General features: G+C 46.4%; 214 protein-coding genes, 4 tRNA genes, 1 other RNA gene and 1 other annotated feature (2 of these 220 running past the window's edge). Of the genes, 189 read left to right on the plus strand and 30 right to left on the minus strand.

The window, feature by feature from the left end; all coding sequences use genetic code 11:
- On the plus strand, nucleotides 1-1061 hold the final stretch of the coding sequence (gene leuS / locus ACDJ59_RS04230; RefSeq protein ID WP_413407782.1) for a leucine--tRNA ligase. It extends 1384 nt beyond the left edge of the window; only the last 1061 of its 2445 coding nucleotides appear in the window; the start codon falls outside the window, past its left edge; it ends in the stop codon at nucleotides 1059-1061.
- Here the strand turns inward: leuS and comER are convergent.
- Complete coding sequence (gene comER, locus ACDJ59_RS04235) at nucleotides 1042-1887, minus strand: late competence protein ComER (protein WP_036615122.1); 846 nt, start codon at nucleotides 1885-1887, stop codon at nucleotides 1042-1044. The two genes, leuS and comER, sit on opposite strands and share 20 nt — an antisense overlap.
- Nucleotides 1888-2072: 185 nt before the next feature.
- Here comER and ACDJ59_RS04240 point away from each other — a divergent pair, with 185 nt between their 5' ends.
- The 3 genes from ACDJ59_RS04240 (at nucleotide 2073) to ACDJ59_RS04250 (ending at nucleotide 6249) form a co-directional block, all read left to right on the plus strand.
- A complete protein-coding gene (locus ACDJ59_RS04240; protein WP_413407783.1) occupies nucleotides 2073-2711 on the plus strand; it encodes a ComEA family DNA-binding protein in 639 nt (212 codons plus the stop codon).
- A 40-nt stretch (nucleotides 2712-2751) separates the two neighbouring features.
- Nucleotides 2752-3270 (plus strand): deoxycytidylate deaminase, encoded by a 519-nt coding sequence (locus ACDJ59_RS04245; RefSeq protein WP_145323337.1) that lies wholly within the window; start codon nucleotides 2752-2754, stop codon nucleotides 3268-3270.
- Nucleotides 3271-3372: 102 nt separating this feature from the next.
- A complete protein-coding gene (locus tag ACDJ59_RS04250) occupies nucleotides 3373-6249 on the plus strand; it encodes a ComEC/Rec2 family competence protein (protein WP_413407784.1) in 2877 nt (958 codons plus the stop codon).
- A gap of 15 nt (nucleotides 6250-6264) precedes the next feature.
- Here ACDJ59_RS04250 and ACDJ59_RS04255 read toward each other — a convergent pair whose 3' ends face one another.
- The gene (locus ACDJ59_RS04255) at nucleotides 6265-6714 is read right to left on the minus strand and encodes a hypothetical protein (protein WP_413407785.1); all 450 of its coding nucleotides are present in this window, start codon (nucleotides 6712-6714) and stop codon (nucleotides 6265-6267) included.
- 272 nt (nucleotides 6715-6986) lie between these two features.
- Here ACDJ59_RS04255 and ACDJ59_RS04260 point away from each other — a divergent pair, with 272 nt between their 5' ends.
- From ACDJ59_RS04260 to ACDJ59_RS04280, 5 genes are all read left to right on the plus strand, one after another.
- A complete protein-coding gene (locus ACDJ59_RS04260; RefSeq protein WP_413407786.1) occupies nucleotides 6987-7211 on the plus strand; it encodes a hypothetical protein in 225 nt (74 codons plus the stop codon).
- A 259-nt stretch (nucleotides 7212-7470) separates the two neighbouring features.
- Entirely contained in the window at nucleotides 7471-7983 is a 513-nt protein-coding gene (locus ACDJ59_RS04265; protein WP_413407787.1) for an RNA polymerase sigma factor, read from the plus strand.
- Nucleotides 7980-8870, plus strand: coding sequence for a DUF3298 domain-containing protein (locus ACDJ59_RS04270; RefSeq protein ID WP_413407788.1), 891 nt, complete (start codon nucleotides 7980-7982; stop codon nucleotides 8868-8870). The genes ACDJ59_RS04265 and ACDJ59_RS04270 overlap by 4 nt, the downstream gene beginning before the upstream one ends.
- Nucleotides 8871-9040: 170 nt before the next feature.
- Nucleotides 9041-9817: a DUF3298 domain-containing protein gene (locus ACDJ59_RS04275; RefSeq protein WP_413407789.1), complete on the plus strand. Its 777-nt coding sequence runs from the start codon at nucleotides 9041-9043 to the stop codon at nucleotides 9815-9817.
- Between the two features lie 715 nt (nucleotides 9818-10532).
- Nucleotides 10533-11972 (plus strand): polysaccharide deacetylase family protein, encoded by a 1440-nt coding sequence (locus ACDJ59_RS04280; protein ID WP_413407790.1) that lies wholly within the window; start codon nucleotides 10533-10535, stop codon nucleotides 11970-11972.
- A 246-nt stretch (nucleotides 11973-12218) separates the two neighbouring features.
- On the opposite strand, the gene ACDJ59_RS04285 is transcribed toward ACDJ59_RS04280, so the two are convergent.
- Complete coding sequence (locus ACDJ59_RS04285; protein WP_076211684.1) at nucleotides 12219-12521, minus strand: hypothetical protein; 303 nt, start codon at nucleotides 12519-12521, stop codon at nucleotides 12219-12221.
- Between the two features lie 351 nt (nucleotides 12522-12872).
- On the opposite strand from ACDJ59_RS04285, the gene ACDJ59_RS04290 reads away from it, so the two are divergent.
- From ACDJ59_RS04290 to holA, 3 genes are all read left to right on the plus strand, one after another.
- Complete coding sequence (locus ACDJ59_RS04290) at nucleotides 12873-13421, plus strand: RNA polymerase sigma factor (protein WP_017687205.1); 549 nt, start codon at nucleotides 12873-12875, stop codon at nucleotides 13419-13421.
- Complete coding sequence (locus ACDJ59_RS04295) at nucleotides 13418-14701, plus strand: zf-HC2 domain-containing protein (RefSeq protein ID WP_413407791.1); 1284 nt, start codon at nucleotides 13418-13420, stop codon at nucleotides 14699-14701. The genes ACDJ59_RS04290 and ACDJ59_RS04295 overlap by 4 nt, the downstream gene beginning before the upstream one ends.
- Before the next feature lie 256 nt (nucleotides 14702-14957).
- Nucleotides 14958-15974, plus strand: coding sequence for a DNA polymerase III subunit delta (gene holA / locus ACDJ59_RS04300; protein ID WP_036668560.1), 1017 nt, complete (start codon nucleotides 14958-14960; stop codon nucleotides 15972-15974).
- 189 nt (nucleotides 15975-16163) lie between these two features.
- Here holA and rpsT read toward each other — a convergent pair whose 3' ends face one another.
- The gene (gene rpsT / locus ACDJ59_RS04305; RefSeq protein ID WP_024628504.1) at nucleotides 16164-16436 is read right to left on the minus strand and encodes a 30S ribosomal protein S20; all 273 of its coding nucleotides are present in this window, start codon (nucleotides 16434-16436) and stop codon (nucleotides 16164-16166) included.
- A 175-nt stretch (nucleotides 16437-16611) separates the two neighbouring features.
- On the opposite strand from rpsT, the gene gpr reads away from it, so the two are divergent.
- From gpr to ACDJ59_RS04395, 18 genes are all read left to right on the plus strand, one after another.
- Entirely contained in the window at nucleotides 16612-17613 is a 1002-nt protein-coding gene (gene gpr, locus ACDJ59_RS04310; protein ID WP_413407792.1) for a GPR endopeptidase, read from the plus strand.
- A gap of 146 nt (nucleotides 17614-17759) precedes the next feature.
- On the plus strand, nucleotides 17760-19055 hold the full coding sequence (locus ACDJ59_RS04315; RefSeq protein WP_413407793.1) for a stage II sporulation protein P: 1296 nt from the start codon (nucleotides 17760-17762) through the stop codon (nucleotides 19053-19055).
- A 54-nt stretch (nucleotides 19056-19109) separates the two neighbouring features.
- The gene (locus ACDJ59_RS04320; protein WP_413407794.1) at nucleotides 19110-19469 is read left to right on the plus strand and encodes a hypothetical protein; all 360 of its coding nucleotides are present in this window, start codon (nucleotides 19110-19112) and stop codon (nucleotides 19467-19469) included.
- Nucleotides 19470-19614: 145 nt separating this feature from the next.
- The gene (gene lepA / locus ACDJ59_RS04325) at nucleotides 19615-21429 is read left to right on the plus strand and encodes a translation elongation factor 4 (protein WP_413407795.1); all 1815 of its coding nucleotides are present in this window, start codon (nucleotides 19615-19617) and stop codon (nucleotides 21427-21429) included.
- Between the two features lie 148 nt (nucleotides 21430-21577).
- Entirely contained in the window at nucleotides 21578-22762 is a 1185-nt protein-coding gene (gene hemW / locus ACDJ59_RS04330; RefSeq protein WP_036668565.1) for a radical SAM family heme chaperone HemW, read from the plus strand.
- Nucleotides 22763-22880: 118 nt separating this feature from the next.
- Nucleotides 22881-23351 carry an N-acetyltransferase gene (locus ACDJ59_RS04335; protein ID WP_017687214.1) on the plus strand — a complete coding sequence of 157 codons (471 nt, stop codon included), beginning with the start codon at nucleotides 22881-22883 and terminating at the stop codon, nucleotides 23349-23351.
- A 254-nt stretch (nucleotides 23352-23605) separates the two neighbouring features.
- Complete coding sequence (hrcA, locus tag ACDJ59_RS04340) at nucleotides 23606-24637, plus strand: heat-inducible transcriptional repressor HrcA (protein ID WP_036615092.1); 1032 nt, start codon at nucleotides 23606-23608, stop codon at nucleotides 24635-24637.
- A 44-nt stretch (nucleotides 24638-24681) separates the two neighbouring features.
- A complete protein-coding gene (gene grpE / locus ACDJ59_RS04345) occupies nucleotides 24682-25245 on the plus strand; it encodes a nucleotide exchange factor GrpE (protein ID WP_036668567.1) in 564 nt (187 codons plus the stop codon).
- A gap of 160 nt (nucleotides 25246-25405) precedes the next feature.
- Nucleotides 25406-27250: a molecular chaperone DnaK gene (dnaK, locus tag ACDJ59_RS04350; protein ID WP_076328115.1), complete on the plus strand. Its 1845-nt coding sequence runs from the start codon at nucleotides 25406-25408 to the stop codon at nucleotides 27248-27250.
- 129 nt (nucleotides 27251-27379) lie between these two features.
- A complete protein-coding gene (gene dnaJ, locus ACDJ59_RS04355; RefSeq protein ID WP_036615086.1) occupies nucleotides 27380-28504 on the plus strand; it encodes a molecular chaperone DnaJ in 1125 nt (374 codons plus the stop codon).
- 240 nt (nucleotides 28505-28744) lie between these two features.
- Nucleotides 28745-29113, plus strand: a complete 369-nt coding sequence (locus ACDJ59_RS04360; protein ID WP_017687219.1) for a hypothetical protein — start codon at nucleotides 28745-28747, stop codon at nucleotides 29111-29113.
- A gap of 259 nt (nucleotides 29114-29372) precedes the next feature.
- Nucleotides 29373-29552 (plus strand): YfhD family protein, encoded by a 180-nt coding sequence (locus tag ACDJ59_RS04365; protein WP_017687220.1) that lies wholly within the window; start codon nucleotides 29373-29375, stop codon nucleotides 29550-29552.
- Nucleotides 29545-29937 (plus strand): hypothetical protein, encoded by a 393-nt coding sequence (locus tag ACDJ59_RS04370; protein ID WP_211080824.1) that lies wholly within the window; start codon nucleotides 29545-29547, stop codon nucleotides 29935-29937. Before ACDJ59_RS04365 ends, ACDJ59_RS04370 begins: the two co-directional genes overlap by 8 nt.
- A 190-nt stretch (nucleotides 29938-30127) precedes the next feature.
- Nucleotides 30128-31093, plus strand: coding sequence for a 50S ribosomal protein L11 methyltransferase (gene prmA, locus ACDJ59_RS04375; protein WP_413407796.1), 966 nt, complete (start codon nucleotides 30128-30130; stop codon nucleotides 31091-31093).
- A gap of 3 nt (nucleotides 31094-31096) precedes the next feature.
- A complete protein-coding gene (locus ACDJ59_RS04380; RefSeq protein ID WP_253502023.1) occupies nucleotides 31097-31777 on the plus strand; it encodes a site-2 protease family protein in 681 nt (226 codons plus the stop codon).
- A gap of 137 nt (nucleotides 31778-31914) precedes the next feature.
- On the plus strand, nucleotides 31915-32679 hold the full coding sequence (locus ACDJ59_RS04385) for an RsmE family RNA methyltransferase (RefSeq protein ID WP_413407797.1): 765 nt from the start codon (nucleotides 31915-31917) through the stop codon (nucleotides 32677-32679).
- A gap of 2 nt (nucleotides 32680-32681) precedes the next feature.
- Nucleotides 32682-34028: a tRNA (N(6)-L-threonylcarbamoyladenosine(37)-C(2))-methylthiotransferase MtaB gene (gene mtaB, locus ACDJ59_RS04390; RefSeq protein WP_413407798.1), complete on the plus strand. Its 1347-nt coding sequence runs from the start codon at nucleotides 32682-32684 to the stop codon at nucleotides 34026-34028.
- Nucleotides 34029-34141: 113 nt separating this feature from the next.
- Nucleotides 34142-34576, plus strand: a complete 435-nt coding sequence (locus ACDJ59_RS04395) for an NUDIX hydrolase (RefSeq protein WP_091028391.1) — start codon at nucleotides 34142-34144, stop codon at nucleotides 34574-34576.
- A 57-nt stretch (nucleotides 34577-34633) separates the two neighbouring features.
- Here the strand turns inward: ACDJ59_RS04395 and ACDJ59_RS04400 are convergent, their stop codons facing one another.
- Nucleotides 34634-35635 (minus strand): Na/Pi cotransporter family protein, encoded by a 1002-nt coding sequence (locus tag ACDJ59_RS04400; protein WP_017687227.1) that lies wholly within the window; start codon nucleotides 35633-35635, stop codon nucleotides 34634-34636.
- A 559-nt stretch (nucleotides 35636-36194) separates the two neighbouring features.
- Between ACDJ59_RS04400 and ACDJ59_RS04405 the strand changes: the two genes are divergently transcribed.
- The 6 genes from ACDJ59_RS04405 (at nucleotide 36195) to ACDJ59_RS04430 (ending at nucleotide 51291) form a co-directional block, all read left to right on the plus strand.
- On the plus strand, nucleotides 36195-37571 hold the full coding sequence (locus tag ACDJ59_RS04405; protein ID WP_413407799.1) for a class I SAM-dependent rRNA methyltransferase: 1377 nt from the start codon (nucleotides 36195-36197) through the stop codon (nucleotides 37569-37571).
- A gap of 199 nt (nucleotides 37572-37770) precedes the next feature.
- On the plus strand, nucleotides 37771-41274 hold the full coding sequence (addB, locus tag ACDJ59_RS04410) for a helicase-exonuclease AddAB subunit AddB (RefSeq protein WP_413407800.1): 3504 nt from the start codon (nucleotides 37771-37773) through the stop codon (nucleotides 41272-41274).
- Nucleotides 41271-45698, plus strand: a complete 4428-nt coding sequence (gene addA, locus ACDJ59_RS04415; RefSeq protein WP_413407801.1) for a helicase-exonuclease AddAB subunit AddA — start codon at nucleotides 41271-41273, stop codon at nucleotides 45696-45698. Before addB ends, addA begins: the two co-directional genes overlap by 4 nt.
- A gap of 59 nt (nucleotides 45699-45757) precedes the next feature.
- On the plus strand, nucleotides 45758-46942 hold the full coding sequence (locus ACDJ59_RS04420) for an exonuclease SbcCD subunit D (RefSeq protein WP_413407802.1): 1185 nt from the start codon (nucleotides 45758-45760) through the stop codon (nucleotides 46940-46942).
- Nucleotides 46939-50358: an AAA family ATPase gene (locus ACDJ59_RS04425; RefSeq protein ID WP_413407803.1), complete on the plus strand. Its 3420-nt coding sequence runs from the start codon at nucleotides 46939-46941 to the stop codon at nucleotides 50356-50358. Before ACDJ59_RS04420 ends, ACDJ59_RS04425 begins: the two co-directional genes overlap by 4 nt.
- A gap of 588 nt (nucleotides 50359-50946) precedes the next feature.
- Nucleotides 50947-51291 carry a hypothetical protein gene (locus ACDJ59_RS04430; RefSeq protein WP_036674796.1) on the plus strand — a complete coding sequence of 115 codons (345 nt, stop codon included), beginning with the start codon at nucleotides 50947-50949 and terminating at the stop codon, nucleotides 51289-51291.
- A 703-nt stretch (nucleotides 51292-51994) separates the two neighbouring features.
- Here the strand turns inward: ACDJ59_RS04430 and ACDJ59_RS04435 are convergent.
- Entirely contained in the window at nucleotides 51995-53128 is a 1134-nt protein-coding gene (locus ACDJ59_RS04435; protein WP_413407804.1) for a bifunctional cystathionine gamma-lyase/homocysteine desulfhydrase, read from the minus strand.
- Nucleotide 53129: 1 nt separating this feature from the next.
- Nucleotides 53130-54053: a PLP-dependent cysteine synthase family protein gene (locus tag ACDJ59_RS04440; protein ID WP_413407805.1), complete on the minus strand. Its 924-nt coding sequence runs from the start codon at nucleotides 54051-54053 to the stop codon at nucleotides 53130-53132.
- Between the two features lie 247 nt (nucleotides 54054-54300).
- Between ACDJ59_RS04440 and ACDJ59_RS04445 the strand changes: the two genes are divergently transcribed.
- The 25 genes from ACDJ59_RS04445 (at nucleotide 54301) to rnpB (ending at nucleotide 77049) form a co-directional block, all read left to right on the plus strand.
- The gene (locus ACDJ59_RS04445) at nucleotides 54301-54660 is read left to right on the plus strand and encodes a histidine triad nucleotide-binding protein (RefSeq protein WP_024628477.1); all 360 of its coding nucleotides are present in this window, start codon (nucleotides 54301-54303) and stop codon (nucleotides 54658-54660) included.
- A 233-nt stretch (nucleotides 54661-54893) separates the two neighbouring features.
- Complete coding sequence (gene rpsU, locus ACDJ59_RS04450; protein ID WP_005547957.1) at nucleotides 54894-55067, plus strand: 30S ribosomal protein S21; 174 nt, start codon at nucleotides 54894-54896, stop codon at nucleotides 55065-55067.
- A 15-nt stretch (nucleotides 55068-55082) separates the two neighbouring features.
- Nucleotides 55083-55526, plus strand: coding sequence for a GatB/YqeY domain-containing protein (locus tag ACDJ59_RS04455; RefSeq protein ID WP_017687237.1), 444 nt, complete (start codon nucleotides 55083-55085; stop codon nucleotides 55524-55526).
- Nucleotides 55527-55808: 282 nt separating this feature from the next.
- A complete protein-coding gene (locus ACDJ59_RS04460; protein ID WP_413409722.1) occupies nucleotides 55809-57131 on the plus strand; it encodes an NfeD family protein in 1323 nt (440 codons plus the stop codon).
- A gap of 161 nt (nucleotides 57132-57292) precedes the next feature.
- Nucleotides 57293-58303 carry a flotillin-like protein FloA gene (floA, locus tag ACDJ59_RS04465; RefSeq protein ID WP_017687239.1) on the plus strand — a complete coding sequence of 337 codons (1011 nt, stop codon included), beginning with the start codon at nucleotides 57293-57295 and terminating at the stop codon, nucleotides 58301-58303.
- Nucleotides 58304-58316: 13 nt separating this feature from the next.
- Complete coding sequence (locus tag ACDJ59_RS04470; protein ID WP_413407806.1) at nucleotides 58317-58916, plus strand: hypothetical protein; 600 nt, start codon at nucleotides 58317-58319, stop codon at nucleotides 58914-58916.
- 179 nt (nucleotides 58917-59095) lie between these two features.
- Nucleotides 59096-59389 (plus strand): sporulation protein YqfC, encoded by a 294-nt coding sequence (gene yqfC, locus ACDJ59_RS04475; RefSeq protein ID WP_017687241.1) that lies wholly within the window; start codon nucleotides 59096-59098, stop codon nucleotides 59387-59389.
- Nucleotides 59386-60579 (plus strand): sporulation protein YqfD, encoded by a 1194-nt coding sequence (gene yqfD / locus ACDJ59_RS04480; RefSeq protein ID WP_413407807.1) that lies wholly within the window; start codon nucleotides 59386-59388, stop codon nucleotides 60577-60579. Before yqfC ends, yqfD begins: the two co-directional genes overlap by 4 nt.
- 6 nt (nucleotides 60580-60585) lie before the next feature.
- On the plus strand, nucleotides 60586-61557 hold the full coding sequence (locus tag ACDJ59_RS04485) for a PhoH family protein (RefSeq protein WP_017687243.1): 972 nt from the start codon (nucleotides 60586-60588) through the stop codon (nucleotides 61555-61557).
- 16 nt (nucleotides 61558-61573) lie between these two features.
- The gene (locus ACDJ59_RS04490) at nucleotides 61574-63823 is read left to right on the plus strand and encodes an HD family phosphohydrolase (protein WP_036674803.1); all 2250 of its coding nucleotides are present in this window, start codon (nucleotides 61574-61576) and stop codon (nucleotides 63821-63823) included.
- A 34-nt stretch (nucleotides 63824-63857) separates the two neighbouring features.
- Nucleotides 63858-64355 (plus strand): rRNA maturation RNase YbeY, encoded by a 498-nt coding sequence (gene ybeY, locus ACDJ59_RS04495; protein WP_036674804.1) that lies wholly within the window; start codon nucleotides 63858-63860, stop codon nucleotides 64353-64355.
- The gene (locus ACDJ59_RS04500) at nucleotides 64355-64726 is read left to right on the plus strand and encodes a diacylglycerol kinase family protein (RefSeq protein ID WP_253439393.1); all 372 of its coding nucleotides are present in this window, start codon (nucleotides 64355-64357) and stop codon (nucleotides 64724-64726) included. Before ybeY ends, ACDJ59_RS04500 begins: the two co-directional genes overlap by 1 nt.
- A gap of 301 nt (nucleotides 64727-65027) precedes the next feature.
- Nucleotides 65028-65441 carry a cytidine deaminase gene (locus ACDJ59_RS04505; RefSeq protein ID WP_017687247.1) on the plus strand — a complete coding sequence of 138 codons (414 nt, stop codon included), beginning with the start codon at nucleotides 65028-65030 and terminating at the stop codon, nucleotides 65439-65441.
- A gap of 37 nt (nucleotides 65442-65478) precedes the next feature.
- Complete coding sequence (gene era, locus ACDJ59_RS04510) at nucleotides 65479-66378, plus strand: GTPase Era (protein ID WP_017687248.1); 900 nt, start codon at nucleotides 65479-65481, stop codon at nucleotides 66376-66378.
- A 104-nt stretch (nucleotides 66379-66482) separates the two neighbouring features.
- Nucleotides 66483-66623 carry a YqzL family protein gene (locus ACDJ59_RS04515; RefSeq protein WP_413407808.1) on the plus strand — a complete coding sequence of 47 codons (141 nt, stop codon included), beginning with the start codon at nucleotides 66483-66485 and terminating at the stop codon, nucleotides 66621-66623.
- 33 nt (nucleotides 66624-66656) lie between these two features.
- Nucleotides 66657-67409 carry a DNA repair protein RecO gene (gene recO, locus ACDJ59_RS04520; RefSeq protein WP_047843778.1) on the plus strand — a complete coding sequence of 251 codons (753 nt, stop codon included), beginning with the start codon at nucleotides 66657-66659 and terminating at the stop codon, nucleotides 67407-67409.
- 149 nt (nucleotides 67410-67558) lie between these two features.
- Entirely contained in the window at nucleotides 67559-67684 is a 126-nt protein-coding gene (locus tag ACDJ59_RS04525) for a hypothetical protein (protein WP_413407809.1), read from the plus strand.
- Between the two features lie 135 nt (nucleotides 67685-67819).
- A complete protein-coding gene (gene glyQ, locus ACDJ59_RS04530; RefSeq protein ID WP_413407810.1) occupies nucleotides 67820-68707 on the plus strand; it encodes a glycine--tRNA ligase subunit alpha in 888 nt (295 codons plus the stop codon).
- Nucleotides 68700-70775, plus strand: a complete 2076-nt coding sequence (gene glyS / locus ACDJ59_RS04535; protein WP_413407811.1) for a glycine--tRNA ligase subunit beta — start codon at nucleotides 68700-68702, stop codon at nucleotides 70773-70775. The genes glyQ and glyS overlap by 8 nt, the downstream gene beginning before the upstream one ends.
- A gap of 208 nt (nucleotides 70776-70983) precedes the next feature.
- On the plus strand, nucleotides 70984-71472 hold the full coding sequence (locus ACDJ59_RS04540; RefSeq protein ID WP_047843776.1) for a YaiI/YqxD family protein: 489 nt from the start codon (nucleotides 70984-70986) through the stop codon (nucleotides 71470-71472).
- 47 nt (nucleotides 71473-71519) lie between these two features.
- The gene (gene dnaG / locus ACDJ59_RS04545; RefSeq protein ID WP_036615029.1) at nucleotides 71520-73340 is read left to right on the plus strand and encodes a DNA primase; all 1821 of its coding nucleotides are present in this window, start codon (nucleotides 71520-71522) and stop codon (nucleotides 73338-73340) included.
- A 43-nt stretch (nucleotides 73341-73383) separates the two neighbouring features.
- Entirely contained in the window at nucleotides 73384-74523 is a 1140-nt protein-coding gene (gene rpoD, locus ACDJ59_RS04550) for an RNA polymerase sigma factor RpoD (RefSeq protein ID WP_017687256.1), read from the plus strand.
- A 184-nt stretch (nucleotides 74524-74707) separates the two neighbouring features.
- Nucleotides 74708-75466 carry a tRNA (adenine(22)-N(1))-methyltransferase gene (locus ACDJ59_RS04555; RefSeq protein ID WP_413407812.1) on the plus strand — a complete coding sequence of 253 codons (759 nt, stop codon included), beginning with the start codon at nucleotides 74708-74710 and terminating at the stop codon, nucleotides 75464-75466.
- Nucleotides 75442-76557 (plus strand): Nif3-like dinuclear metal center hexameric protein, encoded by a 1116-nt coding sequence (locus tag ACDJ59_RS04560; RefSeq protein WP_413407813.1) that lies wholly within the window; start codon nucleotides 75442-75444, stop codon nucleotides 76555-76557. Before ACDJ59_RS04555 ends, ACDJ59_RS04560 begins: the two co-directional genes overlap by 25 nt.
- Nucleotides 76558-76639: 82 nt before the next feature.
- Nucleotides 76640-77049: RNase P RNA component class A (rnpB, locus tag ACDJ59_RS04565), an RNA gene on the plus strand.
- 255 nt (nucleotides 77050-77304) lie between these two features.
- Here the strand turns inward: rnpB and ACDJ59_RS04570 are convergent.
- Nucleotides 77305-78534, minus strand: a complete 1230-nt coding sequence (locus ACDJ59_RS04570; RefSeq protein ID WP_413407814.1) for a PLP-dependent aminotransferase family protein — start codon at nucleotides 78532-78534, stop codon at nucleotides 77305-77307.
- Nucleotides 78535-78641: 107 nt separating this feature from the next.
- Between ACDJ59_RS04570 and ACDJ59_RS04575 the strand changes: the two genes are divergently transcribed.
- Nucleotides 78642-80162 carry a PLP-dependent aminotransferase family protein gene (locus ACDJ59_RS04575; RefSeq protein WP_413407815.1) on the plus strand — a complete coding sequence of 507 codons (1521 nt, stop codon included), beginning with the start codon at nucleotides 78642-78644 and terminating at the stop codon, nucleotides 80160-80162.
- 86 nt (nucleotides 80163-80248) lie between these two features.
- Nucleotides 80249-80506, plus strand: a complete 258-nt coding sequence (locus ACDJ59_RS04580; protein WP_036615016.1) for a hypothetical protein — start codon at nucleotides 80249-80251, stop codon at nucleotides 80504-80506.
- A gap of 102 nt (nucleotides 80507-80608) precedes the next feature.
- Here the strand turns inward: ACDJ59_RS04580 and ACDJ59_RS04585 are convergent, their stop codons facing one another.
- Entirely contained in the window at nucleotides 80609-82483 is a 1875-nt protein-coding gene (locus ACDJ59_RS04585) for a S8 family peptidase (protein WP_413407816.1), read from the minus strand.
- Between the two features lie 283 nt (nucleotides 82484-82766).
- On the opposite strand from ACDJ59_RS04585, the gene ACDJ59_RS04590 reads away from it, so the two are divergent.
- From ACDJ59_RS04590 to thiI, 6 genes are all read left to right on the plus strand, one after another.
- Nucleotides 82767-83273 (plus strand): YpuI family protein, encoded by a 507-nt coding sequence (locus ACDJ59_RS04590; RefSeq protein ID WP_062835484.1) that lies wholly within the window; start codon nucleotides 82767-82769, stop codon nucleotides 83271-83273.
- Between the two features lie 165 nt (nucleotides 83274-83438).
- The gene (locus ACDJ59_RS04595) at nucleotides 83439-83657 is read left to right on the plus strand and encodes a DUF1540 domain-containing protein (RefSeq protein ID WP_074095869.1); all 219 of its coding nucleotides are present in this window, start codon (nucleotides 83439-83441) and stop codon (nucleotides 83655-83657) included.
- 35 nt (nucleotides 83658-83692) lie between these two features.
- Nucleotides 83693-84106, plus strand: coding sequence for a hypothetical protein (locus ACDJ59_RS04600; RefSeq protein WP_413407817.1), 414 nt, complete (start codon nucleotides 83693-83695; stop codon nucleotides 84104-84106).
- A 189-nt stretch (nucleotides 84107-84295) separates the two neighbouring features.
- Complete coding sequence (locus ACDJ59_RS04605; protein ID WP_413407818.1) at nucleotides 84296-85048, plus strand: lytic transglycosylase domain-containing protein; 753 nt, start codon at nucleotides 84296-84298, stop codon at nucleotides 85046-85048.
- A 173-nt stretch (nucleotides 85049-85221) separates the two neighbouring features.
- Nucleotides 85222-86370 carry a cysteine desulfurase family protein gene (locus ACDJ59_RS04610; RefSeq protein WP_413407820.1) on the plus strand — a complete coding sequence of 383 codons (1149 nt, stop codon included), beginning with the start codon at nucleotides 85222-85224 and terminating at the stop codon, nucleotides 86368-86370.
- Nucleotides 86371-86375: 5 nt separating this feature from the next.
- Complete coding sequence (gene thiI / locus ACDJ59_RS04615) at nucleotides 86376-87617, plus strand: tRNA uracil 4-sulfurtransferase ThiI (protein ID WP_413407821.1); 1242 nt, start codon at nucleotides 86376-86378, stop codon at nucleotides 87615-87617.
- Nucleotides 87618-87739: 122 nt separating this feature from the next.
- Here thiI and ACDJ59_RS04620 read toward each other — a convergent pair whose 3' ends face one another.
- On the minus strand, nucleotides 87740-88450 hold the full coding sequence (locus tag ACDJ59_RS04620) for a TerC family protein (RefSeq protein ID WP_413407822.1): 711 nt from the start codon (nucleotides 88448-88450) through the stop codon (nucleotides 87740-87742).
- Nucleotides 88451-88537: 87 nt separating this feature from the next.
- Between ACDJ59_RS04620 and ACDJ59_RS04625 the strand changes: the two genes are divergently transcribed.
- From ACDJ59_RS04625 to ACDJ59_RS04650, 6 genes are all read left to right on the plus strand, one after another.
- On the plus strand, nucleotides 88538-89197 hold the full coding sequence (locus ACDJ59_RS04625; RefSeq protein ID WP_413407823.1) for a TerC family protein: 660 nt from the start codon (nucleotides 88538-88540) through the stop codon (nucleotides 89195-89197).
- Between the two features lie 291 nt (nucleotides 89198-89488).
- On the plus strand, nucleotides 89489-89983 hold the full coding sequence (locus ACDJ59_RS04630; protein WP_143781059.1) for a hypothetical protein: 495 nt from the start codon (nucleotides 89489-89491) through the stop codon (nucleotides 89981-89983).
- A 177-nt stretch (nucleotides 89984-90160) separates the two neighbouring features.
- Nucleotides 90161-92005 carry a translational GTPase TypA gene (gene typA / locus ACDJ59_RS04635; protein ID WP_413407824.1) on the plus strand — a complete coding sequence of 615 codons (1845 nt, stop codon included), beginning with the start codon at nucleotides 90161-90163 and terminating at the stop codon, nucleotides 92003-92005.
- A gap of 304 nt (nucleotides 92006-92309) precedes the next feature.
- Nucleotides 92310-92606, plus strand: a complete 297-nt coding sequence (locus ACDJ59_RS04640) for a YlaH-like family protein (protein WP_036614990.1) — start codon at nucleotides 92310-92312, stop codon at nucleotides 92604-92606.
- A 90-nt stretch (nucleotides 92607-92696) separates the two neighbouring features.
- Complete coding sequence (locus tag ACDJ59_RS04645) at nucleotides 92697-93758, plus strand: LCP family protein (protein WP_036614987.1); 1062 nt, start codon at nucleotides 92697-92699, stop codon at nucleotides 93756-93758.
- A 98-nt stretch (nucleotides 93759-93856) separates the two neighbouring features.
- Nucleotides 93857-94309: a pyridoxamine 5'-phosphate oxidase family protein gene (locus ACDJ59_RS04650; RefSeq protein ID WP_340028833.1), complete on the plus strand. Its 453-nt coding sequence runs from the start codon at nucleotides 93857-93859 to the stop codon at nucleotides 94307-94309.
- Nucleotides 94310-94316: 7 nt separating this feature from the next.
- Here the strand turns inward: ACDJ59_RS04650 and ACDJ59_RS04655 are convergent, their stop codons facing one another.
- Entirely contained in the window at nucleotides 94317-95012 is a 696-nt protein-coding gene (locus ACDJ59_RS04655; protein ID WP_253501970.1) for a YhcN/YlaJ family sporulation lipoprotein, read from the minus strand.
- Nucleotides 95013-95164: 152 nt separating this feature from the next.
- Here ACDJ59_RS04655 and ACDJ59_RS04660 point away from each other — a divergent pair, with 152 nt between their 5' ends.
- Nucleotides 95165-96499 carry a PhoH family protein gene (locus ACDJ59_RS04660; protein ID WP_024628438.1) on the plus strand — a complete coding sequence of 445 codons (1335 nt, stop codon included), beginning with the start codon at nucleotides 95165-95167 and terminating at the stop codon, nucleotides 96497-96499.
- Between the two features lie 221 nt (nucleotides 96500-96720).
- Entirely contained in the window at nucleotides 96721-97992 is a 1272-nt protein-coding gene (locus ACDJ59_RS04665) for an extracellular solute-binding protein (protein ID WP_413407825.1), read from the plus strand.
- Between the two features lie 23 nt (nucleotides 97993-98015).
- On the opposite strand, the gene ACDJ59_RS04670 is transcribed toward ACDJ59_RS04665, so the two are convergent.
- Together ACDJ59_RS04670 and ACDJ59_RS04675 are read right to left on the minus strand one after the other, a co-directional pair.
- On the minus strand, nucleotides 98016-99095 hold the full coding sequence (locus ACDJ59_RS04670; protein WP_413407826.1) for a hypothetical protein: 1080 nt from the start codon (nucleotides 99093-99095) through the stop codon (nucleotides 98016-98018).
- Nucleotides 99096-99279: 184 nt separating this feature from the next.
- Complete coding sequence (locus ACDJ59_RS04675) at nucleotides 99280-99516, minus strand: DUF2626 domain-containing protein (protein ID WP_017687281.1); 237 nt, start codon at nucleotides 99514-99516, stop codon at nucleotides 99280-99282.
- Between the two features lie 315 nt (nucleotides 99517-99831).
- On the opposite strand from ACDJ59_RS04675, the gene ACDJ59_RS04680 reads away from it, so the two are divergent.
- From ACDJ59_RS04680 to ACDJ59_RS04860, 37 genes are all read left to right on the plus strand, one after another.
- Nucleotides 99832-100482: an RsfA family transcriptional regulator gene (locus tag ACDJ59_RS04680; protein ID WP_076211575.1), complete on the plus strand. Its 651-nt coding sequence runs from the start codon at nucleotides 99832-99834 to the stop codon at nucleotides 100480-100482.
- A gap of 150 nt (nucleotides 100483-100632) precedes the next feature.
- Nucleotides 100633-101592 carry a ketopantoate reductase family protein gene (locus tag ACDJ59_RS04685; RefSeq protein WP_413407827.1) on the plus strand — a complete coding sequence of 320 codons (960 nt, stop codon included), beginning with the start codon at nucleotides 100633-100635 and terminating at the stop codon, nucleotides 101590-101592.
- The gene (locus tag ACDJ59_RS04690; protein ID WP_036614898.1) at nucleotides 101592-101966 is read left to right on the plus strand and encodes a DUF3397 domain-containing protein; all 375 of its coding nucleotides are present in this window, start codon (nucleotides 101592-101594) and stop codon (nucleotides 101964-101966) included. The genes ACDJ59_RS04685 and ACDJ59_RS04690 overlap by 1 nt, the downstream gene beginning before the upstream one ends.
- A 153-nt stretch (nucleotides 101967-102119) precedes the next feature.
- Nucleotides 102120-103817: a peptide ABC transporter substrate-binding protein gene (locus ACDJ59_RS04695; protein WP_047843758.1), complete on the plus strand. Its 1698-nt coding sequence runs from the start codon at nucleotides 102120-102122 to the stop codon at nucleotides 103815-103817.
- Nucleotides 103818-104006: 189 nt separating this feature from the next.
- The gene (locus ACDJ59_RS04700; protein WP_036614893.1) at nucleotides 104007-104939 is read left to right on the plus strand and encodes an ABC transporter permease; all 933 of its coding nucleotides are present in this window, start codon (nucleotides 104007-104009) and stop codon (nucleotides 104937-104939) included.
- A gap of 47 nt (nucleotides 104940-104986) precedes the next feature.
- Nucleotides 104987-105868, plus strand: coding sequence for an ABC transporter permease (locus tag ACDJ59_RS04705; protein ID WP_370511422.1), 882 nt, complete (start codon nucleotides 104987-104989; stop codon nucleotides 105866-105868).
- A 17-nt stretch (nucleotides 105869-105885) separates the two neighbouring features.
- Complete coding sequence (locus ACDJ59_RS04710) at nucleotides 105886-107655, plus strand: ABC transporter ATP-binding protein (RefSeq protein WP_036614890.1); 1770 nt, start codon at nucleotides 105886-105888, stop codon at nucleotides 107653-107655.
- Between the two features lie 157 nt (nucleotides 107656-107812).
- The gene (bshC, locus tag ACDJ59_RS04715) at nucleotides 107813-109444 is read left to right on the plus strand and encodes a bacillithiol biosynthesis cysteine-adding enzyme BshC (RefSeq protein WP_413407828.1); all 1632 of its coding nucleotides are present in this window, start codon (nucleotides 107813-107815) and stop codon (nucleotides 109442-109444) included.
- 44 nt (nucleotides 109445-109488) lie between these two features.
- A complete protein-coding gene (locus ACDJ59_RS04720; protein WP_211080785.1) occupies nucleotides 109489-110754 on the plus strand; it encodes an adenosylhomocysteinase in 1266 nt (421 codons plus the stop codon).
- Nucleotides 110755-111027: 273 nt separating this feature from the next.
- A complete protein-coding gene (gene mraZ, locus ACDJ59_RS04725) occupies nucleotides 111028-111465 on the plus strand; it encodes a division/cell wall cluster transcriptional repressor MraZ (protein WP_017687291.1) in 438 nt (145 codons plus the stop codon).
- Between the two features lie 18 nt (nucleotides 111466-111483).
- Entirely contained in the window at nucleotides 111484-112434 is a 951-nt protein-coding gene (gene rsmH / locus ACDJ59_RS04730) for a 16S rRNA (cytosine(1402)-N(4))-methyltransferase RsmH (RefSeq protein WP_413407829.1), read from the plus strand.
- A gap of 27 nt (nucleotides 112435-112461) precedes the next feature.
- Entirely contained in the window at nucleotides 112462-112890 is a 429-nt protein-coding gene (locus tag ACDJ59_RS04735; RefSeq protein ID WP_036614881.1) for a hypothetical protein, read from the plus strand.
- 12 nt (nucleotides 112891-112902) lie between these two features.
- Nucleotides 112903-115245, plus strand: a complete 2343-nt coding sequence (locus tag ACDJ59_RS04740) for a penicillin-binding transpeptidase domain-containing protein (protein ID WP_413407830.1) — start codon at nucleotides 112903-112905, stop codon at nucleotides 115243-115245.
- A 94-nt stretch (nucleotides 115246-115339) separates the two neighbouring features.
- Nucleotides 115340-117292, plus strand: coding sequence for a stage V sporulation protein D (locus ACDJ59_RS04745; RefSeq protein ID WP_413407831.1), 1953 nt, complete (start codon nucleotides 115340-115342; stop codon nucleotides 117290-117292).
- Between the two features lie 140 nt (nucleotides 117293-117432).
- Nucleotides 117433-118920 carry a UDP-N-acetylmuramoyl-L-alanyl-D-glutamate--2,6-diaminopimelate ligase gene (locus ACDJ59_RS04750; RefSeq protein ID WP_076250748.1) on the plus strand — a complete coding sequence of 496 codons (1488 nt, stop codon included), beginning with the start codon at nucleotides 117433-117435 and terminating at the stop codon, nucleotides 118918-118920.
- Entirely contained in the window at nucleotides 118920-120332 is a 1413-nt protein-coding gene (locus ACDJ59_RS04755; RefSeq protein WP_413409724.1) for a UDP-N-acetylmuramoyl-tripeptide--D-alanyl-D-alanine ligase, read from the plus strand. The genes ACDJ59_RS04750 and ACDJ59_RS04755 overlap by 1 nt, the downstream gene beginning before the upstream one ends.
- A 12-nt stretch (nucleotides 120333-120344) precedes the next feature.
- Nucleotides 120345-121313 carry a phospho-N-acetylmuramoyl-pentapeptide-transferase gene (gene mraY, locus ACDJ59_RS04760; protein WP_047843751.1) on the plus strand — a complete coding sequence of 323 codons (969 nt, stop codon included), beginning with the start codon at nucleotides 120345-120347 and terminating at the stop codon, nucleotides 121311-121313.
- 3 nt (nucleotides 121314-121316) lie between these two features.
- On the plus strand, nucleotides 121317-122738 hold the full coding sequence (gene murD / locus ACDJ59_RS04765) for a UDP-N-acetylmuramoyl-L-alanine--D-glutamate ligase (RefSeq protein ID WP_413407832.1): 1422 nt from the start codon (nucleotides 121317-121319) through the stop codon (nucleotides 122736-122738).
- 48 nt (nucleotides 122739-122786) lie between these two features.
- Entirely contained in the window at nucleotides 122787-123884 is a 1098-nt protein-coding gene (gene spoVE, locus ACDJ59_RS04770) for a stage V sporulation protein E (protein ID WP_413407833.1), read from the plus strand.
- A 7-nt stretch (nucleotides 123885-123891) separates the two neighbouring features.
- A complete protein-coding gene (gene murG, locus ACDJ59_RS04775; RefSeq protein ID WP_413407834.1) occupies nucleotides 123892-125001 on the plus strand; it encodes an undecaprenyldiphospho-muramoylpentapeptide beta-N-acetylglucosaminyltransferase in 1110 nt (369 codons plus the stop codon).
- A gap of 149 nt (nucleotides 125002-125150) precedes the next feature.
- Complete coding sequence (gene murB / locus ACDJ59_RS04780; protein ID WP_413407835.1) at nucleotides 125151-126056, plus strand: UDP-N-acetylmuramate dehydrogenase; 906 nt, start codon at nucleotides 125151-125153, stop codon at nucleotides 126054-126056.
- 17 nt (nucleotides 126057-126073) lie between these two features.
- Entirely contained in the window at nucleotides 126074-127357 is a 1284-nt protein-coding gene (gene murA, locus ACDJ59_RS04785; protein ID WP_413407836.1) for a UDP-N-acetylglucosamine 1-carboxyvinyltransferase, read from the plus strand.
- Nucleotides 127358-127414: 57 nt separating this feature from the next.
- On the plus strand, nucleotides 127415-128182 hold the full coding sequence (locus tag ACDJ59_RS04790; RefSeq protein ID WP_413407837.1) for a cell division protein FtsQ/DivIB: 768 nt from the start codon (nucleotides 127415-127417) through the stop codon (nucleotides 128180-128182).
- A gap of 293 nt (nucleotides 128183-128475) precedes the next feature.
- Nucleotides 128476-129759 carry a cell division protein FtsA gene (gene ftsA, locus ACDJ59_RS04795; RefSeq protein WP_036614863.1) on the plus strand — a complete coding sequence of 428 codons (1284 nt, stop codon included), beginning with the start codon at nucleotides 128476-128478 and terminating at the stop codon, nucleotides 129757-129759.
- A gap of 150 nt (nucleotides 129760-129909) precedes the next feature.
- Nucleotides 129910-131025, plus strand: coding sequence for a cell division protein FtsZ (gene ftsZ / locus ACDJ59_RS04800; RefSeq protein ID WP_017687306.1), 1116 nt, complete (start codon nucleotides 129910-129912; stop codon nucleotides 131023-131025).
- 261 nt (nucleotides 131026-131286) lie between these two features.
- A complete protein-coding gene (spoIIGA, locus tag ACDJ59_RS04805) occupies nucleotides 131287-132267 on the plus strand; it encodes a sigma-E processing peptidase SpoIIGA (protein ID WP_091014080.1) in 981 nt (326 codons plus the stop codon).
- A gap of 11 nt (nucleotides 132268-132278) precedes the next feature.
- Nucleotides 132279-133001: an RNA polymerase sporulation sigma factor SigE gene (gene sigE, locus ACDJ59_RS04810; protein ID WP_017687308.1), complete on the plus strand. Its 723-nt coding sequence runs from the start codon at nucleotides 132279-132281 to the stop codon at nucleotides 132999-133001.
- A 111-nt stretch (nucleotides 133002-133112) separates the two neighbouring features.
- Nucleotides 133113-133895, plus strand: a complete 783-nt coding sequence (sigG, locus tag ACDJ59_RS04815) for an RNA polymerase sporulation sigma factor SigG (RefSeq protein WP_017687309.1) — start codon at nucleotides 133113-133115, stop codon at nucleotides 133893-133895.
- 174 nt (nucleotides 133896-134069) lie between these two features.
- The gene (locus ACDJ59_RS04820; RefSeq protein WP_017687310.1) at nucleotides 134070-134462 is read left to right on the plus strand and encodes a YlmC/YmxH family sporulation protein; all 393 of its coding nucleotides are present in this window, start codon (nucleotides 134070-134072) and stop codon (nucleotides 134460-134462) included.
- 51 nt (nucleotides 134463-134513) lie between these two features.
- Nucleotides 134514-135413 carry a peptidoglycan editing factor PgeF gene (gene pgeF / locus ACDJ59_RS04825; RefSeq protein ID WP_413407838.1) on the plus strand — a complete coding sequence of 300 codons (900 nt, stop codon included), beginning with the start codon at nucleotides 134514-134516 and terminating at the stop codon, nucleotides 135411-135413.
- A 6-nt stretch (nucleotides 135414-135419) separates the two neighbouring features.
- Nucleotides 135420-136121, plus strand: coding sequence for a YggS family pyridoxal phosphate-dependent enzyme (locus tag ACDJ59_RS04830; protein ID WP_413407839.1), 702 nt, complete (start codon nucleotides 135420-135422; stop codon nucleotides 136119-136121).
- Nucleotides 136112-136579 (plus strand): cell division protein SepF, encoded by a 468-nt coding sequence (locus ACDJ59_RS04835; protein ID WP_017687313.1) that lies wholly within the window; start codon nucleotides 136112-136114, stop codon nucleotides 136577-136579. The genes ACDJ59_RS04830 and ACDJ59_RS04835 overlap by 10 nt, the downstream gene beginning before the upstream one ends.
- A gap of 7 nt (nucleotides 136580-136586) precedes the next feature.
- Nucleotides 136587-136856, plus strand: coding sequence for a YggT family protein (locus ACDJ59_RS04840; RefSeq protein WP_036674839.1), 270 nt, complete (start codon nucleotides 136587-136589; stop codon nucleotides 136854-136856).
- 238 nt (nucleotides 136857-137094) lie between these two features.
- Complete coding sequence (locus ACDJ59_RS04845; protein ID WP_036614847.1) at nucleotides 137095-137877, plus strand: RNA-binding protein; 783 nt, start codon at nucleotides 137095-137097, stop codon at nucleotides 137875-137877.
- Nucleotides 137878-138117: 240 nt separating this feature from the next.
- Nucleotides 138118-138627, plus strand: coding sequence for a DivIVA domain-containing protein (locus ACDJ59_RS04850; RefSeq protein ID WP_017687316.1), 510 nt, complete (start codon nucleotides 138118-138120; stop codon nucleotides 138625-138627).
- A 57-nt stretch (nucleotides 138628-138684) separates the two neighbouring features.
- Nucleotides 138685-138977, plus strand: a binding site (T-box leader).
- A gap of 339 nt (nucleotides 138978-139316) precedes the next feature.
- Nucleotides 139317-142415 carry an isoleucine--tRNA ligase gene (gene ileS, locus ACDJ59_RS04855; protein ID WP_413407840.1) on the plus strand — a complete coding sequence of 1033 codons (3099 nt, stop codon included), beginning with the start codon at nucleotides 139317-139319 and terminating at the stop codon, nucleotides 142413-142415.
- A gap of 165 nt (nucleotides 142416-142580) precedes the next feature.
- On the plus strand, nucleotides 142581-142940 hold the full coding sequence (locus ACDJ59_RS04860; protein ID WP_017687319.1) for a DUF5665 domain-containing protein: 360 nt from the start codon (nucleotides 142581-142583) through the stop codon (nucleotides 142938-142940).
- A 41-nt stretch (nucleotides 142941-142981) separates the two neighbouring features.
- Here the strand turns inward: ACDJ59_RS04860 and ACDJ59_RS04865 are convergent, their stop codons facing one another.
- A complete protein-coding gene (locus ACDJ59_RS04865) occupies nucleotides 142982-143719 on the minus strand; it encodes a TraR/DksA C4-type zinc finger protein (RefSeq protein WP_413407841.1) in 738 nt (245 codons plus the stop codon).
- Nucleotides 143720-143940: 221 nt separating this feature from the next.
- On the opposite strand from ACDJ59_RS04865, the gene lspA reads away from it, so the two are divergent.
- The 8 genes from lspA (at nucleotide 143941) to ACDJ59_RS04905 (ending at nucleotide 150459) form a co-directional block, all read left to right on the plus strand.
- Nucleotides 143941-144435, plus strand: coding sequence for a signal peptidase II (gene lspA, locus ACDJ59_RS04870; RefSeq protein WP_017687321.1), 495 nt, complete (start codon nucleotides 143941-143943; stop codon nucleotides 144433-144435).
- The gene (locus tag ACDJ59_RS04875) at nucleotides 144428-145390 is read left to right on the plus strand and encodes an RluA family pseudouridine synthase (RefSeq protein ID WP_413407842.1); all 963 of its coding nucleotides are present in this window, start codon (nucleotides 144428-144430) and stop codon (nucleotides 145388-145390) included. Before lspA ends, ACDJ59_RS04875 begins: the two co-directional genes overlap by 8 nt.
- A 110-nt stretch (nucleotides 145391-145500) precedes the next feature.
- Nucleotides 145501-146754: an LL-diaminopimelate aminotransferase gene (locus ACDJ59_RS04880; RefSeq protein ID WP_413407843.1), complete on the plus strand. Its 1254-nt coding sequence runs from the start codon at nucleotides 145501-145503 to the stop codon at nucleotides 146752-146754.
- 203 nt (nucleotides 146755-146957) lie between these two features.
- Nucleotides 146958-147848: a decaprenyl-phosphate phosphoribosyltransferase gene (locus tag ACDJ59_RS04885; protein WP_413409725.1), complete on the plus strand. Its 891-nt coding sequence runs from the start codon at nucleotides 146958-146960 to the stop codon at nucleotides 147846-147848.
- Between the two features lie 18 nt (nucleotides 147849-147866).
- Complete coding sequence (locus ACDJ59_RS04890; protein ID WP_413407844.1) at nucleotides 147867-148499, plus strand: HAD-IB family hydrolase; 633 nt, start codon at nucleotides 147867-147869, stop codon at nucleotides 148497-148499.
- A 26-nt stretch (nucleotides 148500-148525) separates the two neighbouring features.
- A complete protein-coding gene (locus ACDJ59_RS04895; protein WP_413409726.1) occupies nucleotides 148526-148816 on the plus strand; it encodes an EamA family transporter in 291 nt (96 codons plus the stop codon).
- On the plus strand, nucleotides 148803-149123 hold the full coding sequence (locus ACDJ59_RS04900; protein WP_336886750.1) for an EamA family transporter: 321 nt from the start codon (nucleotides 148803-148805) through the stop codon (nucleotides 149121-149123). The genes ACDJ59_RS04895 and ACDJ59_RS04900 overlap by 14 nt, the downstream gene beginning before the upstream one ends.
- A 31-nt stretch (nucleotides 149124-149154) precedes the next feature.
- Nucleotides 149155-150459: a DUF6080 domain-containing protein gene (locus tag ACDJ59_RS04905; protein WP_413407845.1), complete on the plus strand. Its 1305-nt coding sequence runs from the start codon at nucleotides 149155-149157 to the stop codon at nucleotides 150457-150459.
- A gap of 91 nt (nucleotides 150460-150550) precedes the next feature.
- On the opposite strand, the gene ACDJ59_RS04910 is transcribed toward ACDJ59_RS04905, so the two are convergent.
- Nucleotides 150551-153226, minus strand: coding sequence for a YhgE/Pip family protein (locus ACDJ59_RS04910; protein WP_413407846.1), 2676 nt, complete (start codon nucleotides 153224-153226; stop codon nucleotides 150551-150553).
- Nucleotides 153227-153934: 708 nt separating this feature from the next.
- Between ACDJ59_RS04910 and pyrR the strand changes: the two genes are divergently transcribed.
- From pyrR to ACDJ59_RS05015, 21 genes are all read left to right on the plus strand, one after another.
- Nucleotides 153935-154498 (plus strand): bifunctional pyr operon transcriptional regulator/uracil phosphoribosyltransferase PyrR, encoded by a 564-nt coding sequence (pyrR, locus tag ACDJ59_RS04915; RefSeq protein WP_017687330.1) that lies wholly within the window; start codon nucleotides 153935-153937, stop codon nucleotides 154496-154498.
- Entirely contained in the window at nucleotides 154498-155409 is a 912-nt protein-coding gene (locus tag ACDJ59_RS04920) for an aspartate carbamoyltransferase catalytic subunit (RefSeq protein WP_413407847.1), read from the plus strand. Before pyrR ends, ACDJ59_RS04920 begins: the two co-directional genes overlap by 1 nt.
- Before the next feature lie 126 nt (nucleotides 155410-155535).
- Nucleotides 155536-156840: a dihydroorotase gene (locus ACDJ59_RS04925; protein ID WP_413407848.1), complete on the plus strand. Its 1305-nt coding sequence runs from the start codon at nucleotides 155536-155538 to the stop codon at nucleotides 156838-156840.
- A gap of 428 nt (nucleotides 156841-157268) precedes the next feature.
- Entirely contained in the window at nucleotides 157269-158411 is a 1143-nt protein-coding gene (gene carA, locus ACDJ59_RS04930) for a glutamine-hydrolyzing carbamoyl-phosphate synthase small subunit (protein WP_047843735.1), read from the plus strand.
- A 1-nt stretch (nucleotide 158412) separates the two neighbouring features.
- Complete coding sequence (carB, locus tag ACDJ59_RS04935) at nucleotides 158413-161631, plus strand: carbamoyl-phosphate synthase large subunit (protein ID WP_100527071.1); 3219 nt, start codon at nucleotides 158413-158415, stop codon at nucleotides 161629-161631.
- A 75-nt stretch (nucleotides 161632-161706) separates the two neighbouring features.
- Entirely contained in the window at nucleotides 161707-162474 is a 768-nt protein-coding gene (gene pyrF, locus ACDJ59_RS04940) for an orotidine-5'-phosphate decarboxylase (protein WP_413407850.1), read from the plus strand.
- A complete protein-coding gene (gene pyrE / locus ACDJ59_RS04945; RefSeq protein WP_036674850.1) occupies nucleotides 162471-163112 on the plus strand; it encodes an orotate phosphoribosyltransferase in 642 nt (213 codons plus the stop codon). The genes pyrF and pyrE overlap by 4 nt, the downstream gene beginning before the upstream one ends.
- A 290-nt stretch (nucleotides 163113-163402) precedes the next feature.
- Nucleotides 163403-164332 (plus strand): ABC transporter ATP-binding protein, encoded by a 930-nt coding sequence (locus ACDJ59_RS04950; protein WP_413407851.1) that lies wholly within the window; start codon nucleotides 163403-163405, stop codon nucleotides 164330-164332.
- A complete protein-coding gene (locus ACDJ59_RS04955) occupies nucleotides 164295-165404 on the plus strand; it encodes an efflux RND transporter periplasmic adaptor subunit (protein ID WP_413407852.1) in 1110 nt (369 codons plus the stop codon). Before ACDJ59_RS04950 ends, ACDJ59_RS04955 begins: the two co-directional genes overlap by 38 nt.
- Nucleotides 165404-168325, plus strand: coding sequence for an ABC transporter permease (locus ACDJ59_RS04960; RefSeq protein ID WP_413407853.1), 2922 nt, complete (start codon nucleotides 165404-165406; stop codon nucleotides 168323-168325). Before ACDJ59_RS04955 ends, ACDJ59_RS04960 begins: the two co-directional genes overlap by 1 nt.
- Nucleotides 168326-168327: 2 nt before the next feature.
- Nucleotides 168328-169191, plus strand: coding sequence for an ABC transporter ATP-binding protein (locus tag ACDJ59_RS04965; protein WP_036614799.1), 864 nt, complete (start codon nucleotides 168328-168330; stop codon nucleotides 169189-169191).
- Nucleotides 169192-169211: 20 nt separating this feature from the next.
- Nucleotides 169212-170663 (plus strand): ABC transporter substrate-binding protein, encoded by a 1452-nt coding sequence (locus ACDJ59_RS04970; RefSeq protein WP_047843731.1) that lies wholly within the window; start codon nucleotides 169212-169214, stop codon nucleotides 170661-170663.
- A 106-nt stretch (nucleotides 170664-170769) separates the two neighbouring features.
- Nucleotides 170770-170961 carry a hypothetical protein gene (locus ACDJ59_RS04975; RefSeq protein WP_047843730.1) on the plus strand — a complete coding sequence of 64 codons (192 nt, stop codon included), beginning with the start codon at nucleotides 170770-170772 and terminating at the stop codon, nucleotides 170959-170961.
- A gap of 71 nt (nucleotides 170962-171032) precedes the next feature.
- Nucleotides 171033-171106: transfer RNA gene (locus ACDJ59_RS04980), tRNA-Met, on the plus strand.
- A gap of 56 nt (nucleotides 171107-171162) precedes the next feature.
- Nucleotides 171163-171236 (plus strand) — tRNA-Ile (locus ACDJ59_RS04985).
- Between the two features lie 179 nt (nucleotides 171237-171415).
- Complete coding sequence (locus ACDJ59_RS04990) at nucleotides 171416-171841, plus strand: hypothetical protein (protein ID WP_413407854.1); 426 nt, start codon at nucleotides 171416-171418, stop codon at nucleotides 171839-171841.
- A 237-nt stretch (nucleotides 171842-172078) separates the two neighbouring features.
- Complete coding sequence (locus tag ACDJ59_RS04995; protein ID WP_413407855.1) at nucleotides 172079-173635, plus strand: tetratricopeptide repeat protein; 1557 nt, start codon at nucleotides 172079-172081, stop codon at nucleotides 173633-173635.
- A gap of 138 nt (nucleotides 173636-173773) precedes the next feature.
- Complete coding sequence (locus tag ACDJ59_RS05000) at nucleotides 173774-173941, plus strand: hypothetical protein (protein ID WP_413407856.1); 168 nt, start codon at nucleotides 173774-173776, stop codon at nucleotides 173939-173941.
- Between the two features lie 176 nt (nucleotides 173942-174117).
- The gene (locus tag ACDJ59_RS05005; RefSeq protein WP_413407857.1) at nucleotides 174118-174816 is read left to right on the plus strand and encodes a hypothetical protein; all 699 of its coding nucleotides are present in this window, start codon (nucleotides 174118-174120) and stop codon (nucleotides 174814-174816) included.
- 91 nt (nucleotides 174817-174907) lie between these two features.
- On the plus strand, nucleotides 174908-175030 hold the full coding sequence (locus tag ACDJ59_RS05010) for a sporulation protein YjcZ (protein ID WP_083679583.1): 123 nt from the start codon (nucleotides 174908-174910) through the stop codon (nucleotides 175028-175030).
- Between the two features lie 160 nt (nucleotides 175031-175190).
- Nucleotides 175191-175520: a DUF1904 family protein gene (locus tag ACDJ59_RS05015; RefSeq protein ID WP_017687348.1), complete on the plus strand. Its 330-nt coding sequence runs from the start codon at nucleotides 175191-175193 to the stop codon at nucleotides 175518-175520.
- 41 nt (nucleotides 175521-175561) lie between these two features.
- Here ACDJ59_RS05015 and ACDJ59_RS05020 read toward each other — a convergent pair whose 3' ends face one another.
- Together ACDJ59_RS05020 and ACDJ59_RS05025 are read right to left on the minus strand one after the other, a co-directional pair.
- The gene (locus ACDJ59_RS05020; protein WP_413407858.1) at nucleotides 175562-176785 is read right to left on the minus strand and encodes an MFS transporter; all 1224 of its coding nucleotides are present in this window, start codon (nucleotides 176783-176785) and stop codon (nucleotides 175562-175564) included.
- A gap of 140 nt (nucleotides 176786-176925) precedes the next feature.
- Nucleotides 176926-177120 (minus strand): DUF6199 family natural product biosynthesis protein, encoded by a 195-nt coding sequence (locus ACDJ59_RS05025; protein WP_036614780.1) that lies wholly within the window; start codon nucleotides 177118-177120, stop codon nucleotides 176926-176928.
- Between the two features lie 307 nt (nucleotides 177121-177427).
- Between ACDJ59_RS05025 and ACDJ59_RS05030 the strand changes: the two genes are divergently transcribed.
- Both ACDJ59_RS05030 and ACDJ59_RS05035 read left to right on the plus strand, forming a co-directional pair.
- Nucleotides 177428-178576: a sensor histidine kinase gene (locus ACDJ59_RS05030; protein ID WP_076328073.1), complete on the plus strand. Its 1149-nt coding sequence runs from the start codon at nucleotides 177428-177430 to the stop codon at nucleotides 178574-178576.
- A 109-nt stretch (nucleotides 178577-178685) separates the two neighbouring features.
- Nucleotides 178686-179168 carry a DNA-entry nuclease gene (locus tag ACDJ59_RS05035; RefSeq protein WP_413407859.1) on the plus strand — a complete coding sequence of 161 codons (483 nt, stop codon included), beginning with the start codon at nucleotides 178686-178688 and terminating at the stop codon, nucleotides 179166-179168.
- 194 nt (nucleotides 179169-179362) lie between these two features.
- Here ACDJ59_RS05035 and ACDJ59_RS05040 read toward each other — a convergent pair whose 3' ends face one another.
- The gene (locus ACDJ59_RS05040) at nucleotides 179363-179587 is read right to left on the minus strand and encodes a hypothetical protein (RefSeq protein ID WP_017687353.1); all 225 of its coding nucleotides are present in this window, start codon (nucleotides 179585-179587) and stop codon (nucleotides 179363-179365) included.
- Between the two features lie 207 nt (nucleotides 179588-179794).
- Here ACDJ59_RS05040 and ACDJ59_RS05045 point away from each other — a divergent pair, with 207 nt between their 5' ends.
- The 3 genes from ACDJ59_RS05045 (at nucleotide 179795) to ACDJ59_RS05055 (ending at nucleotide 183860) form a co-directional block, all read left to right on the plus strand.
- Nucleotides 179795-180244 carry a general stress protein gene (locus ACDJ59_RS05045; protein WP_124116048.1) on the plus strand — a complete coding sequence of 150 codons (450 nt, stop codon included), beginning with the start codon at nucleotides 179795-179797 and terminating at the stop codon, nucleotides 180242-180244.
- 236 nt (nucleotides 180245-180480) lie between these two features.
- Nucleotides 180481-180566: transfer RNA gene (locus ACDJ59_RS05050), tRNA-Leu, on the plus strand.
- A gap of 372 nt (nucleotides 180567-180938) precedes the next feature.
- Nucleotides 180939-183860, plus strand: a complete 2922-nt coding sequence (locus ACDJ59_RS05055) for an insulinase family protein (RefSeq protein ID WP_413407860.1) — start codon at nucleotides 180939-180941, stop codon at nucleotides 183858-183860.
- A gap of 145 nt (nucleotides 183861-184005) precedes the next feature.
- Here ACDJ59_RS05055 and ACDJ59_RS05060 read toward each other — a convergent pair whose 3' ends face one another.
- Nucleotides 184006-184713, minus strand: coding sequence for a helix-turn-helix domain-containing protein (locus tag ACDJ59_RS05060; protein WP_017687366.1), 708 nt, complete (start codon nucleotides 184711-184713; stop codon nucleotides 184006-184008).
- Nucleotides 184714-184964: 251 nt separating this feature from the next.
- On the opposite strand from ACDJ59_RS05060, the gene ACDJ59_RS05065 reads away from it, so the two are divergent.
- The 5 genes from ACDJ59_RS05065 (at nucleotide 184965) to ACDJ59_RS05085 (ending at nucleotide 188790) form a co-directional block, all read left to right on the plus strand.
- Nucleotides 184965-186185: a MalY/PatB family protein gene (locus ACDJ59_RS05065; RefSeq protein ID WP_413407861.1), complete on the plus strand. Its 1221-nt coding sequence runs from the start codon at nucleotides 184965-184967 to the stop codon at nucleotides 186183-186185.
- Nucleotides 186186-186427: 242 nt separating this feature from the next.
- Nucleotides 186428-187096: a uracil-DNA glycosylase gene (gene ung, locus ACDJ59_RS05070; protein ID WP_413407862.1), complete on the plus strand. Its 669-nt coding sequence runs from the start codon at nucleotides 186428-186430 to the stop codon at nucleotides 187094-187096.
- A gap of 19 nt (nucleotides 187097-187115) precedes the next feature.
- Nucleotides 187116-187535, plus strand: coding sequence for a hypothetical protein (locus ACDJ59_RS05075; protein WP_017687369.1), 420 nt, complete (start codon nucleotides 187116-187118; stop codon nucleotides 187533-187535).
- Nucleotides 187536-187956: 421 nt separating this feature from the next.
- Nucleotides 187957-188541 carry a TIGR00730 family Rossman fold protein gene (locus ACDJ59_RS05080; protein ID WP_413407863.1) on the plus strand — a complete coding sequence of 195 codons (585 nt, stop codon included), beginning with the start codon at nucleotides 187957-187959 and terminating at the stop codon, nucleotides 188539-188541.
- A 120-nt stretch (nucleotides 188542-188661) separates the two neighbouring features.
- Nucleotides 188662-188790: a hypothetical protein gene (locus ACDJ59_RS05085; protein ID WP_017687371.1), complete on the plus strand. Its 129-nt coding sequence runs from the start codon at nucleotides 188662-188664 to the stop codon at nucleotides 188788-188790.
- A 218-nt stretch (nucleotides 188791-189008) separates the two neighbouring features.
- On the opposite strand, the gene ACDJ59_RS05090 is transcribed toward ACDJ59_RS05085, so the two are convergent.
- Nucleotides 189009-189275 carry a hypothetical protein gene (locus ACDJ59_RS05090; protein WP_413407864.1) on the minus strand — a complete coding sequence of 89 codons (267 nt, stop codon included), beginning with the start codon at nucleotides 189273-189275 and terminating at the stop codon, nucleotides 189009-189011.
- A gap of 231 nt (nucleotides 189276-189506) precedes the next feature.
- Here ACDJ59_RS05090 and ACDJ59_RS05095 point away from each other — a divergent pair, with 231 nt between their 5' ends.
- From ACDJ59_RS05095 to ACDJ59_RS05145, 11 genes are all read left to right on the plus strand, one after another.
- The gene (locus tag ACDJ59_RS05095; protein ID WP_413407865.1) at nucleotides 189507-190244 is read left to right on the plus strand and encodes a glycerophosphodiester phosphodiesterase; all 738 of its coding nucleotides are present in this window, start codon (nucleotides 189507-189509) and stop codon (nucleotides 190242-190244) included.
- Between the two features lie 272 nt (nucleotides 190245-190516).
- A complete protein-coding gene (locus tag ACDJ59_RS05100; RefSeq protein ID WP_036614761.1) occupies nucleotides 190517-191572 on the plus strand; it encodes a FecCD family ABC transporter permease in 1056 nt (351 codons plus the stop codon).
- A gap of 2 nt (nucleotides 191573-191574) precedes the next feature.
- The gene (locus ACDJ59_RS05105) at nucleotides 191575-192606 is read left to right on the plus strand and encodes a FecCD family ABC transporter permease (protein ID WP_237174416.1); all 1032 of its coding nucleotides are present in this window, start codon (nucleotides 191575-191577) and stop codon (nucleotides 192604-192606) included.
- Nucleotides 192607-192650: 44 nt separating this feature from the next.
- Complete coding sequence (locus tag ACDJ59_RS05110; protein ID WP_076250814.1) at nucleotides 192651-194366, plus strand: ABC transporter ATP-binding protein; 1716 nt, start codon at nucleotides 192651-192653, stop codon at nucleotides 194364-194366.
- Between the two features lie 232 nt (nucleotides 194367-194598).
- Nucleotides 194599-194928: a hypothetical protein gene (locus tag ACDJ59_RS05115; protein WP_413407866.1), complete on the plus strand. Its 330-nt coding sequence runs from the start codon at nucleotides 194599-194601 to the stop codon at nucleotides 194926-194928.
- A 125-nt stretch (nucleotides 194929-195053) separates the two neighbouring features.
- Nucleotides 195054-195623 (plus strand): DUF3221 domain-containing protein, encoded by a 570-nt coding sequence (locus ACDJ59_RS05120; RefSeq protein WP_413407867.1) that lies wholly within the window; start codon nucleotides 195054-195056, stop codon nucleotides 195621-195623.
- Nucleotides 195624-195667: 44 nt separating this feature from the next.
- Nucleotides 195668-195922, plus strand: coding sequence for a DUF5071 domain-containing protein (locus ACDJ59_RS05125; RefSeq protein ID WP_413407868.1), 255 nt, complete (start codon nucleotides 195668-195670; stop codon nucleotides 195920-195922).
- A gap of 232 nt (nucleotides 195923-196154) precedes the next feature.
- Nucleotides 196155-196424, plus strand: a complete 270-nt coding sequence (locus tag ACDJ59_RS05130) for a hypothetical protein (protein WP_074095813.1) — start codon at nucleotides 196155-196157, stop codon at nucleotides 196422-196424.
- 92 nt (nucleotides 196425-196516) lie between these two features.
- Entirely contained in the window at nucleotides 196517-197602 is a 1086-nt protein-coding gene (locus ACDJ59_RS05135; protein WP_413407869.1) for a DUF3626 domain-containing protein, read from the plus strand.
- 307 nt (nucleotides 197603-197909) lie between these two features.
- Nucleotides 197910-198089 carry a ribbon-helix-helix domain-containing protein gene (locus tag ACDJ59_RS05140; protein ID WP_413407870.1) on the plus strand — a complete coding sequence of 60 codons (180 nt, stop codon included), beginning with the start codon at nucleotides 197910-197912 and terminating at the stop codon, nucleotides 198087-198089.
- A 142-nt stretch (nucleotides 198090-198231) separates the two neighbouring features.
- Entirely contained in the window at nucleotides 198232-198525 is a 294-nt protein-coding gene (locus ACDJ59_RS05145; protein ID WP_413407871.1) for a DUF6809 family protein, read from the plus strand.
- Nucleotides 198526-198745: 220 nt separating this feature from the next.
- Here the strand turns inward: ACDJ59_RS05145 and ACDJ59_RS05150 are convergent, their stop codons facing one another.
- Nucleotides 198746-199648, minus strand: a complete 903-nt coding sequence (locus ACDJ59_RS05150; RefSeq protein WP_340963349.1) for a manganese catalase family protein — start codon at nucleotides 199646-199648, stop codon at nucleotides 198746-198748.
- A gap of 262 nt (nucleotides 199649-199910) precedes the next feature.
- Between ACDJ59_RS05150 and ACDJ59_RS05155 the strand changes: the two genes are divergently transcribed.
- From ACDJ59_RS05155 to ACDJ59_RS05170, 4 genes are all read left to right on the plus strand, one after another.
- The gene (locus ACDJ59_RS05155) at nucleotides 199911-200219 is read left to right on the plus strand and encodes a hypothetical protein (RefSeq protein WP_413407872.1); all 309 of its coding nucleotides are present in this window, start codon (nucleotides 199911-199913) and stop codon (nucleotides 200217-200219) included.
- Between the two features lie 56 nt (nucleotides 200220-200275).
- Nucleotides 200276-200596: a DUF3889 domain-containing protein gene (locus ACDJ59_RS05160; protein WP_413407873.1), complete on the plus strand. Its 321-nt coding sequence runs from the start codon at nucleotides 200276-200278 to the stop codon at nucleotides 200594-200596.
- Nucleotides 200597-200742: 146 nt separating this feature from the next.
- Nucleotides 200743-200964, plus strand: coding sequence for a hypothetical protein (locus ACDJ59_RS05165; RefSeq protein WP_017687387.1), 222 nt, complete (start codon nucleotides 200743-200745; stop codon nucleotides 200962-200964).
- On the plus strand, nucleotides 200948-201229 hold the full coding sequence (locus tag ACDJ59_RS05170; RefSeq protein WP_339235785.1) for a hypothetical protein: 282 nt from the start codon (nucleotides 200948-200950) through the stop codon (nucleotides 201227-201229). The genes ACDJ59_RS05165 and ACDJ59_RS05170 overlap by 17 nt, the downstream gene beginning before the upstream one ends.
- Before the next feature lie 75 nt (nucleotides 201230-201304).
- Here ACDJ59_RS05170 and ACDJ59_RS05175 read toward each other — a convergent pair whose 3' ends face one another.
- The 3 genes from ACDJ59_RS05175 to ACDJ59_RS05185 form a co-directional block, all read right to left on the minus strand.
- Nucleotides 201305-201541 (minus strand): DUF3892 domain-containing protein, encoded by a 237-nt coding sequence (locus tag ACDJ59_RS05175; protein ID WP_017687389.1) that lies wholly within the window; start codon nucleotides 201539-201541, stop codon nucleotides 201305-201307.
- A gap of 112 nt (nucleotides 201542-201653) precedes the next feature.
- Nucleotides 201654-202097, minus strand: coding sequence for a GNAT family N-acetyltransferase (locus ACDJ59_RS05180; protein WP_036614958.1), 444 nt, complete (start codon nucleotides 202095-202097; stop codon nucleotides 201654-201656).
- 238 nt (nucleotides 202098-202335) lie between these two features.
- Nucleotides 202336-202593: a hypothetical protein gene (locus ACDJ59_RS05185; protein ID WP_413407874.1), complete on the minus strand. Its 258-nt coding sequence runs from the start codon at nucleotides 202591-202593 to the stop codon at nucleotides 202336-202338.
- Between the two features lie 202 nt (nucleotides 202594-202795).
- On the opposite strand from ACDJ59_RS05185, the gene ACDJ59_RS05190 reads away from it, so the two are divergent.
- The 5 genes from ACDJ59_RS05190 (at nucleotide 202796) to ACDJ59_RS05210 (ending at nucleotide 207445) form a co-directional block, all read left to right on the plus strand.
- Nucleotides 202796-202867 (plus strand) — tRNA-Val (locus tag ACDJ59_RS05190).
- Between the two features lie 235 nt (nucleotides 202868-203102).
- Nucleotides 203103-205316 carry a M1 family metallopeptidase gene (locus ACDJ59_RS05195; protein ID WP_413407875.1) on the plus strand — a complete coding sequence of 738 codons (2214 nt, stop codon included), beginning with the start codon at nucleotides 203103-203105 and terminating at the stop codon, nucleotides 205314-205316.
- Nucleotides 205317-205498: 182 nt separating this feature from the next.
- A complete protein-coding gene (locus ACDJ59_RS05200) occupies nucleotides 205499-205771 on the plus strand; it encodes a hypothetical protein (RefSeq protein WP_413407876.1) in 273 nt (90 codons plus the stop codon).
- Nucleotides 205758-206756 carry a hypothetical protein gene (locus ACDJ59_RS05205; RefSeq protein ID WP_413407877.1) on the plus strand — a complete coding sequence of 333 codons (999 nt, stop codon included), beginning with the start codon at nucleotides 205758-205760 and terminating at the stop codon, nucleotides 206754-206756. The genes ACDJ59_RS05200 and ACDJ59_RS05205 overlap by 14 nt, the downstream gene beginning before the upstream one ends.
- A 2-nt stretch (nucleotides 206757-206758) precedes the next feature.
- Complete coding sequence (locus tag ACDJ59_RS05210) at nucleotides 206759-207445, plus strand: hypothetical protein (RefSeq protein ID WP_413407878.1); 687 nt, start codon at nucleotides 206759-206761, stop codon at nucleotides 207443-207445.
- Nucleotides 207446-207569: 124 nt separating this feature from the next.
- Here the strand turns inward: ACDJ59_RS05210 and ACDJ59_RS05215 are convergent, their stop codons facing one another.
- Nucleotides 207570-208781 (minus strand): chromate transporter, encoded by a 1212-nt coding sequence (locus ACDJ59_RS05215; protein WP_413407879.1) that lies wholly within the window; start codon nucleotides 208779-208781, stop codon nucleotides 207570-207572.
- Nucleotides 208782-208998: 217 nt separating this feature from the next.
- Between ACDJ59_RS05215 and ACDJ59_RS05220 the strand changes: the two genes are divergently transcribed.
- The 3 genes from ACDJ59_RS05220 (at nucleotide 208999) to ACDJ59_RS05230 (ending at nucleotide 211187) form a co-directional block, all read left to right on the plus strand.
- Entirely contained in the window at nucleotides 208999-209418 is a 420-nt protein-coding gene (locus ACDJ59_RS05220; RefSeq protein WP_017687397.1) for an organic hydroperoxide resistance protein, read from the plus strand.
- 799 nt (nucleotides 209419-210217) lie between these two features.
- Nucleotides 210218-210772, plus strand: a complete 555-nt coding sequence (locus tag ACDJ59_RS05225; RefSeq protein WP_036614723.1) for a copper amine oxidase — start codon at nucleotides 210218-210220, stop codon at nucleotides 210770-210772.
- Between the two features lie 97 nt (nucleotides 210773-210869).
- The gene (locus tag ACDJ59_RS05230) at nucleotides 210870-211187 is read left to right on the plus strand and encodes a DUF1292 domain-containing protein (protein ID WP_036614722.1); all 318 of its coding nucleotides are present in this window, start codon (nucleotides 210870-210872) and stop codon (nucleotides 211185-211187) included.
- A 206-nt stretch (nucleotides 211188-211393) separates the two neighbouring features.
- On the opposite strand, the gene ACDJ59_RS05235 is transcribed toward ACDJ59_RS05230, so the two are convergent.
- On the minus strand, nucleotides 211394-212869 hold the full coding sequence (locus tag ACDJ59_RS05235) for an aminotransferase class I/II-fold pyridoxal phosphate-dependent enzyme (RefSeq protein WP_026080977.1): 1476 nt from the start codon (nucleotides 212867-212869) through the stop codon (nucleotides 211394-211396).
- 177 nt (nucleotides 212870-213046) lie between these two features.
- On the opposite strand from ACDJ59_RS05235, the gene ACDJ59_RS05240 reads away from it, so the two are divergent.
- The 4 genes from ACDJ59_RS05240 (at nucleotide 213047) to ACDJ59_RS05255 (ending at nucleotide 217657) form a co-directional block, all read left to right on the plus strand.
- Entirely contained in the window at nucleotides 213047-214339 is a 1293-nt protein-coding gene (locus ACDJ59_RS05240) for an MFS transporter (RefSeq protein ID WP_282320796.1), read from the plus strand.
- A 253-nt stretch (nucleotides 214340-214592) separates the two neighbouring features.
- Complete coding sequence (locus tag ACDJ59_RS05245) at nucleotides 214593-215192, plus strand: hypothetical protein (RefSeq protein WP_413407880.1); 600 nt, start codon at nucleotides 214593-214595, stop codon at nucleotides 215190-215192.
- Nucleotides 215193-215364: 172 nt separating this feature from the next.
- Nucleotides 215365-216774 carry an NADP-dependent phosphogluconate dehydrogenase gene (gene gndA / locus ACDJ59_RS05250; protein WP_413407881.1) on the plus strand — a complete coding sequence of 470 codons (1410 nt, stop codon included), beginning with the start codon at nucleotides 215365-215367 and terminating at the stop codon, nucleotides 216772-216774.
- A gap of 373 nt (nucleotides 216775-217147) precedes the next feature.
- Entirely contained in the window at nucleotides 217148-217657 is a 510-nt protein-coding gene (locus ACDJ59_RS05255) for a shikimate kinase (RefSeq protein ID WP_255319713.1), read from the plus strand.
- 136 nt (nucleotides 217658-217793) lie between these two features.
- Here ACDJ59_RS05255 and ACDJ59_RS05260 read toward each other — a convergent pair whose 3' ends face one another.
- Nucleotides 217794-218099 carry a rhodanese-like domain-containing protein gene (locus ACDJ59_RS05260; protein ID WP_017687407.1) on the minus strand — a complete coding sequence of 102 codons (306 nt, stop codon included), beginning with the start codon at nucleotides 218097-218099 and terminating at the stop codon, nucleotides 217794-217796.
- A 105-nt stretch (nucleotides 218100-218204) separates the two neighbouring features.
- On the opposite strand from ACDJ59_RS05260, the gene aroA reads away from it, so the two are divergent.
- From aroA to ptsP, 4 genes are all read left to right on the plus strand, one after another.
- On the plus strand, nucleotides 218205-219500 hold the full coding sequence (gene aroA, locus ACDJ59_RS05265; protein ID WP_047843705.1) for a 3-phosphoshikimate 1-carboxyvinyltransferase: 1296 nt from the start codon (nucleotides 218205-218207) through the stop codon (nucleotides 219498-219500).
- Between the two features lie 59 nt (nucleotides 219501-219559).
- Nucleotides 219560-219994 (plus strand): CoA-binding protein, encoded by a 435-nt coding sequence (locus ACDJ59_RS05270; RefSeq protein ID WP_017687409.1) that lies wholly within the window; start codon nucleotides 219560-219562, stop codon nucleotides 219992-219994.
- A 196-nt stretch (nucleotides 219995-220190) separates the two neighbouring features.
- Nucleotides 220191-222071, plus strand: a complete 1881-nt coding sequence (locus tag ACDJ59_RS05275; protein WP_036674872.1) for a glucose PTS transporter subunit IIA — start codon at nucleotides 220191-220193, stop codon at nucleotides 222069-222071.
- Nucleotides 222068-223828 carry a phosphoenolpyruvate--protein phosphotransferase gene (gene ptsP, locus ACDJ59_RS05280; protein WP_413407882.1) on the plus strand — a complete coding sequence of 587 codons (1761 nt, stop codon included), beginning with the start codon at nucleotides 222068-222070 and terminating at the stop codon, nucleotides 223826-223828. The genes ACDJ59_RS05275 and ptsP overlap by 4 nt, the downstream gene beginning before the upstream one ends.
- A 120-nt stretch (nucleotides 223829-223948) precedes the next feature.
- Here the strand turns inward: ptsP and ACDJ59_RS05285 are convergent, their stop codons facing one another.
- Nucleotides 223949-224473 (minus strand): type 1 glutamine amidotransferase domain-containing protein, encoded by a 525-nt coding sequence (locus tag ACDJ59_RS05285; RefSeq protein ID WP_036674874.1) that lies wholly within the window; start codon nucleotides 224471-224473, stop codon nucleotides 223949-223951.
- 276 nt (nucleotides 224474-224749) lie between these two features.
- Between ACDJ59_RS05285 and ACDJ59_RS05290 the strand changes: the two genes are divergently transcribed.
- The 4 genes from ACDJ59_RS05290 to ACDJ59_RS05305 all read left to right on the plus strand — a co-directional run bounded on the left by ACDJ59_RS05290 (nucleotide 224750) and on the right by ACDJ59_RS05305 (nucleotide 227554).
- A complete protein-coding gene (locus ACDJ59_RS05290; protein WP_413407883.1) occupies nucleotides 224750-225163 on the plus strand; it encodes a hypothetical protein in 414 nt (137 codons plus the stop codon).
- A 122-nt stretch (nucleotides 225164-225285) separates the two neighbouring features.
- Nucleotides 225286-225633, plus strand: a complete 348-nt coding sequence (gene ytxJ / locus ACDJ59_RS05295; protein ID WP_036674876.1) for a bacillithiol system redox-active protein YtxJ — start codon at nucleotides 225286-225288, stop codon at nucleotides 225631-225633.
- Between the two features lie 92 nt (nucleotides 225634-225725).
- A complete protein-coding gene (ccpA, locus tag ACDJ59_RS05300; RefSeq protein WP_036614690.1) occupies nucleotides 225726-226739 on the plus strand; it encodes a catabolite control protein A in 1014 nt (337 codons plus the stop codon).
- Nucleotides 226740-226858: 119 nt separating this feature from the next.
- Nucleotides 226859-227554: a 5'-methylthioadenosine/adenosylhomocysteine nucleosidase gene (locus tag ACDJ59_RS05305; protein WP_340017938.1), complete on the plus strand. Its 696-nt coding sequence runs from the start codon at nucleotides 226859-226861 to the stop codon at nucleotides 227552-227554.
- 109 nt (nucleotides 227555-227663) lie between these two features.
- On the opposite strand, the gene ACDJ59_RS05310 is transcribed toward ACDJ59_RS05305, so the two are convergent.
- On the minus strand, nucleotides 227664-228296 hold the full coding sequence (locus ACDJ59_RS05310) for a GNAT family N-acetyltransferase (protein WP_413407884.1): 633 nt from the start codon (nucleotides 228294-228296) through the stop codon (nucleotides 227664-227666).
- Nucleotides 228297-228565: 269 nt separating this feature from the next.
- On the opposite strand from ACDJ59_RS05310, the gene acsA reads away from it, so the two are divergent.
- Nucleotides 228566-230290: an acetate--CoA ligase gene (gene acsA / locus ACDJ59_RS05315; protein ID WP_413407885.1), complete on the plus strand. Its 1725-nt coding sequence runs from the start codon at nucleotides 228566-228568 to the stop codon at nucleotides 230288-230290.
- Nucleotides 230291-230528: 238 nt separating this feature from the next.
- Here acsA and ACDJ59_RS05320 read toward each other — a convergent pair whose 3' ends face one another.
- A protein-coding gene (locus tag ACDJ59_RS05320; protein ID WP_413407886.1) for a transglycosylase domain-containing protein crosses the window boundary here: on the minus strand, nucleotides 230529-230686 show its 3' portion. Its footprint extends 2938 nt past the window's final position; the window shows 158 of its 3096 coding nt (coding positions 2939-3096); the start codon falls outside the window, past its right edge — the gene reads right to left on this strand; the stop codon is at nucleotides 230529-230531.

Below are 230686 nucleotides of genomic sequence, written 5' to 3' on the forward strand. Positions count from 1 at the left end.
AGATCAAACCTTCGGGTACTGGAGAATCACCACTGGCGAATGTTACGGAGTGGGTGAATACGGTAGATCCGGAAACGGGAATGAAGGCACGTCGTGAGACCAACACCATGCCACAATGGGCGGGTAGCTGCTGGTATTACCTGCGCTTTATCGATCCACGCAATGACAAGGAACTGATCTCCAAGGAGAAACAGCAGCAGTGGCTGCCAGTTGATCTGTACATTGGCGGAGCAGAGCACGCGGTACTTCACTTGCTGTACGCTCGTTTCTGGCACAAAGTGCTGTATGATCTGGGTGTTGTGGAGACCAAAGAGCCTTTCCACAAACTGGTGAACCAAGGTATGATCCTGGGTACCAATAATGAGAAAATGAGTAAATCTCGTGGTAATGTCATTAACCCGGATGAAATCGTCAATGAATTCGGTGCAGATACATTGCGTCTGTACGAGATGTTCATGGGACCATTGGAAGCGACAAAACCGTGGAATGCAAACGGGGTTGAAGGCATGCACCGCTTCCTGTCACGTGTATGGCGTCTCTTCATTAACGAAGACACAGGAGCCATCAATGACAAGATTACAGTGGACGGTGGAACGGATGAGTTCAAACGGACTGCTCACAAAACGATCAAAAAAGTTACGGAAGATCTGGAACATCTGCGCTTCAACACATCCATCAGCCAACTGATGATTTTCATCAACGATGCATACAAAGCCGATACACTGCCTCGTGAAGCGATGGAGAAATTTGTGCAGCTGTTGTCACCACTGGCACCGCATATGGCAGAGGAACTGTGGAGCCGTTTGGGTCATGAAGGTGGAATCTCTTACGTGGCTTGGCCTGAATATGATGAATCCATGACAGTGGATGCGGAAGTAGAAATCGTTGTTCAGGTAAATGGTAAAATTGTAACCCGTGCTACGATCGCCAAAGATCTGGATTCACAAGGTATGCAGGACTATACGATGGAACTGGCACCTGTTAAGCAGGCGCTGGAAGGCAAGACCATTCGCAAGGTCATTGCCGTTCCAGGCAAACTCGTTAATATTGTTGCCGGTTAATCTCACCGGCTCGGAATAGTTCATCCAGCTTTAACAAATCTTCATCATATTTGTCATGTGTCGTGTGGATCAGGCTGTCGAAAACGCCGTCAAGACTAACCTTCAGCAGTGCAAGTGCCTGAGCGGTAATACCGCCAGGTACAGCGACACGAGCCTGAAGCTCTTGCGGGGTGTATCCTCCTTCGGTGAGCAGCTTGCCTGTTCCTAGGAGCATTTCGCCAGCCAGAGCGCAGGCATCTGCCCTTTTGATGCCAGTCAGTTTCACGGCACTTTCGATCCACTGTTCCAAAAAGAACGATATGAATGCAGGTCCGCAGCTGGAGAAGTCGGATGTAATTCGTGTACAGGCTTCATCCACTTGGTACGGCCTGCCTATATGACTGAGCAGACTTTCCAACACAGCGCGGTCTTCACTGGTCATTCGTTCGCCATGTATGCAGAGGGATGCTCCACTGCCGACTTGGTGTGTGACGCTGGGAATTACCTTGGAGACTTTGCAAGGAAGTGAAGATTCCAGATGTCGCAGCTGCACGGGACTGGTGATCGAGACAATTATATGATTGGGATTCACGACAGGCAGGATGTCGTCAATAACATGTTTGAATTCAAGCGGCTTCACGCACAGGAAGATGATGTTGCTTCGAATCACCGTTTCCCGATTGCTCTGGGATTCATGCAGACCGGGGTAACGGAGGGATAACTGACGTACTTTGGACGGGGTTCTATTGCTGGCGGCGATCTGCCGGGGCTCGAGTGCACCCGATTGGATCAGGGCATAAATCAACAGGCTGCCCATGCTGCCGGTTCCGATAAATCCAACCTTCATTGTTTCAGGCCTCCTTTCATGCTTTACGGTACTGGCGCAGTTCATTCCCTCTATTCTATGCGTGAGGACCTGTTTCACATGACATGAAAAATGAACAACTTGTTTCATCAGGAAAGTACAACGGTTCGGAAGCACCGCCCGTGTTCGAAATGAATGATTTTGAATTCAGGGAGAGGTGTGGAAGAATGAGATGGAACAAAGGGATGACCATTGCTGCTGCGGTGGTTGGAAGTATACTTATATTATGGTCGGGCAAAAGTGAACAACCACCTAGTGGCTGGGAACCCTTGCAGCTCGGCACCGAGAAGCCGACGATAGAGCAGGAACTCCCTGCTGTACAGTCGGCTAATTCGGTTCAGGGCAATACAGGAGCATCTTCTTCGGGAACCGAGGCAAGTGGGCTGCAGACTGGAAATGATGCAAAGGCAGATGAGTCTAAAGAGCTTGCGAGCGTTGGGGTTGAAGGTGATTCAGTTGTTCAAACTACAAGTCAGACGAATGATAATCCTTCAGATGCTGCTACTTCGATTGAACCAGTGGCGCAAAGTACGAATTCGAATCCTTCGGTTACCTCCGAGACGGGCTCGAACAGTAATCCACCTGTAGTTCGTGAGGAAGCTAGCGACAATGGCAAGATTGATGTGAATACCGCACCTGTCTCCAAGCTTATAGAGCTTCCCGGAATTGGGGAGAAGAAAGCTCAAGCTATTGTGGACTATCGGAATGCACATGGTCCTTTTGCAAAAGTCAGTGATCTGACGAAGGTCAAAGGAATCGGCATGAAGATGCTGGAGAAGATGGCACCGCATGTGCAGATCCGGTAATATTAAAATAAAAATTTGTGTTGAGCGGGAGGAAAGCAGCATGAGTACAGAGGTACGCAAGGACTGGGACACGTATTTTATGGACATTGCATATATGGTCTCGACCCGTTCCCGCTGTTCGCGTCGTCACGTGGGTGCCGTGCTTGTTCAGGGAAAGAAACTTCTTGGAACAGCCTATAATGGTGCACCCACGGGCGTCCCGGATTGTTCCGAAGCAGGTTGCATGATATCGGAAGAATATGAGTTGGTCGTGACCGATGGACAAGAAGAAATGGTCAAAAAGCAACGCTGCATTCGCACAATACATGCGGAGCAAAACTTGCTTTTATTCACAGATCGAATTGACCGTGAAGGTTCGTCTGTCTATGTGACCGACGAACCTTGCTGGACATGTGCCAATATGCTGGCGAATAGCGGGATTACAGAAATCGTGTTTCATCGTTCTTATCCTAAAGATACCGGCAAGGTTACCAATATGATGCAACAGAAGGGCATAACGTTCCGCAGACTGGAGAATTACCAGCCTCCGCGGGAAACGATGATGACCGTGAGCAACTAATATGAATATGTTTTAATATGTGAGGGAGAACCTCCGGCAAGCCTGAATCGGCTTTCCGGGGGTTTTTCTGCGTTCAATGGGTGAAATGAAGGAGGGGAAGGAATGAAAGGCAGACCGTTACTAAGTTTTACGATTTGCTGGTTGTGCGGGAGCGGGATGGCATGCGCGTTAACAGGCTGGACGTTAATCTGGGGGTTCATTGGAGCGCTGGCATGTCTGCCACTTCTACTTCATTTTATGGATGTACGTGGATGGTCTGTTTTATTTTTACTCGCTTCCTTTATTGGAGGTGCTGCACATTGGGAGTGGAATGACGCACGCAATCATAGCAGTCTGCCGGAGACCATGCATATCTCTGCTGATGCGCTGGACGGTTGGTCAGCCGAAATTCAGGGTGAGCTGGTGTCAGATGTACGCATTGATGGAGATCGGGCTGACTTTAAGATTCAGATGTCTTCAATATTATCAATATCGAATTCATCAACAGATACAGATCTGGCAACATCATCTGCATTCAAAATAGATGAACAATTGATGGTACAAGTCAGACTGTTGGAGGAAGAAGAACAACAGGTAGCAGCGGGCTGGAAGAGGGGCGATTTGATTACGCTTAATGGTTCTTTTGTCCTTCCTGGTGAAGCCAGGAACTTTGGCGGGTTTGATTATCGCAGTTACTTGCGAACCCTGCATATCCACTGGTTGTTCAAAGTGAAGGGAGCCAGTTCGGTCACAGCAGTTGCTCCTGAGGGACTTGGACAATATAACGTACTACGGTGGACGGATTGGACTAGGCATAAGTTGGGCTCGGCGGTTGAGCAGTTATTTCCTGAGCCTCATGCAGGATATATGAAGGGTCTTATTATCGGGATGGCTAATGATATCAATCCCGGTACCTATGGTCAGTTTTCACAACTGGGTTTAACGCATATCCTGGCAATCTCCGGAACCCATGTCGCTGTATATGTTGCGTCGTTGCTTCTCATTCTATCTTGGCTAAGGCTTACCAGAGAAACGGCACTCACGATTGTTCTGATCCTGGTGCCAGCTTATGTACTGTTATCCGGTGGATCACCTTCAGTGATTCGGGCAGGAATTATGTCCATGATTGGTCTGTATATGGCACGTCGTGGCCTCGCCAGAGACGGCCTTCAGATGATTAGTGCAGCAGCATTACTGATGATGTGGTGGGAGCCGTACTTTTTGCTGAGCGTGAGCTTCCAGTTATCCTTTCTCGTGACCGCAGGTTTGATGATCTATATGCCACTGATAAACCGACTGTTTAGCAGTTGGCCTAAATCTCTGGCAGCGACAGCATCCGTGACCGTGACCGCTCAGTTGATTTCGTTCCCAGTAACCATTCTTTATTTCAATCAGTTCTCATTACTCTCATTTGTGGCCAACTTTCTGCTGGTTTCTTTGATCAGTGCCATTGTATTACCTCTGGGGACGGTCGCCATGTTATTGTCATTCATATGGATTCCTTTGGCGAAACCCCTCGCATGGATAGCGATGAAACTGAATCAACTGACTTTTGTAAGCGTGGAGTGGATGAACAGCCTGCCAGGTTTTGTATTGATCTGGGCAACACCGCCCTTGTTATGGATCGCCGCATATTATGCTGTGTTGTATGCCTTACTCTACCTGTTGCATCGTGGCAATGGTGAGCAGCAAGAAACAGCGTTTGTTGAGGAAGAGACGGCTCCTCTTGTGAGGAGACAACCTTCAGTTTCCATGGGGAATGTGGGCATTCGCTCTTCGATGTCTACCGTGGCACAGGATCAAGGTAGGAATCGTGTAGATGGAAAAGAAACTTCATTAACGACATTAGGAGCCAGTATTGCCTGGCCGGAGTATACAAGTGCATTTACCGCACGAGGTGCAGGATATTATTCAAATGAACGAATGAGTAAAGCTCAGCAATGGTTGTGCGGGTTGCTCGCAATCAGCTTTATTGCTGGATTATGGTGGGCATATCAGACTCCGAAGCCTGCTGGAACCGGCATTGTGCAGTTTTTGGATATTGGACAAGGGGACAGCACATTGATTACAACCCCGGAAGGCAAACACATTCTGGTGGATGGCGGGGGAACGGTTAGTTTTGGGAACACCGAACAATCGTGGAAAACAAGACGTGATCCGTATGAGGTAGGTGCCAAGGTGGTTGTTCCTCTATTGAAAAAGAGAGGCATCCATCAACTGGATGCTGTCATTGTAACGCATGCCGATCAGGATCATGCCGGAGGACTACATGCTGTGCTGGAACAGATTCCGGTTAAACGTTTCATGTTTAATGGCACAACCAGTGGTAAAGAAAACTTTGATAAATTACTGGACACAGCCATGGAACGTAAAATTCCTCTGTACGCCATTCAGCAAGGCATGTCCTATAAGGTTGATAAAGAGACAAGTTTACATTTTATAGCTCCGGATCTGGCACATATGGATGTAAATGTATCGGGCAATTTGCCTGTATCTGAACATCAGAATCATGATTCAGTTGTCTTTTTGCTGGAAATGGCCGGGGCTTCCATGTTGTTCACCGGAGATATGGATGCTGCGGCAGAGCAGGACCTGCTCTATATGATTCAAGATGGCTCATTGGCTGCCCAGTTTGAACAGAAAGGTGCAGATATTGGAGTTACAGAGGGAGTTGTACAACGGGTACTTACACGGCCGTTGCAGGTTGATTCAAAAGATGCTTCAGCGGCGTCGGCGTCTGTATCCATTGACGTTCTAAAGGTCGCTCATCATGGTAGTAAAACGTCTTCAACCGAAGCTTGGCTCCAATACTGGAACGCCAGAACTGCCGTCATATCTGCCGGTGTTAACAATACATATGGGCATCCCAATCCGGGAGTGATGGAACGTCTGGAGGCTACCGGGTCAGAGATTTATCGAACAGATCAGATGGGTGAGGTTCAGATGAGAGTGAAAGATGGAAAGATTGATATTCGGTACAAGTTGGTTGGGGTTGAGTGACGGCACGCGATCTATTTATCGGTTTGCAGAAGTAGAGGGTAGCTTATTCAATATCAACTGGAATGCTAAAAAGACAAGAGATCCTGCAATAATGTGGATAGTTTGAGCAGAAAAAGTATTGAAGTTAAGTGTAAATATCGAGTAGATGATCCCACCTATGAAGCCTAATAGAACATATGCGGCAATAGCAACGAGCAATCGTAAATACGTATTATCTTTTTTTCTGTATAAAAGTAATCCATCCACCAATATAGAAAGTGGCGTAATTAAGAAAAGTAAAATAGCGAGGTTAATCAATAAACCAACCGCAAATTTATACCCGAATGAATAATAGTAAGTATTCTCTAATCTTTCATCTATAGGGACATAGTGATATATCCCCATTGCAAGTGAAATGAGAACTGCAGTTAATACAGCTGCAAGTATTTTTCCGCGCGGCCTATTGATTCTATGGGTTTTTGTCATTCGAATATTAACCTCCATCTTAAATAACTATATTCAACAAGAGGATAGGCTAAGGGAGTTACTATATTTTAACATACACATGTTGAGGAAAAGTGGGAAACAGAGAAAAAAAGCACTGAGTTGACCTATAAAAGAAAAAGTCGTTTCGCTGCGAAACGACTTTTTTCTTAATTGCATGGTGGTGACATAATTTTTGGTAGTAGCAGGGTAGGAAATGAGGGAGGGGAGGCGTGGTCCCACCGGCGCAGATCAGAAGGGGACGGATTAAAAATATGAAATATCGTTGCTATAGAAAGTCTACAACGACAAAGGCGCTACAGACTACCAAACGACTTATAGATCCGATAGGCTTCAGCCTAGTGAGATTGTCAGCATTCACGGCACATTCACACAAAGAAGATGGTACCGGCTTCTACTGTTTCTATAGCGGAGAAGGCCTAACCACTGAAGAGGAATTGAAATATTTCATGCTGGAAATGGCAGGATACCGTCAATGAGAACATTACAAAAGTTTCAAATGAATTCAGTCATCGGTAGTAGACTGGTATTCGGCAAGTGAATGAAGGGAAGATTATTTTTAAAAGGACGAGGTACATTTAATAGAGACGCCGAGGTTTACGCTGAGCTGCTTGTGAGGGCCTTGAACGATTTGCAGAAGTAAAAAAAATTTTTGGATGCGAAAACTTTTTGGGAACCCGTATACGTCTTACTTCTTGTTACGACAAAAGATTTATATAGAAAAGGGATAATTCGACCATGTTCAATAGGAAAACTGAAAAAATTCTTACACACTGTATTACCGAGCATAAGGAGAACGTATACCGACTTGCTTATAGCTATGTCAAAAATAAGGATGATGCCCTGGATATCGTACAAGACTCCATATACAAAGCGATGACGAATCTCGAACGTTTGAAGAACCCAGACGCGGTCAAAAGCTGGTTTTACCGGATTGTGGTGAATACCGCCCTGGATTTTCTGCGCAGAAACAAAAAGGTTCAGGCGATGGATCATGAAATGATCGAAACCTACAGCCTCGGGGCAGAAGATACGTATACGGACATTGATTTGAAGTTAACGCTCGAATCCTTGCCGGATAAATACAAGAGCGTCATTATACTGAGATATTTTGAAGACATGAAGATCGAAGAAGTTGCTGCTGTACTGGATGAGAATGTGAATACGATTAAAACAAGGCTGTATCAGGCGCATCAGCTATTGCGAATCAAAATGAATGATGAAACAACCAAAGGAGATCGAGTAAGATGAACAATAATATGGAACAGCTGCGAAAAGAATATCACGAAATACCCATTCCTGATGAATTGGATAACATTGTAAACCAATCGATTCATAAATTCTCTAAGGAGGGAAGGAGGGGCCGCGGCTCAAAGTACAGATGGTTAGCCGTTTCCAGTGCGGCTGCGTTCATGTTCCTTGTTGCGATCAATGTCAGTCCTCCTGTAGCGAAAGCCTTGTCATCCATACCAGGTGTGGACCGGATTATCCAGGTGTTCACGTTCAAGGAATACTTGGTTGACGAGTCTAATTACAATGCGAATATTAAAGTGCCTTCCATTACCGATATGGAGAATGAGCAGTTGCAAAGCGGGTTGAACGAGAAATATATGAAGGAGAACAAAGCGCTTTACGAAAAGTTCCAGGCGGAAATCAGCGAATTGAAGAAGCAAGGCGGAGGCCATCTGGGACTTGATGTCGGATATGAAGTGAAGACGGACAACGACGAGATTTTATCTATACAAAGATACGTGGTCAAGACCGCCGCTTCATCCTCGGAGGAGCTTCAGTTTGATACGATCGATAAGAAAAACCAAATCCTCATAACTCTGCCGATGCTGTTCAAGGACGATCGTTATGTACGGCTCATCAGCGACAACGTTAAAGAGCAGATGCAGGGGCAAATGAAAGCGGACCCTAATAAGATTTACTGGGCTCCGGGAGCTACCGACGTGCCGGTCACCAGTGAGTTCCAGAGCATCGCGAAGGATCAAGGCTTCTATATCAACAACGACGGCAAGCTGGTGATTGCTTTCAACGAATATGACGTTGCGCCAGGCTATATGGGTTCTGTGGAATTCGTCATTCCCACGGATGTGTTGAAAGACGTTCTGATTAATAACAAATACATTAAGTAATGGAAGAGACCGGTGATGGGGTACCCCGCGCCGGTTTTTTTTGTTAGTACTTTGGTCGAAGAGACATTGTTCTGTTTTTGATTTTCCAAAACTTTCTGAACCATCTCATGCGTCTAGCCAATGAGTGTGCGTGATTAGACACTCATACAAAGAGATGGAGGATGAAAGCTATGAAAAAGAAAACGATAAAATACATGAAGATGGGGGCCATGGGCTGTGTAGCCATGCTCGGCGTCGGCGCAGCGAGCTTATCTGCATATGCGCTGGCCTCGGCACCTGTTTCAGCGAACGTAACTGTCAGCTCTAAGGTACAAGCAACCGTCCCTTCGGCTACAGGTGTAAAAATCGTGGAGAAGGTACTGAGCACAACAAGCAAGAACCTTATTGTGAACATCAAGGTACCGCAGCTGGACGGCATGCTGGACACCAGATACCAGAATGAACTGAATGGCATCCTTTTATTCCGTGCGCAAAAGGATCTTGCTCAGTGGGAGAAGGATGCCGCAAAAACGGCCAAAAAGGCAAAAGTAAATCACCAGAAGTTCCACCCCTATGAATTTTACGTCAGCTATAAGCTAAAGTCGGACGGAACTGGAAACCCGGCAGGAGTAGTTTCGCTTGAAGTAATCACGGAAGGTTACAGGGGCGGAACAAGCATGCCCCGGATCGATACCTACAACTTGAAAAATGCCTCTGCGGCTCAGCGCGTGACACTGGAGGATCTCCTCGGTTCTAACTATAAAGAAAAGCTTGATGCAAATATTCTTGCGCAAATGAGAAAGGATCCCGATCAATACTTCCTGGAAGAATTCAAAGGGACGTTCACGGAACAGTCGTTTTATATTGAAAAAGGCGAACTGGTTATCGTCTTCCCAAAATACAGTATCGCGCCGGGATATGTGGGTTCACCGGAGTTCCGTTTCAATTTGAAGAATGCCAGCCTCTGAGGCAAAGCCGAATGATATGAAGCCAGAAATCGCAGTAAAGTTGGATCTGAAAAAGGTGGCAGCTTGCTTCTTCTCGAAAATGGCTCCCAAAGCGCTCGGCGCAGCCACTTCGATTCATAAAAATCAGTTTTCCGCGCAATCCAATTTGTGTCCGACATTTTAAATGTACAAGTACAACATTAATTCAAGTCTTATGCTGGAAACATGACGATTATTCTGAATGTGGCATCCCGAAGACTCTCTTCTTACGGGATGCTTTTTTTAGTTCTAAAGGTAGAAGTTCCATGAAAATGTTTTGTTCTCTTCATTGATTACATTAATTGGAGAAAACTTTTTTCACAAGCTCGGCGTCCTGCCTATGAGCGACAAATCAAAAAGGATAGGGACGAAAGCAAAATGCACGACAACATGAATCATTTCGGAAGTTTAATCCGGAACTTTGCACCGGTACGAGGCGATGGTAAACGTTATATACCAGGATTTGATGGCTTAAGGGCATTATCTGTCATGGCTGTCATGGCCTACCATCTTAATATCAAATGGGCTCAGGGGGATTTGCGTGGCTCCTCATTATCGATCTGTCGAGAGTGATGGCACTCAGTGGTGCTTTTCTGTCATCGATGTTTTATGTGAATAACTGGTGGTTGATTTTTCATCAGGTATCGTACAATGACTTGCAGTTTTATGACTAGAATAAAGATAAGGATGATTTGAAATGAACAAAAGGAAGAAAACACGGTGGCCCGTTTGGCTGGTTGGATTTATTGTATTAGCTGGCGGGATTCTAGGAATCAATCTAATGGTGCAAAATGTTCTAGCTGGGAACCACAGCGTTACAGAGAACGTTGAAGTGTCGCCCAGTGCATACCCAGGCCTAAATATCGAAACAAGGACGAAGAATACGAAGCATTATATACTGTCGATTAGCAACGTTCTCTCAAACAGCAAGGAGATTAATACTCCTATTCAGACGTGGGTCAATGATCAGGAAAAGAAATTCTTAGCCCAGGTTGGGACCGGTGCAAAAACGCTTCAAGGCGATCATCGTGCTGAATTGAATATTACAGTAGATACGAATAAAATTAATGACCATTTATATAGTTTAGTGTTCACTTCCTATCAAATCACCACAGGCGGTGCTAATGGACAATCGATAATAAAATCTTTTAATATCGACACAGCTGAAAATAAAATATTGAATTTATCTGATATCATGACTTATGACAAAGCAGCTGTTAACCATATTATGTCCATCGTGAAGGAAGAATTGAAGAAACAGAAAAACGTTCACTCTTATGTATTCGAAGCAGAACTTCAAAAATCTATAAAAAATCCATCTGGATGGAAATGGTCCATAGGTAACGGAGTCTTTACTTTATACTTTAATAAATACGAGATCGCTGCTGGTGCAGCCGGAACGGTCCAAGTGAACATTCCACTGAAATCCTTGCATTCCTACTTGAAGAAGGACCTTACTAAAAAATGGAATATTACTTATGAAAATAACGATGAACCAAAAGGGAAGAGGCCAACTCAGCCTCCGCTTGATCCTAAAGGGAAATATGTGGCTCTTACCTTTGATGATGGGCCTCACCCAAAGGTGACACCTAGAGTTCTAAAGACTTTGAAGGAGTACAACGCGAAGGCTACTTTCTTCATGCTGGGCGTACAAGTAGAGTATTATCCTGATATGGCTAAAAAGGTTGCTGAGGCTGGCCACGAGATCGGCAATCACTCTAAGAGTCATCCGAATCTGGCGAATATGAGCCTGAGTGAGGTACGCAAACAAATCAAAGAATCATCGGACCGAATCGAAGATGCGACTGGAGAAAAACCTACCCTATTCCGTCCGCCTTATGGTGCTATGAATGGATCAGTCAAAAAAGTCACCAAAGAACAGAAAACACCCATTATTTTATGGTCTGTGGATTCGCTGGATTGGAAAAGCCGGAACGCCCAAGCTGTAAATAAAGAGGTTGCTAAAAACATCAGATCAGGTTCGATTGTACTTATGCATGATATTCACGCTTCTACAGCTGATGCGCTGCCCCAAATGCTTAAATCACTAAAAAAGCAAGGCTACCAATTCGTAACGGTTTCTCAGTTGTTGTCCTTGAATGAATCCAAAGGAAATGGCCCTTATTATAATCGATAAGTTCATCACACAAAAAGAGGTACAAACCTTCGTTTTTCTAAGGTTTGTACCTCTTCTATAAGAATGGATTTGCACTATCCTATATAAACCGACCTTCACTTATTTGGATTTAAAAATCATTCCTTGCTGTTTCATTTGAATGCAGGTTACAGCACAGCACAAAAAAAGCCCGCTTTCCGTTACACTCCAGGAGGGAGAATATCGGAAAACGGGCCATTTTTCCAAAGTGTAGAAGAAATATAAGAACTACTCAACGCCATCCTTAAAGTGTTTGTTCCAGTGTTTGTCGCCCTTGTGCAACAGATCTTCTACCGTTTTCTCAAGAGTCATCAACAGCTGTGCTCTGACATCAAGTACGGTTTCTCTGTACAAGCGTTCTTCCGATCCAACGATTTTATCGCCGTATAATGCCTGTGCAGCTACGTACTTCCGATGTTCCTCGACCAGAGTATCAATGGAGTCCAATGCATGTTCCACAAAGTGGGAAATACTTTGGTATTCTTTGGGCATTTGTTCTTTTAAAGCTTGAATTTTCGCAAGAGCTGGCATGCTCATCACCTCGTGTTTATGAATGTAAATTTACAATACACTATTTTCATGAAAATTGCATTAAAAACAGCTTAAATTTGGACAAATTTCGACTTTTTTTATTTTAGGACCCAAAAAAGTGCTTATCTATAATGTATGCCATTGCATTTGAATTGAGTCGTGTAAGTAATGGAATCCCTTTTGGATACGTTTGGTGACTCGTTATGCAATTTCTGTTATTCTAAGAGAAGATTTCAGCCGCCCTAATACATACGCCGTTATTTTGTTATGGCAAATTAAAAAAATACTTAACTTTGCAACAATTTTATTGATGATCACGTCTGTAAGGTTGCAGGGAGAGGGGGATCCTTTGTGGTAGAGCCGGAACTCATCAGAGCCGCTCAATCGGGCGATCGCGACGCTCTAATTACCCTATTGCGGGAGATTGAACAACATGTCTATCGGACCGCATATTACATTCTAAATAATGAACAGGACGCTTTGGATGCTGCGCAGGAAGCGTTGATCCGAATTTACACCAAAATCAACTCATACGAAGAAAAGGCCCAATTCAAAACATGGGTACAACGCATCGTCACGAACATCTGTATTGATAAATTCAGAAGAACCAAGCCGTCTGTCTCCATTGACGAACATGACATGGTTTTTCAGGACAATCAGGATGTGGAGTACGAGGTCATGTCTACATATGTGGCCCAGGACATTCAGGATGCGATCAACAAGCTTCCCGAGCACCATCGTACCGTTATTGTTCTAAGATATTTGCAGGACTTATCCTACAATGAAATTGCGGATTGTCTCGATCTTCCGTTGAATACGGTGAAATCTTATTTATTTAGAGCCAGGCAGCAATTACAGAATCTACTACAGGAATATCAGAAAGGTGGTGTGACAGGATGAAATGCGAAGAGGTGGTGGAATGGATGCACCGCTATCTGGATCATGATCTGGGCGAGGCGGAAACCGCGCAGATGCTACAGCATGTGGCGAAGTGTCCGGAGTGCGCCGAGAATTTTAGTTTACTCAGAGCTCTTTCCAGAGAACTGGAAGAATTACCGCAAGTAAGCCCGAAATTTAGTCTGGTTGATGCGATTATGCCACAGCTTGATGCCATTGACGAAGCGCGGAAGGAACAAAGTAGCACCATACAGGAAATGAATCCTGTCCCCGCTACATTTGAGAATTTACATCGTTCAAGTGAGCGGAAAACGAAGCAAAAATGGCTTAACTCGATGGCAGGACGTATGTCCATGGGTGCAGCGGCTGCGGCAGTTATATTGGGATTCGCCATCTGGGGAAATCCACCTGAACAGATTGAGAATGCCGATTCCATGCTGATGAGCTCTGGAGCTTCTCAAGAGAGCGGCAATGTGGACGAGAATCCATTAAGCAAGAATATTGAAAATTATGATCCTGCCACTTCGTCCCAACCAAGCAGCAACGATGTGTTTGTGGATCAATCGAATGTTTCACCAACTAAACCAGATAACCAAGACGTAGAAACAATGCCTGAAGAGAACGGTGGAGATGAGGTACAGGAGCCTGAAGTTCAGGTAGATCTGACACCTAAACAACCGGCTACAGAATCAACGCCTGCTCCGAATAAAGGACCGCAGGATAATTCGTCCAAAACTCCTCCGACCGATAATCAGAAGAATCCGGTTCAGAACCAAGATTCTGAGCAGAGAATTCAGGGATCAGAAGATTCTCCTAAATCTTCTGCAGATGGGGAAGAGAGTGGAGTAACAGAAACAGAAAATGGAGATGCGCAATCCTTCACTTCTCAGGATACAACACCTAATATAACTGAAGACGTTCCGGTTGAAGGTAACACTGTACCTGATTCCAGTGCAGGTGCAGACGCTTCTGGAGGTAACAAAGGATTCGCAGCAGGACCGGATCAGGGAATGACCACAACAGCAGCACCAAAAGAATGGAAGTCACCTGACGGTTCCTATGTAGTTATGCTTATTGGTGATCAAATCAGCATATACTCCAAACCTGTGAGCGAACCGGATGTTCTAAGTTTGGTTGAACAACGCAGTATAGAGGGGACACTGAAGTCAGCGAGTTGGTCGAAGGATGGTACCCTGTTTAATTACGAAACGGACAAGGACGGAACAACGGCGAAGAACTCGTTTAATGTACCTGCTGTTTCAGGTGGAGCTCCTGCGAAATGATTAAAAATGGGGAGTGCGCTCCTCTAAACGAAAGAACATTTTCAGTATGACAAGCATATAGTGGAAGTAACAAAACGTCCTATCTCAGTTCAAGCAACTGACGTCGTATGACCGCGCACCGGCTTTTTCTAGAACTGCTGGTGTCAGCGTTTATATAGATGTAGGACAGGGGACCTTCATCCATAACTGGATGTAAGGTCCCTTTGTTGTCTTGCGTTTTTTCTGGTAGGATAAGAGGGATAAGGAGGCGCCGTGAATGGATGTAAAAAGTGCAACAAAGGCAATACGTAATGGAGAAACGGCACCGATATATGTGCTGTACGGAACGGAGAAGTACCAGATACAGCAATTTACGGATATGTTAAAAGAACAGGTTATTGAAGAAGAACATCGTGATTTTGCGATTATTCCATATGATTTGTCTGAAACGGCTGTGGAGGTCGTTATTGAAGAAGCAGAGACCGTACCTTTTCTAGTTCCCCGCAAATTAATTATTGTAAGGGATGCGAGCCTGTTCACCGCAGGTAAAGAATCCAAGATTGAACATCAGGTTGATCGTCTGCTTACATATATGGAAAATCCGGCAGATTACAGTACGATTGTTTTCCTGGCCCAAGGGGATAAGCTGGATGAGCGTAAGAAACTGGTGAAAGCTGTCAAGAAACAGGCAGTAGTTCTTGCTTTTGCTCCACTCAGTGGAGAAGAGTTATTGAATTGGATAGTGAAACTTGCGAAGCAGCGGGATGTTTCCTTGGAGACGGGAGCGGCGGAAACGTTGATCAGCTATGCAGGAACAGGTCTTCAGACCCTGTCTGCTGAAGTAGATAAGTTATGTTTGTTTGCGGGTAATGGGGGGACAATCAAGCGTGCTGATATCGAGTCACTGGTTGCCCGTAGTACAGAGCAGAATGTATTTTCACTGGTGGAGGAACTCGCTAATTTGCGATTAGAGAAGGCATTGGCTCTGTTCTATGAGTTGCTGAAGCAGCGGGAAGAACCGATTAAAATTGCGGCTTTAATTGCACGCCAGTTTCGGATCATGATCCAGGTGAAAGAGTTGGGCCAACAAAGTTACTCCCAGCAGCAGATTGCCAGTCAGCTAGGTCTGCATCCGTATGCTGTTAAGATTGCAGGTGAGCAAGCCCGTAAATTTCAGCCGGAACGTCTGAGAATGATTTTGAGTCACCTCAGCGAACTGGATTACCAGATGAAAACAGGAGCGGTGGATAAAGTGCTTGGTCTGGAGCTGTTCTTATTGAGACTTGGTGCATGAATGGATAAGTAAACGTAATAGATTACTAGTGTGAATAACAAACAAAGCGACCTTTGCTCCATGATAGTTAAATCATCGGAATAAAGGTCGCTTTTGTTTGTGTCTTATACTTATCGAATCAGATACTAAAAAATCCTGAAAGCCTATGCTGTTCAGGATTTTTCCATTGGATCGTATAAGTAACGCTTCTTACGCTTGTGCGGAAAGAGCGTTCAGTTTTTTCGCCAAGCGAGACTTTTTGCGTGCTGCAGCATTTTTATGAACCAGACCTTTAGTTACAGCCTTGTCCAGCTTTTTGGAAGCAGCTTGAATCGCAGCTTTTGCAGTATCAACTTCGTTACTTACCAGAGCAGCATCAGCAGCTTTAACAGCTGTACGGAGTGCAGACTTCTGGGAAGCGTTGAGTGCGCGGCGCTTGTCGCTCGTTTTTACGCGTTTAACAGCGGATTTGATGTTTGGCATTACATTCACCTCCTGTAAGGCATTTGCATGAATACAAACGTTTCACAACTTAAAATATTCTATCACGCTAGCATGTAAAATGCAACAGATATTCCTACGATGTTCGACATGCTGTATAAAGAAACCCTTTTTCCCACACAATATGCTCAAATGCGGTAAGGGAGGCAAGGACAGAATGACACTGGATTTGCAAAACTATACAGTTCGTACCGATTTGGCGATCGACTCCAAGGAAATGGCGCAAGGTGGGCAGAAACAGACGATTCCGGGACTACGGGAAGATGTGGAGAAAAAAGAGGGCATTACGATTACACGTATTGATGTCCTGACTGAAGAAGCAGCCACGGCCATTGGTCGGGTAAAGGGCCACTATGTGACCTTGGAAGTACCTTCACTCCGTAATGGTGATACCGAGTTACAGGAGCGAGTTGCTGCCGAGTTCACACGTGAAATGGAAGATTTTATGGTTAAGGCGGGAATTAACAAGACATCCAAGGTTTTGATTGTGGGCTTGGGCAACTTAAATGTCACCCCGGATTCACTCGGTCCACTTGTTGTGGAAAATCTGATGGTGACGCGTCAGTATTTCGAATTGGTGCCAGATCAGGTTGCGCCAGGGTATCGGGAAGTCAGCGCGATTGCTCCCGGCGTGTTAGGTACAACGGGCATTGAATCCAGTGACATCGTACAGGGGATTGTAGACCGGACCAAGCCGGATGCCATTATTGCGATTGATGCGCTGGCCTCCCGTTCCTTGGAACGTGTAAATACAACGATTCAGGTAGCGGACATTGGTATTCATCCTGGTTCCGGTATTGGAAACAAACGGCGTGGCCTGACCCGTGAGATATTAGGTGTGCCTTGCATCGCCATCGGAGTACCAACCGTATGTTATGCGTCCACCATCGTGAACAATGTGATTGAGATGATGCGTTCACACTTCCGCCAGGAAACGGATCAGACCAAACAGATCATGGGTATGCTGGACGACATCGGTGAGCAAGAGCGCTTGAGTCTGGTGAAAGAGGTACTGGAGCCACTAGGTCATGACCTCATTGTTACCCCAAAGGAAATCGATGAGTTTATTGAGGGAATTGCCAATGTTATCGCTACAGGACTTAACGCCGCACTCCATGATGCCGTGAATCCAGATAACGTAGCCGCCTATACACATTAAAACTTAAAACTGTTGAGAAGAAGGTCCGAATCTATCGGACTTTCTTTTTTTTGTTTCTGGAATCTTTCATTTTCCTGTTCTATCAATTTGGGCCGGCTCATAGAGTTGAAGTATAAGAGTTGTCCAGCAGGGAAGGAGACAGCAGAATGAACAAGATATTGGCCTGGAATATTGGGAAGTGGAAAAAAAGATGTCTGCACGTGCTGGCCATGGGCCGTACGTTGTTGTTGCTTATGATCATATCTGCCTTGTTTTTTGTTGTACTGGGTCTGGGGGGGATGGCAGAGAAACGCTTGAATAATTCACCCGTTTCTTCCATGAAAGGATTTGCGAGTGCCGTATCAAGCCGCTTTTTCGTCGATATGCTCGGTATGGAGATGCCTCATCTCACCCAGAAGGAACAGACCTCTGCCATATCCGGTGAGAATCTCACCTCATTTGTTTTCCAATTACTAACGAATGTAAATCCTCAAGATCCCAAAAGCCTGATTGCGAGAGAAATGCCGGGCATGGGTTCCAACCAACCTGTTCTGCTCCGTCCTGGATCTGGTAATGAAAAAGCCGAGGCTCCCGAAGATTATCAGCCCGGTCCCGGTCTTACGGATACGGCTTCCGCAGGTGGAGGGAAACCCGGTAGTGAGCTGCATGTTCCACCAGGACAGGACAATACGGATCCACCTGAGTCGAGTGAGCCTGGAGATGGAGAAGGTAAAGAAGATCCCCCAGCGAAGAATGGTGAGAAAGACAATTCAGGCTCACCGACAACAGGCAAAAAGTCAATTCTTATCTATCATTCCCATCCACGGGAAGGCTACAATCCACTGCTAGGTACAAAAAGTGATAATCCATCATCAGGCAAATCAACAGGCAATGTATTTCAAGTGGGAACCTACCTCTCAGACAGTCTGAAGAAGCTGGGAATCGGCGTAGAACACGCCAAGGATGATTACCCCACTAAAGTAAAGGACTATAACTGGAACTATTCCTATAAATACTCCCGTCAAACGGTAAAAGCGGCACTCGCTCAAAATGATGATCTGACGTATCTCATAGACATTCATCGCGATTCACAACGTCATGGCAAAACAACAACAACTATTAATGACTTGGGCTACGCCAAAGTGTATTTCATTATTGGACATGAAAATCCAAATTGGCGGCAGAATGAAGCCTTTGCAGCGAAAATTCATAAGAAACTGGAAGCCAAGTATCCTGGGGTATCCCGTGGTGTGTGGGGCAAAGATGGTGGAGGAGCCAACAATGGAGAGTATAACCAAACCCTTTCACCCAACAGCATTTTGATTGAGATTGGTGGCATCGACAACACAGGAGCTGAGCTCCAACGGACATCGAAGATTCTAGCAGACATGATTGCCCAAGTGTATTGGGAAGATCAGAAGGTGGACAAAGCCAGTGCAGAAACGTCATCACAGGGTGGATAGGGACTATATATGTATGAAGAACAAAATAGTAGAGAGTGACAGGAGGCAAAGCATATGTCCAGATTCGGTAAAAGACTGTTATCCATCGCTGTATTAATGTTGCTGGGTGTTCTGTTTGGAATGCAGCTGGCAGGCAGCAACTTTCATATGGGTAATTCATCAGGAGGCACGTCAACCGTTGTGACAACTGAGCCAACTCCATCGGTGACCGAATCTGTTCCGACTGCACCTGTCCAAAAGGAAATTAAAGAACCACCATTTGTACCTGTTCAGTCACCAAGCCAAGTGCTTGGGGCGGATCAAAATAAGGCTCCGGTTGATGTGTTGGCAGACAAAACGGCTGGATTATTGCAAAATCTCTCATATAGTGGAATCAAGTGGGTAGTCTCCCTTTTTAGCGGCGTTGCTGAATAAAATACCATGATTTAAAGGTACAATATAACCTCTGGGAGTGCATGATGGCACTTTATTATAAAGTTGAGACATCACGGGATTGATGCACTGTGCTTCAACTGTTATAATGAAGTGATTGACACTAGGCTGTTTCTGGGGGTAAGGAATGACTGACATTCGGGCAAGACAACGTAAAATTCGTAACTTTTCTATTATTGCACATATAGATCACGGCAAATCAACACTTGCGGACCGGATCTTGGAGCACACAGGTGCGCTCACTTCACGTGAAATGCAGGAACAAGTTCTGGATAAAATGGACCTTGAACGTGAACGTGGAATAACGATCAAGCTACAAGCAGTAGCCTTGACTTACAAAGCGGATGATGGTGAAGAGTATTTATTGAATCTGATTGATACACCGGGACACGTAGACTTCACGTATGAAGTATCACGCAGTCTTGCTGCATGTGAAGGTGCTCTGCTGGTTGTGGATGCGGCTCAGGGAATTGAAGCCCAAACACTTGCCAATGTGTATCTGGCATTGGATAACAACCTTGAAATTTTACCGGTTATCAACAAAATTGACCTTCCGAGCGCTGATCCTGAACGGGTGAAGCAGGAAGTGGAAGATGTTATTGGTTTGGACACAAGTAATGCGGTTTTGGCTTCGGCCAAATCAGGAATCGGAATCAAAGAAATTTTGGAACAAGTGGTGAAAAGTGTTCCGGCACCAACTGGTGATCCTGAGCAGCCTTTGAAAGCGCTGATTTTTGACTCGCACTATGACCCGTACAAAGGTGTAATCGTATATGTACGTGTTGTTGACGGCAAAATCAAATCCGGTTCCAAAATCAAAATGATGGCAACAGGTAAATCATTTGAAGTCATTGAAGTTGGAGCGTTCAAACCTCGTATGACCATCGTGGACGAGTTGAACGTCGGGGATGTTGGATTTATCGTTGCAGGTATCCGTCATGTTGGCGATACACAAGTCGGGGATACAGTAACGGATGCCAAAAATCCAACACCGGAACCTTTGCCGGGTTATCGTAAAATTAACCCAATGGTGTATTGTGGTCTCTATCCGATCGAAACATCGGACTATGTTGATCTGCGTGAAGCGTTGGAGAAATTGCAGTTGAACGATGCGTCTCTGAGCTTTGAACCGGAAACATCCAGTGCACTTGGTTTTGGATTCCGTTGCGGATTCCTTGGACTGCTTCATATGGATGTTATCCAGGAGCGGATCGAGCGGGAGTTTAACATTCCGTTGATCACAACGGCACCAAGTGTAATCTATCACGTCACCTTAACAAATGGTGAAGTGATGAAAATCGACAACCCATCCAACTATCCTGAGGTGGGACGGATTGATTACGTTGAGGAACCATACGTCAAGGCAGATATTATCGTACCGAATGATTATGTAGGTACCATTATGGAGCTGTGTCAGACTAAACGCGGTGAATATGTAAATATGGAATATCTGGACACAACCCGGGTTACCATTACCTATCAGATTCCGTTGTCCGAGATTGTATATGACTTCTTCGACCAGTTGAAATCCGGTACCAAAGGATATGCATCGCTGGATTATGAGCTGTCCGGTTACCGTCAGTCCAATCTGGCAAAAATGGATATTGTACTCAATGGCGAACAGGTGGATGCTCTTTCCTTCATCGTTCACCGTGACCGTGCCTATAACCGCGGACGCATTGTCTGTGAGAAACTGCGCGAGCTGATTCCACGGCAAATGTTCGAGGTGCCAATTCAGGCATCTGTAGGTACCAAGGTCGTTGCTCGTGAGACGGTAAAAGCAATGCGTAAAAACGTACTTGCCAAGTGTTATGGTGGTGACATCTCGCGGAAACGGAAACTGCTTGAGAAGCAGAAGGAAGGTAAGAAGCGGATGAAGCAGGTTGGTAACGTTGAGGTGCCACAAGAGGCATTCATGGCGGTACTGAAAATTGATGATTAAACAATCTATTTTGAGGTACAACACAGAATGTGTGTATTCAAATTAGATTAAGGAGAATTCAATTTCGGGTACAACACAGAATATTAAATAACTAAGCTGAAAGGGAAGCCGGATGGCTTTCCTTTTTTCAAATAGAGGGGGACTTGCCATGACATTGGCAGCACACAGCCGGAAGACAGGTGCGCCCCAAGCGGTGTATCTTCACATTCCCTTTTGCACGAATAAATGTTTTTATTGCGACTTTAACTCTTACGTTCTGAAAGATCAGCCCGTGATGCAATATCTCGAAGCGCTGGAACGGGAGATGGAACATACAGTTAAGGCCAATCCACCGGGTGAGATCAAGACCATATTTGTAGGTGGGGGTACGCCAACAGCTCTGAAACCGGATGAGATGGCAGTATTTCTTCGTTCCGTGAAGACATATTTCCCAAATTGGGCGGACGATATTGAATTTTCGATGGAAGCCAACCCGGGAACCACAGATGCGGAGAAACTCGCTGCGATGAAAGAGGGCGGGGTCAACCGTGTCAGCTTTGGCGTGCAGGCGTTTCAGAATGATCTGCTGACAGGCATTGGGCGTATTCATAATACGGATGATGTATATCGCAGTTTGGAGAATGCTCGAAAAGCAGGCTTGAATAACCTGTCCATTGACCTGATGTTTGGTTTGCCAAACCAGACTGTTGAAATGTTGAATGAGAGTATCGACAAAGCGTTGGAATTGGATCTGCCGCATTACTCCATCTACAGCCTGAAAGTCGAAGAGAATACACTTTTCCATACCCTGTATCAGAAGAACCAGTTGCCACTTCCTCATGAAGATGATGAGCTGGAGATGTATCTTCTATTAATGAGACGTATGAAAGAAGCAGGTTATGGACAATACGAGATCAGTAACTTTGCCAAACCGGGCTTCGAGAGTCGTCACAATATTACCTACTGGCGTAATGAGGACTACTACGGTCTGGGTGCAGGTGCACATGGATATGTGGGCCGCGAACGGCATATGAATATTAAAGGTATAAATCCTTATGTTGAAGCTTCGCGAGCAGGACTGCCTCGTCTGGATCATTTTGAGATTGCTCGCCCGGAAGCCATGGAAGATTATTTGATGGTTGGACTGCGAATGTTGGAGGGAGCTTCGGCCTCACGCTTTAGCGAACAGTTCGGAGAGTCCATGGAAGAAGTGTTTGCGAAGCCTTTGGGCAAAATGTTGAACGCAGGGTTGCTTGAGCGGACGGCAGATGGCTTCCGACTGAGCGAGCAGGGCATCCTGTTCGGAAATGACGTTTTTGCGGAGTTTATCGGGTCCATATCGCTGAATTCATAGCTTGAAATTCTATACGCTCTGTTGTATATTTATTCATATTGATTTTACAGAGCGTGTTAATTTAACAACTACGAAGTCAGCTTTCCTCTGGAAAGCTTGGTAATAGGAGGAGAGCAGGATGTCGGTAATATGCAGAAAAGCCGTGCCGGAAGATGTTGAACCACTGTATGAAATGATTAAGGGCTATGCAGAGCGTGGGATCATGCTTCCGCGTTCACGGGAAATACTGCACCGACAACTGGAGCACTTTGTTGTAGCCGAAGTCGATGGTGAAGTCGTGGGTTGCGGATCGCTTTGTCGTCTGGGGAATGATTTGGTGGAAGTCAGATCACTCGGTATCTCGGAAGGACACAAGGGGCTCGGTATTGGCTCCCGATTGCTGGATCGACTGGTAGAAGAAGCCGAGAAACAACAGATTCCAAAGGTAATGGCGTTGACATATGAAGTGTCCTTCTTCCTCAAAAACGGCTTTGCCGTGGTGGAAAAAGAGATTTTCCCCGAGAAAGTATGGACCGACTGTGTTCATTGCAGTAAGCAGGATTGTTGCGATGAGATTGCGGTATTAAAAGAGCTTAACGTTTCAGCATAACAACTGAATGGACTGCATGGATCGAGCCGAGTCAGCCTCTGCCCTACATGCAGTCCTTTTTTACTTCAAAGTATGTTCAATAAAGTTGTTAGGACTCGTTGACATTGGTCTATACTATAAATAGATGAGCCCACTCATCAAACTCACTTGACAATGTTCACGTCAGTTTGGTATTTTTGTATTACCGCTTAGCACTCATCTAACCGGAGTGCTAACGACATGGGACAGTACAGTCAGAAGGAGGGATACTCACCATGTTAACAGAGCGTCAACGAATGATTCTGAACGCTATAGTGGATGACTATATCCGTTCAGCTGAGCCCGTAGGGTCCCGGAGCATTTCCAAAAGGGGAGATGTTGGATACAGTCCGGCGACGATCCGTAATGAAATGGCGGACCTTGAAGATATGGGTTTCCTGGAACAGCCTCATACATCGGCTGGACGCATTCCTTCTCATAAAGGCTATCGATATTATGTCGATCATTTGGTTCCCTGGAATCAGGTGGAGCCTCAGGAGTTGGATGATCTGAAGTCGTTCTTTGCTGAAAAACTGAACGTCATGGAACAAGTTATTCAGCATGCATCCAATATTTTGTCACATATGACGAATTATACTTCGATCCTGCTTGGACCAGAAGTTTTCCATACGTCCTTACGTCACTTCCAATTGCTTCCGCTGAACGAGAGTGAAGCTGTGGCAATCATCGTGACCAATACAGGTCAAGTGGAGAACAAGACGGTGCAGATTCCACCAGAAATCTCGGTAGCCGAGATGGAAAATGTGGTTCGCTTGTTAAATACCAAACTTGTGGGCGTACCAATCTACAAATTGAAATCCCGTCTTTATACCGAACTTGGGCAAGAGATGGAACGGCATATTACACGTTATGAGGAAGTTATGCAGGTGCTGAACAGTGCCTTTGACAATGAACATGATAATCGTCTGTTCCTCAGTGGTGCCACCAATATGTTGACTCAACCGGAGTTTAAAGATATCGAAAAGGTAAAAGATATTCTTGACCTGCTGGAAGAGACACCAACACTCATGAAATTGATGATGCCCGTGCCGGGTGGATCTGGTATTCAAGTGCGAATCGGCACTGAAAATGATCATGAAGCCTTTGCCAACTGCAGCCTGATTACAGCCTCCTATTCATTGGACGGTGAGGCTTTGGGTTCGATCGGTATTCTAGGACCCACGCGGATGGATTATGCACGTGTCATTCATATTCTAAATACACTATCCCGTGACTTGACGGCGATGCTGACACATCGTTTCAAATAAGATTCGGGAATGAACCATTTCATTCGTATAAGGAGGTGAACATCTTGAAAGAGGAGCAATCATTTACAGAAGAACAAGAGGTAACAGCAACTGAGCAGGAGCCTATTAATGAAGCTGGCGCTGCAGAAGCACAAGCTGAAGAGATGGCTGGTCAGGAGCAGGATGAGCTTGCACGTCTGAAGGCAGAAGCTGAGGAGCAACAACAGCGTTATGTCCGTGCACAGGCTGATTTTGATAACTTCCGTCGTCGTACGCAGAAGGAAAAAGAAGAATTGGCTAAATACGCTTCGATGAAGCTGGTCACCGAACTGGTACCGGTTATTGATAACTTCGAGCGCGCCATGGCTACTGTACCGGAAGGAGCAGAGGTCGAATCTTTCTCCAAGGGCATCCAAATGATTTTCCGTCAATTGGAAACCGTGATGAATAATGAAGGTCTGACGGCTATGGAATCGGTAGGACAACCGTTCAATCCTGAATTCCACCAAGCAATTATGCAAGTGGAGAGCGACGAGTACGAAGAAGGTATCGTTGTTGAGGAAGTCCAAAAAGGCTACATGCTGAAAGATAAAGTGCTTCGTCCAGCTATGGTAAAAGTCAGCTCATAATTTCTTATAGGAAGGAATGAGTCGGCTCCATGGTTGAACAATGTGGGCGAAGTTTAATATAAAGGTTTGTACACATAGAGCACGATTAGCAACATGAACATCTAAATAAGGGTCAGATCAGACCCATTCATTTTAAATTGTTGAGGGAGGAAATTTTCGGATGAGCAAAGTAATTGGTATTGACTTAGGAACAACAAACTCATGCGTAGCAGTAATGGAAGGCGGCGAGGCTGTCGTAATTCCAAATCCGGAGGGCGCACGCACAACTCCATCCGTAGTTGGTTTCAAAAAAGATGGAGAGCGTGTTGTTGGTGAAACAGCAAAACGTCAAGCCATCACCAATCCGGATCGTACCATCATGTCGATCAAACGTCACATGGGTACTTCCCACAAGGAAACAATCGATAGCAAAGACTACTCCGCACAAGAGATCTCTGCAATCATCCTGCAAAAATTGAAATCCGATGCTGAAGCTTATCTGGGTCAAACGGTAACTCAAGCCGTTATCACTGTACCAGCTTACTTCAATGACAGTCAGCGCCAAGCGACTAAAGATGCGGGTAAAATTGCAGGTTTGGAAGTTCTGCGTATCGTCAACGAGCCAACAGCAGCAGCTTTGGCATACGGTATGGAGAAATCCGAAGACCAAACGATCCTCGTATATGACCTGGGTGGCGGTACGTTCGACGTATCCATTCTTGAACTGGGTGATGGCTTCTTCGAAGTTAAAGCAACTAGCGGGGACAACAAACTAGGCGGGGATGACTTTGACCAAGTGATCATTGATTACCTCGTAAGTGAATTCAAAAAAGATCAAGGCATTGACTTGAGTAAAGATAAGGCAGCGGTTCAACGTTTGAAAGATGCAGCGGAAAAAGCGAAAAAAGAACTTTCCGGCGTATTGACTACAACGATCTCCTTGCCGTTCATCACAGTTGCTGATGGCGTTCCACAGCATTTGGAGTTGAACCTGAGCCGTGCGAAATTTGAAGAAATCTCTGAAGGTCTGGTTGAGCGTACGCTTGAACCAACTCGTCGTGCATTGAGTGATGCGGGTATGACGCCTAACGATATCGACAAGATCGTATTGGTTGGTGGTTCCACACGTATTCCTGCAGTACAAGAAGCGATCAAAAAATTGACGGGTAAAGAGCCTCACAAAGGTGTTAACCCGGATGAAGTTGTAGCTTTGGGTGCTGCTGTACAAGCGGGCGTACTGACAGGTGATGTGAAAGACGTTGTATTGCTCGACGTAACTCCATTGTCCCTGGGTATCGAAACAGCAGGTGGCGTATTCACTAAAATGATCGAGCGTAACACAACGATCCCTACAAGCAAATCTCAAGTGTTCTCCACATATGCAGACAATCAACCAAGCGTTGAGATTCATGTTCTGCAAGGTGAGCGTGAGATGGCAGCAGGTAACAAATCGCTTGGACGTTTCATGTTGGGTGATATTCCACCAGCTCCACGTGGCGTTCCACAGATCGAAGTTAGCTTCGATATTGATGCCAACGGTATCGTTAACGTATCTGCAACAGATAAAGGTACGAACAAAACTCAAAAAATCACAATCACTTCTTCCAGCGGTTTGAGCGATGCTGAAGTTGAGCAAATGATGAAAGATGCTGAGTTGCACGCTGAAGAAGATAAAAAACGCAGAGAACTCGTTGAAGCGAAAAACAGTGCAGATCAATTGATCTACTCTGTTGACAAAACGATCAAAGATCTTGGCGAAAAAGCAGATGCTGGCGAAGTTGAAAAAGCAAATGCTGCCAAAGAAAAACTGCAAGGCGTTCTGGCTTCCGACAACCTGGAAGATATCAAAGCTGCTACAGAAGAACTGACAGAGATCGTTCAACAACTGTCCGTGAAATTGTATGAGCAAGCTCAGGCGCAAGAGCAAGAAGCACAAGGTACTGAAGAGCAACAAGGTTCTGCTAAACGTGACAACGTCGTAGACGCTGATTACGAAGTTGTGGACGAAGATAAAAAACAAAACTAATTCGTAGTTCTACGCGAATTAAACATCGGTGACGTTCGAATTAGAGGGAAAGTCATAGCCGGGGCTCCCGCGCTTTGGCTTTCCTTTTGTCACGATGTGCGATATGGTGAATGATATGGGGGTGGAAGAGTGGCTGAAAAGCGTGATTATTATGAGGTGCTTGGCGTTAGTAAAACGGCTAACGACGATGAAATTAAAAAGGCTTACCGTAAGCTTGCCCGTCAGTATCACCCTGACGTAAACAAGGCTGCTGATGCGGAAGCTAAATTTAAAGAAGTTAAAGAAGCTTACGACGTAGTGAGTGACGGTCAGAAGCGTGCACAATATGATCAATATGGTCATGTCGATCCGAATCAAGGTGGATTCGGTGGTGGCGGTGATTTTGGCGGCGGCGGATTTGGCGACATCTTCGACATGTTCTTTGGCGGCGGTGGCGGTGGACGACGTGATCCAAATGCTCCGCAACGGGGGAATGATCTGCAGTACACGATGACGATTGAGTTCAAGGAAGCTGTATTCGGTAAAGAAACCGATATTACGATTCCGCGTACCGAAGGCTGCGATACCTGTCATGGCTCAGGTGCCAAACCTGGAACGAAACCGGAAACCTGCTCGGTCTGCCAAGGTAGCGGTCAGCAGGAAGTCGTGCAAAATACACCGTTTGGTCGTATGGTTAATCGTCGTGCATGTTCGAACTGTAGCGGTTCGGGCCAAATTATCAAAGAAAAATGTACAACGTGCAGTGGTAGCGGTAAAGTTCGCAAGCAACGCAAAATCCATGTTCGCATTCCAGCCGGTGTAGATGACGGCGCGCAACTGCGTATGACAGGTGAAGGCGAGGGAGGCCTGCGTGGCGGACCAGCGGGAGATCTATATATTGTCATTCGCGTGAAATCACATGATTTCTTCGAGCGTGAAGGCGACGATATTTATTGCGAAATCCCACTTACCTTTGCTCAGGCAGCTCTGGGAGATGAAGTTGAGATCCCAACGCTCACCGAGAAAGTGAAGTTGAAAGTACCAGCTGGTACACAAACGGGAACGTATTTCCGCCTCAAAGGCAAAGGTGTACCACGCCTGCGCGGTATGGGGCAAGGGGATCAACATGTGAAAGTGGTTGTAGTTACACCTAGTAAGCTGAATGACGAGCAGAAAGATCTGCTTCGCCAAATTGCTTCGCTGGATGGAGAGCAAACACATGAGCATGAACAATCTTTCTTTGATAGAGTGAAACGCGCCTTCCGCGGCGACTGAGAATAAAATAAAGCAAGTTCAAAAGGACACCACAGCGGTTTTTACCGCGGGGTGTCCTTTTTTGTACACCTTTTTTTGTGGTTCAGTGGTTTTTGTGAAATCCATGAATTTATGCTACGAATAACGACAGCAATTTGTGGGAGCATTTCGGTATATTCTGAGCGAAATTGCGGAAAGATAGCATGGCGAGAATGATATGCATAGCTGATATGCGAGAAATTAGGGAAGCAGGTGAAGCGGATGACCGAGAAAAATATTTTGGCGTACTTTCACAGCCCGGAGCAGGCTCAAGGGGCAGCCAAAAAACTGGAGGCATTGCGAGTGGAGGACCTGTCAATTAATCGATTCAGCCGATATGCGGGTGTAGGACCAAGCGGGGCTTCCTACAAGCCGGGCGTTTCCGGCAGTTTTTCATCATGGGTGCCCGATTCGATGCAAACAAATGCCAGTGCTGGAATCATGGCTGCGGCGGATCCTTCTGCAAGCGGCATGAGTGATGGTGGACAGGGTGGACCTACAGGAAGAGATGTATTGCTAACTGTCATCGTAGATGAATCGGTACATCACCGCGCCATGTCCATAATCGAACAAGCCGGTGGAATGATCTAGTTTCAAGAAACCCATATAAGATGGACAGATAATTACACTTTAACGGAGAGTGTAGAACCAATCTGAAGAAGCGAAGCGTTCGCCTAAAAGCTTTCGCAAGAAAGCTACTTCGGAAGCATACGCTATCCCCGGATTTTCCCTTTGAAGAAGGGAATTAAAAAAAATCTGGGGATAACAGCGATCGGAGGATGGGACTACAATCGGAGTGTTACAGTGTAACACGTATTAGTTCATTTTAATTTGAAGGAGGAGCATTACAATGGCAGAACATGAACGTCCAGGCAAGATTTTAACGAAAACGGAAAAGATGAAACGTATGCAATCCGCAAAAAATGAGGACGTGGAATTCAGCGCTGAAGCTGCGGATCATGAAGATATAGAAGCACTACGCCGCAGTGAAGCGGCTGATCGACGTCAGGGACGGGAGCTTCATGACTGAAGATCGCTCGGCAGTGACCCTCGAAGCTGTTTTTACAAGCTGGACTGAGGCCGAGTCTGCACGCAGAGCCCTGGAATTGTTACACCCGAACCAATTGAGTATTGAGAGCCTTGGCAATGAAGCGTCTGCATTGGACTCAAACGATGTTACGGGCTCCGATAATTCTCCTACGGCTGTTGTCGGAGGATTTAGTGGCGAACTGAATGTACTTGCCCTGATTAGTGATGAAACGGAAATGTTGTCCAATGGTCAGGTGTATGATACACCTAAAGAGGACTCGGCAAACAGGCTAAAACAAGAAATTTTGCTGACCGTGTCCGTATCCAACGATTCGCTCCCGCAAGCCGCAGAGATGATCACGCAGAATGGTGGGCGTTTTTGCTAAGTGAGATTCAAATTATGTAAAATGCTGAAGTAAATGAAACAGATATGGTTGAATAGATGACAGGATATTCGAGCAGTCAGGCTGCGGATATCCTGTTTTGTTTTTCTTTTACTGGTGCGGCTTTGTGCTCTGGCTAGCTTGTGTAGTACAATAGTTGGGATGTTTGAAAAATGAGGAGGAAAAACCAAGTATGTTATGGCATGAACTAACAATACATACCACAGAAGAATCTGTGGAGATGATTTCGAATTTTTTACATGAAGCGGGTGCTGGAGGGGTTTCGATTGAAGAGTCCGGTACTTTAAATAAAAAACGGGACACGACATATGGTGAGTTATACGACGTTCCTTTGAATGATATTCCGGAAGGCTTTGCGGTCATCAAAGGGTACTTCTCCGAAGGTACGGATATGGTTGCATTACAGTCAGAAGTTCATCCGAGAATTGAGGAACTCTCCGAATTCGGAATTGATACAGGTGAGGTTCGTTATGAGACGCGTACAGTGGATGAAGATGACTGGGCAACAGCTTGGAAACAATATTTCAAGCCGGTACGTGTATCGGAACGTTTGACGATCAAGCCAACGTGGGAAGAGTATACGCCTGAAAGTCCGGATGAGAAAATTATTGAGCTTGACCCAGGCATGGCTTTTGGTACAGGAACACATCCAACAACCTCCCTCTGCTTGCGTACACTGGAAACGGTTATTCAGGGCGGCGAGGAAGTCATTGACGTAGGTACAGGTTCTGGGATTTTGGCTATAGGCGCGATTAAACTCGGGGCAAAACATGTGCTGGCGCTTGATCTTGATCTGGTTGCGGTAATCAGTGCCAGGGAGAATGTGGAACTGAACGGGCTGGAGCAACAAATTACGGTTAAAGAGAGTGATCTGTTGTCCGTCCTTGGGAGTCAGGACCCTGCACTTGGTGTACAACTGCCGGTTAAGGTTGTCGTGGCGAATATTCTGGCTGAGATTATTTTGTTGTTCGTAGACGATGTCTATAATGCGCTTGAGTCTGGTGGCACCTATATTGTATCCGGCATTTGGAAGAACAAAGAGCAGGTTGTGCATGATGCACTGGTAGCCTCCGGATTTGAAGTGAGTGCGATCCACCGTGATGAGGATTGGCTGGCGTTTGTAGCCAGAAGGGGGTAACGTATGGACTTTTGGAATTCGTTCTTTCGTTATCCGATCGATCAGCTTCCGTTTTTCCTGCTGACCATTCTGATCGCATTTACGGTGCATGAATTCTCGCATGCGTATTTTGCCAACAAATTCGGTGATCCGACAGCGAAGCTGTTGGGTCGGGTCACGCTGAATCCGGTTGTACACTTTGACTTGTTAGGTGTGCTGTTGCTCATTATTGCCGGCTTTGGTTGGGCACGTCCAGTTCCCGTTAATCGGGCTAACTTCGACAAACCTAGATTGATGGGCATCATCGTATCTGCAGCAGGGCCTCTGAGCAATCTTTTGCTCGCGATCATCGGTACAATCATCTATGCTTCACTGGTTGGTTCGGGAGCTCTCGGTGGGATTGATAATGAGCGGCTGCTGACAGCAATCACGACGTTTTTCGCTATCTTTAACTTAACCAACTTTTTCCTGTTCCTGTTTAACTTGATTCCGTTGCCCCCACTGGATGGTTATCGGATTCTGGAAGATGTAGTGCCACCTTCAATCAGCCGCAAGCTGCAAGGGGTGGAGCAATGGTCTATTTTTATCTTCCTATTGATTCTTGTTATACCTCCGTTGCAAAATGTGACGATTCAACCTTTGTATGAGTTTGCGCAAACGATGTATGTGGATCTGGCAAAGGTGATTATCGAATTATATCGCTAAAAGCGCATTGTTTATGGACCGGAATACTGGTCAGAAACACGTAAAAGTTGTATGATCATCTGTGGCGATTGGATTCACGCCTGCCATCAGGTGGGGTGAATTTCAATCATAACAGGACAGAATGGGTGGATTGACTAATGCAGCGATATTTTGTATCTGCAGAACAGTTTAATGAACACGCTGTGATTATCACAGGTGATGATGCACGCCATATTGGCAAGGTCATGCGTGGTAAACCTGGAGATAAACTGATTGTCAGTGACGGAAACTCCAGAGAAGCACTCGTGGAAATTGAGAGTATTGAAGTGGGCCAAGTTACTGCAAATATTATGGAACCTCTCGAGATGGACCATGAAGCACGGATTCGTGTAACCGTGGCACAGAGTTTGCCCAAGGGCGACAAGATGGAAACAGTCATCCAGAGATGTACTGAGATTGGGGCGGTATCATTTGTACCCTTCCTATCAGAACGTACGATTGTGCAATATGATGCCAAGAAAGAAGGCAAACGGTTGGAGCGGTGGCGGAAAATTGCCAAGGAAGCTGCCGAACAGAGTCACCGGAATCGCATTCCATCCGTCGAGCAGCCGCTTTCCTGGAAAGGGCTGTTATCTTCTTTTGAGGGCTACAGCCTGGTATGTTATTGTTATGAGAAAGAAAACGGTAAACAGCTGAGAGATGCACTGAAACCGTTTATAGAGCAGCTTGCACCTGATGCTAGTGCAGAAGTTTTGATCGTGGTTGGACCGGAAGGTGGATTTTCTGAGAAGGAGACGGCAGAGGCTGATCAGGCAGGTGCTGTATCTGTTGGACTGGGCAAACGCATTTTGCGTGCTGAGACAGCTGGAATGGCAGCACTAACTTGCGTGCTATATGAATCCGGAGAAATGGGAGGAATGTAATTATGCCATCCGTGGCGTTTTACACCTTAGGCTGCAAAGTTAATTTCTATGATACAGAGGCGATTTGGCAATTGTTCAAAAACGAAGGTTACGATCAAGTGGACTTTGATGAACAGACAGCGGATGTATACTTGATTAATACTTGTACAGTAACCAATACCGGCGACAAAAAGAGCCGTCAAATTATTCGTCGTGCCATTCGGCGCAACCCGGAGGCGATTGTGGCCGTTACAGGCTGCTACGCGCAGACTTCTCCGGCAGAGATTCTGGACATCCCAGGGGTGGATCTGGTTATTGGTACACAGGACCGTGACAAGATTTTGCCATATGTTAATGAAATTCAGGAGTCCCGTCAACCGGTTAACGCGGTACGTAATATTATGAAAACCCGTGTATTTGAAGAAATGGACGTACCGGATTTTGCTGACCGTACCCGCGCGTTCCTGAAGATTCAGGATGGTTGCAATAACTTTTGCACGTTCTGCATCATTCCGTGGTCTCGTGGTCTCTCACGCAGTCGTGAGGCGAACAGCATTATTCAACAGGCGCATCAACTCGTACACGCAGGATACAAGGAGATTGTTCTGACCGGTATTCATACAGGTGGGTATGGCGATGACATGGAGAACTATGATCTGACCGATCTGCTGTGGGATTTGGATAAGGTAGAGGGTTTGGAGCGTATTCGAATCAGCTCGATTGAAGCCAGTCAGATCGATGACCGCATGCTCGACGTGATCAAACGTTCGGATAAACTCGTTCGTCACTTCCATATTCCGCTGCAAGCGGGTGATGATACGGTGTTGAAACGCATGCGCCGCAAATATACGACAGAAGAGTTTTATAACAAAATGCTTCGCATTCGGGAAGCAATGCCTGATGTAGCGATTACAACAGACATCATTGTTGGATTTCCAGGTGAGACGGATGAGATGTATCGTAATGGCTATAAGTTGATGCGGAAGATCGGTTTTTCCGAAATGCATGTATTCCCTTATTCCAAGCGTACGGGTACACCAGCAGCACGAATGGAAGATCAGGTGGACGAAGAAGTCAAAAATGCACGTGTGCATGAACTGATTGACTTGTCTGAGCAGATGCAGCTGGAGTACGCTGAGCAGTTTGTTGGACAGGTACTGGATGTTATTCCCGAAGGTGAAGCCAAAGGCCGCGAGGGAAGTGGCAAGCTGCACGGTTATAGCGACAACTACATTCAACTGGTCTTTGATGGAACGATGGATATGGTCGGTAAAGTGTGCCGAGTCAAAGTGGTTGAAGCCGGCGTCAACGAGAGTCAGGCTACGCTGGTACGTGTGTTGGAAGAGAATCTTAAGTCCGCCGCGATGTAAATCGAGGCGTCAGAAACAAGGATTTCATTTCCTTGGGGAGCTTACCCGGGAGATGAGGTCCTTCTTTTGCAAAAAATAAGATAAAGATATCGAAGTTGATGGGGGAGAGCACGATGAACAAAAAAGAAATTTCAGCAGGCGGAGTTGTTTATAGAACAGGGGAAGACGGACGTCTTCAAATTCAGCTTATCGTAGATCGTTATGGTAAAACAACTCTCGCCAAGGGCAAAATGGAAGAGGGAGAAACAATCGAACAGACGGCACTGCGCGAGATTTTGGAAGAGACAGGTATGGTGGGTCGCATTGTAGAGCCGGTCGATATCATTGCTTACACGTACCAACATGCAGATTTTGGCCCGGTGGACAAGGAAGTTCATTATTATCTCGTTGAAGCCGAGAGTGGTGATCTACAGCCTCAGATTGAAGAAATCAAGGGTGTGGATTGGTATGCTCCGGAAGAAGCATGGTCCTTACAGCAGCAGAGCGGATATGATAATAACGATGATATCTTGCGTGTAGCCCTGAACAAGTTAGGCATTAACGTATAACGCATTATTGTTCGAGTCAGTTACCCGCGCGTTCTGTGTGTCAGGATAGGCAGATCATCAAGCCACGGGTGACTTCGCCGCGGGGGCGTGGACCGGTGGTTTTTTGTGCCAGATTGGCAAGTAACAGAATGGCAAAGCGAGCAGTGAACTGGTGATGTTAAAAAGGGTCTGGGCATGCGCAATCTGTGCCCCGTTGTCCGCTGACAGCCAGGCCGAAGCTGCATGCAGCTGGCCGATCAGCGGCATAAACAGCAGCGCTCCCGCAATGTTTAATACAACATGGGAGGCTGCGACAAATTTGCCTGCGGATGCTCCACCCGCGGCAGCAATCACAGCGGTGATGCAGGTCCCCACATTGGACCCGATCACAATGGCGATGCCGATCTCCACAGGTAATACCCCTGTGGCTGCCAGCGTAATCGCCATGCTAATGACAGCTGCGCTGCTGTGAATGAGCGCTGTCAGACAGGCACCTGCCAGGAAGCCCCACCACAAGCTGTCGGCCGAGCGGTCGAGAAACCATTGAAATACGCCCATGCTCCGCAAAGGTAAGGCAATGGATTGCATCACCTGAATACCTGTCATAACAAGTGCAAATCCGGCAGCTGCGAGGAAGCTGTACTGGATGTTAAACAGAGTCTGACGCGTGCGTTCAGGAGCGGCCAGATTGCGTTCACCAAGAACAACAAACATGGCCCAGCCCGTTAGCGACAGGACGAGTAGCGGCAGGGAAGCGCGTCCGATCTGTAGTCCCACCAGCTCTGTCGTCAGACATGTCCCGATGTTGGTGCCAAGGATGATGCCGAGTGTGCGTCCATAGGTAATTAATCTGGCATTAGCCAGTCCAATGGTGAGTACGGTGACCGCAGTACTGCTCTGCAATAGGGCCGTTGCACCTGCACTGAAGGCCATGCCTTTCCATGGAGCAGAGGTGGCACGATTGAGCCAACCTGCCAACATGGGCCCAGCCATGCGCTGCAAGGCCGTTTCCATCAGCTTCATGCCACCAAAAAAGATAATAAGCCCATAGAGTAGGGGCAATATAACATCTCTAAACATAGAAATATCATTCCTTCCGTCCGGTTCCTTAACTCATCCTATGAGTAAGAAAAGACAACCATGACAAGCCTAAAGGAATTCAGAGGGAAGCGACCTAAATTATCGGCCCCTCATTTCCAAAAGTCCGGAAATGCGTCTTAACTGCCCAAACACAATTCGAAAGATACGGTGATTCGTGCAAACGCAGCGAAGAAGACGAAATTGTTACCGAAGAAGCGGAGCGTGCGCCTTTGTCACCGGATTTTCCCTTTAAAAAAGGGAATCAAAAAAATCTGGAGACAACAGCGATCAGAAGATCGATTCGTAACCGGAACGTCACTTAACTGCCGCACCCCAATTCGAAAGATACGGTGATTCGTGCAAGCGTAGTGGAGGGGACGAAATCGAATCTGAAGAAGCGAAGCGTGCGCCTTTGTCACCGGATTTTCCCTTTAAAAAAGGGAATCAAAAAAATCTGGAGACAACAGCGATCGGAAGATCGATTCGAACCCGGAACGCCACCTGCGCGCCGCACCAAACCTATCTTTTGAACTATTAAATTAAAGGAAGTGGATCTACCTTGCCATCAGTCACACTCGAACGCAGTCGCAAAAAGCGGCTAGAACATGCACATCCATGGATATTTAACAATGAAATTGCCTCTGTTGACGGAAACCCGGAACCGGGAGATCTGGTCAATGTATTGAATCATCAAGGTCGCTATCTGGCGACAGGTTATTACAATCCTGCATCTCAGATCACTGTAAGGGTTGTAGCTTATCAACCACTGGAGTCCGAACAGATGGATATGGCGTTTTTTGCAGCGCGTTTTCGCGATTGCTTGCGTCACCGGGAACGTTTTATCCAGGATGGAGAGGCATACCGTCTCGTTTACGGCGAAGCAGATTTTCTACCAGGCTTGATCGTTGACCGTTTCGGTAGCATCCTCGTTGTACAGTTGCTTACACTTGGCATGGATCGTTGCCGTGAAGCCATCGTACAGGCACTCATTGAAGTAATGCAGCCGGAAGGCATATATGAGCGCAGTGATGTCTCGATTCGTGAACTGGAAGGTTTGGAGCAGACCAAAGGTCCGCTGTATGGAGAGTGCCCACGGCATGTCACTGTTACAGAGAATGGACTACTCATTAAAGTGGATATCGTGGAAGGGCAGAAGACAGGTTACTTCTTCGACCAACGTGAGAATCGTGCAGCCATCGAACCGCTCATGAAGGGTTGGGGCTACAAGAGTGGAATCACACTTCAAACGACTGAGCAGGATGGCACAGAGCAGCTCTTGCCTGTGAATAAAAGCGGTAAGGTAGTTACATTCCCATATTGGGATGGTGCCACTGTACTGGAGTGTTTCTCACACACGGGTAGCTTTACGTTGAATGCTTGCAAGTATGGAGCCAAAAAAGTGACTTGTCTTGATATTTCGGAGCATGCCATTGAGAGTGCACGAACAAATGTGGAACTGAACGGTTTCACTGACCGGGTCGAGTTCGTAGTTGCTGATGCATTCCAGTACTTGCGTGAACAAGTGAAAGGGCTGGATGAACGTACCACACGTGCACGTGCAGGCGAACAGAAAGTGGATACATCCAAAGCGCTTGCAGCTGGCGGTAAAACATTTGATGTGGTCATACTTGATCCTCCTGCGTTTGCCAAAACGAAATCAGCAGTTAAAGGTGCATGTCGCGGTTATAAAGATATCAACCTGCAAGGAATGAAACTGGTTAATGAGGGTGGATATTTGGTAACAGCCAGCTGTTCGTATCATATGCGTCCTGATCTTTTCTTGGACACGATTGCTGATGCAGCGGAAGATGCAGGCAAAGTGCTTCGTTTGATCGACTGGAAAGCAGCCGGTAAGGACCACCCGCAAATTTTGGGCGTGGATGAAGGACATTATTTGAAATTTGCTATTTTCGAAGTGCGCAGTAAAAAAAATTAATTGTATGATTTCCGTTCCAATCAAGTATAGATCAAGTCAAAAGTCCACAGTGTGATAGCTGCGGGCTTTTTGCTGTTTTGCTGTGTTAACGGAGATGATCTCCGGTTTTACCGGATAGTGGCAAACGTATGTTCCGAACCAAGTCAGATATGTTATACTGGGAATTAAAATCTTGTACGTGTGGTTTGGAGGATTAGACATGTCCGTTCGTTTTGTTATTGGCCGGGCAGGCAGCGGCAAAAGCTCGCTGATTACCCGGGAAATTACATCCCTGCTTCAAAAGGAGCCGCAAGGCACACCTTTGATTTTACTCGTTCCCGAACAGAGTTCTTTTCGAACAGAGCAGGCATTGGTGTCTTCTGGAGCAATTAAAGGTACCATGCGTGCAGAAGTGCTCGGCTTTCGCCGTCTAGCCTATCGTGTAATGCAAGAAGCAGGTGGTTCTGCTCGTATTCCGATCGGAGCCGAAGGCAAAAAGATGCTGCTCTACAAGGTCATCCAGCGCCGTAAGGAAGAATTAAAGCTGTTTGGTGCATCCGGCAGCCAGCTGGGTTTTATAGGCGAATTAAATGACTTATATAGTGAATTTAAACGTTATGAAGTTGATCCATCATTGCTGGAAGAAGGGCTGTCTGGAGGAATTACCTCATCGACTTCGCCGATTCTGGAGGACAAGTTGCATGACTTGAATCTGATATATCGTGACTATGAACAGGAATTGACCCATTTATATATTGATGATGAAGACACTTTGACCGAGCTGACAGATCGTTTGTCGGAAAGTGCATTGCTGCAGGATGCCCAGATCTGGATTGATGGTTTTCAGGGATTCACACCACAGGAGATGAGTGTGATCGGTCGGCTGATGTTGCAGTCCTCTTCCGTGACGATTGCACTGACATTGGATCGTCCTTATGATCATGGCGCACTGCCTGGAGAACTGGAACTGTTCTATCCCACGGCAAGTGCCTATACGCGTCTGAAAGGGATGGCTGACGAACTGGGTGTACCGAGCGATATAACCCTGCTAGATTCGGAGATTCCACCGAGATACAAGGATCGTCCGGGACTTGCTCATCTGGAGGCTGGTTTCGATCGCCGAATTCGTTGGAAAAGTGAAGGCCTTGATTCCGGAATCCGACTGGTTGCAGCGGAGAACCGACGAGCTGAGATGGAGGGAGCACTGCGTGAGATGCGGCGTCTGGCGCAAAACGAAGGTGCGCGTTATCGGGACATGGCGGTACTTGTCCGGCAGTTGGATACCTACGCTGATATAGCTGAACCGTTATTCAGGGATTATGACGTACCCGTCTTTCTGGACCGCAGAAGAAATGAACTTCATCATCCATTATCCGAGTTTATCCGTTCCGCACTGGATATTGTTCGGCGCCACTGGCGTTACGAGGATGTATTTCGTTGTGTCAAAACGGATCTGCTGCTTCCGCGTGATGGTTCCATCACTCGTGAAGATATGGACCAGCTTGAAAATTATGTACTGGCTTGTGGTATTCACGGGTATCGCTGGACTGATGGAAAACCATGGAAGTATGTACCAAGCCTGTCGCTGGAAGACAACGGTCAGGATGGCCGTAGTCGAGGACGGGACCAGATGCTTTCTCTAATGGAGAGCTGCCGAACGGTCATTACAGATTCCTTGGGTGCTTTTGAGAAACGAATGAAAAAGGCAAAGACAGCCAAAGCCCAGTGCGAGGCACTATACAGACTGCTGGAAGATGCTGAGATTCCATGGAAGCTGGAGAATATGTCTGCTGAAGCTAAGGCACAAGGTGACCCCGAACGGTCGAGAGAACATCGGCAGATGTGGGGAGCTGTGCTGGATTTATTGGATCAGATGGTCGATATGATGGGGAATGAACGGCTGGATATCACGCTGTTTGCCGGGATGATTGAGACCGGATTGACGGAACTGAAGCTGGGTCTGGTACCACCAGCACTTGATCAGGTTTTGGTGGGCTCCATGGACCGTACACGCCTTCAGGACATCAAATACGTATTTATCCTTGGCGCCGTTGATGGTGAATTACCCGCCGTACCTCAGGATGATGGCGTATTAACGGAACTGGAGAGAGCGTTACTGACGGATAGAGGCGTGGCGCTTGGACCAGGTGCAACAAGGCAGATGCTGGATGAACGTTTTCTGATCTACACGGCACTTACAGCGGCAAGCAGCCAGTTGTGGCTGAGTTATCCGGTTGCTGATGATGAGGGGAAAACACTGCTTCCTTCCGAGATTGTCCGCCATGTACGGAAGATGTTTGGTTTACAAGAACAGCCATTGCTTGCTCAACCGCCGGTTGCGAACTCGGAAGAAGCGCATTGGTCCTATGTCACCCATCCAGGACAGAGTCTGTCTACGCTCATTGGACAATTGCGCAAATGGCGCCGTGGAGAAGACATCCCTGAAATGTGGTGGGCGGTCTACAATTGGCATGTATCCCGAGAGACAAGCAGACCTCAGCTGGAACGGTTGATGGGATCGATCTTTTATCGTAATAGAGCATTACCACTACGTACAGCTACCAGTCGCAGATTGTATGGCACAGAGGTGAGGACGAGTGTTTCGCGAATGGAACGTTTCGTAGCTTGTCCGTTCTCCCATTTTGCTTCGCACGGGTTGCGTCTCAAAGAACGGCAATTGTACCGCCTTCAGGCTCCTGATATCGGACAGCTGTTTCATGCTGCACTAAGCCAGCTGGCTATGCGGTTGCGTGAAGAAAATCGTAGTTGGGGCAGTTTGACTCCAGACCAATGCCGTCAGGAAGCCGAGCAAACGGTGGAGCAGATTGCACCACAGCTGCAAGGGGAGATTTTGCTAAGCACCAAGCGATACGGTTATATTTTCCGCAAATTGAAGGACATTGTTAGCCGGGCATCCGTTATTCTTGGTGAACAGTCCAGACGTGGAAGTTTTGAACCGATTGGGCTGGAGCTTGACTTTGGACCGGATAAAACACTGCCGCCACTACGTTTTGAACTGGAGAACGGCTGTGTGATGGAGATCGTGGGTCGAATTGACCGTGTGGATGTCGCAGAAGGAGAGAATGGTCTGCTCCTGCGTGTCATTGACTATAAATCAAGCCAGACGGACCTTAAGCTGCATGAAGTGTACTATGGTCTGTCATTGCAAATGCTCACCTATCTGGAGGTGCTGCTTAGTGCTGCCGAGGAATGGCTTGGGGAAACGGCGATGCCGGGAGGAACGTTGTATTTCCACGTGCATAACCCACTGTTGCAATCCGCAAACGGCATGACATCAGAGCAGGCCGGACAAGAACTGCTCAAACGGTTCAAAATGAAAGGTTTGCTGCTGGCGGATCGGGACGCAATCGCTCAAATGGACAACACCCTGGATAAGGGGTATTCAGCAATTATTCCAGTTGCCCTTAAGGCGGACGGAAGCTTTTATAGCAGCGCCGCTGTAGCTACGCCAGAGCAATGGGATACGCTGCTTGCTTCGGTTCGCAGTAATATCCGTGAGATTGGTACCCGAATTACGGATGGGGATGTGGCCATTGAGCCTTATCGTATTCAGCAGGAAGTGGCGTGCACGTTCTGTCCGTATAAGCCTGTTTGTCAGTTTGATGAGAATATAGAAGGAAATGAGTATAACCTGTTGTCCAAACCGGGCAAACAGCAAATCTGGGATATGTTATCTCACACCAAGGGAGGGGAAACATCATGACGAATATGCCAAAACCGGAGGGTAGCTTCTGGAGTGATGACCAGTGGAGTGCCATCTCGGAAAGCGGAAAAGACATACTGGTTGCCGCAGCGGCGGGATCAGGCAAGACAGCCGTGCTGGTTGAACGAATTATTCGCAAGATCGCAGATCCCTCCCAAGGATACAGTGTGGATCGTTTACTTGTAGCTACGTTTACCAAAGCGGCCGCCGCCGAGATGAAACAACGGATTCGGGAAGCGTTGGAACGTGCGCTGGAAGAACAGCCTGGAGAAGAGCATCTGCGTAAGCAGCTGTCGCTGCTTGGACGGGCATCTATTACAACGCTGCATTCATTCTGTATGGAAGTCATTCGCCGTTATTATCAGCAAATTCCGTTGAACCCGGCTTTCCGTATCCTGAATGAAAATGAAGCGGAAATCATGCGGCAGGAACTGCTTGAAGAACTATTTGAGGAAAAGTATGGCGAAGAAGATGAAGGGAGTACATTCCGCGAATTAGTGGACTGGTTCAGTGGAGAACGAAACGATGATGCGATGCATCGACTGGTGCAACGTTTGTATGATTTCTCCCGCAGTCATTCCTGGCCGGATCATTGGCTCTCAGAGATGGCGTCTGCTTTTCAGGTGGAAAGTGTAGAGGCACTTGGACATTCAGCATGGGTTCAGAGTATTTTGCGTGATGCGGCTCTTGCTTTAAGTGGTGCAGCAGGATTGCTCCGTCAAGGCATTCATATTTCCATGCAGCCAGAAGGTCCGGCACCTTATGCAGATACGTTAAAAGAAGACCTGGTGATGGTAGAAGAACTGTTGTCTGCGGCCCAGGTTATGCCATGGGAAAGGTTGCCTGAAGTGTTTCAACCCGCTACATTTGGCAAATTGAAACCCTGCAAAAAGGATCAAACGGACCCGGCTTTACAGGATCAGGTGAAGGAACTCCGTGAGGCCGCGAAAAAGGCAGTTACTGACCTGAAAGGTTCATTGTTCGGGAGAAGTGCGTTTGCGTTCTGGCAGGAGTTGGAACAAGCGGCACCACTCATGCAGGAGTTGTCGAGGTTGGTTAGTACATTTGGAGAACGTTATCGACAGGCCAAACAGGAACGTGGGCAAGTTGACTTCAGTGATCTGGAGCATTACTGTCTTCACATTTTGCGACATGAGGATTCAACGCCTGAACTGTCGATGCCTTCCGATGCGGCTATGGAGTACCGTTCGCGATTCGATGAAGTGTTGCTTGATGAATATCAGGATACCAATACGGTTCAGGAAGATATCGTGAAGCTCATCTCCAGAGAAAACCCGGGTAACCGATTCATGGTCGGTGATGTCAAACAGAGTATCTACCGTTTCCGGTTGGCTGAGCCAGGTCTGTTTATGAACAAGTATCGCCAGTATGGAGCGAGCACACGTGAGGACGGAATGGTGGAAGATCGTCTGAATGGAACCGGTCAACGTATTGATCTTGCGCGTAATTTCCGCAGTCGTGCGGAAGTCGTGCATTCAGTCAATATGATATTCCGGCAACTCATGAACGAAGGTGTGGCAGAGATTGCTTACGATGAACGAGCTCAACTGGCATATGGGGCTACCTTCCCGTCAGAGACGCTTGGAGATGAGGCGTATACACCTGAACTCATGCTGATCGATCGTCAGGGAGGTGGTCCTGATCTGACGGAGAGTACGGATGAGAATGGGGATGCATCGGTCTCTGCAGAACTGGAGAGCGCCGAACTTGAAACAGCCCAGTTGGAAGCGCGGGCGATCGCAAGGCGTATTCGTGAGATGGTTGGGGATACGGACAAACCTGCCCTCCATGTATATGACAAAGCCCTGCAAACGATGCGCCCGGCACGTTACGGTGATATGGTCATCTTGCTGCGTTCGACCTTGATGTGGGCTCCGCTCATGATTGAGGAATTCAGACAGCAGGGAATTCCTGCTGGAGGAGAACAGAGCAAGGGCTATTTTCAGGCTACAGAAGTGGAAATCATGATGTCTCTGCTTCAGCTTGTTGATAATCCAAGACAGGATATTCCTCTCGCTTCCGTGCTTCGTTCCCCGATTGTCGGACTGGATGAAGAGGAACTGGCACAGATTCGGCTTGGTGACAAAAGACAATCATTCTATGATGCGGTTATATCGGCTGCGGGAGATTGGAGCGATTCCTCCACTAATGCTGTACAACAATCCTGGCAGGATAATCATCCTGATTCCAATATGGTCCAGTTGCAGTGGCCGGAAGCCTGGTCAGAGATGGAACAAGGACAGCGGGAAACAGCAGCTTCTGTTGAGGCAGAGATTCTGGACGATGTACACGAATTCGATGTGCATAGAGTGCAAACAGATGGAATGCAAGATGCTGGTGTTGCGGGACATGCAAGTGAGGATCTGGGCATAACGGAGATCTCAGGCTCGGAGTTACAGCAAAAGTTAATTCGTTTTATGCGTCAATTGGAGCAGTGGAGACTTGAGGCAAGACAAGGTAGTCTAAGTGAACTGATTTGGCGTATGTATCGGGAAACCGGTTATTTGGACTGGGTTGGTGGTCTTCCAGGAGGACTGCAACGTCAAAGTAATCTTAAGGCATTGTACGATCGCGCACGACAATATGAGGAATCAACTGCGAATCGCGGCTTGTTCCGTTTCCTGACCTATGTTTCCAGACTGCGGGAAAACGGGGGAGACCTCGGGACTGTAGCAAGTAGCTCTGGTGAGCAGGACAACGCCGTACGTATCATGACGATTCACCGGAGTAAGGGTTTGGAGTTTCCAATTGTCTTTGTCGGTGGCATATCCAAGATGTTTAATCAGCAGGACTTGAACGCACCGTTTCTAATGCATAAGGAACTGGGATTTGGCCCGAGGTTTGTGGATCGTGAGAACCGGGTTGCCTATCCTACATTAGCCAATCTGGCGATTCGTCGTCGTGCGCAATTTGAACTGCTTGCTGAAGAGATGCGTGTGCTGTATGTTGCGTTGACCCGTCCCAAAGAGAAAATGATTCTGCTGGGTACTGTAAAAGATGCCGCGAAAAAAGCGCTCGGGTGGTCTCAGGTCAAGGATAGCCCTGAATTGGCATTGCCAGACTATCTGCTTGCTGCTGGACGGAGTTACCTGGACTGGATTGGACCATCCCTGATGAGACATCCAGATGCGGCTGTGCTGCGTGAACTTGCTGGAAGCAATGATTCGTTCTCAGCTTGTCTTGCAGATGATCAATCACGATGGGCGATCTCTATTATTTCCGCCGATCAGGTATCCCGTGACCAGGTGGTAGATCAGACACTTGGGGAAGAAGACGGGATGACTGAGGTGCGGAAAGAACGAATTGCTGCACTAAAAGCCGTTCAGCCTGTTAAGTTGGTTACATCCTCAACAGTAGAAGAGCTGACGAAGAGTGCACAAGATTCGGCTAACCAAAACATTGGAGATGAAGGTGCAGATACAGTAGCTCTTCACCAAGAGGAGACACGGCTGATCAACGAGGTTGATCAACGACTTTCATGGACGTACCCCTATGAAGCAGCAACTCAAGTAGCAGCCAGTACATCTGTCACGGAGTTGAAAACGTTACTTGTGATGCAGGACATCCAGTCCGTAGAGGTGATGGAGGAACTGGGAGAGCAGTCCGAGAAATTATTGGATTATAACACCCCAGGAATCAATAACATTAAGGATGAAACAAGCCATGCTCATCGTGATGCATCCAGTGATTCTATTAAGCATGAGGCTGGGATAGGGTCAGATTCAAACCTTACGGTGAACGTTCCGGATGCGGGATCTGCGGGTACGTCTTTCAAACTGCACCTGCGTCGTCCGAAATTCATGGAAGCAACGCAGCTGACAGGGGCAGAACGGGGGAACGTGTATCATACGTTGATGCAACATCTTCCTCTAGATGGATCGGCCATTGATTCACAGCTTATTGAGCAGACCACTCAGCGTTTGGTAGAGCTTCAGATTTTGCTGCCCCACCACGTGGAGGCTATCGAACTCGAAGAACTGGTCGAATTTTTCGATACAGAACCAGGGAAAGAGCTGTTGCGTGCAGCGTGGGTAAAACGGGAGATTCCGTTTGTGTATGGACTTCCGGCACATCAGTCTCCAGTGGAATGGCTACATGAACGGGCAGCGAACTCAGATACACAGATGCTAAAAGAAGATAGCAAAATGCAGGCAACGATTGAAAATGAAACCGTGCTTGTACAGGGGATTATCGATTGTCTGTATGAGGTGGACGGCGAGCTTGTCTTGCTTGACTACAAGACGGATCGGGTATTGGAGCATCGTGGTGGTTTGGATGAACTCACCAAAAATTATCGCTTCCAGCTAGATCTGTATGGACGGGCCATTGAAGATATATTGGGTCGGAAAGTTGACCGGAAATGGCTGTACTTTTTTGATGGTGGATATGCAGTGAAATTGTAAAAGAACTGGATCGGAATTCAAAACCATGGATTTCATATGGGAGAGGGGTGGAACGGACGATGCGTATTTTGCATACAGGGGACTGGCATTTGGGAAAAACGCTGGAAGGACGAAGCCGACTGCGTGAACAGGAGGATTTCGTTGAAGAACTCGTCAGGGTCGCTGATGAGCAGCAGGCGGATGCCATATTGATGGCCGGAGATGTGTATGATTCGGTGAATCCTCCCGCAGCGGCGGAACAACTTTTTTATGAAGCGGCAGCACGTCTGACGGAGCATGGAAGACCTCTTGTGGTGATTGCAGGAAATCATGATCAGCCAGAACGTGTAGCTTCTGTAACTCCACTTGTGAACAGACAGGGCATTACACTCGTAGGGATGCCTATCTCAGAAGCGGTAACCATCCATGCAAAGCGAACCGGAGAAATTGCACAGATTGCAGCATTACCTTATCCTTCTGAAGCCAGATTGAATGAACTGCTGACAACAGATGGGGACGAAAATGTGCTTCGTCAGGCATACAGTCACCGGGTGGGCATGTTAATGCAGCGTCTGGCAGCTTCTTTTCGCCCGGATACCGTGAACTTGGCCATGAGTCATATCTATGTGCTCGGCGGACTTGAGAGTGATTCGGAACGTCCGATTCAGATCGGTGGGGCCTACACGGTGGACCCTTCATCTTTATCGACTGGTGCGCAATACACGGCACTTGGGCATCTTCATCGTGCACAGGCTGTCAAAGGAGACGGTGTGATTCGATATAGCGGTTCTCCTCTCGCCTACAGCTTCTCGGAAGCAGGGCAGAGCAAGTCTGTCACGATGGTTGATCTGGCGCCGGGTGGAGCAGCACAGGTAGAAGAAGTTTTGTTAACGTCCGGGCGTCCGCTTGTGCGTTGGCAGGCGCGTGGTGGTCTGGCAGAAGTATATCGCTGGCTGGATGAGGGACGTGATCCGCAGGCTTTTATCGACATGGAAGTGTGGCTGGACGAGGCGATGTCCCTGAAGGAGATTCAGCAGCTGCGAAAATCACATGAAGGTATCATCCATATTCGCCCGGTGTATCCCGAGATGGCTGCAGCAGGACTTTTGGAGCAACGATCCGAGCTACCTGTACATGAACTGTTCCGTAAATTCTATCAGCGTCAGACCGGTGGCGCACAGCCGGAAGACAGCCTGGTACAGCTGTTCCTGGAACTTGTCGATGAAGATGAGCCGGGTGTGCGTGAGGAGGTTGAGGAAAGATGAAGCCGATTCTATTAAAAGTTGCCGGACTGCAAAGTTATCGGGAGATGCAGGAGATTGATTTTACCGTGCTGACAGAGACGGGGCTATTCGGTATTTTCGGTCCAACGGGTAGTGGTAAATCTTCCTTGCTCGATGCCATCACACTCGCCATGTACGGAAAAGTGGAACGCGCGGTGAACGGGACGCAAGGCATTATGAATCATGCAGAGGATTCATTGTCGGTTGCTTTTACATTTGAACTGATGTCGGCGGAAGGCACTCGGAGGTTCCGGGTAGAGCGACGTTTCAAACGAAATAATGAAGTGTCGGTGAGTAACACGATCAGCAAATTCATAGAGACGGTTAATGGCGAAGAACAGGTACTTGCCGACAAATTGGCAGATGTGAATCGCTGTGTTGAAGATGTGATCGGTTTGAAGATGGATGATTTTACACGGGCAGTGGTGCTTCCGCAAGGAAAGTTTGCCGAGTTTTTGTCACTCAAAGGCAGTGAACGTCGCCAGATGCTGCAACGATTATTCCATCTGGAGAAGTATGGGGACCAGTTGGCCATCAAATTAAGTCGGCGGGTCAAGGATAATGATATGGTTTACCAATCTCTTGCTGCGGAGCAACAGGGACTGGGCAATGCCAGCAAGGAGACGCTGGAAGAAACGAAACGTCTACTTCAAACCGCTGTTCAGCAGTCTGAATTGTCCCGCAAAGCGCTGGATGAAGCTGCGAAGGAAGCTGAACAACTGGGCAAAATTCGTGAGTTAAGTAACGAACGGCAGGCTCGGACAGATGAACAGCAGAAGCTGAAAGCACTGGAACCACAGATAGAGGCAGGCGAACAACGGCTGAAACAATCCGTTGTGGCAGATGCGATACTGCCTGCGTTGCAGACGGTTCGAGATGCCACGGCTACACAGAAGCAGCGGCAGGATATCGCGGAGTCAGCTCATCAGCAAGCATTGGAACATGAGCGTCTGGCTGTTCAGGAAGCGGAGAAGGCTGAGACGGCACGCAAGCAAATGACTGAGGAAGAACCGAAACTTTTGCTGCGCCTGGAGCAACTCGAACAAGCAAAAGAGCTGCAACGGGAACGGGACGGGCTTCAGGCCGATTGCTCGCGCCTCGCGCAGTTGCTGGAACAGGGGCAGGGCGAACAGACTGCGCTGGGACAGCAGCTTGAGAAAGAAAAGGAATTGCAGCAGCGCGGACGCAAAAGGCGTGAGGAACTACAAGAGAGCCTCAAGCCAAATGAAGTGAAGTCAGAGGAACGCAGGCAACTTCAGGCTGCGCTTGAACTGAAACATCGTGTGGATACTGCCGCGGAGCAGTTGCAGCAAAATAAGGCTGACATGCAAGCCTATAAGCAGTCGGCAGAACAGGGAGCCGACAAGCTGAAGGCGGCGGCTGAGGAAGAAAAACGCCTGAGTGATCAGCGTCAGCATCTGGTAGAACAGGCGTCAGCAGGTCTTGAGGCCTTGCTTGCCTGTGAGCAGGATATTAGCCGCGAACAAAGCCTGCTGGCCCTTGCGGAGGAACAGCTGCGTGGCACGATGCGTGAGCAGGAGCTGCACCGGCTGTCCTCCGCTTTGCGCGCCGAACTGCACGACGGCGAGCCATGCCCGGTGTGCGGCTCGCCGCATCACCCGCTCCCGGCTGCGCCGCCGGGAGAAGGTCCGCACGCAGGCGACGCGGACCTGGAACTGCTGCGCAGCCTGCACGCGGAGCTGCAGGAGCTGCGCTTTGGGCTGCGCCAGCAGCTGCACGAACGTCGCAGCCTGCTGACGCAGCTTGGCGCTGCGGCCGGCGAAGCTCCTGCCGCAGCCGAGGCCGCGCCTGCGGCAGCGGAGCCCGAGCCCGCCGGGTCGCCCGAACACGGGCGCTCCCCGGCAGGCTGGGCATCGCGTGCCGCTGCGCTGCGCGAAGCCGCGCAGGCGCTGGCTGCCGCAGCAGCGCCACTCCAGGCCGAAGCCGCCGCGTTACAGCAGGCGACTGTAGGCGCGCAGCAGCGCCGCATGGAAGCGGCAGCTGCGCAAGAGGCCGGCCGTGCCGGGCTCGCCCAGGCGGAGCGCAAGCTGGCCGAGAGCGAGGCCGCAGCGGCTGCCTTGCAGGGCCGCTGGGCCACGGAACTGTCGGGCATCGCTCAGGAGGAGGCCAAGGCCCTCTATCAGGCGATGCAGGAGCGCGATGCGCGCGCCGAAGACATCAAGGAACGTCTGAACAAAAGCGTGACGTTCCTTGAGGAAAAAGACCAGATCATTCAATCTCTCCAGCAGAAGCTGGTGGAATTGGACAAACAACTGATTCAGTGGCAAACGCAGTGGCAGGGCAACAGCAAACAGCTGACCGAGAAAGAAGAACGCTTGCGCCAATGGGTAGGGGAGCAGCGAGTAGAAGATCTGATTTCTGCGGCTCAGGCTCGTCTGGGTGGAATGCGGAAAACAGCTTCGGACTCGGCGCAACGCTTCAAAGAAGTGGACACGCTGAAGCAGGAATCAGCCAAGAAAGACGTTATGGCTCAGCAGGCAGCTGCCTCGGCCACAGAACATCTGCAACAGGCACAGGAACGGTGGAAACAATTGCTGGAAAAATCCCCGTTTGACTCGGATGATGCTGTTGTATCCGCGGCAATTCCTTCACAGGAAGCAGAACGACTGGCAGGAGAGATCCAGCAGCACCGTGAACGTGAGCGTGAACTGGCATCCCAGTTGCGTGAATTGGAACAAAAGCTGGGTGGTGCTGTCGTATCGGAGGAACAGTGGTTAGCCTGCACCGAACGTTTGCAGCAGGTCCGAATTGAGGACGAGGCTGCCCTTCGTGCCAAAGCACGTGCAGAACGTGATTTGGAGGATGTGGAACAGCGACATGTTCGCTGGACCGAACTGGAGAACAAGCGGGTGGAAGTAAGCCGTCAAGGCGAACTGCTCAGCAAACTGCAATCCGCGTTCAGAGGCAATGCTTTTGTTGAGTATATTGCCGAAGAACAACTGATGCAGGTTAGTCATGCGGCATCTCAGCGTCTGCGCTTCCTGACCAAACAGCGTTATTCACTGGAGGTGGATTCCGGTGGTGGTTTTGTGATCTGTGATGATGCCAACGGGGGAGTCAAACGACCGGTATCAACGTTGTCAGGTGGCGAGACGTTTTTGACTTCGTTGTCACTGGCCTTGGCACTGTCGGCCCAGATTCAGCTGCGAGGTCAGTACCCACTCCAATTCTTCTTCCTGGATGAAGGGTTTGGTACCCTTGACCCTGAGTTGTTGGATACCGTCATTACTTCTTTGGAAAAATTGCATGACGACCGATTGGCTGTTGGTGTAATCAGTCACGTGCCTGAACTACGTGCACGCTTGCCGCGCAAACTTGTGGTGATTCCGGCAGGTGAAGCCGGAAACGGCTCACGTGTGGTCTTGGAGACCCTGTAGAGGGCAATGTGTAAGCAATATAGATCATAGAAGCGCCTCTAATAGTCCAAGCAAAATGAATATTAGAGGTTGTTCAAAAAGTCCGCCTTTGATTACGAATGGTGCCTAGCGGCATCATCAACATCGAATATGGAATTCAGCCGAAATAAGTAGGGCTTACGAAGGTTGTTTCCTTCGGAAACATTGCGGTTGCTCACGTAGCTCTATCTATGCTCCGCTACTTCATTTCTAGCTTTATCCCGTCTTTTTGGTACTGAAAACCGCCCTTTTTAAACACGCACTATTACGGAATGTTATTTTTGTGAAAATAATTCTTTTCTTGCTTTTATAACTTAGCGGAGTGAGTTACATCACAGATACAGGTTCATCCCGCTGTTATACTACAGTTAAGCCGACAAACTTTATTTAAGTACCCCGGCGGACATCTGATCAGGACGTTTCCTGAATAGATGTCCGCGCAGCAGACTTCCAAGGAAGCCGCTCACGGGGTGCTTCTTTTTTTGTGTTTTTTCGTCAGTAGTGTCAATTCGCCCAGTTCTGAATACCATGAAAAGGTGATCAAGAGCTGAATCAGGGAGGCGTTGGCAATTGGAAAAAGTGGAAGCAAAGAAAATATGTAAGGAACACATGCACCGTTATGTATGTGTACAGATGAATGATGGTATGCACTATGATGGCATTATGGAAAATGTGGATGACGAAATGATCTACCTGGCTGTTCCCGTTGGACCGGAAGCCATGGTGAATCATGCGAACTGGGCTCCAAATGCAATGCCGGGAGCAAACTATCCGATAGGTCATACTCGTGGATTTTATCCAGGTTACGGCTACCCTACACCTTATCCGTATTATGGTTATGGCCGTAGACGTTTTAACCGACTGGTGCTCCCGTTATTTGCGCTTACAGCGTTAACCCTTTTACCGTACTATTGAAATTAGAAAAAACAGTCATAATTAAAGTGACACATTCTTATGCACCTATGGGCACCCTATGAAAATCCTTGAAATTAACAAGTTGAGGATGGATGTTTCATTCACGGTACCGTACAGCATAAAATAGAGAGGTCTTATCACATACAGAGTCTCAGCCTGATGTATCGCAACAGTCATTGCAATACAACTGGCAACATACCGAATATCCAAAAAGGTCATGCCTGTGCAGAAGCGAAATTCTGTAAGGCATGACTTTTTTTGAACCTGATTAGTGTAAGATCGAAGATGAACTGGTAGCACATAACGTGTAATAAACATCATGAAAGCAGAACCTGACCTGAACGTGTCTGCAGCAGCAAATCGGCGTACCGCATCCTGAGTATGCGAGAACGTGCCTATGTGAGAGCGAACGATCAGGACACTGAAAAAGCTTTAATTCTCTATTCCGATAAAAAGCATCGATTCGTGTGGAATCGATGCTGTTCTCTTGCCCACGGTTGGAGGAGCGGAACTTGATACACGTTATCACCGAATAAAGAGCCGCTATCAGCATTTTTTTCAGGGTATTTTGGGAAATAACGTGCCTGATGTTCCTAATAATTTCAAATGAGGGCCTGAACGCCAAATAAGACGTCCTGTGTTCCTTAGAAAATCGTCCACTACACCTTCTCCAAGATCAACCAGCATGGACTTCAAAATGCCCTCAACTTAATGCAGATTTCAAATCCTCAAGTAAATCCTCAACATCCTCGATCCCAACGGAGATACGAATCAAACCATCCGTGATCCCCAATTCTTGCCGACGTTCATAAGGAATGGAGGCATGCGTCATTCGGGCAGGTACAGAGATTAAACTTTCCACCGCGCCCAGACTTTCAGCCAATGTGAAATAACGGACTTTGCTTAACATGTCATCTACTTTTTCAGCACTGCCTACATCAAAGGAAACCATACCGCCATATCCTCTCGCTTGCGTGGAAGCGAGCTTGTGCTGTGGATGGTCGGGCAACCCGGGATAATAGACTTTGCTTACTGCTGGATGCTGATTCAGAAATATCACAAGCTGCTCTGTATTGCGTTCTTGCGCTTCCATCCGTAATCCCAATGTTTTAAGACCTCGCATTAATAGCCAGGAATCCATAGGGCCCAGGACTGCGCCAATTGCATTTTGAATAAAATGCAGATCTTCACCAAGTTGCTCGCCGTTGACAACCGCAAGTCCTGCCACGACATCACTATGACCACCGATATATTTCGTTGCAGAATGAAGTACAATATCTGCCCCCAGAGCCAGCGGGGTCTGCCAATAAGGCGTACTAAACGTATTGTCCACGATGAACAGTAATTCATGTTGTTTCGACCAAATCGCTACAGCGGCAATATCGGTGACCTTGAGTAACGGATTGGTAGGTGTTTCTACATAAATGGCCTTTGTATTGGATTGCAAAGCCTTTTCCAGTGCTTGTAGTGAGGTGGTATCTACGAAGGTAGACTCGATCCCCAGACGATTCAGCACCTTGGTGAAAATGCGATAAGTCCCGCCGTATACATCATCCGTCAGAATGACGTGATCTCCAGTTTTCAACAGAGACAGTACAGCATGAATTGCAGCCATTCCCGAACTAAAAGCAAAACCTCGAACGCCATCCTCCAGCTCTTTAATGACTTCTTCCAACGCATGACGGGTAGGGTTGCCTGTACGTGAATATTCGTATCCTTTGTGTACGCCAACCGATTCTTGCTCGTACGTGCTTACTTGATAGATCGGTACACTCACGGCTCCAGTGTGTGGATCACCAACAATACCTGCATGAATCAGCTTGGTTTTTGGTCTCATTTTATTGTCCTCCATTATAGATATTTTGGCTTAAATACCGTTCGCTGCTATCCGGGAAAATAACAACGATGTTACTTCCGGGAGCTGCTTGAACGGCTTCGTTTAATGCGGCTTGCATAGCTGCACCTGAGGAACTTCCTACCAGTAAGCCTTCCAACAAGGCTAGATCCTTGACCCGCTCATAGGCATCTTCATCTGAGATCGTATGAATGGCATCAAAGTAACTCACATCCATAAAAGAAGATAACGTTTCGACCCCTATTCCTTCTGTACGATGGGGTCCCGATGGACCTCCTGCGAGGATCGAACCTTCGGGTTCTACGATACATGTTTTAATTAACGGGTTTTGCTCCTTCAAATAGCGAGATACTCCCATGAAAGTTCCGCCAGACCCGGCTCCGGCGACATATACATCCACCTGCCCGTTCAGATCACGCCAAATCTCAGGGCCCAGATGTTCATAATGTGCGAGTGGGTTATCCGCATTGGAGAACTGACCTGGAATATACGAACCCGGTATTTCTTTCGCCAGCGATTCCGCCTTGCGTATGGCACCAGTGATTCCTTCGGATGTGGGTGTGTTGACGACCGTAGCACCAAGGGCTTTCATCAACTGCTGCTTCTCAACGCTGAACTTCTGAGGTACCGTGAAAATGACCTTTAAATTTAGGCCTACAGCCGCGATTGCAAGACCAATTCCTGTATTACCGGCGGTAGCTTCAATCACCGTTCCACCTGGCTTAACATCTCCTCGTGCCAAGGCTTGCTCCAATAAAAACTTGCCGATCCGGTCTTTCACACTTCCTCCAGGATTCATGAATTCCAGTTTGGCGAACAGGCGGATTCCTTCCGGTAATGGATAACGAGTTAATTCAAGCAGAGGTGTATTACCTATAAGTTCCTGTACATGTTGATAAACGGTCAAATTAACCAAACTCCTTTTTGCGTTCATTAACTATACATATTGGTTTACTCGGGAAAAGTGCGTGATAAAACCATATTTCGATAAAATAGTCTGTAATACATCAATTGTTGTATAGTGTTCGGCTCGATGATAGATGGAGAGTTGACCTAGAATACCTGGTGGTGTGTCTAGAGATTGGACGTGGGTTTTTACTTTTAGTATGATAGAGGGGAATACATACACTGGAATACAAAGGAGGGTATGAACTATGGATTGCTTATTTTGCAAAATTGTAGAGGGCAGCATTCCCTCCAATAAAGTACTGGAGAATGACCATGTTATCGTTTTTCATGACATCCAGCCCGCTGCACCGACACATGTTCTTGTCATTCCGAAGAAACATATTGCTTCCATGAATGAAGTTACTGCAGAAGATCTGCCATTGATCGGCGAGATTCATCTGGCTGCTCAAGAAGCAGCGAAGCGTCTTGGTGTGGAGGAAACAGGATATCGCTTAATCAACAATTGTGGCAAGGATGGAGAACAAACCGTTCATCATCTGCATTACCATTTGTTGGGTGGTACCAGACTTGGCGTGTTGACAAGTCTGTCCGATTCTCACAAATAAACGAGCTGATGGGTACTAATATTGTGGATTAAGTCATATGCATTAAATCCACGAATGTGTGACCAAATGCTTATATAATGAATTCATTTCATAATACCTTTGAGTTATAAAAATGGATTCAAATAAGTGATCATTACATTGAGGTTGACACCTTTATTATCTTTCGCCTATAATGTAAGATGATGAACCGTGTTATTGCTCTTGGACGGTCTGGTCGGAGGGAGGGAAAACTGGTGTCTGAAACTAAAGTTCGCAAAAACGAGACTATTGATGCTGCACTTCGTCGTTTTAAACGCTCCATCGCTAAAGATGGCGTATTGGCTGAGGTGAAGAAACGTAAGCATTATGAGAAGCCAAGCGTAAAGCGCAAGAAAAAGTCCGAGGCTGCTCGTAAGAGAAAGTTTTAGGAGGATTTTAACTACATGAATCTTAGCGAACGATTGAACGAAGATATGAAGCAAGCGATGAAGAGTAAGGACAAGTTCAGACTCTCCAACATTCGGTTGATTCGTTCGACGATCAAGAATCTTGAAATAGATTTGAAAAGAGATTTGGATGACAACGAAGTGCTTGATATCCTGAGTCGTGAAATCAAACAGCGCAAAGATGCCCTCCAAGAATTTGACAAAGCGGGCCGTGAAGATCTCGCGGCAAATGCAAAAGCGGAAATTGAAGTACTCATCCAGTACCTTCCCACACAGCTTACCGAAGAAGAAATTAAAGTTATTGTACAGCAGACCATCCAGGAAACCGGTGCTTCTTCGAAAGCCGAGATGGGGAAAGTCATGGCGGCCCTTATGCCGAAAGTTAAAGGCAAAGCGGACGGCAAACTGGTAAATCAAGCAGTTCAACAATTTCTGCAATAAAGCAAATCAATAAACACCTTCTGACTTGTCAGGAGGTGTTTTTTCCATTTATCAGAAGGCGTGATGTCCTTGGGATGACGAAATTTCTTTTTAATGGTTAATATATATTATTATGGATTTTTATTCTTGCAATTGATTGAGTTTTCAAATATAATTTTAAGATTTTGAAACGAAATGTTGCATTGCACGTAATAAATACCATAAGCTGGACAGTATAACATTAATGGAAAAGGGGGGACTATTGTGAAGGGAAAGCGCCGGAAGAAGCTTACGGGGCCATTGATGCTCTTAATGCTGCTGACGCTGTTGCTTCCTGTCTGGATTGGATCACCGTCAGCGCATGCAGCTGAGAAGAGTGGTGCCGTATATATTATTCCGGTTGATAAACCAATCGAGCAGGGACTTGGCAAGTTCATGGAACGCGGGTTCAAGCAAGCAGAAGAGATGAATGCTGGCCTGATCGTTCTTGATATCAATACGCCGGGAGGCCGTGTCGACACTGCAGAAGCATTGGGTACCCTAATTAAGGACAGTCCGATTGAGACTGTTGCATTTGTCCGTGGAGATGCTGCTTCAGCCGGGAGTTTTCTGGCTCTGAATGCAGATAAGATCGTAATGTCACCAGGCAGTATGATTGGTGCGGCAGCAATGGTGGACAGTACGGGTAAACATGTTGATGATCCAAAGCTTGTTGCATTCTGGAAAAGCAAAATGCAGGGAGCGGCTGAAATCAGTGGTCGTGATGGCAAGATTGCAGCTGGAATGACGGATGTTAACATCGTTGTTGAAATGCCAGAGATCAATAAAACCAAGCAAAAAGGTGAAATTATTGCTCTCTCGGCTGAAGAAGCGCTGAAAGTCGGTTATGCCGACCACATCAGCAACACACCGGAAGAAGCGGCAGCTTGGCTTGGTTACAGTCAGGATGACGTATTTAAGGTAGAACGAACGACAGCGGAGAATATCTCCTCTTTTCTTACCAATCCGGTTGTGATGACTGTGTTATTGTTCCTCGGAATCGCGGGTGTGATCATTGAATTGATTGTTCCTGGTTTTGGAGTTCCTGGTATTGTAGGTATCGTGTGTTTCGTGTTGTATTTCTCGGGTAATTACATTGCGGGATTTGCCGGAGCAGAGACATGGGTGCTATTTACCGTCGGACTCATCATGATAATTCTGGAGATGTTTATTCCGAGCTTTGGTATTCTGGGGATTTTGGGATCAATTGCGCTTGTGGCCGGTGTTGTAAGGGCTGCTTATGATACGAGTGATGCATTTGTATCTCTGGGTATCGCTTTTGGAGCAGCGCTGGTAGTCATTGCGATCATCTCAATTATCTTTAAGGATCGAGGGATATGGAATCGGTTCATACTGAGTGACAGCATGTCTGCGGACCGGGGTTATTCATCAGCCACAGAACGCAAAGAGCTGGTTGGTCTGCAAGGAATCAGTCTGACTCCGCTTCGTCCTTCTGGAACAGCGATGTTTGAAGGGGAACGAATTGACGTTGTGACCGACGGAGATTTTATTCCCATCGATACTCCGATTATTGTGATTAAAGCGGAAGGTACCCGGATTGTGGTTCAGCAAGCTTTGCCGGTGTAACTCGCTCTGTTGTCGAAGCGGATTAACGCTTCGACAATGTACATAACCACGTAGCTGAAGCTGCCAGCGAGGTGGTGCATTCTTTCATTTAGCAGCGGACTTATGAATGCCTTCTCAAATGTTTTTATCAAATTCAAATTGCAAATGGAGGAAATTAAACAATGGACACATCTATGATTACGATTTTGCTCATTGCGGTAGTAGGTATTATCGTATTGAGCGTATTCTTCAGCTTTTTCCCGGTTATGCTCTGGGTTTCAGCGATTGCATCCGGCGTACGCGTAAGTATTATTACACTGGTAGCGATGAGACTGAGACGTGTAACGCCTAGCCGTATCGTAAATCCACTGATCAAAGCCACCAAGGCGGGTCTTAAATTAACCATGAACCAACTGGAAAGTCACTTCTTGGCCGGTGGTAACGTTGACCGTGTTGTAAACGCTCTGATTGCTGCACAACGTGCCAACATTCCACTCGAATTTGAACGTGCTGCTGCGATTGACCTCGCAGGTCGTGACGTATTACAAGCCGTACAGATGAGCGTTAACCCACGAGTTATCGAAACACCGATTGTCTCTGCGGTTGCCAAAGATGGTATTGAAGTTAAAGTTAGAGCGCGGGTTACGGTTCGTGCCAATATTGACCGTCTCGTCGGTGGTGCTGGTGAAGAAACGATCATCGCCCGTGTTGGTGAAGGTATCGTAAGTACGAACGGTTCCTCCAATTCTCACAAAGACGTCCTGGAAAATCCGGATCTGATCTCCCGTACCGTATTGTCCAAAGGTCTGGATGCAGGTACTGCTTTTGAAATCCTGTCCATTGATATTGCGGACGTTGATGTAGGTAAAAACATTGGTGCCTTCTTGCAAACAGAGCAAGCAGAAGCTGACAAACGAATTGCTCAGGCAAAAGCAGAAGAGCGTCGTGCAATGGCCGTAGCCCAAGAGCAAGAGATGAAAGCACGCGTAGTGGAAATGAGAGCACGCGTTGTTGAATCCGAATCCCAAGTACCTTTGGCGATGGCTGAGGCACTTCGTAACGGTAAAATCGGTGTGATGGATTATATGAACCTGAAGAACATTGAAGCGGATACTCAAATGCGCAACACATTGGGAAAACCTGGTGAAGGTTCGAATTCCAACGATCAGGGTGATTCCAAAAACGGAAGATAGGCGGTGAGTGCATATGGGCCTATTTGAATGGATTTTTGATAATCTGTATATTGTGGCCGTCATCGGTTTTGCACTCTTCTCCTTCTTGGGGAAAGCTGCCAAATCGGCTGATCCGAACAAAAAGCGTCCTGCCAACGGGATGCCTACATTTGGAGGCAGTGGTGATTCAGGCCGGGATGAACGTTCAAGAGACAATTCATCTCCGCAGCAGTCTTCCGGACCTACAGACCCCCGCTATGGTGAACAGTATGACGATCGGTATGATGACGTGCAATATGAGAATCAGTATGATGAGCCGTATTCGGAGCCTGCTGCATCTTCTCGCCCCGCAACTGACTACAGAAGTGAGGGCACGATGAGTGCGATGGCAAATTCACTTGAGGAACAGATGAGAGGCATGGAAGAACAGCAACGTTTGATCGAAGAACGCTTGAATCGCATCTCTTCTGCGAATCGACCAGTTGTGTCTGATTCCAGTTGGGATGAGACCAGCACCGATGGATCGGGAGCGTCTCCGCTTCGCCCTGCTGATATTCGTACAGGTGTTTTGTGGGCGGAAGTACTGGGTTCCCCTCGTTCCAAACAGCCCTTTGGCACAAGAGGGAAACTGTAATTAATTAAATTGCTGGACGGAAATAAAGCCGTCTCTGGTGAGCATAAAGCCGCCGGAGACGGCTTTTTCTGTGTTCGATCCTTTTTTCTCAACATTCGTCCCTAACACGCCCCGGAATTTTCATAAATTCATGAATCTGCGCATAAGTTGAACTGTAGAGGAAGGGGGAAGACCTTCGAATGACCCGGATCAGCCGCAAGCTGCGCAGATGGACCAGTGAAGTGTTGGATCTGCCGCAGGATGTGCTTTATGATATGCCACGGTTAACCCTGATCGGCAGTAAGCAACTGTATATAGAGAATCATCGCGGTGTCATCCATTTTACACCGGATCGTATCGTGTTGGCTCTTTCCCAAGGCCAGTTAGAGATCAAAGGAACTGCCTTGGTGATACGTAACATTTTGCCGGATGAAGTAGCTGTTGAAGGAACAATTCTGGATATTCATATGAATGGAGTGGAGGGGAACGGATGAAGCAGCCCAGTCTGTACAAACTGCGGGGAGCAGTCCGAATCACGGTCACTGGGGGAGACATTGAAACATTAATCAACACGGTGGCAGAGCAGGGACTGGAAGTTTGGGACCTGCGTGCTCACGATGGACGCGTGGCAGAGATGAATATTCTGCTGCCGCATTTTTTCAGGTTGCGTCCTGTGTTGAAACGGACAGGCTGCAGGGTGAAAGTAACCCATCGCAGCGGTTTCCCTTTTTTTGCGGCCCGATTATTGCGGAGGAAGTTCTTTCTTGGGGGTATGCTGTTTTTTGTGGCAGCTTTGTTTGCGTTGTCGTCCATGGTATGGAGTGTGGAGGTCAAGGGTAACGTCACCATTCCCACCGACGAGGTGCTTGCAGCAGCGAAGAAAGAGGGCATATATCCTTTGCAATGGGGGTTCCGTCTGCAAAGCCAAGACAAGCTCTCCAGGCAGCTTGCACTCGCTCTGCCGGATGTAACCTGGATTGGCGTGAGCAAAGAGGGGACAACCATTACCATTCAGGTCGTAGAATCGGCGCAACCAAAGCGCGAACCATTACTGAATCCCAGACATCTGATCAGTAAGTCAGATGCAGTGGTCACTCAAATCTATGCGGAGCAGGGACGCCCTGTTGTTCAGAAGGACATGCGTGTCAAAAAGGGTCAGGTATTGATCTCGGGGATTCTCGGGGATGAGGAGAACACCAAAACCATCGTTGCCAAAGGCGAAGTACGTGGTCTGGTATGGCGTGAGTATCAGGTAGAGGCTCCGCTGGTGCAAAAACATAATACAATGACAGGTGAGAGCAAAGAACGTTTTTACATGGTACTGGGGAATTGGGCGATTCAACTGTGGGGGTACGGTAGTACACCATTCACTTCATTTGATACCGAGAGTAATCATAAACCATTGACGTGGCGATCCTTTACACTTCCTATGGGTTGGCTGACAGAGAAAGATCTGGAGACCCAAGAGCATGAGCAACAACAGACGATAGAATGGGCCAGAACGAAAGGATTGGAAGGAGCAAGGAACGATATTATCGCCAAAAACGGCAAAGGAACAAAAATTATAAGTGAAAAAATTTTGCATGAGAAGAAAGAGAATGGTAAAGTTTATATGAAAGTCTTATTTGAAGTAGAAGAAAGCATTGCGGAAGAACTTCCGCTAGTCCATAGTCAAGGAGAATGAGGATATTTGTCAGAGCAAACACGCAGCATACAAATCTCCCTCCAGAGTGCGGGAGAGGGCCAATCTCTTTTTGGACCCCAAGATACTTTTCTTAAACTGATTGAATCCGAGATTCCCGCCCAGATTGCATCCCGTGAAGCGGAGATTGTGATTTTTGGCAACGCACAGCAGGTGGAATCACTTGAACAATTATTTGATGTGTTACTGCAATTGATACGCAATGGATATGTGTTAACCGAGAGAGATGTGAAGTATGCGATTGAACTTGCCAAGGATATGCGGGCAGACCAGCTATTGGATCTGTTCAAGGGCGAGATTACGACGACATACCGAGGTAAACCAATCCGTGTTAAAACCATTGGACAGAAGCACTATGTAACTACAATTAAAAAACGTGATATTGTATTTGGCATTGGTCCTGCCGGTACGGGTAAAACCTACCTTGCTGTTGTACTGGCTGTTGCCGCAATTAAAGAAGGCAGCGTCAAACGCATTGTACTCACACGGCCTGCTGTTGAAGCGGGAGAGAGTCTTGGATTTTTGCCAGGTGATCTTCAGGAGAAGGTAGACCCTTATCTGAGACCGCTGTACGATGCCCTATATGACGTAATGGGACAGGAACAGACCGCGAAGGCACTGGAGCGAGGGTTAATCGAAATCGCGCCACTCGCCTACATGCGGGGGCGTACGCTGGATGACTCCTTCATCATTCTGGATGAAGCACAGAACACAACGCCGGAACAGATGAAGATGTTTCTAACCCGTCTTGGTTTTGGCTCCAAAATGGTCATCACCGGAGACGTGACACAGATTGATTTACCGCGTGGCAAGAAATCGGGGCTTGTGGAAGCGAATACGATCTTGAATGAAGTTAACGAGATTGGATTTGTCTATTTTGCCGAGCAAGATGTTGTACGGCATTCCCTTGTCCAGAAAATTATCGTGGCTTACAACCACGCCGCAGAAAATCAAGCATAGAAAGGGATTGTCTAAAGTGACCTCGAAGGAACCGTCAAAAGGCAAATCTTTTCAGAATAAGGCTACAGGATGGAAGTATAGCGTGTGGGCACGCTATCTTCTGTTTTTGTTTCTGGTGATTCTTTTCTACGTGAGTCTGGCTTCCAAACTGCTCCCTGAGCGCTATGATATTCAGGAAGGGACACGGAGTGAAGTGGATATTGCTGCGCCCATGCAGATTCCGAATAACAAGGCCACACTCAAAGCACAGGAAGAAGCTGCTGAACGGGTACAGCCGATATTTCAGATTGTCCAGTTGCGAAACGAAAATTTGATGACTACCCTGCTTGACCGTGTAGATCGATTAAATCAGGATGATCAGATTTCAAGTCAGGACAAGATTGATATTTATCGGGATGAAATTCCGCAGCGCCAGAAGGACTTTGTGACCAACTATATCAATAATAATCGGAAAGCCGGTACATACTCCGAGACTCTTTTGGAAGAGATCAGAAATGTGGTACAGGAGCAAAGCTACCGTATTCCCGAAGAAACTTACATCAAAATCTCACGTCTGACATCGGATGATATCCAGGAGATGAAACCGGTTGCGAGGGATATTGTTGCCCGGTTAATGACGGATCAGATCAGCGATGCAACCACTGCTCGTGCCAAAGTAGCCGAGATGGTGAGTGTCAGCTCTCTTGGTAAGCGTACGCAACGTGAGGTCGTTCAAGAGCTTGCTCGCCTCGTGGTGACCGCTAACCGCTTCTACGATGAAGAGGGAACCAAGGAAGCGAAAGTTCAGGCGCGTGAGAATACGCAAACCGTCTTTATCAAGCAAGGGGACACATTAGTTGCCAAGGGTGAGATGATCACCCCGGAGATGTATACTTTGCTGGATGAGAATGATTTGCTGAAAAATGAAGTGAACTACTGGCCACAGCTTGGTCTTCTTATGTTTTCCTGCCTGTTGTCAGCAGCCATTCTGATGTATATTCAGCAAGGCAGCGGAACACATTTCAAATATAATAATGCGCAGCTGTTGATGCTTGTTCTCATTTTTATTATTACGATTGTGGTTATGCATGTGACAGCGATTATCCAAACCAATGAGAGGTCTTATGTGGGCTTCCTTGCACCTGTTGCGGTAGGAGCGATGTTAATTGCGCTCTTGCTGGATACGTCGCTTGCCTTTGTATGTTCGATTTTGATCGGTATGTTGTCCAGCATTATTTTGAATACGCATCAGGGTCAACTTTTTGACTTCGAACTAGGTTTCTTCGCTGTATTGGTTTCATTTGTTGCGATCTTCGCAACTCATAAGGCTAGCCAGCGATCAACAATCCTGAAAGGGGCCATTATGGTCTGTCTGTTCGGGTCCATAGCCGTCTTCACCTTGGCTTTGATTGACTCGGGTGATTGGAATCGAACCACGACACTGTATGGTGTTGGGTTTGCATTTGCTGGTGGCGTACTGACTGCGATTCTGGTTATTGGGCTGATGCCATTTTTTGAAACTTCATTTGGCATTTTGTCAGCGCTCAAACTGGTAGAACTATCTAATCCGAACCATCCGCTTCTTCGCAAGTTGCTGACGGAGACACCGGGTACCTATCATCACAGCGTTATGGTAGGGAATCTGTCCGAAGCAGCAGCAGAAGCCATAGGAGCTAACGGATTGCTCTGCCGAGTCGGTTCGTATTATCATGATATTGGCAAGACGAAGCGCCCCATCTATTTTATTGAAAATCAGAACAATATGGAGAATCCACATGATTCAATTGATCCGAAACTGAGCAAATCCATTATCGTTGCCCATGCGCGCGATGGGGTGGAAATGCAGAAGGATTACAAGCTGCCCAGACCTATTCGGGATATTGCGGAACAGCATCACGGCACGACATTTCTCCACTATTTCTATCACAAAGCACTGCGCCAGGCGGAAGAGGCAGGCGTTGAGCCTGATTTCACGGAAGAAGATTTCCGTTACCCCGGGCCGAAGGCTCAGTCCAAGGAATCGGCTATTGTTGGCATTGCTGATAGTGTAGAGGCTGCTGTGAGATCTTTGCGCAAACCGACAGTGGAGCAAGTGGAGTCCATGATTGAGAAGATTATTAAAGGACGATTGGATGATCATCAGTTCAATGATTGTGACCTTACGATGCGTGAACTGGATATCGTCGCCAGAACATTGAAGGAAACGGTGATGGGTATATTCCACTCCAGGATAGAATATCCGGAGGAGATTAAGAAACCAAAGCCAACTTCACCTGAAGCAGGCTAATTCAATAATATGAGCAGACAGGAGTTATGAAAGAATGAGTCTTAATCTGGCATGGAATAATGAACAACAGGATAAAGAAATTACAGAACCGATGATTGCAATGCTGGAACAGTTGCTGAATCTCGCAGGAGAAGCGGAAGGTGTTGCAGACGGGGAAGTGGCTCTAACTTTTGTGAATGATGAGCAGATTCATGAGTTGAACCGTGATTATCGCGGCATTGACCGTCCTACGGATGTACTGTCTTTTGCGATGAACGAAACGGTAGATGAAGAGCTCGATATTATCTATGAGCTGGACGAAGATGAAGAAATGGAAGAAATGCCGGATGTTCTTGGAGACATCATCATTTCCGTACCACGGACCATCCTGCAAAGTGAAGAGTATGGACACTCATTTGAACGTGAACTTGGTTTTCTGTTTGTCCATGGTTTCTTGCACTTGCTCGGATACGACCATCAGGATGAAGCAAGTGAGGCTGAAATGATGGGCAAACAAGAAGCGGTATTGGCCCAGGCCGGGTTGACACGATAATGAAAAGACGCTCCTGGGGTCTGGTATTCCGCAATGCTGCGGAAGGAATCGCATATGGGTTGCGGACTCAGCGTAATGTGAGAGTTCACACGGGAGTGGCTATTTTGATGTGTGCAGCCGGCTTTTTTTTCAGAATCTCAAGAACGGATTGGATGTTTGTGCTGACCGCTGTCTTTTTGGTCCTGGTGACTGAATTGATGAACACGGCTGTAGAAGCAGCGGTTGACTTGGCACACCCCCATATCCATCCGCTGGCAAAAGCGGCAAAGGATACCGCGGCCGGGGCAGTTCTGCTGGCTGCGGTATTCGCCGTCATCATCGGTTGTATCGTTTTCATCAAGCCGGTGATGAGCTGGCTAGGTTTGTACTGATTTTGTTTTAACCTTGTTTTGATTTGATTTTAATACTACACAAATTTGTGAAGTTTAGACCTTTTTTAAGTTGAACTTGTAGACATTACACGATAATGAAGAGGACAGAAATAAACCTGTAGAAGCGAAGCGTTCGCCTTTATCCCCGGATTTTCACATTGAAAAAGTGAATCAAAAAATCTGGGGATAACAGCGATCCAAGGGTTATTCTGGACTCGGAGTGACTAGTGTAAAATTGGCTTTGGTTGAGCTTAATTCGTAGGTACTAACTTTATATTGCACCCTAAGGGAGAGAATATTAATGGATAACGGTTTGTTAATGCAAGAAGCAATTAAGGCACGTACGAAGGCGTATACGCCTTACTCCCATTTTGGTGTTGGCGCGGCTTTGCTTGACAGTGAAGGTCATGTGCATCATGGTTGTAATATTGAGAATGCTGCGTATACACCAGGTAATTGTGCTGAGCGTACGGCGATGTTTAGTGCCATTGCAGGTGGGCAGAAGCCTCGCAGCTTCAAAGCGATCGCCATTGTGGGAGACACGGATGGTCCGATTGCTCCATGTGGCGTATGTCGTCAGGTCATGTACGAACTGTGTGAACCTGATATGAAAGTCATCTTGGGGAACTTGAAAGGTGATCTGCAAGAGACCACCGTTGCTGAACTGTTACCTTGGGCTTTTGGGCCTTCTGATCTGAATTCTGCCAAAAAATAAACCAATATTCCAGGCCTAGGCGCCTGAGGAGGAACATATGAAAAAACAAAAATTCAAATCCGGTTTTGTAGCCATTATCGGACGTCCTAACGTTGGTAAATCCACTTTGATGAACCAAGTCATCGGACAGAAAATTGCAATTATGTCGGACAAGCCGCAAACAACCCGTAATAAAATTCACGGTGTATATACATCGGACAATCAACAGATCGTTTTTCTGGATACACCAGGGATTCATAAACGTCAGTCCAAATTAGGCGATTATATGAACCAGACCGCTTTGAACACACTGAGTGAAGTAGAAGCAGCCTTATTCTTGATTGATGCTTCCGAAGGTATGGGCGGTGGTGACCGCTATATTGCGGAACAGCTAAAAAATATCCGTACGCCTGTCATTCTCGTCATGAACAAAATTGACAAAATTGAGCCGGAAGCGCTGTTACCACTTATTGAAGAGTATCGCAAATTACACGATTTCGCTGAAATTGTGCCTGTGTCTGCCAAGCATGGCAATAATGTCAGCACATTACTGGAACAGCTCGGCAAGTATTTGCCTGAAGGTCCACAGTACTATCCTGATGACCAAGTTACTGACCATCCGGAGCAGTTTGTATGTGCCGAGTTGATTCGTGAGAAAATTCTGCAAATGACTCGTGAAGAAGTACCTCACTCCATTGCTGTAACGATCGAAGATATGAAAGTGCAGGATAATGGTGTCGTTTATATCTCAGCCGTCATTTTTGTGGAACGGGATTCCCAAAAAGGGATCATTATCGGGAAGCAAGGTGCCCTACTGAAAGAAGTGGGTAAACGAGCTCGACACGACATTCAGAACTTGCTCGGCTCCAAAATTTTCATGGACCTGTGGGTTAAAGTGAAAAAAGATTGGAGAAATCAGGATAGAGTTCTGCGTGACCTTGGCTTTGGCCGTGACTGATCGTCGGAATTGTATCCAGTAATTGCAACACATAGTTTACCTTGCAAGACTCCATCCTATTTGGTAGATACAGACGTCATTTCCGAAGAGAGGATGAAATTCCGATGCGAGATTTTTCGTGGAAGGTTTTTGCGATGACGGGGGATGTGGAGTCCTATTTGTTATATACCGAGGCGTGTAACTCGTTAGGACAGGAGACGGATAATGCAAGGGAAGTGATTGAAGATGAAGAAGCCGAAGGATAACTGGCTGATTCGGGAATGGTTAGGTGACGAGGCATGCTATACAGGGTGGAAGGGATTGTCATCCGCAGCATGGACTACGGCGAAGGGAACAAAATCATTACACTTTGCACCGAAAGCGGCGGGAAAGTAGGGGTACTCGTCCGCGGTGCCAAAAAGCCCAAGAGCCGACATGCTGCACTGGTGCAGCCGTTTACGTATGGTCAATATGTATATTTTCGCAATACAGGTCTAGGCACACTGAACGCTGGAGAAATTGTTGAATCCTATCATGAGTTGCGTGAAGATCTGGTCAAGGCCTCTTATGCCTCTTATGCGTGTGAACTATTGGATCGGGTGCTTCAGGATGAAGAGACAGGTACATTTTGGTTCAAACAGTTAAAGGCGTGTTTGCAGGCGTTGAAGGAAGAGAAAGATCCGGTTGTTATTACAAGTCTGTACGAAATGAAAATATTACAGGCATCCGGATATGGTCCACAGTTCGATGAGTGCATCTCCTGCAACCAGGAGCGACCAGATGAGCAGTTGTTTATAAGTCCCAGACTTGGTGGCGTCTTGTGTCGAGCGTGCAAACATTTTGATCCTCCAGCGATGTCAGTCAGTCCAAAGGCTCTGAAGTTGTTGCGTTTGTTCGCACAGTTGGATCTGCAGCGCTTGGGGAATATTTCAGTGAGTGAGTCTACCCGTGATGAGATCAAAAAGTTGATGCGTGCTTTTATGGATCATCAGCTCGGTCTGAATCTTAAATCCCGTTCTTTCCTCGATCAGATGGAGAAGTACGGGATTTGAGGCGTTTTGGTGGAAGTGAAACTATATCTTGACTTCATACTAGATTTTATATATTATGAAATATAATTTCTCTTTATGAGACATGCATTGAACGAGAAAGTAAAAGACTGGATTTATTGAATTTATGGAGACAAGTCGTTGTATAACACTTGGGAATCATGAATGAGCGAGCCGGGGATGGTGGGAGCCTGGCTGAATCGGTTTTTGAAACGGCACTCGGGAGCATGAATGGACACGGAAAAGTGGGCTGGAACGAACAGGATCATCCTGTTTGATCTAAGCCAAGTAGGGTGGAACCGCGGGAATAGCTCTCGTCCCTACGTCTGTACAACAGGCGTAGGACGGGGGCTATTTATTGTTGTCTTCACCGTCCTAAGCTTGCTAACAAACCATTGAAAAGGAGCATGATTATGAATTTTCAGCAGATGATTCTAACGCTGCAACAATTCTGGGCCGAGCATAACTGTATTATTGTCCAGCCATACGATACGGAAAAAGGGGCAGGTACGATGAACCCGATGACCTTTTTACGCTCGCTTGGACCCGAACCTTGGAAAGTGGCCTATGTGGAGCCTTCCCGTCGTCCTTCGGACGGACGTTATGGTGAGAACCCTAACCGGCTGTACCAGCATCATCAGTTCCAGGTCATCATCAAGCCTTCTCCGGACAATATTCAGGAAATTTACCTGGAAAGTCTAAAGCGTCTTGGCATTGATCCGCTCAGACATGATATTCGGTTTGTTGAAGATAACTGGGAGAATCCTTCCCTTGGTTGTGCAGGTCTTGGTTGGGAAGTATGGTTGGACGGAATGGAAATTACGCAATTTACGTATTTCCAACAGGTTGGTGGAATCGAGACAAATCCGGTAGCTGTTGAAATTACGTACGGTATGGAGCGTTTGGCTTCTTACATTCAGGATAAAGAGAATGTGTTTGATCTGGAATGGGTGGAAGGTATCACTTATGGTGATGTATTCCGTCAGCCAGAATTCGAGCACTCTAAATATACGTTTGAAGTATCTGATGTCAAAATGCTGTTTACACTCTTCAACATGCATGAAGAAGAAGCAAACAAAGCCATGGCGCAGCATCTGGTATTCCCGGCATATGACTATGTGCTGAAATGTTCCCACACGTTCAACCTGTTGGATGCACGTGGAGCCATCAGTGTAACGGAACGTACGGGTTACATCACACGTGTTCGTAATCTGGCTCGCCAAGTCGCTGCAACATATATGGAAGAGCGTGAGAAGCTAGGCTTCCCGCTGATCAAGAAAGGGGGAGCCGAGCATGTCTAAGGATCTGTTGTTTGAAATCGGGCTGGAAGAAGTACCTGCACGCTTTATGCGCGCAGCAATCGCACAGCTGCAAGAGCGTGTCGTGAAATGGCTTGACGCATCCCGCATTGCTTATGGTGAAGTGAATGCATATGCTACACCGCGCCGTCTGGCTGTTTTGATTCAGAATGTGGCTGAAAAGCAGGAAGATATCGAGGAAGAAGTGAAAGGTCCTTCACGCAAAATTGCCCTGGACGACAGTGGTAATTGGAGCAAGGCTGCACTCGGATTCGCCCGCAGTCAAGGTGTTGAACCGGACCAGTTCACGTTCAAGGAATTGAACGGTGTCGAATATATCTATGCTACGAAGAGCAGCAAAGGTGTGGAGACGGCTTCTGTTGTTAGCGAAGGATTACTTTCTGTATTACATGCCATGACGTTCCCAAAATTCATGCGTTGGGCTTCCTATGATTTCAAATTTGTACGTCCAATCCGCTGGATTGTGGCTATGCTCGGCAGTGAGGTTATCGATCTGGAAGTGACAGGTATTAAGTCGGGCAATGTCACTCGCGGACATCGTTTCCTCGGTAAGGAGGCCGTGATCTCCACTCCGTCTTCATACGTGGAAGTGTTGCGTTCCGAACATGTCATTGCTGATATCCAGGAACGTGAACAGATGATTGTATCCCAGATTCAGGCACTGGCTGCTGAGAAAAAATGGGATATTGCGATTAAGGAAGACTTGCTGAAGGAAGTCCTGTTCCTGGTGGAAACACCTAACGTATTGTTCGGAACATTTGACTCTTCATTCTTGAACATTCCACAAGAAGTATTGATTACTTCCATGCGTGAGCATCAGCGTTATTTCCCTGTACTGGACAATGAAGGACAATTGTTGCCATTCTTCGTGACGGTACGTAACGGCGGAAGTGATTCACTGGACGTTATTGCCAGAGGGAATGAAAAAGTTCTGCGTGCACGTCTGTCTGATGCCAAGTTCTTCTATGAGGAAGACCAGAAACTTCAGATTAAGGATGCATTGTCGAAGCTGGAAAGTATCGTCTTCCAGGAAGAATTGGGAACGGTTGGAGATAAAGTGCGTCGTATTCGCAAGATTGCCGATGGACTTGCTGCCAAACTGCAAGTATCCGGTGATGTTGCTGAATCTGTTAGCCGCTCAGCAGATATCTGCAAATTCGATCTGGTGACACTGATGGTGGGAGAATTCCCGGAACTGCAAGGTGTGATGGGTGAGGATTACGCTCGTAAAGCTGGCGAAAAAGAAGAAGTGGCTAAAGCGGTATTTGAACACTATCAGCCACGTTTCGCTGGAGATCAATCCCCTGCTTCTCTTGTTGGTGCCATTGTGAGTGCTGCGGACAAAATGGATACAATCGTGGGTTGTTTCTCCATCAACATTATTCCAACGGGTTCTCAGGATCCGTATGCGCTGCGCCGTCAGGCTGCAGGTATTGTACAGATTTTGCTGGATCACAAGCTTCCGCTGACATTGTCAGACGTGTTCGGAGTAGCACTTCAAGTGCATGCCCAGATGAACCTGTTGAAACGTGCAGATGAAGAGGTTCGTAAAGATCTGCAAGACTTCTTTGGTCTTCGTGTGAAAAAATTGTTGTCCGAAACCGTCCGCTACGACGTAGTGGATGCCGTAATTTCTTCCGGATTCGATGATATCAGCGCTGTGGTTCCAAAAGGTGAAGCGTTGATGGCGGCTGTTCTGACAGGAGACGCATTCAAAACAACGGTTGAATCGTTCAACCGTGTGGGCAATCTGGCTGCCAAAGCATCCAATGCTTCCGTACATCCAGAACTGTTCACAGAAGATGGAGAACGTCAGTTACATGAGGCATGGAGTAAAACGAATGCAGAATATCGTCAGGCGTTGACTCAGCATCATGCTGCTGAAGCACTGGCTATTGCATCTGCCTGGAAGGATGGTATTACCTCATTCTTCGATTCGGTCATGGTTATGGCCGAAGATGAGGCTGTTCGTGCGAACCGACTTGCCTTGCTCGCGGCTATTGATCGTGACTTAAAAGGATTTGCTGATTTTTCCAAGTTGGTTTGGTAATTGGGCGTATTTCATGAGTCGTTTTCCACAGACTTGGCGCAAAGCTGAAATTCAGTATTAAAGAAGGATATATGAGGGTATAAATATACGGAACGGGTTGTGAAATGTATTTTTTACAACCGCTCCGTATTTTAGCCTTTGATTTCCCTCGTTCCGGCAGAAGGATTTTGCCTGGCCGGGGTCGTATATAACAATATGCAGCTATTTTATGAAACCGGGTGGTCTGGGTTTGAGTGAGTTAAATATACGCCACATTGTTGTGGATGGTGATGCTTGCCCGGTCAAAACCGAGATTGCGCAAACCGCTCGCCTTTTCAACATCCCCGTATTGTTAGTCTCTTCATTTGATCATTTGCTTCAAGGAGGAGAAGGGGTACGAACCGTGCAAGTGGATCGCAGTGATCAGAGCGCAGACCTGTATATTGCTAATCATATTAAGCCATATGATGTGGTTATCACTCAGGACTATGGACTTGCGGCACTTGCGCTTGGCAAACGTTGTTATGTTTTGTCCTTTCGTGGTCGTGAGTTCAACGATCGTGACATTGATTTCATGTTGGATTCTCGTCATACTGCGGCCAAAGCACGAAAAAGAGGCCATTACGGGAAAGGCCCAAAGCCTTTCACAGAGCAGGATCGAGAAATGTTTCAACATAAACTGACAAAACTTTTAAAAGATTTGCAGGAGAATGTGTAAGTTTATCGAATTATATTTACGTGTTGAAGAGATGAAGGTGGCCAGAGATGAGTACCGGACAAGGCGGTATACCCGAAAGTATTATTGAATCGGTGTTACAGCAGAATGATATTGTCGATACGGTGAGCCGATTTGTGCATCTGACCAAACAGGGGAAGTATATGAAAGGCCTCTGTCCTTTTCATTCCGAGAAGACGCCTTCGTTCACCGTTACACCTGAGAAACAAATTTTCTACTGCTACGGTTGCGGCACGGGTGGAAATGCCATCAAATTCAGGATGGAAATCGAAGGGTTATCCTTTCCCGAGGCTGTCAAAACGATGGCGGAAGAAAGTCACATCTCTATGGGGGACTGGCAAGGGCGTGAATCTGCTCATGTGAATCCGGAGACGGAACGTCTGTTGGAGGCTTATGAGCTTACCGCGAAGCTGTATCATTTTTTGTTGAAAAATACAGAGCACGGCAAGTCAGCCATGGAGTATTTACGCTCAAGAGGTTTTGGCGACAAGTTGATTGACCAGTTCCAGATTGGTTTTGCACCAAATCGTTGGGACACACTGGTACAATTTCTTGAGAAACGTAACTATCCGCTCGAAGAGATGGAAAAGGGTGGACTTCTGTCACCGCGAAATGAAGGTCAGGGATATGTGGATCGATTCCGAGACCGGATTATGTTCCCGATTAATGGCAGGAGCGGTAAGCCGATTGCATTTGCAGGACGCATATTGGGAGATGGGCAACCGAAGTATCTAAATTCACCGGAAACCCGGTTATTTAACAAAAGCCGTGTTCTCTATAATCTGCATCATGCCAAAAATGCAATTCGCAAACAAAGACAAGCCATTTTGTTCGAGGGATATGGTGATGTCATCTCCGCATGGGATCAGGATATCCAGAATGGTGTAGCGGCAATGGGTACTGCGTTAACCGAGAATCAGGCACTGATGCTCAAAGGGATGTGCGACGAAGTCATCATATGTTATGACGGCGACAGAGCAGGACAGGCTGCTGCACTCAAAAACTTCCCTATTCTTGAGGAAGCTGGATTGCAGGTCAAAGTGGCTCTCATTCCCGAGGGACTTGACCCGGATGATTTTATCCGGAAGCATGGTGGTGAACGGTTCCGAAACCAGATTGTGGACGGTGCCGTGACAACTACAAAATTTAAACTTATAAACTTAAAAAAAAGCCATATACTGCTAGAGGGTGGCGGACAAATCGCCTATTCGAAAGAAGCAGTAAAGTTGATTGCACCCTTACCTTCTCCAACAGAAAGGGAAGTGTATCTTCGTGAACTGGCTGCAGAAGTGGACGTATCCTTCGAAACATTGAAGCAGGAGTGTAATGAAGAACGGGAGGCGATGAAAAATAACCTCCAGTTTGGGGATAATAACCCGAAAAGGTGGAATAATGGTAGGCAACAAAATAGGCAGGTGCCTACACCCAATCTGTTGCCGGCTTACCACGCTGCTGAACGCAAACTGATCGCCTGGATGTTGCAGGATGATGAGGCTGCCCAGTACGTGAATGAGCATCTTGGTGAAGCTTTTAATTTGGATGATCATGCAGCTATTGCTGCTTATCTATATGCCTACTATGCGCAAGGCAAACCGTCGGATACAAGCCGTTTTATGTCTTCACTGCATGACGATCGCCTGGAAAAAACGGTCAGTTCAATCTCGATGATGGATGGTCCAGGTGAATGGAGTATTCAAATGCTCGATGATTGCATCAGGGAAGTGCTGAAGCATCCGCGTAAGAAAGAGTACGATTTGAAAAAAGAAGAAATGATTGCTGCAGAGCGGGCAGGTGATTCTGTACGCGCGGCACAGATTGCAATTGAAATGATTGCCCTAGAGAGACAGTGAACGTCTGATGATTAGATGTTTCTAGGGAGGAGGGAGTCGAATTATGGCGAATGATCAGCATACTGAACTAGAAACAGAATTGACACTGGATCAGGTTAAAGATCAATTGATTGAATCGGGTAAAAAAAGAGCTTCGCTGAATTACAAGGAAATTATAGAGAAACTCTCTCCTTTTGAGCAGGATGCAGAGCAAATGGATGAGTTCTATGAGCAACTGAGCGATCTGGGTATCGATGTAGTGAATGAAAATAATGAAGAGGTTACACTTCGTCCTAGTGAAGATTCCGAGAACAACACCAGAGAGGGAGAGGACGAATTCCACTTTGATGATGATCTGAGCTTGCCGCCAGGTATCAAAATCAATGACCCTGTCCGTATGTATCTCAAGGAAATTGGTCGTGTGCCATTGTTGTCGGCAGATGATGAAGTACAACTGGCTAAACGGATTGAGAACGGAGATGAAGAAGCCAAGCGTCGTCTGGCTGAAGCTAACTTACGGCTCGTTGTCAGTATCGCCAAGCGTTACGTTGGACGTGGAATGTTGTTCCTTGATTTGATTCAGGAAGGTAATATGGGTCTGATCAAAGCGGTTGAGAAGTTCGACCACAAAAAAGGATACAAGTTCAGTACGTATGCAACATGGTGGATTCGCCAAGCGATCACTCGTGCTATTGCTGACCAGGCGCGTACCATTCGTATCCCTGTGCACATGGTGGAGACGATTAATAAGCTGATCCGGGTATCCCGTCAGCTGTTGCAGGAACTTGGGCGTGAACCGACACCAGAAGAAATCGCTGCTGAGATGGATCTGAGTGTGGAGAAAGTTCGTGAAATTACGAAGATTGCACAGGAACCGGTTTCTCTGGAAACACCGATTGGTGAGGAAGATGATTCCCATCTGGGTGACTTCATTGAGGATCAGGAAGCACTTGCTCCGGCGGATGCTGCTGCGTATGAGTTGCTGAAAGAACAGCTCGAAGATGTATTGGATACATTGACTGAACGTGAAGAGAATGTGCTTCGTCTACGTTTTGGTCTAGACGATGGACGGACGAGAACGTTGGAGGAAGTCGGCAAGGTATTTGGTGTTACGCGTGAGCGTATTCGTCAGATCGAAGCCAAGGCTCTTCGTAAATTGCGTCACCCGAGTCGTAGTAAACGACTCAAGGATTTCCTCGAATAATCGAACTATGGGAGACTTTCCGCAAGACGCTTTAGCGGCGGCGGGGTCTCCTTTATTTTTAATTTAAACGTCTTGATTTCTTGGTTTTGGAAATTCATCCTTGAAATGTTTTATTGGATTTTATTTTATCGCTTTTCCTTGTTCAATGCAAATCAATAAATTAAATGAATGGTGTAGGTGCTTCATGAAACTTTCGAATCGATTACAGCGAATACATGATCAAATTCCCGATGGCAGCTGCATGGCTGATATCGGTTCAGACCACGCGTTGCTGCCAGTAGCCGCAATCCGCAGTGGGAAAGCTGCAAGTGCAGTAGCAGGGGAAGTCAATCCTGGCCCTTATGATGCTGCATGCAAACAAGTCAGTGATGCCGGCCTGAAAGAAAAAATCACGGTGCGTCGTGGAGACGGTCTTGATGTGATCTCTGCGGGTGAAGTGGATGTCATCACCATCGCAGGCATGGGCGGTGCCTTGATTGCTTCTATTTTGGACAGAGGTTTATCCAAACTGGAAGGAGTCCAGTTACTTATTTTGCAACCAAATGTGGGTGAGGATATCCTCAGACGCTGGTTACTGGAGCATCACTGGGTGGTTGTAGCAGAACAGTTGCTCGAAGAAGATGGCAAGATTTATGAGATTATAACGGCGATGCCACAATCTGTAAGCCCGATTGCCAATGTAGAGGTGTATCGTGCACGTCCGCTTCAAGGCGGGGCAGAATTAACGGAAGATTTGCTGCTACGGATGGGGCCTTATTTGGTTGATCGACCGACGGATGTATTTTTTGCCAAATGGGAAAGTGAGATCGTCAAACTGCAAGGGGTTGTTAACTCCATCTCCAAATCCGATCAGGATTCTTCCCGGGACAAGGCGGCTGAGGTAGAGCGTCTTATCGCAAACTTGAAGGAGGTTTTGGCATGTTTGCCAAAGGTCAAACTGTAATTCAACTGATGGAGCAGCTCGCTCCAAAACATCTGGCTGTACCGGATGACCGCATCGGTCTCCAGCTCGGCAGTTTGCAAAAAGAAATCACTCACGTGTTAGTAGCTTTGGATGTGACGGATGAAGTGGTGGACGAAGCGATTCGCATCGGAGCCAACCTGATTATCGCTCATCACGCGATCATTTTCCGTCCGGTTAAGTCACTGAGTACAGATACACCTATGGGTAAATTGTATGAAAAGCTGATTAAGCATGATATTGCTGTTTATATCAGTCATACGAACCTGGATGTGGCCGAGGGTGGTATGAATGACTGGATGGCCGAGGCACTTGGCATCGAGAGTAAAGAATCGCTGGAAGATGTACACACAGATCATCTGTACAAGCTGGTTGTCTTTGTGCCTCGTACCCATCATGAACAGGTTCTTCAGGCCATTCTGGAAGCCGGAGCGGGGAGTATCGGTCAATACAACAAGTGCAGCTTTAACACGGAAGGTACAGGAACGTTTGTACCTGGTGAAGGGACTCAACCATTTATCGGTACCCAAGGGCAGATGGAACGTGTGGAAGAAATACGGATTGAGACCATCGTACCCCAAAGTCTGAGAAGTAAGGTCGTTCAGGCGATGCTTAAGGCTCATCCGTATGAGGAAGTGGCCTACGACCTCTATGCAATGGATTTAAAGGGCCGTACGCTCGGTCTGGGACGCTTGGGACCCCTTAGGGAGCCTAAGACATTAGGTGAGCTTGTGGAGGTTGTGAAGACCCAATTCAATGTGCCTCATGTACGTGTGGTAGGAGATCTGAATAAGCAGATCAAAAAAGCAGCGGTTCTTGGCGGATCTGGCAGCCGTTACGCGCTCACTGCACGCTTCAAAGGTGCGGATGTTATTGTGACCGGAGATATTGATTATCACACGGCTCATGATGCGTTAATGGCAGGTATGTGTATCATCGACCCGGGACATAATTCCGAGAAGATTATGAAACCCAAAACAGCGGATTGGCTTCGTTCCCGTTTGGAAGAAAAACGATATGATACGCAAGTTACGGCTTCTGAGGTAAATACGGAAGTATTCCAGTTTATCTAAAAAGACCGTTGATGTGCAACTCCCAGTAATATTAAGCTTGTCTGGGAACCTAAATGCCTGTATACTATGTAATGTTGTTCGGAAAGCTTGACAGACAATCGCTGGTGGCCTTTGTTGCCACGAGAGGAAAGTCCGGGCTCCACAGGGCAGGATGCTGGATAACGTCCAGTCAGCGCGAGTTGAAGGATAGTGCCACAGAAATGGACCGCCGATGGCCGGATTTTCCGGCACAGGCAAGGATGGAACCGAGGTGTAAGAGACCCCGAGGAACGCTGGTGACTTCGTTCCTGGTAAACCCCATCTGGAGCAAGACCTAATGGGACACAGCCGCCTCTTCGGAGGAGGCAACCTTAGCCCGAGGTGTGTCTAGGTTGGTCGCTTGAGCTGTGCAGCAATGTATGGCCTAGATAGATGATTGTCGCTTCTGGTGGGAGGGTAGTTCCCGTATGAACCACGAAGAGCACAGAACCCGGCTTACGGTAAGCTTTCCTAACTGCAACAACAACACTATTGCAACACAATGTAGTCCACTATCAGTCGAGGACAACTCGTATGAAACATCCGATGGCCTGACTGATCAGAAGGACCCATGAACATCTAAAAAAACATAACTCCCGTTGATAACAGGTTCTATAAAAATAAGGCGGCAGTTCCGAGATTCTCGGGCCTGCCGCCTTATTTTTATTTCTCATATCAAGTTATCAACCTTCATACGCTAAAGAATCGCGAAATGTTTATGACAGTTCATTACAGTGTAACAACACTGTCCGATGTTAAGGAAGCATGCCAACGTTGGATGGCGCGATCCATTCTTTCCACGGCTTCCGGAAGGAGCTCAGGGTCCGTATGAGTAAAGTTGATCCGCATGCGGTTTAACTCTGGTGTACCTGCATAGAAGGAATCACCAGGGACAATGCACACTTTCTCCTGGATACCATAAGTGAACAGATTGCTTGCAAGCATGCCTTCAGGCAGTTGCAGCCACAAGAACATGCCACCTTGAGGTGAATTCCACGAGATGCCTTCCCAAGCTTTGGCTGCCATAAGAGTAGTCAGGGTTTTCATGCGTTGTTCGTAATCCTCTGAAATATGGCGGATATGCGCATCCAGATCGAAACATTCGAGCAGTGCATGAAGCGCTCTTTGGTCAATGCTGCTGGAGTGCAAGTCGGCACCTTGTTTGGCTCGTGCTGCCATTTTGACAATATCGGGAGCAGCCAGTATCCAGCCCGTACGAAGGCCAGGTGCTACTGTTTTGGAGAATGTGCTGGTGTATATAACGTTGGAAGGGCCGTCATAGGACACTGCATCCAGTTCTGCGAGAGCAGGGACATCCAATTGCTCCGGATTAAACCGAATTTCACCATAGGGATCATCTTCCAGAATGAGTACACCATACTTGCGGCACAGATCCACAGCCTGCTGTCTTCTTTCTCGCGACCACACTTTTCCCGTAGGATTGGAGAACGTGGGATTAATATAGACAAGTTTTGGACGATGCAACTGGAGCTGTTCCTCCAGAGATTCAGGCAACATGCCGTGATCATCACAAGCTACGCCGTGAGATTCAGCCTGATAGGAGTGAATGACTTGCAGAGCAGCGAGGTAGGTTGGTGATTCAACCAATACGCGGTCACCCGGGTCGAGAAGGATGCGGCAAACCAAGTCAATGGATTGCTGTGAACCCGTAGTGAGAAGCATGTGATCGGGTGAAGCGGGAATGCCCTTGGATTCAAGACGTTCGGCGATTTTGGCGCGAAGAGGACGGTAACCCTCAGTCTCCGCATATTGAAGAGCGGCTGCTCCGCTCATAAATACTTTTTCATATGCAACGCGGATGGCTTCCAGCGGGAATGAAGTCTGGGCTGGTAATCCACCGGCTAGTGAGATCATTCCAGGTGCCTGAGCGGCCTGGAGCATGTCGCGAACGACAGAGGACGGGGTGTTTTGTGCCATTTTGGACCAAGGGATACTCATATTATTCTCATCTCCTGTTATTCACTGTTATACTGATATTATAAACTATAATAGACGGACTACACTATAACAGTAAAATGAAGATCATAACAGTTGGGGGAGCACATATGCATATTGAATTAAAGCGGGGAAGCAGTACCAAATTGTACGTGCAGATTGCACTAACGATTGCCGATCGCATCAGATCAGGACTCATTGAACCCGGAACCCGACTTCCTTCTGTGCGTAAAATGACCGCGGATTTGGGTGTCAGCCTGGTCACTGTATCCAAAGCGTATGCTGAACTTGAAGCGATTCAATTGATCACCTGCTCCCAGGGTAAAGGTTGTTATGTGAGAGGTACATTGAACGTGGATCAGATGGAGGATGTGGACCGAACGCAGCGAAACAATGCCAACGGTGAATCCAGTACGTCATGGAATTGGCAGATGGCACTGGTGGATTATTTACCGCGAGCCCAGCTCTGGAGACATTTTGATACGTCACCTCAAGTGCGGTATGAACTTCATATGTCAGCGATTCAGCCTGAACTGTTGCCTACACGCGAGATTATCGACAGCGCCTACCGACTCTCCTCTGATCATACAGAGCGTATGGCCGCGTACGGATCTTTTCAAGGAGATCGTGAGCTTAGACAGATCTTTGCCGAACATTTTGCCGCGCGTGGACTACAGGCTGCACCTGAACGCATGTTAATTACAAGTGGTGCTCAGCAGGGGATTGATCTTGTGGCACGAACTTTTGTCGGACCTGGGGATGTTGTATACATGGAGGCACCAAGCTATACCGGAGCCATTGATGTATTTACGAGTAGAGGAGCGAAGATCATTACGGTCCCGATGGATGACGAAGGCATGCGTATTGATCTGTTGACCCGATTATGTGATACCTATCCGCCCAAGCTGATCTATACGATCCCGACCTATCACAATCCAACAGGTATCACGATGAGTGCAAGAAGACGAGCACAACTTCTTAATCTCGCGCAAAGCTACCACTGCCTCATTCTGGAGGACGATCCGTTTGCAGATCTTTATTTTCGGGAACCTCCCCCGGCTTCCATTAAATCGATGGATGGGACGGGTCATGTCGTATATATCAAAAGCTTCAGCAAGGTGTTGTCTCCCGGTTGCCGTATAGCCTGCGCCATCGCAGACGGAAGTGTATTGACCCGGCTTGTGGCCGCGAAATCTACGGCGGATTTGGGGAGTCCGCTGCTTACACAAAAGGCACTGCAATCTTTCATTCAGAATCAGTACGGTGCCTATGTATCCCGATTGAGGGATGAATTGTATTCTCGCTTGTGCGCAGCATCTGAAGTGCTGGAAGAGCATGCTACTATGGGCATGCAATGGCGCTTGCCAGAGGGAGGACTCAATCTGTGGCTCCAACTTCCGAGTAACTTGGATATGCGTGAGTTGCATCATCAGTCACTTGCTGCAGGAGTCTCTTTCCTCCCGGGTTCCGCCTGTTATGTAGGAGAGATGGATACACCAAGTCTGCGTATCTGCTTCACGGTAACGAGTGTAGAACTTCTATGTGAAGGACTGCGTGTACTTTGCGGAGTCATTGGCAAAGTCACACCCCAAGAAGGTGGGACAGTGGCGGACAGGCTACCGCTCATATAATTTTTCAGACTATGGACATACATCCAATCCACTTTCGATCTGTTGCAATAGGTTATAGTATCACCAGAAAGGGAGTTGGTTTTGAAATGAACCATTACTGTCCACCGCTTTGCCCGATTGTCTGTGACCCGATCCAGGTTGTTGAGGATTATTACATCCCACAAATCGTGCCTGTAATCCACCCGATTGAAGTGATCAAAAAACATCACTGTGTTCCGATTCATCACCACATGTATCCTGTTGTTGTCAAAGAAGAAGACCCTTGCTATGTATCCAGCCATAATCCGAAGAAAAAATCCGTGAAAAAATCAAGCAAAGCCCGCACAACTTCTCGCAAACGCTAATCGCAGCGGGTGCCCCGGGGAATTGGATATAAACCAAAAAGAGCAGCGTACGCCCCGGGGCGCAGCTGCTTTTGTATTTTTTACAGATTATCCTCAGTACGCTTACTGCGTATACTTTTTCATTGTATTATCCATTTGTTGTCTGACGTGTTGCGGCCAGAACTGCAACGGAGCGCTGTTGCCTGATGCGGCTTGCAGTGCCTTATAGACATCGATTTGACCATAACCGAAATACTTGTCGTGACCCGGATCACCGAGGTCAATAACACTTTGGCGCATCAAATCCATCACTTCCGTGTTGGTCAAGTCCGGGTTCAACGAACGGATCAAACCTGCAAGTGCGGCTACATGGGGGCTAGCCATGGACGTTCCAGACAAGGCTGCATACTGATTGTTTGGATAGGTACTGGCGATACTGGACCCTGGAGCCATCACATCTACATAATCCCCATAGTTGGAATAGGAAGCTTTGCTCATATCCGGGTCCGTAGCAGATACGGCAAATACTTCCGGATAAGCAGCAGGGTATCCTGGACGCTCTGTATTATCGTTCCCCGTGGCTGCAATCAGGACGATATCCCGGTCAAAAGCGTATTTAATGGCATCATGAAGAAATTGCGCATCAGCATAATTGCCCAGACTCATATTGATAACTTTGGCTCCATGATCGGCTGCCCAGATGATGCCTTCGGCAACGGCATACGTGGTACCAGAACCCGAGTTGTCGAGTACTTTAACCGGTAGTACCTTGTTATACCAGCTCATGCCTGCCACGCCTTCATTATTGTTGACAGTAGCGCCGATAATGCCTGCGACATGTGTTCCATGTCCCACATCATCCATCGGTTGGCTTCCCGGCTCGACCACATTATAACCCTCAAGGAGCTTGCCCTTCAGGTCAGGATGATTCATATCAACCCCCGTGTCGACCACCGCAACGATGACATCTTTGTTTCCCTTAGTGATATTCCAACCTCTGTTTGTCTCAATCGCAGGCAGGTTCCACTGATAATCGGAGAACAAAATGTCATTGGGTATCGTTACATCTGTTTGTTCAGTTACGGCATCATTGGTTAAATACATATAGTGGGGCTCCATATAGAGTGGATTCCATTTGCTTTCGAAATAACTATGCAATTGCTTGTAACTCATGTGTTCTGACCGAAAAACATACGTGTATCCCAGCTTGCGCGCAGATTGCGCTCTCAGATCGGATTTAATGATACGCATATCCCGTTCTCCGGGATCTTGGCGAAAACGGATGACGATTTCATTTTCATAAAAATGACTGGCATTTGCATTATCATGTCCGGTCTTCACTGTGATTTCGTTAAGCGTATCCGGGTGAACAGACTCAATTTTGAATTTACCCTCACGCGGATAAGGGATCATGCGCAGATTTTTGCGCTGATGTTGTTCAACAGCATTTAATACGTTCTGACTGAACAAGGCAATTACAGCTCTTTTGCCATCTTTGGAGGGTTGCCCCATAACAAAGTATTTTTCTTTTCCCAAAGGAAAAGAAGAGGATTCAAAACTTTGACGTTTGTTTACCGCTTTTTTGGCAAGGTTGAGCGAATGTTGAAGCTTCTGTTGTTCCAACTTGCTTCCTTGTGTGGAGGCGTGATCAAAGGGCTTGTTAAAAGAGCCATTGGTATTCATGAGATGAATGGATTTGATATGTTCATGTGAACTTTGGAGATCATTCACATATCGGCTAACCTGCGCAGCATTCATTGTGGCGGTTTTCTCCAGCATGATACTGAGATGTTGCTTGGCATCCATACGGGTCAGAAGATCGGTTGCTTTGACATCCTGCACTTTCAGACGCTGCTTACTCGTGTGCTCTTCATGAGCAGAGTCTGACAGGGCACTTGGCTTGGGTTCTTGACGATTTGATGTTGGAAGCAGAAGCGTCAGGGCGAGTGCTCCTGCACCAGCTGCAAGGGCCCAGTTAATCCATTTCGGTCTGGACATGGTGGATGGAACCTCCTTCGTTCATTTTGGACAATCATTAACAGTGCTTCATCGTTGTCACTGGTTATATCTATCGTTAGAAAAAGCGGATATTTTTATGCAGGCGAGTTCGAGTCTGACTGCGTATAATAGGCATGTTTAACGGCAGAAGCGGAAAGCATGATTAAGGGATACCGCTCGTCATCTTTTTATGGTAGGATTATAGCTGTGAATTCAAAGGTCAGGGGAAAACCACCGTTGGCCGACCTATATGTAAGGACTTATTTAAGGGGGAGCTACCTTTATGTCAGCAGCCAATGTACAGAAAACATGTGAGTCAACTAGGGAAAAGTTAAAACCGGCTATCGATCGGATTGAAAAATTTTTGAATGAGAATGCTTTGCCTGAACTGGATCAGAATCAGACGGAAGAATCAACTGCCTTCTACAAAGGATTTCTTTCAGATCTCCGTCATTTGCTCGTTTTTTCTGAAGTTTCTTACGAAAAACTTGGCGTTGTGCTGCGTCGTGCCAACTTTGATGTCGATTTTGCCGAAAAGGCTCTTTATAATACGTATCATCAATGCGTAAACAGCTTTTTCTATCCCAAAAATGAATGTTATTCCGAAGACGGAAGATACGCTTACACAGGACAAGATGCCATTCGTTTCCGTGACAAGCCAATCCGTGCAGTACGTGATGTCATTCTTGAGGTTTCCAAAACGTACGAAGAATTGCGCGATGATCTGGCATATTATGAAAGTGATTACCTGACTCAGCGCCGTATGCAAAATCAACGGAATCACGCCTAATTAACGTTTAAACCTGAATATGAAATTGGACGAAACCGCCCTTGTGGCGGTTTTTTTGTGTTTTTAGTGAGAATCAGACGAAGTGTAATCATGTCATCATCTGGCATTTTGACGGGGAATATCAGGTTTGTGGCGGGGAGACAATAGTAGTCGAGGTGATAAAAAATGAGCCAAGACAAACCAATTGTCAAATGCAGCGTCTCCAACTGCAACTTTTGGGGAGAGAACAACTTCTGCCACGCTGATGCCATCATGATTGACATCGACCAACATGCCACCCGTCGTCTGCATGAGGAATTTGCCGGTGAGACATTTGACTCCGATCACCATGATCATGCACGCACATCCTCTGCAACATGCTGTCACACGTTCAAACCCAAGTGAGCAGTCATCCCTATTCATAACGGAGGTGCTTCCCAATGAAAAATGACGATAATAAGTTTAATTTTCAGGATCGCCCTAAAATCAATGTTGACGGTGAAAAACAGCGTATGCGCGTCGATTATCCCAGAAAAGCACATCGGGAAGAATACGGGGCAGAGGTCGCTCCTCCGACTGTCGTAAGAACTGGAGGTTCCGAACGGGCAGAGCCTGTACCTGAGAAGCATGAGGCAGACCGGGTCATGGAATCAACAGGCAAGGTTGCGGGTTACATGGGACTTGCCTTTGGGATCGCGTCTTTGTTCATGTGGTCAATCGTACTTGGACCGGCCGCAGCCGTACTGGGTTACTATGCATATGTGAATGGTCGTAAGACAGCGGGAGCCTGGTCCATTGGACTGGGTGTTGTAGCTACGCTGAGTTATTTTTTCATGATTCCATTCGCTCGCTAACGTGTAAAATGATTCATTCAAAGCCTTCTGTTCTCACCCAAATGCGGTGAATTACAGAAGGTTTTTTTCGTATATGCGCAGGTTATGTGGAGAGATTCATATATTTTTATGAAAACAATGGAACCTTGCTGTAAAACGATGTAGAATAAGGTCATAATACGCTTAATTATACGGGAGTGGGTATAACTCATGCAGATTGATCCAAACGGATCGCGGCAGTTGTTGGAACTGCAATTGTCCAATGTGAATAACCAAACCAGTGGATCACAATCGGATACTGGTTCAACAGTGGATTTCGCCAATGTGATGGACGGGCTGTTAGGTATGGGTGCCAATTCGACGAGCAATACAGATTCCACCGCTACGGTCTCCAAAAGATCCAGTGATGGTTTGTTGTGGCTGCAACTCGGAAGCACGTACAATCCGGATATAAATACGGCAGGATCGTCCTCTGTCTCCAATAACATCGTTGAGTCTTTATTATCTTCATCCAATACAGGAATCGTGGATTCAGGTGCATCTGTACCTACGGATTATGAATCTTTGATTGCCGAGGCAAGTGCCAAATACGGTGTTCCTGAATCATTGATCAAGGCGGTCATTGACACAGAGTCCAATTTTAACCCAAATGTGGTGTCCTCTGCCGGTGCCAAAGGGCTTATGCAATTAATGGACGGCACGGCTGCAGGGCTGGGTGTGAGTAATTCATTTGACCCTGCCCAGAACATTGATGCGGGTACGAAGTATCTTTCCCTTCAGCTCCAGCGTTTCGGTGGAGAAGTGAAGATGGCACTTGCCGCGTATAATGCAGGACCGGGCCGTGTTTCACGTCTAGGCGTGTCGAGTGATAGCGAACTGATGAGTGTACTTAACCGTTTGCCTTCCGAAACTCAGAATTATATCTCCAAGGTGGAGAAGGCACAGTCGAAATATGTGATCTAAACTCACAGATAGACATTTGTGAAAATACACGGTAGGCAGGATGAGATCAAATGTGGGAGCAGAAGCGCTTGAAACGCCTGTTCCCGGTTGGTCTTTTTGTGTTGTATGGGTATCGTGTTACAATGCTCACTGTAGATTCATGAACGAAGAGATAAAGGGAGGTCTAACCTCATTTGAAATATTTTGATTATGCTGCAACCACACCTCCCCATCCCGATGTCATTCGTACGATGGCCGAAATTATGGAGACACAATTTGGTAACCCGTCCTCGATCCATGGGTATGGAGAGCGTGCTCATCAGTTGCTGCGTCGTGCACGATCTGGCTGTGCTGCGGCAATCGGCGTTAAGCCTGAGGAGATTGTATTTACTTCCGGTGCGACCGAGAGTAATAATCTGGCGATAAAAGGTGCGGCATTACGTTATCAGTCACGAGGCAGACATATCATCACTACGGCTACCGAGCATGCCTCGGTGTACGAAAGTTTTATGCAATTGCAGCAGTGGGGATGGGAAGTGACATTAGTTCCCGTGAATTCCGATGGAGTAGTAGACACTCAGCAGGTCGTAGACGCGATCAGGCCGGATACGGTGCTTGTGAGTCTGATGCATGTAAATAATGAAACAGGAGCCATCCATCCTATTGCAGAAATCGGCAAACAGCTCAAAAAGAAAGCACCACGGGTGCTTTTCCATGTGGATGGTGTTCAAGGCTTTGGAAAAATGAAGGCGACACCTGCCGCTTGGGGTGCAGATCTATACAGTCTGTCTGCTCACAAGATCCGTGGACCGAAGGGAGCGGGTCTCCTGTATGTGCGAAGTGGAGTGGAGCTTACGCCACTATTGTCAGGAGGATCACAGGAGCAGGGCCTAAGAGCAGGCACAGAAAACGTGGCCTTGCTGGTAGGCATGGCAAAGGCCATGCGAATGGCAGCAGAAGATCAGGTTGATTTTGCCCGGCGTACCACGGTGCTCCGTGATCGATTGATGGAAACGATACGTGTTATTCCTGAATTTGAATTGAACAGTAGCCCAGAGGGTGCACCTCATATTGTACACTTCTCCTATCCCGGGATGAAGGCCGAAGTGGCGCTGCACACCTTGGAGCAACTTGGCGTAACCATATCGACCCAATCTGCCTGTTCTTCGCGTTCGGCTGAACCGAGTCGGGCTCTACTTGCGATGGGCAGAGATGCAGCTTGTGCTGGTGGCGGATTGCGTATTAGTCTTGGAGATGAACATACAGAAGAAGATGTAGCCTTGCTTGAACAGGCTTTACATCAGATGGTGGCGCAGTTGCGGCCCCTCGAAAGGCGGATGTAATGGATATGAACTATGATATGCTGCTTCTCCGTTTCGGAGAGTTTATGTTAAAAGGGAAGAATCGTGCCCGATTTGAAAAAACGATCATTACACAGGTGAAAGCTTTGCTTAAACCTTATCCAGGAGCGAGCCTTCGCAAAGAATATGGCCGTGTCTATGTGGATCTTGGCGGTGAATCACATACTGAACTGATTAAGGTGCTGAAGCGGGTATTCGGTGTGATGTCGATTAGTCCGGTTAAAGTTACTCCATCCGAGCTTGATGAGATTGTGAAAACAGCAGTTGCGTTTATGGACGAAAGGGAAGACGAATTCAAGGAAGGCACCACATTTAAGGTAAATGTAAGGCGGGTATGGAAGGAGTTCCCGAACTCTTCCCATGAAATGAACCATTTGGTCGGTTCCCCGATCCTTCGGAAGTTTCAGCAATTAAGTGTTGATGTTCGTCAACCTGATATTGAACTGCGAGTGGAAATTCGGGATCAGGGTACCTATATTTTCAACGAAACCATTCCGGCAGTAGGTGGCTTTCCACTGGGTACGAATGGAAAAGCGATGGTACTGCTATCAGGTGGAATAGACAGCCCGGTTGCAGCCTGGTCTTCCATGCGCCGTGGACTTGAAGTGGAATGTGTACATTTTTACAGTTACCCGTTCACAAGCGAGCGCGCCAAAGAGAAAGTCATTGATTTGGCACGTGCCCTTGCTGATCATGCGGGAAAAATCAAGCTACATCTGGTTCCATTTACGGAGATCCAAACGGCATTCACCCAGCTGGGTCAGGATAATCTGATTATTACGCTGATGCGACGTTCAATGCTGCGAATTGCATCCAAACTTGCCGAGCGTGAGCGGGCACTCGCACTGATCACCGGGGATAGCCTGGGCCAAGTAGCGAGTCAGACTCTTCCGAGTATGAATGTCATTGGTCGTGCGACGGATCTGCCACTGTTGCGACCACTGGTTATGATGGATAAACAGGAGATCATTACCCTGTCCAAACAGATCGGAACGTATGACATATCTATTTTGCCATATGAGGATTGCTGTACTCTCTTTGTACCAAAGTCACCTTCAACCAATCCAAATCTTCGAATTGTGGATAAAATTGAATCAACAATGAGCCATCTGTCAGAATGGGTGGATCAGGCGGTGGAACAAACTGAAACGATCACACTGCACGCCGGTGAAACTTCTGTGGTAACGAATCCGACAAGTGATAATGGCATGAAGGATGATTGGTTCTAAACTCAATAAAAATTAGCATGGCTGACATAATAAGGGCTATGTTAACTGCTAAAAAGGACTGTCCGATGAAATATCGTTCAGTCCTTTGCTGTATTCAGATGAAATTTTAAGTTTAAATTAGCCTACGAATAGGAGCGCTGCTGTTCCCCGCCAGATCCCTTGTGGCTGGAGCTGCTGGAGCGTTTGCGATAACCTGCAAAGACTACGCCTCCAATAACCACAACGATGAAGAGAATGCGCAATGCCGGATGTTCAGTAAAGTAGGGTAAGAGTCGCTGTTCCTCAGTGATCATATTGGAAGCCGTATACCCGAGAACAATGGCTCCGACATAGATGATCCAAGGAAAGTGATTAATTAGCTTGATAAACAGGGTACTGCCCCAGACGATAATAGGTACACTAATCAGGAGTCCAAGAATGACAAGCACGAGATGCTGCTGCGCTGCTCCAGCAACTGCAATCACGTTATCTAATCCCATGGCTGCATCCGCGATCACGATGGTACGAATAGCGGTCCACAAGGAAGTTCCCGCCTGAACATCATCGTGTTCATCTCCCTGATCCGCCAATAATTTATAGGCAATCCAGATCAGAAGTATGCCTCCCACAAGCAAGAGCCACGGAACTTTAAGCAACCATAAAACAACAACTGTTGCTAAAATTCGAATCAAAAGTGCGCCGCCAGTTCCATATAGAATCGCCTTTTTCTGCACGGAAGGGTGCAAATTTCGAGCTGCGAGACCAATGACGATGGCATTATCCCCAGCCAGAATTAGATCAATAAAGACAACGTTCAGCAAAGCCAGCCAGAATGTGGGACTAAATAGCTCCATGAGATATGTCACTCCTTATATACGGTTCAATCATTAAGAATAGCATGGACAACTCTGACATACAAGTTAATGTGGGGGGATGAGGACATGGATACACTATGGCTTTTAACTGAAATTTTAATGATCAATCTGGTATTGAGTGGAGATAATGCGGTTGTTATTGCGCTTGCCAGCAAGGATCTGCCACCAGTACAACGCAAAAAGGCGGTATGGTGGGGGGCTTTTGGTGCGGTAGTGTTACGCTGCGTATTAACCTTTGTAGCGGTATTATTGTTGGGAATTCCCTTTATCCAAGCGGCAGGTGGGCTGTTGCTACTCTGGATTGCAGTGAAGCTGCTGCTTCAAAATGATGATGAAGTACATATTCGAGAAGTTTCTACGACCTGGAAAGCCATTCAAACCATTCTGATTGCCGATTTTGTAATGAGCTTGGATAATGTTTTGGCCATAGCGGCTTTGGCAGATGGAGATTTGGCTTTGATCGTCATTGGTATTGCAATCAGTATCCCCATCGTCGTATGGGGGAGCGGGTTAATTGTTGGTTTGTTGAAGCGATTTCCGATTCTTGTATTCGTCGGATCAGGCATCCTAGCCTTCACAGCAGGTGAGATGGTGATGAAAGACCCCAAGTTAGGAGAATGGCTGGGAGGTATGGCATCAGAGGTGCATACGCTGCTACCCGTAGCAATGGCTTGTCTTGTGGTTGCCATTGGAGGCGCACATAAATTTGTGCGGAAGAACGCATAGTTTAATTTTGGATAAAAGCTTGAACATATGACCGTCTGAACCGTCCGGTTTAGGCGGTTTTGTGGTGAGATAATACGCTTGTCAATACAACAATCATTGGGCTGGTCATAAGTTGCACATATTAGGGTAATACAGGTAAAGGACGCACGCAAAGTGCGACATAAAGTATAGTTTTTTGCCGAAACATCGGATACACTAGAAGCATGATTACAGGTTTGAATATCAACAGTCAGCATGGAATGCGTATCGTTTATGAAGAAATAAAGTACATAGCCATAGTATAAGAGGTGATTGAGGATGAGAAATGAAAAAGCGATTGGACTATTTATTGTAGCTGCGGGAATTATTATTCTGCTTGGCAAGTTTGGCGTGTTTGGATTTATTGGTCGTAATTTCTGGCCTTTGCTGATCCTGCTGCCAGGCATCGCCCTTCATGCGTTATATTATGCGCGTATTTCACCATCGTGGTCACTCGTTCCTGCCGGCATACTAACGGTGTATGGTGTTTTATTCAGTATAACGAATACATGGGGCGCTGGACTTATGAGCAGACTGTGGCCAGCATTCTTGCTCGGGATCGCCATAGGGTTACTCGAATATGGAATGGCTGAACGACGAAGACCGGAATATGTGTTACCTGCAGCTTTGATCCTTGGTGCGGTGTCCATCATATTATTCGGATTTACCTTGCTGCAAACGGGAATAATCTATGTACTTGCTGTCCTTTTGATCTTGGGTGGAGTCTGGTTATTACTCGGACGAGGACGTCAAGGGAGAGGCTGGTAACATTCCCAGTGGTCTTTTCGTGCGAAATATCTTGATTTTTACCTATAATAAACTATAATATAAGGGATATAGACATGCGTCGGGATATCACCGACGCTTATTTTGTGAGTAACCTGCGAAATTGCGGGAAGTTTAAGTAGATATGATTTGAAATTGGAAAGGATATGGATACAAAACATGCATTCAAGAGAACACATTCGCAATATTGCGATTATTGCCCACGTCGACCACGGAAAAACAACACTCGTTGACAAGTTGCTCCAGCAATCCGGTACTTACCGAGATCACGAAACGGTACAGGAGCGCGTAATGGACTCCAACGATTTGGAGCGTGAACGCGGTATTACGATTTTGGCCAAAAACACGGCTATAACTTATAAAGATTACCTGATTAATATTGTGGATACACCAGGACACGCCGACTTCGGTGGTGAAGTTGAACGTATCATGAAAATGGTTGACGGTGTATTGCTCGTTGTTGATGCTTATGAAGGCTGTATGCCACAAACGAAGTTTGTACTTCGTAAAGCACTTGAGCATAACCTGACCCCAATCGTTGTTGTAAACAAAATTGACCGTCCAGCGGCTCGTCCGACTGAGGTTATTGATGAAGTATTGGACCTGTTCATTGAACTGGGTGCCAACGATCAACAACTCGAATTCCCTGTTGTATATGCTTCCGCATTGAACGGAACATCCAGCATGGATAATGATCCTGCCAAACAAGATGACAACATGATGGCGATCTACAATACCATCGTTAGTCATATCCCACACCCTACCGAAAATGTTGAAGAACCGCTTCAATTCCTCGTTACTTTGATGGACTACAATGAATACCTTGGCCGTATTGCCATTGGTCGTGTTAACCGCGGTGTGATCCGTCAAGGACAATCGGTAACGGTTATTATGCGTGATGGTAAGAGCAAAACTGCACGTATCGAGAAACTGTTTGGTTTCCAAGGTCTCAAACGTATTGAGACGGAAGAAGCAGGAGCAGGCGACATCGTTGCCATTGCAGGGATCAAGGACATCAACATTGGTGAAACCATTGCCGACCCTAACAACCCGGAAGCTTTGCCAGTTCTGAAAATTGATGAGCCAACACTGCAAATGACGTTCCTCGTGAACAACAGTCCATTCGCAGGTCGTGAAGGTAAATGGGTAACTTCCCGTAAACTTCGTGAGCGTTTGTTCAAAGAGTTGGAAACAGATGTTTCCCTTCGTGTTGACGAAACGGATAGCCCTGATGCATTTATCGTTTCCGGACGTGGTGAGCTTCACTTGGGTATCCTGATTGAAAATATGCGTCGTGAAGGATATGAGCTTCAAGTATCCAAACCAGAAGTTATCGTAAGAGAAGTTGACGGTAAGAAAATGGAACCTGTTGAGCGCTTGTTGATTGATATCCCTGAAGAGAGCATGGGTTCCGTAATGGAGAGCCTGGGCGCACGTAAAGCAGAGATGGTTAACATGGTTAACACAGGTAGTGGTCAAGTTCGTCTGGAGTTCCTGATTCCAGCACGTGGTTTGATCGGATATAGCACAAACTTCCTGACATTGACTCGTGGTTACGGTGTAATGAACCATGCATTTGACAGCTACGCTCCAGTAGTATCCGGTCAAGTGGGTGGACGTCACCAAGGCGTGCTGATCTCAACTGAAACGGGTACATCTACGTTCTATGGCATGATGGGCGTTGAAGATCGCGGTACGCTCTTCTTGGAGCCGGGTACTGAAATCTACGAAGGTATGATTGTTGGTGAACATACACGTGACAATGATATCGTTGTTAACATCTGCAAAGAAAAACAACTGACTAACGTTCGTTCTTCCGGTAAAGATGATACGGTTAAAATTAAAACTCCGATTATCTTCTCGTTGGAACAGGCGCTTGAATATCTGAATGACGATGAATATTGTGAGATTACACCAAAATCTATTCGTCTTCGTAAAAAGATCCTGAACAAATCCGAGCGTGAGCGTGCAGAAAAACAACGCAAAATGGCTTCTAAAGCCTAATAACAACAAAATAATTTATATAAGTTAGCATTTGATGGAACACATATACACCATCGGCGCTGATTACAACCCACTAAAGTAGTGGAGGATGCGGAATCGATTCTGTAGGAGCGAAGCGTTCGCCTTTATCCCCGGATTTTACCATTGAAAAATGGATCAAAAAAATCTGGGGATAACAGCGACCAAAAGAACGATCCGAATCCGGAACGGTCACATGTAGAGCTTTGTAATTAATGTTGTTGTTGGTGCTCCATCAACCAGTTAACTTATATCCTAGCATGAACACGAAAGGAGCTGGCTGTGCATGCAAGCATGGTTCGCATCACACCCGATCGTAGCCTACATCGTCATCTTTGTATTGATTACTTACGTATATAACAAGGTGTTTCGGGTACGTCAGAAATTGCCACTTGGTAAGGAAATCGTTCTCTATATTTTGATGGCGATGGGCACATTCATGCTTCTTATTTTTCAGATCGACAAGCTGCCCATCATTCAATGTTTGTTGGTCGCGGTTGGTTTGATGTTGTTAGTGAGAGTGCGTTATTTTATTGAAGGTCGTCAAAAGAAAAAAGCGGAAGCTGCCGCTCGAAACTCATAAATCCTGTCTTGTACAGAACATCCGTTTTCCTTAGGGAAAGCGGTTGTCTTTTATTTAGACAAAAACAGATGTGATAAAGGTGTTGAAGATATGAACTCAAATTCGAACGGACTGCCTCCACGGAGACAGGCACCAACGCAATCCGGTGCTTCTGGATCGAAGAATGGCAAGGGCAAGCAGCCTAAGAAGAAAAAGAGAATGAATGCTTTTGGCAGAATCCTTTTAAGTCTATTGGTTATTGCCATTGTGGTAGGCGGTGGATATGCGTACTGGGTATACAATCAAGTCGTGGATACAGGCATCGATAAACCGGTACCTCCCGGGATGTCAGCCACAACCAAACCGATCACGATGCTGTTATTAGGCACAGATAACCGTCCTGAAACTGGCACATATCTCTCGGATGTTGTTATGGTGGCTTCGTTGAATCCGGAGACCAAGACGGCAACCATTGTATCTTTGCCTCGAGACACGCGTATTCAATTGGATGGGTACAAATCCAACAAGCTGAATTCCTATTATCCAAGATTCAAAGCACAGGAAAAAACCACTGGCAAAAATGCAGAGGATCAGATGAAAGAAATGATGGGCAAGTATTTGGATGTAGATATTAATTATACAACCGTCCTGAATTTCCAGGCATTCCGTGATGCTGTCAATGCCGTAGGTGGCGTGGATGTGACTGTGGATAAAAATATGTGTTATAGAGATACAGCTGATGGTACAGATATCAATCTGGTCGCAGGCGCACAACATCTCGATGGTAAAGCAGCACTAGATTTTGTTCGTTACCGCAAATCCAATTGTAATCCAAAGACTGATGAATCCAATGACTTTGATCGTAACAAACGTCAAAACCAAGTACTGAACTCCATGCTGGATCAGATGAAATCTCTTGGGGGCATTACAAAGATTAGCAAAGTGATTGGTGCAGTGGACAAGAATATGACGACAGATGTGGAATCGGAACAAATGAAAAACTTTATCTCGACGTATTGGAACATTTCCACCTCGGATGTGCATTATACTCCGGTTACCGGAGAGTGGAGAAGTCCATATGTGTATATTAATGAAACGGAACTCGCCAATGCCAAGCAGGCATTACAAGATACACTTTCAGGTAAAGTAACGGCTTCACCTTCAGGCGAATAACCTTCATTCTTTTGGGATTGGAAGCACGTTAATCGGTATGCTATAATAACATAAACCAAGTACAAGAATTGCATAAAGAAGGTTAGGGGGCTGGTTGAATGTCCGAAGCCGTCACACAATTAACTGAATCTCTTTTACAGCAATTCAAGAATGAGACCTTTGTGCTTCTGAGCACAGTGGACGTGGAATCCGGAGGTCCGACTTCAACAGCCATCTCCTGGATTTATGCGGAGAATGCTTCTACTTTTCGTTTAGCGATCGATCATCGTTCACGTTTAGTGAATAACATGATTACTAATCCGCTCATTACGGTTACTGTCTTTGGAGAAGAGACGGTGTACGCAGTGAACGGACGTGCTGCGGTACGACAAGATCCGCTGCTGGACGTTCCATTTAATATGTGCTGTTTCGACATTACAATTGAAGCGGTGAGGAATGCTCTGTTTTACGGCGCTCAATTGTCCTCTGTGCCTCAATATGTCAAAATATATGATCAGCGTGCTGCTGAGAAATTAGATGAGCAGGTTTTTGCTGCCATGAAAAAAGCCTAGTGAGAGATCACTGGGCTTTTTGTTGTCTTTTGTCAGATGAATGCAGCTGCTGCATTTGTTGTTTTTGATTCACGTGTTCATCCGGATTTTGACGGACTTTGACGTCTTTCGGGAGTTGAGGGATAATTCGTCCCACCATGTCAGCGAGTTCTGAAGCAAAACCGGAGATTGGGTGCCCTTGACGAATATGTTCACCAATCTCTTTAATTCGTTCAGTGACATCTGCATCAGCAGTAACGATGGAATCTATACCTTCGGGGTCTTTGCGAAGTGCTTCGGCAACAGCGTACTTAATGGTACCCACCCGAGCACGTTCCAGTTCACCATCAACATCGATGCCAACTACGGCTGTATTACCGAGTATGACGCAGTTCGCATCTTCAACACCTTCTACTTGCTTGGCAAGGGCTTTAAGGTGATTGATTCGTTTTTCATTTGGCATCCGGCCACTCTTTGCATCATCTGCAATGTTGGTATCATGGACTTCGCCTGTATTCTCATTGAGACGGTCCAAACGTGAAGGATTCATCCGATCTTCCTGTGCATTGAGCATGTGAGATCCTTTCCCTTGATCTTGCTGAGTTGTTACATTTCCTCCGTAACCTTTCGCATGTGTACCTTGATTCGGCGAAGCGCTGCGTGTGGAACTGTTGCAACCTGTAAGTATAAAGATCAGAAGCAGCGTGCACACCCATATTTTCATAAATGTTCATCCTTTCTTGGAGTTTTTCAGAATGGTTGACAATTATTTTGCCCTAGTCGAATACATTTATGTATGGGATCATGATTGTCCATGCCGCTGCTGAAAGATCACACTATTCATGCCTTTAACGACGCCGCTTTGGAGGGGATTGAATGAAAAAGATTTTTGTATTGGATACCAACGTGCTTCTGCATGACCCCAATGCCATATTTGCCTTTGAGGAACATGAGGTAATCATTCCCGCGGTTGTACTGGAGGAGATCGACTCCAAAAAAAGAAATGCCGATGAAATTGGGCGTAATGCCCGTAATGTATCCAGACTGTTAGATGGATTACGAGAGCTGGGTCACTTGCACAGTGGGGTACCTTTGGCTAATGGAGGGAACCTGAAAGTAGAGCTGAATCATCGGAGTTTCGTGAAAGTTCAGGAAATGTTTGGTGAAGTGTCCAACGATAATCGGATATTGGCTGTCGCACTGAATTATCAGATTGAGGAGAATGAAAAGGAAGTAGTCGAACGTCAGGTCGTGCTTGTTAGTAAAGATGTACTTGTGCGTATCAAAGCGGATGTACTTGGTCTGTTCACACAGGATTACTTATCAGATCGGACGGCAGGACTCAGTGAGTTATATCCAGGATATACGGCCCTAAAAGTTCATCCGTCAGTGATTGATGAGTTTTACACATATCGTTTTTTACCAATCAAACCGTTGCAATTGTCTTATTCGTTGTATCCGAATGAATTTGTCATTCTCAAGGATGAGATGGGAACCAATAAATCGGCTTTGCTTAAAGTAAATACAGAGGGAACAAAGCTGGAGCCGCTTTTCCTCAGTAATGATAATGTCTGGGGCATCAGCGCACGTAACGCACAACAACGCATGGCACTGGAATTGCTTTTGAATGATGACATCCCGCTTGTTACTATCACCGGTAAAGCCGGAACAGGGAAAACCTTGCTGGCGCTTGCAGCAGGTCTGCTTAAGGTAGAGGATGATCATAAGTACAAAAAACTGTTGATCGCTCGCCCTGTCGTTCCAATGGGGAAAGATATCGGTTATTTGCCTGGTGAGAAGGAAGAAAAGCTTCGTCCATGGATGCAGCCGATATATGATAATCTGGAGTTTTTGTTTGACACCAAAAAAGCCGGAGATATCGATAAAATCCTAATGGGGCTTGGCAGTATTCAGGTGGAGGCTTTAACGTATATTCGTGGAAGATCGATACCTGGACAGTTTATCATTATTGATGAAGCTCAGAACCTGTCACGCCACGAAGTGAAGACCATTGTATCAAGGGTCGGTGAAGGCAGTAAGATTATTTTGATGGGAGACCCCGAACAGATAGACCACCCGTATCTTGATTCTGCCAGTAACGGCCTGACGTATATCGTGGAACGGTTCAAACAAGAGGGAATCAGCGGACACATTATGCTCGAAAAAGGAGAAAGGTCCAAGCTGGCACAGCTTGCAGCTGATTTATTGTAAAATTTAAGGGATTTATTTCCCGGAAAATGTTGTTATTGAAGCCGGCTCCTGGAGTCGGCTTTTTGCTGAAAAAATAAGTAAGCGTTATTACACAGAACTCGATATGCTCGTATTATGCAAAAATCCGAAAAAGTGTTTTTCGGCAGGGTAGGACAAGAGTACTACTTATTTGTTACAATAATTGCTGCAGGAAAAAACTAGGTGAACAGGGAGGGAAGTTAATGAAGCGTAGACATCAGGTTGTTTTATTCGCGGTATTGCTGCTTTCGTTAACAATCTTGTCACCGAGTTTTGACTTTAGAGGTTCACAGCTCAATCAGGAACGCGATCAGGAGAAGGATGCTTTTCATGGGTCTTCTTCCCGTAATGAAGATGCTCAAGCTCCGCTGGAGATTGTAGTGGCCATGTCGGATGAAGAGTTCCAAGACTTTCAAAAAATAGCCAAAGAAGTTGCTGCTTCCCAGCTGGTAGAGATTAATCTTCGGAATGAGAAGCCGGATACATATAAGCATGTTTTGGATCTTGAATTTTCACTAGGAGAGAACGGTGATGTTGTTCTGCTGGATAGTGAGGAAGTGCAATACTATGCCCAAAAAGGGTACCTGTATCCGTTAAACGGAACCACATTATCGAAGTCGCTAGGAGATACGGTAGTTGGGTTACGGGGAATGACAGAGTGGAATGGTTATCAGTGGGGAATGCCTTTTGATTTTGATCCGTACATTCTGGCTGCCCAATCTTCATTTCTGAAGAGAGCTGGTCTGGAGTCATTACCTCGCAATAAAGATCAGTGGGTCAAACTTACTCAACAAGCCATTGCGGAAGGCACCCCTTTAATTACAATGAACATCAATGATACGTACGGGACAAATGCGTGGCTGAATCATTTGGAACCGAGAATGGCACCAGATCAAGTTAAACGAACACAAATAGATTCGCAAACGGGGGATCTTCAGCAGGGGATTCAGTTGATGAATCAGATTCAGCCCCTTATTAGGCTTGAGTCTACCAATCCAGATTTCTCACCAACTGCTGACCAAAACGACACACCAATGGTTGTATCATTGTTATCTCAATTATTAAGTGCGGATCAAGCGAGTAAAGTTGGTAAAGATCCTTTGGAGCGGATTTCTTTCGAACCCTTGGAAACTGTAAACTCCAGAAGCCTTGTCATTACTGCGGGTTCGGTTGAGGCTGAGGAGGCCAGTAGATGGATTGAAGGAATGACGTCCGCTACGACACAGCTGAAATGGTACCAACAGGTTAAACGGTTGCCCGCAAAGCAACAGGAACTAGATATGGAGTCTGAGAAACTCGTTGGACCTTATGACATGACAAAGGGACAATCCTGGTTCCCGACCACCCAAGATGCCCCTGCTGCAACGACCGAAAGTCATGCTCTAATAACTCGTTTTCATAAAAAAATACAACAATTCTTAAAGGGTGAAATTACAGCGAATCAATACGTAGACAGTATTAGAACGACGAATTAACTTTAAGTTCGTGTTCAACCTCTTTAAAATGATATAGCTAGTTGTACTTCCAGTATGCCTTCACTTGTTGAAACATCGGTTGCTTTGACAAACGACAGGATTTTCTGTGGATAGAACCCAAGGTCAAATTCTTTTTCAAGCATTCGGCGAGTGGTGTCTGGTAATTCAAGCTGGTTGAATACAAGTTTGTCCACATGAAAACGAATGGAGTTTTGGGGTTCATTTTCTACCGTATAATGTCCTTCTATGCTTAATTGCAACTGATCCCGTTGACCGGAAGCTATAATCTTATCCTGGTTAAACTGAAAGGCAAAGTCTTCAAAGATTGGATTTTGGGAACGTAGAAATGCATTAAGCTCATCCTGCCCAATTCGAATCGTATACGTTGTTCCAGTCGTGGATATACCTCCGTTTTGTTTTTGGATAAAATCGGGCAGGTTCTGCATGGCAGATGCCAATGCTTTGAAATATCGTTTCACCTCATAGATGCCGATATTCTCCCAATAAAGGGTTAATTCATCCATCAGTTTCTGAATCGCTGCCGCATCTCCGCTGGTGGCTATTTGGGCATCCACTTCTTTTTGCAAGGCGACTACACGTTCCCGCTGGTTTTGAAGATTAGTCTTCATTTCGGTTAATTCTGTTGTAGTCTGACGAATCTGAGTGGAAGTCTGTTGCAGATTGCGATAACGGTCCTGATACTTGTCCAGCACAGCCTGATCCCGTCCGATAATAATCTGGTAATAATCATACAGTACAAACAGGTCTTTGAATGATCTGGCTCCCAGGACCGTCATGAGGAGGCTGTCGCGTTCTCCTGTGTAGTAGGACCTCACTACAGCTCCGGCCCGATCTTGCTGAATATGTATCTGCTCTTCCTGTTCCTGAAGCTGGACGGATAATGTCTCGTATTGTTGAGCCAGCTGCTTCTGCCTTTCGGTGATGCGTTCGATTTCGTGATCGATTTCAACGATGGATAGACTTTTTTGTAATATCTCACGTGTATCCTCAGGTGAAGACTCTCCATAGGCATGGGCTAAAGGTAGCTGGAGGAATAAAATGATGCATAATATAAAGGCGGAAATGCCGTATTGACGTTTCACCGATCCATTCTCCTTTCCACTTCTTAAATGACAATCGTACAGGCTTGTTGTCTTCCAGACAATATATGAAACAAATACGTGAAATATCCTTAGTGGTTACATAACACCATGAACATTCGTTTAATCTGAACACAACAAAAAAGCAACCCGACAGATATCGGATCACTTTGATGCTGCAGGTGGATTAGAGCGGCAACCCCATTTCGAATACGGTCCAGTAGCTGAACCCCGTGAATGTTACGATCATATAACCCCAGAAGAGCAATATGTACGTTCGCTCGGTAAATTTCAAGTATCCCAAAATGACAAAAAACGCAGTCTGCAGGAAAAAAAGCAAAGCCATTTCGACCAGATCTCCCGCAAAAGCCATCAGGCCAATTGCAAGCGTGAAGAACCCGAGTACCCGAAACATGCGTGCCACGGTAAATCCTCCTCTCCTAAGTACGTTCATAGATTGTCTACACAACATTATACCGGGAAAGGAAAAACGTGTAAACAAATTTGGATATGAAAGCGAATTCTTTTTTTTGCTCAAAGTAAGTATAGAGGGATATGTTTTACGTATGTCACGTATGAGCAAGCCTGAATGTGGAAATACATTTTAGTATGAAATCAATTCTATGAACTCTATGAGAGGCATAAGAATGAATGAAGCAGCTTTTATACCTAATTCACATACCGGGCTTCCGGTAATGCGGACGGTTATTTTAGGATGTTGTTAGGAGGGTATTATAGCATGACTGCAGTGAGACAGGATGCTTGGAGTACAGAGGACGATTTGATATTGGCTGAGGTTACTTTGCGTCATATTCGGGAAGGCAGTACACAATTGGCCGCTTTTGAAGAGGTGGGCGAAAAAATAGGCAGAACATCTGCCGCATGCGGTTTTCGCTGGAACAGTTGTGTACGTAAAAAGTATGATTCTGCCATTAGTAACGCCAAGGCACAACGACAAAAACGAAGTTATCTCAGAAAGCAGCCAGCTATGCTTGGACCGCAGGTTGCAGCATTGTCTACCCTGGATACTGAAGAACATCTGTACAAATCAGATGGGATCTCAGACGATTCATTATCGATGGATGCAGTAATCCGCTTCCTACGACAATGGAAGGGAACGGTGCAGGAGAGTAATCGTCAACTCAAGATGCTGGAGAAGGAGCTTCGGGAGAAAGAAGATGAATTGCTTGAACTACGTCTTGAGAATGACCGTCTCTCCAAGGAAGTGAATGAAGTACAGACGGATTACCGTGTGGTGAATGACGACTACAAAGCTTTGATTCAGATTATGGATCGGGCTCGCAGACTCGCATTTTTGTCCGAAGAAGAAGAGGAACTTAAGACACGTTTCAAGATGGATGCCAACGGGAATCTGGAACGAATTGAATAACAAATTCAGACGTTTGATTTGTGAAAGTCAGGTATGAACCCGCCACACCTCCGTTACACAACGGCAGGTATGACGGGTTTTTAGTTTGGTGTTTTTGTTCTATTATAGATAATAGAAGAGAAACTACTGAAGCGGAGAGGAGTGCATCATATGATCATTGACATCGTAGGAGCCGGGGCACTTGGTCTTTTGTATGGCGGGAAACTGCTGGCGTCAGGTAACCAGGTCAGATTTTGGACCAGAACAACAGCTCAGGCAGACCTCCTCAGCCATAATGGAGTAACCATTGTGGAACAAGACGAGGAGATACATATTCTACCGGATCAAATACAGGCGAAACCAATAAGTAAGCTGACTGACACATGGAAGAACACACCAGGAGAATGGTTACTGCTTATGGTTAAGCAGACAAGCATTGATGATTTCATTCATGAGATTAGTCCATTACAAGATCATGTGCTGAATGTCGCTTGTTTTCAGAATGGGATGGGCCATCTTACAAAACTTCAAGCAGCTTTGCCAAAGTCGCTTCTGTGTAGTGCGATTACAACAGAAGGTGCGAAGCGAACACAAAGTCAGGTGACTCGTGCAGGTACAGGTGAAACCAGGCTGGGGAGGTACAACATACATATAGGAGCTTCTACCTCTATAGAGGAGAAGAGAACATTTACTCTGTCGGGATCGTTGCAGCAGGCAGGATTTGACTGTACAGTGTCGAATGAAATCGATAAGCTGATATACAGGAAACTATTGATTAATTCAGTCATTAACCCGCTCACGGCACTATGGCGAATCCCAAATGGAGAATTGATCGTCAAGGAAGAACGAAAGAGGCTAATGCGCCAGTTATATGATGAAGTATTGTTAATCTACTCTGCAAATGGAATATGTTTGGATCAGGATATGTGGGATCAACTGATATCGGTCTGTCGTTCTACTGCCACGAATACTTCCTCCATGCTTGCAGATGTTCTCGCTGGACGTGGTACAGAAGTGAGGTCAATTAACGGTCATATTGTAAAGATGGCACAGAAGTTGGACCTTGTTGCACCTACACATGAAATACTGCTTCATCTGATTGAAGGAATGCAACCGGAAGGAGTGAATTAATGGGACTTTTTATTGTGTTGAGCATATTGCCCTTTTTTCCGTTCTTTCTTGTCTATTGGGGCATGTACGTATGGAAAAAAGACAAACGTAAAGCATTGCGAATGGCAATGGATGTAACCACTTTTTTTCTTGTATTTTCAGTTTCGGCGTTATTCAACTTAACATTTGATTCGAATTTTGGTTTTTATCTGACATTAATACTCATACTAGTAGCACTTGGATTCATCGGGGGTGCGCAAAATCGACTAAAAGGGAAGGTCGATAGGGGGAGAATGTTCCGGGCCGTATGGCGCATGTCTTTCGTCATCATGAGTTTCGGGTATGTTTTGTTTACTTTATTTGGATTATTTAGATACTTCATGCAACAGATGTAAGGTTACATAACGCAAAAGAGGCGAAAAATGTGTCGATTTTGTCGAAAACTGAAAAAAACATTACTTTCTGAAAAAGTAATGTAGATTTTTTTGACCGGTGGTTGTATAATCTATAAACATATAAACCATATCAATTTAGGGGGAACGTGTTAGATGAAAAGGAAAAGTCTATTAGTCCTTTTGACGCTGATTTTGGCGTTCGGTACCGTACTTGCAGCGTGCGGATCGAAAAACGAAGGCACAGGTAACACCGATACTGGTTCTGCAAACGAAGGAAATGGTCTTGCTAAAGATCAAATTCTGAAAATCAACCTGTCAGCTGAACCTCCTACGTTGGACCCGGCTCAAGCAAAAGACAGCCAAACCAACACAGTTCTGAAATTCTTGTACGAAGGTCTTGTACGCATCGATGCTGATGGTAAAGAACAAGCAGGCGTAGCTAAAGACTGGACAATCTCCGAAGATGGTTTGAAATATGTTTTCAACCTGAACCCGGATGCTAAATGGAGCAACGGTGATGCAATCACTGCCGAAGACTTTGTTCGTTCTTGGGAACGTGCTTTGAAACCGGAAACAGCTTCTCCATATGCATACCAATTGTACTATATTAAAGGCGCTGAGGGTTACAACCTCAGCAAAGATGAAACATACAAAGGTACTAAAGTCACAGATTTCTCACAAGTAGGTGTTAAAGCTACTGATGAGCACACATTGGAAGTAACGTTGGAAAACCCAACACCTTACTTCTTGGGTCTGACAGCATTCTACACGTACTACCCAGTACATGCATCTGCTGACACCAATGACAAATTCTTCACAGACTACAAAAACATGATCGTTAACGGACCATTTGTAATGGATCAATACTCTAAAGGTCAAAAAATTGTTGTGAAGAAAAACGATGGTTACCATGCGGCTGCCGATATCAAATTGGCTCAAATCGATATGTCTCTGACGAACAGCAGTGCTTCCGAACTGCAAGCTTACAAATCAGGACAATTGGACTACACTGGTGCACCTAACGGTGAAATTCCATCCGACCAAATTCCTTCTGTAAAAGCGGAATTGCCGGACGAGTTCAAAGCTACTGGTATTGCAAGTACTTACTACTATCAGTTCAACGTAAACGAAGCACCATTTAACAACGTTAAAATCCGTAAAGCATTTGCAATGGCAATTCAGCGTCAGCTGATTGTTGACAAAGTTACACAAGGTGGACAAATTCCAGCATTTGGATTTGTACCTCCAGGTATCCGTGGTGAAAACGGCGAATTCCGTGACGAGCACAAAGACGATTACTTCACTGAAAATGTTGAAGAAGCTAAAGCATTGCTTGCTGAAGGTATGAAAGAAGAAGGTTACACAACATTGCCAGCTGTTACGTTGATCTACAACACTAGTGATGGTCACGCAAAAATCGCTTTGGCGGTTGCTGACATGTGGAAACAAAATCTTGGTGTTGATGTGAAAACAGAAAACCAAGAGTGGGGCGTATTCCTTGAGAACCGTCAAAACCAAAACTTCCAAGTAGCTCGTGCAGGTTGGTCTGCTGACTACAACGATCCATACAACTTCTTGGAAATGTGGACTACTGGAAACACAAACAATGATTCCAAATTCAGCAACGAACAGTATGACAAAGATGTTAAAGAAACTGTAAAATCTGCTGATCCAGCTGCACGTATGGCTGCATTTGCTGACGCTGAGAAAATCCTGATTCAAGATGAAATGGGCGTTATGCCAATCTATTATTACACTAACGTATCTTTGACTAAGCCTTACCTGAAAGGTGTACAACTTGATTTCAGTGGAGCTATTGACTACACTCGTGCATATCTGGAAGAGAAATAAGTTGTTCTGAAGTCTAATATGAATACTTCGGGATATATATGTGGAATTCCATATATATCCCGATTTTTTGTATGTGCACCGATTTTCCTTATAATTCTTGAAATTTCCGATAAATGGATTGGACTTTATTTCTGTCTAATTCTACAATCGATTTGTATACAAAATATTGTTTGTGGAGGTGTGCAAGGGTTGGTTAAGTATGTGTTGAAAAAACTATTATTTATGCTGCTATCGCTTTTCATACTCGCATCTGCAACCTTCTTCCTGATGAAGGCTATTCCGGGTGACCCTTTTACATCCGAGAAAAAAGTATCGCCTGAAATTCGGGTCTTGCTGGAACAGAAGTATGGATTGGACAAACCGATGTATGAACAATACCTGAAGTATATGGGTGGAATCATTAAGGGAGATTTCGGAGTCTCAATGAAATATCTCAATCGAGATGTAGCCGGAATGATCGGCGAAACATTCACCGCTTCGCTGAAGCTTGGAGTGTTTGCAATTGTTATCTCCATTATCGTGGGTGTTCTGCTGGGCCTTATTGCTGCAGTTTACCATCGTAAACTCATTGATGATATCACGATGATCCTCGCTGTCATAGGTATAGCTGTTCCGAGCTTCTTGCTTGCTTCACTATTGCAGTACCTCTTTGCTACTAAATTAGGCTGGTTTAACGTTATGGGCTTTGATGGTCCATTGGATTATGTTCTTCCGGTTGCAGCGTTATCTGCATCACCAATTGCCTTTATCGCTCGTTTGACGCGTTCGAGCATGCTTGAAGTCTTACATGCAGATTATATCAAAACAGCTAAAGCCAAAGGTCTGAAATGGCCTGCGATTATGTTTAAACACGTTGTAAGAAACGGTATTCTACCAGTAGTAACTTATGTTGGTCCAATGACAGCGAATATCATCACAGGTTCCGTTGTAATTGAACAGATCTTTAACATCGGGGGAATTGGTAAAGTATTCGTAGAGAGTATCACAAACCGTGATTACACTATGATCATGGGGATTACGATTTTCTATGGTATCCTCCTGATGTTGGCTCGTTTCTTTACGGATATCGCTTACGTGCTGATTGATCCTAGAATTAAGCTGGAAAGCCGGAAGGGGGCATAACGTTGTCTGGCACGAATAATAAAAAGAATGAAACGGCGAACACGAACCTGACTAGTCAGGCAGCGGTTAAACCGCAAGAAAGTGTATCCCTTTTTAAAGATGCCATGTACAGACTTGCAACCAATAAGGCTGCAATGATCAGTCTGAGCGTGTTGGTTCTTGTCGTGATTTTCTCTTTGATTGGTCCAACTTCTTTGTTTACAAGTTATAATTATTATTCCAATGATTTGTTGAATGCCAATGCAGCACCGAGTGCGGAGCACTGGTTCGGTACGGACGAGCTTGGTCGCGACGTGTGGGTAAGAACTTGGGTAGGAGCACGTGTATCCCTTACTGTAGGTTTGGCCGCAGCCTTGATTGACCTTGTTATCGGGGTTATTTATGGAGCGATCATGGGTTTCTACGGTGGACGTGTAGATGGAATTATGAACAAGTTTTCCGAAATCCTCTACTCCTTGCCGTACATGCTTGTTGTAATTTTGTTGCTGGTTGTACTGGAACCAAGTCTGACAACGATTATCATTGCCCTCACCATCACAGGCTGGATCAGCATGTCATGGATTGTGCGCGGTGAAATTATGCAACTCAAAAACAGAGACTTTATTCTTGCTGCAAGGTCCATGGGAGCAAGCACAGGGCGTCAATTGTTCCGTCATTTGTTGCCCAATGCAATAGGACCGATTCTTGTAACATTGACGTTGTCCATTCCAAATGCAATCTTTGCTGAAGCGTTCCTGAGCTTCCTTGGATTGGGTGTATCAGCACCAAGATCTTCACTTGGTTCTATGATCAATGATGCACTTACAGGCTGGACGCTATTCCCTTGGCGGATGTGGTTCCCAGCAGGTCTGATGGTTCTTACAATGCTTGCATTTAACTTGCTCGGAGACGGTCTGCGTGACGCACTCGATCCGAAATTACGTAAATAGAAACAGGAGGTGGGATTATGGAGCCGATTTTAACTGTCAAAGACCTGAGTGTGTCGTTCTCAACACGTTCTGGTGAATTTGATGCCGTTAAACATGTGAGTTTTGAACTTGGCAAAGGAGAGACGCTGGGGATCGTAGGTGAATCGGGTAGTGGTAAGAGTGTTACCGCCCAAACCATCATGAAATTGATTCCCTCCCCGCCTTCGAAGGTCAAAAGCGGAGAAATTACTTTTCACGGGCAAGACCTGCTGAATAAGACAGACAAACAAATGGAAGCGATTCGTGGTAAAGATATCGGTATGATCTTCCAAGATCCAATGACTTCATTGAATCCTACCATTAAAATTGGTAAACAAATTACTGAAGTATTGCGCAAGCATCAGAACATGTCCAAACAAGCGGCGAATAAAGCGGCTTTGGAGATGCTGGAACTTGTAGGTATTAAAAATGCGGCTATTCGCATGAATCATTATCCTCACCAATTCTCTGGTGGTATGCGTCAGCGTGCCATGATTGCGATCGCGCTTGCATGTCGTCCATCCCTTCTGATTGCGGATGAACCGACAACTGCACTTGATGTTACAATTCAGGCTCAAATTCTGGATGTCATGAAAGACATGCAGCAAAAGCTGGGAACATCGATCATGCTGATTACGCATGACCTTGGTGTCGTAGCGGGTATGTGTGACCGTGTTGTTGTTATGAAGGAAGGCGAAGTTGTTGAAACAGGAACAACTGCTGAAATCTTTAGTAACCCTCAACATCCATACACCATTAAATTGCTGAATGCTTTGCCTCGTCTGGACGAGCCCAAAAAGGAAAAACCAGCTCCGGCTGGTATTATCAAAGGCAGCAATAAGCCTCTGGTACAAGTGAAAAACTTGAAACAGTACTTTAATTTGGGTAAAGGTAACATTCTCAAAGCGGTCAATGACGTAAGCTTTGATATCTTTGAAGGTGAAACACTTGGCGTTGTAGGCGAGTCTGGCTGTGGTAAATCCACAACAGGTCGTACCATTCTGCGTCTTTATGAGCCAACTGGCGGAAATGTTAACTTCAACGGAACGGATATCTACAAGTTGTCCCCGCGCAAAATGAAAGAAATGCGTAAAGATATGCAGATGATCTTCCAAGATCCATATGCATCTCTTAACCCGCGTTTCAATGTTATGGATATTATCGGGGAGTCCCTCGATATTCATGGTCTGGCTTCCAGCTCTAAAGAGCGCAAGAGACGAGTGGAGGAACTGCTTGATCTGGTAGGTTTGAATCCAAGTCATGCTCTTCGTTATCCACATGAATTCTCCGGTGGTCAAAGACAACGGATCGGGATTGCGCGTGCACTTGCTGTAGACCCTAAATTCATCATCTGTGATGAGCCATTGTCTGCACTGGATGTATCCATTCAGGCGCAGGTCGTTAAATTGCTTGAAGAACTTCAGCAACGTCTCGGCTTGACATACCTGTTTATTGCGCATGACTTGTCAATGGTTAAACATATCAGTGACCGTGTAGCTGTAATGTACATGGGTAAAGTGGTTGAGCTCGCAGAAAGTGAAGAACTATATGCGAACCCTGTCCACCCTTACACCAAAACATTGCTTTCCGCGATCCCTGTACCTGATCCGGAAGTGGAAGCGAACAAACGTCGCATCTTGCTGCCAGAAGAGCATATGAGCCCGATTCAGAATGGATCTGGCGGTCCTGCAAATGATCCGTACAACCTGGAAAATTCTCAATTGATTGAGGTTTCCAAAGGTCACTGGGTTGCAGAACCTTACGTATAATAGGAATATTAAAGCGATATGCTATTATTGATGTATTAAGTGCCGCCGACTCGTTCGGCGGTTTTTTTCGTATTTTAATCACTTTCTTTTGACGAAGCGGCCTTGAATTCGGTACAATCAAGAAAGGCTCTTTGAAGCAGAATAGGAGGCAGACCTCATGAACGGTATTACCGAGGCACTCCGCAGCGGATCAAGACTTGCAGAAGATTATATCTGTTCAAGAGATGCTGCGCGTGGCCTTTACGAGTATGACATTCGCTGGGAATCAGGACTTCAGGCGCGTGCCGAGTGGCTGGACCAATCGGAAAACGCACGTATTGATCGTCGTGATCTGGCAGAGTATTTACGTATATATAATAAGCGGGTGAACGACCATGGAGAGGTTCATGCGTCCATCACACGTCTTGCAGAACAAGATGCACTAGTGGTTACAGGAGGACAGCAGAGCGGTCTGCTCACCGGACCACTGTTCGTCATATACAAAGCCGCCAGCGTAGTGGCAGCTGCGCGTGAAGCGGAAGAAAGACTTCAACGCCCGGTAGTCCCAGTATTTTGGATTGCCGGTGAAGACCATGACTGGGATGAGGTTAACCACACATATCTACCTGATCATCAGGGAGACATGAAGAAGGTTAAGTTACAAGGACGATTCGCAGGAAGGGATTCTGTGAGTAATGTTCATGTGGATTCGCAGCAGTGGGTGAATGTACTCGAACAGGTGGAACATCTTTTACCTGATACGATACATAAACCAGGACTGATGAAATGCATCACAGAGATCCATCAATCCAGTTCAAATCTGAGTGATGCATTTGCCCGCATGATATCTGTCTTGTTTGCCAGTAGTGGACTTGTTCTAATGGATGCATCGGATCCAGATTTACGCAGGTTGGAACAGCCCGTGTTTGAGCGGTTGATACGAAAAAATGAAGTGCTGCGCAGCGCATACACACAAGGTGCTTCGCTGGTACAACAAGCTGGTTATGCTATGCCTGCCGAAGTAGCGGAAGATGGAGCCAATCTGTTCTACATTCATGAAGGTACGCGTCTACTCTTGTTGTTGAAGGACGGTTTATATAGTGATCGCAAAGGTTTGGTTTCTTTCACAGAGGAACGTTTGCTTCAGGAACTGGGAGAACATCCGGAGCGCTTCAGTAACAATGTATTGACACGACCATTAATGCAAGATTCCGTGTTGCCTGTAGCCGCTGTTATTTTGGGGCAAGGTGAAATTGCATATTGGGGTTTGACTCGGGAAGCATTCCGTCAGTTCGGCCTGCAAATGCCCATTTTGTTGCCGCGGTTGTCTTTCACCATTATGGAAGATATTCATCACAAACATATGAAACAATATGGACTTTCTTTTCAGGATGTTCAATATCATATGGAAGAAAAGAAGGAGCAGTGGCTCGCACAGCAGGAGACGTTCCAGGTAGATGAACAGTTTGACAAGGTTCAGGAAGCGTTTCTTGATCTGTATGGACCGTTGCTTGATGAGATCGCGGAGATTCATCCGGGGCTGGAACGAATTGGCGATACCAATTTGAGTAAAATCAACGAGCAAATGCAGTATCTGAAGCAACAGACTCACAAAGCTATCGAGGATAAACACAATGTGAGTCTAAGGCACTGGAATGGCATTCAGAACTCCTTATTCCCAACGGGCAAACCACAGGAACGAGTACATAATGCACTCTTTTACCTGAATCGTTATGGCACCGAGTGGATCGATGAACTGATTAAGGCCTCAAGCGAATTCCTTGGAGAGCATAAGGTTATTGCACTATAGAGCCCTTTATAATAGAAGAAACACCAAAACGAGGAGGATATGATATGACTACACCTGCATTGCAAAACAGTATTGTTAAAGATATGGGACTCGCTTCAGAGGGTCACCTGAAAATTGATTGGGTAGAAGCGCATATGCCGGTACTGAACCGCATTCGTCGCCAGTTCGAACAGGATCTGCCCTTCAAAGGTTTGAAGGTTGCCATTTGTCTTCATCTGGAAGCGAAAACAGCTTACTTGGCAAAAGTGATCCAAGCGGGTGGTGCAGAAGTAACAATTACGCATAGCAATCCATTGTCTACACAAGATGATGTTTGCGCAGCATTGGTGGAAGACGGCGTTACGGTGTATGCGAAGTACAATCCGGAGCCTGCGGAATTCAAGTCACTGCAACTGCGTGCGCTTGAGGTGAAGCCTGATCTCATTATTGATGATGGTGGAGACTTTGCAACCATTATTGCATCCGAGCGCCCTGACCTCGCAGCAACAATTCGCGGAGGAGCAGAAGAAACGACAACGGGTATTATCCGTTTGAAAGCATTGGCGAAAGAAGGCCAATTGAAGTTTCCAATGGTTGCGGTTAATGACGCATACTGCAAGTATCTGTTTGACAATCGCTACGGTACTGGACAATCTGCATTCGACGGGATTATTCGTACAACTAACTTGGTTATCGCTGGTAAAAACGTAGTGGTAGCAGGTTATGGCTGGTGTGGTAAAGGTGTAGCGATGCGTGCCAAAGGTCTTGGTGCAAATGTGATCGTAACCGAAATCGATCCAATCAAAGCGGTAGAAGCACACATGGATGGGTTCCGGGTCATGACGATGGTGGAAGCCGCCAAATTGGGCGATTTCTTTATCGCAGTTACAGGCAATAAGGATGTTATCACAGGTGAGCATTACGATGTGATGAAGGACGGAGCGATCCTGAGTAATGCGGGTCACTTTGATGTTGAAGTGAATAAACCTGAACTGGCTAAACGTTCCGAATCGATTCGCACAGTTCGTCGCAACATTGAGGAATATCGTTTTAAAGATGGTCGTAAAATGTACCTTCTTGCAGAAGGTCGTCTTGTGAACCTGGGTGCAGCAGATGGTCACCCTGCCGAAATTATGGATACGACGTTTGCTCTGCAGGCGCTTGGTCTGCGTTATGTAAGTGAGAATTATAAAGACTTGGGTAAAAACGTTGTTAATGTACCTTATGATATTGACCAGCAGGTTGCCAGCTATAAACTTGAGAGCCTGAATATTGGCATCGACTCCTTGTCAGCTGAGCAAGAGAAATACCTGGATAGTTGGAAATTTTAAGCACTATCCAATAATTACAAGCTGATGAAATGGTTCAATAGGTATAGAATGGTTTATTGATGATATGGCTCATGTGCGGGTAGACATATGATTGCCCGTTTAAGGGAAGCGTCTTTGATCCTGAGTGACAGGATCAAGGACGTTTTTTTATGCTGAAAAATTAAAAAATCAAGTCATGCAAGAAGGGTTTTGATTTTTTTGTGCGAATCTATTATGCTTAGGTGGTGGAAAGTGGGGCAAAGTGGGAGAAACGGGTGAGGAGTGAGTGGGCCAATGTTTATGGGGGAGTTCCAACATAGCATTGATGATAAGGGTCGGGTGATCATTCCGGCTAAATTCCGCGAATCTCTGGGACCGTCTTTCGTTGTCACACGGGGTTTGGACCAGTGTCTTTTCGTGTACCCCATGGAGGAGTGGGGGGTCATGGAACAAAAGCTCAAAGCACTGCCATTGATGAAATCTGATGCACGTGCGTTTACCCGGTTTTTTTTCTCGGGTGCAACCGAATGTGAACTGGACAAACAGGGCAGGGTAAATCTGCCGGGCAATTTAAGAGAGTATGCCAAGCTGGACAAGGATTGTGTTGTTCTTGGCGTGTCGAACCGGGTGGAGATTTGGAGCAAAGGCATATGGGAGAGTTATTTCAATCAATCCGAAGAAGCATTCAACGACATTGCCGAAAAGCTGGTCGATTTTAATTTTGATTTATAAAGTCAGGAGGGGTGCAGGTTGTTTCACCACATAACCGTACTCAAAGAAGAGGCAACAGAGGGATTAAACATCAAGCAGGACGGTATATACGTGGACTGCACTTTAGGCGGTGGCGGACATAGCTCCGTGATTGCTTCCAAGCTCGGTCCAGGGGGACGTCTGATCGCACTTGATCAGGATGATTGGGCTTTGGATAATGCTCGCGAGAAGCTCGCAGCTTATGGAGAACGTGTAACATTGGTGAAAACCAATTTTCGAGATCTGGAACAGGTACTCAAGGATCTGGATGTACCAATGAAGGATGGTGCACCACAGGTCGACGGTATTTTGTACGACTTGGGTGTGTCATCCCCGCAATTTGATGAAGGAGAACGTGGATTCAGCTACAATCACGATGCTCCACTCGATATGCGAATGGACCAGGATGCAATGCTGACGGCCAAAGAGATTGTGAATGAGTGGCCAGAAGAAGAGATTGCTCGAATTTTGTATCGCTATGGTGAAGAGAAGTTTTCGAGAAGAATTGCCCGTGTTATCGTCGGAAAACGAGCGCAGTCTACCATTGAGACGACAGGTGAACTCGTGGAACTGATCAAGGAAGGCATCCCGGCGGCAGCTCGCCGTACTGGTGGACATCCTGCCAAACGCAGCTTCCAGGCATTACGCATTGCCGTCAATGATGAGTTGGGTGCGTTTGAAGAAGGCTTGCATCAGGCTGTTCGTTGTCTGGCACCAGGAGGACGTGTATCTGTTATTACCTTCCACTCCCTTGAGGATCGGATATGTAAACAGATTTTCAGCAGTTATCTGGAAAAATGTACATGTCCACCCGATTTTCCGTTGTGTGTATGCGGCGGCAAGGGGACCCTGCGTTTAGTTAACAGAAAACCGTTGAGTCCAACGGAAACGGAATTGGCCGAAAATTCACGTGCTCGTTCAGCCAAGCTGCGCGTAGCCGAGAAATTGTAGATCAAGAGTGGAGGAGAGAATCGGAGTATGGCATATACACGTGGTAATCTCGCTGTAAAAGAAAAAGCGTCCCAGGAACGTGTGACCCAGCAACGATACAAAGAAACCACCAAAGTGGTGACCCGTCGTACGGGTCTCCCGGCACGCGAGAAGATTTTGTATCTGATTACCCTGGTTGCAGTGATCCTTGTTGGAGGAGCCTTGATGTCTCGTTATGCTCATATCTATGATCTGAACAAGCAGGCGCAGTCCACTATTTCGGATATCAAGGTGTATGAAAAGACGATTGCAGACCTGCAGGTGGAAAAAGAAACATTGAACAACCAGGTCATCGAAAATGCAAAACAACTTGGTTACGTTGAAGCTTCCGGTAAGGATGTCATTTATGTACCTCGCTCAACAAGTACGAAATCAACTGGTACTGAATCGTCCTCGAATACAGCAAGCAGTAAGTAAAGAGGTGTTCCGATGATAAAAAGAATAAAGATGCGCACGTTGCTTATAGGGGGATGTATTACCCTCTTTTTTCTTGTACTCGTAACCCGAATCTTTTTCATTCAAGTTGTCAATGGCGGTGTATGGCAGGAACGGGCAGCCGGTTTGGTAGAGCGGGAACAGACGATTAAGGCTGCACGTGGAACAATTACGGATCGAAATGGTAATATTTTGGCTACTGATGCCCCTGCGTATACGGTTTCTGTTAATCCGTTATTAATTAATGAACTCGGAATTCAGGATGTTGTTACTGAGAAACTCTCTAACCTTCTTGGGAAAAATGAGAGTGAGATGCGTGCTCTGGTCACAGCCAAAAATGCAAAGGGTAAGTTTTTTCAGCAACGTGAAGTGCGCAGTGAAGGATATAAAATAAGTCCTGAACTTGCGGCACAAGTCAACGAATTGCGTGAAGAACTGCAAGATGAATATAAGGCGCGTAATGCAATTGTGATGGCTCAGGAGTCGAAGCGTTTTTACCCTGAAGAAACACTTGCTTCTCACCTCTTGGGATATATGAGCCGTGATGGGAAAGCTGTCAATGGACTTGAAGTCTCATATGATGAAGCACTGACAGGCACAGATGGATATCTGAATTATCAGAAGGATGCCAAAGGCATTAAACTTCCGGATTCACAGGATAACTATCTGCCACCTCAGAACGGTAAGAACCTTACGCTGACCATCGATGATACGATCCAGTTCTACATTGAGGATGCAATGAAAGAAGCCGTTGCCAAGTATAATCCACTGAGCATGACGGTCATTGCTGCGGACCCAAACACGATGGAGATTCTAGGGATGGCGAACTGGCCAACCTTTAACCCGAATACGTATGGGAGTACACCTGATCAAAAGAATTTTATTAACCATGCTACGCAATCCATCTATGAGCCAGGTAGTACATTCAAAATAGTTACGCTAGCAGGGGCTGTTGAAGAAAAACTCTTTGATCCCAATGCAAGTTTTGAATCCAAACGCATGTATATCGGTGGTTTCCCGATTAGTGATAATGGTCATTCCTATGGTTGGATCTCGTATCTCGAAGGTGTCAAACGGTCAAGTAACATTGCTTTTGTTAACTTGGGTTACAACATGCTTGGCGGCGAACGTCTGCGTCATTACATAGACGAATTCGGTTTCGGCAAAAAGACGGGTATTGATCTGCCAAATGAGGCTGCGTCCCCGATCAAGCCACTGGTTTACAAATCCGAGATTGCTACTGCTGCTTACGGTCACGGTCTTGTACAGGTAACACCAATTCAACAGGTCGCAGCCATCTCTGCGATTGCCAACGGCGGCAAATTGCTGGAGCCACATCTGGTGAAGGAGATCAAGAACCCGAATGATGGAACAACGGAAGTGATCAAACCCAAAGTTGTTCGTCAGGTGATTTCCAAGGAATCTTCCAAACTGGTGAGCGGTTATCTGGAACAAGTGGTTGCAGACCAAACGATTGGTACCGGTCGTAACGCCTATATTGAAGGTTACCGTGTAGCTGGTAAGACAGGTACAGCAAGAAAGGTTGTTAACGGAGCATACAGCAAGTCGAAAGACGTTGTATCGTTTATTGGATTCGCGCCCGTGAATAATCCGAAGATTGCTATACTTGTTGTCATTGACCAACCGGATGGAACCAACATTGGGGGAGGAACCGCAGCTGCGCCGGTGTTCAAAAAGATTGTCAGCCAGACTCTTCAATACATGGGAATACCCAAAGATACAGCCAAAACTCCTGACAAAAAGTCAAAAGAAGTCTCTGTCGTGCAAGCCAAGGCGCCTGACTTGAGTGGCAAGACAGCCAAACAGGCCAGAAGCCAGCTTCTAAGCGCAGGTATTGCTTATGTGACTCTTGGTCAAGGTGATAATGTAATTCGGCAGTATCCGGTTGCTGGCGCCTCTATGAATCCAGGCCAACGAATCTATCTGCTAACGGAAGAGAGCAGCAAGATGAAGATTCCCGATCTAACAGGTGAATCTCTCCGGGATGCCCTTGAAGTACTTTCTCTCATGAAAGTGGGGGTTACGGTCAAGGGCGAGGGTTATGTCGTGAAGCAAACCGAGCAGGTCGCAGGTGAGCAGAGAACTGTGCAGTTGAACTTGCAAACTGCCAAAGCTGCAGTGACAGGTATAGCCGATGAGGCTCCAATCTCTTCTGATCCGTCATCAGAAGCTGAAGTGAAGGAACAAGAGGCTTCGGCCGGAGAAGCTAAAACCGACGAAACAGACGGAACAGACGAAACAGATAACAACAAGGCTCCTGCCAATGAATCCGAATCCTCTGATGATCCAGCCACAAACGGAGCTTCGCTTCCTTAGGGAGCTCTGACAGCTTGTTCTAACCCCCGGTTGTCCTGAATATTCATGAATGGAACGAATGTCATGATTTTGGGACGAGTGGGGGGATCTTTTCGTGAAGGGATCAAGCGTAAATCTGCGGCGCAGGTTGCTATGGAGTTTAATGATTTTAGTTTTGTTATTTTCGGCCCTGATGATCAGGCTTGCTTATGTACAGCTCGGGGAAGGCCCTGAATTGTCAGCAAAAGCAGAAGAATCCTGGCGGCGTAATATTCCTTACTCAGCCAAGCGGGGGGAGATCCTGGATCGAAATGGAACCTCTCTGGCCTATAATGTGACAACACCGACCATTATGGCCATTCCGGCTCAGGTTAAAGAAGCTGAAACCACAGCTAAAGCGCTGGCCCCATTGCTTGGGATGACGGAAGAAAAAGTGCTCACAACCATCAAGAAACGAGAACTCATTGTACGACTACAACCCGGCGGCCGCAAAATTACGATGGAGAAAGCTCAGCGCATCCGTGATTTGAAGCTTCCGGGTATCGTTGTTGCTGAGGACAATAAACGTTTTTATCCTTATGATGACTTGGCTGCCCATATTCTTGGTTTTACGGGCATTGATAATCAGGGCTTAACGGGTGTCGAGAAGAAATATGATGATAAGCTGAATGGTTTGAATGGCAGTGTGTCCTACTTGTCCGATGCGGCCGGAAGGCTAATGCCGGGCTCATCCGAGAAGTATGTGGAACCGAAGGACGGCCTTAACCTCAAGCTGACCATTGATAAATCCATTCAGTCCATCATGGAGAGAGAACTGGATCAGGCCATGGTGAAGTTCCAGGCGAACTCAGCATTGGCCATAGCGATGAATCCCAAAACAGGTGAAATCTTGGGGATGTCCAGCAGGCCGGGATACGAACCTGCCGATTATCAACAATATCCCGCGGAGATATACAATCGGAATTTACCGATCTGGATGACCTACGAGCCGGGTTCCACATTTAAGATTATTACCTTGGCAGCAGCGCTTGAAGAGAAAAAGGTCAATCTGCAACAGGATCAATTTTTTGATCCCGGATATGTTGAGGTGGGTGGAGCCCGTCTGCGTTGCTGGAAAAAGGGCGGCCACGGAAGCCAGACCTTCTTACAAGTTGTGGAGAACTCATGTAACCCGGGCTTTGTGGCTTTGGGGCAGAGGCTGGGCAAAGAATCGCTCTTCTCCTATATTAAAGACTTTGGTTTCGGTACCAAGACAGGGATCGACCTTAGCGGAGAAGCCAGTGGAATTCTGTTCAAACTGTCCAGAGTGGGACCTGTCGAGCTTGCAACGACGGCTTTTGGTCAAGGTGTATCCGTAACGCCCATTCAGCAAGTAGCAGCTGTGTCAGCGGCCATCAATGGGGGTAAACTTTACAAGCCTTATGTTACGAAAGCGTGGGTCCATCCGGTCACAGGGGAAGTCATGGAAGAAGCCAAGCCGGAACTGGTTCGTCAGGTGATCTCGGAGAATACATCCAAACAAGTACGTGAAGCACTCGAGAGTGTTGTTGCAAAAGGTACCGGGCGTCCAGCATTCATTGATGGATACCGGGTCGGTGGCAAAACAGGTACAGCCCAGAAGGTTATCAACGGACGTTATTCCTCGACTGAGCATATCGTATCCTTTATCGGATTTGCACCGGCAGATGACCCTCAGATTGTGGTCTATACCGCAGTTGATAATCCCAAAGGAATTCAGTTCGGAGGTGTGGTTGCCGCCCCGATTGTGCAGAACATCCTTGAAGATGCTTTGCATTATATGAATGTCCCTGTTCGGAAGGATCAGGTCGCCAAAGAATACAAGTATGGTGAAACCAAAATCGTGACAGTCCCAGACCTGACAGGAGCTACTGTTGAAGATCTGTACGAAGACCTGAACATGAATTTTATGCTGGCGAAGTCTGGCAGTGGTAAATACGTGATTAATCAGGCACCCAAACCTGGGGCGAGGGTAGATCAGGGATCAACCATCCGCATTTATATGGGGAATGTACTGAACGATGCACATGATCACACAAAGGATGAATAACAGGATTTAGGGGTAGTTTGAGGCTTCTAGCGCAACAAAATTCATCCAAGTGCGTTTCATTATTGGGTTGTATTGACGATATTAATAAATACAGACATATGTTAAAACAGAAGTATAATTGGAAAAGTGAGGTTATTCATGTGCTTTTAAAACAATTTGCATCGATGCTGACCACCGCCCGCCTCGTGGGCGAATCAAATACAGAATGCCAAAACCTTCAGACAGATTCCCGGCAGGTAAAACCGGGTGATCTGTTTATCTGTCTTCCGGGACATACGGTAGATGGTCATGATTATGCAGAAAAAGCTGTAAATGCCGGTGCAGTTGCATTGGTGGTTGAACGGCAGCTGGATCTGCCTGTACCACAATTGCTGGTGAAGGACAGCCGATTTGCGATGGCTGTTCTGGCAGATTTCTTTTTTGACTCTCCAAGCCAGAAGATGAATATGATTGGCGTAACGGGAACGAACGGAAAAACAACGACCACCTATTTGATTGAAAAAATCATGAGTGATTACGGGCGCAAGACGGGATTGATCGGTACTATTCAAATGCGGTATGACGGTCGCACCTACCCGATGTCAGGAACGACACCAGAGGCGCTTGATCTGCAGCGTAGTCTGCATGATATGGTTCAGAAGGGTACGGACTGCTGTGTTATGGAAGTTTCTTCTCACGCATTGGAACAAGGGCGAGTAAAGGGAACAAATTTCCGTACTGCGGTATTTACTAACCTGACGCAGGATCATTTGGACTACCACCATTCCATGGAGGAATATCGCGGGGCCAAAGGATTATTCTTTGCACGTCTAGGTAACGGTTATACGGAAGATGTCTCACAGCGTAAATTCGCTGTTATCAATGCAGATGACCCGGCAGCGGATTATTTCATCTCTGTGACTGCGGCTGAAGTGATTACATATGGCATGGGTGAAAAGGCGGATGTACGCGCATCCCAAATCTCAATCACGTCTCAGGGAACTTCTTTCCACGTGGATACATTTGCAGGCAGCACAGATATTCGCTTGCGCATGGTAGGCAAATTCAATGTATACAATGCAATGGCAGCAATCTCTGCAGCGCTGGTTGAAGGAATTCCGCTGGAAGAGATCAAGCGCAGTCTGGAGACGGTTCCGGGCGTGGATGGACGTGTTGAAGGAGTGGACGAAGGACAGCCATTTGCTGTTATTGTCGATTATGCCCATACACCGGATGGACTGGAGAATGTGTTGCGTACGGTGAAGGAATTTGCCGAAGGACGTGTGATCTGCGTGTTTGGCTGTGGTGGTGACAGGGACCGTACCAAACGCCCTCTCATGGGGAAAATTGCTGCGAATTATAGTGATTTTGTACTGGTTACTTCCGATAATCCACGGACAGAAGATCCGGATCTCATTCTCAAAGACATTGAACAGGGCCTGATTGAAGAATCCGTTCCTGCTGAACGTTATACGATGATTGTGGATCGACGCCAGGCGATTCATGAAGCTATTGAAATGGCAAGCCCAGCCGATGTAGTATTGATTGCGGGCAAGGGTCACGAGACCTATCAGATTATCGGCACAACCAAAACCGATTTTGATGACCGAATCATAGCCAAAGAAGCGATAAGGGGCAAATCCAATTGATAAAAAGAACATTGGCACAATTGGCCGAGATGTGTGGAGGAACATTAAGTGACGTTGCCGCTCATGGCAATGTAATGGTCGAAGGGGTGTTTACCGATTCGCGTAAACCTCTGGAAGGCAGTTTGTTTATCCCGCTAGTGGGTGAAAGGTTTGACGGACACGAATTTGTGCAAGCCTGTCTAGAGAAGGGGGCTTCAGGCGCGATCTGGCAAAAGGATCATGGTATTCCGCCACAAGGAGCTGTCATTGTTGTTGACGACACACTTGTCGCACTGCAAGCACTCGCATCTGCTTATCTAACGGAGAATAAAGCGGCTGTAGTCGGCATTACAGGCAGCAACGGCAAGACAACAACAAAGGACATCGTGGATGCCATTCTCTCGACGACGTTCAAAGTGCATAAGACGCAAGGCAACTTCAATAATCACATTGGTTTACCACTGACTGTACTAAGCATGGACCCGGATACCGAGATTATCATTTTGGAGATGGGTATGAGTGGTCGCGGGGAAATTAACGATTTGTCGGTTATTGCGCAGCCTGATGTAGCGGTCATTACCAATATTGGTGAATCACATCTGCTTCAGCTGGGGTCCAGACTGGAGATAGCCAGAGCCAAAGCCGAGATTGCCGCGGGATTGAAGCCTGGCGGGTTACTGATCTACAACGGAGACGAGCCTTTAATTGCACAAGTCCTTGAAGAACCCGCAACGAAACAACCCGATGGATTGCAGCGGTTTACATTTGGCCTGCAAACCGATAATGATGACTATCCTACCGGACTTATGAATGCGCAAAACGGCGTAGTTTTCACCACCAAACAGTCTGGAGAACATGCATTTACGCTACCTCTGCTAGGAACGCATAATGTCGTTAACTGTCTGGCTGCTTTGGCTGTAGCCCGTCATTTCATAGTGACGACGGAGCAGATTGCCGCGGGATTGTCTCGCTTGAAACTGACAGGCATGCGTATTGAGGTTACGCAAGGCGTTAGTGGTCTAACCCTGCTGAATGATGCATACAATGCAAGTCCAACCTCCATGAAGGCCGCAATCGATGTACTAGAAGGTCTGAAAGGATACCGCATGAAAGTGGCTGTGCTTGGTGATATGCTTGAACTCGGTCCCCAAGAGCAGGATCTGCATTACGGAATCGGAGAGTATATCACATCGGCCAAAATGGACATGGTGCTGGTATATGGTCCGCTATCAGCCAAGATTGCTGAAGGAGCAAGCAAGCATATGCCTACAGAGGCTGTGCATGCTTTTATAGATAAAGAAGAAATGACCCGTTATCTACTGGAGAAACTACATCCCAGAGACGTTGTTTTGTTCAAAGCCTCAAGAGGCATGAAGCTGGAGGACGTGGTCGAAGCACTACAAATAGCACCATTACAGAATCGAGTAGACTAGAGGGGTGAACCCATGGATTTTCAGGTATTACTGTTAACAATCGGCGTTTCATTTATTCTGGCGGTGATTGCCGCACCGCTCCTGATTCCGCTGTTACGCCGGATGAAATTCGGACAGCAAGTTAGGGAAGATGGGCCTCAGAGCCATTTGAAAAAAAGCGGAACACCTACAATGGGTGGAGTCGTCATTTTAGTTGCGTTCACATTGGCCTTTTTGAAATTTTCGGCAGTCAAGAATACAGACTTTTATGTCTTGCTTGTGGCTACGCTGGGATTCGGGCTGATTGGCTTCCTGGATGATTACATCAAAATTGTGTTCAAACGTTCGCTGGGACTGACGGCCAGACAAAAAATGCTGGGCCAATTGTTCTTCAGTGCAGTGATGTGTTTCTTGCTGATCCAGAATGGACACAGCACAGCCATCTCTATTCCGGGAACGTCATTCTCGTTTGACTGGACCGGATGGTTCTATTATCCGTTTGTCGTATTCATGATGCTTGCCATTACCAATGCGGTTAACTTTACCGACGGTCTGGATGGTTTGCTGTCAGGGGTAAGTGCGATTGCCTTTGGCGCGTTTGCCATTGTGGCGATGCAAGCCACGTCGATGCCGGCAGCAGTATGTGCAGCAGCGATGATCGGAGCCGTACTCGGTTTTCTGGTATACAATGCACATCCGGCCAAAGTGTTTATGGGAGACACCGGTTCTCTGGGGATTGGCGGTGCGATTGGTGCGGTAGCCATTGTAACCAAAACAGAGCTTCTATTTGTCATCATTGGCGGTATTTTTGTTATCGAGATCCTGTCTGTCATCATTCAAGTGGTATCTTTCAAGACTCGTGGCAAGCGTGTATTCAAAATGAGCCCCATTCACCATCACTTTGAATTAAGTGGTTGGTCAGAATGGCGAGTTGTTATTACCTTTTGGGCGGTAGGCGCAATTTTGGCCGCTCTTGGACTTTATCTCAACAAGGGGTTGTAGATCATGAATCATCCTGAATCATATCGCGGACAACAAGTAGTCGTGCTCGGATTGGCCAAAAGTGGCGTACAGGTCGCCAAAGTGCTGGATCGCGCCGGAGCGAAGGTTACAGTAAATGATAAAAAAGAGAGAGATCAATGTCCCGAAGCTTCCGAATTGGAGGCTTTGGGAATTTCTGTTGTATGCGGAGGGCATCCGGATGATCTGATTCACAGTGGTGTGAAGCTGGTTGTCAAAAACCCGGGTATCCCATACCATGCTGCTCCTGTGCAGCAAGCTTTGGCATTGGGCATTGAAGTGGTGACCGAAGTAGAGGTTGCTTATCATCTATGTGCTGCACCCATGATCGGGATTACGGGCTCCAACGGCAAAACAACAACCACCACTTGGGTGGGTAAAATGTTGGAGCATGCCGGCCTCAAGCCGATCGTTGCCGGTAATATCGGAACACCTCTCTGTGAAGCGGCAGAGCAAGCTTCTCCAGATAACTGGATGGTTGTTGAGCTTAGTAGTTTCCAGCTCAAAGGAACGGTTGATTTCCGTCCCCGGATTGCCAGCTTGCTTAACGTTGCTGAGACACATCTGGATTATCACGGGAACATGGATGATTATGTGGCTTCCAAAGCCAAACTATTCGCCAATCAGCAGCCTGACGACGTAGCCATCCTGAATTGGGATGATGCGGTATGTCGTGGTCTGGTTCCTTACATCAAAGGCAGATTGATCCCCTTCTCCGTGACAGAGAAATTGGATACAGGTGTGTATGCAGATCCTCCTTATGTGGATGGAGAAGAGGATGATGTGAAGCGTCAGGTAATTTACGCGGATGAAAACGGAGATCACCACATCATTATCGACGTTGAGGACATTGGCCTTCCTGGGCGATTTAATGTGGAAAATGCACTGGCTGCTGTGGCTATTGCCGTAGCGGCAGGAGCTGATCCTGCGTTGCTGGCTGCTCCGCTTGCAGACTTCAAGGGAGTTGAACACCGACTTGAGTATGTCCTGGAGTATAACGGCTCTGCATACTACAACAACTCCAAAGCGACCAATTCGAAAGCTACGGTTATGGCCCTGAATTCGTTCAAGGAACCGGTTGTATTAATTGCTGGAGGGTTGGATCGTGGGTCAGACATGATGGAGTTGTTACCCTTGTTCCAGGAACGGGTAAAAGCTGTCGTTGCAATTGGAGAGACACGGACAAAAATTGCCAAGATCGCGGAACTTGCCGGATTAAAGCAAATTAAGGTCGTCGATAATGAGGAGGACGCTGCCCGGACGTTGACCGTTGCTGTGCAGGAAGCATCGAAGCTTGCCACTGCTGGAGATGTCGTTTTGTTATCCCCGGCATGTGCAAGTTGGGACATGTTTGCTTCCTATGAAGAGCGGGGACGCATTTTTAAAGAGGCGGCGCATAACTTGTAAGTAGGGGGGTGGAAAAGCCCCTACTTCCATGCAAGGGGTGGCCTCCTGATGAAACAGACGCGACCGGCACCAGATATTTGGTTGCTGATTTGTATTTTGGCATTGCTTGCCATCGGCATTATTATGGTATATAGTGCGGGCTCGGTGCTTGCCTTTCATGACTATGGCGATTCATTTTATTTTGTAAAAAGACAGGCCCTGTTTGCGGTGCTTGGGCTTGTGGCCATGTTCGTAACTGCTAATGTAGACTACCGGGTGTGGAGGAAATATGCCAAGCCTATATTGATTGCCTGTTTTATAATGCTCATTGCGGTGCTCATTCCTGGAATCGGTGTGGTTCGCGGTGGTGCACGAAGTTGGCTGGGCATTGGTTCGTTTGGTATTCAGCCCTCAGAATTCATGAAGCTGGGCATGATTCTGTTTCTCGCTCACTGGCTGAGCAAGGAACCGGGTAAAATCAAAACTTTCACAACGGGGCTTCTGCCACCGCTGGGATTGATCGGTTTGGCTTTTGGGATTATTATGCTGCAACCTGATTTGGGGACTGGCACCGTGATGATGGGCGCAGCGATGCTTATTATTTTCACAGCCGGAGCGCGAATGAAACATCTAAGCCTGCTTGCTCTTGGTGGCATAGCGGGGTTTGCAGCTTTGATTGCAGCAGCACCCTATCGGTTGCAGCGTATCACAGCGTTTTTGGACCCGTGGTCCGATCCGCTGGGTGCCGGATATCAGATCATTCAATCCTTATACGCGATTGGTCCTGGTGGACTGGCGGGATTGGGACTGGGTATGAGCCGGCAGAAGTACAGTTATGTACCTGAACCGCAAACGGACTTTATTTTTAGTATTTTGGCCGAAGAACTCGGCTTTATAGGTGGAATGATTGTATTATTGTTGTTTCTGGTGCTGGTGTGGAGAGGGATGCGTGTAGCCATGACCATTCCGGATGCCTTCGGCAGTCTGCTTGGTGTTGGTATCGTAGGTATGGTCGCCGTACAGGTCATTATTAACATTGGTGTTGTCATTGGCATGATGCCTGTTACGGGCATTACATTGCCTCTGATCAGTTACGGCGGGTCATCATTGACCCTCATGCTCACAGCACTGGGCATTTTAGTGAATTTATCCCGTTATGCGAGGTGACTATGCGATGCGAGTCGTTCTAAGCGGTGGCGGTACGGGTGGACATATCTATCCGGCCGTTGCCATAGCAAGACAATGCGAGGCGGAGAATCCGGACTCGACATTTCTATACATCGGAGGAACCAGAGGTCTGGAAAGTAAACTGGTTCCCCAAGAAAATATTCCTTTTAAATCCATTGATATTACGGGCTTTCGACGGAAATTGTCCATCGAAAACCTGAAGACGGTCATGCGTTTCATTCAAGGAGTACGCAAGTCCAAAAAAATGCTGAAGGAATTCAAACCGGATGTTGTGATTGGTACAGGTGGATATGTATGTGGACCTGTGGTATATGCAGCAACAAAACTGGGAATTCCGAGTATAATTCATGAACAGAACGCCATCCCTGGTCTGACGAACAAATTTTTGATGCGTTATGTGGACACGGTTGCTGTTAGCTTTGAAGGTTCTGAAAAATCGTTTTCCGGCGCAAAAAAGGTGATCTACACCGGTAATCCGCGAGCGACTACGGTAGCCCAGGCTAGCCGTGATCGTGGTTTTGCCACGTTAGGTGTACCGATGAACAGCCGTGTTGTTCTTGTGGTTGGTGGCAGTCGCGGGGCAAAAGCAATCAATCAGGCCATGGTGGACATGGCTCCATTGCTGGAACAACTGGACGATGTACATGTAGTTTACGTGACAGGAGATACCTATTTTGATGAAACGCGTGAAGCCATTCGCAGCTCATTGGGTACGATGCCAAACCACCTGCATGTCCTGCCTTACGTGCATAATATGCCTGAGGTGCTTGCCTGCACATCCTTGATTGTAAACCGCGCAGGTGCATCATTCCTTGCGGAGATTACATCACTGGGTATTCCTTCGATCCTGATTCCGTCACCTAACGTGACTAATAATCATCAGGAAGCCAATGCACGCACGCTTGAGGGTGGAGGCGCATCACTCACGATGCTGGAGAAGGATCTTACAGGCAAAGTCCTGTATGAAGCCATCGCCAAGATTATGAATGATGAATCGGGACGCAAACGAATGGCTGAAGCCTCCCGGAAACTGGGGAAACCCGATGCAGCTGAAGTGCTTGTTCATGAAATTCAGCGTCTTGCTGCACGCCGATAAAGTGCGATTGTGGGCGATTGTCACACACAAGACGGGGCTGACATAAGATACCGTATAAATCGTGACCATCGTTCCATGGCGCCAGAGCACGGTCTGTAACAACAGAACATACCGTGCTCATCGGTTTTGAAGCAAAGGAGGAAGCAAACATGCATCAGTGGATATCGTTACTATCCCAGAATAATGTTGGCAGAGTTCTTGAAAACGAATCGCTAGCCAAATACACCACATGGAAGATCGGCGGTCCTGCGGATGCACTGGTCATTCCCGAGAATAAAGAGCAGATGATGAATCTCGTTCAATTGCTTCACACTTATCAGATTCCGTGGATGCAACTTGGACGGGGCTCAAACATGTTGGTGTCAGACAAAGGAATACGTGGTGTTGTGGTGAAACTAGGCGAGGGCTTTGATTATGCCGAATTTCACGAAGGCGGTGTAACCGCCGGAGCGGCGCATTCTTTTGTTAAACTCAGTGTGGTTGCTGCCAAAAAGGAATGGGCCGGTCTGGAATTCGGCAGCGGTATCCCCGGCACTGTCGGTGGAGCTGTGTACATGAATGCAGGCGCGCATGGATCGGATGTGTCACGGATATTCAAATTCGCTGAGATTGTACTGGAGACAGGGGAATTGGTACGTTACAGCAAGGAGGACATGGATTTTGCCTATCGCCACTCTGTTCTGCATGATCGGAGAGGCATCGTGCTGGAAGCTGCATTTGAACTCCAGCATGGAGAGCGCAACGTCATTTCGGAAACGATGGCGGCTTACAAAGATCGCCGGCGCCGCACACAGCCACTGCAGATGGCATGTGCAGGTAGTGTATTCCGAAATCCACCGGGTGATCATGCAGCCCGCCTGATTGAAGCAGCAGGGCTGAAAGGAATGACCCAGGGAGGCGCACAGGTATCCACCATGCATGCCAATTTCATTGTTAATACAGGCCAAGCAACAGCAGAGGACGTTATCACCCTAATGCAGCAGATACAGAGCACTATATCATCTCAAAACGGTATTAACCTGGTACCGGAAGTCTTCGTAGTGGGTGAGCGGTAAACCCCGGAGGTGATACATTGGACAAATTGGTGATTGAAGGCGGGAAACCCCTCTCAGGATCCATACGCATCCATGGAGCAAAAAATGCCGCTTTACCGATTATGGCCGCAAGTTTGTTGGCAGATGGAGAAGTTACACTGCATAACGTTCCACACTTGCTGGACATTGAAGTGATGCTGTATATCCTGGAACGGCTTGGATGCACGTGTCGGCATGAACAGGGAACAGTGACGATTAATACCTCGTCTATCCGGTCATATGATGTGCCAGAAGATCTAATGAAGCAGATGCGCTCTTCCATTTTTTTGATGGGACCATTGCTGGCTAAGTTTGGGCAAGTGTCAGTGTATCAGCCAGGCGGCTGTGCCATTGGGGAACGCAAAATTGATCTTCACCTCCGGGGCCTGGAAGCGCTCGGAGCTTTGATTGAAGAGCAGGACCAACAGATTATCTGTCATGGGCAAAATCTGGTGGGTACAGATATTCATTTGGATTTCCCGAGTGTGGGAGCGACCGAGAATATCATGATGGCAGCCGCTATGGCTAAAGGGACGACAACCATCTGCAACGCCGCAAGAGAACCTGAAATCCAGGACCTGCAACACTTTTTGAATGCTATGGGTGCAAGCATTATTGGTGCAGGAACGGATACAATTACGATCAATGGCGTTGAGAAACTGAAGCCTTGTTCCTATGAGATTATACCGGATCGAATCGTTGCCGGAACCGTGATGATTGCAGCAGCAGCAACACGAGGCAATGTTACGCTTACACACTGCAATCCTGCTCATCTTACTTCACTTATACATGTATTGAAGCGCACTGGTGTTCAAATCACAGTCTGCAATGATATAATGACGGTGAGCTGTATGAGCCGTCCCAAATCAGTAGACCGTATTGTGACTTCTCCGTATCCTTCGTTTCCGACAGATTTGCAATCGCAAATCATGGTGCTGCTCAGTCTGGCAGACGGATTCAGTGTGATGAAGGAAACGGTATTCGAGGGCCGGTTCAAACATGTGGATGAACTGAATGTGATGGGGGCTGATATTTCAGTCGATCTAAACGCAGCATTTATCCGTGGTGTTCCCCGTCTGTACGGGGCTACAGTAGAAGCAACCGATCTTCGTGCAGGTGCAGCTCTGGTCATTGCTGGTCTGGCTGCTCAAGGCAAAACGGTTGTGGAGCAAGTGCATCATATTGACCGGGGCTACGATCAGATCGAGAAGTTATTCCAAAGTCTTGGAGCATCGGTTGAGCGACAGTCGCCCGTTTCGAAGCAGTTGGATTTTGCCAATTAACGTCCTTGGCGTCCCCTCTTGAAGGGAGGGGACCTGAGGCTTTGTGGAGCGCTACTTATGCCTAAAAGTCAAATTCCGGTTCTGAAGAAGAATCGGCCAAAAGGAAAAACAAGCCGCAAAATTGTAATTATTCTCTTATTATTATTTATTGTATTGCTGGCTGTATTATTCTTTCGTTCTTCCATGAGTCGGATTTCGGCAATTGAAATTACGGGTAATGTATATACAGCAACTTCAGAACTGCTGGAGAAAAGCGGACTGAAAGAAGGCGAACAATTTTTTGGGACAAGTACTGCCGAGGTTATTGAGCGTCTCAAGACCATCAAGGCGATTTCCACCGTTACCGTGGACAAGCAATTTCCGGGGATTATCCATATCAAGGTTCAGGAATATGCCACGGTTGCTTATGAGCTTGGTTCTGACGGTACGTTAAAAGCGATATTAGCCAGTGGGACAAGCTTGACGGTTCCGGCAACAATTGGTGTTGCTGTGGAGAAGCCTATATTGACCCAATGGAAGGCTGATGATCCACTCAAAGCCAAACTAAGCCAGACACTGGCTAAAATTCCGAATGAATTGACGACGGATATTTCGGAAATTATTCCGAATCCAACGCCTTCATTTCCGGATCAGATTCGGATGTATACCAAATCGCAGTTTGAAGTGATTACAACCGTCTCTCTTTTATCAGATAAAGTGGAGTATCTGAATCAGGTGATTGAGACCGAACGGCCTGGGAAAATTACCATGCTTGAGGCAGATACCTATGTCCCTTTCATCCCGGATGACCCGGAAGATGATGCTGAACCAGGAGCAAGCCCCTGATCTTTGCCATCATGAGGCTGGACTGAATATGAAAGCCTAGGCAGGTCGGGGTTTGACCCCGTCAGAGCAATGAAACTTGTTCTTTCTGAGATGAAGAAAAAATGATACACTTGAACTTATGGCACATGAGTTGCCTCCTTCTTTTTTCTTCAATGTTTTATGTCTGGCAACCAGATTTTGACACCCAAAAACATTGTAGAAAAAAGAGGGAAAGCCTGAAGTGTGTTGAATATGTTTTAAGAGTGTTTAAATTCGAACGTAATTTACTATTGGAGTCAGGAGGTGCCACAGACTTGAGCAACAATGACATCATTGTTAGTTTGGACATCGGTACATCCAAAATTCGCGCTATTATTGGGGAAATGAATAATGGAACCTTTAATATTATAGGAGTTGGATCTGCCGACTCGGAGGGAATTCGCAAAGGTGTAATCGTAGATATCGATCAGACGGTGCAGTCGATTCGCAACGCAGTGGATCATGCAGAACGTATGGTAGGTATTCAAATATCCGAAGTGTATGTTGGAATCTCGGGAAATCATATCGGACTGATGAGCAGTCACGGCGTCGTGGCTGTGTCTAACGAGGATCGTGAAATCGGAGAAGAAGACATGGAACGGGTGTTGAAAGCAGCCGAAGTCATTGCAGTTCCGCCGGAACGGGAAATTATTGATGTTGTCGCCAAGCAATATGTTGTGGATGGCTTGGAGGGCATACAGGACCCCCGTGGTATGATTGGTGTTCGTCTGGAAGTTGAAGCAACGATCATTACGGGTGCAAAAACCGCGATACATAATCTTTTGCGCTGCGTGGAAAAAGCGGGTCTGAAAGTAAGCGATCTGGTTCTCATGTCGCTTGGAGCGGGTCAACTGGCTTTGTCCAAAGATGAAAAAACGATGGGTTCAGTGCTTGTTGATATTGGAGCAGGTGCAACAACCATCGCCATTTTTGAAGAAGACAGTCTTGTTGCAACATCAACGTTGCCTATAGGTGGGGAATTCGTAACAAATGATATCGCCTATGGCTTACGCACGTTAACGGATCAGGCAGAGAAAGTGAAACTGAAATATGGCTGCGCCTGGTTGGATGATGCTGCTGCGGATGTGATGTTCAAAGTCACCCGAATTGGCAGTAATGTAGACAAGGAGTTTTCACAGGAGGATCTGGCAGCAATTATTGAACCTAGGGTTCAAGAAATATTCCAGATGATATCGCAAGAAGTGAAGCGTCTTGGTTACAACGAGCTTCCTGGAGGTTATATACTAACGGGAGGTACGGTCTCTATGCCGGGGGTTCTGCAGGTCGCTCAGCATGAGCTTGCTGCTTCGGTACGAGTTGCAGTTCCGGATTATATTGGTGTGCGTGACCCCGGGTTTACAAGCGGAGTTGGCATATTGCACAGTGTAATTCGCAGTTTGCGCATTCGTCCCTCGATCAATAACGGCGGTGGAAATAACAACAACAATAATAACAACAAGAAACCGACCAACCGTCCGAAGCCAAATACGGCACAGGAATCGGAGCAAAAACCCGGTCTGTTCGAGCGGCTGAAGAATATGTTCAGCGAATTTATATAACAGGTTGGATCCATTTCATACATTCTTGAAGCCGTCTGAATGCGCCGGTACTAAAATAAACGCTTTCGTTCGTCGATATATGAAATTGATTCGGTTCAAATCAAAAATTGGACGGGCCATCCATGCACATTGAGGGGGAGATGGAATAATATGTTGGAATTTGATTTCGAGATGGAGAGCTTGGCTCAAATTAAAGTCATCGGTGTAGGCGGCGGCGGAAGCAATGCAGTCAACCGTATGATTGAAAATGGTGTACAAGGTGTTGAATTTATTACGGTAAATACGGATGCTCAGGCGTTACACCTGGCGAAATCCGAGCATAAATTGCAAATCGGTGATAAATTGACTCGTGGTCTTGGTGCTGGTGCCAACCCGGATGTAGGTAAAAAAGCAGCGGAAGAGTCCCGCGATCTGATCATGAACACGTTGAAAGGTGCAGACATGGTATTTGTTACAGCCGGTATGGGCGGCGGTACAGGTACAGGTGCGGCTCCGGTTATTGCCGAAATCGCTAAAGAGTGTGGTGCACTTACCGTTGGTGTCGTAACTCGTCCATTTACATTTGAAGGACGCAAGCGTTCCAGCCATGCAGAGCAAGGTATTGAAGCTCTCAAAGAAAAAGTCGACACACTGATCGTGATTCCTAATGATCGTTTGCTCGAAATCGTAGACAAAAAAACTCCTATGCTTGAAGCATTCCGTCAAGCGGATAATGTACTTCGTCAAGCGGTACAAGGTATCTCTGATTTGATCGCTGTACCGGGACTGATCAACCTTGACTTTGCTGACGTCAAAACGATTATGCACGAACGTGGTTCAGCCCTTATGGGGATTGGTGAATCAACTGGTGAGAATCGTGCCGCAGAAGCAGCACGGAAAGCCATTATGAGTCCTTTGCTTGAAACTTCTATTGAAGGTGCTCGCGGCGTAATCATGAACATTACGGGTGGCGTTAATCTGTCCCTGTATGAAGTGAATGAAGCGGCAGAGATCGTAACGTCTGCTTCCGACCCGGAAGTAAACATGATCTTTGGTGCCATCATTGACGAAGACCTGAAAGAGGAGATTAAGGTTACAGTTATTGCAACTGGTTTTGAAGATAAACCTGCTCCGCCACCACCAGGACGTAAGCCAGCTCCAGCAACAGCGGAGACGACAGATACGCGTTCGCCGAACCTGCGTCCTTTCGGAAATCAGCCGAGCAATGATCAGCTGGACATTCCGACATTTTTACGCAATCGTTCACGCAATAATAACAACGATTAATACGCAAATCAGTTTATTGGAAACCCGGTACTCCTTATGGAGTGACCGGGTTTTTTCTGTTTATTTAGATATCATAGCATACAGCAATGAACAAATTCTGAACAAAGGGCCTGAGCAATTCCGACAAAAAAAGTTGGAACCACACCCCCATGATTAGACAGACTTTGAACAGGGGGCTCCGTATACTTGTGAATATGCTCATGAATATCAGGATATCGGGTACCGGTATTTCGATATGTTGCGCGCAGGCAGGTGAAGACTTTGGTTGTTTATGTGGATCTAATTTTTTTGACAAACCTGTGTATTGACGGTGCACTCATCGGAATGACCGCCTGGATGCGCAAGACAAAGCTGGTTTGGTGGCGATGGTTGCTGTCAGCCATTGTGGGTGCATTATACGTGGTCATGATGTTTGTACCGGAGTTTGATTTTATGTTCACCTTTCTGATCAAGTTCGGGTTCTCGCTGGTCATGCTTACGATTGCTTTTGGTTTTAAAGGTCTGCAGGCTTTTGCGAGGACGCTCGGTACCTTCTATGTGATTAATTTTGTCGCTGCCGGAGGTATTCTGGGTGTGCATTACATGCTTCAGAGCTCCGGTGAGTTGTTTAACGGCATTTGGTTCACGGCTTCTGGCGGTATGTCATTTGATCTGAAAATTGCTTTCTGGTTCACGTTTATCGTATTTTTTGCTGTCCTGTTTTTATTCAAAGCTGTGCAGAGCTCAAAACGGAAAACGGATCGCATGACGACCTATTTGGGTAAAGTTGAGGTCTGCATCGATGAGGTAGTCATTTCTTGTACAGGCCTTCTGGATACGGGCAATCAACTTACCGATCCCTTATCGCGCATGCCGGTCATGGTGATGGAGGTTTCGTTATGGCAAGACATGTTACCCGCTTCATGGAAGGGTAGACTCAAGGATGAGGCGCCGGACAACCTTATTCTGGAGCTGGATCAGGAAAGTTTTCAGTGGCAGGATCGACTGCGGCTGGTTCCTTATCGGGGCATTAACAAAGGGACTGCGTTTATGCTGGCAATGAAGCCGGACCGAGTGAAGGTGACGATGGAGGAAACATGTTATGAGACGACAAGGGTACTTATTGGGCTGGATGGGGGTGTTTTGTCGTCGGATGGGAAATACCAGGCCGTGATTCATCCTGAACTTGTGCAAGACGCTGCTTCTGCGCAGTCTACGGCTCTCTCTGCGGGAGCAACAGAAAAGCCGCTGAATGTGGTATAGGAGGAACGTACATGCTTGTGAAATGGAAACTGGTGGCGCAGCTGCAATATTACCGTTTGTTATTTTTGTTGGGGCTCAAAAGTGAAGAGATCTATTATATTGGGGGAAGTGAGGCACTTCCGCCGCCTTTGACAAGGGAAGAGGAAGAATTTTTGCTGCAAAAATTATCCTCGGGAGACTCGGCCATTCGCGCGATGCTTATTGAGCGCAATCTGCGTCTTGTGGTATACATTGCACGAAAATTTGAAAACACAGGAATCAATATTGAGGATTTGGTCTCCATTGGAGCGATCGGATTGATCAAGGCAGTTAATACATTTGACCCGGAAAAGAAAATCAAACTGGCAACCTATGCTTCACGTTGTATCGAAAATGAAATTTTGATGTACTTGAGACGTAATAGTAAGATACGAACTGAAGTTTCTTTTGATGAACCGCTTAACATTGATTGGGATGGAAATGAACTATTATTATCCGATGTATTGGGTACTGAAAACGATACAATCTATCGGAATATTGAAGAGCAGGTAGACCGGAAACTTTTGCACAAGGCACTGGAAAAATTAACGGAGCGCGAGCGAATGATTATGGAGCTTCGTTTTGGCCTGACGGATGGGGAAGAAAAGACACAAAAAGATGTAGCGGATCTCCTAGGAATCTCCCAATCCTACATCTCTCGACTCGAAAAAAGAATCATTAAAAGACTCCGCAAGGAGTTCAATAAAATGGTCTGAAATACATCATTGGTCAGAATGGGTATTACTGGCAAGGGTGCCAAGTACGAATAAAAAAGCCTGCCCCGGAGATAATGTACATTAATGTTTCTCCTTGGGAGGTAAATCACGATGACCCGAAACAAAGTCGAGATTTGTGGCGTGGACACCGCAAAATTGCCTGTCCTCACCAACACTGAAATGCGGGAATTGTTTCATTCCCTTCAGCAACACCATGATCGCTCAGCAAGAGAGAAATTAGTGAATGGCAACCTGCGTCTGGTACTCAGTGTCATTCAGCGTTTTAACAATCGGGGGGAGTTTGTCGATGATCTGTTCCAGGTTGGTTGCATCGGCCTGATGAAAGCCATTGATAATTTTGATTTATCCCAGAATGTCAAATTTTCAACCTACGCGGTGCCGATGATTATCGGTGAAATCCGTCGATACCTGCGTGATAATAACCCAATTCGGGTATCTCGCTCCTTGAGGGACATTGCTTACAAAGCACTTCAGGTCCGTGACAGCCTGACGAATAAAAATTCCCGGGAACCGACGATATTCGAAATTGCGGAAGTACTGAATGTGCCGAAGGAAGATGTTGTTTTTGCATTGGACGCCATTCAGGACCCGGTCTCGCTCTTCGAACCGATTTATCATGATGGTGGAGATCCGATCTATGTTATGGATCAGATCAGCGATGACAGAAACAAGGATGTGTCATGGATCGAGGAAATTGCACTCCGTGAAGCGATGCATCGTCTTGGTCAGCGGGAAAAAATGATTCTGTCGATGCGGTTTTTCGAAGGGAAAACCCAGATGGAAGTGGCTGATGAAATTGGCATTTCCCAGGCTCAGGTATCACGTCTGGAGAAATCAGCGATACAGCAGATGCAAAAACATGTAAAGTCATAACACGATGCAAAGGCAGAAGGACGATCAATCGGGGCAGTGTATACCGTTGGTCGTCTTTTTGTTTTGGACCGTTTCCACATTCGATGAAAAACAGGACATTTTTCGCCCCTGAAACATATATTGTATAGAAGCGTGAAGAACGGGCAGAAGAGGAATAACAGGGGGCGGGAATGAATGAAAGTAAATACGAGCGAAGTAGCGGCACGAGGCATGAAAATCTCGGACTTTCAAACAAAGGATGTCATTAACATTACGGATGGTAAACGCCTCGGTCAGATCAGTGATTTGGAGCTGGATCTGAAGCAGGGACGAATTGAAGCGATTGTTGTGCCGGGGTACAGCCGTTTTATGGGTCTTTTTGGCGGGGGAACGGATCTGGTGATTCCCTGGAGAAACATTGTGAAGATTGGTTCAGATGTGATTCTGGTGAAGATGGATGAGGTGAAGGAAAATACGTATGACGAGCGTGATCGCGAAGCGCGCCTGTATGATGAACAGCAGCATAACCGCACAGAACGTGTGGAACGCATTGAACGGTCGGAACGTAATCAGCGTCGAACGATATAAATGAGACAGAATGTGGCTCATTTGGTACACTGGAAGTGGTGAGGTGAGATAATGGAACCCTTTGTATTGGATAAAGAATTACTTGAACGGACCAAGAACCCAAATTCAGATTTCGGTCCTGATCCGTTATTATTATATGTTGAGCCCTGGACACAGCAATTTGAACAGTTGTCAGTCGGGTTTACGACGAGGCATGGTGGAGTTGGAAAAATTCCGTATGCCACGCTCGATTGTGCTTATCATGTGGGGGATGACCCTGAAGTTGTACTTAACAACCGCAGGCTTGTAACCGAGAAGCTTGGTTTTGCAGCAGAAGCATGGACCTGTGGAGAGCAGGTGCATGGCAAACATGTGGCTGTAATTACCGCTGAAGATCGGAGCAGAGGATTACTTGATCGTGAATCTGCGTTGCAGGATACGGATGGATTGGTCACGAATGTTCCTGGTGTGCTGTTGACTTCTTTCTATGCAGACTGTGTTCCGCTTTATTTCTATGACCCCGTGCAGCAGGCGGTAGGTCTTGCTCATGCCGGCTGGAAAGGTACAGTCGCGGGTATCGCTGTATCCATGGTGGAGACGATGGAACGGGAGTATGGCAGTCGTAGGCAGGACATTCGAGCTGCAATCGGTCCGTCAATTGGAGATTGCTGTTATGAAGTGGATGAGGCGGTCATGCAGTATGTACGGGTTTGGTTTGATGATTCCCCGGTTAATGATAAATACAAGGATTCTGCTTCTAAACAAGCATATCGAGCCGTGAATAACGGTAAAACGATGTTAAACTTGAAAGAATGCAATCGACACATTATGATGAAAGCAGGAATAATGCCGGATCATATCGAATGTACAACATGGTGTACAAGTTGTCATCCCGAACTATTTTTCTCCTATCGGAAGGAAAATGGTGTTACAGGGCGGATGGCGAGCTGGATTGGGCTGGAAGAGAGGTGACCCTCTGTGTCATTGGAGGAGCGTATACAACAGGTAAATCAGAAGATCGAGGATGCATGTCGGCGCAGTAACCGTCATCGTGATGATGTGAATGTGATTGCGGTCACGAAATATGTCTCACTTGAAACAACGGGATCGGTGCTGGATCATGGTCTTGAGCATATTGGAGAAAACCGGTGGCAGGATGCACAGGCCAAATGGGAAGCTTTTGGTCAGCAGGGTACCTGGCACTTTATCGGTCATTTGCAGACAAACAAGGTGAAAGACGTGATTGGCAAGTTTCGTTACATACATTCACTGGATCGTTTGTCATTGGCGAAGGAGTTGGATAAAAAAGCAGCTTCACTTGGCACACAAGTGGAAACGTTTTTGCAGGTGAATATTTCGGGTGAAGAGAGCAAGTATGGCTTACAGCCTGAACAGGCAAGTTCTTTTTTGCGTGATATTCGTTCGTTCAACAATCTCAAGGTCGTTGGCCTGATGACCATGGCACCTCATGAGGAAGATCCGGAGCTGACGCGTCCCGTATTTCGTGGATTGCGTGAGCTGAGAGATCAACTGAATGGACAAGCCCTTACAGCAGAACCATTGACTGAACTGTCGATGGGGATGTCCAATGATTTTGAAGTGGCCATTGAAGAAGGTGCAACCTGGGTACGGCTAGGATCGATTCTCGTAGGAAAAGAGGAGGGTTCACGATGGGCGTAATGAATAAATTTATGAATTTCCTCGGACTTCAGGAAGAGGAAGAGATTGTGGAACGTGAACGAATGGCTGCGCAGGAGGAAAATGAATCTGAACATCAGGAAGCTGAAACCTCCAGTCTCGATAAACGTAGAAACCAAAGGGGGAATAATGTGGTGAGCATTCATTCCCAGAAAAATGTTAAAGTTGTCCTGTATGAACCGCGTTCTTATGACGAGGCTCAGGAAATTGCCGACCATCTGCGTTCGCATCGTACCGTTGTGGTGAACTTGCAACGAATTCGCCAGGACCAAGCACTGCGCGTTATTGATTTTTTGAGTGGCACGGTATATGCATTGGGTGGCGGTATTTCCAAAATCGGCGGAAACATTTTTCTCTGTACGCCAGATACGGTTGAAATTCAGGGATCAATTACGGAAATACTGGCTGACAGCGAGCAAGATTATAACAGAATGAGGTGAGCCACTTTTGTATCAGATTGAAAGCGTGTTGTACACGTTATACCAGATTTACTTTTACATGGTCATTGTCTACATATTGATGTCTTGGCTTCCCAATGCGCGGGAAAGCTTCATCGGTGAATGGCTGGGCAAATTAGTGGAACCATATTTAAGACCGTTTCGCCGATTTATACCGCCTTTGTTCGGTGTGCTGGATATTTCCCCGATTGTGGCGCTGATCGTTCTGCAACTTGCGCTTAATGGGCTAATCTCCATACTCCGGTATTTTGCATATTAGAGGTTGTTCAAAAAGTCCGCTTTTGATTACGAAGGATGCCTAGTGGCATCGTCAGCATCGAATATGGAATTCAGCCGAAATAAGCGGGAGGCTTACGAAGTATGTTTCCTTCGGAAACATTGTAGTTGCTCACGTAGTTTTTTCTACGCTCCGCTACTCCATTTCTAGCTTTATCCCATCTTCTCGGTACTGAAAACCGGTCTTTTTGAACACGGACTATTAGGGTAGGGTGACATAGATGAGCGGTGAAATTTACGAACATTTTAGCCATGATGAGCGGGATTTTGTAGATAAGGCTTCGGATTGGGTTGAGCAGGCGGGTAAGTATCATGACATGAAGCTAACTGACTTTCTTGATCCAAGACAGGTTTTTATATTACAGACTCTTGCCAATCGCCGTAACGACGTTCAGATTCGTCTGGATGGTGGTTACGAGGCTGCTGAACGCAAGCGTGCGCTGGTTGCACCTGATTATATGTATCTGGATGATGAGGATATGGGTATGCAGGTGCTCAGTATTACGTCTGATGATCAGAAAATCTCGGAGCTGGAGCATGGGGACTATATGGGTTCCCTGCTCGGGCTTGGGATGAAACGTGGAAAGATCGGGGATATCCAAGTGCTGGAGGACGGTTGCCATACAGTGGTGGCGGCGGAAACCGGCGCTTTTTTATCGCTTCAACTGAATCAGGTGCATCGGTTACATGTGTTCACAGAGTTACTTCCTTTGGATCAGATGCGATGGTCAGAGAGTAAACTGGAGACGATGGACATTACGGTCGCTTCGCTTCGTTTGGATGGAATCTGCGCAGATGTGTATCGGCTTAGTCGCAGTAAAGTGCTGGCTCCGATCAAAGCTGGTCGCTGCCGTGTGAACTGGAAAGTTGAGGAAGATCCCTCCAAATCGCTAAAAGCGGGTGATGTCGTATCCATTCAGGGATTTGGCCGCTTCAAGGTTATGGAACAGGATGGGATGACCAAAAAAGGGCGTTGCCGAGTGAAAATCGGCAAATTTGCCTGAGTCTGTTGCAGGAAAATCCGCTTTCTTGTCGAAATGTTTATCATAAAGGTGTAGAAAATACGCGGTGTATCCGATAAACATTAAGTCAAAGCTTTACATGAACGTTGGAGGATGCAATTCTGATCCTGCATTCCGTATACGTTGCCAAGGTTAGGCATCAACGATACGGCCCCTTGGGTGGTACCCATATGCTGCAAACCTTCTCTGGACGGGAAGGAACTTTAACAGGAGGTGGACAGCATGCCATTAACGCCGCTGGACATACACAACAAGGAATTTTCCCGACGTTTGCGCGGGTATGACGAGGATGAAGTCAATGAATTCCTGGATCAAGTCATCAAAGATTACGAAGGCGTCATTCGCGAGAACAAAGAGCTGAGCAATCAGTTGCTGTCCGTTCAGGAGAAACTGGATCATTTTTCTACAATTGAAGAGACGCTTAGCAAAACGATTATCATTGCGCAGGAAGCTGCTGATGATGTGAAGGGTAATGCGAAGAAAGAAGCGCAGTTGATCGTGAAGGAAGCAGAGAAAAATGCAGACCGGATCGTGAACGAATCGTTGGGCAAATCTCGCAAAATTGCTTTGGAAGTGGAAGAACTGAAAAAGCAGGCCTCGATTTATCGTGCCCGTTTCCGCACGCTTGTTGAAGCGCAGCTTGAACTGTTGACTCAGGATGGTTGGGAAGTGCTGGAGAGCCGGGAGCAGGAAGTGCGTGACCGTGAGCGGGAGATGAAAGAAATTTATTAGTCTGTCGCCTGGTTGACTTTTGTCTGCAAAGAGGCTATAACTATATTCATAATGAATAGTGATTCCATGACGGGTTCAGTACGTTATGATCTCATCCCTCAGAGAGTTGGTGGTTGGTGCAAACCAATGGATGAGTTATAGCCGAATATCTCCCCGGAGAAGTGACGCTGAAGCGGTGATTATGATTGCCGTGTGTAAGCCGAACCGTAAGCCGTACGTTATAACGGCACCCTGCAGTAGTATAGCGGGGCATAAGCGCTGTTGATGACAGAGCATACCCAGGCTTGCCTGGATGTGGTTTGTGATGAACAGAATTAGGGTGGTAACGCGAGTATAGCCTCGTCCCTTTCCAGGGACGGGGCTTTTTTGTGTCCAAAAAAGGCGAACGTTCATGAGGCCCGAAGGGACCTCAAGGAGAGAGCCTCCCCGCCGGGAAAGCAAAGCGCCCGGCAACACCCGCCTCGGGGTAAGGCCATGCGGCGTTCACGCAGGGAACAGCCGCAAAATGGCCGCCATCACGCACATTAACCCTCGCCCATAAGCGCCACCGATCCCCAACGACAACCCATCCCGGGTGTCCAGAGGGCGGAGCGCCTATGGGGTCCCCCTTGGCAAGGGGGATTTAGGGGGATTGAAACGCTTTTTGTGGACGGTCCACAATCCAACCAAAGAAAGGGAAGATAATGATCATGCAACGAGTTGACGTTAAAGAGAAGGCACGTGCCAGAGAATTACGCGTGTTAGATAAATGGAAAACGGAGAATACATTCAAAAGATCCATCGAAAACCGTGAGGGCAAGCCAAACTTCGTATTTTATGAAGGGCCGCCTACAGCAAACGGTAAACCGCATATCGGTCACGTACTGGGACGGGTAATCAAGGATTTTGTTGGACGGTATAACACGATGAAGGGTTACCGTGTCGTTCGTAAAGCAGGTTGGGATACACATGGTCTGCCTGTAGAACTGGGTGTACAGAAGAAGCTTGGCATCTCCCACAAGTGGGAGATCGAAGATTACGGCGTGGAGAAATTCATTAACGAATGTAAAGCGAGTGTATTCGAGTACGAGCAACAATGGCGTGATTTGACAGAAGGTATCGGATATTGGACGGATATGGATAACCCATATATCACTCTTGATAACAACTACATCGAGAGTGTATGGAACATCCTGGCGACAATCCACGAGAAAGGACTGCTGTATCGTGGTCATCGTGTGAGCCCGTATTGCCCATCATGTCAGACAACACTGAGTTCTCATGAAGTTGCACAAGGGTACAAAGACGTCAAAGATCTGAGTGCTACAGCGAAATTCAAACTGAATGACAGCGGAGAATTTGTACTGGCTTGGACGACAACGCCTTGGACACTGCCTTCACACGTCGCACTTGCCGTGAATCCGGATATGGACTACTCCCGTGTTCGTCAAGGTGATGAAGTGTACATCATGGCAACCAATCTGGTTGAAAAAGTGATGAAAGATACCAAAGGTGAGTATGAGATCATTGGTGCACTGAAAGGTGCCGATTTGGTTGGCAAAACGTATGATCCTCCGTTCAACTACGTACAGGCTGAGAAAGCCAACATCATCTTGGGTGCAGGCTTTGTAACGGATGCAAGTGGTACGGGTATCGTACACATGGCTCCTGCCCATGGTGAAGATGACTATCGTGTATGCCGTGAGAATGGGATCAGCTTTGTGAACATGGTGGACTTGGAAGGCAAATTTGTCGCTGAGGTTACTGACTTTGCGGGACGTTTCGTGAAGGATTGTGATATTGATATCGTGCGATATCTGTCTGAGCATGGACGATTGTTCAGCAAAGAAAAATATGAGCACAGCTATCCATTCTGCTGGCGTTGTGATACACCGCTTCTGTACTATGCGATGGACAGCTGGTTTATCCAAACAACAGCCATCAAGGACCAATTGATTGCCAACAACAGTGAAGTGGATTGGTACCCAGGTCACGTTCGTGAAGGTCGCTTCGGGAAATTCCTTGAGGATCTGGTGGATTGGAACATCAGCCGTGATCGTTATTGGGGAACTCCGCTGAACATCTGGGTGTGTGAGGAGACTGGCGAACAATTTGCACCACACAGCATTGCAGAATTGCGTGCTCGTGCGGTAGGTGATGTGCCTGAGAATCTTGAATTGCATAAACCATATGTGGATGACGTTAAAGTCATGAGCTCTTGTGGCAAATATGAGATGAAACGTACACCGGAAGTGATCGATGTCTGGTTCGACAGCGGCTCCATGCCGTTTGCCCAGCAGCACTATCCATTTGAAAATAAAGAAGTATTCGAACAGCAGTATCCTGCGGATATGATCTGTGAAGGGATTGACCAGACACGTGGCTGGTTCTACAGCTTGTTGGCGGTTTCTACCCTTTTGACAGGCAAAGCGCCTTACAAAGCGGTTATGGCTACAGGTCACGTTCTCGACGAGAACGGACAGAAGATGTCCAAATCCAAAGGTAACGTTATCGATCCTTGGGAAGTAATTGAAGAATACGGTACAGATGCATTCCGCTGGGCTTTGTTGTCTGACAGTGCACCGTGGAACAGCAAACGTTTCTCCAAAGGTATCGTAGGGGAAGCAAAATCCAAAATGGTGGATACGCTGGTCAACACCCATGCATTCCTGACGCTTTATGCTACCATTGATGGATTTGATCCACAGGAGCACCCGTTCCAACTGTCCGCACACAAGCTGGATCGCTGGATTCTGTCGAGACTGAACAGCCTGATCCTGGTTGTAGAAAAAGCATTGCTGGTTAACGACTATCTGAACTCTTCCAAAGCGATTGAAGCATTTGTTGATGAGTTGAGTAACTGGTATATCCGTCGTTCCCGTGACCGCTTCTGGGGAAGTGGCCTGACAGAAGATAAACTGGACGCTTACCGTACATTGACCGAAGTACTGGTGACTACCGCGAAGTTGGTTGCTCCGTTCACACCAATGCTGGCAGAAGACATCTATCTGAACCTTGCAACAGGCGAGAGTGTGCACATGGAAGACTATCCGGTAGCTAATGAAGCGCTGATTGATGCAGGACTGGAACAGGATATGGAGACGGCTCGCCGCGTGGTTGAACTTGCCCGTAACGTTCGTAACGAAACAGGCATCAAGACACGTCAGCCACTGTCCGAATTGATCGTTTCTTTGGATAAAGGGTTTGACCTGGCAAGTTATGAAGAGATCATCAAGGAAGAGATCAATGTAAAAGGAATCCGTACAGAGCATAATGATGCGGAATTCGTTGACTTTACATTGAAGCTGAACCTGAAAGTTGCAGGTAAGAAATACGGTAAAAACGTAGGATTCCTGCAAAACTTCTTCAAGGGAATGACGGCTGATGAGACGCGTAAAGTGGTTTCGGAGGGTGTGCTGAACATCGTTTCTCCGGAAGGCGAAGAGCTGCAAGTGACAAGCGAAGAATTATTGGTTGATAAACAGGCCAAATCAGGCTTTGCTTCAGCATCAGGTTACGGTCTGACGGTTGCGCTCAATACCGAAATCACGCCAGCCTTGGAACAGGAAGGTTGGGTTCGTGAAGTGGTTCGTGCTGTGCAGGATACCCGGAAACGACTGGACCTGCCAATTGAGAAAAGAGTACGTTTGACACTGGATGTGGATGCATCCCTTCAGGAAGCTATTCAGGCGTTTGATGATGTGTTGCGTGAAAATGTTCTCGTAACGGAAGTTACATTTGGTTCGAATGAGTCGATGGAACGTGTTGAAGCCGGAGGCAAATCGATCGGTATTTACATCGAAGCGTAATTCGGAGCATGTCCCATTCAATTAGGACAGAATATAGAGTATAAACCAACGAGCCGCAGAGGCAGGGACATATTCCCTGGTTCTGGGCTCGTTTGTTTTTTAGGCAATAAGGCAATGATTCTATAGTGCAGTCAATCTATATTGATCAAAGGAACTGACCAAAATATGAGCGAACATGACAAGCAAACCGCATCCACTTCACAACAATCAACGTCAGATAATCTGAATTCGCATGACAAAATTGAAGAGTTACATACCCTGACGAACCGTCTGGCGAATGAACTGGAACGTTCACGAATAGCGCAATACACAGAATTGCTGAACAGGCCATGGAAGCTGATTGGACTTAACCTGTTGTCTGGAGCCGCACGAGGTGTGGGGATTGCGATTGGGTTTACCTTTTTCGCAGCAACAATCATTTATGTTTTACAGCTACTTGGGGCGCTCAATCTTCCCATTGTTGGAGATTACATCGCTGATATTGTGCGTATTGTCCAGCGCCAGCTTGATATGAACACATACTAAGCGTTTAGCAGCGATTAAAGGTGAAAGAAATCAAAGTGCATTTAGTACGTGTCATCCGTCTCCATGTCCGGTTCTAACAGCCCCTCGCCTTCACGGTTCTCCAGGTACTGGCGATATTGCCGATTACGCACGATGGAGACGTCATGACCGTAGATATCCGTTGCCACAAAGCTTTCGTACGCTTCAACGCAGCCTTCCACTTCATCGGTGGCTTCAATCGCCATAACATCATAGCTGTCGATATCGCGTCCTTCAGCCATGGCTGGTGAGTTCGATGTGCCCCAGCTTTCAACAATCTGCCAGGTGTCTTCACCATCGAAGCCATTTTGATCATCACGCTCGTCCAGACTAGTTCGACCAAATGCCGGGGCAAGGAATTCTTCCTCTACAGGACGGTTTTCGGAGACAACGGTTTCCGGTTGATGTTTTTTGCAGTATTTGGTGTAGGGAACAGCTTCCATGCGTTCATAAGGGATGGGTTGCTGGCAGACCGCACATGTACCGTAATGTCCTTCTTCGATGGAGTGCAGTGCAGAATCGATTCGTTCCAATTGGAATTCATCATGTTCCAGCAGGGAAATATCTTTCTCACGTTCATACACCTCCGTGGCTAAGTCCCCAGGATGGTTATCAATTGGTGATAATTCACCTGTCTGTAGTTTAAGGGAGTCTCCAAGACCATAATGCTCGTTTTCCGACAGTCTATGTTCAATATCGCGCTTATCGGACATCAGTTGGGAACGTAGAGATTGTAGTTGTTCGTTAGTAAAATGTGACATGATTTTCCCCTTTCTGCTTTCATGCTGGAATCCGGAATTTGACTCTATTGTAGGATGTGCCATTGAGGGCAAGATTACAGAAGGGAAATGTTATCGTTTTTGCCATAAGCATTGCGATGTAGCGCGTCGTGGACGATTTCCAAACAGCTGTGCTACAATAAACAAGTCTGGCGTAAGCCTGGTATCGTTTGGAAAAGACAAGAACGGAGTGACAAACAAACGTGGTGTATTATATCCTCGCTTTTATCGTATTTTTATTGGATCAGGGAACCAAGTATCTGATTGCAACCCGGATGGAACTCAGAGAAGAAATTCCGGTCATCGGCAATTTCTTTGTCATCACATCACATCGTAATTCAGGTGCAGCATTTGGCATTCTGCAAGACCAGCGTTGGTTCTTTATCGTGGTTACGTTGATTGTGGTCGTTGCCTTGATTTGGTATTTGCAAAAGGTAAAAGATACCCCGCACAAATTGCTGCCTGTAGCGCTTAGTTTGGTGCTTGGTGGAGCAATTGGCAATTTCCTTGACCGGGCATTGACCGGAGAAGTTGTAGATTTTGTACAACTTAATTTTGGAAGTTATACGTTCCCCATTTTTAACATTGCCGATTCGGCAATCTGCATCGGTGTAGGGTTGATCATAGTGGAGACATTGCTTGAAGGACGGCGCGAAAAAGCAGCCGCGAAGATTGAAGGGAATGAACATCATGAGTAATCCGAATAAGGAACAGATTAACGACGAAGAACTAATGAATGGCAATGAACGTATGGAATGGACCGTTGCCGCTGAACATAAAAAAGAACGAATTGACAAATATATTACGGAAGCCGTGGATAACGTATCTCGCTCCCAAGTTCAATTGTGGATCGGAGACGGAATGGTTACGGTAAATGGTGCTGTAGTCAAAGCCAATGCCAAGTTATCCGAAGGGGATCTGGTTGAGTTACAGATTCCAGAACCAGCTGCTGTGGAGATCGTTGCCGAAGATATTCCGCTGGAAGTGGTATATGAAGACAGCGACCTAATCGTGATCAACAAACAGCGTGGTCTTGTGGTGCATCCAGCACCAGGACACACGTCGGGTACCCTCGTTAATGCACTTATGCATCACTGCAAAGACCTCTCGGGTATTAATGGGGAGTTGCGTCCTGGTATTGTGCATCGTATCGATAAGGATACATCTGGCCTGATCATGGCTGCCAAGAACGATCGTGCGCATGCATCACTGGCTGCTCAGTTGAAGGACCATACGGTGAACAGACGGTATATTGCGCTCGTTCATGGTCATCTTAACCATGATCAAGGGACCGTTGATGCACCGATTGGACGCGATACCAATGACCGCAAAATGTATACGGTCACAGAACGTAACAGTAAACATGCCGTTACGCATTTTACCGTTTCAGAGCGCATTAATGACTATACTTTGCTGGATTTGAAACTGGAGACAGGACGTACCCACCAGATTCGGGTTCACATGAAATTTATCGGTCACCCGCTTGTAGGAGATCCAACTTATGGACGGAATAAAGGCATCAAAATGCAAGGACAGGCTCTTCATGCGGCCATTCTTGGATTTGTGCATCCAACAACGGGAGAATACCTTGAATTTTCAACTCCGATTCCGCAGGATATGGAAGACGTGCTTGCTTCGCTACGCAGTCGTTAACAGTTCCAAGAAAGTACAAATGTTCGGATACTTTGTCCATGGCTTTGATCACGCAAATGCTTCATATTAAAGTGTAGAAATTTGCGTCAAATGAGGAGATGAACAACGTTATGAGTATCGATAAATATCAAGAAACTTACATTCAGACTAATTTTGCCGACCGTATCGGTGGCTCCAACTATGGTAAAGACACGAACATTTATAAATTCGAGAAAATCAAACGTGCCAAAGCTTCGGCCAAAAAAGATTTTCCCGATGTGGAACTGATTGACCTTGGTGTAGGTGAACCGGACGAAATGGCTGATGCAGGCATTGTAGCTGCACTTGCAGAAGAAGCTTCCAGACCTGAGAACCGTGGTTATGCCGACAATGGTATTCCTGAATTCAAAGCTGCTGCTGCTTCCTACCTGAAAAACGTATTCAACGTAGAAGGTATCAATGCAGATACTGAAATCGTGCACTCCATTGGTTCCAAACCGGCTTTGGCGATGATGCCTTCATGCTTCATCAATCCGGGTGATGTGACGATCATGACCGTTCCAGGTTACCCGGTTATGGGTACACATACGAAGTATCTGGGTGGAGAAGTGTTCAACATCCAATTGACGAAAGAGAACAACTTCCTGCCTGATCTGACGGCTATTCCGGAAGACATCGCAAAACGTGCGAAGTTGCTCTACCTGAACTACCCGAACAACCCAACAGGCGCAAGCGCGACGGTGGAGTTCTTCACTGAAGTCGTTGAATGGGCTAAGAAATACAATGTTGTGGTTGTACATGATGCTCCATATGCAGCATTGACGTATGATGGCAAAAAACCGTTCAGCTTCCTGTCGGTACCTGGAGCGAAGGATGTCGGCGTAGAGCTGCACTCTCTGTCCAAGTCCTACAACATGACAGGTTGGAGAATCGGATTTGTAGCGGGTAACCCGCTTGTAGTTAAAGCATTCAGTGACGTGAAGGACAACAATGACTCCGGTCAGTTCATCGCGATTCAAAAGGCTGCTGCTTATGGATTGAATCACCCTGAAATTACGGAAAAAATTGCAGAGAAATATTCTCGCCGTCACGACATGCTCGTTGCCGCATTGAACGAACTGGGCTTCCAGGCTGAAAAACCTAAAGGTTCATTCTTCCTGTATGTAGAAGCACCAAAAGGTGTGGTTGGCGGACGTCGCTTCGAATCAGGCGAAGATTTCTCCCAATTCCTGATCCGTGAGAAATTGATCTCATCCGTACCTTGGGATGATGCGGGTAACTTTGTTCGTTTCTCCGTAACCTTTGAAGCGAAGGGTGAAGAGGAAGAGAAACGTGTTATTGCTGAGATCAAACGTCGTCTGAGCGACGTGCAATTTGAATTTTAATCGCATCACCCAATAGTTAAATCACGTACTAACGAAGAGACCGGAAACGGTCTCTTTTTTTATGCCCATATTAGAATTTTTTCATTTACTCCCTTTACAAAATTATACAAGCAACATATGATTAGATCTTTACGTTATTTGTTATATACAGAAGTTGTTGTTGAAGGGAGTTATTACAATTGTTATCATCACGAACAAGTACGGTGTCCTCACCGGCTACAGGAACAGGCAGTACAGTGTCAGGATTAATCAGATTGTTAAGACCCAAACAGTGGACTAAAAATCTGCTGTTATTTGCTGCGTTACTATTTTCTTTTGAGGAGATTCGGACTGAAACCATTCTTGCGACGTTGCTTGGTTTTATTCTATTTAGCCTTGTTGCAGGCTGTGTTTATATTTTAAATGATTTTGTAGACCGGGACAGGGATCGGCAGCATCCGGTGAAAAAGTATCGTCCTATGGCTTCTGGGCAGGTGAATCCGAGTCATGCTTTGATGTTTGGCATTATTCTATTAATCTTTTCCGTAGGAACGGCCTTCATGATGAACCCTCTATTTGGGGTGTTATGTATCGTCTATTTTCTGTTGAATGTATCGTATTCATTTGTACTGAAACATCTCGTTATTCTGGATATGATGACCATTGCAGCCGGCTTTGTACTTCGTGCCATTGCAGGTGGTGTGCTGATCCATGTGCCATTCACGCCGTGGTTTTTGATCTGTACAATGCTGTTGTCGTTATTTCTGGCCATTGGCAAACGCAGAAATGAACTTACGTTGCTTGAGGGAAATACGGGATCACACCGTAAGGTTTTGGATAACTACTCCATTACGTTACTGGATCAATTCAATACGATTGTGACGACAGCTACGATTATCAGTTATTCCCTGTTCACATTCACTTCAGATCGAACCATTCATCTCATGTGGACGATTCCATTGGTCATTTACGGCATGTTCCGTTACCTGTATCTGATCCACATGAAGAACCAGGGAGGTTCGCCCGATCGTGTGCTGTTTGAGGACAAGCCCATATTAATTACGGTTATGTTGTATGTGATAAGTGTTATTACAATCTTTGCAATCTTTGAATAAAGGCAGAGGGGGATCAGGGTGAAAAGCACGAAAGTCGCAATTTTTGATATTGATAAAACGATCATACGCAGTGATTCCATGTTTCAATTTGTGCATTACGGAGTTCGCCGTTACCCGTGGCAGGTATGGAGACTACCTGTCATTGCATTACATACCGTGTTATTCAAGGCAGGCTTCATGACGGTTGAACAAGTCAAACGATCCTACTTTCAAGAAATTGAGCGTATGTCTGAAAAAGACCTCGAACATTTCTTTGATACCCGCTTGCGTACGTCTATTTTTGCCGAGGCCAGTGTAGAGATGCAACATCGCAAAGAAGCAGGTTATCATGTCTTGCTGGTAACTGCATCTCCGCATGCCTATATGAAATACTTTAATAATTTTCCCTGGGTGGATCATGTAATTGGAACTGAACTTGTCCGTCATGAGAATGGTTACACGTGCAGAGTTGATGGCAGCAATTGCAAAGGGGAAGAGAAGGTACGGCGAATTCAGGCTTATCTGAGTAAGAAGAATATGGTCATTGATTATGACCAGTCATGTTCCTACTCGGACTCCTTATCCGACCTTCCGGTCATGCAGCTTGTGAGTCAACGATACTTTATTAACAAGCGTGTTCCGGACATGGAGGCATTAACGTGGGGGAAATAAAATCGCGTCATACTGGTAAATGGTTGATGCTCGTTTCCGCTTTTCTGACAGCAACGGGTCAATTGTTCTGGAAATGGGGACTAACCGAGTGGATCTACCTGGGTGTTGGTTTTGTGTGTTATGGACTTGGAGCGATTTTGATGATTAAAGCTTTTGCTCTGGAAAAACTCTCAGTTGCTTATCCTCTGATGTGTGCCAGCTACGTATTTGCCTTAATCTATGGATATTTTTTGCTTGGGGAAGAAATTACGATGCAGAAGCTGGCAGCAGTTGTGTTGCTTGGAATCGGGGTGACATTAACGAGTGTTGATCGATAGCTGGATGGTTGCCGTATTAATTGTCATGACGTTGTGTGGTGCACTGGGCGGGGCCGGACTGAAAGCTTATGCATCCAGTCGCAATCGTCTGCATGTACTCATGGGGCTTGGATTCTATGGAACGGGTGCGTTGCTGAATATTGTATTGTTAAAGTTTCTTCCATTAACCGTAGTGTTGCCTGCGAACGCATTAACATATGTGTGGACTCTCATCATAGCGCGGCTGGTATTTAAAGAGACGGTGGGCCCTTTACGCTGGATAGGTGTGGCATGTATTATGGGTGGCTTACTATTACTGGTATTTTAGAACTTAATTAATCAGGATGTGAAATGAGAGCATGAACTTTTTAGATTACTTATTTTATAATCGCAGAGGCAACTGGACAGCCTTTTACCTGTTTGCGGGATTTGCGCTGTTCTATGGTTTAATGAACGGCTCGTATGTTCTGTACATTGAAAATAATGCAGAGATGCTTGGGGCGTATAGCCCATTTAATACAACGCTGTTTCCAATCAATTTATTCAACTTTGATCCTTCGATGTATTATGGGGACAACAGTTCTTCTGTTATCCATCCGCTCATTTCGTTTCTCGCAGTCACCCTTGCGGCTGTAGCGAAACTGCTGGGAGGCAACTGGTTCTTTCTAATCCTACAATCGCTCGTGAATGCGGGTTCGGTGGTGCTGGCGTATCTGTTCCTGAGTCAAAAAGAAGATAAACCGACCATCATACCGCTGCTGTTTGCCTTACTGTTTGGTTTCAGTTCCTATCTGATGTATACCGCGTTGATCCCGGATTCGTATCCTTATGTACAGTTCGTTATTCTATTGTCGGTGGTTTACATGCAGTATACTCGTGAGCGTCAGGACGTACGTTATGTACCCAATGCATTGCTTGCATCGATTAACTTTGGACTAACCTCGACCAATATCGTACCATTTGCTGCTGCCACATTCTTCAATATGCATGCATGGCGCAATAAGGCGAATTTGAAAAAATACATCGGCATCATGGCATTGGCGGTTCTGATCATCGTCGTATTAACTGGCATTCAGTATGTTGCCTTTGGAGGCCGCAGCTGGATTAGTAACTGGCTGTTGGGCATTCAAAATGGTGGAACCAGCTATGCAACGCCATTCCAGTTCGCTGTTCACTGGAAAGCATTGAACATGCTAACGATTAATCCAATGCTGACACCGAAGATGCATTTACTGGACCCGGGCATGGCGGCCTTTGTTACGGATCTATCCCGTTCCAATCCAATCTATGTGCAGATGACAGGTATCTTTATTTTACTACTGGCATTCATGGGCTTCATTAAAGGCATTCGTGAACGAGAAGTGTGGACCCTTGTGCCATATATTCTGTTTGCCTTTTTGCTTCACGTAGTCGTGGGCTTTGGTCTGGCTGTATTTCAATATGATATGTACCTGTATGCGGGGCATTATCTGTTTGCGTTTTTCCTGTTGGGTGGAGGTTTTGTCATCAGCCTTCGTCCGGGATTGGGGAAAAAATTGGTTATAGGCTTGATCATGTTATGTGTTATCGTTACGGCAAGTAACAACATCTATCGCCATGTAGAAACATTAACAACAATCAAGCAATCCTATAATCAGTTGGAACAGGAACGCTCAGTGAATTAATCAAAATGTATCGATTCATATAATGAAACGAGAAAAGGCCATTGGATGGAAAGTCCAATGGCCTTTTCTTATTTAGTGTTGAGCAAATGAGTTAAGCAATAATTTTGGTCTTTTTGGCATTCTCGGCTGAACGTTTTGTGAGACTGCTGAGTGGACGTTTCAAAGCGAGAGCAACAATGAGACTCAGCGCGATGAACATACACAACCACAGAATATCCTTAATGGCAGTAGACCACAATATGCCGCCGACCGACTCACGCAGCAGACTGATCGCATACGTGAAGGGCATGAACGGATTCAATGCTTGGAAAAAGGGTGATGTCATGCTGATTGGGAACGTACCGCCGGAGCTGGAGAACTGGAACACCATGAAGATAATGGCGATCCCTTTTCCGATATTTCCAAATACGGATAGCAGGGTGTATGTTATGGTGACAAATACGGCACTCACCAGCATGGCAAACAGGACAAACCACAGTTTATCTGCGACATAGGTACCCAGGATTAAAATATCTCCCAGGGTGACGCATATCGCCTGAAGTAACCCAATGGTCAGAAAAGTAGCGAGACGTCCAAGATACAATTCATATCCTCGGAACTTGCCCCCTGGATTTTCAGCTTCGGCACGAAGCAGGGAGATCAGCAGTGTTGAGCCAACCCACAAGGATAACACGCCATAAAATGGTGACATGGCCGATCCATAATTCGGAATCGGGTAAAGCTGTTGTTCTTTGATTTGCACGGGACTCGAAAGGAAAGCACTCTCTTCCTCAATGTCGCCGCGCAGAAGCTTGGCAAGTTCGGCAAACTGGTTATTACCTTCAACTTCCCTGAGCTTGTCCGCAGCCTTGCTGATGGCACTTTCCAATGCTGGCAGATCATCACGTACCAGCGTGGCAACACGATGTACTCCTTTTTCGACCTCCGGCAGCTGATTCTGGACAAAATCGGATGCCTTGCCTATCTGTTTCTCGGCATTAGGCAGATCATTACGAACAAAATTAGCTGCTTCGTTCAGTTTGTTTCCCAGCTTGGGCAGATCGTTTCGAATTAATGAAGACACTGTGTCCAAAGCTTGGATAAAACCTTCACTTTTGTTCGTGAGTGTCTCTGATATCTCATGGATCTTAGATTGTATTTGAGGCAGTTCGCTCTGGATTTTCATCAACTCGGTCTGCCCAAACGTAATTCCTTCTTTGGCAGATGCAAGAATGTCCGCAATATCCGGAATACGATCTTTTGCTCCTTGTAGGGTTTCTGCTGAAGTGGAGAGGATAGACCTGAGCTTATCCGCACCAGCTGCAAGTGCAGGCGATATTTCACTTTCATAAGTGTTTAAGATATTGCCAATCCCGCTGCTGATGTCCTTCGAGAGAGTATTTAACTGAGCGATGACGTCTGTTGGTGGAGTTGTATTACGACGCATGGCATCACTGATGATGCCAGCCAAGCGGATTTGCAACTGAAGGTTATCTGAAATGGAGTTCAGTTGTGTAATTTTATCGGCAAGTGGTTGGTCTGGAAGCAAGTTATTGATGTTGCCCAGTAATTCTGCCATACTGTCCACGAGTTTTACCGCAATCCCTAAACGTGAAGCAATCCGGTCGAGATCTTCCACTGTAGGAAGGTTATTAAGATCCGAATTTTGCAATTGTGCAAATACGTCTCCTGCAGCGTTAGTAATCTGCTGCACCAGCAGCAGATTTTGGCGGATCGTCGGGCCAATTGTCTGAAACGCTTCTTCACTGGAATCCACGAACTGATTTAATCCCTCTGCAAGCTCAATCCCATTGCCGGCGATTTGTGATACTTTGTCCAAATCTTGCTCTGCTGCCGTTACGATAGACAGAGCTTTGTTGGTTTTATCCAGTGCCGTTTGGATGACACCCGATACCTGACCAAAGTTTTCATCCACTTCTCGAATGCGTTCTACCGCTTTTTGTATATCCGGTATCCGCCCTTGGATAGTGAGCACTTCGGAAGCCGCATCATTAATTTGTGGCCAATACTCCTGCACCTTGAGCACATACTGTGCTGCTTTATTGATTTCAGGCAGTTTTTTCTCGATTTCAACGATCTTTTGAGCATCTTTTACAATCTCGGGCATGGCTTTTTCTACTTCCAGAACCTTTTGACCTGCGGCTTGAATAGCCGGAAGATTTTTCTCCAGCGTAAAAATGCCATTCTCCATTTTGCGCAAAGTTGGAAGCTGGGCGTTAATTTCAACCCCGGCTTCATTCAACTTGGTTAGAACAGCCTCACTGACGGCTTCAGTGAAATTCTCATTGATTTGTGTTGTTATGGCAGATACACCAGAGCCTGTGATTTTAGGAGCAATGGCATTCACCTTCTCATTGACGGTATAGATTACTTCCGGTCGCTCCAGCTTTCCGTCAACGATACCTGTAATTTTGGACGAAAAGTCCCCCGGAATGAGCAGGCTTGCATAATACTCTCCAGTTTGCACACCCCGATTAGCCTCAGCCTGGTCCACAAAAGTCCAGCCCAGCTTTTCGTTGTGTTTGAGGCTGGATACCAGTTCGTCTCCGATATTAACATGGGTTCCTTCAACAGTCGCACCCGCGTCCTCGCTTGTCACTGCAATTTTGATCCCCTGGGTATTACTGTATGGGTCCCAGACGGACTTCACGTTGACCCAGTCATACACCCCGGGCAGTAGAATAATAGCCACAATTAGAAATACACCTGTGGGAACCTTCAGAATATGCAACCAGTCTGTTTTGTAAACGTGCCATATGTGACGCATGACTTCCTCCTAAATGTACATAAATGTAGGGCGTATCTTATTTCTATGTCGTATATTTGTGAATCTTATGTATATCGGCATTATTGCAGCATCTATAAATGGGTTCATGTTTATAAACTGTACCCATTTCACTTGGTACTAATTCAGAGCCTTCATATATTGCGTAAAATGAAACTCACTGTCTGTTCTAAAAAGAAGTGTTTTATCTCTTTTGAGTACAGTAAGAGGTTTATTTTGGTTATATCAAATTTCTCATTTGCCTATGGATAAATATGCAGAAATGTTGTATAATTATGAATAACCAATGAGATGTATTGTGCATGGATGTTTTTCAGCCTAACTGCTGATTCTAAGAAGAACGTAGCAGAGGGTTTTCACCTGCGATGGTGAGGTGTTGACAGGGGGTTGTCTTTCTGTCATAATTCATGAAGACAAACGGACATATTGATTACAGAACCCTGTGAGGTCCTGCAATATGAACGACATGAATAGCACCTTTAAATCAGTCCCGTGAGACTGGCAAGGTAACGTGAACGATACATCGTTTTTTTGCTGCGGCAAGTGAAGCGATGCATCCCCGAGAGTAAACTTTCTTCAGAGCGGTCTGAAGTTCGGAGACTCCTTGCCAATAAACACGGCAAGGAGTCTTTTTTTTTCTCCTCGTCACGGGGCCATGATGCTGAAGGGAATCCTGAGGAGGCTGAACGCATGAGCACAGAGACACATGTCATTATGGATGAGACGGCGATCCGCCGCGCATTAACACGGATTGCCCATGAGATATTGGAGAAAAACAAAGGAATCGACGATTGTGTGTTGGTCGGTATCCGTACACGCGGGGTTTACCTGGCAGAACGGATTGCCGCCAAGATTGAAGAAATTGAGGGCGCCAAAGTCCCCTGGGGAGAACTGGATGTGACTCCTTACCGCGATGACCGCTTGGACGAAAATAAAGCGAATCGCAAGGAAATGTTGATTATGACACCTGAATCCCTCTCGATCCATAACAAAAAAGTGATTTTGTTCGATGATGTGCTCTATACCGGACGGACGATTCGCGCAGCGATGGATGCCCTGATGGACTGTGGAAGACCGCAGAACATTCAGCTGGCTGTACTCGCAGACCGCGGACACCGGGAACTTCCGATTCGACCTGATTTTATCGGCAAGAATGTGCCGACTTCCAAATCAGAGGAGATTGAAGTTGCACTCATGGAAACGGACGGACAGGACGAAGTCAAAATCACTCAGAACCGGGGGGAGCAAGCATAATGATTACACAGACAGCATTGAGAGACCGAAGCTTGCTTGGACTGAAGGAACTTAGTCGAGGAGAAATCGAGTCCATTCTTAACCGAGCGGCTCACTGGGAAGCGCAGAAAGAGAAACTGGTTCCTGTACTGGAATCACGCTTTGTTGCGAACATGTTCTTCGAGAACAGCACACGTACCCGCTTCTCCTTCGAAATGGCAGAGAAACGCCTGGGAGTACAAGTGCTAAACTTTACGGCAGCCGCATCCAGTGTGGAAAAAGGAGAGTCCATCTACGATACGGTACGAACACTTGAGTCGATGGGCATTGATGCAGGCGTGATCCGGTTGAAACCGGCAGGGGTTCTGCAACAACTGGCTCAGAAAGTGAATGTACCACTCGTGAACGCCGGAGACGGCAACAATGAGCATCCCACACAGGCGTTGCTGGATCTCTACACGATGAGGAAAGCATTTGGCGAACTGAAAGGCTTGCGTGTTTCCATCATTGGTGACATCCTGCATAGCCGTGTAGCTCGTTCCAACCTGTGGGCACTGCAAAAGTTTGGTGCAGATGTACGCTTCTGTGCACCGCAAACGATGCAGGCACCGGAACTCGCAGAGTATGCTCCTTATGTCGGTCTTGAAGAAGCGCTGGATGCAGATGTAGTCATGATGCTCCGTGTTCAACTGGAACGTCATCAACATGGCTTAATTACTTCAGCTGAGGATTATCGCGAACACTACGGATTGACGGAAGAACGGGCATCACGCCTTAAACCAAGCACCATTATCATGCACCCTGCTCCTGTGAATCGCAATGTCGAGGTAGATGACGCGGTTGTGGAGAGTGAAGCATCGCGGATCTTCCCGCAGATGGCAAACGGCGTTCCAATCCGCATGGCGGTTATGGAACGTGCGATGAAACTGTAACAGGGTCTGGCTGTGGGTCATAGGCTGACGGTACGGTAGTTCTTATAGAGCAATAAGAGAGTACACGATAAAGAAAATCATCCGGCTTGCCTGGTAAGCCGGACAGAACCGAAGCGGAGGGCAATTATGCTACAGATTATAAAAAACGCGAACGTCTTGAACCAACAAGGGGAACTTGAACGGAAAACCATCATTATAGATGAAGGTAAAATTAAAAAGATCGCTGGTCTGGAAGACCAAGCCGTTCTGGATGCCGAAAAGTCAGCGCAAAGTGTGACAGACGCATCAGGCAAACTGGTCATTCCGGGATTGATCGATATGCACGTGCATCTGCGTGAACCTGGATTCGAACACAAAGAGACGATCGAGACAGGTGCCCGTTCAGCAGCACAAGGTGGTTTTACAACAATCGCTTGCATGCCGAACACAAGACCAGTTACAGATACAGCGGAAGTTGTGAAGCTGGTACTGGATAAGGCGAAAGAAGCTGATCTGGTTAAAGTGTTGCCTTATGCAGCCATTACAAAAAATGAACTGGGTCGTGAACTTACCGATTTTGCCGCATTAAAAGAAGCAGGCGCTATTGGATTCACAGATGACGGTGTAGGCGTACAAAACGCTCAAATGATGAAGGATGCGATGAACCTCGCAGCAAGCATGGATATGCCAGTGATCGCTCACTGTGAAGATGACTCACTGGTTGTTGGTGGATATGTGACGGAAGGTGAGTTTTCGAAGCGCCACGGCATCAAAGGGATTCCAAATGAATCCGAAGCCATTCACGTTGGCCGTGATATCTTGCTCGCAGAAGCAACAGGAGTTCACTACCATGTCTGTCACGTAAGTACAGAGCAATCGGTTCGTCTGATTCGTCTGGCGAAGTCCATTGGTATTAAAGTAACTGCTGAGGTATGTCCGCACCATCTGGTGTTGTCGGATGAAGATATCCCGGGCATGGATGCCAACTGGAAAATGAACCCGCCGCTACGCTCACCACGCGATGTGCAGGCTTGTATCGAAGGTTTGCTAGACGGCACGCTGGATATGATCGTAACTGATCACGCGCCACACAGTGAAGAAGAGAAAGCCAAAGGCATGGAGCTGGCACCTTTCGGAATCGTAGGATTCGAAACAGCCTTCCCGCTGCTGTACACCAAGTTTGTAGAAACAGGACTGTGGAGCTTGGACTTCCTGGTTAAACGTATGACAGCTGATCCGGCACGTGTATTCCGACTGGATACAGGCAAACTGGAAGAAGGAGCACCAGCGGATATCACGATGATTGACCTGAACGAGGAAAAAGCAGTTGATCCTGCAACGTTTGCAACCAAAGGAAGAAACACCCCATTCACAGGCTGGAAGCTGAAAGGCTGGGCCGTACAAACATGGGTGGATGGCAAAAGCGTGTGGCATAACACGGTACAACAGTAAAACGGTAATTTAGTAAATTGATAAATCAGTAACTCTATATCTTTAACTCAGTAACAGTAATTCTTTACTTTTTCAAAACAACAAATCTTTTTAACTCTAAAACTTAATCTTTAACTTTTACACAAGTAACATCTTTTCAACTAACTCGAGGCAAATCATGCCGAGAGTCTAACATACGAAACAAAACACAGTTGAATAATGTTTTTGAACATGGACACAAACGTAACTGCGGAGTGGGCAGAAAGAACCCGAAGAAGCAAAGCGTTCGCCTTTATCACCGGATTATTCCATTTGAAGAATGGGATCAAAGTAATCCGGGGATAACAGCGATCAAAGGGTTTTCTGCCCACGGAGCCACACCATACGTAACGTCCCCCATGTTCAACTCAAAGTATTCAACGTTGATAAACACAGAGGAGTGAAATGGGATGCAGGCACAGGCAAGATTATTGTTGGAAGACGGCACACTGTTCACCGGGAAAGCATTTGGTGCTGAAGGTGAAACTACAGGTGAGGTCGTTTTTAATACGGGAATTACAGGCTATCAAGAGGTGCTTTCGGATCCTTCCTATTGCGGTCAAATCGTAACCATGACGTATCCGCTGATCGGAAACTACGGCATTACGCGTGATGACTTTGAGTCGATTCGTCCATACGTACACGGTTTCGTTGTGCGTCGTCATGAGCCAACGCCGAGTAACTGGCGTGCGGAATACAGCGTAGACAATCTGCTCAAGGAATACGGCATCGTAGGAATCAGTGAAATTGATACACGCATGTTGACTCGCCGGATTCGTCACCACGGCACAATGAAGGGAATTCTCACAACAGGATCGAAGCCTGTGGAAGAACTGCTGGAGATGATGGGAGACACTACCATTGCCGAGCTGCGTAACCAGGTGCCAATGACTTCTACAGAGCATGTCTACAACAGCCCGGGAACGGCTGAGCGTATTGTGCTCGTGGATTATGGTGCTAAAACAGGAATCTTGCGCGAACTCAGCAAACGTAACTGTGATGTTGTTGTTGTTCCACACGATGTAACAGCAGATGAGATTCGTCGCCTGAACCCGGACGGAATTCAACTGTCCAACGGCCCTGGGGACCCGAAAGACGTACCTCACGCGGTTAACATGATCAGTGAACTGCTTGGCGAATACCCGATCTTCGGCATCTGCCTGGGTCACCAGTTGTTCGCACTTGCGGCAGGAGCAGACACCGAAAAACTTAAGTTTGGACACCGCGGTGGAAACCATCCGGTGAAAGAACTGGAGAGCGGACGTTGCTTCATCACATCCCAGAACCATGGATTTACCGTAAACGAAGAGTCCGTGAAGAGCACGGACCTGGAAGTTACACATATCAACAATAACGATAAGACCATTGAAGGTCTGAAACATAAATCATTCCCGGCATTCTCGGTTCAATATCACCCTGAAGCAGCCCCGGGTCCTTACGACAACAGCTATCTGTTCGACCGCTTCATCGAGATGATTCGCGAGCACAAGATCACTAACCCGCAAAAGCCGCGTCAAGCCGTATTGGCAGCCGCAGTGAAAGGAGCACAATAACATGCCGATTAACAAAGATCTCAAAAAAATCCTGGTGATTGGTTCCGGTCCAATCGTCATCGGTCAAGCGGCCGAGTTCGACTATGCCGGTACACAAGCTTGCCAGGCACTGAAAGAAGAAGGCGTGGAAGTTGTACTCATCAACAGCAACCCGGCGACCATTATGACGGATACAAACATGGCTGACAAAGTCTATATTGAGCCAATCACACTGGATTTTGTGACTCAAATCATTCGTCAGGAGCGTCCAGACGGTTTGTTGCCAACACTGGGTGGTCAGACAGGTCTGAACATGGCTGTGGAACTGGCACGTGCCGGAGTTTTGGAACGTGAAAATGTGAAATTGCTCGGAACACAGTTAACATCCATCGAGAAAGCGGAAGATCGTGATCTGTTCCGTGACCTGATGCGTGAATTGGAACAACCTGTACCAGAGAGTGTAATCGTAACGACACTTGAAGAATCACTTGAATTTGCAAATGAGATTGGTTATCCAATCATCGTGCGTCCAGCCTATACACTGGGCGGAACAGGCGGCGGAATCTGTGCGAACGAAGAAGAGCTACGCGAGACGGTGGCAGCGGGAATCCGTTACAGCCCGATTGGGCAATGTCTGGTCGAGAAGAGCATTGCAGGTATGAAAGAAGTCGAGTATGAGGTTATGCGAGACAAAAACGATAACTGTATCGTTGTCTGCAACATGGAAAACTTTGACCCGGTAGGTATTCATACAGGTGACAGTATCGTCGTAGCACCAAGCCAAACATTGTCGGACCGTGAATATCAAATGCTGCGTTCAGCTTCCTTGAAAATCATCCGTGCCCTGAATATCGAGGGTGGATGTAACGTACAGTTTGCACTGGACCCACACAGCTTCCAATACTATGTTATTGAAGTAAATCCACGGGTAAGCCGTTCATCGGCTCTGGCTTCCAAAGCAACGGGTTATCCGATTGCAAAAATGGCTGCCAAAATTGCGATGGGTTACACGTTGGATGAAATCGTGAACCCGGTAACGGGCCAAACGTATGCTTGCTTCGAGCCTACGCTGGATTATATCGTGAGCAAAATCCCACGCTGGCCATTCGACAAGTTCATCTCGGCGAACCGTAAACTGGGAACTCAGATGAAAGCAACAGGCGAAGTAATGGCTATTGGCCGGACATTCGAAGAGTCGATCCACAAAGCAGTTCGTTCCCTGGAAATTGGCGTACATCGCCTCTACCTGAAGGATGCCGAAACGCTGGATGAAGCTACCCTGAACGAGCGTCTGATCAAAGCAGATGATGAGCGTATCTTCCTGATTGCCGAAGCATTCCGCAGAGGATATACGTTGCAACAGCTACAGGATCTGACCAAGATTGACTGGTGGTTCCTGGACAAAATCGAAGGTCTGATCGCATTCGAAGATCGCATTCGCGAAGAATCCGAATTGTCTTCCGACATTCTGTATCAAGCGAAACGCCTTGGATTCACAGACCGTGCCATTGCTGAATTGCGTGCGCAAGGTCAACCTGGAGGCACATTAACAACTGAAGCGGAAGTTAGAACTCGTCGGGAAGCAGAGAACCTGCGCCCAGTGTACAAAATGGTAGATACATGTGCGGCTGAGTTCGAAGCAACAACGCCATATTACTACTCAACTTACGAGACAGAAAATGAAGTAATTCCTTCAGACAAGAAAAAAGTTGTGGTGCTGGGTTCAGGACCAATCCGGATCGGTCAAGGGATTGAGTTTGACTACTCTACTGTACACGCAGTATGGGCATTGCAAAAAGCAGGCTATGAAGCAGTGATTATCAACAATAACCCGGAGACGGTGTCTACGGACTTTAATACATCGGATCGCCTGTACTTTGAACCGCTCTTCTTCGAAGATGTCATGAACGTGATTGAACAGGAGAAACCAGTAGGGGTTATCGTACAGTTCGGTGGTCAAACGGCCATCAACCTGGCAGCACCACTGCGTAATGCAGGTGTAACCATTCTCGGAACGGATCTGGAAAGCATCGATGAGGCGGAGGATCGCAAGAAGTTCGAGCGTCTGCTCTCCCGTCTGGAGATTGCACAGCCAAAAGGTAAAACGGTCATTTCCGTTGATGATGCAGTAGAAACAGCTCAAAGTCTGGGCTACCCGGTACTGGTTCGTCCTTCCTATGTACTCGGCGGTCGTGCGATGGAGATTGTATACTCCGATGCTGAATTGCTGACATACATGGAACAGGCGGTTAAAATCAATCCGGAGCATCCGGTCCTGATCGACCGTTACATGATGGGTAAAGAAGTTGAGGTTGACGCCATCTGTGATGGTGAAACGGTATTGATTCCGGGAATCATGGAACATATCGAGCGTGCAGGGGTTCACTCTGGTGACTCCATCGCGGTATATCCTCCTCAACATCTGTCCCAGGATTTGAAAGAGAAAATTGTAGAGATTACAATCAAAATTGCGAAAGAACTGAAAACGGTAGGTTTGGTCAACATCCAGTTTGTTATCCATGATGGCCAAGTGTACATTATCGAGGTGAACCCGCGTTCATCCCGTACCGTACCATTCCTGAGCAAAGTAACCAACATTCCGATGGCGAACTTGGCAACACAAGCCATTCTGGGTGTGAAACTAAAAGATCTTGGTTATGTTGACGGGCTGTGGCCTGAATCGGATCATGTATCTGTTAAAGTTCCGGTCTTCTCCTTCGCGAAGCTGCGTCGTGTAGAACCAACCCTCGGACCTGAGATGAAGTCTACAGGTGAGGTTATGGGCCGTGACCCGAATTACGCTAAAGCGTTGTTCAAAGGTCTCATCGGTGCAGGAATGAAAATTCCGGCAACCGGAGCGATCGTAGTAACTGTAGCAGACAAAGATAAAGACGAAGCGGTTCCTTTGCTCGAAGGTTTCTACAGACTGGGTTACAAAATCATGGCTACCGGCGGAACAGCAGCTGCGCTTGAAGCAGCGAACATTCCGGTAACGACTGTGAACAAATTAAGTGAAGGTTCGCCGAACATTCTGGATATGATCCGTAGCGGCGAAGCGAACTTTGTCTTCAACACACTCACCAAAGGCAAAACACCGCAACGTGACGGATTCCGAATTCGTCGTGAAGCGGTAGAAAACGGCATTGTATGTATGACTTCATTGGATACGATTCGTGCGCTGCTGATCATGCTGCAAACGATCAACTTCTCTTCGGAAGCAATGCCTGTCTCTGTAAAATAAATAAGTCTCTGATGAAGGACATCAGTCAGCCTGCGGGTTGGCGGGATGTCCTTTATATCGGGCAAAAACGGAAAAATGAGCAAGTGGAGGGGAGCGCTGGTGATGAATCACACGAATTTCAATGAAATGGCTAGCCGTCTGATGGTGGCACTGGATTATCCTGGAGCGGAAGAAGCTCAAGAATTGGTACAAGCTCTTGAGGGCATTCCCTGTTATCTCAAGGTGGGTATGCAGCTGTTCTACGCAGCAGGACCTGACTTTATTCGGGAGCTGAAAACCAAAGGCTACTCCGTTTTTCTGGATGTGAAAATGCATGACATTCCCAACACCGTTCGTGGCGGAGCTGAGAGTATCACGCGTCTGGGTGTAGACATGTTCAATGTACATGCAGCGGGTGGAGCCCTCATGATGCGTGCTGCACGTGAAGGTGCTGAGGCAGCAATCGCTGCCGATCCTTCCCTTAGCAAGCCCGAGATCATTGCAGTCACCCAACTCACCAGTACAAGTCTGGAAACGATGAATAACGAGATTGGCATCCCGGGAAGTGTGGAGGCTGCTGTGGTCCATTATGCAGGACTGGCCCAAGAGGCCGGACTGGATGGGGTTGTTGCTTCTCCACTGGAAGTGCCCGCAATTCGGGCAGCGTGTGGCAGTGCTTTTCACACCGTTACACCAGGAATTCGTCCAGCGGGTAGTGGTCTGGGAGATCAGACACGCGTCTTGACGCCGGGTGAAGCCATCGCCAGAGGCAGTCATTACATTGTTGTAGGCAGACCCATTACAGGTGCTCCCAATCCGCGTGAAGCGGTAGAAACCATTTTGAAGGAGATGTTGAACGCATGATCGAACTGAATGAGATTCCGAATCATATTGCTTCCCAACTGTTGAAAATTAAAGCCGTGGCGTTACGTCCGCAGCAGCCATTTACATGGACATCTGGCATCAAATCACCAATATACTGCGATAACCGCTTAACGATGTCCTATCCCGAGATTCGCAACGATATCGCTGAAGCCTTTGCAACGATCATTCGTAACCAATACCCGGATGCAGAAGTCATCGCAGGTACAGCAACCGCAGGTATTCCGCATGCCGCTTGGGTTGCTCAGAAGCTGAATCTGCCGATGGCTTACATTCGCGATAAAGCGAAAGGACACGGCAAAGAGAACCTGATCGAAGGTCTGATTACCGAAGGACAGAAAGTGGTTGTCATTGAAGATCTGATCTCCACAGGTGGAAGCTCGATCAAAGCAGCCGAAGCCGTACGTGTAGCAGGCGCAACACCTCTCGCCGTACTTGCCATTTTCAGCTACCAGCTGGATAAAGGTGTTAAAGCATTTGAAGATGCTGGAATTCCACTTCAGACTCTATCTAATTACACCGCGCTGATGGATGTGGCTTTGGCTCAGGGAACGATTCAGGAGAGTGACTTTGAATTGCTTAAATCCTGGCGTGAAGATCCTTCTTCATTTGGTAAATAATATCATTGATACCTCGAAAAAATGTTCAGGAATGAACGGTATCAAAATTGTAATGATTGCCGTCATAGCGGCAAAACCATCGAATATGCAAGAGGCATCCCGCACTTTGGGGTGCTTTTTTTGTTTGTTCATCAAAATATTAACTTTTTCACTGTACCGTTGTAAAAAGCTTGTAACTTTTAGTTGTGATCGGTCGTTTATAATTCAGTGTAGGTTGGAACAGATTTCTAATTTTAGGTTTTTTGAAGAAATGAACGGGATTTCAAGAAAGGATGAGCGTGATTGCTGGCATGAAGAATTTATTTCTCAGAAAAAGACCTGCCAAGAGCCAGTCAGGCGATGAACATCAACAGGGGGAAACGCCGTTGGAGGCATCGACGGAGTCGGGGGAAAATACATACAACAATGAACACGATTACCTGACGAGTAAACCTCCGTTACCTGAAAGTGAAATCGCTTCAGATGAAGTGGCTGCGACTGCTGTCACTACCGTTGATGAACCCCAGAAGAAGATCAAACCAAAGAAGGATATGCTGCCTCCATATGATGGACCTGTACTGGAGGTGCGTAACGTGCATCGCAGTTTCCAGACAGGCAGTCGCATTATCCATGTGCTTAAAGGCATTGATATGGAAGTGAATCCGCAACAACTGGTCATGCTGAAGGGGCGATCGGGCTCAGGCAAAACAACACTGCTTAATATGCTCGGTGGACTGGATCAGCCTTCAAGTGGAGACATTCTGTTCTCTGGTCAGCCTCTTCAGGATTGGGGAGACCGGCGGCGGACCGCTTTGCGGCGCAAAGAGATCGGTTTTATTTTCCAGGCATATGCACTCATGCCCTTATTATCTGCTTGGGAAAATGTAGAACTGTCGCTGCGCATGGCGGACGTTCCGCGAGCGGAGTGGAAGGACAGGGTTGGTCACTGTCTGGATCTGGTTGGACTATCCAAACGGGTGAAGCACCGACCTTTCGAGATGTCCGGGGGAGAGCAACAGCGGGTGGCTATAGCCAAGGCGATTGCCCATAGACCCAGATTGTTGCTTGCGGATGAGCCTACAGCGGAACTGGATTCCAAGATGGGCGCTCAGGTCATGGCCGTATTCCGCAATATTATTGAAGTAGAACAAGTAACAATATGTATGACTACACACGATCCTACAATTTTGGAGGTTGCGGACCATGTTTATGAAATGGCGGACGGCAGATTTATCAAGTAAAGGGGCCGCTCCGAAGAGGGGGAAACGCGCAGCACTTATTGTACTTGGTGCGATAATGGTTGCAACGATGTCCGGCTGCTCATTGCTGCCGTCAGAAACAGAGGAAGAAGTGCTTCCGCCTATCACACCACCAACGATCTCCAAGAAACCGGAATATGAAGTCCGGACGGAAACGTTGGAGAAAAAAGTAAGTGGTAGTGGCAAGATGATGAGTCAGCGGGAAGAGAAGGTGTACTTCACGCTTGATGGCATGCATGTCAAAGAATTAAATGTTAAACCAGGGGATAAAGTGAAAAAGGGTCAACTTCTCGCGGTGCTCGATGTGGAGAGTGTGGAGAAGGAGATTCGGGGCAAGAAACTGGCTATTCGCAAATCCGAAGTTCAAATGAAAGAAACACTCCGCAAGAAGGATGAGATGGACCCGGTGGAGTTTGAAGAAGCAACGATTGCGTTTGAAGAACTGCGCCAGGAACTCGCTGATTTGGAGGAACAACTGGGTAAAGCCACGTTGACCGCTCCGTTTGGCGGCACCGTTATTGCTGTGCAGGTAGAGAAGGGTGCAGCGGTGAAAGCGTATGATCCGATTGCTACGATTGCGGATACATCGAATCTGGTTGTGGCAGCTACCTTTGCCAAGGAAGATCTGGAGAAGTTCTCGGCTGGTATGAAGGCAGAAGTAGATATTAATGGAGCTGGTAAAGTCGCTGGCAAAATTAAAGTTATGCCTATTGCGGAAGCATCGGGAAGCGGCAGTGGCGAAGGGGCGGGTGAAGGTGGTACGCCTCCAACCAAGGAAACGCTGGATAAGTATGTCATCGTTACACTTGCAAAAATGCCAAAAGGCGTCGAACGTGGCACACCACTGTCGGTCTCGATTGTAACGCAGCGTACCGAGAACGCGATTGTGATTCCTGTATCCGCTTTACGCTCCATCGGTTCAAGAACGTATGTACAAGTGGTGGAGAGTGATGGCAGCAAGCGTGAAGTGGACGTTGAAGTTGGACAGCAGACGTCGACAGATGTCGAGATTCTGAAAGGTCTGACCGTAGGCGAGAAAGTAGTGGGACGCTAATGGGGCTGCCATTGCTTCGGCTGTTGTTCCGCAAAATGTGGAACACGCGCTGGATGACCTTCAGCACACTGATCGGATTGATTGTGGCGGTAGCGTTCACCGTCAGTATTCCAATGTATGCCGATGGTGCGTTGAAACGGGTCGTCGCGCAAACGCTGCAGGATAACAGTGAAGGGTTGCCAGCCGGTTCGTTGCTGATGAGTTATCAGGCACCCGGTGGCGTGAAGACAGACACACGGGGTCTGGATGAAGTAGATCGTTATATTCGTGAGGATGTTCCTCGCGACATTGGGTTTCCTTTTCATACGTATGTGAATTCGAGATCCATTCGCAGCACAGAGGTGAGCCCGGAAGATCCAACCAAAGTGGATGCCAGCAGGGCGCGCAGTATGAGTCTGGGTACGATGAGTGGGCTGGATGCACAGGTGAATTACTCTGCCGGGGTGAAACCTGGAAACCAGGTCAAAGATGACACGATCGAGGCAGTCATGTTGGAAGAGGGCATGTACCGTAACGACCTGCATATCGGTGACATTCTGGAATATCCGGTGTATAGCGGTCTTGATATCACGTTACGTGTGAAGATTACGGGGTCCTTCAAGGCAGATGATCCGAACAGCCCTTACTGGGTACAAGGGTTTGACGGCATGATGAATGGACTTTATGTGGATGAATCGGTTTTTAATGATGTTTTACTGAAGGAAAAAGGGATTCCACTTCAAAATTCACGTTGGTATTATGCCTTTGATCTGAAAGAAATTCAAACCAGCCAGTTATCAGGTCTGACTTCCATGTTGGAAAGGTTGGATATCGATCTGTACCAGCGGCTGAAAGATACAAAAGTGGACATCACCTTTGGTGATCTGCTTAAGCAGTTCCGCAGTCAGAGTCTGCAACTGCAGACGATGTTGTTTACCTTGGCAGCACCGATGATTGCGATGGTCTTTTATTTTATTGCCATGAATGCCAGACAGTCATTACAAAAGCAAGAGAGTGATATTGCGGTATTGCGCAGCCGTGGAGCTTCAGCTCGGCAGATCTTCTCTCTTTACCTGCTTGAAGGCATAGTTCTGGGCGCTATTGCGCTGGTTATTGGGCCGTTGCTTGGTTGGTTTATGGCCAAGAGTATCGGTTCTGCAAGTGGCTTTCTCTCGTTCGTAGATCGGAAGTCTATTCCGATCGGTGTATCAAAAGAAGCTATTCTCCTGGGCGTAGCAGCGGTGCTTGTTGCGATCATCGCATCACTTATCCCTGCGATAACCTATGCACGGGCAACCATTGTATCTGCCAAGCGGCGGCAAGCACGGACAGACCGTGCTCCAGTATGGCAACGCTGGTTCCTGGATGTTGTGTTGCTGGGTCTGGCTGGATATGGATACTACCTGTTCTATGAACGTCAGATGTTGACCTTCCAGACCGGAATGACAACGGATCAGTTGCAGGTACAGCCGTTTCTGTTCTTTGTACCCGCACTCGCGATCTTTGCGCTTGGATTATTCTTCCTGCGCTTGTTCCCGTGGATATTAAAGCTCATTCAGCTGATCGGTCGCAAGTTTCTCCCGGTCCCGTTGTATCTGACATTAACACAGTTATCGCGTTCATCTTCTTCATATTATCCGCTGATGATCCTCCTTGTACTGACACTGGGACTTGGAGTGTACAACTCGGCTGCTGCTCGGACGATTGATCTGAATTCCACTGAGCGTACCTTGTACCGTTATGGTTCTGATGTGATTATGCAGACTGTGTGGGAAGGGACACCTGAGGTTAAACCTGGTGGTTCCGGACAGAATGGCGGTACGGGTGGAGGTCAACAAGGTGGTGGCAATGGAGGAGGAGGTTCTGCTGGTGGTGGTTCCGGCGGAGGCAACGGCGGTGGAGGTGCTCCAGGTGGTGGCGGCGGTTCTTCGCAGCCATCCAAAGTCATTTACTCGGAACCTCCATTCGAAGTGTTCCGCAGATTAGACGGGGTTGAACATGCAGCACGCGTGCTGCAGACCAAAGGCAATATTATCGTCTCTGGTAAATCAGGCGGACAGGGCATGCTGGTCGGAATTGATAATGTGGACTTTGCTCAAGTGGCATGGTTCCGCAACGATCTGTTCCCGGCACATCCTTACAAGTACCTTGACTTGCTTGGTAAATATGAAGGCGCTGTATTGATCTCTTCCAAATTTGCTGACAAATTCAAGTTGAAAACTGGAGATCTCGTCTCCATGGGTGTACAGGGACAGGCGATTGAATTTGTAGTCTTCGGAATTATTCCTTACTGGCCAGCCCAGTATCCAGATCAGATGCCATTCTTCGTGGCGAATCTGGATTATGTCTATGATCAGGTGCCTCTGATTCCTTATGAGGTATGGCTGAAAATGGAACCAGATGCCAAAGTGGCTCCACTAATGGAGAAACTCGCAACAGAAGGCATTGAGTTATCATCTGTACGTGACGTCCGCACCGAATTAGTATCTCAGGCTAAACATCCGTCACGAGGTGGCGTATTCGGGATTCTGAGCCTTGGATTCCTAGTATCAGTTATTATCTCATTGATCGGATACGTGCTGTACTGGTTCTTCAACCTTTCCGGACGTGTTGTGCAGTTTGGTGTATTACGGGCCATGGGCTTATCCCGGGCACAACTGAGCGGCATGTTGCTGCTGGAACAGGTGTTCACAGCGGGACTATCGATCCTGCTAGGTATTGGGATTGGTCAGGTATCCAGTCGTTTATTCCTGCCATTCTTGCAAACGACGGATAATGTATCTGCTCAGGTACCTCCGTTCCGGATTGTGTTTGAACAGCAAGATATGTTGCAACTGTATGGGGTCACCGTAGTGATGCTGGTCATTGGTGCAACGATGTTGCTCTGGCAGATTCGCAGATTGCGAGTTCACCAGGCAGTCAAAATGGGAGAGGAGAGGTAAACGTGATCCAATGCGAAGGACTTGTCAAAATTTTTAAATCCAGCGATGTGGAAGTCGTTGCCCTTCAGGGTCTCAACCTGACTGTCAATCAAGGTGAAATGATGGCCATCATCGGTAACAGCGGTAGCGGTAAATCCACGTTGCTGAATATTCTGGGCGGGCTTGATCGTCCTACGGCCGGTACGGCTGTTGTGGGAGACTGGGATCTGCTGAAGATGACAGATGCCCAATTGGTCGAATACAAACGTCATACGGTAGGTTTTATCTGGCAAAATAACGGTCGTAACTTGCTGCCTTATCTCACTGCACTGGAAAATGTGGAGACTCCTATGATTCTGGGAGGCAAGCGTGATCGTGCTTACGCGAAACAGTTGCTCGAATGGGTAGGACTTAAGGATCGGATGCATAACAAATTGCATCAATTGTCAGGAGGAGAGCAACAACGGGTAGCGATTGCGATCTCATTATCCAATCGTCCCAAAATTCTGCTTGCAGATGAACCCACCGGTTCGGTCGATTCCGAGACATGTGATACAATCATGGGCATTTTCCGAAGAATGAACAAGGAACTCGGCGTTACTATTGTCATCGTTACCCATGACTTGACGCTTGCTGGCAAGGTTGACCGGATCGTTGCGATTCGGGACGGCTTGACCAGTACCGAGTTTGTGAAGCGCAACCCGAATCTGGATGATGAGCACAACTTGTCCGAGGCGGGTATGCCAGACATCCATGAAGCATTTGTCATTATAGACCGTGCAGGACGACTTCAGGTGCCAAAAGAGTATCTGGAGGCCTTATCCATTGATAACCGGGCGACATTGGAATTTGACGGTGAACGTATTGTCATTACACCGCCAAGATAATTAAGAGGGGGAACTGGGAAATGAAGAATAGTATGTGGGGAAAACGTGTGCTGGCTGTCATCGCTACTGCGACGCTAGCACTGCCGCTGATTGCCGGCTGTACGGCAAGTGAGGCCAAGGATACGGAGCAGCGTGTATTACGTGTGGCTACGTTGTGGGGAGGACAGGATGACAGTTACTTCCGTCAGCAATTTACCGATGCTTTTGAATTGACACATCCCAATGTAACCATCGAAATTGTAGCTGCTGTTGATCAGAGCAGTATGTATGGGTATGGCAACACGGAAGAACAGCCGGAAGTTCCAGATACAATGGAAAGTCTGAAGAAGATTATGACTGGGGATAACCCGGTTGACGTTATCGTGGCCGATACCGCCACAGTGAAATCATTAATTCAGGAGAATCTGGTGAAACAGCTGGACCCACTGATGCAGGAAGATAAGTTTGATACCAGTGATATCGTGCCTAGTGTACTGGAGGGAATTAAGGACCTTGGGGATCAGAGCATTTATGCATTGACACCAACGTTCTCCTCATCGGCTCTGTTCTATAACAAGGGTATGTTTGAAAAAGCAGGCGTGGAACCGCCAACGGACAACATGACATGGGACGATATTTTCAATCTGGGTACCCGTCTAACGAAAGGTGAAGGTAAAGATCATGTATTTGGTTTCTCCTTCACGACATATCAGGGTGGTTCGCCGTACTACTCCATGCAGCAGTACTACAGCTCGTTGCAGCTGAAGACGTTTGATGACAAAGCAGAGAAGATGACAGTAGATTCTCCTCAATGGGAGAAAGTGTGGAGCACCATCAGCAAACTTGCGATTGACAAAGTTATTCCTAAAGGCGACGAACCACAGGATCAGAATCCGAATGGGCGTTATGATCCAGTACAGGGTGACCTATTCCTGAGTGGCAAGTCAGCCATGGTTATTGGTGATTACAGCTATATTAATCAATTAATTGATGCCAATAAAAATGCGGATAAAATGAAAGACTTTACGAAAGTGGATTGGGATGTGGTAACACCTCCAGTTCACCCGGAAGCTCCTGAAATTGGAGGTAGCATCTACCTGAGCAACCTCATGGCGATTAATAGTGCGGCTCAGAACCCGGATGATGCGTGGGAACTGATCAAGTACATGAACAGTGAGGACTGGGCTAAGATCAAAGCACGTAGCAGCTATGAGATGGTATCACGGAAGAGCTTCATTAAGCCCAAAGACGGCCTGGATTATAACATTCAAGCATTCTATGCGCTGAAGCCGATTCCGCCAACAAACACCAATCTGGATAAAATGTATCAAAAATCCCCAGGCTTATGGCAAGTGAATGAAAAAGGTATGGAATATTTCAACCAAGTACTAGAGAACAAAAAGACACCAAAAGAAGCGCTTGGTGAGTGGGCAGCTAAAGGAAACGAGATGCTGGAGAAATTGAAAAAGGATCCTAAAGCTACGTTTCAATGAGATTTGATGAAGTAGTCATATCATAAGTTAAGGATAGCCGCTGAAGATTTTAATCTTTGGCGGCTATTTTTATGAAAATGGGGTATTCTACAAAAAGCAGGAATAAATGACGACTCCGGAAAGGACGAGCGGTATGCACTGGGTATATTTCAGCAAGTTGTATGCAACCAAATTTCAGGCAGGATGTCTGGCCAAACGTATGGAGCAGGATGGGTGGATTTACGGTCATAATGAACCAGCGGAAGTGGAAGTTTATCGATCACGTAAAGGTCGTTACGGTGTACGTTTTATTCCCTGACATTACCCCTTGACTTATAGAGTGTCGATAGTGTATATTAATTAAGTCGCTGTTTTAATATTTCTTACTGACGCGGGGTGGAGCAGCCCGGTAGCTCGTCGGGCTCATAACCCGAAGGCCGCAGGTTCAAATCCTGCCCCCGCAATTTAGTTTCACTTGGATGATTCACAGCCATCATCTGCACGTTATACATTATGTCTAGGGCCCTTAGCTCAGTTGGTTAGAGCGGTCGGCTCATAACCGATTGGTCACAGGTTCGAGTCCTGTAGGGCCCATACTCTTAAAACCCTTGCCTAGCAAGGGTTTTTTTCTGTCTGCATGTAAGACTCTGGAGTAGAAGGTATCTTGTTAATGGTGTCTTTCTAGTATGCCCTTTTTTTCGAATCTCATTTTATGTCCATGCCATCTACCAAATCTCGCACTATCCTATTCCAACCCATAGGAGGTAGATTTCATGAGTCAATTTATTGATGCAAGAACCTCGCAGAATGCGAGTTTGGCTAACTCTATTGCAATACCAATCTTGGTTATTAACACACCACAATTATTTGGCCAGATTGGTCTAGTTACAGGTGGCAGCATTGGAGCTAACCCACGGGTACAATTCAAAGGAACGGTGTCTGTGCAACTTCCTTTGGCACTCGCTGGTATAACCATTACAATTGTTAGGGGAACTTTGGCTACGGACCCTGTGATTTATTCCGTAACTTCTACGTTCAGCTTGAGTGTCCTTGCACCTCAGATTATTACGTTCTCTGCAGATGACTTCAATCCGCCTATCACGCCTCAATTGACGTACACTGCATTTGTTAGTTCCAACTTGCTCGGTACGATCCGTGTAGGTCCTGAGAACTTTGACGGAGTGTTGTATTCCGACTAATATTGAGCGCCCATGCCTAAGTGAAACTAGATTAGTATTCTTCTTAAATGAAGGAAATCTCAGACCTGCCCTCAAAAGCAGGTTTTTTTCATGTTGAAGGGGAAAACTGAACTTCATCGAGTAGGCAGGGTTCTATGATATAATGCATTACAGAGATTGAATGGTATTGGACATAAAATAATACGTGAACATCTGAGAAACGTATGAAATTAGTGATAGAAAGCAGGTTTCCGTTTAATGACGTCAAATGAAAGTCAACGTTTTCGTTACAGTGAAGCTCCGGTATGGGATTGGCAGAGAGCTTATTATGAGCAGAAGGGGCTACAAGCTTGGACAGAGAACCAAGTCCCTCAATATATTACTAGTAATCCGTTGATTGCTACGGCGTATGCAGAGATGATCTTTGGCTTTCTTCAGGACCTTTCGAACAAAGGAAAGATCAGAGAGACCGTAACCATTCTTGAACTTGGAGCGGGTGTAGGGCGTTTGGCACATCAAGTTCTCCTGAAATTGCTTGAGTTAAAGGAATTTGCTGGAATACCTTTACCGCCTTTCAGATATGTGATGACGGATCTCGTAGCGGAGAATGTGCTGGGTTGGCAGGAGCATCCATCCATGCAATCCTTTATTCAACAAGGTATAGTGGATTTTGCACGTTTTGACGCTGTAGCGGATACGGAATTGAATCTGGTCGTTGCAGGCACGGTTATTCGGCCGGGTGATCTGAAACAACCGTTGTTGTTGATTGCTAATTACTTTTTTGACAGCATTCCACAGGAATTAATCTATATTGGGGACGGCGAGATCTATGAGTGCGATCTGCTTGTTCAATCCCCGGATCGTCGTCTTGATCTTGAGCCTGCTGAGATGCTGAAGAACATGACGCTGAGTTATGAGTATCGCCGAGCGCCGGAATACAGTGCAGGTAATTATCCTTATCAGGAGCTTATCACATTGTACAAAGAGGAACTGGAGGATTCGCACATTCTGTTCCCTGCAATCGGGTTGTCCTGCCTCGAACGGTTGAACAAGCTGTCACAGTCAGGTTATGTGTTGATTACCGCTGATAAAGGGGATCATCGGCTGGATAACTGGAAGTTTGCAGAGCCACCTGAATTTGTTCTTCACGGGAGTTTTTCTTTAACGGCTAACTACCATGCCATTCAATATGTTCTTGAACAACAGGGCGCTCATACTCGATTCACAACACATCATTACAAAGATCTGAACGTTGGGTGTATGTTGATGGTGGACGAACCCATCAGTTATGTGAACACACGTCTGGCTTACCATCGATTTGTTGAACGTTTTGGACCGGATGACTTTTTCAGCATGAAACAATGGGTAGACTCTCGAATAGAGAGTATGGAGTTAAAGCATATTTTGCCGTTTTGGCGTCTGGGCGGATATGATGCGGAATTCTTGATTCACAGTGCTACGCACATTTCCAGTCTTCTTCCTGATGCAAGTGATGAGGAAATGCTTGATATTCAGTCTGGAATTCATACGATGTGGTCGTCCTACTATGTGATGGAGCAGCAAGGGGGGCTCGCATTTCTGGCAGGGCAGCTATTATATGAGATGTATATGTATGAGGATGCAAAACGGTTTCTGGAGATATCATTGGTTGCAGATCCGAGTAACCATAATTCAGCCGTCTTGTATGACTTGGCTGTGTGCTGTTATGAACTTGAACTGGAAGAAGAAACCCTGTCATATACCCATAAAGTATTGGCTCTGGAGCCTGATCATGAAGAGGCGGCAGCCTTGCTCCAGAGTTTCGAGTTGATCTGAACGGAACAATTTTAGTTTGTCTCCTGTATGTCTAGAAATAGTGATGGTTGTATATAAAATTGAAACTTAATTGGGTTGTAATCGTATTAATGGGATATTAAACCAATTATCTGTTTAAACAGAAAAGGAGACAGAATTATGAAGAAAATGTTATCCATTGCATTATATCCACTTGCTTGGGTGCTGGGGGCACTGAGTATCTTATCTGGAAATGAAAACAGTGTCCTATTGGTGAAAGATATCGCTACAGATCGAAGCTATGATGGGCAGGCTATATATGATAGTATTGAACGTAGAAATGCCTAACTACATATCATTGAACTGTAAAGGTAATTGTTTCACCGAGCAATAACATGAGAACCAATTACTCTTGAAGCGAAGTACGGTGAGCAGGATTTCTGTTCTGTCCGTGCAACCTTTAAGCCGGTTTCGTACCTTATTCAGGTATGAACCGGCTTTTATTTATGAATGGGGGATGCCAGATGAAGATTATCATTGGACAACCGAGGCTGGAACAGCATTTGCTGCAGCTTGAAGCCGAACTCAAGCAACATCCTGATGCAGATGTAGTATTCTTTCCTGAAGGTTATCTGAACCAGAATGTCGAAGACGCTTGCCGCCTGGCGGCTGAATATGGAACCATGATTGTATCAGGTCATCGCAGGTTGCACGAACGCCCGAAGGACCGATCGATCATCATCAGTACGGCTGGAGAGATTGTATTGGAGAAAGCTAAATATACACCTGCTGAGACGGTTGAGGAACAGGAATGGGCGATAAGTACTTTGTTGTGTGATGAGCTGGTCCTGCAAGGATTTCGCAACGAGAATATAGGAAATGTGGACATTGTGATGCATTCCATTGGTGTGGGCATGTTCAGTGAAGAGCAGTACAGTGAGTGGGTCGAAGAGGCTCGGCAGATCGCTTTGAAGCATCAATGTATTGTCATGGGGACAAGCCATGCGGATGGTTCGTACCGTGATAGCGAGATATCCATTCCAATCGCGTATTGTATAACAGCTGATGGAGAGGTTGTTCTGGCATCCCGAAGTGATACACGCACTCGTACAATCCTTCTGGACAGGGGAAATACAGACCCTTCACCTCAGGAGTCACAAGAAAAACAACTGAAAATCTCCATCACCCATCCGGTTAAGTTACCAGGCATGAATCCCAGATGAATGGGCTGATGAACTTGTCGAATAGCCCGATCACTTGCGCGGAATACGCATATGTTATGGCATACCTTGAAATTCAAAGGAGGCCAATCAAATGAGTCAAGTTGGATACGGTTGTGGCAATGTTGGTGGATTCGGTGGCGGATGGACTTCCACAAGTGCAATTCTCGTGCTGTTCATCCTGCTCGTGATCATCACAAAATCTTTCTGGCTGTAAGTCACGTATAGAAACGTGCAAACAGTGGGCTCCGCTGAGACTTCAGCGGGGCTTTTCCTGTTTATAAGAAGCAACATATGTCATCCATGACATTTGACAACTGAAAACAATGTGCTTAAAATCACATAAGAGACTATTAACAGAGATTGAAGGGATAGCAATGCCGTTTATTCGCTTTAAAGGATTCACAGGTCCTCAGCTAGAGGAAGTTGTACCCCAAATTACAGAGCAGATGGCCCTAATTACTCATATTCCAAGGGAGAGAATGAAGGCAGAGCGTCATGATGTACAAGCGCTAACACCTTCTCCGGCTTCTATAGAGATTCTGATGTTTCAACGTGACCAGGAGATTCATAATCGGATTGCATCGTCGGTGCAAGCTATTTTGGAAGAAGCATACATGCCGGATGTGCATATTTTCTTCAATATATTGTCACCTACTTTGTATTATAAAAAAGGCAGGCCGCTGACAGATTATCGATTGGATTGAGATTGTGAGGGACGAGCAGAATGTTGCTCGTCTCTTTTGATTTACATATTTTTCGTATGTTTAGCAATGGGCTGGTTCCTGTGAACCCGGCTCAACGATAATGAGCATATCGCAGACAAAATAAACAAGGCTCCAGCGATAAGGTATACCCACCGAACGCCCAGTTGATCGGCGACTAGACCAAAGATAACTATGGATACACTCATAACCGTGGATATCAGGACGCCATGGGTGGCGTATACCTTGGTTAGGGATTCGACAGGTACACTGTTCTGAAGCGCTGTCTGCTGAGCCACATCACGAATCTGATGAACTGGACCCATCAGTATGCATAACACCAGAGCGAGCCATGGCAGGTTGTTTAGACCATAAACGACGGTCAGAAGGCTGAAGAGAAGAGAACCAATGGTCATACTAGCGATTAGATGCTTCTGAATACGTTTGGCTAGTGCAAGAGCCAGAATACCTCCAAGCATGGTTCCAGCAGCGTAACTCGAGTTCATGAGTCCCCACCAACCTTCTCCTCGTCCCAGAGCTTCTTTTGCAAAGGCAAGCGTAACAGCTCCGATCCAGATGGAACCCGCAAGTGCTTGGGCAATGTCCATAAGCGTAATCAGTCGTAATGATCGATTGTTCCAAAGTATACTCCAGCCTTCACTCAATACATTCCACGATACAGCAGATTTCTGGGGTTGTTCTACATCCCGTGTGAGCGAGCCCATGGCAATCATGAAGATCAGAACGGCCCAGGACAAGCTTGTAGCTGCCCAGAAGGTCTGTGACGCCCCCCAGTTCATCACGGCGAATCCCGTCATGGCGTAACCGACAATGGTTACAGTCTGATTGGAGAAAGATAGCAGGCTATTTGCTTTTATAAGGTCTTCACCTTGAACCAATCGTGGCGTTAAAGTCTTCAGTAACGGAGTTTCCCATCCGTCCAAGAAGGATAGTATGACCACTCCGATCAATAGAAGCGGCAGTTGTGAAATCAAGTGATTCAACGAAATGGCTATACAGGTCATGATTAATGTTTTGGCTATGGAAATGCTGATCAATAGTCTGGAGAATGGGGAACGGTTCACAAGTAATGGCAAAGTGAAACCTGCTATTATGCGTGCAACGATCTGAATAAGTGGAAATATTGCAGCAGAGAGTACCGATCCAGTGAGACCGTATATAAACGTAGTAATGACCATGATATATATGACATTAATAAGCGAGAGCAGCGTCTTGGCGGCCCAGTACGGATAAAATGCGATGTTCATGCCAATGATGTCCTTTCCGAAACGATATATCTATATTACGGGCATTGTCATCATTGCACCACAAACAAAGTTATCATTTTCCCGTCATTTCACCACAAAAAAACTGCCCAACAGGGCAGTCATCTTCTAATGCCTATAGTTCATGCCATAGCAAGTGTGAAGGCGATAAGCAACATCAGCAGGCTGGTCGTTCTGACCATAGTCATATAAGGCCTGCTGGGTTCGGCTTCACCCCGGGAAATCCAGCCATAGCGCAGATACCAGCCGAATTTTGGGAAACAGAGATTGATGATACAGAGTACCATGAATATAAAAAAGAGGGTTCTCATACCCATCTTCCTTTCTCACTTACATAACGGATCTTATCTTAACGTTTGCGTCTGGTAAAAAAGACTACAATCAAAATGATAATGATGATAATTAACAGAAATTTCATGTATGTTCCTCCTGATGAGTAGTTAGGTTATTGTGGAATGTTAGTTATCAACTATTACCCAAGAACCACATGACTTGAATAACTATGTTACAATTAAAATATATTGATTTAATATCAACACATTCCGACTGGTTAGTTTTCTCTCCTTATAATGTACGATTGCAGAATATATAAACATTAATGTGTGTGAGATGAAGGAGGAAGGCATGAGCCAACATAATCAACTCTCATTACAATGGGAATTTATCATCTCGAAAGTGAAATCCTCCGTGACCGTGGTCGATGCTACCTTGCCTGAGCTTCCGCTCATGTATGTAAACGAACACTTTACCCAACTGACAGGATACACGTATGAAGAGTCTGTCGGACACAATTGCCGATTTTTGCAAGGGCAGGATACAGACCCCGAAACGGTAATGCAGATTCGTGATGCATTAAAGAAACAACAATCCATTAAGATTGATATCTTAAATTATACAAAAAGTGGTCAGAAGTTCTGGAACGAACTGAATATTGATCCGATCTTTAATGAATCCGGAGAGTGTTTATATTTTGTAGGCATTCAATACGATATTTCAGAACGGAAGTATGCTGAACAGCAGTTGAAGTTTGCAACTTCCATGGCTGAGATGAACAGCAGAGGGCAATTGGAATTCATCGGCAAGTTGAATCACGAGCTTCGTACCCCGCTTAACGGCATTATGGGCATGATCGAACTTGCCAGTATGGGTGAAACTACGGATGAGCAGAAAGAATATCTGGAGCTTGCACGTCAATCAGGTGAGGCGCTGCTGAACATCATTAACAATAGCCTGGATATGGCGAAACTGGGTAGAGGCAAAATGGATGTTGAAAACATTGAGTTTCAACCTCTGAAGCTGATTCAACAGATTGTCAAGACACATGAACCTGCGGCACGGAATAAACAAATACGTCTGCTCTGTCATGCTGATCTGAATGTTCCTGATGTGCTTATCGGTGATCCGCTAAGACTTCGGCAGGTACTGGATAATTTGCTGAGTAATGCGATCAAGTTCACGGAACAAGGTGAAGTGCAGTTACAGGTGGATGTGAGGCAACAACTGATGGATACCGTTGTATTGGTATTCTCTGTGCGTGATACGGGAATTGGCATTCCTCAGCATCAGATCGAACAATTGTTTGATGCATTTACCCAGACCGACATCTCCCATGCGCGCCGATTTGGCGGAAGCGGTCTTGGTCTGACCATCTGCAAAGAACTGCTGGAACTGATGAATGGTCAGATTTCGGTGGAAAGTACAGAAGGGAAAGGTACACAGTTTGAGGTGACACTGCCCTTGCTGCGCCAACAGGCCATTCCCAATGTAGGATAATCAATCAAGCAGGACAGCCGGGCGGTCTCGGCTGTTTTTTTATTGTATTGGATTGTTTTACGAACGGGCGTTCTGTTATAATGCAAGTGTTGAATGGGGGAGACACAGCATGAGTAAGAGACGCACAAGAAGTAAACGCAAAGGCAAGCAAGGTTTCAAAAAGCAGGTTCTGACGCTGGTAGCAATGCTGCTGGTAGCCCTCTATGCCTGGGCTGGGGGCGAATGGCCGGAGGAGATACCTAATCCATTCGTAGGGACTAATAAGAGTGTAGACCATACCATCACGTTCCCTTCAGAGCGTTATCCCGAAACAGCCAAACATATTAAAGCCGCTATCAAGGCAGGGCATTCTGATGTATGCACCATTGATCGTAATGGAGCGGAAGGCAATCGGGATTTATCCCTTAAAGGTGTTCCGGTCAAAAAAGGTAAGGATCGTGACGAGTGGCCCATGGCGATGTGCGCTGAGGGAGGAACAGGTGCAGATATCCAGTACATTACCCCGAAAGATAATCGTGGTGCAGGTTCATGGGTAGGGAATCAGTTAAGTACATATCCGGATGGAACACGAGTGAAGTTTGTAGTGAAGTAACACCAGGATATGGTTGGGCAGAAACAAGGATTGTAAGGCCTTTGTTGAGAGGTCAGTGGCAGCGTGGTACAGGAAAAGTAGAAGAGAAAAACCAGACGTGCATGCGTCTGGTTTTTTGGTATAAAGTGCTGGCATAAATAAGTCTAGTTAACGTATCTATACGGGAACTGAAGTTTCAAGGATTGCAGAGCCGACTAAACGAGTTGCATTCCGCTTAAATGATGAGACCGGATGCTTAACAGACGCGTAACATGTTCAACCTCATCAAACGGTATCCACAGACTGCCGTGAACCGTACGTAAGGAGAGAATGGATGTATCAGCGGTACGCTCGGGAAATCCGGTTACCGTCTGACCGCTTGTATTACGAACCATGATCTGTTGCTTGCGCCGGATGGCAATTTCTACCTCTTTTTTCATAAGTCATTGCTCCTGATTATGAGATGTTAAATCCATATGTCAATTTTTTCAATGGTTAATTTGTCTTCTTTATCTAGTCTATCAGAACTAGGTATAGATTTCCAGAAGAGAAATCAACATTCTTCTAGGTGATTTGTCTTAGCTGTGGACGATCCGTTTTTGAATAGGGATTACGGGGTTATATTAGGGTAAAAGGAGGGAAACGGAATGACACAATTGATTATTGGGCTGGCCCGTACCGAGAACGAGGCTATATTAATGCTGAATCAGGTGAAAGAGGAAGGCATCAAGGATAAATATTTAGGAGCGGTGGCGAAGGAGCAGCTTAATCTGGAGCTGGTGAGCGAGAAGACAGGTCTGCCCAAACCTTTGAAGGGTGCCGGAACGGATGGTGCCTTTGGCGCTCTGAAAGGCATATTGGCTGGTCTGGGGAAGCGAATGGATCAGACGATGTCCATCGGAAATGCAGTGCGTAGACTCGCTGGTAATGAGATTGGGAGTGAGACCGATGATTTGGTGCTTACACTGACTGAAGCGGGAATCTCGGAGGAGGATGCGCGGTATTACGAAGATTGGCTGTTAAAGGACCATATCTTGGTTATCGTGGAGTGCAGTGAGGAAGAAGCGGCTCGTGTTCGACCTATTTTACTTTTTTAGTTTAATTTAAGGCTGATTTTAGGTTTCTTTAATGTTGGGGAGGTATTCTTATTTCACACCTCCCTTAATATAGATTGGTTTACCGGAAGTCCGGGACCGCAACTCGGACTTTCTAGGCACTGTGAGCTGACGCTTGCAGTGCCTGTTTCATTTTTTTATTATTTTTAATAAAAAGTGTTGCAAAGTTAATTAGTTCATGGTAAGATATTTCTTGTCGCCAAGAAATACATAATCCTGCCGGGGTGGCGGAATTGGCAGACGCACAGGACTTAAAATCCTGCGGTAGGTGACTACCGTACCGGTTCGATCCCGGTCCTCGGCATCTTAAAAAGAAAGATCGTATGACGCTTGTTAACCAAGCTGCATGCGATCTTTTTTTATGTTCTTTAATATGAATGTCACTTCATTGCAGACCATATCACCATGCAGCTCATAAACATAAACGCTGCATAATACATATCAGAAGGTACATTTACCTGACTTTTATGAAGAGACAGAACAATGGTGTATACTATCCATAGGCATATATTACCTTTACCTTGCTGAACGATATAAGTTCAACTACACATTTACACAATAACGGAGAGGACAGCTGTTGTTCTGTCATCGGAGTGCCCGTGTAAATAACCATATTTGAACTTATATAGAGTCACAAAACCAATAAAACAATCTTATGGACGGAGGACTCAAGTTTATGTTGAAACAGCTTAAGCCATACAAGGTGTTACAGGAGCGCAGAATCGAAGAACTGAAATCGGATGCGTATCTGTTGGAACATCAGAAATCCGGAGCCAAAATTGTACTTTTGTCCAATCAGGACGACAACAAAGTATTCAGTATCGGTTTCCGCACACCTCCCGAAGACAATACAGGGGTAGCCCATATCCTCGAACACTCCGTGCTCTGTGGGTCCAAGAAATTTCCGGCCAAGGATTCTTTTGTTGAGTTGCTGAAAGGTTCATTGAATACATTCCTTAACGCCATGACGTATCCCGATAAGACGATCTATCCGATCGCGAGTCGCAATGATCATGACTTCCATAACCTGATGGATATTTACCTGGATGCAGTATTGAATACAAATATTTATGAGAATGAAAAGATATTTTTGCAAGAAGGCTGGAACTACAACCTGACCTCTGCTGACGATGAGTTAACCTACAACGGAGTTGTATATAACGAGATGAAGGGGGCCTTTTCTTCACCGGAACGAATGGTGCGCAGAGAAGTGCTGAACTCCCTTTTCCCGGATACCACATACTCCTCCGAGTCTGGCGGGTTCCCGGAAGCTATCCTGGATCTGACTTATCAGGGGCTGCTGGATTTCCACACGAGATACTATCATCCCTCCAACAGTTACATCTATCTCTACGGGGATATGGATATGGAAGAGAAGCTGCAATGGCTGGATGAGAACTACCTGAGTGCATATGATCGAATCGAGATTGATTCGGCCATTCAATTGCAACCTGCCTTTGCAGAACGGGTAGACACAGTTAAGACTTACTCTGCGGGAAGTACGGAATCGGAAGTGGATAACAGCTTCTTGACCTACAATGCGGTGATCGGCACAAGTCTGGATAAGGAACTGAACATTTCGTTCCAAATTTTGTTATACGCCCTTCTGAACGCTCCGGGAGCGGTACTGAAGCAGGCGTTGCTGGATAAGGGCATTGCCAAGGATGTCTACGGTTCGTATGATGACAGCCTGTATCAGCCTGTGTTCACGGTTGGACTGAAGAAGAGCAATCTGGCGAGCAAAGAGGATTTCCTGGGAACGGTCAAAGAAGTGCTTGAGCGTGTGGTAAAAGAAGGCTTTGATCCTAAAGCGCTGCTTGCTGGAATTAACTCGTATGAGTTCAATCATAGAGAAGCGGACTACGGCAGAATGCCGAAGGGCCTGATCTACGGATTCTCTTCCCTGCAAAGCTGGTTGTACGATGAAGAAGCACCTTTCACTCATTTAGAAGCCAATGACGTATTTGCTGAACTGCGGACAAAAATGAACGAAGGTTACTTCGAGCAACTGATTGAGAAATATATTTTGCAGAACACACATACTTCTTTTGTGGCGCTTACCCCGGATAAGGGGCTGAACTCACGCAAAGAAGAAGCGTTGAAAGAACGTCTGAAAACTATTCAGGCTGGTCTTAGTGAGGAAGAAGTTCAGACGTTGATTCAGAAAACGGAGGCACTCGCCGAGTATCAGAATACACCTTCAACCAAAGAGCAGCAGCAGGTCATTCCGACGTTATCGATTGAAGATATCGAACCGAAGGCCTCTACGTTGCATCAAACGGTGAACCAGGTCGACGGCACAACCATTCTCCATCATAACCTCTACACGAACGGAATTGGTTATCTGAGACTGCTGTTTGATATCAAAGAAGTGCCACGTCATCTCCTGCCGTATGCAGGGTTGCTGAAAAATGTACTGGGTTACGTGGATACTCAAAACTACTCGTTTAATGAACTGTCCAATGAAATCCATATCCATTCGGGTGGTATTCAAAGCGGGATAGGATCTTATGCTAACGCGCATAAGCACAATGAATTCAAGGCTACCTATGAGTTCAACGCAAAAGTGTTGTATGACAAGCTTGGATTTGCCTTTGATATGATCAAAGAAATCGTGTTCACTTCCCAATTCGATAATTCGAAGCGGTTATATGAAATCATCTCTCAGATGAAAGGTAATCTGCAACGTAATCTGATCAATAGCGGACACTCTGCGGGAATTGGCCGATCTTCGTCCAAACATTCAGCGGTTGCGGATTTCAGGGAAGCAGTGAGTGGTATCGCGTTTTACCAGTGGTTAGAGGATCTTCAGGCGAATTTTGAGGCTAGAAAAGAAGAGTTGTCTTCCAGTCTGCAAGAGTTGACGGGGTATATTTTCAGACCGGAGAACTTGCTTGTTAGTTACACTGCCGATGAGCAGGGATATGAAGGACTGGAGCAACAGGTATCTGATCTGAAAGCGAAGCTGTTCACACATGAGGTTGCCAAGGAAGAATTTACATTCACACCGGCTACTCATAAGGAAGGATTCCGATCCCCGTCGGAGGTGCAGTATGTGGTGCAAACGGGCAATTATATCGACAAAGGATATCAATACACCGGTTCACTACGGGTCTTGCAGGGAATCCTGTCTCTGGATTACTTGTGGACCAATATCCGAGCCAAAGGTGGAGCTTATGGCTGTATGTCAGGCTTCAGACGGAACGGAGACAGCTACGTTGCATCGTATCGTGATCCAAATCTCGATAAAACGTACAAAGTATATGAAGAGATACCGCAGTATTTGAACGATTTCCGGGCAGACGAGCGGGAAATGACGCGTTATATCATTGGTGCGATTCAGGATCTTGATACGCCGAGAACACCTTATGGCGAAGGAGCATTCTCGTTGGAGTGTTATCTGTCGAATGTGACTGAAGCGGATCTGCAACAGGAACGTGACGAAGTGTTAAGCACGAAGGAAAGCGACATTATCGGTTTTGCTGAGCTTTTATCGACCGTACTTAAACAGCAACAGCGCTGTGTGATCGGTAATGAGAACAAGATTGAGGAACAGAAACAAATGTTTGACGAGACGCTGGATTTAATTAAAAACTAAGCATTAGTCGCTTATTTCCGGGTCGAATAGGCAGCAAAGCGAAAGGCACTTTTATGAGCTGGTTTCAACAGCTTATAGAAGTGCCTTTTCTAATGGGGAGGGACTGTCTCCATCCCATATGAGAATGTGTGACACCCTGCGTTGTTCAGGTGACGGCGAGCATGTTGTATATTTTCAGGGTCCGCAGATCTTCCTTTGAGATTTTTAATTCATTATATAACTCCTGATTTTCGGGCAGAGGGGTTCTGGAGAATAACATTTTGAGCGCGATAGGCATGAAAGGTCTGAACGAAACACCAGCCATCAGTCCCCATTTTTTCTCCGATTCCTGAAAAGACGCCAAAATATTAATATATAGGTTCTCCAGCGGCGTGGCCTGATTTTTCAAAATCAGCGTGGTGAGTGTATCATAATGCTCGGTGTGGCCCCAATACATATTCTCGCACTCTTGGTAGTTCTCAAAATCCTTCACATTCATATACATCACGGTGCGATAACGGTTGGCATCCGATTGAGCCATCATGTCAATGACACAACGAATGAGACTGTTGTTACGCCCGTCATAGAAGTAAGAATAGAAACGTGTGGAGTTCTTGAAAAAGCTGGACGGGACCGCATTCATCAGGGGAGATGCATGCCTTGGTTCTTGGTACAAGAGTTGCTCCACCTGAATGTTGAGCGCGTTCGCAATATGATGTAACGTGACCAGATCAAGTGTAATATCTCCGCTCTCATACTTGGACAGAGTACCCTTGCTCTTGAAGATCTGATCTGCAAGCTGTTGAATGGTCAATCCTCGCCACTTCCGAAAGTTTCGTATTTTCTTGCCAACTTCCTGATTGATATTGTTCATAACCGGTTCTCCTTATGCCAATGTTTCTTGAGAGTACGTGAAAATGATGAAAGTCATTCATAAAAATGATGTTATATGAGAAATATATCACTTTTTCATTGAAATACCTATTTTGGAGAAACAATTAACTTCATTTGTTTCGTCAGAATAGATTGTATTACATTTGATGCAACTCCTGCGTCATGGAATAATAGATGTAATACGACATGAAACGACAATGAAAAAGTAAAGCAGATAGAGGAGCAGAAGCTATGAAATATAACTTTGATGAGATTATAGACCGCACAGGAACAAATGCGATGAATACGGATGGTTTCCGTCAATATATTTTTAACGCCACAGAAGATATGACATTTCCATTTAAGGATGAAGAATTTATTCGCATGTGGATTGCAGATATGGAATTTGCCACACCTCCCGAGATTCTGGATGCAGTTAAGGAACGTCTGGATCGTAGAATTATGGGTTACTCTCAGGTATTTGATCCGGCATACTATGAAGCTGTCTCGAATTGGATGAAAAGATACTATGATTGGTCCTTCCCGAAGGAGCAGTTGGAGACCTCAAACGGGATCATTCCCGCTTTGTATGAATTGGTGGAATATATCTGTCAATCGGATGAGAAAGTACTGATCGTGACCCCATCCTATGGTTTCTTCAAGTCAGCTGCGGAGCATAACAATCTTGAACTGGTGTGTTCGGATATGCTCAACGAGCAGGGACGTTACTCGATTGATTTTGAGGATTTTGAAGCCAAGGCCAAGGATGAGAAGGTAAGGGTATGTATTTTCTGTAATCCCCATAATCCGTCTGGACGCGTCTGGACAACGGAAGAGTTACAACGTGTGGGTGAGATCTGTCTGAGGAACAATGTATGGATTATTTCGGATGAAATTCACTGTGATCTGCTGCGGACTGGCAAAAGACATACGCCACTTGCAAAGCTGTTCCCGGATACGGATCGAATCATTACATGCATGTCCCCGAGCAAAACATTTAACATGGCTGGTCTGATGTTCTCCAATGTCATCATTCCAAATAAGGCACTTCGAGACATCTGGCAGGCACGACATTATAGTTTCAAAAACCCACTGAGCATTGCTGCCACTCAAGCAGCTTATGAAACGGGTGATGAATGGCTGAAACAATTAAAAGCTTATCTCGACGCCAATTTCGCTTGCGTAGAACAATATGTGAAGCAACATCTGCCACTGGCTGTCTTTCATATTCCGGAAGCCACATATCTGGCCTGGATTGATATCTCGGCATATGCTCCCCAACATGTAAGTTTACCGTTATTCTTCGCTGAGCAAGCGGGTGTATTGCTCGAAGATGGTCATATGTTTGTAGCCAATGGTGAGGGTTGCATTCGGTTGAATCTGGCTTGTCCCCGTTCTGTCCTTCAGGAAGGGTTACGAAGAATCAGCAGTGTGCTTGTGAAAGAAGTCGAAGAGGTGCCCGTTCAAGTATAAAGTCATCAAGTCACCACGCAATAGCGAGGTGACTTTTTTGGATTGAGTATACTGAATGTAGCAAGAATACGATTTATTTCGGGGTGAACGTATACCCTGATGTGCAATTCTGGTCTGCTGTCCCCGGTTATGTTAAAATGGTGGATAGTCTATGAGTTGCATGACATGCGGCTCTCAGAAGGAAGAGCCTAGTAGTTGGGCTGAACGAAACTGCATTCACCAGGGGAAAGGAGCCTATACATATGTTTGGAAACGATTGGGACAAGGTGCTTCAGGAAGAGACGGAAGCCGAATATTTTAATAAGATTCGTTACACTCTCGCCGCCGAGTACAAAACGCAGACGGTCTTTCCGCCCAAAGAAGACCTGTTCTCCGCACTGAAGCTGACGCCATATCATCAGGTTAAGGCTGTTATTATTGGTCAGGACCCTTATCACGGAGCGGGACAGGCTCATGGATTAAGCTTTTCGGTTAGACCGGGGGTACGTGTACCGCCTTCTCTGAAAAATATATATAAGGAACTTCATGCCGATCTGGACCTACCAATTCCGAATCATGGATCTCTCGTTCATTGGGCACAGCAGGGAGTGCTGCTATTAAATGCTGTCCTAACGGTTCGTGAAGGTCAGCCGAACTCCCATCAGGGATTGGGCTGGCAGACGTTTACGGATGCTGTCATTCGTGCGTTGAATGAACGTTCGGAGCCGATGGTATATATGCTGTGGGGCAGTCATGCTCAGAAGAAAGGTGCTTTTATTAACAGGGACAAGCACCTGGTACTGGAGTCTACACATCCCAGTCCGCTGGCTGCACATCGTGGATTCCTCGGCAGTCGTCCCTTTTCCAAAGCCAATGATTTCTTGACCTCCAAAGGTATTGAACCGATCGATTGGAAGATACCTGAAAACTAGACAGATGGAGGTGAGAACATTGCGACATTGGATAGGGCGAAAAGTAGCGGTATATCGTGCAACAGGCATACGGGAGCCATTGAAGGGAACGCTGGTCGAGTGGGATGAAGAAGCGGAATGTGTACGAATCGGACCCAAACGAATTAAGGTGTCGTTTGACAATATCGCAATGATCAGACCTCTTCCCGAAGAGAGTCTTCCCTTAAAGAAAGCACGTTCTGAAGTACACAAGGTTGGATATGTGATGAAAAAGGCGATTCAGTTCGAAAATGCCATCTATTTCAAGTCACAGGTTATGATCTGGCGCCGGGCCAAAATTGTAGCGTTATCCACGACGATTCTGCGTCATGACGAGGATCAGGTTGAACTTGCAGATGGTCGGGTTCTTCGTAAAGACAAGCATATGTTTGTCGTACGTTCACGCCGTGGGATACGTTAGTTATACGAAGATTTAATAATCATTTCATGCAAAAATCATACGGATTTAATATTTGGTCTGTATATTAGGTAATAACAACCCCTTCTAAATTGATGTGTATTGAAATGGGAGCCCGGCCGGCTGCAAACGGTCGGGTATTTTTTGTCCATTGGTTCTGTTAACCTGTTGTACATACCCATTACATTCATGTTGTATACTATTAAAATAGAAAATTGAACTAAACATTTACACGAGAACGTAGAGGGCAGGAATAACCTGAAGAAGCGGAGCGTTCGCCTTTATCCCAAGATATTCACCTTTGTAAAATTGAATCAAAAAATCTGGGGATAACAGCGATCGGAAGGTTGTTCTGTCATCGAAGTGGCAAGTGTAAATATTCTTTAGTTCAATTTAAAAAGATCATGAGAAGGAGTGAAACCCAATGAAACGTATAGCTGTTTTTGCAGGCTCCAATCCGGGAAATCACCCCGATTATACAGAGAAGGCTATTCAACTGGGCAAACAGATTGCTGATAGTGGTTATGCACTAGTCTATGGTGGTTCTTGCATGGGCTTGATGGGTGCAGTAGCCGATGCTGCTCTTGAGCAAGGGGGAGAGGTAATCGGGGTTATGCCTACTGGATTGTTCCGGGGCGAGGTTGTTCATGGAGGGCTAACACAACTGATTGAAGTGGGAACCATGCATGAACGGAAGGCTACGATGGCTGAATTATCCGATGGATTCATTGCACTTCCCGGAGGTATGGGTACATTTGAAGAACTATTCGAGGTACTGTGCTGGGCACAGATCGGTATTCATCGTAAGCCTGTTGGCTTATTGAATGTCAACGGATATTATGGACCGCTGATGAAGATGGTAGAACATAGCGTACAGGAAGGATTCTCCAACACTTCGCATCTCAGTCTATGGAGTCTGGAAGCTGATCCGGCTGAACTGATCAAACAAATGTCATCCTATATTCCTGCAGAGCTGACTCAGAAGTGGTCACAACTCAACGGGGAATGAGTGCATAAGAAGACGGGCCTGAACCCACTCGTTCCTCGGGAGAATTTTCGATCTGCCCAAGCAAGTTGCGCTGTCGGACATAGTCTATAGTGTACTTCGATGAAGAGGGGAGTGTCACTCATGAGCGAACTCAAAGGCACAGGTTACGGATACGGCGGAGGTTTTAGTGGTGGAGCATGGACATCGACAGGTGCAATTCTGGTATTGTTCATTCTGTTGGTTATTATCTCTCGCACATTCATTCTGTAATTCGGTCAGTATCCCGGGACGGGGATCACGCTGCAGAGGCAGCGCCCGAATAAAAAATGACCTTTCCAAAGAGACGTCGGTATCTCTCGGCGTTTCAGGGGAACGGTTTTTTGACGTTTCCAGCATACGTTGAGTAATTGAAAAAGCAAAAACCTGCCCCTGAATAAGGTCAGAAGCAGGAGAGAGCCTCCTGAGCCATTAGCTGCACAACAAGCAGCTTACACCACAACAGCGGTTTGATCCGGAACACTTAACGATTTCCAGGCGATATATAGCCCGATGGCGGCTGCAATTAAGGAGAGTATTGCTGCAACAATAGCCAGCTGATCCAGTGTGTTGGGTGAACTGGAGTTAAGAGAACGCTGATTAGCCGTCTTGCCGGATTTGTTTTTGATATGGACGGATGATGTGGAAAGCCTGGAAGCCGACTGTAACTGGGATGTGTGAGGACGCGTAGGTATCGATTTCTTCTTTGAGGGATTCAATAGTCAACCTCCTTATAACGGAGTTCAGTGCTTCCATCGTTCATACTATGTTATGTCGATTTTCAGATTGAGTTCGCAAAAATGAGTGAATCCCCAGCCCGTTAGATGTTCAATTCAGTCATGAGTATTAGCGAAGCAGATAACCCATTATACGCTCTGTTAATACAGGTCTAACAAACGGTGTTTATAGTAAGGATCATAGAGTGAAGCTTGAACACAGGAGGCGCTGGAATGAGGAACATGGAGATTATTGCCCATCGCGGTGCATCTGCCGTATGCCCGGAGAATACGATGAGCGCTTTTGAACGGAGTCTGGAGCTTGGAGCGACAGGCATTGAGACCGATGTGCAGATGACGAGTGATGGCAGACTGGTACTGATTCATGATGAGACGTTAAGCCGAACTGGCGGCGCAGAAGGTTGGGTTAAGGATGCGACTTACGATCAATTGCGCACACGGGATGCGGGGTCCTGGTTCCATGCTGATTTTACCGGGGAACGTATTCCTTCTCTGGAGGAGTTATTCAAGCTGGTACAGGGGAAAGGAACCCTGCTTAATCTGGAATTGAAAAATGGTATTGTGAGTTATAAGGGGATGGAAGAGAAGGTTATACAGGCAATCCGGGACTGGAATCTGGAGCAACAGGTTGTGCTGTCCAGTTTCAATCATGCTTCGCTCGTGAGATGTAAACGTCTTGCCCCGGAGATTCGTACAGCACTTCTATATATGGAAAAGTTATATCGACCCTATGATTATGCCGCCAAACTCGAAGCTACCGGCCTTCATCCCTACAAGCTGGCAGTCACACAAGAGGATGTTGCTGCTGCATTGGCACATGGCGTTGTTACCTATCCATTTACCGTGAATGATCCTGCCGAGATGCAGGCCATGATCGACATGGGTGTGCAAGGGATCATTACTGATGTTCCGGATGTCCTGGCATCCTTACTTACGGTACATGCCCGTTAAACGAGTCTGTATTTTACATGTTCTACATATGCAATGATAAGGCTGTGTTCGAGCTTTTTGGCTCTTGCGCAGCCTTTTTGCGTGTGAAATTGTGTGCAAATATTCATATATGCAATAAACATGTCCTATTTGTCCATTGCCAGAGCCGGTGGATTCACTTACAATGGTCTATGGGAATGAGAATCAATATCATTAAAGTTCGGTATTTATAGAGAGGTGATTGTTATGTACATAGGTTTGAGCAGCTCCACTCATAACGAGGGTGGGCGCGTATGAGTTCACAAGCTTCACCAGAAAAACATAATCCGGATTCACCCACAGCGAAGATACACACTCGTCCGTGGGCGGCCACACTTATTCTTACTGGGGGAGTTTTGCTACTCGCTCTGGGTATGGCGTTGTCCATTTCATTTGGCGCTGCTGATATTAAGCTTAGTGTAGTCTGGAAGGCTATCTTTGATTTCAATCCTGAGCTGACTCCACATCAGATCATATGGGAGATTCGGTTGCCACGTATCCTTGGAGGAGCAATGGTGGGTGCATGTTTCGCTGTAGCTGGTGCGATCATGCAGGGCATGACTCGTAACCCGCTGGCCGATTCAGGTCTGCTTGGGTTAAATGCGGGAGCTGGATTTGCGCTTGCAGTTTGTTTTGCCTTCTTCCCTGGCTTGCCATTTATGTATATCATCATGTATTCCTTCCTTGGAGCAGGGCTTGGTGTCCTGTTGGTGTACGGTTTTGGTGCAGCTTCCAAATCAGGCCTTACGCCACTACGCCTTGTGCTTGCAGGTGCGGCTGTATCTGCGATGTTGTCGGCACTCAGTGAAGGGATTGCATTGTATTTCAGGATTGGACAAGATCTGGCTTTCTGGACGGCCGGTGGTGTAGCCGGAACGAAGTGGTCTCAACTTGAGGTCATGTTCCCATGGGTACTCGCGGCACTGATCGCAGGTCTCCTCATCTCCCGTTCCATTACTTTGCTTAGTCTCGGAGAAGATATTGCGGTGGGCTTAGGGCAACGTACTGGGCTGATCAAGCTCATAGGCCTGATTGTTGTACTGATTCTAGCGGGTACGGCTGTGTCTGTGGTTGGTGCGGTCGGTTTTGTTGGGCTCATTATTCCCCATCTCACGCGGAAGCTGGTTGGGGTCGATTATCGCTGGATTATTCCATGTTCCGCTGTGATGGGTAGTTTGCTGCTTGTATTTGCGGATCTGGCTGCACGTATGATTAACCCGCCGTACGAGACGCCAATTGGCGCATTGGTTGCCCTCATCGGGGTACCATTCTTCCTGTATCTGGCGCGTAAAGAAAGGAGGACTCTGTAACGATGGAATCCTCAACAATAGTTGGAGCAGAGCGCAAGAAGAGAACCAAGAGTACGATTGTCCTCATTGTGCTTGCCCTATTAATTATTACGGCTTTTGTGGTGAGCATGAACACAGGTTTTACCAAGCTTTCGCCGCTTGAGGTGTTGCGAACCCTGTTTGGTGGAGGCACGGCGAAACAGGAATTGATCCTGTTTGAATTCCGTCTGCCACGTATTGTGATTTCGGTGCTGGTCGGGGCCGGACTTGCGTTATCTGGTTGTATTTTGCAGGGAGTATCTCGGAATGCGTTGGCAGATCCGGGGATCCTCGGGATTAATGCAGGTGCTGGTCTGGTCGTTATGTTATTTGTTTCCTTTTTCCCGACAACGACAGCGGCTCCGGTATTTCTTTTGCCAATTCTGGCCCTGATCGGTTCCGGTTTTGCTGCATTTCTGATCTACATTCTCTCTTACAAAAAAGGAGAGGGCATCCTGCCTACGCGTATGTTGCTTACAGGGATCGGGGTAGCGGCGGGAATCAGTTCTGCCATGATCGTGCTTACGTTACGGCTTAGTCCGGAAAAGTATCAATTTGTAGCTACCTGGATGGCAGGCAGTATCTGGGGTTCGAACTGGAAATTTGTAACGGCATTACTACCGTTTCTGATCATTCTTGTCCCGCTTGTCCTGTATAAGGCACGTGTATTGAACGTACTGAATCTGGGGGACCAGACTGCAAGCGGACTCGGGACTCCGGTTGAGCGTGAGCGACTGATTTTGCTTGCGGCTGCTGTAGGACTTGCCGGCTCATGTGTATCTGTGAGTGGGGGGATCGGTTTTGTAGGTCTGATCGGACCGCATTTGGCACGTCGTCTGGTGGGTCCAAAACATCAATTCCTGTTACCCGCATCTGCACTGATCGGTTCATTGCTTGTACTGGTTGCAGATACGCTGGGTCGTGTCATCCTGCAGCCTTCGGAGATTCCTGCGGGGATCCTGGTTGCCATTATTGGTGCACCATACTTCCTGTACCTCTTAAGCAAGACGAAATAGAACGTAATCATCATTGTGTGATTGCATAAGGAGGACTTCAGTCCATGCTTCGCCGTTTCTTTGCCTATTATAGGCCTTACAAAAAGCTCTTTATTCTTGACTTCAGTTGTGCGATTTTAGTCGCCTTGCTGGAACTGGCTTTTCCACTGGCGGTCAACCGGGTAGTCGATGATCTGCTGCCAGGCGGCCGCTGGGACTGGATTCTATGGGCGTGTCTGGCATTGCTCGGCATCTACTTATTGAATTCATTTCTCAACTTCGTGGTTACCTATTGGGGACACAAGCTCGGTATTAACATTGAGACGGATATGCGTAAAAGTCTGTTCAATCATGTGCAGAAGTTATCGTTCCGTTTCTTCGATAATACCAAAACAGGACACCTCGTGTCTCGTATGACTAACGATCTGATGGATATCGGTGAGATTGCCCATCATGGTCCAGAGGATGTATTTATCGCGGTCATGACGCTAATTGGTGCATTCAGCATCATGATGAGCATTAACGGGAATCTGGCGGTGTTAACCTTTATCATCGTACCGCTGATTATTTATCTGTCACTCTACTTTGGTAGCAAAATGTCCAAGGCATTCAGCCGAATGTTCGGGGATATCGCGGACTTCAACGCTCGTGTAGAGAACAATATTACAGGTATCCGTGTTGTTCAGGCTTTTGCTAATGAAGAGCATGAAAAAGCACAATTCGCTGTGAACAACGGTCGTTTCCGTCAGACCAAGCTAATCGCATACAAAATCATGGCCTGGAACTCCTCTGTCAGTTATATGCTGATGAAGCTGGTATCCCTCTTTGTCCTGGTATGCGGAACGTGGTTTGTCATTCAAGGCAGTATGACCTACGGTCAGTTCATTGCATTTATTATGTTGTCCAATGTGTTCCTGACACCGATCCAGAAGATCAACTCGGTTATTGAGACGTATCCAAAAGGGATTGCAGGCTTCAAACGTTATACGGAGTTGCTTGATATGGAACCGGATGTGGAAGATCGTCCAGGAGCCGTTACGGTATCCCATTTGCGTGGAGATATCCGTTATGAGCAAGTGACCTTTGGCTATTCCGATCAGGAACCTGTTCTCAAAGGTATTGATCTAAACGTACGTGCAGGTGAAACTGTAGCGCTTGTCGGTCCATCGGGGGCAGGTAAAACAACGCTATGCAGTCTGCTGCCGCGGTTCTATGATGTGTTGGAAGGTCGCATCACGATCGATGGGCAGGAGATACAGGATATGACACTAGACTCGTTGCGTAGTCATATCGGAATTGTACAACAGGACGTGTTCCTCTTCGATGGAAGCATTCGGGAGAACATTGCCTATGGCAAGCTGGATGCATCCGAAGAAGAAATCTGGATGGCCGCCAGACGTGCCCAGATGGAACCTTTGATTCAATCCATGCCGGAAGGATTGGATACGTTAATTGGTGAACGCGGTGTGAAGCTGTCCGGTGGACAGAAACAACGTTTGTCCATTGCCCGTATGTTCCTGAAAAACCCACCAATTCTGATCCTGGACGAAGCCACATCCGCGCTGGATACAGAAACGGAAGCGGCGATTCAGCAATCTCTTGCTGAGCTGTCCGAAGGACGGACTACCCTGGTTATTGCTCACCGATTGGCTACGATCAAAAATGCAGACCGCATTATTGTCGTTGCTGAACAAGGTATTACGGAGCAGGGACGTCATGAAGAATTACTCGCAGCAGGTGGGGTGTACAGCCGTCTTCACTATGCGCAGTTTGGTGCTTAATCTATTCGATGTGGATGTAACAATGTAAATATGAGAAGTAACGCCATCATTCTTGACTTGGAAGGAGTCAGGACGGTGGCGTTTTTTTCTTTTTTCATGATCAAGTGTGGATCAGGGGTACTGTGCTCATATCTGCCTGTGATCATGGATTTGGAAGCGGGTAATATAGTAAAGAGAACGCTTAACGTGTAAGATATGTTCATCATCTTGCAAGATATAGGAGGTACACGATATGCAATTGAACGATATGCTGAAAATTCTTATAACTTGTCTATTATTTATTCTGATTTGGTGGTTTCTGATCCAAGGAATTCGCAAACTTTCCAGTACTCGTGCGGGGTCCGGTTTCCAACGCTTGGGTGGATGGTCCATTGGACTTTTCATTGTTGGCGCCGTGCCACTCGGTTTTTCGCTATACACAGAGATCTTTGATAAGCGCCTGGATGCCAACATCGGGTTGGGGCTTGCCATGTTTTTTGTATGGGCTTATTGTGTGATCTTGTTGTGTGCGGCGTTGGTGGTATGGGGAAGGTACGTGTACAAAAGGGATATGAAGAAGTGAATATTTGGGTTGATCGTGTTGAGCCCGTCAGGAAGTTAAGGGTGAGCTGACCGCTGTATTTGTAACAATAAACTGATATGGAACGTTAAATTTAGAAAGAGGTGTTATTAAAGGGGGATTTACATATGTCCAATCTTCGTCGAGTCCTCATATTGCTCTCAATCCTAATCGTATGCCTTACGGGATGTTCAGGACATATCGAGTGCAACTCTGTGCAGACTCAAGCGAATGCACCAAGTGAAGATGGATTCACTGGTTATGTGGTTGAACGCAAAGACAATTCCATTCTTGTGGTTGATCCTGCATATGAGGATTTCAGTGCGAACGGAGGAGGAAATCGGTATTATCCGGCAAAATGGTTCTCCAATGCGCCTGATCCGCAGATCGGCTCCTATGTTGAAGTCTGGACGGATGGAGGCCCGGAAAATCAACCCTATCCTGGGCAGGCCAGAGCAGAAAAGATAGCGGTATCTTGTCCAAATACTCCAGACGGTGCCCATCTAAGTGAGGCGGACGCTATTCGAGGTGGACTATATTCACCAGATGGAGAAAAAGTACGTGTTCCTGTGATTGAAGATGTACAATTTTATCAGGATGCAGGAACGTGGGCGATTCGCATAAGAGACGCGATGTCAACGACGAAGAATCAAGATGAAATTGAGATCAGAGTAGAGGATGTAGAGCCAGTAGAGTAACAGAGGGAGTATATGATTTTGCACATAGAGATGAGGAAGTTTAAATGGATATTAGGGAGTGTCTTCCCCGCGATAAACATGATTTTGAGGCGGTGCGTAAGTTAAATCAATTTAGTGACGTCGAATTGAAAGTTATCATCCCAGAGCTGATGGAATGGTTACAAGACGGGAATTGGCCTATCTCTAAGCCGGTAGAGAATCTGCTATTGAGATTGGGGGAGGACTTAGTTCCTCATATTAAGGATGTATTGCAAACCCAAGATTCTACTTGGGAATATTTCATTTTTTGGTGGGGTTAATTGATCGATTGCCTGCATCTTATCTAAGTATGTTACGGTCGGATTTGGTAAAGATACTTGAGTCTCCTACACATGATGAGATAGTAGAGGGGTTGGATGAGGTTATAATGGAGCTTTTGGAAAAGATGAAGGAGACCCAACGAGAGGTAAGTGGAGAGGGAAGTTTGGATACATAGAAACTGGTAATTAACTTTCTAAGAAAGACTGAAATATTGAATATGGAGTGATAAAAATGCTAAAATACCAACTTCTTTTCCCTACCTTTTTGAGTTCGGAAATATATTGTTTACACATTGTTCAACTATTAATTGAATTATTTGATATTTCAGAGAAGGAAGCTTTTCTCAGGATTAATTCTTTTTGGGAAGGCAATGATTTTTTATCAGAAGAAGACCTGATTTTTCATGAGTCCCCTGAATTTTGGGCAAAAACAATTTATTATGAGGAATCCAATTGGTGGAATTTCCCTGAGAATGAACTAATCCCTAGAAAAATAGATTGAAGATCGAAAACTATAATTAGGCTACAATCTATATGATAAACAAGGAAACCGCCATTATGATTTTATAAAAAATGGAAAGGAATCTTCTGCCCATGGAATTATCAAGGTCTCAGCAATTAGCTCAAGAGCATGTAACCAATTATGCAAGAAGCCGCAAAAATGAGGCGGAGCAAACCATTAGAGAAATCCTTCGTATGTCCAACATCGAGCTGAAGACATTTGAAAAAGCTATCAAAAAACTAAAATCTCATACAAGTATTGCTCTACACTTTCACCCAGATCGATTAGATCCGAATATGAAAAGCGTGGCTGAAGCACTACTTGAGCAGGGGTTTTATAAAAGTCAGTTTGAGACTTTCTTATCGAATGGAAGTGTGTCCGCATTTTCAGGCGGTGAACGTGACGTTTGGGAGAATAAAATGTTTGGCGGAGCGTACCAAATAAATGGCTCAACCAATAGTGAACGTCCCAAGTATGGGGCACTCAATGTTATGTTACATCCCGATGGACCTGCTCCGCGTTTTGGATCATGTTACTTCCTTTTATCCACTGAGGTCTCTCAACGTTGCACGTATACATATTTGGATTCTCACCAAGACCCCGAGGAAAAGGGAACGTATGAGGAATTTGACCTCATTTTGGCTGCTCTTATGAGGGATGTATTCAATAGTGGTTTTGCCATTGGTGAAAGAAATCTAACGGTTCAAAAGTTAATCGATCATATGCTCGTCAATCTTGAGAAACCATTCCAAAATCCATCAAACCAAGAGCCAAACCGAAATCTGGATTATTATATCGAAGCTCAGATTCATGGTGATATTTCCCTTGAAAAAGATGTAAAGATGCTTGTTGCCGACCCATCATTTAAAGGCACCCATACAGGACGAATCTTAGAGCAGATATGTTTAAAGTATTCCATTGATCTCCACTGGCACATGGGCTTTACACTATTAGTTAATGACGTTCCTATAGATTTTCGAGGTCCTTCAATGCCTTCACTAGCCAAAAGAATTGCAAAAAGTGATTTGATTGATGCAAATATCATTGGTTCTGCAGCTATGGACTTGAAACAAAACCCAAGCCATTGGAGCGATAGAGGAACCTACAAAGAAGTTCTACAAGAATTAAAATTACTCTGGCATGTCTTAGTGAGATATGGAAAGCCAATGGAAGAGTGAAAACATTTTTCGTGATTAAAAATATTGAATACGTAGTGATGAAAATGCTAAAGCACCAAATTCTCCTTCGTACTTGTTTGCGTGTCTCCTGAATCTTAATGGTTACTCAATAATAGTACTCTAACAACCTTGAGCGCCTAACCGTTCAAGGTTGTTTTTTTATCATTCAAACGGATTACTGACTATACTGACTATACATTTATCTATAAATCTGCTGTCACAAAAACGAACGTATGTTTTACAAATACATTGACTTTTTGTCCTGACAATAATATATTGTTGTCAGGACGAAAAAAGAGGTGAAGCAATGTCCGCCAAAAAGGTGGGCCGGCCTAAATCTGACAAACCCAAAAGCAGAACGATTGAGATACGTGTCGACGAGGAAATTATGAACAAGCTCGATATTTCGGCTGAGAAGCTGAATACGAATCGATCAGACATCGTTCGCAAAGGGATTGAGATGATTTACGACGAGCTCCAAAAATAGAAAAAGGAAGCAGCGTTCGTCCCTCGAAGAACAGCGCTACTTCCTAACCCACAATCACTTGAATGAGCGACTGCATAAATATCCTACCATGTGCAGAACGTTCATTCAAGTGAGGTGCGTATTGATATACAGGAGGATGCACATGAATTCGATATTAGAAGCATTATATAATGGACGACTTCGACCGGATGAGATGATGATGCCGACACATCCTGAATACCAAGCGTTAGGACGGCAGATTGCAGCTCTGACAGAGCAGTGGAAGAATCGATTGAGCGAGGAAGAATTTCTTGAGCTTGAACAGTTATTTGACTTGTGTGGCAGATGCGAGGGCATGCATACGGAAGCAGCGTTTGCACAAGGTTTTCGTCTGGGTGCCAACATGCTAATTGAAGTCATGAGTCAGCGGGAGGAATCGGTGTTGGAGTTTAACTAAGTTTAACGATGTGAACAGAGATCAGGTTTACTTTTATAGCTAAATTCTCAGGAAATGACGTGCATACAACATACTTATTTTGCATCATAAAATTTTTCAAAAATCTAATATAACAAAGCCCTCAAATCCTCTCTGCATTCAGCAGTAGGGTTCGAGGGCTTCACTTAAACATAGAGTTAACAATATATATAGGGAAAGAACCTGTTAAACAGATGGTTCCTTAATCCGCAATATTCCCCGCCATTTTCAGACGACGTGCAATCTCTTTGAAGTCTTCTTGCGATATACCTGGTGCGAATTCTTCCTCGACCGCAGGGGCTTCTGGAATCGGGAATCCTTCAGGTATCCCTTGGATGACTTCAAGAGGTTGTCCATCTTCGGGGTGAGTTCCTTTCCAGATCTGACCGATCGTGTTGAAATCTTTATCACTATAGGTGTACAGCTTGGTGTGTACCCCTTTTTCTTCATATTTGCGAGCCTCGTTGAAGGCTTTGTTGTTCAGTGAAGGAATAGGAACCAGCTTGGTCACATTTACGCCAGTTGCAATCTCAAGCGCCTTTGCATAAGCAACCACATGCACACCACCGCGAACAAGCAGGTAACCAACCACTTCCCGGGCGGCCGGATGATCCGTCATTTCATACACTTTCATTTTATGGGTACGGGCGCCACATTCTAGGAAGAAGTTATGCAGCAGGTCCTCGACCAAGTTGCCACTGTTGAAGACGTTTGCTCCCGTCCAGGGATTACCCATAGAGTCAAAAGGCATTGCGCCTTGTGCACCTGCCAGATAGTGATACGACAGACGAGCATCTTTCACGGAACCAAGCGGTGTATCGTCGGGTTCTCTGTACTCGGTTGAACCTCTGAGGCACTTGTTAATGCCATGAGACACGAGCTCAACATGACCCAATTCTTCGGCCGTAATACTCATGACCAGGTCATAAAAGGGCTTCAACTTTTCTTTGGATCGAAAATTAAACGATTGATAGAGGTAGTTGTTCAACGTTGACATTTCTCCGAATTTGCCGCCGAGTAATTCTTGTATGGCTGCCGCAGCATTCGGATCTGGCTTCTCGACATTGGGAATCTCAATCAGGATTTCATCCAAGCGTTTGAACATTCGGGTGTAACCTCCTCATATTGGTATTGCAGATCGTGTAGGGTTTCAAATCGTGAAGTCACTCTGTCATGGCCTATTACACGTCTGTTGGCTTTTTTAAACAAAAAATCAACCAAATGGGACTTAAGCATCGCATAACGCATGCCCCAACTCTTCTCCCATTTGTTATTTCCAATACGGTCAAATTTATGTATAATCAAACATTCGAACGAGTCATCACGTTACAATAGAAGAGAGTCATGAATCCATAAAGGAGTAAGAGATGAACAAGCGTTGGATACGAATAACTGGGATTGTAATGTTTCTAATGATTCAGATGTACATAAGCAGCGAGCCTGCCACAGCATATGTCGTTACGAATGAGGTTCAGGTGGATGAACAAACGAGGCAAAGGCTTGAAAAGAAATACGGGTTGGATCGTCCTGAGGAGCCGAAGACACAACAACACGTTTTCTCGGGTGACTGGGGAATGAGTTTTCGGACGGAGCCTCCTGATTCGTTTGACCGGCTTGTTCATGTGGTTCCTTTTTCCCTACGGCCACTGGCCTGGATCTTTCGTTTATTCGTGTAAAATGAAACCCGGACGGGCAATATAACAGAAACATATTGTCCCAAGGAGTGAGTGAAATGAGAATGCTCATCGTTACCGTTATGTCGGTAGTCCTGAGTTTAGCCGGAATTACATCAGGCACAGGCGCCGCCATCCCTGATTATGCGAAGTGGGGAATTATTGCGGTCAAAGAAACACAGACCAAGTATAATGTGGATATTTTGGACTATAAGCATATCGGTCGTACCTCTCTAACAGCGGATCAATCACGGGAACAGTTCAAGCTGTGGGTTCGTGGTAAAGACGGCAAGCAATTCGCAGTCTATGTGAATGTTGATTTTAATCCATCTACACAGCAATTAAAGAAAGTACAATTTTCCGAATCGGATCGACACTGATCCGTTATGAACCAGACTGCCTTAATCATTAAGGTGAAAGTCTGGTTTTTTTTATTTTACAAAATCCTTTTTTTACTATTGAATAAAGAACTTATGTTCGCATATAATATGAAATACAAACAAACGTTCTTATCGGAGGGATGATTATGCTAGGGAAATATATTGGCCAGATGGTGGAGCTTGTCTACATGGATCGTGCAGGGCAGATTACGCAGCGACAGATTCGAATTAACAGTGTACGTGGCGGGATGATTAGAGCATCAGCGGGAAAAGAAGGTTCACCCCGAACATTTCTGGAGCAAGGTATTCTGGCATGGCGTCCTGTTACCGATCTGAATGGGGAGGTAAAGTATGCTGAACGACTTTGAACGCAAGATTTTGCGTATTATGGTGAACTATGCAGGACAACGGCGCAGGCTGCCGCGTATGGATGAACTGGAGACCAAGACGGGACGAAGCAGAGCTTACATTCATGAGTCATTGCTGGAGCTTGAACGAACCGGGCACATCGCGTGGGAGAACCGGTCTACTCTTGAAGGGATACAGATTTTGCAGGCATGGGAACAGGTACAACAGCCGATTCGCAAAAGCCAGCCTTCCGGGGACTCCGTAAAATATTTTACGGACTACTAATTCTAATAAGAAAACGCCAACCCGGATATCCGGATCGGCGCTTATTATGTCACATGTACGACATGTGCATCTATTTTAGAAATGGGGAAGTTGGTCCAGGTTGTTGGTCGGGTCACCGTCAGCATCTCCGCGAATGTACATTTCGCCATCCTTGCCTTTAAATACATTCACACCGGCAATAGCGCCAGCCTTTACTTCTGCAAGTGCCTGCTGATAATCCAGTACACGTCCTGCTGAAGTCTGAAAAGCTGTCAGGTCACCGTCACCATTTTTCTGTACTGCTGTGAAACTCTCGCGTGTCGTTTGATCCATGATGTCACACTCTCCTTATATGACGAGATAGGAATCTGCTTACCTGATTAGCCTATCCGAATTCATCGGAAGTATGCACCATATGCTGATAAGACCTGCCAACGCCGAGGTTTTACAAGCTCTTTCGCATACGAACATGCAGAATATCTGCATCATAAAAAGGTTCTTCCGAAATCACTTCATAACCCAGTTTTTCATAGAATTTCTGTGCCTGACACTGCGCATCCAGTACAGAATAGGATAAGCCGAGTTCACGTGCCAGCTCCTCCATCGCGAGCAGAAGCACACGTCCATAACCAAATGAACGATGAGATTCAAGCACTGCGATCCGCTGCATTTTGGCCGTATCCTTGCTGTAATAGATCAGACGTCCTGTGGCTACAGCTTGCCCATCCGTGCTTAACAATACATGATGCACATCTGGACTGATGACATCATATTGATCAATCTCAATCTCGGCAGGCACCTGTTGCTCGATCACAAAAACGTGATGGCGAATTCCCAGGGCTTGCTCCAGTTGTTCTTCTGTTGATACATAACTAATCTCAGCTGCCAATTCCATTCCTTCTTTCTGCTCTTGCGCGACATATCAGACTGAATTATACAAAAAAATGTTTTTCCTGTATAGTGAAGTCTGGAACATATTGGGAGAGGAGGGGGTAGTGATGGGCATGACAGGCATCATGGTAATTACATTGCTAATGTCGGCGGGAATGATTACTCTGTTGTATTACGTTACGAAGAAAGCATACTCACGCAAGTGGGATGAAGACGAGTAATTCACCTGTTAACCTTCACGGCAAGACTTCACTGCTTCCTCGCGGAGAATACACATCTTGAATTACAGATTTGGAGTATACGTCCAGCCAGACCGGCAGAGACTCACTATTTTCATGGGGCTGTTGTAATTGTTGGAATTGTACCGTATGTTCATCCTTCTCCAAGCCGCAACCCGTAACGTTTGTACTGAGAATCACAAGCCCAGCAAAGAGAAAGAAGCATTTGGTAAATGTATATTTATTGGATTTTGACCGTTTTGTTAAGTTTCTCATAGGGAATTCACCTCGTGTTGAAATGGTAATCTTTCCTTTATTGTGCACCATTTCGGGTGAATTATAACCAAATAAATCATTGACAATGAACACGGTTACTTGATATGATACTGTTACTTGATTGGGAAAAAATATATATCATGATCTGTTAGCTCAGTTAAATTTAGTAGTATGACAGCGAGTGATACATCTTAATTATTGCAGGGCGATAGCTCAGCGGGAGAGCATTATCTTGACAGGGTAAGGGTCGTGGGTTCGATCCCCACTCGTCCTATATGTAAAATTAAAGGCAACTTCTTTTGAGAGTTATATCTCAAGAGGGGTTGTTTTTTTTTGTAATAATATGGCTACCTCCAATAATATGTGTAGGTGGTTTTTGTTGATAATAAATTTAATGGTACAGTCTCTCTCTTTTTAAACAAAACTTAAATAAAACATAAATTCAGCGTAAGGTTCGTCTTCTATACTTGGTTCTGAGGTCAACATAGAACAGGAGAAGGAGAGAACTTATGAATTATTCAAACCCATTTACATCAAAGTTAGCCAGAGTAGGGATCGCGGGTACACTGGCTTTAATACTGGCAACAAGCCCACTTGCCAACATGGGGGTTGTTGCCGCGGAAGCAGACCCAGCGCCTGTATCTACGAAGATATATAATACACAGAAAGACTCTTTAGAGCAGGTGCCTATTCAATACCATATTCAGGCTCGGCTGAATGAGAAGGACATGACTCTCCGGGGTAACGAAAAAATTACGTACCGTAACACAAGCAATGATACTCTGAATCAATTAGTCCTCCATACGTATGCTGATGCGAACCTGTCGAAGTCTACACAGGCGTCGATGTTTAAACAAGCTAATGAAAATATCAGCAAAAATAGTCCAGATAAAAAACCGGAAGATTTTCTTGGCGGAATGGATATTCAGGGAGTGACGACAGCAGGGGGGCAATCTCTCGATTTCAAAAACGAGAACCAAGCGTTGACGGTACAATTGAATGAACCTGTACAACCAGGCAAATCCGTCTCATTTCAAGTGAGTTTTCAACTGAACATTCCATATGGATCGCAGCGCATATCGTATTACCAGGATATTATCAATGGAGCACACTGGTTCCCTGTGATGTCTGTGTATGACGAGGGGAAGCATCAGTGGGATACAGCACCATATAGTCAAACATTCGAAAGTGACTATTATACCTCAGCGGATTATGAAGTTGATTTAAACGTTCCTGATGATTATCAGGTAGCGATGCCTGGTGTTATCACAACACGAGAGGATACCGAACATGGACGTAAAATTGTATCCGCTCTGGCTGAGAATACAAGGGAGTTTGTTTTCTTTGCCAGCCCGAAATTTCAAGTAGAAAGCGTTACCCGTAACGGCCTCACGGTTGAGTACTATTATTTTGACAACCAGCCTGGAAAAAAAGAGATCGTTGAGCAATATATTGATCAGGCTTTTAAAGCTATTGATTTTTTCAGTGACAAGTATGGGAAGTATCCATATCCAGAGTTTCGGATTGTTGAGACGTATGTGCAAGGTGTAGCCGTGGAGTATGCAAGGCTCATCCAGATGGGACAGATTCAAAATGGTGCTGTTCCAGAAGAAGACACAACATTTGTTCATGAAATAGCGCATCAGTGGTTCCATGCATTGATCGGTAATAATTCGGAGACAGAATCCTTCCTGGATGAAGGCTTTGCTGATTTCTCTATGGTGTATTTTGCCGAGAAACAGGGAGACAAGCTTAATGGCTTTAGATCCTTACAATTTGATGATTCATCCGTAGAGGTGGCGATTGCGTCAACGAATGATGAGGTAGAGGACTTGGCTAGTCTGGTCTTCTATCAAAAAGGACGACAAGCGATATACCAGCTTTACCGCTCCGTCGGTGAAGAGAAGTTTGATCAATTTATGAAAGAATATTTCAATCGATACGTGTACCAGAATGCGACGATTGATGGACTTCTTCATACCATCGAAGATGTGCTCGGAAAAGAACAGCGTATGGAAATGGAGACAGCATTATATAAACCTAATTTTGTGTTGAAGCCTGAATACCAGCTGTCGTTGGAAGAGCGAACCGCCTATTTGCATGACGTTTTTCAATTACAGTATCAGACAGTCATGAAACTGATTCCGGATTTACCTTTTGAAGTTATGAACCGCATGATGGATAAAGTTCTTCAGGGTGAGCGTTTAACCATTGTGCTCAGTGATCGGGTAAGCAAGATAGCAGACAAGCAGCAGGAAGCAATCGTGAGTCAGCTGACCTCGTTTTTGGATATGAGTGGTGTGAAGTATGACGTGGTTAGGGATCGTAAGGAACTGAAGCAAAAGATGAAAAAAGAGATCGGCAACAGCAACCTGATTGTGATTGGCAATGCGAAGTCAAACGGAGTGGTGCAGGCTTTGAAATCCAGCATCATGGACCGGGCGAATCAGATTGGTTTTGACTGGAAGCAGACTATGAAGCAACCGCTGGCTGCAGGCGCATACATTACCAAACATCCTTATAATCAGAATCGGTTGATGCTTCACTATTTCTGGAATGAAGATCATCTAAGTGAGGCAAGATTTGAACCATTTATGATGAAAATACAACAAACTATCGGATTCACTAATGATTTTTACCAGTACTATGTATTGGATAACCAAGGCAAGGAGAAATCCAATAAAAAAGTTGTGAATCCCATATCTTCACTTTTTGCGGAGTAATAAGGAATTGGTTTTGCAGTTTCTTCGTTCAAACAGGTTAGCCAATTTGTATTGGTTAGCCTGTTTATGTTTTATATGAAAACCAGTCTTAGAATAATAGGCTGTAAGATGGGCATAATGCTTTAACACAAAGGCAACTTCATGAATATACTTATCGGGAGAAAACAATAGGAGGGATTAATATGAAGGATCAACATTATCCGGGCGTACCAATGAAAGGGACACTTGCTGATTACAACTGTAAAGGAATTAAAGGAATGAACAAAATGAAAGCGTATTCATATAATGCTAGAATTCGTCCTATCATTTGTAATACTCAGGAGCCGGCTGCGAATGAGGGTAATGTTGTCGATTTTTCAATCCTATTAAAGGACACTTCGGCTGTTTTATATTCGCGACCGGTAAATGGTAATGCCCTGCTCACGAAGGAGTTGAGTTCCCATGTCTATGACTGATAATATTGCTCAGGCAGCACTCGACGCAGCGATGAAGGCGAACAGGGCCGTTGCGCCTTATGATTATTGCGATGCAGAATCCAGACGGATGTACACGCCTCAATTTGATAAAAAAATGGACAATCCTATGTATACCGCTGCAATGGCGGGTCTCCAATCGATCTATTGGTTTCGGGCGATTAAGGTAAAGGGGCTTATCCCTGATGCAAAAGCAGATTATTATGCTACGTATTCTACCAACCATAATCACATCGGAGGAATTGGACTAGCCTACTCGAACAGCCCGACAGGACCATGGACCAAACACGGACAGGTGTATCTCGATACTGTGGTTGGAAATTCGACGGAAACTCCATTTGTGATCTGGAACGATGAAGAACAATTGTTCTTTATGTATTATCAACAAAACGGACTGGGGATCAATCAATCAACGGCACTTGCGACCTCTGTAGACATGATCAACTGGACAAGAGTGGGTTTGATTTTGGACAAACCTCCCGGGTTCCCAGGTGATGGTCATACCGGATATTTCTCGTGTTTCAGAAATGGTGGCAAATGGATCGGTTTCTCAGTGATGGGCGGTGGTGACTTTGGTCGTAAATGTATCTGGCATTCACATGACGGACGTAGCTGGTTAGCTGATCCAAGACCATTAATGGGTGGTAATGATGCCACTTTAAGTGCAGGAGAAAACATTTCGAGACCCAATGCTGGTGTATTTATGTACAAAGGGAGCATGTGGTGGCTGGGCATGTTATCGGCTTATGCTTCCGGTGGGGTTACGACGGTAGCTCGGCCTGCCATTGCCAAGATCAGTGCAGACTTTCGTCAACTGCTGGACAAACCTACAGATATATATTTTCCGGCATTGACTTGGGAAACGACGAACATGCAGTCCTTAATGGTGTCCGTTATGGACGGTGTAGTGTACGTGTATTACAATACCGATCATAATATCGGTGTAGCCTATTCGGTGGGGGTGTAGAGATGCTTATACGTGATGCAGCGGGTCAGATTGTGCCCTTTGGAAAGGTTCACAAACAGCTTGTGGCCGATTTTCTTTACGGAACGTTACCGGATTGGGTGGAGGTGGTGGGCACCCCTACGTTTGAGCCTTTGCCCGACAGAGGGACCATTACTGTTACAACTCCGACAACGGCAGGAGCCACGGCAGAGTTAAAAATGAAACATCTGATTGACAGCTCGAAAGTAACAGCAATTGCAATCACTTTGGAAGCGTTACAATTAAACGGGAACATTGGAATCTCAGTCCAGGTTGGCATTAAATCGAAGGATAGCAAGGCCGGAATCACTTTTTTTCAAAACGTAAATCAGAAATATGGTATGGTCCGTGCCTATAAAGCAGATGGAACGTACACGGATTTTAATCAAAACATGGTGTTCTTCACCACACATGGCGTAGCAGGAGATGAAGCACAGAACCGTAAGAATCTCACTGTGTTGCTCTGTACCGGATTACAGTTCTCAGCTGGGTTCGAGAGACCGTCCGTATGGCTTGGTGCGGATGATCAATATGGCGGTGTTGCTGCTGACCTTAGCGGGGGGTTGTTCCAACATGGAGAATTGCAGTGTCTTTTGAAACTGACTACAAGTAAGGCCGAGGCCAAGTATTTCAAATGTGCACAGATGAAAGTAGATATCTGGAGTAACTGATTGGAATGACAAAGAGAATAAATAGATTATCTGCATGGATAGGTGAAAGATATACTTGAAGTAATGTGGTACCTAAACACGGACGCTTTGAAAATGAGGTGCAGTGTTTGGGTACCTTTTTTATTTAGAGAAGGTTCATGATTGTACCGCCTGCTGCACCAGCAACGACAACGATCCACGGTGGTACTTTCCAAAAAACGAGCATTAGAAACAACATACATACCAGTGCAAAATCAACAGGAGCTAGGATCGCAGTTGTCCAAAGCGGATCGTACAACGATGCTAACAAAATACCTACAACAGCTGCATTAATTCCGATTAATGCTCCTTGGATTTTTGAACTTTTACATAAAGAATTCCAGAAGGGCAATGCGCCTACGATCAGAAGGAATGCCGGCAAAAAGATAGCAATCGTTGCAACCAAAGCACCGGGAATCCCACGCATCATCGCTCCTAAATAACTGGCAAAGGTGAACAATGGTCCGGGTACAGCTTGTGCTGCTCCATATCCCGCCAAAAAGTCGGACTTGTTCATCAGACCTGTAGGGACAAATTCACGTTCCAGTAACGGAAGTACAACATGCCCTCCACCAAATACAAGTGATCCTGAACGGTAGAAGCTATCAAAGAATAACAGCCATCCCGAACGATCAAATGGTGTGATTAACGGGAGAAGAATCAGGATTCCAAAGAACGTAGCCAGACAGACTATTGCCAAGTTACGACTCACCGGAACAGACAAGTCTGCTGTCTTAATACCTGTCATTTTTCTAAAATAAATCATGCCTATTATGCCTGCAATAACAATAAAAAGGATTGGAGTGAACGCAGTCTGCCACACAAGAGTCGCCGCTGCAGTAAAGATAGCGATGGTTGCCCTGTAACGGTCAGGAGTTAGTTTTTGCCCCATGCCCAATATCGCCTGAGCGACAATAGCTACAGCAACAATTTTAAGACCATGAATCCAGCCAGTACTGCTGATATCAAATCCTTGCAGAAGGAAAGCGAACAAAACTAACGCAATGACAGAAGGAAGTGTGAAACCAAGCCAAGCCATCAGTCCCCCCAACAAACCGCTGCGGATGATGCCAATTCCAATTCCGACTTGACTGCTGGCAGGCCCGGGCAAAAATTGACATAACGCAACTAAATCTGCATAGCTTCGTTCATCCATCCACTTTCTGCGGCGAACATATTCTTCATGAAAGTAACCAAGATGAGCGATCGGTCCTCCAAATGAAGTCAGGCCAAGTTTAGTTGATACAGCCAACACCTCAGAAAGTGCTCTGACTGTATGTTTGGGCTTGTCCGGGGTTAGAAATGAATTATTCTCCAAACGTGTTATTCCTCCTTAACGGTTCGATGCAGGCTATCCAATAACTACATTATAATTCTCATCATCGCTATTCATTTAAACGCAGCATTAAACTATATTTATTTTATAATAACTATTTACATACACAATTTAATTTTGTACAATGTAATTGTTGGTGATACAAAAGAGATCAAAATTTAGTCAAAATAAATCTAATTAACTAAAGGAGTTTTCACAAATGAAAACATTATATGAAACAACAGTAATCAATACAGGCGGACGTCAAGGCATCGTACAATCCCCAGATAACGTGTTTATGTTGGATGTTGCTGCACCGCCTGAACTCGGAGGACAAGTGACGACAGCTACCAATCCGGAGCAGTTGTTTGCAGCAGGGTATAGTGCTTGTTTTAACTCCGCACTGGAGTTTCAATTGAAGAAACACAAAGTTGAGATTGAAAGAAGTACCGTAGCTGCAACGGTAATGTTGGTGACGGACTCTGAGGATAACGGCGTGAAGCTTCAAGTAGATTTGGAAGTTAAAATCCTTGGTCTGGATGAAGAAACAGCACAGAAGTTTGTGAAACTTGCCCATGACTACTGCCCATATTCCAAAGGAATCAAAGGGAACGTGAATGTTAACGTGGAACTGGCGTAATCATTGATACTATTTGTTGTTGATAAGAAACCTCCGAGAAATCGGAGGTTTTTTGGTGTTTTATGCAGAAAAATCAATTTTATACTCAATTATGGGTTATAATGGTAGTAAGCTTACACAAAACTGCTGAAAGGGGAATGTACTTATGATGGATTTTAGCAAACCACCCCATGGCTCTGAGACCGATACCCACCGTCAGCGTCATCAAGAGAATGAACAGAAATACCTGTCCGGAGGCAAGAGCATTTGGTATGAAATCAGCAACTGGCTCATTCTCGGAGGTATCCTCCTTGTCATATTTTTATTATTTAAATACGTTTTTTAAATAGACACACAACCGGGCGAATCCCCATATGATGCATTACATCAGTAAGCACTTGGGGAAATGGGGAATCCGGGATGGCAAAGGCAAAGGGTAAGAAAGCTCCCGCATTAAAGAGTGATAAATTACGTGTATCCATGAAGTTGGTCACATCGGATGTATGCGAGAGATGTAAGACACCATGTACACGAGGCATGGATTATGCTGCACGTATGAGAATTGAAGGAGCTTTAGGCAAGGGCGTTCCCTGTATATTGACCCGCCACACTTCTTCATAACTCTTCGTATAATCCCGTATATATAACAATAATAGATCAGGGGCATCCTTTAATGAGGATCGCCTCTATTTGTGCATTCCAAGGGGTGGAAAAAATTCTGGATAAAAAATGAAAAATGATGAAAAACAGCGCAACTTTGTGGATGAATCTGCAGTATAAATGTACAACAGCTAGCAGCAGGGGAGGGAACATTGACGGGATGAAATGGAAACGAATATTGCTTTGTGTCACGGTATTCTCCTTGCTCGGCGGGTCTTTATTGTTTGCGGATTCGGTGAACGAGAAGATTCGTGTTCTCATTAACGGCAAGGAAGCAGCTGATGGAGGTTATCTCATTGATGGAACGACCTATGTACCTGTCAGGGAAGCCGGAGGCGTCGTCAAATGGGACAGCAGTAACAAGAGAGTAACGGTGATCAAACCGAATGTACATATTTTTCTCTTTAAGGGAGACACTGTATTTGGCAACGTTAACGTGGGTAAGCTGAAATTTAATGTATTTTCACAAGTGGACAGTCTGACAGCAGATGTAGCTGCCGTGAAAGTAACAATCACTAACCCGAGCGGTCAGGTGAAGGATATCCAGTCTCAGGAGCTTACGACCCAGAAGGATAACTTCTGGTTCCGCACATATGATTTTACGTACGATTTCAGTCGTGCCGGCAAGTATCAGGTCGGCTTTCATATTAAAGAAAATGCAAACAGCAGCTACGTCCTGGTAGCGGAGAAAATCATTACAGCGCTGAACGATTGAAGCGAAAATAACCCTGTGAGTTAAATTGACCTGTGTCTTTGAACATGTTACGATATGCAAGGTTACACAATTTCTATTTATAAAGCGAGGTATTTCAATGAGCGATCACACACATGAACACGGCGATGGCTGCGGATGCGGGCAAGACCACGACCACGACCACGAGCATGAAGAAGTCCTTCTCACATTAACAGACGAGAACGGCCAAGACGTGGAGATGGTTTTGGTGGAGACGTTTGACGTGGAGAAGCATGTTTATGCGCTCCTGCTGGAACGTAACAATCCTGAAGCTGACGGCATCATCCTGCGTATGGAAGAAGAAGACGAGGAAATGGTGCTCTACAATATTGAAGACGAAGAAGAGTGGAACCGCGTTGAAGCGGCTTACAACGAACTCGTTGCATCACAAGAATAGTCATTCTTTTGGAACATAACATGAAGGCTCCTTGATCTCAGGGGGCCTTTTGTTTGTTTTTTAAGAGGTATACGAGCATTTACACTACTGGTTTAAACGACGAAATAGACGGGAAAATGCAAACTCGCTTGTCCCATAAAATAAAAACGGACCAAGCTAGGGCTTGGTCCTCTAAGTTTATCCCCTGCACGGCGCAAGGGGGGGGGTTAGAAAATGGCATCGGCTTCCACGATCACTTTAACGTTGGTTACGCTGCGATCTTCGGGTCCTTTGACGGGTAATCCAACTTCAACATGATCGATGATGTAGTCGATGTTTTCCTGGGTGATAACCTCACCCGGCAATAGGATCGGAATGCCTGGCGGATACACATAGATGAATTCTGAAATAATACGTCCTGCGGATTCCTTGAACGGAATCACTTCGGTATCACCGTAGAATGCATCACGTGGAGTCAGCATCAACTGTGGAATATCTGGAACTTTTACGACCAGTTCATGGGCCGGGTTCACTTGATAATAGGTACGGGAGAGATCCTGCAAAGCGTTCAGCAAGATATCCACACTGTTATCCGTATCTCCTGGCGTAATGAGACACAGAATATTGTACATATCACTAAGTTCGACCTCGATGTTGTAATGTTCACGCAGCCAGTTCTCTGTCTCATACCCTGTAATGCCCAGATGGCGAACATGGATCGTTACTTTGGTTGGATCATAGTTGAAGGTCGCTTCTGTACCCAGCAGCTCTCTACCGAAGCAATACAGGCCATCCATATCGTTAATCGAACGTCTGGCAAACTCAGCTAGTTCAATCGCCTTCTGTGCAATCTCACGACCGTGGAGAGCCAAGTTACGTCTTGATGTATCGAGTGAAGCAAGCAAAATGTATGAAGTTGATGTTGAGGTGAGCAGACTCAGAATCGTCTGTACACGCTGTGGATTCACGAACCCATTCTTTGTGTTCAGGTTGAGTACGGAACTCTGTGTCATGGAGCCACCAAGCTTGTGGACACTGGTTGCAGCCATATCGGCACCTGCTGCCATCGCAGACAACGGCAGATCCTCATGGAAATGAATGAGTACGCCATGCGCTTCATCAACAAGTACAGGGACTTGGTAGCTGTGTGCCAGCTCAACAATCTCTTTAAGATCGGTAACCACGCCGTAATAGGTCGGGTTAATTACAAGCAAAGCCTTGGCATCTGGATGACGCTCAAGTGCGCGACGGATAGACTGTGTAGTCACTCCATGGTCAATGCCCAGATTGGCATCTTGTGAAGGAGAAACAAATACGGGTTTGGCGCCTGAGAAAATAATCGCGGACAGAACCGATTTATGCACATTACGGGGCACAATAATTTTGTCACCCGGTGAACATACAGACAGAATCATGGTCATAATGGCACTGCTTGTGCCTTGTACACTAAAATAGGTATAATCGGCTCCGAAGGCATCTGCTGCCAAAATCTGTGCTTCCTGAATGACACCGGTTGGCTGATGCAGGTCATCCAACGGTGCGATGTTAATCAAATCTATGGAGAAGGCATTATCGCCAATAAATTCACGGAATTCGGTATCCGCTCCCAATCCTTTTTTATGGCCCGGAATATGAAACTGTACCGGATTGAGTGCCGCATGATTTTTTAAAGCGGTAAACAGCGGCGTACGGTGGTGATTCATCAGTGCTGTCACAACCCTTCCTAATAAAATTGGTAAACAAAGATGAGTATAGCAAATTAAGAACCGAATGCAACAGTATAAATCGACAATTTTTTAAATTGCCGAGATTTGGGCACATTCCCCACGGTTACACTAAGGATAGGGAATAGGCAAATGAACACCGAAAGGGGAAAAAGAATGCAAACCGATACAAAACCAGCCAAAATTTTGCGATCACCATTTTTTATCGCGATGTGGCTGACACTTTTTCTAGTTGAAATTATCAAAGGGGCTCTGTTGGTAGCTGTTCTGCCCGTGTATATGGACAATATACTGGGTCTGTCTGCAGGCGTCATTGGTGTGGCATTTGCTCTTCAATATCTGGGAGATAATCTGTTCCGGGCGCCTTCCGGCTGGGCAGCAGAACGGATCGGGTTCCGCGCAACGATGGTTACAGCATTAATCTGTACCTTAATCGCTGTTATTATGATCCTTTTTCTCAAAAGTGCCGTTGGACTGGCCATGGCCTGTCTGATTCTTGGCATTGGTACGTCACCACTCTGGCCTTGCGCCATGACAGGCGTGACGGCGATGTCAGGCCCACAGAACAAGAATGGTACAGCAATGGGGGCGCTGGAGATGGCTGCTCTCGGCGGAACGGGGCTTGGACCTATAGGCATGAACTGGCTGCTGGAGCGCACGCATCATGATTATCGCACCATTTTTCTTGTGCTGATGGGTTGTGCCATTCTCGTTATTCTGGTGGCCATGATTCTTCCTGGACGTGTCATTGTTGAAGGAGAGCATGCCGAGCAAGCAGCGAAGAATAGTGATGTGAAATATCCAGCCAAACCGAATCTGCTCACGCCGTTCATCCGGCTGCAAAAGAGTGTGAAGGACACACTGCAACGGGTACGCAGTACGCTTAATGTTAATCCACTGGTGTATCCTGCACTGTTTATGCAGTCGTTTGTCATCGGGCTGCTCAGTCCAGTAATCACGCTATATACACGCACAGACCTGCACATCTCACCGAACCTTTACAGTTTGTTGCTGATTGCAGGTGGTGGAATAACGGTCATTGCCTTGCTGCCTGTTGGTAAAATGGTAGACAGGTTTGGCACGAAACCGTTCCTGAACATTGGTTTTTTGATGGCGGCGGCGAGTCTGTTCGCATTCTCCTCCATAACATCCATTCCGGTGGTGTTTGGTGTTGTCATGCTGGTGGGCATCAGTTATGCCATGATTTTACCAGCCTGGAATGCTTTTGTAGCCACACTGATTCCCAAAGGAGAGCGGGGTGCGATCTGGGGATTCTTCCTTACATTGCAGGGATCAGGCATGGTTGTAGGCCCCATTGTTTCCGGACTGCTGTGGGACCACGTGAGCCATCCGGCCCCATTCATTGGCAGTGCCATCGTTATGGCAGGACTTGCCGTTGTGCACTTTGTGTTATCCCGCAATCCGTTTCGCACCGCTCCGGCCAAATAAGCAAAAGAAAAGGGAGTTGTACCAACCGTCTTGGTTGTGGAACTCCCTTTTTTGCGTCCGTTATATCACGATAATCGGGGGCTTGCCCCTGTGCGTCTGCGGAAAGCTACAATCCGGCGGTCCTTTTGGTGAAAAATAGTCAAATAACCAAGTACCCTTACATAAAATGAAGTATAAAATAGGGTAAGCCGATTGAGTAGAAGCGATTGAAGACGAGGGCCGGAGTTGATCCGGTACAGATGGAGGGAGTGCCGTGAATAAGAGTTATGAAGTTGAATATTGCAATCTGGAGCTGCGGTTCAACCGTCGGCATATCCAAAATTTGATCAGAGACCTTATTCGTGAGGGATATTCACTATATTGGAGCGAGGACGAATCCTTTTTTATCCTGTCAGTCCGGACCGGCCGCAAGCTGGTAAAGCTCCGCTTTCAACAGACACGTACGGGGAACTACAAGATGACTGGGGATTATATTATTAAGGATGCAAAGCTTGCAGAGTGGCTGGAGAAGCTGATTGGAGATACACGCGGGCATGCAGTTGTGAAGCGATTTAAGGATCAGCAGATGACTGTGGAGAACATTTTATTCGGTGAAGTCATTCGTCTCGTGGAAGTGTCTGGGTTCAAACAGCGTGTCATTTTTCAAAAGGAACCTGCGCCGACGGCGGAAGAGATGGAAGAAATGTTCCTCTCGCGTGAAGGCGAGGAAAGGCTCATGTTGTTGCGCATGGAAGTAGACGATGAACTGGAGCGCCTCTACACGGCCATGCAAATGGATAATATCGACAAAGCAAATGCTTGCCGTCAAGTCTTAAAACAGTTGTCTGGACATCTGTTAATGTTGGAAGGATGACAAGATAAGGCCGTATTTATGAAAATACGATGAACACCTCAGCAGATTGGGGTGTTTTCTCGTTGCGTAGCTGTGCCACGGGGTTCACTTCTATACATAAAACCGTTAAAATGGGAGTATTGTTGAGAATTTATTTCAATAAAATTAATTGGAGCAAAGGATGGAGGACCAGATGACAAAACAACAAATTGGCGTAATTGGCCTGGCTGTCATGGGCAAAAATTTGGCCCTTAACATTGAAAGCAAAGGTTTTTCAGTATCGGTATATAACCGTTCCCCGGAGAAAACCAATGATCTTCTGAAAGAAGCTGAAGGTAAAAACCTGACAGGCTCATTCTCCATTGAAGAGTTCGTAGCATCCCTGGAATCCCCGCGCAAAATTTTGATCATGGTACAAGCCGGCAAAGCGACCGACGCTACCATTGAACAACTGCTTCCTCACCTGGATGAGGGCGACATTATCATTGATGGAGGGAACGCATACTTCCCTGACACGCAACGTCGCAGCAAAGAGTTGGAAGACAAAGGCATTCGTTTCATCGGTACAGGTGTATCCGGTGGTGAAGAAGGCGCACTGAAAGGCCCTTCCATCATGCCAGGTGGGCAGGAAAGTGCTTATAAACTGGTTGAACCGATCCTGACGGCGATTTCAGCCAAAGTCGGTGACGATCCATGTTGTACATATATTGGACCTGACGGTGCCGGACACTATGTGAAAATGGTGCATAACGGTATCGAGTACGGAGATATGCAGTTGATTGGTGAAGCGTACCACTTGCTCAAATCCGTATTGAACGTTTCTGTTGAAGAGCTGCACGCAATCTTTACGGAATGGAATCAAGGAGAGCTGGATAGCTACCTGATCGAAATCACGGCAGATATCTTCTCCAAATACGATCCAGAAACAGGCAAACCAATGGTTGACGTTATTCTGGACGCGGCTGGACAAAAAGGAACAGGTAAATGGACAAGCCAAAGCGCGCTGGATCTCGGCGTACCATTGTCCATGATTACGGAATCCGTATTCTCCCGTTTCCTGTCTGCCATGAAGGACGAGCGTGTAGCAGCTAGCAAAATCCTGAATGGACCAGCGACTGAAGCGTTCTCCGGTGACAAAAAAGCATTTATCGAGAGCGTGCGTAAAGCCCTCTTTGCAAGTAAAATCGTATCCTACGCACAAGGATTTGCACAAATGCGAGCAGCTTCCGACGAGTATGGCTGGGATCTGAAATACGGCAACATTGCCATGATCTTCCGTGGTGGCTGTATCATCCGTTCGCAGTTCCTGCAAAACATCAAGGAAGCTTATGATAAAGACGCAGCTCTGAAAAACTTGCTCTTGGATCCTTACTTCCAAAACATCGTTGAGTCTTATCAAGGCGCATGGCGTGAAGTTGTAGCGTCTGCTGTAAAACAAGGTGTTCCAGTACCTGGATTCTCCAGCGCTCTTTCTTACTACGACAGCTACCGTACAGAGCGTTTGCCAGCAAACTTGCTGCAAGCCCAACGTGACTACTTCGGTGCTCACACGTTCAAACGTGTGGACAAAGAAGGTAGCTTCCACCACAACTGGATGGAGTAGTACCACATATACAAGTCTATTAGATTTGGTCAAAGCGCCCTTAAGCAGGAGCTTTGGCCTGCTAAGAGGCTCAAAAGAGGTTTGGCGTTCCGGTGATTGCCGGTTAACGCTGGGCCTCTTTTTTTACTGTAAATAAGCTCATTGGAGTTCGTTAGGTTAATGGATGATTACTGATTGAGACGTTTGGGGCTCAAAACTGCTTGAGGGTGATCTGACGTAGGCTTAGATGCCGGGAGTTACTCGATCTGTCTTGGAAGTTCTTGCGGATGGTCGAAAGGAAGTCGGTGAGGAGATGGTCTTTCCCAGTCCGCAGGGCTGTGTTATGATAGGACAAAAGTGCTCACGAATTGCTTTAATTAAAGGAGTGTACACCTTGAGCAAGTCTAACAATATTATTCTCATTGGTATGATGGGAACCGGCAAATCAACCGTCGCTGACATGCTTGCACGCGAGCTTGGTTATCGATTGATTGATGTGGACACCGCGGTGGAAAAAGAGGAAGGCTGTACGATTCCGGAACTGTTCACTGGCAAGGGAGAGACGTATTTCCGTGATGCCGAGAGCCGCATGTTATGCTCGGTGCTGGAGAAAAAGTCACAGGTCATAGCGACCGGAGGTGGCGTGGTGCTACGTTCGGATAATTGTGACGTAATGTCGAAGAATGGTTGGGTTGTTGCCCTGACTGCTGACCCGGCAGTGATTGTAGAACGTGTTAGCGGCTGTGACAATCGTCCGCTTCTTGCAGGCAATGCAGAGGAACGCATCAAGACGATTATGGAAGAACGGAAAGACGCATATCGGTTCGCACATTATACGGTGGATACAACGGAGTTATCCGCTGCTGAAGTGACTCGTTTAATTTTAGCGCATTACCGCGTCTAAGCTTGTTATCATGGAAGTTTAATAGTTGATAGGTGGTGGCAGATATAACAAAACGGGCCATATAGGCCCGTTTCTAGGAGTGGAACAGAGCAGAAGTCACAAGGTTACAAATGACTTCGCTTCTCTCCGGGTTTCTCTAGTCTTCCTGTTGCCACTGAAGCATACCGCCGACCATGTTTGTACAGCCTTCATATCCCAGTTGCTGCAGATATTCACATGCACGCTCACTGCGGTAACCGCTACGACAGATGATCACGATCTCGCCTGATTTCTCAATCTCAGACAGCCGGTCTGGAATCTGTCCAAGCGGAATATGCTTGGCTCCTTCGATCATGCCTTGCGCGACTTCATCGTCCTCGCGGACGTCTATCATCTGCAGCTTCTCTCCCGCCTGTAAACGGCGGCGCAGCTCAGACGTTTCAATTTCAGCTATTTGTGTCATATTCAGGTCCTCTTTTCTGTATGGACTTAACGCTATAATGATACCCAAGCGATGCACGGAATGTCAATTTGGCCACAATATAATCAATGAAGGAGAATTTCATCCATGGACGTTATTGTTAAACCAACCCCCACGCTGAACGGGGAAATCGGGGCTCTGTCCTCCAAAAACTACACTACCCGCTATTTGCTGGCTGCTGCGCTGGCAGAAGGCACAAGTACCATCCATTTCCCGGCACACAGTGAAGACAGTGATGCCATGCGCAGATGTATTCGTGATCTGGGGGCAGTACTTGAAGAAGACGACAGTAAGATTGTAATCCAGGGTTTTGGCAGTCATCCCCGTGATGTGCGTGAATTAAATGTTGGGAATGCGGGTGCTGTACTTCGTTTCCTGATGGGCGTTACAGCGCTCTGCCCTGACGTTACATTTGTGAATACGTACCCGGATTCACTGGGCAAACGCCCCCATGATGACCTGATCGATGCGCTTGGCCAATTGGGTGTGGATGTACAGCACGAACAAGGACGCTTGCCAATTACAATCAAAGGTGGCAATGCCAAGGGTGGACACATTCGTGTATCCGGCTCCGTCAGTTCCCAATATCTGAGTGCATTACTGTTTGTTACACCTTTGCTTGCAGAAGACAGCACCATTGAAGTGCTGAATGACCTGAAGTCCAAGGTCGTTATCGGACAGACGCTGGAAGTGCTGGAGCAGGCAGGCATCGTTATCCATGCAAGTGATGATTACATGTCCTTCCGTGTACCAGGTGGACAGGCTTACCAGCCGACAACCTACACGGTTCAAGGGGACTACCCGGGCTCGGCAGCCGTTCTTGCCGCAGCAGCGGTTACACAGTCTGATGTGAAAATTCTGCGCCTGATGGAGCAGAGCAAACAGGGTGAACGTGCCATCGTTGATGTGCTGCGCATGATGGAAGTGCCCTTGACACATGAGAACGATGTTGTACACGTTCAAGGTAATGGCAGACTGAAAGCGATCGAATTCGACGGGGATGCCGCGACGGATGCTGTTTTGGCTATGGTAGCCGCAGCTGTGTTTGCGGAAGGCACGTCACGGTTCTATAATGTAGAGAACCTGCGTTACAAGGAATGTGACCGAATCACCGATTACTTGAACGAACTGCGGAAGGCAGGAGCGAACGTTGAAGAGCGTCAAGCTGAGATTATCGTACATGGACGTCCAGAAGGCGTTGAAGGTGGCGTTGAGATTAACGCTCACTACGATCATCGCGTAATTATGGCGCTCACTGTCGTTGGTCTGCGTTCCAAGGAGCCGCTTCGTATTCGGGATGCACACCATGTAGCCAAGTCTTATCCGCAATATTTCGATCATTTGCAGGCGCTTGGCGCCTCGGTTCAATGGGTAAAAGAGTAAATAACTGAAAACCTGTTTTTTGAACACGCACTTTAATCAGAAAAGGATGGTGCTTGAACATGGAATTTAACAACCCTACTCGTGAAGAAATTGGACAACTTTTGCGCAAGGCAGGCAACATCGCAGTCGTCGGCTTATCAGACAAATCAGATCGCACTTCCTATATGGTGGCAGAAGCCATGCAGAGCAGAGGTTATCGCATCATCCCGGTTAATCCACAGGTGCAAGGTGAAATCCTTGGCGAGACGGTATATGCCACACTCGCGGATATTCCAGAGCCGGTAGACATTGTCAATGTGTTTCGTCGCGAAGAGTTCTGCGCGGATGTCGCTCGTGACGCCGCTGCCATCAAAGCAAATGTGCTGTGGCTGCAGCTAGGCATCCATAGTGATGAAGCGGTCCAGATTGCTGCAGAGAACGGCATGACAGCGGTAACGAATCGTTGTATCAAGGTAGAGGATTCCATCGTTCTGCGCGGCGCAGGGCGCGGCTGAGAGGCTCGTTCACCTGTGATCGAATGATCTCCTGATCTGAACCAATTGAATGATTATAGGATGAATCCCGTTAACTTGAAGTTGACGGGATTTTTTCTGTTCTATTTTTGCCGTATTCATTACCAATTGGTTACTGTTTTGCTTTGACAAAACGTTGCGTAAAGCTTACCATCTAGGATAGAAAGGAGAGGTCGCCATGAATTGGCTCGGATCCTTGCAGCAGCTCGGACGAGCGGTAATGCTGCCTACAATGGTCCTGCCCGCCGCCGCAATTTTGCTCAGTGTTGGCAGTCTGCCTTGGGACGCCTGGGGATTGGATATTGTCGGTGAAGTGTCTACCGTGGCCGGACACGGTATTTTTTATTTCTTACCGTATCTGTTCGCTGTCGGTGTAGCACTGGGACTCTCCAACCAGGCCGGACAAGCGGGACTTGCTGCTCTGGCTGGTATCGTGATATATGATCAGGTGACTCGGAACTTCGGGGATGGCACCGTCCAGCCCGCTTCCTTAATCGGAATCATACTCGGCGCGCTTGCCGGTGGGATGCATAATCGGTTTAAAAGCATTAAACTGCCTGAAATTTTACAATTTTTTGGAGGTTCAAGGTTTGTTTTGCTCATCGTCGGACTCTGTTCGGCATTGTTCTCCTGTTTTATGTTATGGCTCGCTCCGATCCTACAGCATGGATTGAACGGCATTGCTACCTGGGAATACAGTCTCGGGGGTTTTGGACTGTTCATCTACGGGGTGTTATACAGGGTGCTGGTCGCTTTTGGGCTTCATCACCTGCTTAACAATGTGTTTTGGTTCCAGTTAGGGACGTTTGAAACGCCTGATGGTAACATTGTGCAAGGGGATTTGCCCCGATTTTTTGCAGGTGATCCAACAGCAGGATTCTTTATGGCGGGTTTATTTCCCATCATGATGTTTGCCATTCCGGCAATAGCCTTTGCTATTATTCAGGAAGCCAGGGAAGATCTGAAACCAAAAATCAAGAAAACTTTTCTGACATCGGCACTCGTTTGTTTTCTAACCGGGGTATCGGAACAGATTGAGTTTGCTTTTTTGTTCGCAGCACCTTATCTGTTCATCGTGCATGCAGTGATGTCCGGCGTTGCCATGTGGATTAGTTACTGGCTTGATATCCGGCATGGATTTTCTTACTCCGCAGGTATTATTGATTACATACTCAATTTCCATCTATCGGAGAATGCTTGGAAGCTCATTCCGATTGGCATACTATATGGGCTGGTTTACTACTTTCTGTTCCGATGGGCAATTCGTACGTTCAAGATTCCAACACCAGGACGTGAAGAGGGCTCCATGCTGGAAGATTGGGTAGGTAACATTCCTTATCAGGCACCTTTAATCCTCGAAGCATTGGGCGGGAAGAGTAACATTGTACAGGTTGAAGCATGTATTACACGTCTTCGTCTGACTGTGCATGATGACCGCTTGATCGACACGGGTGCCATGAAGAGTATGGGGTCTGCTGGACTGATCAAGCTGGGTGGCGGTAACGTACAGGTGGTATTCGGGACCTACTCGGAATTGATTCGGGAAGAAATCGCGAAGCTGCTGGAAAGAGATCTGCAACAAGTTCTGTTCTGTGCCCCCGTTCAGGGCAAAATGCTCCCGATTGAAGAGGTGCCGGATCAGATCTTTGCAGCCAAGCTTGTCGGTGATGGTGTAGCCTTTGTTCCGGAAAAGGGAGAGCTGGTCTCACCCGTGTACGGAACGATTATGCACTTGTACCCGACCATGCATGCCTTGGGTATTTCTACCCGTGAGGGGCTTGAAGTGTTACTGCATATCGGCATCGATACCTCTCAGTTGAAAGGCCATTTTGAAGCTTTTGTTCAGGAGGGCGATACGGTGGAGCCAGGGCAGTTGTTGATCAAGTTTGATCTGGCAGTACTCCGCGAGCAAGCGGCGTCACTGACAACACCAATGGTAATTACGAATCCGGATCGTGTAAAATCATGGAGTTTTGCTCCATTTAAGCAAGTTAAGAAAGGTCAGGCATCCGTTATGTCCGTGGTGCTCTATGACAGGAACGTTGGAGGGGTAGAATGAAGATACAAGGCATCAACGCAGCTGCAGGCATAGCCATCGGCAAAGCATTTGTCCTGCCCAGTTGGGAATGGGATCTGCCGGATCAGAAGATGGATTCGGTGGATCTCGCCCAAGAGTTCGAACGGCTGTATGAGGGCATACGGACATCAAAGGATGAGATCGAATATATCAAAAATGAGTTCAAGGAAGTCGTTGGTCCAGAGGAGTCCAGTATCTTTGATGCACATCTGGCAATCCTGGAAGATCCGGTATTCATGAACGAAATTCGCGGCATTATCGAACGTCAGTACAAGGCGGCAGAAGTGGCGGTCAAAGAAGCCATTGACCACTTTGTCACGATGTTTGACTTGCTGGAAGATGAGTATATGAAGGAGCGGGCCATTGACATCAAGGATGTGGGTAACCGTCTGCTCAAGCATTTGCTCGGTGCACCGGAGATTACACTTCCTTCGGATACCCAGCCGTATGTACTCGTTGCCAAAGAACTGTCGCCATCTCAACTGGCGCATCTGAATCCCACCCATGTACTAGGCATTGTGACCTTGATTGGTGGGAAAACATCACATTCCGCGATTATGGCTCGTGCCCTTGGCATTCCTCTCGTTTCCGGTCTGGAAGCGAGTCTTGGCATGCCGGTAGAGACAGGGGATATGCTTGTTGTGGATGGTGACAATGGCTTGGTATTTACGGACCCGGATCGCAAGACCATTGAACGGTATACCATGCTTCGCAGCAAGCAACTGAAGAAAAAGGAACAACTTCAAGTCCTTGCTACCGTGGATGCCGTAACCAAAGATGGGGCCGTTTTGCACTTAGCTTCCAATATCAGTTCGGTGAAGGAATTGGACCTTGCTTTGAAACAAGGAGCCAAAGGTGTGGGCTTGTTCCGAACAGAGTTTTTGTATATGGACCGTGCTACGTTCCCGGGTGAGCAAGAACAGTATGAGGTCTACCGTCTTGTGGCAGAGAAAACAGCAGGACAATCCGTTGTTATTCGTACACTGGATATCGGTGGTGACAAGCAACTCGATTATTTTGAACTGCCGGAGGAAGACAATCCGTTTCTGGGTTACCGTGCCATTAGGATTAGTCTCGACCGCAAGGATCTGTTCAAAACACAGCTTACAGCCATTCTGCGCGCCAGCGCTGCCGGAAATGTCAAAATCATGTACCCGATGATCTCTTCGGTGGAAGAACTTCAGCAGGCCAATGAGATTCTTCGTGAGGCGATGTCCGATCTGGACGAGCGGGGATTATCATACGACCCTCACATTCAGGTGGGAATTATGATCGAAGTTCCTGCAGCGGTGATGATTGCTGATCTGCTCGCAGAGGAAGCTGATTTCTTCAGTATTGGTACGAACGATCTGGTTCAATATGTACTGGCAGTAGATCGAATGAATGAGCAGATTGCTCATATGTATCACCCCTATCATCCGGCTGTTCTGCGGATGCTTCGTGCGACAGCAGATGCGGCTCATACGGCTGGAATTGATGTCAGTGTGTGCGGAGAGATGGCAGGGGACGAACGTGCCATTCCGCTTTGGTTGGAGCTTGGCATTCGCCACTTGAGTATGTCTCCACAATCCTTGTTACGTGTGAAGCACAGAGTGCTGAACACAACAGCATCGGCCGCTAAAGAAGAAGCGCGAAAGTGCTTCGCCTTACGGACCAGCGGAGATATTGAGGAGCGACTGCAAGTCTTTAATGACTCCACGGGAAGTCCGGATGAACAAAGTGGTTCGAACGCATCGTGATTAGGATAACTGGATATAAATACCTTTAAGTTAATATATTTACATTTGTGATAATTATTTGTTGTAAATCTTGTTATATAAAATAACCCCACTGTGCATGAGAGCACAATGGGGTTGTTTTTATTTGTCAGCGAGTGCATCACAGAATGCCTTGCCATAAGGGGGGAGGTCAGGCGGACGGCGTGCTGAGATGATATGTCCATCAACAACTACCGCTTCGTCTTTCCAGATAGCACCTGCATTTTCCATGTCATCCCGAATGCCTGGTGTAGAGGTTACTGTAACCCCGTCCAGAATTTTGGCAGAAATTAGCACCCAGCCCGCATGACAGATCTGTCCTATCGGTTTCCGGTCTGCATTCATTTCCTTTACAAGCTCCAGTACTTTGGGATAACGACGCAGCTTGTCTGGCGCCCAGCCGCCTGGCACGAGAATGCCATCGTAATCTGAACTGTCGAGTTCATCGAAACTGTATTCGGCTTCAGCAGGCACACCGTATTTGCCAATATAGGTTTTTCCTTTTTTCTCTCCAGCAAGATGCACTTCTGCACCTTCTTCACGAACCCGATGTACAGGGTACCACAATTCCAAATCCTCGAATTCTTCATCGACCAGAGCGATGACTTTTTTACCGGTTAATCTCATGTCCATCTCTCCTTTTTGCGGTGATTAGGTCTGTTGCGTCTTTAATTGTAACAGATTCTCCAAGGGACTTCATGGAAGTGCATGTTCAGTTTGGAGGAAGCGATTACAAGTCAGTAACTGCCTGCATTCGACAACCTTCAACTGGAGGGAGTGGTAATTTGTGCAACCTTTCGTTTATAGCAGGATTTGAGCCGAAATAGGTCGAATGGTACTTATATAGAGTATAGAACGAATGAGGTGATGGTGGTGCGCAAGTCGTGCAGATGTGGACATGTAATGGAGTTGGAATTAAGAACAGTGGTATACGCCAAAAAAGTAGAGATTCGAAACGTACCTGTATTTGCGTGTACAGACTGTGTATCATACGAAGTGCTTCCGCCGGTCAAGCCGGACCTAACAGAATGCATTAACACATTGGGTGAACAACCCGTGAAGCAAGACGTATCTTTTGGTGAACGTAATGAATTGGCAGACCTGTTTCATGAGCTACTGCTGACCTGGCCGGATGCGACTGATCGGGAGATGGAGCATCGAATGCAGCAAGCAGTGGAGGAACGTATCAATCTGTTGCTGGACATTATGGGTTACGCAACGAAGTCTGGTGATGCAGCGTGGATGGAGACCACGGAGCGCAGATTAAGTCAATTATCCGGATTTGTGTGGCAGGAGTACTTCTCAAATGCTGTCTAATTTTGACGTGTAAAATGCTTGTTTTCATGAAAATTGGCTTTTTCGCGCACTTTTTGTTAAGATATCGAAGAGTGAAAACGCTCAACTTAGCGGTATTCCTGGTAAAGGGGGATGTATATCTAATGGCTGACATGACTAAAATGACAAGTATTGAACAGCTAAACTCCGCAGTGGAGGCTACCAAGGATCAACCCTTGCTTCTGTTTAAGCATAGCACGCGCTGTCCGATCAGCTCAAACGCTTATCAGGAGATGAACGATTATTTGCTTAACAATGCCAATGAACAAGTGAAATATGGCATCATCTATGTTGTGGAAGATCGCCCGGTATCGAATGAAGCAGCAGACAAGCTGGGTGTTAAGCACGAATCTCCACAGGCGATCCTGATCAAAAAGGGAATTCCTGTATGGCATACTTCCCATTCAGATATTACTAGAACCACACTTACGAATGTTTTGAGTGAGTCCTAAAGCCTATTTTAATTGATTAATGCAAAAATTTGTCGTAATATAAATCTTAATGAAAATGGTATGAAAATTTACTGGTAATGGAGAGAAGTACTGTGACGGTAACCATTTATGATGTGGCACGTGAAGCTGGAGTGTCTATGGCAACGGTATCACGGGTAGTTAATAATAACCCTAATGTCAAACCGCAAACGCGGAAAAAAGTATATGAAGCCATCGAACGGTTGGGATATCGTCCGAATGCGGTAGCCAGAGGTCTGGCAAGCAAGAAGACAACCACGGTCGGGGTCGTTATTCCAGATATTTCGAACTCAACCTTCGCGGAGATTGCCCGCGGAATTGAAGATATTGCGAATATGTATCACTACAATATTATTTTGTGTAATGCAGATAAGAAGAAAGAAAAAGAAATTCGTGTTATTAACACGTTGCTCGAAAAACAAGTAGACGGACTGCTCTTCATGGGCGGAACAGTAACGGACGAACACATTCAGGCGTTCCAGTCTGCGGCTGTGCCGATCGTACTTTGTGCAACAAGTGATGAGAAGGGCACATTCCCTTCGGTGGATATTGACCATGAGGCGGCTGCGTTTGATGCGGTAAACACCCTGATTCGTCATGGACACAAGGAAATTGCGATGATCAGTGGTACACTGCAAGATCCGGCGAATGGATATGCCCGTTTCCAAGGTTACAAAAAAGCACTGGAAGCAGCGGGGATTGAATACCAGGAGGATCTTGTTCGAATCGGTAACTATCGATATGAATCCGGTGTGGAAGCAATGAAATATTTCCTTGGACTCAAGAAAAAACCATCAGCTATCTTTGCTGCTACAGATGAAATGGCCATTGGTGCCATTCACAGCATTCAGGATGACGGTCTGAAAGTACCGGATGACTTCTCCATTATTAGTGTGGATAACATCCGTATGGCTTCCATGGTGCGTCCTCAGTTGACAACAGTGGCTCAGCCAATGTACGACCTTGGCGCAGTAGCGATGCGTTTGCTGACCAAGTTGATGAAGAAAGAAAATGTGGAGAACCCACGGGTTATTTTGCCGCATGAAACGATTCTTCGTCTGTCTGTAAGTCACGCAGATGTAGTTTAATCGGGATTATATACAGTAAGGGAGAAGTCATTCTCTCTACATAGTGGATATGCGAAAGCTCCGGAGACGGAGCTTTTGTGCTGAATTAGTTTAAAAATGAAAACAGGGGGTATCAGAAGGTGAGTGAAACGATTGGTATTATCGGAGCGATGGATGAGGAAGTCGAGCTTTTGCTGGCAGGTATGAAGCAGCTTGAGACGGTCAAACAAACCGGAATTACATACGTTGCGGGCGAGTGGCTGGGCAAGCATATTGTCGTGTGCAAATCCGGCGTAGGTAAAGTAAATGCAGCGGTTACAACGCAGATCTTGATTGATCGTTTTCAGGTTAATCGGATTATCTTCACAGGTGTTGCGGGTGCAGTTAACCCGGAGCTGAACATTGGAGATATGGTTATATCGTCTGTATGTGTTCAGCACGACATGGATGTAACGCCACTGGGGTTCGCACGCGGGGTTATTCCTTACCAGGAGACATCTGCATTCCCTGCCGAGGCTTCGCTTATTACACTGGCTGAAGAAGCGTGTAAAGCACAGGGAGCCAATTACCTGATCGGTAAAGTGTTATCTGGAGACCAATTTATTGCGAATAAAGATACAGTTAACATGTTATATACCGAAATGGACGGTGCATGTGCCGAGATGGAAGGGGCAGCAGTTGCTCAGGTCTGTTACATGAATCGTGTACCATTTGTTGTCCTGCGTGGGATGTCAGATAAAGCGGATGGTTCGGCGCATGTTAACTTTGCTGAATTTACCGTGGAATCTTCGCAGCGTTCACATCGTATTGTGGAGCATATGTTAGAAAATATGTAATGACAGTTACTTGAAAAACCGCCCTTCGATTAGCTGTTCCATGAGGTATGGAGCAACGCTGCGAGAGGCGGTTTTGTTATGTATATCGTTTTTCGAACAGATCATCGAATTAGTACATGAACCGATGGCGGAAGCGTACACGATCAAACTGTTCTTCCGATGTGATGGGCACCTGACTTCCGATACGTACCATCAAACAGTTCGCAGGATGTGAACAGATTTCGGGGTCGTCTGTTGCATACCAGGTCATGTCGATCGTTTCCATCAGTCTCTCCATCATTTTGCGATAATCCCATACGTTTAGTCCGCTGCCCTTCAGATCCCAATGCCAATAATATTCTGTGGTGAAAATAATGTAGTTCTCCATGTATTTATCTTCCAAAGCGGTAAGTAACATCTCACGTCCAATGCCAAGCGAGCGATAGTCGTCCGCAACCTCGATTGCCCCAAGCTCAATCAGATCAGTCATATTACCCTCGGACCAGCGTTCACAATCATCCGCATAGTGAAAGGTTACATAGCCGATAATCGTTTCATTTTCATGTGCAATAATAATTCGCCCTTCAGGCAACGCTGCGATCTCGGCCAGAGCTTCCTGCTGCTCCGTTGGGCGCCGAAAGGCATCCAGATCCGGATGGAAGGCAAGACGTGTTATCTCCTCGGCCTGCACGGGGCCTTCAATTGTAATTCGGTGGCCGGACTTGAAGATGGAACGCATATGATGTTCTTTGATATGTTCCATGGTTCATGCTCCTCTCCCCCTACTTATAGCAAAAATCCAAAAAATTGAAAAGCCATAGACGACAATTGAAAAGATTTGCTATAATTGCGTAGACAAAAAATGTTCACAATTCAATACAGTATAGTTAACATCTGTTTGGCCGAGCAAGTACATGATGAGAAGTTCTCTCTACTAATGTAAGCGCTAACTGGAAGTTCAGTCAACACAAAGGCAATGAGAAGTGACCCCTAACGGGAATCGAAATGTCGAGTTGAAGGAGGCTGGCAAGCATGAGTCAAGCACATGGTGAGATGCTGCAAACGGTTGTGTCTGAATCTAATCTGGGCGATTACACGGAGGCGAGAAGCCGGTTCGATTGGGAATCGGTGGAAAGGCACTTTACGTGGCACGCCAGCGGAAAAGTAAACATGGCGCATGAAGCGATTGATCGTCATGTACTGGAAGGAAGGGGCGGAAAAACCGCTTTATTGTATAGCGATGCTTCACGTGAAGAGGCCTATACTTTTGCTGATCTGAGTGAACAGTCGAGTCGGTTCGGGAACGTTCTCCGCAAATATGGCATAGCCAAAGGGGAACGGGTGTTTATTTTTATGCCTCGAAGTCCTGAACTGTATTTTAGTCTCCTGGGTATATTGAAAGCTGGAGCTATCGCGGGCCCGTTGTTCGAAGCTTTTATGGAAACGGCTGTGAAGGATCGGCTGGAGGATAGCGGAGCAGTAGCACTGGTCACCACTCCGGAATTACTGAAACGCATCAAACGTTCCGAATTGCCCGAACTCAAACATATATTTATTGTGGGTGGGGGCGCGCAGACTGAAGAAGGACTCATCGATTTTGATGCAGAGATGTCTGCCGCTTCGGATGAGATGGAAGTAGAGTGGCTGAATCGTGAGGATGGTTTGCTTATTCATTATACCTCAGGCTCTACGGGTAAACCTAAAGGGGTGTACCATGTTCAAAATGCCATGATTCAGCACTATTATACAGGTAAGGTTGTTCTGGATTTACGTGAGGATGATGTGTACTGGTGCACTGCTGACCCTGGTTGGGTGACAGGGACCTCTTACGGTATCTTTGCTCCATGGCTCAACGGAGTGACCAATGTGATACGGGGTGGGCGTTTCAGTCCTCAAGATTGGTACAGCACCATCCAGAAGAACAAAGTCACGATCTGGTACAGTGCACCAACGGCCTTCCGTATGCTGATGGGAGCGGGAGAAGAGACCATTGCCCAGCATGATCTGAGCAGTCTGCGTCATGTCATGTCTGTTGGTGAACCGCTCAATCCGGAGGTTGTTCGTTGGGGATGGAAAGCCTATGGTCAACGAATTCATGATACATGGTGGATGACGGAAACAGGTGCTCAGCTGATCTGTAACTATCCCGGAATGCCGATCAAACCTGGCTCCATGGGACGTCCGTTGCCTGGAATCGAAGCAGCGATTATTGATGATCGTGGGCAGGAATTGCCGCCATACAGTATGGGTAATCTGGCCATACGGACACCTTGGCCATCCATGATGGCGAAGATCTGGAATAACCCTGTGAAATACGAGGAGTATTTCAGGCTTACGGGCTGGTATGTATCCGGTGACTCCGCTTATATGGATGAAGAAGGATATTTCTGGTTCCAGGGACGTATTGATGATGTGATTAATTCGTCAGGCGAGCGTATCGGCCCCTTTGAGGTGGAGAGCAAGCTTGTGGAGCATCCTGCGGTAGCAGAGGCGGGTGTAATCGGTAAGCCGGATGTGACACGTGGGGAGATCATCAAGGCCTTTGTGGCGCTTCGTGAAGGATATGAGGCGACACCGGAGCTGAAAGAAGAGATCTATCGTTTTGTCAAAGAGGGCCTGTCTGCCCACGCTGCTCCGCGTGAGATTGAGTTTAAGGATAAACTGCCCAAGACACGTTCCGGCAAGATCATGCGCCGTGTCCTGAAAGCCTGGGAGCTTGATCTGCCAACAGGAGATCTATCCACCATTGAAGACTAACGCGACAATGCTAGGATCATCAATGTGGTGCTATCGATACCGATACATTGAGTAGTGGGGAGAAGTTAATACTCTACGAAGCCAAATACAGTGACTCTACCCATTAAAATGGATTGTAAAAGCCTGCTTTATGCCAATGGCATGAAGCAGGCTTTTTGGCTGCTGTAAATACAAATAAAAAGCCGCAAACTCAGATACAGTCTGAGGATGCGGCTTGTTTTGGAACGCTATGCCTGAATCAGGGTTGAAAATGTAGGGCTGCAGAAGGTTCGGATTCACCCGCACTGTTGCTGGCAGATACCTTGAACCATCCACTAGTCGATGCGGGTACTCCATAATCCATGGTATTTCCCGCTGTTGTTCCAATTTTGGTATAAGGAGCCGAGCCTGTTTCAC

The organism is Paenibacillus amylolyticus, from assembly GCF_047302515.1.
In the GTDB taxonomy this organism is placed as follows: Bacteria; Bacillota; Bacilli; order Paenibacillales; family Paenibacillaceae; genus Paenibacillus; species Paenibacillus amylolyticus_G.

Bases quoted from the DNA above. Each gene is read 5' to 3' on its own strand.
- ACDJ59_RS04820 (WP_017687310.1), top strand. From the start codon at position 134,070: ATGAAAGTAAATACGAGCGAAGTAGCGGCACGAGGCATGAAAATCTCG.
- ACDJ59_RS04665 (WP_413407825.1), top strand. From the start codon at position 96,721: ATGAAGCGTAGACATCAGGTTGTTTTATTCGCGGTATTGCTGCTTTCG.
- ACDJ59_RS05155 (WP_413407872.1), top strand. From the start codon at position 199,911: ATGAACAAGCGTTGGATACGAATAACTGGGATTGTAATGTTTCTAATG.
- ACDJ59_RS05285 (WP_036674874.1), bottom strand. From the start codon at position 224,473: ATGAGATTAACCGGTAAAAAAGTCATCGCTCTGGTCGATGAAGAATTC.
- ACDJ59_RS05095 (WP_413407865.1), top strand. From the start codon at position 189,507: ATGAGGAACATGGAGATTATTGCCCATCGCGGTGCATCTGCCGTATGC.
- mtaB (WP_413407798.1), top strand. From the start codon at position 32,682: ATGCCATCCGTGGCGTTTTACACCTTAGGCTGCAAAGTTAATTTCTAT.
- ACDJ59_RS05150 (WP_340963349.1), bottom strand. From the start codon at position 199,648: ATGTTCAAACGCTTGGATGAAATCCTGATTGAGATTCCCAATGTCGAG.
- dnaK (WP_076328115.1), top strand. From the start codon at position 25,406: ATGAGCAAAGTAATTGGTATTGACTTAGGAACAACAAACTCATGCGTA.
- ACDJ59_RS05235 (WP_026080977.1), bottom strand. From the start codon at position 212,869: ATGAATCACCACCGTACGCCGCTGTTTACCGCTTTAAAAAATCATGCG.
- typA (WP_413407824.1), top strand. From the start codon at position 90,161: ATGCATTCAAGAGAACACATTCGCAATATTGCGATTATTGCCCACGTC.
- ACDJ59_RS05210 (WP_413407878.1), top strand. From the start codon at position 206,759: ATGCTTATACGTGATGCAGCGGGTCAGATTGTGCCCTTTGGAAAGGTT.
- ACDJ59_RS05165 (WP_017687387.1), top strand. From the start codon at position 200,743: ATGCTAGGGAAATATATTGGCCAGATGGTGGAGCTTGTCTACATGGAT.
- ACDJ59_RS05205 (WP_413407877.1), top strand. From the start codon at position 205,758: ATGTCTATGACTGATAATATTGCTCAGGCAGCACTCGACGCAGCGATG.
- ACDJ59_RS05140 (WP_413407870.1), top strand. From the start codon at position 197,910: ATGTCCGCCAAAAAGGTGGGCCGGCCTAAATCTGACAAACCCAAAAGC.
- ACDJ59_RS05105 (WP_237174416.1), top strand. From the start codon at position 191,575: ATGGAATCCTCAACAATAGTTGGAGCAGAGCGCAAGAAGAGAACCAAG.
- prmA (WP_413407796.1), top strand. From the start codon at position 30,128: ATGTTATGGCATGAACTAACAATACATACCACAGAAGAATCTGTGGAG.
- ACDJ59_RS04575 (WP_413407815.1), top strand. From the start codon at position 78,642: ATGCATATTGAATTAAAGCGGGGAAGCAGTACCAAATTGTACGTGCAG.
- ACDJ59_RS05080 (WP_413407863.1), top strand. From the start codon at position 187,957: ATGAAACGTATAGCTGTTTTTGCAGGCTCCAATCCGGGAAATCACCCC.
- ACDJ59_RS05225 (WP_036614723.1), top strand. From the start codon at position 210,218: ATGAAATGGAAACGAATATTGCTTTGTGTCACGGTATTCTCCTTGCTC.
- ACDJ59_RS04400 (WP_017687227.1), bottom strand. From the start codon at position 35,635: ATGTTTAGAGATGTTATATTGCCCCTACTCTATGGGCTTATTATCTTT.
- ACDJ59_RS04645 (WP_036614987.1), top strand. From the start codon at position 92,697: ATGAACTCAAATTCGAACGGACTGCCTCCACGGAGACAGGCACCAACG.
- ACDJ59_RS05110 (WP_076250814.1), top strand. From the start codon at position 192,651: ATGCTTCGCCGTTTCTTTGCCTATTATAGGCCTTACAAAAAGCTCTTT.
- ACDJ59_RS04605 (WP_413407818.1), top strand. From the start codon at position 84,296: ATGCAGATTGATCCAAACGGATCGCGGCAGTTGTTGGAACTGCAATTG.
- glyQ (WP_413407810.1), top strand. From the start codon at position 67,820: ATGAATTTTCAGCAGATGATTCTAACGCTGCAACAATTCTGGGCCGAG.
- ptsP (WP_413407882.1), top strand. From the start codon at position 222,068: ATGAAGATACAAGGCATCAACGCAGCTGCAGGCATAGCCATCGGCAAA.
- rpsT (WP_024628504.1), bottom strand. From the start codon at position 16,436: ATGCCAAACATCAAATCCGCTGTTAAACGCGTAAAAACGAGCGACAAG.
- ACDJ59_RS04335 (WP_017687214.1), top strand. From the start codon at position 22,881: ATGTCGGTAATATGCAGAAAAGCCGTGCCGGAAGATGTTGAACCACTG.
- era (WP_017687248.1), top strand. From the start codon at position 65,479: ATGAAAAAACAAAAATTCAAATCCGGTTTTGTAGCCATTATCGGACGT.
- ACDJ59_RS04650 (WP_340028833.1), top strand. From the start codon at position 93,857: ATGTCCGAAGCCGTCACACAATTAACTGAATCTCTTTTACAGCAATTC.
- addB (WP_413407800.1), top strand. From the start codon at position 37,771: ATGTCCGTTCGTTTTGTTATTGGCCGGGCAGGCAGCGGCAAAAGCTCG.
- ACDJ59_RS04470 (WP_413407806.1), top strand. From the start codon at position 58,317: ATGGGCCTATTTGAATGGATTTTTGATAATCTGTATATTGTGGCCGTC.
- ACDJ59_RS05170 (WP_339235785.1), top strand. From the start codon at position 200,948: ATGCTGAACGACTTTGAACGCAAGATTTTGCGTATTATGGTGAACTAT.
- ACDJ59_RS04260 (WP_413407786.1), top strand. From the start codon at position 6,987: ATGAAATATCGTTGCTATAGAAAGTCTACAACGACAAAGGCGCTACAG.
- ACDJ59_RS05270 (WP_017687409.1), top strand. From the start codon at position 219,560: ATGGAATTTAACAACCCTACTCGTGAAGAAATTGGACAACTTTTGCGC.
- ACDJ59_RS05290 (WP_413407883.1), top strand. From the start codon at position 224,750: ATGGAGTTGGAATTAAGAACAGTGGTATACGCCAAAAAAGTAGAGATT.
- ACDJ59_RS05200 (WP_413407876.1), top strand. From the start codon at position 205,499: ATGAAGGATCAACATTATCCGGGCGTACCAATGAAAGGGACACTTGCT.
- carB (WP_100527071.1), top strand. From the start codon at position 158,413: ATGCCGATTAACAAAGATCTCAAAAAAATCCTGGTGATTGGTTCCGGT.
- ACDJ59_RS04660 (WP_024628438.1), top strand. From the start codon at position 95,165: ATGAAAAAGATTTTTGTATTGGATACCAACGTGCTTCTGCATGACCCC.
- ACDJ59_RS04365 (WP_017687220.1), top strand. From the start codon at position 29,373: ATGGCAGAACATGAACGTCCAGGCAAGATTTTAACGAAAACGGAAAAG.
- ACDJ59_RS04580 (WP_036615016.1), top strand. From the start codon at position 80,249: ATGAACCATTACTGTCCACCGCTTTGCCCGATTGTCTGTGACCCGATC.
- ACDJ59_RS04960 (WP_413407853.1), top strand. From the start codon at position 165,404: ATGGGGCTGCCATTGCTTCGGCTGTTGTTCCGCAAAATGTGGAACACG.
- ACDJ59_RS04555 (WP_413407812.1), top strand. From the start codon at position 74,708: ATGAAACTTTCGAATCGATTACAGCGAATACATGATCAAATTCCCGAT.
- ACDJ59_RS04850 (WP_017687316.1), top strand. From the start codon at position 138,118: ATGCCATTAACGCCGCTGGACATACACAACAAGGAATTTTCCCGACGT.
- comER (WP_036615122.1), bottom strand. From the start codon at position 1,887: ATGAAGGTTGGATTTATCGGAACCGGCAGCATGGGCAGCCTGTTGATT.
- pyrR (WP_017687330.1), top strand. From the start codon at position 153,935: ATGAGCACAGAGACACATGTCATTATGGATGAGACGGCGATCCGCCGC.
- aroA (WP_047843705.1), top strand. From the start codon at position 218,205: ATGGACGTTATTGTTAAACCAACCCCCACGCTGAACGGGGAAATCGGG.
- gndA (WP_413407881.1), top strand. From the start codon at position 215,365: ATGACAAAACAACAAATTGGCGTAATTGGCCTGGCTGTCATGGGCAAA.
- ACDJ59_RS04880 (WP_413407843.1), top strand. From the start codon at position 145,501: ATGAGTATCGATAAATATCAAGAAACTTACATTCAGACTAATTTTGCC.
- murB (WP_413407835.1), top strand. From the start codon at position 125,151: ATGCATCAGTGGATATCGTTACTATCCCAGAATAATGTTGGCAGAGTT.
- addA (WP_413407801.1), top strand. From the start codon at position 41,271: ATGACGAATATGCCAAAACCGGAGGGTAGCTTCTGGAGTGATGACCAG.
- ACDJ59_RS05005 (WP_413407857.1), top strand. From the start codon at position 174,118: ATGAAGATTATCATTGGACAACCGAGGCTGGAACAGCATTTGCTGCAG.
- ACDJ59_RS04425 (WP_413407803.1), top strand. From the start codon at position 46,939: ATGAAGCCGATTCTATTAAAAGTTGCCGGACTGCAAAGTTATCGGGAG.
- gpr (WP_413407792.1), top strand. From the start codon at position 16,612: ATGACACTGGATTTGCAAAACTATACAGTTCGTACCGATTTGGCGATC.
- ACDJ59_RS05185 (WP_413407874.1), bottom strand. From the start codon at position 202,593: ATGAGAAACTTAACAAAACGGTCAAAATCCAATAAATATACATTTACC.
- ung (WP_413407862.1), top strand. From the start codon at position 186,428: ATGTTTGGAAACGATTGGGACAAGGTGCTTCAGGAAGAGACGGAAGCC.
- mraY (WP_047843751.1), top strand. From the start codon at position 120,345: ATGGATTTTCAGGTATTACTGTTAACAATCGGCGTTTCATTTATTCTG.
- ACDJ59_RS04270 (WP_413407788.1), top strand. From the start codon at position 7,980: ATGAACAATAATATGGAACAGCTGCGAAAAGAATATCACGAAATACCC.
- ACDJ59_RS04320 (WP_413407794.1), top strand. From the start codon at position 19,110: ATGTCCAGATTCGGTAAAAGACTGTTATCCATCGCTGTATTAATGTTG.
- ACDJ59_RS05115 (WP_413407866.1), top strand. From the start codon at position 194,599: ATGCAATTGAACGATATGCTGAAAATTCTTATAACTTGTCTATTATTT.
- ACDJ59_RS04640 (WP_036614990.1), top strand. From the start codon at position 92,310: ATGCAAGCATGGTTCGCATCACACCCGATCGTAGCCTACATCGTCATC.
- ACDJ59_RS05000 (WP_413407856.1), top strand. From the start codon at position 173,774: ATGAAGAAAATGTTATCCATTGCATTATATCCACTTGCTTGGGTGCTG.
- ACDJ59_RS04240 (WP_413407783.1), top strand. From the start codon at position 2,073: ATGAGATGGAACAAAGGGATGACCATTGCTGCTGCGGTGGTTGGAAGT.
- sigE (WP_017687308.1), top strand. From the start codon at position 132,279: ATGCTTGTGAAATGGAAACTGGTGGCGCAGCTGCAATATTACCGTTTG.
- ACDJ59_RS04600 (WP_413407817.1), top strand. From the start codon at position 83,693: ATGAAAAATGACGATAATAAGTTTAATTTTCAGGATCGCCCTAAAATC.
- ACDJ59_RS04875 (WP_413407842.1), top strand. From the start codon at position 144,428: ATGAGTAATCCGAATAAGGAACAGATTAACGACGAAGAACTAATGAAT.
- ACDJ59_RS04720 (WP_211080785.1), top strand. From the start codon at position 109,489: ATGACTACACCTGCATTGCAAAACAGTATTGTTAAAGATATGGGACTC.
- ACDJ59_RS04250 (WP_413407784.1), top strand. From the start codon at position 3,373: ATGAAAGGCAGACCGTTACTAAGTTTTACGATTTGCTGGTTGTGCGGG.
- ACDJ59_RS04280 (WP_413407790.1), top strand. From the start codon at position 10,533: ATGAACAAAAGGAAGAAAACACGGTGGCCCGTTTGGCTGGTTGGATTT.
- ACDJ59_RS05035 (WP_413407859.1), top strand. From the start codon at position 178,686: ATGAGTAAGAGACGCACAAGAAGTAAACGCAAAGGCAAGCAAGGTTTC.
- ACDJ59_RS04695 (WP_047843758.1), top strand. From the start codon at position 102,120: ATGAAAAGGAAAAGTCTATTAGTCCTTTTGACGCTGATTTTGGCGTTC.
- ACDJ59_RS05100 (WP_036614761.1), top strand. From the start codon at position 190,517: ATGAGTTCACAAGCTTCACCAGAAAAACATAATCCGGATTCACCCACA.
- ACDJ59_RS04585 (WP_413407816.1), bottom strand. From the start codon at position 82,483: ATGTCCAGACCGAAATGGATTAACTGGGCCCTTGCAGCTGGTGCAGGA.
- ACDJ59_RS05160 (WP_413407873.1), top strand. From the start codon at position 200,276: ATGAGAATGCTCATCGTTACCGTTATGTCGGTAGTCCTGAGTTTAGCC.
- lepA (WP_413407795.1), top strand. From the start codon at position 19,615: ATGACTGACATTCGGGCAAGACAACGTAAAATTCGTAACTTTTCTATT.
- yqfD (WP_413407807.1), top strand. From the start codon at position 59,386: ATGAAGCAGCCCAGTCTGTACAAACTGCGGGGAGCAGTCCGAATCACG.
- ACDJ59_RS05015 (WP_017687348.1), top strand. From the start codon at position 175,191: ATGCCGTTTATTCGCTTTAAAGGATTCACAGGTCCTCAGCTAGAGGAA.
- ACDJ59_RS04245 (WP_145323337.1), top strand. From the start codon at position 2,752: ATGAGTACAGAGGTACGCAAGGACTGGGACACGTATTTTATGGACATT.
- ACDJ59_RS04265 (WP_413407787.1), top strand. From the start codon at position 7,471: ATGTTCAATAGGAAAACTGAAAAAATTCTTACACACTGTATTACCGAG.
- ACDJ59_RS04255 (WP_413407785.1), bottom strand. From the start codon at position 6,714: ATGACAAAAACCCATAGAATCAATAGGCCGCGCGGAAAAATACTTGCA.
- murG (WP_413407834.1), top strand. From the start codon at position 123,892: ATGCGAGTCGTTCTAAGCGGTGGCGGTACGGGTGGACATATCTATCCG.
- ACDJ59_RS04910 (WP_413407846.1), bottom strand. From the start codon at position 153,226: ATGCGTCACATATGGCACGTTTACAAAACAGACTGGTTGCATATTCTG.
- ACDJ59_RS04790 (WP_413407837.1), top strand. From the start codon at position 127,415: ATGCCTAAAAGTCAAATTCCGGTTCTGAAGAAGAATCGGCCAAAAGGA.
- sigG (WP_017687309.1), top strand. From the start codon at position 133,113: ATGACCCGAAACAAAGTCGAGATTTGTGGCGTGGACACCGCAAAATTG.
- ACDJ59_RS05230 (WP_036614722.1), top strand. From the start codon at position 210,870: ATGAGCGATCACACACATGAACACGGCGATGGCTGCGGATGCGGGCAA.
- acsA (WP_413407885.1), top strand. From the start codon at position 228,566: ATGAGTCAAGCACATGGTGAGATGCTGCAAACGGTTGTGTCTGAATCT.
- ybeY (WP_036674804.1), top strand. From the start codon at position 63,858: ATGAGTCTTAATCTGGCATGGAATAATGAACAACAGGATAAAGAAATT.
- carA (WP_047843735.1), top strand. From the start codon at position 157,269: ATGCAGGCACAGGCAAGATTATTGTTGGAAGACGGCACACTGTTCACC.
- spoVE (WP_413407833.1), top strand. From the start codon at position 122,787: ATGAAACAGACGCGACCGGCACCAGATATTTGGTTGCTGATTTGTATT.
- ACDJ59_RS04570 (WP_413407814.1), bottom strand. From the start codon at position 78,534: ATGAGTATCCCTTGGTCCAAAATGGCACAAAACACCCCGTCCTCTGTC.
- ACDJ59_RS04515 (WP_413407808.1), top strand. From the start codon at position 66,483: ATGCGAGATTTTTCGTGGAAGGTTTTTGCGATGACGGGGGATGTGGAG.
- ACDJ59_RS04925 (WP_413407848.1), top strand. From the start codon at position 155,536: ATGCTACAGATTATAAAAAACGCGAACGTCTTGAACCAACAAGGGGAA.
- ACDJ59_RS04685 (WP_413407827.1), top strand. From the start codon at position 100,633: ATGATCATTGACATCGTAGGAGCCGGGGCACTTGGTCTTTTGTATGGC.
- thiI (WP_413407821.1), top strand. From the start codon at position 86,376: ATGAACTATGATATGCTGCTTCTCCGTTTCGGAGAGTTTATGTTAAAA.
- ACDJ59_RS05120 (WP_413407867.1), top strand. From the start codon at position 195,054: ATGTCCAATCTTCGTCGAGTCCTCATATTGCTCTCAATCCTAATCGTA.
- ACDJ59_RS04595 (WP_074095869.1), top strand. From the start codon at position 83,439: ATGAGCCAAGACAAACCAATTGTCAAATGCAGCGTCTCCAACTGCAAC.
- ACDJ59_RS04385 (WP_413407797.1), top strand. From the start codon at position 31,915: ATGCAGCGATATTTTGTATCTGCAGAACAGTTTAATGAACACGCTGTG.
- ACDJ59_RS05260 (WP_017687407.1), bottom strand. From the start codon at position 218,099: ATGACACAAATAGCTGAAATTGAAACGTCTGAGCTGCGCCGCCGTTTA.
- ACDJ59_RS05065 (WP_413407861.1), top strand. From the start codon at position 184,965: ATGAAATATAACTTTGATGAGATTATAGACCGCACAGGAACAAATGCG.
- ACDJ59_RS05145 (WP_413407871.1), top strand. From the start codon at position 198,232: ATGAATTCGATATTAGAAGCATTATATAATGGACGACTTCGACCGGAT.
- recO (WP_047843778.1), top strand. From the start codon at position 66,657: ATGCTATACAGGGTGGAAGGGATTGTCATCCGCAGCATGGACTACGGC.
- ytxJ (WP_036674876.1), top strand. From the start codon at position 225,286: ATGGCTGACATGACTAAAATGACAAGTATTGAACAGCTAAACTCCGCA.
- ACDJ59_RS04590 (WP_062835484.1), top strand. From the start codon at position 82,767: ATGTCAGCAGCCAATGTACAGAAAACATGTGAGTCAACTAGGGAAAAG.
- ACDJ59_RS04315 (WP_413407793.1), top strand. From the start codon at position 17,760: ATGAACAAGATATTGGCCTGGAATATTGGGAAGTGGAAAAAAAGATGT.
- rpoD (WP_017687256.1), top strand. From the start codon at position 73,384: ATGGCGAATGATCAGCATACTGAACTAGAAACAGAATTGACACTGGAT.
- glyS (WP_413407811.1), top strand. From the start codon at position 68,700: ATGTCTAAGGATCTGTTGTTTGAAATCGGGCTGGAAGAAGTACCTGCA.
- ACDJ59_RS04955 (WP_413407852.1), top strand. From the start codon at position 164,295: ATGTTTATGAAATGGCGGACGGCAGATTTATCAAGTAAAGGGGCCGCT.
- ACDJ59_RS05195 (WP_413407875.1), top strand. From the start codon at position 203,103: ATGAATTATTCAAACCCATTTACATCAAAGTTAGCCAGAGTAGGGATC.
- ACDJ59_RS05275 (WP_036674872.1), top strand. From the start codon at position 220,191: ATGAATTGGCTCGGATCCTTGCAGCAGCTCGGACGAGCGGTAATGCTG.
- ACDJ59_RS04285 (WP_076211684.1), bottom strand. From the start codon at position 12,521: ATGCCAGCTCTTGCGAAAATTCAAGCTTTAAAAGAACAAATGCCCAAA.
- bshC (WP_413407828.1), top strand. From the start codon at position 107,813: ATGAACGGTATTACCGAGGCACTCCGCAGCGGATCAAGACTTGCAGAA.
- ACDJ59_RS05310 (WP_413407884.1), bottom strand. From the start codon at position 228,296: ATGGAACATATCAAAGAACATCATATGCGTTCCATCTTCAAGTCCGGC.
- floA (WP_017687239.1), top strand. From the start codon at position 57,293: ATGGACACATCTATGATTACGATTTTGCTCATTGCGGTAGTAGGTATT.
- ACDJ59_RS04275 (WP_413407789.1), top strand. From the start codon at position 9,041: ATGAAAAAGAAAACGATAAAATACATGAAGATGGGGGCCATGGGCTGT.
- hrcA (WP_036615092.1), top strand. From the start codon at position 23,606: ATGTTAACAGAGCGTCAACGAATGATTCTGAACGCTATAGTGGATGAC.
- ACDJ59_RS04905 (WP_413407845.1), top strand. From the start codon at position 149,155: ATGAACTTTTTAGATTACTTATTTTATAATCGCAGAGGCAACTGGACA.
- ACDJ59_RS05240 (WP_282320796.1), top strand. From the start codon at position 213,047: ATGCAAACCGATACAAAACCAGCCAAAATTTTGCGATCACCATTTTTT.
- ACDJ59_RS04895 (WP_413409726.1), top strand. From the start codon at position 148,526: ATGCTCGTTTCCGCTTTTCTGACAGCAACGGGTCAATTGTTCTGGAAA.
- ACDJ59_RS04680 (WP_076211575.1), top strand. From the start codon at position 99,832: ATGACTGCAGTGAGACAGGATGCTTGGAGTACAGAGGACGATTTGATA.
- ACDJ59_RS04835 (WP_017687313.1), top strand. From the start codon at position 136,112: ATGGGCGTAATGAATAAATTTATGAATTTCCTCGGACTTCAGGAAGAG.
- ACDJ59_RS05010 (WP_083679583.1), top strand. From the start codon at position 174,908: ATGAGTCAAGTTGGATACGGTTGTGGCAATGTTGGTGGATTCGGTGGC.
- pyrF (WP_413407850.1), top strand. From the start codon at position 161,707: ATGAGCAAGTGGAGGGGAGCGCTGGTGATGAATCACACGAATTTCAAT.
- ACDJ59_RS04500 (WP_253439393.1), top strand. From the start codon at position 64,355: ATGAAAAGACGCTCCTGGGGTCTGGTATTCCGCAATGCTGCGGAAGGA.
- ACDJ59_RS04735 (WP_036614881.1), top strand. From the start codon at position 112,462: ATGGCATATACACGTGGTAATCTCGCTGTAAAAGAAAAAGCGTCCCAG.
- ACDJ59_RS04975 (WP_047843730.1), top strand. From the start codon at position 170,770: ATGACGACTCCGGAAAGGACGAGCGGTATGCACTGGGTATATTTCAGC.
- ACDJ59_RS04990 (WP_413407854.1), top strand. From the start codon at position 171,416: ATGAGTCAATTTATTGATGCAAGAACCTCGCAGAATGCGAGTTTGGCT.
- ACDJ59_RS04295 (WP_413407791.1), top strand. From the start codon at position 13,418: ATGAAATGCGAAGAGGTGGTGGAATGGATGCACCGCTATCTGGATCAT.
- ACDJ59_RS05130 (WP_074095813.1), top strand. From the start codon at position 196,155: ATGCTAAAATACCAACTTCTTTTCCCTACCTTTTTGAGTTCGGAAATA.
- ACDJ59_RS04505 (WP_017687247.1), top strand. From the start codon at position 65,028: ATGGATAACGGTTTGTTAATGCAAGAAGCAATTAAGGCACGTACGAAG.
- ACDJ59_RS04625 (WP_413407823.1), top strand. From the start codon at position 88,538: ATGGATACACTATGGCTTTTAACTGAAATTTTAATGATCAATCTGGTA.
- ACDJ59_RS05045 (WP_124116048.1), top strand. From the start codon at position 179,795: ATGACACAATTGATTATTGGGCTGGCCCGTACCGAGAACGAGGCTATA.
- dnaG (WP_036615029.1), top strand. From the start codon at position 71,520: ATGAGTACCGGACAAGGCGGTATACCCGAAAGTATTATTGAATCGGTG.
- ACDJ59_RS05135 (WP_413407869.1), top strand. From the start codon at position 196,517: ATGGAATTATCAAGGTCTCAGCAATTAGCTCAAGAGCATGTAACCAAT.
- ACDJ59_RS04620 (WP_413407822.1), bottom strand. From the start codon at position 88,450: ATGGAGCTATTTAGTCCCACATTCTGGCTGGCTTTGCTGAACGTTGTC.
- ACDJ59_RS04395 (WP_091028391.1), top strand. From the start codon at position 34,142: ATGAACAAAAAAGAAATTTCAGCAGGCGGAGTTGTTTATAGAACAGGG.
- ACDJ59_RS04950 (WP_413407851.1), top strand. From the start codon at position 163,403: ATGAAGAATTTATTTCTCAGAAAAAGACCTGCCAAGAGCCAGTCAGGC.
- ACDJ59_RS04460 (WP_413409722.1), top strand. From the start codon at position 55,809: ATGCTCTTAATGCTGCTGACGCTGTTGCTTCCTGTCTGGATTGGATCA.
- ACDJ59_RS04360 (WP_017687219.1), top strand. From the start codon at position 28,745: ATGACCGAGAAAAATATTTTGGCGTACTTTCACAGCCCGGAGCAGGCT.
- hemW (WP_036668565.1), top strand. From the start codon at position 21,578: ATGACATTGGCAGCACACAGCCGGAAGACAGGTGCGCCCCAAGCGGTG.
- ACDJ59_RS04865 (WP_413407841.1), bottom strand. From the start codon at position 143,719: ATGTCACATTTTACTAACGAACAACTACAATCTCTACGTTCCCAACTG.
- ACDJ59_RS05040 (WP_017687353.1), bottom strand. From the start codon at position 179,587: ATGAAAAAAGAGGTAGAAATTGCCATCCGGCGCAAGCAACAGATCATG.
- ACDJ59_RS05060 (WP_017687366.1), bottom strand. From the start codon at position 184,713: ATGAACAATATCAATCAGGAAGTTGGCAAGAAAATACGAAACTTTCGG.
- pgeF (WP_413407838.1), top strand. From the start codon at position 134,514: ATGGAACCCTTTGTATTGGATAAAGAATTACTTGAACGGACCAAGAAC.
- ACDJ59_RS04435 (WP_413407804.1), bottom strand. From the start codon at position 53,128: ATGAGACCAAAAACCAAGCTGATTCATGCAGGTATTGTTGGTGATCCA.
- ACDJ59_RS04420 (WP_413407802.1), top strand. From the start codon at position 45,758: ATGCGTATTTTGCATACAGGGGACTGGCATTTGGGAAAAACGCTGGAA.
- ACDJ59_RS05030 (WP_076328073.1), top strand. From the start codon at position 177,428: ATGAGCCAACATAATCAACTCTCATTACAATGGGAATTTATCATCTCG.
- ACDJ59_RS04740 (WP_413407830.1), top strand. From the start codon at position 112,903: ATGATAAAAAGAATAAAGATGCGCACGTTGCTTATAGGGGGATGTATT.
- holA (WP_036668560.1), top strand. From the start codon at position 14,958: ATGGATGTAAAAAGTGCAACAAAGGCAATACGTAATGGAGAAACGGCA.
- ACDJ59_RS04445 (WP_024628477.1), top strand. From the start codon at position 54,301: ATGGATTGCTTATTTTGCAAAATTGTAGAGGGCAGCATTCCCTCCAAT.
- ACDJ59_RS04920 (WP_413407847.1), top strand. From the start codon at position 154,498: ATGATTACACAGACAGCATTGAGAGACCGAAGCTTGCTTGGACTGAAG.
- ACDJ59_RS04690 (WP_036614898.1), top strand. From the start codon at position 101,592: ATGGGACTTTTTATTGTGTTGAGCATATTGCCCTTTTTTCCGTTCTTT.
- ACDJ59_RS05125 (WP_413407868.1), top strand. From the start codon at position 195,668: ATGGATATTAGGGAGTGTCTTCCCCGCGATAAACATGATTTTGAGGCG.
- ACDJ59_RS04455 (WP_017687237.1), top strand. From the start codon at position 55,083: ATGAATCTTAGCGAACGATTGAACGAAGATATGAAGCAAGCGATGAAG.
- pyrE (WP_036674850.1), top strand. From the start codon at position 162,471: ATGATCGAACTGAATGAGATTCCGAATCATATTGCTTCCCAACTGTTG.
- ACDJ59_RS05025 (WP_036614780.1), bottom strand. From the start codon at position 177,120: ATGGGTATGAGAACCCTCTTTTTTATATTCATGGTACTCTGTATCATC.
- mraZ (WP_017687291.1), top strand. From the start codon at position 111,028: ATGTTTATGGGGGAGTTCCAACATAGCATTGATGATAAGGGTCGGGTG.
- ACDJ59_RS04845 (WP_036614847.1), top strand. From the start codon at position 137,095: ATGAGCGGTGAAATTTACGAACATTTTAGCCATGATGAGCGGGATTTT.
- ACDJ59_RS04560 (WP_413407813.1), top strand. From the start codon at position 75,442: ATGTTTGCCAAAGGTCAAACTGTAATTCAACTGATGGAGCAGCTCGCT.
- ACDJ59_RS04370 (WP_211080824.1), top strand. From the start codon at position 29,545: ATGACTGAAGATCGCTCGGCAGTGACCCTCGAAGCTGTTTTTACAAGC.
- yqfC (WP_017687241.1), top strand. From the start codon at position 59,096: ATGACCCGGATCAGCCGCAAGCTGCGCAGATGGACCAGTGAAGTGTTG.
- ACDJ59_RS05175 (WP_017687389.1), bottom strand. From the start codon at position 201,541: ATGGATCAAACGACACGCGAGAGTTTCACAGCAGTACAGAAAAATGGT.
- ACDJ59_RS04860 (WP_017687319.1), top strand. From the start codon at position 142,581: ATGAGCGAACATGACAAGCAAACCGCATCCACTTCACAACAATCAACG.
- ACDJ59_RS04710 (WP_036614890.1), top strand. From the start codon at position 105,886: ATGGAGCCGATTTTAACTGTCAAAGACCTGAGTGTGTCGTTCTCAACA.
- ileS (WP_413407840.1), top strand. From the start codon at position 139,317: ATGCAACGAGTTGACGTTAAAGAGAAGGCACGTGCCAGAGAATTACGC.
- ACDJ59_RS04655 (WP_253501970.1), bottom strand. From the start codon at position 95,012: ATGAAAATATGGGTGTGCACGCTGCTTCTGATCTTTATACTTACAGGT.
- ACDJ59_RS05055 (WP_413407860.1), top strand. From the start codon at position 180,939: ATGTTGAAACAGCTTAAGCCATACAAGGTGTTACAGGAGCGCAGAATC.
- murD (WP_413407832.1), top strand. From the start codon at position 121,317: ATGAATCATCCTGAATCATATCGCGGACAACAAGTAGTCGTGCTCGGA.
- ACDJ59_RS05220 (WP_017687397.1), top strand. From the start codon at position 208,999: ATGAAAACATTATATGAAACAACAGTAATCAATACAGGCGGACGTCAA.
- ACDJ59_RS05020 (WP_413407858.1), bottom strand. From the start codon at position 176,785: ATGAACATCGCATTTTATCCGTACTGGGCCGCCAAGACGCTGCTCTCG.
- ACDJ59_RS04970 (WP_047843731.1), top strand. From the start codon at position 169,212: ATGAAGAATAGTATGTGGGGAAAACGTGTGCTGGCTGTCATCGCTACT.
- ACDJ59_RS04995 (WP_413407855.1), top strand. From the start codon at position 172,079: ATGACGTCAAATGAAAGTCAACGTTTTCGTTACAGTGAAGCTCCGGTA.
- ACDJ59_RS04540 (WP_047843776.1), top strand. From the start codon at position 70,984: ATGAAACCGGGTGGTCTGGGTTTGAGTGAGTTAAATATACGCCACATT.
- ftsZ (WP_017687306.1), top strand. From the start codon at position 129,910: ATGTTGGAATTTGATTTCGAGATGGAGAGCTTGGCTCAAATTAAAGTC.
- ACDJ59_RS04380 (WP_253502023.1), top strand. From the start codon at position 31,097: ATGGACTTTTGGAATTCGTTCTTTCGTTATCCGATCGATCAGCTTCCG.
- ACDJ59_RS05085 (WP_017687371.1), top strand. From the start codon at position 188,662: ATGAGCGAACTCAAAGGCACAGGTTACGGATACGGCGGAGGTTTTAGT.